202 protein-coding genes and 2 riboswitches (2 of these 204 only partly in view) are annotated in these 229,471 nt (G+C 70.1%); of the genes, 107 read left to right on the forward strand and 95 right to left on the reverse strand.

All coding sequences use genetic code 11. The features are described from left to right. The 4 genes from CEP17_RS12670 to CEP17_RS12685 all read left to right on the forward strand — a co-directional run. Nucleotides 1-1,117, forward strand: the final stretch of a protein-coding gene (locus CEP17_RS12670; protein ID WP_112932482.1) for a UvrD-helicase domain-containing protein. The gene continues 1,307 nt to the left of window position 1, outside the view; only the last 1,117 of its 2,424 coding nucleotides appear in the window; the start codon falls outside the window, past its left edge; its stop codon occupies nt 1,115-1,117. 128 nt (nt 1,118-1,245) lie between these two features. Continuing rightward, nucleotides 1,246-2,259, forward strand: a complete 1,014-nt coding sequence (locus tag CEP17_RS12675; RefSeq protein WP_112932483.1) for an SseB family protein — start codon at nt 1,246-1,248, stop codon at nt 2,257-2,259. Nucleotides 2,260-2,485: 226 nt separating this feature from the next. Next, nucleotides 2,486-3,496: a non-homologous end-joining DNA ligase gene (gene ligD / locus CEP17_RS12680; RefSeq protein ID WP_112932484.1), complete on the forward strand. Its 1,011-nt coding sequence runs from the start codon at nt 2,486-2,488 to the stop codon at nt 3,494-3,496. A 115-nt stretch (nt 3,497-3,611) separates the two neighbouring features. Further along, entirely contained in the window at nt 3,612-3,959 is a 348-nt protein-coding gene (locus CEP17_RS12685) for a hypothetical protein (protein WP_112932485.1), read from the forward strand. Between the two features lie 23 nt (nt 3,960-3,982). Here the strand turns inward: CEP17_RS12685 and CEP17_RS12690 are convergent, their stop codons facing one another. From CEP17_RS12690 to CEP17_RS12700, 3 genes are all read right to left on the reverse strand, one after another. Beyond that, nucleotides 3,983-5,146 (reverse strand): DUF916 domain-containing protein, encoded by a 1,164-nt coding sequence (locus tag CEP17_RS12690; RefSeq protein WP_112932486.1) that lies wholly within the window; start codon nt 5,144-5,146, stop codon nt 3,983-3,985. A gap of 121 nt (nt 5,147-5,267) precedes the next feature. Further along, nucleotides 5,268-7,253 carry a metallophosphoesterase family protein gene (locus tag CEP17_RS12695; RefSeq protein WP_112932487.1) on the reverse strand — a complete coding sequence of 662 codons (1,986 nt, stop codon included), beginning with the start codon at nt 7,251-7,253 and terminating at the stop codon, nt 5,268-5,270. A 163-nt stretch (nt 7,254-7,416) separates the two neighbouring features. Continuing rightward, complete coding sequence (locus tag CEP17_RS12700) at nt 7,417-8,643, reverse strand: HupE/UreJ family protein (protein WP_112932488.1); 1,227 nt, start codon at nt 8,641-8,643, stop codon at nt 7,417-7,419. Between the two features lie 111 nt (nt 8,644-8,754). On the opposite strand from CEP17_RS12700, the gene CEP17_RS12705 reads away from it, so the two are divergent. After that, nucleotides 8,755-9,423, forward strand: a complete 669-nt coding sequence (locus tag CEP17_RS12705) for a hypothetical protein (protein ID WP_112932489.1) — start codon at nt 8,755-8,757, stop codon at nt 9,421-9,423. A gap of 9 nt (nt 9,424-9,432) precedes the next feature. Here CEP17_RS12705 and CEP17_RS12710 read toward each other — a convergent pair whose 3' ends face one another. From CEP17_RS12710 to CEP17_RS12720, 3 genes are all read right to left on the reverse strand, one after another. Next, nucleotides 9,433-10,596, reverse strand: a complete 1,164-nt coding sequence (locus CEP17_RS12710) for an AI-2E family transporter (protein WP_112932490.1) — start codon at nt 10,594-10,596, stop codon at nt 9,433-9,435. A 36-nt stretch (nt 10,597-10,632) separates the two neighbouring features. Further along, nucleotides 10,633-11,955 carry a threonine/serine exporter family protein gene (locus CEP17_RS12715; protein ID WP_112932491.1) on the reverse strand — a complete coding sequence of 441 codons (1,323 nt, stop codon included), beginning with the start codon at nt 11,953-11,955 and terminating at the stop codon, nt 10,633-10,635. Between the two features lie 264 nt (nt 11,956-12,219). Next, on the reverse strand, nt 12,220-13,266 hold the full coding sequence (locus tag CEP17_RS12720; protein WP_112932972.1) for an ATP-dependent DNA ligase: 1,047 nt from the start codon (nt 13,264-13,266) through the stop codon (nt 12,220-12,222). A gap of 152 nt (nt 13,267-13,418) precedes the next feature. On the opposite strand from CEP17_RS12720, the gene CEP17_RS12725 reads away from it, so the two are divergent. Beyond that, a complete protein-coding gene (locus CEP17_RS12725) occupies nt 13,419-15,146 on the forward strand; it encodes an acyl-CoA dehydrogenase (RefSeq protein ID WP_112932492.1) in 1,728 nt (575 codons plus the stop codon). A gap of 64 nt (nt 15,147-15,210) precedes the next feature. Here the strand turns inward: CEP17_RS12725 and CEP17_RS12730 are convergent, their stop codons facing one another. Then, the gene (locus CEP17_RS12730) at nt 15,211-15,885 is read right to left on the reverse strand and encodes a TetR/AcrR family transcriptional regulator (RefSeq protein WP_112932493.1); all 675 of its coding nucleotides are present in this window, start codon (nt 15,883-15,885) and stop codon (nt 15,211-15,213) included. Nucleotides 15,886-16,070: 185 nt separating this feature from the next. Here CEP17_RS12730 and sucC point away from each other — a divergent pair, with 185 nt between their 5' ends. Together sucC and sucD are read left to right on the forward strand one after the other, a co-directional pair. Then, on the forward strand, nt 16,071-17,237 hold the full coding sequence (gene sucC / locus CEP17_RS12735; RefSeq protein WP_036316339.1) for an ADP-forming succinate--CoA ligase subunit beta: 1,167 nt from the start codon (nt 16,071-16,073) through the stop codon (nt 17,235-17,237). 26 nt (nt 17,238-17,263) lie between these two features. Continuing rightward, nucleotides 17,264-18,166, forward strand: a complete 903-nt coding sequence (gene sucD, locus CEP17_RS12740) for a succinate--CoA ligase subunit alpha (protein WP_039414217.1) — start codon at nt 17,264-17,266, stop codon at nt 18,164-18,166. Between the two features lie 96 nt (nt 18,167-18,262). On the opposite strand, the gene CEP17_RS12745 is transcribed toward sucD, so the two are convergent. After that, a complete protein-coding gene (locus CEP17_RS12745; protein ID WP_112932494.1) occupies nt 18,263-19,717 on the reverse strand; it encodes an NCS2 family permease in 1,455 nt (484 codons plus the stop codon). A 95-nt stretch (nt 19,718-19,812) separates the two neighbouring features. On the opposite strand from CEP17_RS12745, the gene CEP17_RS12750 reads away from it, so the two are divergent. The 9 genes from CEP17_RS12750 to CEP17_RS12790 all read left to right on the forward strand — a co-directional run bounded on the left by CEP17_RS12750 (nt 19,813) and on the right by CEP17_RS12790 (nt 33,113). After that, a complete protein-coding gene (locus tag CEP17_RS12750; RefSeq protein ID WP_112932495.1) occupies nt 19,813-21,069 on the forward strand; it encodes a DUF6350 family protein in 1,257 nt (418 codons plus the stop codon). A 4-nt stretch (nt 21,070-21,073) separates the two neighbouring features. After that, nucleotides 21,074-21,679, forward strand: coding sequence for a phosphoribosylglycinamide formyltransferase (gene purN / locus CEP17_RS12755; protein ID WP_036316345.1), 606 nt, complete (start codon nt 21,074-21,076; stop codon nt 21,677-21,679). Between the two features lie 33 nt (nt 21,680-21,712). Next, nucleotides 21,713-23,323: a bifunctional phosphoribosylaminoimidazolecarboxamide formyltransferase/IMP cyclohydrolase gene (gene purH / locus CEP17_RS12760; RefSeq protein ID WP_112932496.1), complete on the forward strand. Its 1,611-nt coding sequence runs from the start codon at nt 21,713-21,715 to the stop codon at nt 23,321-23,323. 67 nt (nt 23,324-23,390) lie between these two features. Further along, complete coding sequence (locus CEP17_RS12765) at nt 23,391-25,529, forward strand: adenylate/guanylate cyclase domain-containing protein (RefSeq protein WP_112932497.1); 2,139 nt, start codon at nt 23,391-23,393, stop codon at nt 25,527-25,529. After that, complete coding sequence (locus CEP17_RS12770) at nt 25,526-26,941, forward strand: mechanosensitive ion channel family protein (protein WP_112932498.1); 1,416 nt, start codon at nt 25,526-25,528, stop codon at nt 26,939-26,941. Before CEP17_RS12765 ends, CEP17_RS12770 begins: the two co-directional genes overlap by 4 nt. Before the next feature lie 102 nt (nt 26,942-27,043). Continuing rightward, on the forward strand, nt 27,044-28,576 hold the full coding sequence (locus CEP17_RS12775) for an AlkA N-terminal domain-containing protein (RefSeq protein WP_112932499.1): 1,533 nt from the start codon (nt 27,044-27,046) through the stop codon (nt 28,574-28,576). Further along, nucleotides 28,573-29,067: a methylated-DNA--[protein]-cysteine S-methyltransferase gene (locus tag CEP17_RS12780; RefSeq protein ID WP_112932500.1), complete on the forward strand. Its 495-nt coding sequence runs from the start codon at nt 28,573-28,575 to the stop codon at nt 29,065-29,067. Before CEP17_RS12775 ends, CEP17_RS12780 begins: the two co-directional genes overlap by 4 nt. 366 nt (nt 29,068-29,433) lie before the next feature. Further along, nucleotides 29,434-31,299, forward strand: a complete 1,866-nt coding sequence (locus tag CEP17_RS12785) for an ABC transporter ATP-binding protein (RefSeq protein ID WP_036315660.1) — start codon at nt 29,434-29,436, stop codon at nt 31,297-31,299. Then, the gene (locus CEP17_RS12790; protein WP_112932501.1) at nt 31,296-33,113 is read left to right on the forward strand and encodes an ABC transporter ATP-binding protein; all 1,818 of its coding nucleotides are present in this window, start codon (nt 31,296-31,298) and stop codon (nt 33,111-33,113) included. The genes CEP17_RS12785 and CEP17_RS12790 overlap by 4 nt, the downstream gene beginning before the upstream one ends. A 142-nt stretch (nt 33,114-33,255) precedes the next feature. Here the strand turns inward: CEP17_RS12790 and CEP17_RS12795 are convergent, their stop codons facing one another. The 7 genes from CEP17_RS12795 to CEP17_RS12825 form a co-directional block, all read right to left on the reverse strand. Beyond that, on the reverse strand, nt 33,256-34,107 hold the full coding sequence (locus CEP17_RS12795) for a DUF559 domain-containing protein (RefSeq protein ID WP_239498533.1): 852 nt from the start codon (nt 34,105-34,107) through the stop codon (nt 33,256-33,258). A 211-nt stretch (nt 34,108-34,318) separates the two neighbouring features. Next, nucleotides 34,319-36,553 (reverse strand): alpha-xylosidase, encoded by a 2,235-nt coding sequence (gene yicI, locus CEP17_RS12800; protein WP_112932503.1) that lies wholly within the window; start codon nt 36,551-36,553, stop codon nt 34,319-34,321. Next, entirely contained in the window at nt 36,553-37,455 is a 903-nt protein-coding gene (locus CEP17_RS12805; RefSeq protein ID WP_112932504.1) for a carbohydrate ABC transporter permease, read from the reverse strand. The genes yicI and CEP17_RS12805 overlap by 1 nt, the downstream gene beginning before the upstream one ends. Next, nucleotides 37,455-38,417, reverse strand: a complete 963-nt coding sequence (locus tag CEP17_RS12810) for a sugar ABC transporter permease (protein ID WP_112932505.1) — start codon at nt 38,415-38,417, stop codon at nt 37,455-37,457. Before CEP17_RS12810 ends, CEP17_RS12805 begins: the two co-directional genes overlap by 1 nt. 65 nt (nt 38,418-38,482) lie before the next feature. Then, nucleotides 38,483-39,802, reverse strand: a complete 1,320-nt coding sequence (locus CEP17_RS12815; RefSeq protein ID WP_112932506.1) for an extracellular solute-binding protein — start codon at nt 39,800-39,802, stop codon at nt 38,483-38,485. Nucleotides 39,803-39,947: 145 nt separating this feature from the next. Then, nucleotides 39,948-40,964: a LacI family DNA-binding transcriptional regulator gene (locus CEP17_RS12820; RefSeq protein ID WP_112932507.1), complete on the reverse strand. Its 1,017-nt coding sequence runs from the start codon at nt 40,962-40,964 to the stop codon at nt 39,948-39,950. 144 nt (nt 40,965-41,108) lie between these two features. After that, nucleotides 41,109-41,561, reverse strand: coding sequence for a GNAT family N-acetyltransferase (locus tag CEP17_RS12825; protein WP_036318311.1), 453 nt, complete (start codon nt 41,559-41,561; stop codon nt 41,109-41,111). Nucleotides 41,562-41,770: 209 nt separating this feature from the next. Here CEP17_RS12825 and CEP17_RS12830 point away from each other — a divergent pair, with 209 nt between their 5' ends. Next, nucleotides 41,771-43,987 (forward strand): NADP-dependent isocitrate dehydrogenase, encoded by a 2,217-nt coding sequence (locus CEP17_RS12830; protein WP_112932508.1) that lies wholly within the window; start codon nt 41,771-41,773, stop codon nt 43,985-43,987. Between the two features lie 90 nt (nt 43,988-44,077). On the opposite strand, the gene CEP17_RS12835 is transcribed toward CEP17_RS12830, so the two are convergent. Then, nucleotides 44,078-45,586, reverse strand: coding sequence for a L,D-transpeptidase family protein (locus tag CEP17_RS12835; protein WP_112932509.1), 1,509 nt, complete (start codon nt 45,584-45,586; stop codon nt 44,078-44,080). Between the two features lie 106 nt (nt 45,587-45,692). Further along, entirely contained in the window at nt 45,693-46,142 is a 450-nt protein-coding gene (locus tag CEP17_RS12840) for a hypothetical protein (protein ID WP_239498534.1), read from the reverse strand. Between the two features lie 111 nt (nt 46,143-46,253). Here CEP17_RS12840 and CEP17_RS12845 point away from each other — a divergent pair, with 111 nt between their 5' ends. The 7 genes from CEP17_RS12845 to CEP17_RS12875 all read left to right on the forward strand — a co-directional run bounded on the left by CEP17_RS12845 (nt 46,254) and on the right by CEP17_RS12875 (nt 53,112). Next, nucleotides 46,254-47,429, forward strand: a complete 1,176-nt coding sequence (locus CEP17_RS12845; RefSeq protein ID WP_112932511.1) for an ROK family transcriptional regulator — start codon at nt 46,254-46,256, stop codon at nt 47,427-47,429. A 58-nt stretch (nt 47,430-47,487) separates the two neighbouring features. Continuing rightward, on the forward strand, nt 47,488-48,765 hold the full coding sequence (locus tag CEP17_RS12850; protein WP_036317935.1) for an extracellular solute-binding protein: 1,278 nt from the start codon (nt 47,488-47,490) through the stop codon (nt 48,763-48,765). A gap of 135 nt (nt 48,766-48,900) precedes the next feature. Continuing rightward, nucleotides 48,901-49,827, forward strand: coding sequence for a sugar ABC transporter permease (locus CEP17_RS12855; RefSeq protein WP_112932512.1), 927 nt, complete (start codon nt 48,901-48,903; stop codon nt 49,825-49,827). Then, nucleotides 49,827-50,666, forward strand: a complete 840-nt coding sequence (locus CEP17_RS12860; RefSeq protein ID WP_112932513.1) for a carbohydrate ABC transporter permease — start codon at nt 49,827-49,829, stop codon at nt 50,664-50,666. Before CEP17_RS12855 ends, CEP17_RS12860 begins: the two co-directional genes overlap by 1 nt. Then, the gene (locus tag CEP17_RS12865) at nt 50,666-51,622 is read left to right on the forward strand and encodes an ROK family protein (protein WP_112932514.1); all 957 of its coding nucleotides are present in this window, start codon (nt 50,666-50,668) and stop codon (nt 51,620-51,622) included. Before CEP17_RS12860 ends, CEP17_RS12865 begins: the two co-directional genes overlap by 1 nt. Continuing rightward, nucleotides 51,615-52,394 carry a glucosamine-6-phosphate deaminase gene (locus tag CEP17_RS12870; protein WP_112932515.1) on the forward strand — a complete coding sequence of 260 codons (780 nt, stop codon included), beginning with the start codon at nt 51,615-51,617 and terminating at the stop codon, nt 52,392-52,394. Before CEP17_RS12865 ends, CEP17_RS12870 begins: the two co-directional genes overlap by 8 nt. A gap of 82 nt (nt 52,395-52,476) precedes the next feature. Continuing rightward, nucleotides 52,477-53,112 carry a hypothetical protein gene (locus CEP17_RS12875; RefSeq protein WP_112932516.1) on the forward strand — a complete coding sequence of 212 codons (636 nt, stop codon included), beginning with the start codon at nt 52,477-52,479 and terminating at the stop codon, nt 53,110-53,112. A gap of 10 nt (nt 53,113-53,122) precedes the next feature. On the opposite strand, the gene CEP17_RS12880 is transcribed toward CEP17_RS12875, so the two are convergent. From CEP17_RS12880 to CEP17_RS12900, 5 genes are all read right to left on the reverse strand, one after another. Continuing rightward, nucleotides 53,123-54,484, reverse strand: a complete 1,362-nt coding sequence (locus CEP17_RS12880) for an FAD-linked oxidase C-terminal domain-containing protein (RefSeq protein WP_112932517.1) — start codon at nt 54,482-54,484, stop codon at nt 53,123-53,125. 13 nt (nt 54,485-54,497) lie between these two features. Further along, nucleotides 54,498-54,920: a YrdB family protein gene (locus tag CEP17_RS12885; protein ID WP_112932518.1), complete on the reverse strand. Its 423-nt coding sequence runs from the start codon at nt 54,918-54,920 to the stop codon at nt 54,498-54,500. A 41-nt stretch (nt 54,921-54,961) separates the two neighbouring features. Continuing rightward, nucleotides 54,962-56,743 (reverse strand): sigma-70 family RNA polymerase sigma factor, encoded by a 1,782-nt coding sequence (locus CEP17_RS12890; protein WP_162722454.1) that lies wholly within the window; start codon nt 56,741-56,743, stop codon nt 54,962-54,964. A gap of 420 nt (nt 56,744-57,163) precedes the next feature. Next, nucleotides 57,164-58,300 (reverse strand): N-acetylglucosamine-6-phosphate deacetylase, encoded by a 1,137-nt coding sequence (gene nagA / locus CEP17_RS12895; RefSeq protein ID WP_112932520.1) that lies wholly within the window; start codon nt 58,298-58,300, stop codon nt 57,164-57,166. After that, nucleotides 58,297-59,871, reverse strand: a complete 1,575-nt coding sequence (locus CEP17_RS12900) for a beta-N-acetylhexosaminidase (RefSeq protein WP_112932521.1) — start codon at nt 59,869-59,871, stop codon at nt 58,297-58,299. The genes nagA and CEP17_RS12900 overlap by 4 nt, the downstream gene beginning before the upstream one ends. 123 nt (nt 59,872-59,994) lie before the next feature. Further along, nucleotides 59,995-60,078: riboswitch (ZMP/ZTP riboswitch) on the forward strand. A 66-nt stretch (nt 60,079-60,144) separates the two neighbouring features. Between CEP17_RS12900 and glyA the strand changes: the two genes are divergently transcribed. Further along, complete coding sequence (gene glyA, locus CEP17_RS12905) at nt 60,145-61,419, forward strand: serine hydroxymethyltransferase (RefSeq protein WP_039414135.1); 1,275 nt, start codon at nt 60,145-60,147, stop codon at nt 61,417-61,419. A 120-nt stretch (nt 61,420-61,539) separates the two neighbouring features. Next, nucleotides 61,540-62,424, forward strand: a complete 885-nt coding sequence (locus CEP17_RS12910; RefSeq protein WP_112932522.1) for a bifunctional methylenetetrahydrofolate dehydrogenase/methenyltetrahydrofolate cyclohydrolase — start codon at nt 61,540-61,542, stop codon at nt 62,422-62,424. A 51-nt stretch (nt 62,425-62,475) separates the two neighbouring features. Here CEP17_RS12910 and CEP17_RS12915 read toward each other — a convergent pair whose 3' ends face one another. Next, entirely contained in the window at nt 62,476-63,309 is an 834-nt protein-coding gene (locus CEP17_RS12915) for a cytochrome c oxidase assembly protein (RefSeq protein WP_239498535.1), read from the reverse strand. A gap of 123 nt (nt 63,310-63,432) precedes the next feature. On the opposite strand from CEP17_RS12915, the gene CEP17_RS12920 reads away from it, so the two are divergent. Further along, complete coding sequence (locus CEP17_RS12920) at nt 63,433-64,380, forward strand: EamA family transporter (protein WP_112932523.1); 948 nt, start codon at nt 63,433-63,435, stop codon at nt 64,378-64,380. 25 nt (nt 64,381-64,405) lie between these two features. Further along, nucleotides 64,406-65,017: a GntR family transcriptional regulator gene (locus CEP17_RS12925; protein ID WP_239498536.1), complete on the forward strand. Its 612-nt coding sequence runs from the start codon at nt 64,406-64,408 to the stop codon at nt 65,015-65,017. 126 nt (nt 65,018-65,143) lie between these two features. On the opposite strand, the gene CEP17_RS12930 is transcribed toward CEP17_RS12925, so the two are convergent. The 12 genes from CEP17_RS12930 to CEP17_RS12985 form a co-directional block, all read right to left on the reverse strand. Further along, on the reverse strand, nt 65,144-65,902 hold the full coding sequence (locus CEP17_RS12930; RefSeq protein WP_112932525.1) for an amino acid ABC transporter ATP-binding protein: 759 nt from the start codon (nt 65,900-65,902) through the stop codon (nt 65,144-65,146). Further along, nucleotides 65,899-66,744, reverse strand: coding sequence for an amino acid ABC transporter permease (locus CEP17_RS12935; protein WP_112932526.1), 846 nt, complete (start codon nt 66,742-66,744; stop codon nt 65,899-65,901). Before CEP17_RS12935 ends, CEP17_RS12930 begins: the two co-directional genes overlap by 4 nt. A 22-nt stretch (nt 66,745-66,766) precedes the next feature. Beyond that, the gene (locus CEP17_RS12940) at nt 66,767-67,630 is read right to left on the reverse strand and encodes a transporter substrate-binding domain-containing protein (RefSeq protein WP_112932527.1); all 864 of its coding nucleotides are present in this window, start codon (nt 67,628-67,630) and stop codon (nt 66,767-66,769) included. A gap of 106 nt (nt 67,631-67,736) precedes the next feature. Then, nucleotides 67,737-68,423, reverse strand: a complete 687-nt coding sequence (locus CEP17_RS12945) for an NAD(P)H-dependent oxidoreductase (protein WP_039414116.1) — start codon at nt 68,421-68,423, stop codon at nt 67,737-67,739. Next, the gene (locus CEP17_RS12950; protein ID WP_112932528.1) at nt 68,420-68,872 is read right to left on the reverse strand and encodes a MarR family transcriptional regulator; all 453 of its coding nucleotides are present in this window, start codon (nt 68,870-68,872) and stop codon (nt 68,420-68,422) included. The genes CEP17_RS12945 and CEP17_RS12950 overlap by 4 nt, the downstream gene beginning before the upstream one ends. Nucleotides 68,873-68,924: 52 nt before the next feature. After that, nucleotides 68,925-69,722: a transglutaminase family protein gene (locus CEP17_RS12955; protein WP_112932529.1), complete on the reverse strand. Its 798-nt coding sequence runs from the start codon at nt 69,720-69,722 to the stop codon at nt 68,925-68,927. 81 nt (nt 69,723-69,803) lie between these two features. Continuing rightward, complete coding sequence (locus CEP17_RS12960; protein ID WP_112932530.1) at nt 69,804-70,607, reverse strand: HpcH/HpaI aldolase/citrate lyase family protein; 804 nt, start codon at nt 70,605-70,607, stop codon at nt 69,804-69,806. Further along, nucleotides 70,592-71,377 carry a fumarylacetoacetate hydrolase family protein gene (locus CEP17_RS12965; RefSeq protein ID WP_036316840.1) on the reverse strand — a complete coding sequence of 262 codons (786 nt, stop codon included), beginning with the start codon at nt 71,375-71,377 and terminating at the stop codon, nt 70,592-70,594. Before CEP17_RS12965 ends, CEP17_RS12960 begins: the two co-directional genes overlap by 16 nt. A 169-nt stretch (nt 71,378-71,546) precedes the next feature. Then, nucleotides 71,547-72,695, reverse strand: coding sequence for a 3,4-dihydroxyphenylacetate 2,3-dioxygenase (hpaD, locus tag CEP17_RS12970; protein ID WP_112932531.1), 1,149 nt, complete (start codon nt 72,693-72,695; stop codon nt 71,547-71,549). A gap of 1 nt (nt 72,696) precedes the next feature. Further along, a complete protein-coding gene (hpaE, locus tag CEP17_RS12975; RefSeq protein WP_112932532.1) occupies nt 72,697-74,211 on the reverse strand; it encodes a 5-carboxymethyl-2-hydroxymuconate semialdehyde dehydrogenase in 1,515 nt (504 codons plus the stop codon). Nucleotides 74,212-74,255: 44 nt separating this feature from the next. Further along, nucleotides 74,256-74,948, reverse strand: a complete 693-nt coding sequence (locus CEP17_RS12980; protein ID WP_036316832.1) for a GntR family transcriptional regulator — start codon at nt 74,946-74,948, stop codon at nt 74,256-74,258. Then, complete coding sequence (locus tag CEP17_RS12985) at nt 74,948-76,399, reverse strand: fumarylacetoacetate hydrolase family protein (RefSeq protein ID WP_112932533.1); 1,452 nt, start codon at nt 76,397-76,399, stop codon at nt 74,948-74,950. Before CEP17_RS12985 ends, CEP17_RS12980 begins: the two co-directional genes overlap by 1 nt. A gap of 106 nt (nt 76,400-76,505) precedes the next feature. Here CEP17_RS12985 and CEP17_RS12990 point away from each other — a divergent pair, with 106 nt between their 5' ends. Further along, complete coding sequence (locus tag CEP17_RS12990) at nt 76,506-77,894, forward strand: MFS transporter (RefSeq protein WP_112932534.1); 1,389 nt, start codon at nt 76,506-76,508, stop codon at nt 77,892-77,894. An 18-nt stretch (nt 77,895-77,912) separates the two neighbouring features. Then, nucleotides 77,913-79,808 (forward strand): FAD-dependent monooxygenase, encoded by a 1,896-nt coding sequence (locus CEP17_RS12995; RefSeq protein WP_112932535.1) that lies wholly within the window; start codon nt 77,913-77,915, stop codon nt 79,806-79,808. 23 nt (nt 79,809-79,831) lie between these two features. Here the strand turns inward: CEP17_RS12995 and CEP17_RS13000 are convergent, their stop codons facing one another. Together CEP17_RS13000 and CEP17_RS13005 are read right to left on the reverse strand one after the other, a co-directional pair. Beyond that, nucleotides 79,832-81,610: a Na+/H+ antiporter gene (locus CEP17_RS13000; protein WP_112932536.1), complete on the reverse strand. Its 1,779-nt coding sequence runs from the start codon at nt 81,608-81,610 to the stop codon at nt 79,832-79,834. 137 nt (nt 81,611-81,747) lie between these two features. After that, entirely contained in the window at nt 81,748-83,412 is a 1,665-nt protein-coding gene (locus CEP17_RS13005) for a thiamine pyrophosphate-binding protein (RefSeq protein ID WP_112932537.1), read from the reverse strand. 139 nt (nt 83,413-83,551) lie between these two features. On the opposite strand from CEP17_RS13005, the gene CEP17_RS13010 reads away from it, so the two are divergent. Beyond that, nucleotides 83,552-84,619 carry a winged helix DNA-binding domain-containing protein gene (locus tag CEP17_RS13010; RefSeq protein WP_112932538.1) on the forward strand — a complete coding sequence of 356 codons (1,068 nt, stop codon included), beginning with the start codon at nt 83,552-83,554 and terminating at the stop codon, nt 84,617-84,619. Nucleotides 84,620-84,685: 66 nt separating this feature from the next. Here the strand turns inward: CEP17_RS13010 and efeB are convergent, their stop codons facing one another. From efeB to CEP17_RS13030, 4 genes are all read right to left on the reverse strand, one after another. Continuing rightward, nucleotides 84,686-86,002, reverse strand: a complete 1,317-nt coding sequence (efeB, locus tag CEP17_RS13015; protein ID WP_112932539.1) for an iron uptake transporter deferrochelatase/peroxidase subunit — start codon at nt 86,000-86,002, stop codon at nt 84,686-84,688. Next, on the reverse strand, nt 85,999-87,228 hold the full coding sequence (gene efeO, locus CEP17_RS13020; RefSeq protein WP_112932540.1) for an iron uptake system protein EfeO: 1,230 nt from the start codon (nt 87,226-87,228) through the stop codon (nt 85,999-86,001). The genes efeB and efeO overlap by 4 nt, the downstream gene beginning before the upstream one ends. After that, nucleotides 87,225-88,169: an iron uptake transporter permease EfeU gene (gene efeU, locus CEP17_RS13025; RefSeq protein ID WP_112932541.1), complete on the reverse strand. Its 945-nt coding sequence runs from the start codon at nt 88,167-88,169 to the stop codon at nt 87,225-87,227. The genes efeO and efeU overlap by 4 nt, the downstream gene beginning before the upstream one ends. A 114-nt stretch (nt 88,170-88,283) precedes the next feature. Then, the gene (locus tag CEP17_RS13030; RefSeq protein ID WP_112932542.1) at nt 88,284-88,982 is read right to left on the reverse strand and encodes a M15 family metallopeptidase; all 699 of its coding nucleotides are present in this window, start codon (nt 88,980-88,982) and stop codon (nt 88,284-88,286) included. 87 nt (nt 88,983-89,069) lie between these two features. On the opposite strand from CEP17_RS13030, the gene CEP17_RS13035 reads away from it, so the two are divergent. Together CEP17_RS13035 and CEP17_RS13040 are read left to right on the forward strand one after the other, a co-directional pair. After that, nucleotides 89,070-89,759: a response regulator transcription factor gene (locus CEP17_RS13035; RefSeq protein ID WP_112932543.1), complete on the forward strand. Its 690-nt coding sequence runs from the start codon at nt 89,070-89,072 to the stop codon at nt 89,757-89,759. Beyond that, a complete protein-coding gene (locus CEP17_RS13040; RefSeq protein WP_343234077.1) occupies nt 89,756-90,868 on the forward strand; it encodes a HAMP domain-containing sensor histidine kinase in 1,113 nt (370 codons plus the stop codon). The genes CEP17_RS13035 and CEP17_RS13040 overlap by 4 nt, the downstream gene beginning before the upstream one ends. A gap of 16 nt (nt 90,869-90,884) precedes the next feature. On the opposite strand, the gene CEP17_RS13045 is transcribed toward CEP17_RS13040, so the two are convergent. Further along, nucleotides 90,885-92,327: an XRE family transcriptional regulator gene (locus tag CEP17_RS13045; RefSeq protein ID WP_112932544.1), complete on the reverse strand. Its 1,443-nt coding sequence runs from the start codon at nt 92,325-92,327 to the stop codon at nt 90,885-90,887. Nucleotides 92,328-92,454: 127 nt separating this feature from the next. Between CEP17_RS13045 and CEP17_RS13050 the strand changes: the two genes are divergently transcribed. Beyond that, entirely contained in the window at nt 92,455-94,359 is a 1,905-nt protein-coding gene (locus tag CEP17_RS13050; protein ID WP_112932545.1) for a phosphoenolpyruvate carboxykinase (GTP), read from the forward strand. Here CEP17_RS13050 and CEP17_RS13055 read toward each other — a convergent pair. From CEP17_RS13055 to CEP17_RS13065, 3 genes are read right to left on the reverse strand one after another with little or no spacing between them, the layout of a single operon-like run. After that, nucleotides 94,337-94,678 (reverse strand): hypothetical protein, encoded by a 342-nt coding sequence (locus tag CEP17_RS13055; protein ID WP_039414060.1) that lies wholly within the window; start codon nt 94,676-94,678, stop codon nt 94,337-94,339. The genes CEP17_RS13050 and CEP17_RS13055 overlap by 23 nt on opposite strands. After that, nucleotides 94,675-95,256 (reverse strand): Asp23/Gls24 family envelope stress response protein, encoded by a 582-nt coding sequence (locus tag CEP17_RS13060; RefSeq protein WP_148285484.1) that lies wholly within the window; start codon nt 95,254-95,256, stop codon nt 94,675-94,677. The genes CEP17_RS13055 and CEP17_RS13060 overlap by 4 nt, the downstream gene beginning before the upstream one ends. After that, on the reverse strand, nt 95,253-95,798 hold the full coding sequence (locus CEP17_RS13065; RefSeq protein WP_036317148.1) for an RNA polymerase sigma factor: 546 nt from the start codon (nt 95,796-95,798) through the stop codon (nt 95,253-95,255). Before CEP17_RS13065 ends, CEP17_RS13060 begins: the two co-directional genes overlap by 4 nt. Before the next feature lie 245 nt (nt 95,799-96,043). Between CEP17_RS13065 and CEP17_RS13070 the strand changes: the two genes are divergently transcribed. From CEP17_RS13070 to CEP17_RS13095, 6 genes are all read left to right on the forward strand, one after another. Next, the gene (locus CEP17_RS13070) at nt 96,044-96,463 is read left to right on the forward strand and encodes an Asp23/Gls24 family envelope stress response protein (RefSeq protein ID WP_036317153.1); all 420 of its coding nucleotides are present in this window, start codon (nt 96,044-96,046) and stop codon (nt 96,461-96,463) included. Beyond that, nucleotides 96,460-96,657, forward strand: coding sequence for a DUF2273 domain-containing protein (locus CEP17_RS13075; protein WP_039414055.1), 198 nt, complete (start codon nt 96,460-96,462; stop codon nt 96,655-96,657). The genes CEP17_RS13070 and CEP17_RS13075 overlap by 4 nt, the downstream gene beginning before the upstream one ends. 2 nt (nt 96,658-96,659) lie before the next feature. Continuing rightward, nucleotides 96,660-96,971 (forward strand): hypothetical protein, encoded by a 312-nt coding sequence (locus tag CEP17_RS13080; RefSeq protein ID WP_112932546.1) that lies wholly within the window; start codon nt 96,660-96,662, stop codon nt 96,969-96,971. Then, a complete protein-coding gene (locus tag CEP17_RS13085) occupies nt 96,968-97,570 on the forward strand; it encodes a hypothetical protein (RefSeq protein ID WP_112932547.1) in 603 nt (200 codons plus the stop codon). Before CEP17_RS13080 ends, CEP17_RS13085 begins: the two co-directional genes overlap by 4 nt. Next, nucleotides 97,567-98,127: a hypothetical protein gene (locus CEP17_RS13090; protein WP_112932548.1), complete on the forward strand. Its 561-nt coding sequence runs from the start codon at nt 97,567-97,569 to the stop codon at nt 98,125-98,127. Before CEP17_RS13085 ends, CEP17_RS13090 begins: the two co-directional genes overlap by 4 nt. Nucleotides 98,128-98,206: 79 nt before the next feature. Further along, nucleotides 98,207-98,404 (forward strand): CsbD family protein, encoded by a 198-nt coding sequence (locus CEP17_RS13095; protein ID WP_036314858.1) that lies wholly within the window; start codon nt 98,207-98,209, stop codon nt 98,402-98,404. A 66-nt stretch (nt 98,405-98,470) separates the two neighbouring features. Here the strand turns inward: CEP17_RS13095 and CEP17_RS13100 are convergent, their stop codons facing one another. After that, nucleotides 98,471-100,387, reverse strand: a complete 1,917-nt coding sequence (locus CEP17_RS13100; protein ID WP_112932549.1) for an ABC transporter ATP-binding protein — start codon at nt 100,385-100,387, stop codon at nt 98,471-98,473. A gap of 97 nt (nt 100,388-100,484) precedes the next feature. Here CEP17_RS13100 and CEP17_RS13105 point away from each other — a divergent pair, with 97 nt between their 5' ends. The 3 genes from CEP17_RS13105 to CEP17_RS13115 are packed head-to-tail and all read left to right on the forward strand — an operon-like array spanning nt 100,485 to nt 103,119. Continuing rightward, a complete protein-coding gene (locus tag CEP17_RS13105) occupies nt 100,485-101,426 on the forward strand; it encodes an ATP-binding cassette domain-containing protein (RefSeq protein ID WP_112932550.1) in 942 nt (313 codons plus the stop codon). After that, the gene (locus tag CEP17_RS13110) at nt 101,423-102,295 is read left to right on the forward strand and encodes an ABC transporter permease (RefSeq protein WP_036314844.1); all 873 of its coding nucleotides are present in this window, start codon (nt 101,423-101,425) and stop codon (nt 102,293-102,295) included. Before CEP17_RS13105 ends, CEP17_RS13110 begins: the two co-directional genes overlap by 4 nt. Next, nucleotides 102,292-103,119, forward strand: coding sequence for an ABC transporter permease (locus CEP17_RS13115; protein ID WP_112932551.1), 828 nt, complete (start codon nt 102,292-102,294; stop codon nt 103,117-103,119). Before CEP17_RS13110 ends, CEP17_RS13115 begins: the two co-directional genes overlap by 4 nt. Nucleotides 103,120-103,126: 7 nt before the next feature. On the opposite strand, the gene CEP17_RS13120 is transcribed toward CEP17_RS13115, so the two are convergent. From CEP17_RS13120 to CEP17_RS13155, 8 genes are all read right to left on the reverse strand, one after another. After that, nucleotides 103,127-104,521, reverse strand: coding sequence for an MFS transporter (locus CEP17_RS13120; protein ID WP_112932552.1), 1,395 nt, complete (start codon nt 104,519-104,521; stop codon nt 103,127-103,129). A 204-nt stretch (nt 104,522-104,725) separates the two neighbouring features. After that, complete coding sequence (locus CEP17_RS13125) at nt 104,726-105,076, reverse strand: Fe-S protein (RefSeq protein ID WP_112932553.1); 351 nt, start codon at nt 105,074-105,076, stop codon at nt 104,726-104,728. A gap of 133 nt (nt 105,077-105,209) precedes the next feature. Next, entirely contained in the window at nt 105,210-105,683 is a 474-nt protein-coding gene (gene ribH / locus CEP17_RS13130; protein ID WP_112932554.1) for a 6,7-dimethyl-8-ribityllumazine synthase, read from the reverse strand. After that, the gene (ribA, locus tag CEP17_RS13135; RefSeq protein ID WP_112932555.1) at nt 105,680-106,960 is read right to left on the reverse strand and encodes a GTP cyclohydrolase II; all 1,281 of its coding nucleotides are present in this window, start codon (nt 106,958-106,960) and stop codon (nt 105,680-105,682) included. The genes ribH and ribA overlap by 4 nt, the downstream gene beginning before the upstream one ends. After that, complete coding sequence (locus tag CEP17_RS13140) at nt 106,957-107,610, reverse strand: riboflavin synthase (RefSeq protein WP_112932556.1); 654 nt, start codon at nt 107,608-107,610, stop codon at nt 106,957-106,959. Before CEP17_RS13140 ends, ribA begins: the two co-directional genes overlap by 4 nt. After that, nucleotides 107,610-108,689, reverse strand: a complete 1,080-nt coding sequence (gene ribD, locus CEP17_RS13145; RefSeq protein ID WP_112932975.1) for a bifunctional diaminohydroxyphosphoribosylaminopyrimidine deaminase/5-amino-6-(5-phosphoribosylamino)uracil reductase RibD — start codon at nt 108,687-108,689, stop codon at nt 107,610-107,612. The genes CEP17_RS13140 and ribD overlap by 1 nt, the downstream gene beginning before the upstream one ends. A 69-nt stretch (nt 108,690-108,758) precedes the next feature. After that, nucleotides 108,759-108,914, reverse strand: a riboswitch (FMN riboswitch). Between the two features lie 67 nt (nt 108,915-108,981). Continuing rightward, on the reverse strand, nt 108,982-109,845 hold the full coding sequence (locus CEP17_RS13150; RefSeq protein WP_112932557.1) for a DNA-formamidopyrimidine glycosylase family protein: 864 nt from the start codon (nt 109,843-109,845) through the stop codon (nt 108,982-108,984). 33 nt (nt 109,846-109,878) lie between these two features. After that, entirely contained in the window at nt 109,879-110,448 is a 570-nt protein-coding gene (locus tag CEP17_RS13155) for a GNAT family N-acetyltransferase (protein ID WP_112932558.1), read from the reverse strand. A 262-nt stretch (nt 110,449-110,710) separates the two neighbouring features. Here CEP17_RS13155 and CEP17_RS13160 point away from each other — a divergent pair, with 262 nt between their 5' ends. Next, nucleotides 110,711-111,577, forward strand: coding sequence for a type IV toxin-antitoxin system AbiEi family antitoxin domain-containing protein (locus tag CEP17_RS13160; protein ID WP_162722455.1), 867 nt, complete (start codon nt 110,711-110,713; stop codon nt 111,575-111,577). Between the two features lie 119 nt (nt 111,578-111,696). Here CEP17_RS13160 and trpS read toward each other — a convergent pair whose 3' ends face one another. From trpS to sdhC, 7 genes are all read right to left on the reverse strand, one after another. Beyond that, complete coding sequence (trpS, locus tag CEP17_RS13165) at nt 111,697-112,701, reverse strand: tryptophan--tRNA ligase (protein ID WP_083867881.1); 1,005 nt, start codon at nt 112,699-112,701, stop codon at nt 111,697-111,699. 67 nt (nt 112,702-112,768) lie between these two features. After that, nucleotides 112,769-113,602, reverse strand: a complete 834-nt coding sequence (locus CEP17_RS13170; protein WP_112932560.1) for an exodeoxyribonuclease III — start codon at nt 113,600-113,602, stop codon at nt 112,769-112,771. Between the two features lie 49 nt (nt 113,603-113,651). Further along, the gene (locus CEP17_RS13175) at nt 113,652-114,839 is read right to left on the reverse strand and encodes a YihY/virulence factor BrkB family protein (RefSeq protein ID WP_112932561.1); all 1,188 of its coding nucleotides are present in this window, start codon (nt 114,837-114,839) and stop codon (nt 113,652-113,654) included. A gap of 77 nt (nt 114,840-114,916) precedes the next feature. Continuing rightward, nucleotides 114,917-115,690 carry a succinate dehydrogenase iron-sulfur subunit gene (locus CEP17_RS13180; protein WP_005048113.1) on the reverse strand — a complete coding sequence of 258 codons (774 nt, stop codon included), beginning with the start codon at nt 115,688-115,690 and terminating at the stop codon, nt 114,917-114,919. Further along, nucleotides 115,690-117,519 carry a succinate dehydrogenase flavoprotein subunit gene (sdhA, locus tag CEP17_RS13185; RefSeq protein WP_112932562.1) on the reverse strand — a complete coding sequence of 610 codons (1,830 nt, stop codon included), beginning with the start codon at nt 117,517-117,519 and terminating at the stop codon, nt 115,690-115,692. The genes CEP17_RS13180 and sdhA overlap by 1 nt, the downstream gene beginning before the upstream one ends. 51 nt (nt 117,520-117,570) lie before the next feature. Next, nucleotides 117,571-118,041, reverse strand: coding sequence for a succinate dehydrogenase hydrophobic membrane anchor subunit (locus CEP17_RS13190; protein WP_039412770.1), 471 nt, complete (start codon nt 118,039-118,041; stop codon nt 117,571-117,573). After that, entirely contained in the window at nt 118,041-118,475 is a 435-nt protein-coding gene (sdhC, locus tag CEP17_RS13195; RefSeq protein ID WP_005048122.1) for a succinate dehydrogenase, cytochrome b556 subunit, read from the reverse strand. Before sdhC ends, CEP17_RS13190 begins: the two co-directional genes overlap by 1 nt. Before the next feature lie 238 nt (nt 118,476-118,713). Here sdhC and CEP17_RS13200 point away from each other — a divergent pair, with 238 nt between their 5' ends. From CEP17_RS13200 to CEP17_RS13235, 8 genes are all read left to right on the forward strand, one after another. Further along, nucleotides 118,714-119,829: a mannose-1-phosphate guanylyltransferase gene (locus CEP17_RS13200; protein ID WP_039412764.1), complete on the forward strand. Its 1,116-nt coding sequence runs from the start codon at nt 118,714-118,716 to the stop codon at nt 119,827-119,829. Between the two features lie 162 nt (nt 119,830-119,991). Then, nucleotides 119,992-121,116 carry a BMP family ABC transporter substrate-binding protein gene (locus CEP17_RS13205; protein WP_112932563.1) on the forward strand — a complete coding sequence of 375 codons (1,125 nt, stop codon included), beginning with the start codon at nt 119,992-119,994 and terminating at the stop codon, nt 121,114-121,116. Nucleotides 121,117-121,205: 89 nt separating this feature from the next. Next, complete coding sequence (locus CEP17_RS13210; RefSeq protein WP_112932564.1) at nt 121,206-122,720, forward strand: ABC transporter ATP-binding protein; 1,515 nt, start codon at nt 121,206-121,208, stop codon at nt 122,718-122,720. 23 nt (nt 122,721-122,743) lie between these two features. Continuing rightward, nucleotides 122,744-124,027: an ABC transporter permease gene (locus CEP17_RS13215; protein ID WP_231477024.1), complete on the forward strand. Its 1,284-nt coding sequence runs from the start codon at nt 122,744-122,746 to the stop codon at nt 124,025-124,027. Next, nucleotides 124,024-125,307 carry an ABC transporter permease gene (locus tag CEP17_RS13220; RefSeq protein ID WP_112932565.1) on the forward strand — a complete coding sequence of 428 codons (1,284 nt, stop codon included), beginning with the start codon at nt 124,024-124,026 and terminating at the stop codon, nt 125,305-125,307. The genes CEP17_RS13215 and CEP17_RS13220 overlap by 4 nt, the downstream gene beginning before the upstream one ends. A gap of 8 nt (nt 125,308-125,315) precedes the next feature. Next, the gene (locus CEP17_RS13225; protein WP_036315842.1) at nt 125,316-125,717 is read left to right on the forward strand and encodes a cytidine deaminase; all 402 of its coding nucleotides are present in this window, start codon (nt 125,316-125,318) and stop codon (nt 125,715-125,717) included. After that, nucleotides 125,714-127,030 carry a thymidine phosphorylase gene (locus CEP17_RS13230; protein WP_112932566.1) on the forward strand — a complete coding sequence of 439 codons (1,317 nt, stop codon included), beginning with the start codon at nt 125,714-125,716 and terminating at the stop codon, nt 127,028-127,030. The genes CEP17_RS13225 and CEP17_RS13230 overlap by 4 nt, the downstream gene beginning before the upstream one ends. 40 nt (nt 127,031-127,070) lie before the next feature. Continuing rightward, the gene (locus tag CEP17_RS13235; protein ID WP_112932567.1) at nt 127,071-128,186 is read left to right on the forward strand and encodes an adenosine deaminase; all 1,116 of its coding nucleotides are present in this window, start codon (nt 127,071-127,073) and stop codon (nt 128,184-128,186) included. A 1,333-nt stretch (nt 128,187-129,519) separates the two neighbouring features. Here the strand turns inward: CEP17_RS13235 and CEP17_RS13245 are convergent. From CEP17_RS13245 to CEP17_RS13270, 6 genes are all read right to left on the reverse strand, one after another. Beyond that, entirely contained in the window at nt 129,520-130,668 is a 1,149-nt protein-coding gene (locus CEP17_RS13245; RefSeq protein ID WP_112932568.1) for a mannitol-1-phosphate 5-dehydrogenase, read from the reverse strand. Continuing rightward, the gene (locus CEP17_RS13250) at nt 130,668-131,105 is read right to left on the reverse strand and encodes a PTS sugar transporter subunit IIA (protein WP_036315826.1); all 438 of its coding nucleotides are present in this window, start codon (nt 131,103-131,105) and stop codon (nt 130,668-130,670) included. The genes CEP17_RS13245 and CEP17_RS13250 overlap by 1 nt, the downstream gene beginning before the upstream one ends. 127 nt (nt 131,106-131,232) lie before the next feature. Continuing rightward, nucleotides 131,233-132,903 (reverse strand): PTS mannitol transporter subunit IICB, encoded by a 1,671-nt coding sequence (locus CEP17_RS13255; protein WP_112932569.1) that lies wholly within the window; start codon nt 132,901-132,903, stop codon nt 131,233-131,235. Nucleotides 132,904-132,935: 32 nt separating this feature from the next. Then, on the reverse strand, nt 132,936-134,600 hold the full coding sequence (gene ptsP, locus CEP17_RS13260) for a phosphoenolpyruvate--protein phosphotransferase (protein WP_082013714.1): 1,665 nt from the start codon (nt 134,598-134,600) through the stop codon (nt 132,936-132,938). 20 nt (nt 134,601-134,620) lie between these two features. Continuing rightward, nucleotides 134,621-134,896, reverse strand: coding sequence for an HPr family phosphocarrier protein (locus CEP17_RS13265; protein ID WP_036315814.1), 276 nt, complete (start codon nt 134,894-134,896; stop codon nt 134,621-134,623). Continuing rightward, a complete protein-coding gene (locus CEP17_RS13270) occupies nt 134,893-135,237 on the reverse strand; it encodes a PTS sugar transporter (protein WP_036315812.1) in 345 nt (114 codons plus the stop codon). Before CEP17_RS13270 ends, CEP17_RS13265 begins: the two co-directional genes overlap by 4 nt. Nucleotides 135,238-135,346: 109 nt before the next feature. Between CEP17_RS13270 and CEP17_RS13275 the strand changes: the two genes are divergently transcribed. Next, on the forward strand, nt 135,347-137,272 hold the full coding sequence (locus CEP17_RS13275) for a PTS sugar transporter subunit IIA (RefSeq protein ID WP_112932570.1): 1,926 nt from the start codon (nt 135,347-135,349) through the stop codon (nt 137,270-137,272). A gap of 34 nt (nt 137,273-137,306) precedes the next feature. Here CEP17_RS13275 and CEP17_RS13280 read toward each other — a convergent pair whose 3' ends face one another. Genes CEP17_RS13280 through CEP17_RS13290 form a run of 3 tightly spaced genes read right to left on the reverse strand, consistent with a single transcriptional unit; the run spans nt 137,307 to nt 140,433 of the window. Next, entirely contained in the window at nt 137,307-137,873 is a 567-nt protein-coding gene (locus tag CEP17_RS13280; RefSeq protein WP_112932571.1) for a GNAT family protein, read from the reverse strand. A gap of 35 nt (nt 137,874-137,908) precedes the next feature. Continuing rightward, nucleotides 137,909-139,603, reverse strand: a complete 1,695-nt coding sequence (locus tag CEP17_RS13285; protein WP_112932572.1) for a phospho-sugar mutase — start codon at nt 139,601-139,603, stop codon at nt 137,909-137,911. Continuing rightward, complete coding sequence (locus tag CEP17_RS13290; protein WP_036284458.1) at nt 139,600-140,433, reverse strand: purine-nucleoside phosphorylase; 834 nt, start codon at nt 140,431-140,433, stop codon at nt 139,600-139,602. The genes CEP17_RS13285 and CEP17_RS13290 overlap by 4 nt, the downstream gene beginning before the upstream one ends. Before the next feature lie 106 nt (nt 140,434-140,539). On the opposite strand from CEP17_RS13290, the gene CEP17_RS13295 reads away from it, so the two are divergent. Continuing rightward, nucleotides 140,540-141,991, forward strand: coding sequence for an NAD(P)H-quinone dehydrogenase (locus CEP17_RS13295; RefSeq protein WP_112932573.1), 1,452 nt, complete (start codon nt 140,540-140,542; stop codon nt 141,989-141,991). Between the two features lie 6 nt (nt 141,992-141,997). Here the strand turns inward: CEP17_RS13295 and CEP17_RS13300 are convergent, their stop codons facing one another. From CEP17_RS13300 to CEP17_RS13310, 3 genes are all read right to left on the reverse strand, one after another. Beyond that, nucleotides 141,998-142,447, reverse strand: a complete 450-nt coding sequence (locus CEP17_RS13300; protein ID WP_112932574.1) for a hypothetical protein — start codon at nt 142,445-142,447, stop codon at nt 141,998-142,000. Nucleotides 142,448-142,449: 2 nt separating this feature from the next. Then, nucleotides 142,450-144,246 carry a biotin carboxylase N-terminal domain-containing protein gene (locus CEP17_RS13305; protein ID WP_112932575.1) on the reverse strand — a complete coding sequence of 599 codons (1,797 nt, stop codon included), beginning with the start codon at nt 144,244-144,246 and terminating at the stop codon, nt 142,450-142,452. 78 nt (nt 144,247-144,324) lie between these two features. Then, nucleotides 144,325-145,014, reverse strand: coding sequence for a Maf family protein (locus tag CEP17_RS13310; protein WP_112932576.1), 690 nt, complete (start codon nt 145,012-145,014; stop codon nt 144,325-144,327). Between the two features lie 58 nt (nt 145,015-145,072). Between CEP17_RS13310 and CEP17_RS13315 the strand changes: the two genes are divergently transcribed. The 4 genes from CEP17_RS13315 (at nt 145,073) to CEP17_RS13330 (ending at nt 149,420) form a co-directional block, all read left to right on the forward strand. Further along, nucleotides 145,073-146,419, forward strand: a complete 1,347-nt coding sequence (locus CEP17_RS13315; RefSeq protein ID WP_112932577.1) for a TRAM domain-containing protein — start codon at nt 145,073-145,075, stop codon at nt 146,417-146,419. Nucleotides 146,420-146,489: 70 nt separating this feature from the next. After that, on the forward strand, nt 146,490-147,158 hold the full coding sequence (locus tag CEP17_RS13320) for a response regulator transcription factor (protein ID WP_112932578.1): 669 nt from the start codon (nt 146,490-146,492) through the stop codon (nt 147,156-147,158). Beyond that, nucleotides 147,148-148,386, forward strand: a complete 1,239-nt coding sequence (locus tag CEP17_RS13325; RefSeq protein WP_112932579.1) for an ATP-binding protein — start codon at nt 147,148-147,150, stop codon at nt 148,384-148,386. Before CEP17_RS13320 ends, CEP17_RS13325 begins: the two co-directional genes overlap by 11 nt. After that, complete coding sequence (locus tag CEP17_RS13330; protein WP_112932580.1) at nt 148,383-149,420, forward strand: hypothetical protein; 1,038 nt, start codon at nt 148,383-148,385, stop codon at nt 149,418-149,420. Before CEP17_RS13325 ends, CEP17_RS13330 begins: the two co-directional genes overlap by 4 nt. A gap of 308 nt (nt 149,421-149,728) precedes the next feature. On the opposite strand, the gene CEP17_RS13335 is transcribed toward CEP17_RS13330, so the two are convergent. Both CEP17_RS13335 and CEP17_RS13340 read right to left on the reverse strand, forming a co-directional pair. Further along, nucleotides 149,729-149,968: an acyl-CoA carboxylase subunit epsilon gene (locus CEP17_RS13335; RefSeq protein ID WP_036318355.1), complete on the reverse strand. Its 240-nt coding sequence runs from the start codon at nt 149,966-149,968 to the stop codon at nt 149,729-149,731. 11 nt (nt 149,969-149,979) lie between these two features. Continuing rightward, on the reverse strand, nt 149,980-151,581 hold the full coding sequence (locus CEP17_RS13340) for an acyl-CoA carboxylase subunit beta (RefSeq protein WP_112932581.1): 1,602 nt from the start codon (nt 151,579-151,581) through the stop codon (nt 149,980-149,982). A 152-nt stretch (nt 151,582-151,733) separates the two neighbouring features. On the opposite strand from CEP17_RS13340, the gene CEP17_RS13345 reads away from it, so the two are divergent. The 7 genes from CEP17_RS13345 to CEP17_RS13375 all read left to right on the forward strand — a co-directional run bounded on the left by CEP17_RS13345 (nt 151,734) and on the right by CEP17_RS13375 (nt 160,587). Beyond that, entirely contained in the window at nt 151,734-152,513 is a 780-nt protein-coding gene (locus CEP17_RS13345) for a biotin--[acetyl-CoA-carboxylase] ligase (RefSeq protein WP_112932582.1), read from the forward strand. 172 nt (nt 152,514-152,685) lie between these two features. Beyond that, nucleotides 152,686-153,183 carry a PH domain-containing protein gene (locus CEP17_RS13350; protein ID WP_039412802.1) on the forward strand — a complete coding sequence of 166 codons (498 nt, stop codon included), beginning with the start codon at nt 152,686-152,688 and terminating at the stop codon, nt 153,181-153,183. A gap of 73 nt (nt 153,184-153,256) precedes the next feature. Continuing rightward, nucleotides 153,257-154,396 (forward strand): 5-(carboxyamino)imidazole ribonucleotide synthase, encoded by a 1,140-nt coding sequence (locus CEP17_RS13355; protein WP_112932583.1) that lies wholly within the window; start codon nt 153,257-153,259, stop codon nt 154,394-154,396. A 177-nt stretch (nt 154,397-154,573) separates the two neighbouring features. Beyond that, on the forward strand, nt 154,574-155,041 hold the full coding sequence (purE, locus tag CEP17_RS13360) for a 5-(carboxyamino)imidazole ribonucleotide mutase (RefSeq protein ID WP_112932976.1): 468 nt from the start codon (nt 154,574-154,576) through the stop codon (nt 155,039-155,041). Continuing rightward, nucleotides 155,038-156,501 (forward strand): LCP family protein, encoded by a 1,464-nt coding sequence (locus CEP17_RS13365; protein WP_112932584.1) that lies wholly within the window; start codon nt 155,038-155,040, stop codon nt 156,499-156,501. The genes purE and CEP17_RS13365 overlap by 4 nt, the downstream gene beginning before the upstream one ends. Before the next feature lie 3 nt (nt 156,502-156,504). Continuing rightward, nucleotides 156,505-157,626 carry a glycosyltransferase gene (locus CEP17_RS13370; RefSeq protein WP_112932585.1) on the forward strand — a complete coding sequence of 374 codons (1,122 nt, stop codon included), beginning with the start codon at nt 156,505-156,507 and terminating at the stop codon, nt 157,624-157,626. A 132-nt stretch (nt 157,627-157,758) separates the two neighbouring features. Further along, nucleotides 157,759-160,587, forward strand: coding sequence for a hypothetical protein (locus CEP17_RS13375; RefSeq protein WP_112932586.1), 2,829 nt, complete (start codon nt 157,759-157,761; stop codon nt 160,585-160,587). A gap of 4 nt (nt 160,588-160,591) precedes the next feature. On the opposite strand, the gene CEP17_RS13380 is transcribed toward CEP17_RS13375, so the two are convergent. The 3 genes from CEP17_RS13380 to CEP17_RS13390 all read right to left on the reverse strand — a co-directional run bounded on the left by CEP17_RS13380 (nt 160,592) and on the right by CEP17_RS13390 (nt 164,228). Then, nucleotides 160,592-162,016, reverse strand: a complete 1,425-nt coding sequence (locus CEP17_RS13380; RefSeq protein ID WP_112932587.1) for a bifunctional dTDP-4-dehydrorhamnose 3,5-epimerase family protein/NAD(P)-dependent oxidoreductase — start codon at nt 162,014-162,016, stop codon at nt 160,592-160,594. Nucleotides 162,017-162,020: 4 nt separating this feature from the next. Then, nucleotides 162,021-163,019 (reverse strand): dTDP-glucose 4,6-dehydratase, encoded by a 999-nt coding sequence (rfbB, locus tag CEP17_RS13385; RefSeq protein WP_112932588.1) that lies wholly within the window; start codon nt 163,017-163,019, stop codon nt 162,021-162,023. 78 nt (nt 163,020-163,097) lie between these two features. Further along, nucleotides 163,098-164,228 carry a glycosyltransferase family 2 protein gene (locus tag CEP17_RS13390; protein WP_112932589.1) on the reverse strand — a complete coding sequence of 377 codons (1,131 nt, stop codon included), beginning with the start codon at nt 164,226-164,228 and terminating at the stop codon, nt 163,098-163,100. Between the two features lie 221 nt (nt 164,229-164,449). Here CEP17_RS13390 and CEP17_RS13395 point away from each other — a divergent pair, with 221 nt between their 5' ends. Next, nucleotides 164,450-166,414 (forward strand): glycosyltransferase family 4 protein, encoded by a 1,965-nt coding sequence (locus CEP17_RS13395; RefSeq protein WP_112932590.1) that lies wholly within the window; start codon nt 164,450-164,452, stop codon nt 166,412-166,414. Here the strand turns inward: CEP17_RS13395 and CEP17_RS13400 are convergent. Then, nucleotides 166,388-167,758, reverse strand: coding sequence for a glycosyltransferase family 4 protein (locus CEP17_RS13400; RefSeq protein WP_162722456.1), 1,371 nt, complete (start codon nt 167,756-167,758; stop codon nt 166,388-166,390). The genes CEP17_RS13395 and CEP17_RS13400 overlap by 27 nt on opposite strands. 174 nt (nt 167,759-167,932) lie before the next feature. Here CEP17_RS13400 and CEP17_RS13405 point away from each other — a divergent pair, with 174 nt between their 5' ends. From CEP17_RS13405 to CEP17_RS13425, 5 genes are all read left to right on the forward strand, one after another. Continuing rightward, nucleotides 167,933-169,585: a glycosyltransferase family 2 protein gene (locus CEP17_RS13405; protein ID WP_162722457.1), complete on the forward strand. Its 1,653-nt coding sequence runs from the start codon at nt 167,933-167,935 to the stop codon at nt 169,583-169,585. A gap of 18 nt (nt 169,586-169,603) precedes the next feature. Then, complete coding sequence (gene rfbA, locus CEP17_RS13410; RefSeq protein WP_112932593.1) at nt 169,604-170,476, forward strand: glucose-1-phosphate thymidylyltransferase RfbA; 873 nt, start codon at nt 169,604-169,606, stop codon at nt 170,474-170,476. A gap of 6 nt (nt 170,477-170,482) precedes the next feature. Continuing rightward, nucleotides 170,483-172,312, forward strand: a complete 1,830-nt coding sequence (locus tag CEP17_RS13415) for a rhamnan synthesis F family protein (RefSeq protein WP_112932594.1) — start codon at nt 170,483-170,485, stop codon at nt 172,310-172,312. A 70-nt stretch (nt 172,313-172,382) separates the two neighbouring features. Continuing rightward, entirely contained in the window at nt 172,383-173,300 is a 918-nt protein-coding gene (locus tag CEP17_RS13420; protein ID WP_112932595.1) for an ABC transporter permease, read from the forward strand. A 5-nt stretch (nt 173,301-173,305) separates the two neighbouring features. Continuing rightward, complete coding sequence (locus CEP17_RS13425; protein ID WP_112932977.1) at nt 173,306-174,526, forward strand: ABC transporter ATP-binding protein; 1,221 nt, start codon at nt 173,306-173,308, stop codon at nt 174,524-174,526. Here the strand turns inward: CEP17_RS13425 and CEP17_RS13430 are convergent. After that, the gene (locus CEP17_RS13430; protein ID WP_112932596.1) at nt 174,507-175,538 is read right to left on the reverse strand and encodes a glycosyltransferase; all 1,032 of its coding nucleotides are present in this window, start codon (nt 175,536-175,538) and stop codon (nt 174,507-174,509) included. The genes CEP17_RS13425 and CEP17_RS13430 overlap by 20 nt on opposite strands. Before the next feature lie 106 nt (nt 175,539-175,644). On the opposite strand from CEP17_RS13430, the gene CEP17_RS13435 reads away from it, so the two are divergent. Further along, the gene (locus CEP17_RS13435; RefSeq protein ID WP_112932597.1) at nt 175,645-177,678 is read left to right on the forward strand and encodes a hypothetical protein; all 2,034 of its coding nucleotides are present in this window, start codon (nt 175,645-175,647) and stop codon (nt 177,676-177,678) included. A gap of 6 nt (nt 177,679-177,684) precedes the next feature. On the opposite strand, the gene CEP17_RS13440 is transcribed toward CEP17_RS13435, so the two are convergent. Next, nucleotides 177,685-178,566, reverse strand: coding sequence for a glycosyltransferase (locus CEP17_RS13440; protein ID WP_239498538.1), 882 nt, complete (start codon nt 178,564-178,566; stop codon nt 177,685-177,687). A 58-nt stretch (nt 178,567-178,624) separates the two neighbouring features. On the opposite strand from CEP17_RS13440, the gene CEP17_RS13445 reads away from it, so the two are divergent. The 7 genes from CEP17_RS13445 (at nt 178,625) to CEP17_RS13475 (ending at nt 185,477) form a co-directional block, all read left to right on the forward strand. After that, nucleotides 178,625-179,857 (forward strand): hypothetical protein, encoded by a 1,233-nt coding sequence (locus CEP17_RS13445; protein WP_112932598.1) that lies wholly within the window; start codon nt 178,625-178,627, stop codon nt 179,855-179,857. A gap of 30 nt (nt 179,858-179,887) precedes the next feature. Next, complete coding sequence (locus CEP17_RS13450; RefSeq protein WP_112932599.1) at nt 179,888-181,057, forward strand: glycosyltransferase family 2 protein; 1,170 nt, start codon at nt 179,888-179,890, stop codon at nt 181,055-181,057. Nucleotides 181,058-181,109: 52 nt separating this feature from the next. After that, entirely contained in the window at nt 181,110-181,949 is an 840-nt protein-coding gene (locus CEP17_RS13455) for a glycosyltransferase (RefSeq protein ID WP_162722458.1), read from the forward strand. Next, complete coding sequence (gene glf, locus CEP17_RS13460) at nt 181,949-183,085, forward strand: UDP-galactopyranose mutase (RefSeq protein WP_112932601.1); 1,137 nt, start codon at nt 181,949-181,951, stop codon at nt 183,083-183,085. Before CEP17_RS13455 ends, glf begins: the two co-directional genes overlap by 1 nt. Before the next feature lie 45 nt (nt 183,086-183,130). Then, the gene (locus CEP17_RS13465; protein ID WP_112932602.1) at nt 183,131-184,306 is read left to right on the forward strand and encodes a mannosyltransferase family protein; all 1,176 of its coding nucleotides are present in this window, start codon (nt 183,131-183,133) and stop codon (nt 184,304-184,306) included. 65 nt (nt 184,307-184,371) lie between these two features. Next, the gene (locus CEP17_RS13470) at nt 184,372-185,103 is read left to right on the forward strand and encodes a glycosyltransferase family 2 protein (RefSeq protein ID WP_112932603.1); all 732 of its coding nucleotides are present in this window, start codon (nt 184,372-184,374) and stop codon (nt 185,101-185,103) included. Beyond that, nucleotides 185,100-185,477 (forward strand): DUF2304 domain-containing protein, encoded by a 378-nt coding sequence (locus tag CEP17_RS13475; protein ID WP_112932604.1) that lies wholly within the window; start codon nt 185,100-185,102, stop codon nt 185,475-185,477. The genes CEP17_RS13470 and CEP17_RS13475 overlap by 4 nt, the downstream gene beginning before the upstream one ends. Here the strand turns inward: CEP17_RS13475 and CEP17_RS13480 are convergent. Further along, the gene (locus tag CEP17_RS13480; RefSeq protein WP_162722459.1) at nt 185,447-186,937 is read right to left on the reverse strand and encodes a DUF2142 domain-containing protein; all 1,491 of its coding nucleotides are present in this window, start codon (nt 186,935-186,937) and stop codon (nt 185,447-185,449) included. The two genes, CEP17_RS13475 and CEP17_RS13480, sit on opposite strands and share 31 nt — an antisense overlap. 176 nt (nt 186,938-187,113) lie before the next feature. On the opposite strand from CEP17_RS13480, the gene CEP17_RS13485 reads away from it, so the two are divergent. After that, nucleotides 187,114-188,184, forward strand: coding sequence for a glycosyltransferase family 2 protein (locus CEP17_RS13485; protein WP_112932606.1), 1,071 nt, complete (start codon nt 187,114-187,116; stop codon nt 188,182-188,184). On the opposite strand, the gene CEP17_RS13490 is transcribed toward CEP17_RS13485, so the two are convergent. Together CEP17_RS13490 and CEP17_RS13495 are read right to left on the reverse strand one after the other, a co-directional pair. After that, a complete protein-coding gene (locus tag CEP17_RS13490) occupies nt 188,165-189,049 on the reverse strand; it encodes an alpha-1,2-fucosyltransferase (protein WP_112932607.1) in 885 nt (294 codons plus the stop codon). The two genes, CEP17_RS13485 and CEP17_RS13490, sit on opposite strands and share 20 nt — an antisense overlap. Continuing rightward, nucleotides 189,033-190,322 (reverse strand): oligosaccharide flippase family protein, encoded by a 1,290-nt coding sequence (locus CEP17_RS13495; protein ID WP_112932608.1) that lies wholly within the window; start codon nt 190,320-190,322, stop codon nt 189,033-189,035. The genes CEP17_RS13490 and CEP17_RS13495 overlap by 17 nt, the downstream gene beginning before the upstream one ends. A gap of 322 nt (nt 190,323-190,644) precedes the next feature. Here CEP17_RS13495 and CEP17_RS13500 point away from each other — a divergent pair, with 322 nt between their 5' ends. Further along, nucleotides 190,645-191,736 carry a UDP-N-acetylglucosamine 2-epimerase gene (locus CEP17_RS13500; RefSeq protein WP_112932609.1) on the forward strand — a complete coding sequence of 364 codons (1,092 nt, stop codon included), beginning with the start codon at nt 190,645-190,647 and terminating at the stop codon, nt 191,734-191,736. Here CEP17_RS13500 and CEP17_RS13505 read toward each other — a convergent pair. Further along, nucleotides 191,733-192,737: a glycosyltransferase family 2 protein gene (locus tag CEP17_RS13505; RefSeq protein ID WP_112932610.1), complete on the reverse strand. Its 1,005-nt coding sequence runs from the start codon at nt 192,735-192,737 to the stop codon at nt 191,733-191,735. The genes CEP17_RS13500 and CEP17_RS13505 overlap by 4 nt on opposite strands. Nucleotides 192,738-192,793: 56 nt before the next feature. Then, nucleotides 192,794-194,197, reverse strand: a complete 1,404-nt coding sequence (locus CEP17_RS13510; protein WP_112932611.1) for an O-antigen ligase family protein — start codon at nt 194,195-194,197, stop codon at nt 192,794-192,796. Nucleotides 194,198-194,239: 42 nt separating this feature from the next. Between CEP17_RS13510 and manA the strand changes: the two genes are divergently transcribed. The 4 genes from manA to CEP17_RS13530 all read left to right on the forward strand — a co-directional run bounded on the left by manA (nt 194,240) and on the right by CEP17_RS13530 (nt 200,287). After that, nucleotides 194,240-195,421: a mannose-6-phosphate isomerase, class I gene (gene manA / locus CEP17_RS13515; RefSeq protein ID WP_112932612.1), complete on the forward strand. Its 1,182-nt coding sequence runs from the start codon at nt 194,240-194,242 to the stop codon at nt 195,419-195,421. Between the two features lie 183 nt (nt 195,422-195,604). Further along, the gene (locus tag CEP17_RS13520; RefSeq protein ID WP_005048276.1) at nt 195,605-195,922 is read left to right on the forward strand and encodes a WhiB family transcriptional regulator; all 318 of its coding nucleotides are present in this window, start codon (nt 195,605-195,607) and stop codon (nt 195,920-195,922) included. A 94-nt stretch (nt 195,923-196,016) separates the two neighbouring features. Beyond that, a complete protein-coding gene (locus tag CEP17_RS13525) occupies nt 196,017-198,863 on the forward strand; it encodes a glycosyltransferase (protein WP_112932613.1) in 2,847 nt (948 codons plus the stop codon). Beyond that, nucleotides 198,860-200,287, forward strand: coding sequence for a DUF5719 family protein (locus CEP17_RS13530; protein WP_112932614.1), 1,428 nt, complete (start codon nt 198,860-198,862; stop codon nt 200,285-200,287). The genes CEP17_RS13525 and CEP17_RS13530 overlap by 4 nt, the downstream gene beginning before the upstream one ends. A 34-nt stretch (nt 200,288-200,321) precedes the next feature. Here the strand turns inward: CEP17_RS13530 and CEP17_RS13535 are convergent, their stop codons facing one another. Next, the gene (locus CEP17_RS13535; protein WP_039412603.1) at nt 200,322-200,756 is read right to left on the reverse strand and encodes a metallopeptidase family protein; all 435 of its coding nucleotides are present in this window, start codon (nt 200,754-200,756) and stop codon (nt 200,322-200,324) included. A 101-nt stretch (nt 200,757-200,857) separates the two neighbouring features. On the opposite strand from CEP17_RS13535, the gene CEP17_RS13540 reads away from it, so the two are divergent. The 9 genes from CEP17_RS13540 to raiA all read left to right on the forward strand — a co-directional run bounded on the left by CEP17_RS13540 (nt 200,858) and on the right by raiA (nt 211,224). Then, complete coding sequence (locus CEP17_RS13540; RefSeq protein ID WP_005048283.1) at nt 200,858-201,064, forward strand: DUF3499 family protein; 207 nt, start codon at nt 200,858-200,860, stop codon at nt 201,062-201,064. Nucleotides 201,065-201,104: 40 nt separating this feature from the next. Next, nucleotides 201,105-202,586 (forward strand): adenosylhomocysteinase, encoded by a 1,482-nt coding sequence (gene ahcY, locus CEP17_RS13545; protein WP_112932615.1) that lies wholly within the window; start codon nt 201,105-201,107, stop codon nt 202,584-202,586. Nucleotides 202,587-202,685: 99 nt separating this feature from the next. After that, a complete protein-coding gene (locus CEP17_RS13550; protein WP_112932616.1) occupies nt 202,686-203,165 on the forward strand; it encodes a Fur family transcriptional regulator in 480 nt (159 codons plus the stop codon). Continuing rightward, nucleotides 203,162-205,435, forward strand: coding sequence for a catalase/peroxidase HPI (katG, locus tag CEP17_RS13555; protein ID WP_112932617.1), 2,274 nt, complete (start codon nt 203,162-203,164; stop codon nt 205,433-205,435). The genes CEP17_RS13550 and katG overlap by 4 nt, the downstream gene beginning before the upstream one ends. Before the next feature lie 158 nt (nt 205,436-205,593). Next, entirely contained in the window at nt 205,594-206,274 is a 681-nt protein-coding gene (gene mtrA / locus CEP17_RS13560; RefSeq protein WP_036321663.1) for an MtrAB system response regulator MtrA, read from the forward strand. A gap of 10 nt (nt 206,275-206,284) precedes the next feature. Then, the gene (gene mtrB / locus CEP17_RS13565) at nt 206,285-207,955 is read left to right on the forward strand and encodes an MtrAB system histidine kinase MtrB (protein ID WP_036321661.1); all 1,671 of its coding nucleotides are present in this window, start codon (nt 206,285-206,287) and stop codon (nt 207,953-207,955) included. Further along, complete coding sequence (locus tag CEP17_RS13570; protein WP_112932618.1) at nt 207,952-209,646, forward strand: LpqB family beta-propeller domain-containing protein; 1,695 nt, start codon at nt 207,952-207,954, stop codon at nt 209,644-209,646. The genes mtrB and CEP17_RS13570 overlap by 4 nt, the downstream gene beginning before the upstream one ends. Nucleotides 209,647-209,742: 96 nt before the next feature. Then, nucleotides 209,743-210,411, forward strand: coding sequence for a phosphoribosyltransferase family protein (locus CEP17_RS13575; protein ID WP_112932619.1), 669 nt, complete (start codon nt 209,743-209,745; stop codon nt 210,409-210,411). Between the two features lie 150 nt (nt 210,412-210,561). After that, nucleotides 210,562-211,224, forward strand: coding sequence for a ribosome-associated translation inhibitor RaiA (gene raiA, locus CEP17_RS13580; protein WP_039414325.1), 663 nt, complete (start codon nt 210,562-210,564; stop codon nt 211,222-211,224). A 134-nt stretch (nt 211,225-211,358) separates the two neighbouring features. On the opposite strand, the gene CEP17_RS13585 is transcribed toward raiA, so the two are convergent. After that, complete coding sequence (locus CEP17_RS13585) at nt 211,359-212,687, reverse strand: hypothetical protein (protein WP_112932620.1); 1,329 nt, start codon at nt 212,685-212,687, stop codon at nt 211,359-211,361. Between the two features lie 143 nt (nt 212,688-212,830). On the opposite strand from CEP17_RS13585, the gene secA reads away from it, so the two are divergent. Then, nucleotides 212,831-215,623, forward strand: coding sequence for a preprotein translocase subunit SecA (gene secA / locus CEP17_RS13590; protein WP_039414332.1), 2,793 nt, complete (start codon nt 212,831-212,833; stop codon nt 215,621-215,623). Between the two features lie 69 nt (nt 215,624-215,692). After that, nucleotides 215,693-216,916, forward strand: coding sequence for a pyridoxal phosphate-dependent aminotransferase (locus CEP17_RS13595; RefSeq protein WP_039414335.1), 1,224 nt, complete (start codon nt 215,693-215,695; stop codon nt 216,914-216,916). Between the two features lie 36 nt (nt 216,917-216,952). Here the strand turns inward: CEP17_RS13595 and CEP17_RS13600 are convergent, their stop codons facing one another. Further along, the gene (locus CEP17_RS13600; RefSeq protein ID WP_187289968.1) at nt 216,953-217,429 is read right to left on the reverse strand and encodes an Rv3235 family protein; all 477 of its coding nucleotides are present in this window, start codon (nt 217,427-217,429) and stop codon (nt 216,953-216,955) included. A gap of 152 nt (nt 217,430-217,581) precedes the next feature. Between CEP17_RS13600 and CEP17_RS13605 the strand changes: the two genes are divergently transcribed. Then, nucleotides 217,582-218,184, forward strand: coding sequence for a hypothetical protein (locus tag CEP17_RS13605; RefSeq protein WP_036321645.1), 603 nt, complete (start codon nt 217,582-217,584; stop codon nt 218,182-218,184). A gap of 21 nt (nt 218,185-218,205) precedes the next feature. Here CEP17_RS13605 and CEP17_RS13610 read toward each other — a convergent pair whose 3' ends face one another. Next, nucleotides 218,206-218,487, reverse strand: a complete 282-nt coding sequence (locus tag CEP17_RS13610) for a helix-turn-helix domain-containing protein (protein ID WP_112932621.1) — start codon at nt 218,485-218,487, stop codon at nt 218,206-218,208. Between the two features lie 98 nt (nt 218,488-218,585). Here CEP17_RS13610 and CEP17_RS13615 point away from each other — a divergent pair, with 98 nt between their 5' ends. The 3 genes from CEP17_RS13615 to CEP17_RS13625 are packed head-to-tail and all read left to right on the forward strand — an operon-like array spanning nt 218,586 to nt 222,039. Beyond that, nucleotides 218,586-219,215 carry a hypothetical protein gene (locus CEP17_RS13615; RefSeq protein ID WP_112932622.1) on the forward strand — a complete coding sequence of 210 codons (630 nt, stop codon included), beginning with the start codon at nt 218,586-218,588 and terminating at the stop codon, nt 219,213-219,215. After that, nucleotides 219,212-220,498: a P-loop NTPase gene (locus CEP17_RS13620; protein ID WP_112932623.1), complete on the forward strand. Its 1,287-nt coding sequence runs from the start codon at nt 219,212-219,214 to the stop codon at nt 220,496-220,498. The genes CEP17_RS13615 and CEP17_RS13620 overlap by 4 nt, the downstream gene beginning before the upstream one ends. A 47-nt stretch (nt 220,499-220,545) precedes the next feature. Further along, complete coding sequence (locus tag CEP17_RS13625) at nt 220,546-222,039, forward strand: PAS domain-containing sensor histidine kinase (protein ID WP_036317362.1); 1,494 nt, start codon at nt 220,546-220,548, stop codon at nt 222,037-222,039. Nucleotides 222,040-222,100: 61 nt separating this feature from the next. Here the strand turns inward: CEP17_RS13625 and CEP17_RS13630 are convergent, their stop codons facing one another. Further along, the gene (locus CEP17_RS13630; protein ID WP_005048317.1) at nt 222,101-222,349 is read right to left on the reverse strand and encodes a WhiB family transcriptional regulator; all 249 of its coding nucleotides are present in this window, start codon (nt 222,347-222,349) and stop codon (nt 222,101-222,103) included. Between the two features lie 214 nt (nt 222,350-222,563). Between CEP17_RS13630 and CEP17_RS13635 the strand changes: the two genes are divergently transcribed. Continuing rightward, on the forward strand, nt 222,564-222,953 hold the full coding sequence (locus CEP17_RS13635) for a histidine kinase (RefSeq protein ID WP_112932624.1): 390 nt from the start codon (nt 222,564-222,566) through the stop codon (nt 222,951-222,953). 30 nt (nt 222,954-222,983) lie between these two features. Here CEP17_RS13635 and bcp read toward each other — a convergent pair whose 3' ends face one another. From bcp to aroA, 3 genes are read right to left on the reverse strand one after another with little or no spacing between them, the layout of a single operon-like run. Then, nucleotides 222,984-223,451, reverse strand: coding sequence for a thioredoxin-dependent thiol peroxidase (bcp, locus tag CEP17_RS13640; protein ID WP_112932625.1), 468 nt, complete (start codon nt 223,449-223,451; stop codon nt 222,984-222,986). 15 nt (nt 223,452-223,466) lie between these two features. Beyond that, on the reverse strand, nt 223,467-224,507 hold the full coding sequence (gene rsgA / locus CEP17_RS13645; protein ID WP_112932626.1) for a ribosome small subunit-dependent GTPase A: 1,041 nt from the start codon (nt 224,505-224,507) through the stop codon (nt 223,467-223,469). A 22-nt stretch (nt 224,508-224,529) separates the two neighbouring features. Further along, complete coding sequence (aroA, locus tag CEP17_RS13650) at nt 224,530-225,864, reverse strand: 3-phosphoshikimate 1-carboxyvinyltransferase (protein WP_112932627.1); 1,335 nt, start codon at nt 225,862-225,864, stop codon at nt 224,530-224,532. Nucleotides 225,865-225,959: 95 nt separating this feature from the next. Here aroA and CEP17_RS13655 point away from each other — a divergent pair, with 95 nt between their 5' ends. Both CEP17_RS13655 and CEP17_RS13660 read left to right on the forward strand, forming a co-directional pair. After that, a complete protein-coding gene (locus CEP17_RS13655; protein WP_112932628.1) occupies nt 225,960-226,688 on the forward strand; it encodes a sigma-70 family RNA polymerase sigma factor in 729 nt (242 codons plus the stop codon). Continuing rightward, nucleotides 226,685-226,930, forward strand: coding sequence for a zf-HC2 domain-containing protein (locus CEP17_RS13660; RefSeq protein ID WP_036317410.1), 246 nt, complete (start codon nt 226,685-226,687; stop codon nt 226,928-226,930). The genes CEP17_RS13655 and CEP17_RS13660 overlap by 4 nt, the downstream gene beginning before the upstream one ends. 43 nt (nt 226,931-226,973) lie before the next feature. On the opposite strand, the gene CEP17_RS13665 is transcribed toward CEP17_RS13660, so the two are convergent. After that, nucleotides 226,974-227,882 carry a diacylglycerol kinase gene (locus CEP17_RS13665; protein WP_112932629.1) on the reverse strand — a complete coding sequence of 303 codons (909 nt, stop codon included), beginning with the start codon at nt 227,880-227,882 and terminating at the stop codon, nt 226,974-226,976. A gap of 128 nt (nt 227,883-228,010) precedes the next feature. On the opposite strand from CEP17_RS13665, the gene CEP17_RS13670 reads away from it, so the two are divergent. The 3 genes in view from CEP17_RS13670 to CEP17_RS13680 are tightly spaced (at most 16 nt apart) and all read left to right on the forward strand, a layout consistent with a single transcriptional unit that may run on beyond the window. Then, nucleotides 228,011-228,556: a DUF3060 domain-containing protein gene (locus CEP17_RS13670; protein ID WP_112932630.1), complete on the forward strand. Its 546-nt coding sequence runs from the start codon at nt 228,011-228,013 to the stop codon at nt 228,554-228,556. 16 nt (nt 228,557-228,572) lie between these two features. Beyond that, nucleotides 228,573-229,289: a response regulator transcription factor gene (locus CEP17_RS13675; RefSeq protein WP_112932631.1), complete on the forward strand. Its 717-nt coding sequence runs from the start codon at nt 228,573-228,575 to the stop codon at nt 229,287-229,289. After that, nucleotides 229,286-229,471 carry the start of a HAMP domain-containing sensor histidine kinase gene (locus tag CEP17_RS13680; RefSeq protein WP_112932632.1) on the forward strand. 702 nt of this gene lie beyond the right edge of the window, so the window shows 186 of its 888 coding nt (coding positions 1-186); the start codon lies at nt 229,286-229,288; the stop codon falls past the right edge of the window. The genes CEP17_RS13675 and CEP17_RS13680 overlap by 4 nt, the downstream gene beginning before the upstream one ends.

Here is a 229,471-nt window from a genome sequence, read left to right on the forward strand (position 1 = left end):
GAACCCCGCCGACGAGCTGAGCGTGCGCCGCATCCTGAACAAGCCCCGCCGCGGCATCGGCGACGTCACGGAGACCTCGATCGCCCGTTACGCCGCCGACCAGGACATCACCTTCCGCGATGCGCTCGCCAACGCGTCGGCGCTGGGAGTCGGCCCCAAGATCCAGGCCGCGATCGCCCAGCTCGACGCCGTGCTCGTCGAGGCGACGGCCATCATGCTGCCCCCCTCGGGCGAGGCACCGCCGTCGACCTCGGTCGCCGAAGGCCTCACCCTGCTCCTCAACAAGAGCGGCTATCTCGACGCCCTGCGCATGTCGAAAGACCCGCAGGACGAGGCGCGCGTCGAGAACCTCGACGAGCTCGTGGCCGTCACCCGCGAGTTCGCCCGCAACAACCCCGACGGCACCATCCTCGACTTCCTCACGGAGGTGGCCCTCGTCTCGGATGCCGATGACCTCGCCGACGCCTCGGGCTCGGTATCGCTCATGACCATGCACACGGCGAAGGGTCTCGAATACGACGCCGTGTTCGTCACCGGTGTCGAAGAAGATCTCATTCCGCACCGGATCTCCGCGGGAGAGCCGGGCGGTCCGCAGGAGGAACGCCGCCTGTTCTACGTCGCGCTCACGCGCGCCCGCAAGCGCCTGCACCTCTCGCTCGCCATGACCCGCGCCCAGTTCGGTGAGGTCTCGGTCGCGATGCCCTCACGCTTCCTGCAGGAGATCCCCCACGAGCTCATCGACTGGCGCCAGTCGCCGGGAGACATCAACGCGCGTGGTCAGGGAGGATCGCGAGCGCTCAACGGACGGAGGCCTGGCGGCTTCGGCGGTGCGGGCGCATCGGGCGGCTCGCGTTACGGCGACGATCTCGTTCCCCTGCCGCGGCGGGAGAAGCCCGCGGGCGACCTCGCGAAGTTCGCCAACCGCATTCCCGCGAAGGTGCGCGACAACGGCGACATGGAGCTGGTTCCCGGCGATCGCATCCGCCACGAGGACTTCGGAGAAGGCCGCGTCGATCAGGTGACGGGCGAAGGCGCCAAGCGCGTGGCCCACGTGCGCTTCGACCGCGCCGGGCAGAAGAAGCTGCTCATCAAGATCGCCCCGATCGAGAAGCTGTAGTCCGGCGGTTCGCGCTGTCGAATCCGGCACGCGCGATGCGTGTTTCGGTAGCGCGAGACGGAAGGGAGCGCGCGAGGCGGATGCCGCCCCGCCGCGGGCCGGTGGCGGTCCCAGCTAGGCTCGGACCCATGGCACTCTTCTCGCGTCGCGACCGTTCCGACAAGGGCGATGCCGCCCCGGCATCCGAGGTCGAGTCCGTCGACACCGTCGCGGAGACGGACGAATCCGCCGAAGCGGCATCCGTTGCGGCCGAGGGGGTGCCGCAGGTCGGCATCTCGGTCTCCACCTTCGGCGCCGACCCGACGGCTCCGGCGCCCGCAGCGCCGACGCGCCCCGCGGCGACCGCACCGGCTCCGCGCGAGATCGTGCCCGGTCTGGTCGACAACGCGCTGCTGCAAGGCGCCTTGGCGGGCCTGTCGGCGGAGCCGCAGAACACAGAGATCATGAACGTGATGCGCCAGGCGCTGCAGGGGCAGCTGTTCCTGCGGGCGCAGGGCGACGTTCAGGCGCTGATCGCTGCGGGCCAGCAGATCAACCTCGCGATCGCCTCCGTGGAGGGAAAGCGCTTCCTCCTCGCCTTCAGCGGCGGCGCCGCGCTGCAGGCCAGCGTCGACTCCGAACGCGGGGCGGCCACCTCGGTCATCGGGCAGCCCGCCATCGAGGTGCTGCGCAACGCGGTGGCCGGGGGATACGACGGCATCTACCTCGACCACGCCACCGCCGGCGCCCGCGTCATCCTGCCGAAGGAGCTCATCGCCCGCGCCGTCGAGGAGAGCGAGCCCACGTTCGAGATCAAGACGCTGCTGTCGGCGCCGCGCGATGAGAGCACGGCCGCACGCGTCGCCGACGCCCTCTCGCGCCTTCCCGTCTGGGTGGCCGGCAACAGCGACGCCGAGGGGCGCATGGGCCTCGCCGAGGCGCGCACCCCCGACGGTCAGCGCCGCATGGAGGTGTTCTCCCACCCGCTGGAGGTCGTGGCTCTCGGCCGTGGCGACAGCCCCCTGCCGGTGCAGCCCGAGCAGCTCGGCCGCGCCCTGGCATCCGAGCCCGGCCTCACCGGCATCGTCGTCGACCCGGGCGGCCCCTGGATCGAGCTCGACCGAGACGCGCTGGCCGGTGTCATGGCGCTCGCCGCCGACTGACCCGCCCGCGCGCTGGCACGGACCGCGGACCCGGACACATCGTTCGCGCAGAATCGGACGCAGTCACCGGATGCGGATGCCGCGCGGCATCCGGATCCGCATCCGTTGCCGATCTCCGCATCCGTTGCCGCGGCGGGTCGCCGACCGCCGCGACCGCCGACCGCCGCACCCGTCGCGCCGCGCCGACCCTCTGTCGCGCCCGGCGACAGGGCCGTAGGGTCGTGACATGGCCTCGGAGCGCATCACCCTCGACGTCGACGGGCGGGACGTCTCGCTCTCAAGCCCGCACCGCGTGATCTGGCCGGAGCTCGGCATCACGAAGCAGGAGCTCGCCGAGTACGTGATCGCCGTGGCCGAGCCGTTCCTGCGGGCCAACGGCCACCGCCCCGTCTCGCTGGAGCGCTTCCCCGACACCGTCGACGGCGAGCGCTTCTTCTCCAAGAACCCGCCACGCGGTGCCCCCGACTACGTCCACGAGGTGATGTGCACCTACAACAGCGGGCGCCGTCACCCTCAGGTGGTGCTCGACGAGGCCGCGGCCATCGTCTGGGCAGTGCAGATGAACGCCGTCGTGTTCCACCCGTGGGCGTCGCTCGCCGCCGACACCGACAATCCCGTCGAACTGCGCATCGATCTCGACCCGCAGCCGGGCACCGATTTCGCGGATGCCGCCGCCGTCGCTCCGGTGCTGCGCGACGTGTTGCGCGAGGCCGGGCTCGAACCGTGGCTGAAGACCAGCGGCAATCGCGGCATCCATGTGTTCTGCCCCATCGAGCCGACGCACGAGTTCCTCGACGTTCGCCATGCCGTGATCGCGGCGGGGCGAGAGCTCGCACGACGGCTGCCGGATGCCGTGACGGTCGACTGGTGGAAGGAGGAGCGCGGGCGGCGCATCTTCGTCGACTTCAACCAGGCCAACCGCGATCGCACGATGGCCGGTGCCTACAGCCCGCGCGCTCTGCCGTCGGCGACGGTCGCGACGCCGATCACCTGGGCGGAGCTGGCCGACGGCGTGGATCCGGCCGCGTTCACCGTGCGGACCGTGCCGCAGCGGCTCGCGGCGGTCGGGGATCCCTGGGAGGGACTGCAGGAGAACCCCGGACGCATCGATGTGCTGCTCGAGTGGTGGCAGCGCGACCTCGAAGCGGGTCTGGGCGAGCTGCCGTTTCCCCCCGAGTTTCCCAAGATGCCGGGCGAGCCGCCGCGCGTCCAGCCCAGTCGCGCAAAGAAGGACTGATCTGGTTCACCGACCGGTCGCTCGGCGGCATCCCCTCTGTCACCGGCGACGGCTAGCGTCACCCGTGATCGCCGCTCGGGTGGCGGGACAGGAGAGCGCCGGCATGCGAACGAGGATGATCGCACGCGTCGTCGTCGGTGCGTGCCTCGTCGTCGCCGCGGGCCTCGGCCCTATCGACATCGCGCGCGCGGCGGACGACGACTCGTCGGGCACGTCGCCGTCGAACGCGCAGATGGTGATCGCCGTCGTCGTTCCGCCGCATGAGCGCGGGCCCGCGACGCCTGCGCCCGCGCCCTCCACCGTTGCGGGCGGCCCGGACGACGGTGCCGTTGACGAGCGGGCGCCCGATGGTCGGCTCGCGCCGACGGGCGACCAGCTCACCGGCGCGCTCGTGTTCGCCGCCGCCGCTGCCGCGCTGATCGGCGGCGGCGCTCTTCTTCGTCGCCGCGCCGCGCGCGACTGAAGCGCGTACGACGCGCTCCCGCCTCAGGCGCGCTCGTCGGAGACCGTGCGCAGCGTGGTCGTGCTCGGCGTCGCGCCGACGACCACGTCGCCGGCCGTGTCGTCGGGTGCGGGGGCCGGCTGGGCGCTCGCGAGGGCGTCGGCGACGGCGCGGGCGACCCGCTCATCCTCGTTGCGGCGTCGTGTCGCGCCGGCGCGGCGTCGCCACCACAGCGCGGCCGCGACGAGCGCGATCGCGATCATCGCGATGATCAGCAGCAGCCACGGCACGGCGAAGCCGATCGCCTGCGTCGTGACCGGGGTGAGCCCCGTGGTGGATCCCGACGCGTCGACCACGATGGGGGTGATCGTCGCCGAGCCGATCAGGGCGAGCATGCCGGCGACGCCGGGCACCGTGATCTGCACGTCGCGCGTCTCACCGGGAAGGATCTGCACCTCGGGGGCGACGTCGCCGGCATCGGTGGGAAACCAGCCGAAGGGCCCTGCGATCGTCGCGCTCTGCTGCGCGCCCATCGTCGTGTTGCCGGTGTTGTGCAGCGTGTAGCTGAGCGTGGCGGCGCCCGTGTCGAGCGACCACGTGCCACCCCAGGTCACCTGCGGGTTCTCGATCGCGAGCGAGGGTGCGAGTGCGCCCGAGACGCGCAGGCCGATGCGGATGCCGAGGCGGCGGTCGACCGAGATGCCCTGGTCGGCCGAGGAGCCCAGCGAGGTCACGATGCCCCCGACGTAGTCGCCGGGGGTCGCCGACGTGGGAACGGACACCACGAAGGGCACCGTCGTGGATGCGTTCGGCGCGACGGTGACGGTGGCCGCCGCCGCGCGTGTCCAGGCGCCGATGCCGGTGGAACTCTCCGCGGGCGTGAGCAGGTCGAGCTGCCCGCCGGCACCGGTGTAGCCGTCGGCCGCGTACACCGCGAGCTGCAGTGCTGCCGAGCCGTGATTGCTGATGACGAGCGCGTCGCCGACGCTCTGGCCGGGATCGACCGCATACGTGTAGGACGTCCGCTCCGCGCCGAAACCGTTCGACTCCGTGCGCACCGACCACGTCACGTCGTCCGCGCTTCCGGCGTCGTCGGCGGCGGCGCGGGCGGATGCCGCGGGAAGCGCGAGGGGCCACAGCAGCGCCACCGCGGCGAGGGCCACGGCGGTCAGCGCGGAGCCGCGACGGAGTCGGAGAGAACGGAGCATCGGATTCCTTCGGAGGACGGGAGACGGGTGAGGCGCGAAAGGGGTGCGTCCCGGGACGCACCGACCGGGTGGGTCGACGCGTCCCGGGTCGCGGGACGAGCTGTTCAGTTGTCGGTGATCATCAGTTGCTGATCGCGGTGAGGGTGAGGGTGCCGCGGTAGCTGCCCTTGTCGACCTCGACCGGGATCTTCAGATCCAGGTCGGAGCCGAGCACGGCGGTGCCGCGGTCGTGGCCCTGGGCCGCCGAGCCGAGTGCCCGCGAGTCGGACAGGCCGGTGCCGCCGTCGTAGCCCGAGCCGACCGGCGCACCCGCGACCGCGCCGCCGCCGGCGGCGACGATCTTCGGGGTCCAGCCGAGGTACTTTCCGGAGAACGACTTGCTGCCGTCGGTGAAGTCGCCGACCTTCGCTGCGATCGACCAGGGGGCCACGGCGCGGCGGGTGTCGGTCACCGTGATCGGGTTGATCTGACCGGTCGCCTCGAAGTAGCTGTTGTTCTTCTCGGTGGCCGTGCCGAGGTCGACGAGGCCGTTGTGGCCGTTGATGGTCCAGCCGAACTCACCGGGAGCGGCGTCGGGCACATCGACCTGGATGTCCTGGCCGTCGCCGTGGTTGGGGTGGATGGTGACCTCGTCCTGGACGGAGCCGACCGGAAGGGCGGCCTGCGTGCCGTTCGCGGGGCCGCACCAGACGACCTTGCGCAGCTCGACCGCGGCGTTCGGCGCGTCGCACGTGCCGGAGCGCACGTTCTGGACGACGAGGGCGTCCTTCTGCACCTGCACCTTGACGAAGGTGCGCACGTGCTCCTGGTTCTGCACCGAGTTGTACCAGTAGTTCGACGGGTTCAGCGGGTCGGCGCCGTTGCCCTCGTCCTGCGTCTTGTCGCCGGGGACGGGCGTGGTCAGGTCGTAGTACTTCGAGCCGGATGCCGAGTTCGCCGTGACGTAGACGACACCGCCCGGGCCCTCGAAGACCTCGTTCTGGCCGGGCTTCTCGTCGGCGTTCGCCTTCTGCCCGTTCTTGATCTCGTACGAGCGCGAGTAGCTGTGGTCGTGGCCCTGGAGCACGAGGTCGACACCGAGCTGGGAGAACGTCGTCGGGAAGTCGACGCGGCGCACCTTGTTGTCGGCATCCTGCGCGTGGTCGGCGGGGGAGTAGATGGCGTGGTGGTAGACGAGCACCGTGTACTTGGCCTGTGCGCCGTGGGCGTTGATGACGTCGGTCACGTACTGGATGTGCGCGGCGTCACCGCCACCGCCGGACGAGGTCTTGTAGCTGTTCGAGTTGAGGTCGATGAACAGCACGTCCTTGTGGATGAACCAGTAGTCGCCGCCCGACGAGTTGGAGGTCGGGTCGCCGTTGACGTAGTACTGGCCGGAGCGGTCGGTGTTGGGCGTGAAGAAGTGCTGCTCGTAGGCCTTGCCGCCCACGTCGTGGTTTCCGATGGTGGCGACCCACGGGTAGCTGCGCAGTTGCGCGGGGGCGAGGAAGCCGTCCCACTGCGCCTCGGTGTTGGCCTTGTCGACCTGGTCGCCGCCCGACACGAGCAGCTCGGCGTCGGGGTTGGACTGCAGCGAGACGTTGACGGTGTCCACCCACCCGGCGGTGTCCTTCGCCACGTCGCCCGACGAGCCGATCTGCGGGTCGCCGTAGAAGAGGAAGTCGAAGTCGCCCTCGAAGGAGTGCGTCTGGAACGTCGTCGTGGTCGACCAGGCGCCGTCGGCGCCGACGCGGTACGAGTACTGCGTGTTCTCCTGCAGACCCGTGATCGTGGCGTGACGGTTGTAGCCGCCGCTGGTGGAGATGTTGGCGGTGCCGGTGGCCGCGAAGGTGACGGCCGATGCCGGGAACGCGCCGCCGGTGAGCGAGGCGGTGGGCGCGACCTGGACGACCTGAGCGGTGTCGGCGGAGGAGTACCAGCTCACGATGCGCTGGGTCTCGTCGGCGCCGACGCCGAGGATCACGCCGGTGAGCGTGGTCGGGGTGTCGGCGAGGGCGGGAGTCGCGACGACTCCCGCGAAGGCCGTCGCGCACAGCGTGGCGGCGGTGATCCAGGCGATCGTCCGGCGCGCCGGGCGGGGCGCTCGCGGTTCGGCGGTGTGCGGCATTTTCTGTCCGTTCGTGGGTGGGGGATGCGCGGCAGAGGGCCGGTCGCAGGCGCCGCGGAGGGCGTCATCTGGACGATCCGCCTCCGCGGTGACAGGCCGGTGAACATCACGCCCAGAAGCGGTGACGTCCCGGCGAAACTCTGAGGGTTCGCCCAGAACGAGGTCAGTCCCAGCCGAAGACACGCTGGACGAACCAGATGAGCCCGGCGAGGGTCACCGCCACGGCGAGGGCGCCGCTGGCCCACATGGCGACCCGGGGCGCGCGGCGGCGCAGGACGACCAGGATGGGGAACACGATCGCGATGAGGCCGATCTGCACCGCCTCGATGCCCAGGTTGAACACGAGGAGCGACCACAGCAGCGTCCATGACCACGGCTCGTCGATCCCGAGCGCGGAGGCGAAGCCGAGGCCGTGGATGAGTCCGAAGCAGAACACGACGAGCAGGCGCAGCCAGCCCGCCCGGTCGAGGCCGAGCGGGCCGGAGTCGCGGGTCAGCTCCGTGGCCGCCTCGCCCTTGCGCCACAACCGGAACAGGTACCAGGCGGCGACGACCGAGATCGACAGGGCGATCGCCGGCTCGATGATGATGCTCGGAAGGCTCACCAGCTTCGTGGCGGCCAGGATGAAGGTCACCGAATGCGCGAGCGTGAACACGGTCGCCGCGAGGACGATCTCGCGGAGCTTTCGCGAGCCGGCGATGAGGGCGAGGAGGAACAGGATGTGGTCGATGCCGGTCAGCAGATGCTCCGCGCCCAGACGGAAGAACTCCACGAACCGGTCCCAGGTGCTCTGCGCCGTGGTGAACTCAGGCGTGGAGGCGTCGAGCGCGGCCGAGCCCGTGTGCAGGTCGATGTCGTAGGTGAGGATCGTCTTGGTCCCCGTGACGTAGCCCTCCTCGTCGGCGAACAGGGTGCTGCGCACGATGTGCGCCTCTCCGGCCGGGCAGGTGAGGGTGCGGGGGATGACGACGTAGGGAACACCCTCCTGCACCGTCATCGATACGGTGTCCAGGGGGCTGAGCGTGCAGCCGGCGGCATCGCCGCCGCTGGTGCGGATCGTGAACCGCTCGTCGAGGTAGCGGGAGACCGTGTCGCGATGATCCGTGACCGCCTGCGCCATCGCGGTGTCGTCCCGGGCGTCGAAGGCGGCGGTGCCCGAACGGAAGAACGCGTCGTCGTGCTGCGTGTCGGCTGCGGAGACCACGAGGAGGTCGTACTCCAGCTGCAGGGTCGCGACGGTTCGTCCCTGCTCGTCGCGGGAGAGGTCGGCGAACACGACCGAGCTGAAGCCGTGCGCGAGGGCGGCGGATGCCGAGGCCAAGGGGGAGAGGGCGGCGATCGCGACGGCGAGCAGGAGCACGGCGCGGAGGGAACGACGGTGAAGGGTCACGGCGTGAGCGTGCGCGTCGTCGGTGAACGGGGATTGACTCGCGCGTCAATCTTCGAGGAACGACGGTCGCCGCCTACCGCCGCCGCGGACCCGCGACGCGATGCTGGAGGAGTGCGTGTCGCCCGCTCCCGTCTCCCCACCGCCGCCGTCGTCGTCGCGGCGGTGATCGCTGCGGCATCCCTCAGCGGGTGCGCCGCGGACTGGAACGCGCCCCACCCCGCGCCCACCTTGATCGCCGCCGCGGACCCCGGCTTCCTTCCGGCGACCCCGCTGGCGCCGGCGGCGACCATGACCCCGAGTCCGGGCTCGTGGGTCGGCGCGCGCCCGGCGGCGGGACTGCGCGTGGTGCTGCTCACGGCCGGCGACGAGGCGGCGACCGTGACGATGACCGACGCGGTACGCACCTGGGCGCGCGAGGTGGGTGCCGACCTGCGCGAGGTGCGGGCCGGGGCCGATCCGATTCCCGCGATCACGCAGGCCATCGACATGCACGCCGATGTCGTCATGTCGACGGGTGACGCCCTCGTGGACCCCCTCGCGATCGTCACCGCGAGCCACCTCGACCAACCGTTCCTCGTCCTGGGCGGCGAACTGGCCGAGCCGACCCAGAACGTGCTGGCCGTCGACTGGGCCGGAGCCGGCTTCCGCGGCGAGGATCTCGGTCAGGCCGCCCACCACGATCCGGCGAGCTTCACGCCCGAGCGCTGCCGCAACGCCGTCGCTGCCGGGGTCGCCGCGCTGCTCAGCGGACAGAACGGCGTCGTCGTCTGGATCCCCTGACGCCCCGGGTCAGGCGTCGGCGATCGCCTCGCGGCGGTGCGGGCGCGCCCACCGCGCGGGGGTGTGCGGTCCGTCCCACACCTGCACGATGCCCCACGCGACCGCGGTGATCGGCACGGCGAGCACGGCCCCGACGATGCCGCCAAGCACGGTGCCGGCGGTCAGAGCGATGAGGATGACGAAGGCGTGCAGCTGCATGGAGCGTCCCATGAGCACCGGCTGCAGCAGGTTGCCCTCGAGCTGGTTGACGAGCACGACCACGCCCACCACGAGCAGGGCCACGACCCACCCGTTGGCCACGAGCGCGACCAACGCGGCGAGGATGCCGGCGAGGGTCGCCCCGACGATGGGGATGAACGCGAGCAGGAACACCAGCACCGCCAGCGGCAGCGCCAGCGGCACCTGCAGGATCAGCAGGCCGATCAGGATGCCGACGGCATCCACGGCGGCGACGGTCGCCGTACCGCGCACGTACGAGCCGAGCACCGTCACCGTCTTGTCGCCGACGCGCAGGGCCCGCTCGTAGGGCTCACCGCGGAACGGCCGCAGCAGGAACGCCCACATCTGCGGGCCGTCCTTGAGGAAGAAGAAGAGCATCACGATCATCAGCACCAGGCCGGTGATGAAGTTGGCCACGGCGCTGACGCCGGCGAGAGCGCCGCTGCCGAACTGCGCGCTCGTCACGAAATCGGTGAGGGCTTTCAGCCACTCGTCGATCTGGGCGTGATCGATCTGGAAGGGCAGGGTGCCCGCCCAGGCCATCAGATCGGTGAAACCGCCCTGTGCCTGCGTCGCCAGCTCGTCCCACTGGTCGCGCACCGCCCAGACGATCAGCCAGCCCACCGCGGTGAGCACGAGGGCGATGGCGAACAGGGTGATCAGCGTCGCCACGAGGGAGGGGATGCCGCGCCCGCGCAGCCAGGCCATGAGCGGCGCGAACGCCGAGGCCAGGATCAGCGCGATCACGAGCGGGATCGTCACGACGGTCAGCTGGCGGATGCCCCAGATGATCCCCGCGGCGAGGGCCACGACCACGATGATCTGCACCGCCCGGATCGCGAGGGCGCCGAAGGTGTCGGCCCAGAGGCTCCACGGTCTGCCCACGGCGCGCACGTGGACGCCGTCCGTGCCGTGCTGGTCGATGCGGACGGTGCGGTCGCGGAACAGTCCCATGCCTCGACCGTAGACGACGCGTCGCCTCCGCGTCGGTCACCGGGCCGGACGCGACCACTCCCGCTCGGTGAGCACGCGCGCCACGGTCAGGCCGATCGCGAGCGCCACGACGACGAACAGCGCGGTCGTCGCATTCTGGATCGCCGCCACTGTGTCGCCGCCGATGACGCCGGCGATCGAGCGGTACGCGGCTGCCCCCGGAACCATGATGAGAACGGCCGGTACGGTCAGGGTCACGCGCGCGGCGCGCAGCCGGTCGCCGAACAGGTAGGCGCCCAGGCCCACGGCGAGGGCAGCGGCAGCGGCGGCGACGGCGGGATTGACGTGGGCGTCGACGAGCGCCAGGCGCCCGACGTTCGCCACGGCGCCCAGGCTCGATGCGGTCAGCGCGATCGCCCACGGCGTGCCGAACAGCAGGGCGAAGCCGAGCACGCCGACGAAGCCCGCGGCGAGTCGGACGAGCGACAGGAGAGGCTCGGCGAACTCGGGCGCGGCGACCTGGGTCACGGTCGCGTCGAAGACGGTCGCGACTCCCCAGACGGCGGTGCCCGTCGCCAGCAGCACCAGGACGGCATAGGTGACCCGGGCGATGCCGGCGTTCAGATCGAGGCGGGCGAGGTCGAGGGCGCCGGTCACGAGCGGGAAGCCGGGAACGAGGTAGAGCACAGCGCTGGTCAGTGCCGCGTCGTGCTGCCCGCCGGGCACGCCGAAGGCGACGAACACCTGCGCGGCGGCGAGGTAGACGAGCAGCGCCGTCATCGCCGAGGCGAACACGAGCAGGAACTCGTTCGTCCGGAGGCGATGGATGAGCATCCGCACCCACTGACCGGCCGCGGCGGCGATCCCGACGGCGACGAACTCCTGCCACCCGCCGTTGTTCAGCAGCGCGAAGGCTGCACACGCCAGCGCCGCCGCGAGCACGCGCGTCAGATCCGAGTAGCGCCGCGGCATGCGCTCGATCTCACGCAGCGCCCCCTGCAGCTGTACCGGGGTCGTCCCCGGTTGCAGACGCGCCGTCAGCCGTTTGAGCGCCGTCATGCGGTCGGCGTCGACGGTCGGACGGGGAACCTCCGCCACGCGCGTGCGAAACATCTGACCGCGCCCGGCCGTGAGCACGATGTCGGTCATGCCCACCCGGCAGTGCACGTCGTCGATGCCGACAGCCTCGGCGGTACGCACCATGCTGTCGCGTACCCGCGCGGACGACGCGCCCGCGCCGAGCATGAGCGAGCCCAGCCGCAGCACCGCGTCGGTACGCGCGATGAACTGCACCGGTTCGAGTGCGAGCTCCTGCGTCACCGTGGGTTCCGAGGGCTCGGACGGCGCAGCGGACGGCTCGTCGGGCGGGGCGGGGACCATGGTCCGATCCTCGCACCGGCGCCGCCGCAGGGCGAGGATCGCGAGCCGGAACAACGGATGCCGATATTCACGGTCGCCGACCGATCAGCGGTCCTTCGCGCGCCCGTAGGCTCGGCATCACGGAGGAGGGGAGAGCGCCCCTCACCATCCGCACCAACGGATCGCATGTCCGGCCGCCGGAACCCGGCGCCGATGCGAGCGTGGGCGGGAGAGCCGGATCCGGCCCGTGCGGTGCTGCGCGGGTCGGATCCGTGCGCCGAGGTTTCAGTCCAGGACGTCCGCCAGGTCGTATGCGCGCACCTGTTCCAGCTGGGCGAAGGTGCACGAGCGCGGGTCGCGGTCGGGCCGCCACCGCTCGAACTGCACCGTGTGGCGAAAGCGTGCGCCCTCGAGCTGGTCGTAGCGCACCTCGAGCACGCGCTCCGGTCGCAGCCGGACGAACGAGGTGTCCTTCGTCGCCGAGAAGCGCGAACGGTCGATCTGTCCGGTCACGGCGGTGCCCTCGGCATCCGTGACGACGAGAGGCGTCAGCTCGTCGACGAGCTCACGTCTGCGCACATCGCTGAAGGCCGACGCTCCGCCGACGTTGCGGAGATCGCCGTTCTCGTCGTACAGCCCCAGCAGCAGCGAGCCGACACCGTGGCCGCTCTTGTGCACGCGGTAGCCGAGCAGCACGACGTCGGCCGTGCGGGCGTGTTTGATCTTGAACATCGTCCGCTTTCCGGGCGCGTAGGGCAGGGCGAGCGGTTTGGCGATCACCCCGTCCAGCCCGGCGCCTTCGAAGCGGGCGAGCCACTGCGTCGCCAGGTCGTGGTCACCCGTCGTGCGCGTCACGTGCACCGGGGCGGGGACCGTCCGCAGGAGGTCTTCGAGTTCTGCGCGGCGCGTCGAAAACGGCTCCTGCTGGAGATCGCGCTCGCCGCGGGCGAGGAGGTCGAAGGCGATGAACATCGCGGGCGTCTCACTGCTCAGCAGGGCGATGCGGGAGGCGGCGGGGTGGATGCGCTGTGACAGCGCCTCCCATGACAGCCGCCGACGCCCGTCGGATCCGGCGAGCGCCACGACGATCTCCCCGTCGAGCAGGCACGGCTCGGGCAGCAGGGCGGTGCACGCGGCGACGAGTTCGGGGAAGTAGCGGGTGAGCGGCTTCGCGCCGCGCGAGCCGATCTCGACGTCGGTGCCGTCCCACGACAGCAGGGCGCGAAACCCGTCCCATTTCGGCTCGAACGCGAGGCCCCCGGGGGTGCGGGCAGGGTCGGGAACGGCGCTGACGGCCTTCGCCAGCATCGGTGCGGGGATGTCGAACGGCATGGCTCTCATCATGACGGCGGGGGCACGCGGGCGACAGGGGGCATCCGACGACTCGCGATGAGACTGAGTATCACTTATGATGGTCCGCAGTCTCATTCGCATTCTTCATCGGGATCGATCACCGAGACGCCGCGAGCATCCGAGGAGTTCCCATGGCCGCTGAGTACCAGGCCCCCACCGCCGACTACGCCTTCCTGTTCGGCGAGGCGTTCGGTCTCGACATCGTCGCCCGGGCGACCGGCGGCGAGCTCACCGCCGCCGACGGCGCCGACGTGATCGCCGGAGCCGGTGAGTTCGCGGCATCCGTCCTCGCGCCGCTGCAGAGCATCGGCGATCGCGAGGGCGCTCGCCTCGTCGACGGCCAGGTGCGTCTGCCCGACGGGTTTGCCGAGGCCTACGCCGCGTTCGTGGAGGCGGGGTGGATCAGCGCCGAAGCACCGGTCTCGGCCGGCGGCGACGGACTCCCCGGGGCGATTCGGGCCGGCCTCGGCGAGATCTGGAACGCCTCGAACGCCGCGTTCGCGCTGTGCTGGCTGCTCACCGCGGGGCAGATCCACGCGCTGGATGCCGCGGCATCCGATGAGATCCGTGAGACCTACCTGACGAAGCTGGTCTCGGGCCAGTGGACGGGCACGATGAACCTCACCGAACCGGCGGCGGGCACCGACCTCGGCGCCATCCGCACGATCGCCACGCCCCGTGGCGACGGCACCTACGCCATCCGCGGTCAGAAGATCTTCATCACGTGGGGAGACCACGACGTCGCCGAGAACATCGTCCACCTCGTCCTCGCCCGCACTCCCGGTGCCCCCGAGGGAGCCAAGGGGCTGTCGCTGTTCGTCGCTCCGAAACACCTCGTCAACGCCGACGGCTCGCTCGGCGAGCGCAACGCCGTCACGACCGTCGCGGTCGAGCACAAGCTCGGCATCCACGGCAGCCCCACCTGCGTGCTCTCCTACGAGGACGCCACCGGGTACCTCGTCGGCGAGGTCGGCGGGGGGCTGGCCGGCATGTTCGTGATGATGAACTCCGCCCGCATCGCGATGGGGTTCCAGGCGACCGGAATCGCCGACAGGGCGCTGCAGCAGGCCACGGCCTATGCCGCCGATCGAGTGCAGGGACGCGTCCTCGGCCGCGAGGGCACCGCGCCGATCGCGGAGCACCCCGACGTGCGCCGGCTGCTGCTGTCGATGCGCAGCGAGGTGTACGCGATGCGCGCGCTGGGCGTCTACGTCGCCGACCTCTTCGACCGTGCCGAGCAGACCGACGATGCCGCGGTGCTCGCGATGGCCGAGTTCTTCGTGCCGATCCTGAAGGGCTGGTCGACGGAGGATGCCGTGGCGTTGACGAGCGACGCCATCCAGGTGCACGGGGGCATGGGCTTCATCGAGGAGACCGGTGCGGCTCAGCACTACCGCGACGCCCGCATCATGCCGATCTACGAAGGCACCACCGCGATCCAGTCCAACGACCTCATCGGTCGCAAGGTCATCCGCAACCAGGGGGCCACCGCCGAGGCGCTCTTCGCCGACATCGAACGCACCGTCGAGGCCCTGCGCTCCGCCGGCGGCGAGGTCGCCGCGCGCACCGCCGACCGTCTCGAACGAGCCCTGGCCGCCGCCCGCCGCGCCACCGCGGCGATGGTCGCGTTCGGCTCTTCGCCGCGCGACGCCCACGCCGTGAGCGTGCCCTACCTCATGCTCCTCGGCGTCCTGGCCGGTGGCTGGATGCACGCGCTCGCGGTGGTCGCCGTCGCGGCGCACGAGAGCACGCACGAGGCGGATGCCGCGCGTCTCACGGCCGCCGACTTCTACGGAGCCCATCACCTGCCGCGCGTGCACGCGCTCGCCGAGACGGTGGCCTCCGGCGAGACCGTCTGAGCCGCCACCCGGCGCTTCGCCCTCCGGGCGTCGAGCGAGTGCAGCGAGTCGGAACGCCGCGCGCTCAGAGCTCGTCGCGCAGGCGCCGCACGACCTCGGCCATCGGCATCCGACGGGGGAAGGTCGCCACGACGACATCGTCGTTCTGCGCCTGCTCGCCGTCGGGGTGCACGCCGAAGCGGTGCATGAGCTCGTCGTAGGCGTCGGTCAGCACCGACTCGGGGATGTCCTCGGTGCCCCGCAGCAGACGGCGCAGCACGTGGTTGTGCACCGCCGTCACGGCGGCAGAGAACGCCACGGCGTCGATGGGATCGAGACCCGGGAGGGCCGAGCGCAGGTAGTCGTCGAACAGCCGCTCGTACTGGAAGACCGTGACGATCTCGCGGTCGCGCAGCGCCGGGACCTGGCGCACCACGGCGTAGCGTCGACGGGCGAGTTCGGGCTCGGCGGCGAAGTGGCGGAACACGTCGACCGAGGCCGCACACGCCGCCGCCCACGGGTTTCGGCCCAGGCCATCGCCGCTCGTCAGCTTCTGGCGCAGGTGCGTGAGCAGCACGTCGTGATCGCTGAAGACGACGTCGTCCTTACCGCCGAACTGACGGAAGAAGGTCGATCGCGACACTCCCGCCGCCTGCGCGATCTGCTCCACCGACGTCGCTTCGAAGCCCTGAGCGGCGAAGAGATCCAGTGCAGCGGCGACGACGGCGTTGCGGGCGGAGGTGGGTGCGGCGTCGGTCATGCCCGTGAGCCTAACGCCCCGCCGAGCGCACGGCACCTCGCCGGCGCGCGGTCGGATCCGCACGGAGGGTCGACTAAGCTGGGGGATCGGTCGATCTCTCGATATCGAGATTGTTTCGGCACTTTTGTTCCGATACCGAGAACCCTTCGGCACGACACCCACTGACGCCCAGCGAAGGATTGCACGTGGATCTGTACGAGTACCAGGCACGAGACCTGTTCGAGAAGTACGAGGTGCCGGTGCTCCCCGGCATCATCGCCGACACTCCTGAGGAGGCGAAGGCGGCGGCCGAGAAGCTCGGCGGCGTCGTGGTCGTCAAGGCTCAGGTCAAGACCGGGGGCCGCGGCAAGGCCGGCGGCGTCAAGGTCGCCAAGACTCCCGAAGACGCGTACGAGGCCGCGAAGGCCATCCTGGGCCTGGACATCAAGGGCCACGTCGTCAAGCGCGTCATGATCGCCGGCGGCGCCCAGATCGAGAAGGAGTTCTACTTCTCGGTGCTGCTGGACCGCGCCAACCGTTCGTACCTGAGCCTGTGCTCGGTCGAGGGCGGCATGGAGATCGAGCAGCTCGCCGTCGAGAAGCCCGAGGCGCTGGCCAAGGTCGAGGTCGACCCGCTGACCGGCATCGACACGGCCAAGGCGCTCGAGATCGCCAAGGCCGGTGGCTTCGACGACGAGCTGGCCCCCAAGGTCGCCGATGTGTTCGTCAAGCTCTACAACGTCTACACCGGTGAGGGCGCGACCCTCGTCGAGGTCAACCCCCTCATCCTGGATGCCGCGGGCAGCATCATCGCCCTCGACGGCAAGGTGTCGCTCGACGACAACGCCACCGAAGTGCGCCACCCCGAGCACGAGGAGCTCGAGGACAAGGACGCGGCCGACCCGCTCGAGGCGAAGGCGAAGGCGTCGGGCCTGAACTACGTCAAGCTCGACGGCCAGGTCGGCATCATCGGCAACGGCGCGGGCCTGGTCATGTCGACCCTCGACGTCGTCGCCTACGCCGGCGAGAACCACGGCGGTGTGAAGCCCGCCAACTTCCTCGACATCGGCGGCGGCGCCTCGGCCACCGTCATGGCGGCGGGCCTGGACGTCATCCTCGGTGACCCGCAGGTGAAGTCGGTGTTCGTCAACGTCTTCGGCGGCATCACCTCGTGCGTCGCCGTGGCGGAGGGCATCGTCAAGGCGCTCGAGATCCTGGGCGACACCGCCACCAAGCCGCTGGTCGTCCGCCTCGACGGCAACCAGGTCGAGGAGGGCCGCGCCATCCTCGCCGCCGCGAACAATCCGCTCGTGACCCTCGCCGCCGGTATGGACGAGGGCGCCGACAAGGCCGCCGAGCTGGCCAACGCCTGAGCCGACGAGAACAGGACTGCAGAGAAATGTCTATCTACCTCAACAAGGACTCCAAGGTCATCGTCCAGGGCATCACCGGCGGTGAGGGCACCAAGCACACCGCGCTGATGCTGAAGGCGGGCACCAACGTCGTCGGCGGCGTCAACGCGCGCAAGGCCGGCACGACGGTCTCTCACGTCGACAAGGACGGCAACCCGGTCGAGCTGCCGGTCTTCGCCTCGGTCGCCGAGGCCATCGCCGCGACCGGCGCGGACGTCTCGATCGCCTTCGTGCCGCCGGCGTTCACGAAGGACGCGATGGTCGAGGCCATCGACACCGAGATCCCGCTCCTGGTCGTCATCACCGAGGGCGTGCCCGTCGGCGACACCGCCGAGGCGTGGGCGTACGCGAAGAGCAAGGGCAACAAGACGCGCATCATCGGTCCGAACTGCCCCGGCATCATCACGCCCGGAGAGGCGCTCGTCGGCATCACGCCCGCGAACATCACCGGCAAGGGCCCCATCGGTCTCGTCTCGAAGTCGGGCACCCTGACGTACCAGATGATGTTCGAGCTGCGCGACCTCGGCTTCTCCACGGCCATCGGCATCGGCGGCGACCCCATCATCGGCACGACGCACATCGACGCGCTCGCCGCCTTCGAAGCCGACCCCGAGACCAAGGCGATCGTCATGATCGGCGAGATCGGCGGCGACGCCGAGGAGCGCGCGGCGGAGTTCATCAAGGCGAACGTCACCAAGCCGGTCGTCGGCTACGTGGCCGGCTTCACCGCCCCCGAGGGCAAGACGATGGGCCACGCCGGCGCGATCGTCTCCGGCTCGGCGGGCACAGCACAGGCCAAGAAGGAGGCCCTCGAGGCCGCCGGCGTCAAGGTCGGCAAGACCCCGTCCGAGACCGCCGCTCTCATGCGGGAGATCATCGAGACGCTCTGACGTCCGACGAGAGAGGGGGTGGATGCCGCGGCATCCACCCCCTCTCTCTGTCCCCGCCCCGTACGTAGCGGCTCGCGGGAGCGGGAGGGGAGGGGGTCAGCCTCCCAGGAGCATCTCGATCGGGCCGCGGGCGAAGTAGATGAGGAAGCCGGCGGCGACCACCCACAGCAGCGGGCTGATCTCCCTCGCCTTGCCGGAGAGCGAACGCACGACCACCCAGCTGATGAAGCCGGCGCCGATGCCGTTGGCGATCGAGTACGTCATCGGCATGACCGACACCGTCAGGAACACCGGCAGCAGCACGCTGAAGTCGCTGAGGTCGATGTGCTTGACCTGCGCCATCATCATGGCGCCGACGATCACGAGCGCCGCCGCGGCGACTTCGGTGGGAACGATCGAGGTGAGCGGTGTGAAGAACATCGCGAGCAGGAAGACCACGCCGGTCACGATGTTGGCCAGGCCCGTGCGGGCGCCCTCACCGATGCCGGAGCCCGATTCGATGAACACGGTCGCCGACGATGAGGACGTCGCGCCTCCCACGACGGCGCCGACGCCCTCCACCACGAGGGCTGATTTGATGCGGGGGAAGTCGCCCTTCTCGTCGGCCAGACCCGCCTCCTTCGCGAGGCCGGTCATCGTGCCCATCGCGTCGAAGAAGTTGGAGAACACGAGCGTGAACACGAGCATGATCAGCGCGACGATGCCGACTTTGCCGATGTCGAAGCCGAAGTCGACGGCGCCGAGCAGGCTCAGGTCGGGGATGCTGACCGGAGAGCCGGTGAGCGCGGGGATCGTGAGCCCCCATCCGCCCGGGTGATCGGTCGCCGAGCCGAGGTGCCAGATGGCCTCCACGATCACCGACACGACGGTGCCGCCGACGAGGCCGATCAGCATGCCGCCTTTCACCTTGCGGGCGACGAGCACTCCGGTCACCAGCAGCGTCAGGACGAACATGAGCGTCGGGATCGACGCGACCGAGCCGCCGATGCCGAGGCCGACCGGCGGTGAGTTCGATCCGGTCGCGGTCACGAAGCCGGAGTTGACGAACCCGATGAAGGCGATGAAGAGGCCGATCGCGACGGTGATGGCGAGCTTCAGCTGCACCGGCACGGCGTCGAAGATGAGCTTGCGCAGCCCGGTCGCCGCCAGCAGCACGATGATGATGCCGTTGATCATCACGAGGGCCATCGCCTCGGGCCAGGTGACCTCGTGGATGACGCTGAAGGCGAGGAACGCGTTGATGCCGAGTCCCGCCGCGAAGGCGAACGGAAGCCGCGTCACCAGGCCGAAGAGGATCGTCATGACCCCGGCGGTCAGCGCCGTCGCCGCCCCCACGGCGGAGAACGCCAGCTCGTTGCCGGCGATGTCCGCCTTGCCCGACAGGATGATCGGGTTGAGGATGACGATGTACGCCATCGTGACGAAGGTGACCAATCCGCCGCGGATCTCGCCCCCGATCGTCGAGCCGCGACGGCTGATCTCGAAGAAGCGGTCGAGCGCCCCGAGCGGGGCGTCGGCGGAACGGGTGGCGGACGTGGGTGTAGCGGGCATGGATCCTCCATCCAGAACCGTAGTGGATGCCGTGGCGTCGGCGCCCCGCGCGCCCCGCGCCCGCTCATCACCCGGGTAGGTAGGGTCGAACCCGCATGAACCGCCTGCTCGTCCTCCTCCTCGCCGCCGCCGATGCCCTCATCGCGGCGGCCGTCGGTGTCGCCGTGGTCCTCGCGCCCCTCACCCTCTTCTGGGTGATGGCGCTGGGAGGCACCGCCGACTGGGCCGCGCTGTGGCCCGCGGCCGTGCGCATCTGGCAGCTCGGCCAGTTCGTCCCGCTGCACATCACGCTCGGGGACGACTACCTCGTCGCCGCCGGCATCGCGCCGCAGGCGGCGTCGTTCGTCGTCTCGCTGGCTCCGCTGGCGCTCGCCGTCTTCACGGCCCTGTTTGCGGCACGTTCGGGCGCCCGCGCGGCCCGCTCCGGGGCCTGGGCGGTGGGAGTGGCCGCCGGCACGCTCGTGACGCTGCTGATCGCCGCCGGGCTCTGGGCGACCTCACGCACTCCCGTCGCCGCCGTCTACGGGTGGCAGGCGCTGCTGCTTCCCGCCGCGGTCTTCGGCATCCCCGCCCTGGTGGGCGCCGTCGTCGAGGCGTGGCGCAGCGGAGACGGCGGTCTCATCGACGCTCTTCGCGACCGGATCGACGGCGCAGATCCTCGGCGCGGCCACCCGTGGGTGGGCGCCGTCTCTGCCGCCGCCCGGGGAATCGCCGCCGCCGTCGCCGGCCTGGTCGGCGTCGGCGCGCTCGTCGTCGCGGCGGCCGCGGTGCTGCGCGGCGGGCAGATCGTCGCACTCTTCGAGGCGGCGCACGTCGATGTGCTCGGCGGTGCCGTGCTCTCCCTCGGACAGCTGGTGTACCTGCCGACCCTCATCGTCTGGGGCGCTTCCTTCGCCGCCGGGCCGGGTTTCGCGATCGGCGCCGGCACCGCGGTGTCGCCGGCCGGCACGACTCTCGGGGTCCTTCCCGGCATCCCCGCTCTCGGCCTCATCCCCGATAACCCCTCACCGTGGCTGTTCGCACTCGTACTGGCGATCGTCGCGGTGGGTCTCCTCGCCGGCGCGATCGCCCGCACCCGCCTCGCGTCCGCCGGTGAGATGGATGCCGCGGCGACGTCGACCACGGCGGTGCGCCTCGTCGTCTTCGGCGCGATCGTCGTGCTCGCCGCCGCGGCCGCGGCGCTGCTCGCGGTCTGCGCGTCGGGCGCGGTCGGGCCGGGCCGCCTGGGCGCGGTCGGTCCGGCGCCCGGTCCGTTCGCGTTCTGCGTCGGCGTCGAACTGGCCGTCGGCGCCGCGATCGCGCTGTTCTCTCCGGCGCGCACCAGAGAGCCCGCCGCTGCGCCGGTAGACTGACCGGGTGCTGACGGTCGCCGTTCTCATCTCGGGCACCGGCTCCAATCTCCGAGCCCTCCTCGAGGCCGCCGCCGACCCCGATTTCCCTGCCCGCATCGTCGTCGTCGGCGCGGACCGCCAGGCAGACGGCTTCGCCCATGCCGAAGCGTTCGGCATCCCGACCTTCCTCGTGCCGTTCCGCGAGTTCGAGACCCGCGAGCAGTGGGGCGAGGAGCTCGACCGTCAGCTGCGGGTGTGGAATCCCGACCTCGTGGTGCTGAGCGGTCTCATGCGCCTGCTCCCGGCATCGGTCGTCGACGCCTGGGCGCCCCGCATCATCAACACCCACCCCGCCTATCTGCCCGAGTTCCCCGGCGCGCACGGCGTTCGCGACGCGCTCGCCGCCGGTGCGACCCAGACCGGGGCGAGTGTCATCGTCGTCGACAACGGTGTGGACTCCGGGCCGATCCTGGCCCAGGAGCGCGTCGCCGTGCTGTCCGACGACACCGAGCAGAGCCTGCACGAGCGCATCAAGCCGGTCGAACGGCGCCTGCTCATCGATGTCGTGCGCGCGGTGGCGTCCGGAGAGCTCGAGCTGTCCGCCGCCGCTTCCGACGCACCCGCGTCCTGAAGACCCGATCCACCTCGAACACTGGAGCCCCGCATGGCCGGTCCTGCCGTCGATCCCGCCCTCTACCGATCCCGTGACCTCGTGCCCGTGCGCCGGGCCCTCATCTCCGTGAGCGACAAGACCGACCTACTGCCGCTCGCTCAGGCCCTGGATGCCGCGGGCGTCGAGATCGTGTCGACCGGCGGGTCCGCGGCGCTGTTGCGCGACGCCGGCCTCGCCGTCAAGGACGTCGCCGAGATCACCGGCTTTCCGGAGTCGCTGGGCGGGCGCGTGAAGACGCTGCATCCCAGCGTGCACGCGGGACTGCTGGCCGACCTCCGGCTCGAAGACCACGAGACCCAGCTCGATGCCCTCGGCATCCTGCCCTTCGAGCTCGTGGTGGTGAACCTCTATCCGTTCGTCGAGACCGTGGCCTCCGGCGCGGTGGGAGACGCGGTCGTGGAACAGATCGACATCGGCGGGCCGGCCATGGTGCGCGCCTCGGCCAAGAACTTCGCGAACGTCGCAATCGCCGTCTCGCCCGAGTCCTACCCCGCGATCATCGAGGCGCTCGGTGCCGGGGGCACCTCTCTGGCCCAGCGCCGCGAGCTCGCCGCCCGCGCCTTCGCGCACACGGCCGCCTACGACCGCGCCGTCGCCACCTGGTTCGCGGAGGAGACCCTCGAGGCGGAGGGCGATCTGCCCCAGCACCTGACGATCAAGGCCGAGCGGCTGAGCACGCTGCGCTACGGCGAGAACTCGCACCAGCGCGCTGCGATCTACACGCGCGCCGGCGCGCACGGCATCGCGCAGGCCGCGCAGATCCAGGGCAAGGAGATGTCGTACAACAACTACGTCGACGCCGACGCGGCCCTGCGTGCAGCCTTCGACATGGTCAAGCCGGCGGTGGCGATCATCAAGCACGCCAACCCGTGCGGCATCGCGGTCGCAGCGCCCAACGCGCTCGACCCCATCGCCTCGGCGCACCTGCGCGCGCACGAGTGCGACCCCGTCTCGGCGTTCGGCGGCGTGATCGCGGCCAACCGCACGGTCACCCTGAAGATGGCGGAGAACCTCCGCGACATCTTCACCGAGGTCATCGTCGCCCCCGACTTCGAGCCGGAGGCACTGGAAGTCTTCGCCCTGAAGAAGAACCTGCGTGTGCTCCGCCTTCCCGCCGACTGGCGGCAGGAGCCGATGGACGTGCGGCTGCTGTCCGGCGGGCTGCTGCTGCAGGACGCCGACCGCTTCCCCGACGACATCGAGTCTGTCGCCAAGAACTGGGAGCTCGTCTCCGGTGAGCGTCCGGACAGCCCCGAGGAGATGGAGAACCTCATCTTCGCGTGGAAGGCCTGCCGCGCCGTCAAGTCCAACGCGATCGTGCTCGCCCAGGGGCTTGCGACCGTCGGCATCGGCATGGGACAGGTCAACCGTGTCGACTCGTGCCGCCTGGCCGTCGAGCGCGCGGGCGAGCGCGCCGCCGGTTCGGTGGCCGCATCCGACGCGTTCTTCCCCTTCGCCGACGGCCCGCAGGTGTTGATCGACGCCGGCATCCGCACGATCGTCCAGCCCGGAGGATCAGTGCGCGATCAGGAGGTCATCGACGCGGCACGCGCCGCCGGAGTGACGATGTTCTTCACCGGAGAGCGCCACTTCTTCCACTGAGAGGGTCTGCGGCATCCGGCGGACGACCGGCCCCGATAGAGTGAGCGCACTTGGGGAAGGGAAGCGGATGTCGGGTGCGAACGAGGGCACGGCGGGCAGCGTCCAGACGAGGCCGCGCTGGCGGTTGAGCATCCAATCGCGGCTGCTCGTGATGCTCTTGGCCGTCGGCATCGTCTCGGCGGGTGTGGTCGGCACGATCGGCTACGTCAGCGGACAGGAGTCGCTGCGCGACGCGATCGTCGACAAACTGACCGCCGCGCGCGAGCTGCGCACGGGCGAGGTGTCCGCGCTGGTCGGCGAGATCCAGCGCGAAGCCTCGCTCGCCACCGACAACTCCAGCGCACGCGAGGCCTCGGTCGCCTTGAACGCGGGGTGGGACGCGCTCGCCGGCGCGACGCTGTCTCCCGCTCAGAACTCCGCGCTGGAGGGGTTCTACCGCGACGAGTTCCTGCCGAAGCTCGAGAAGCAGACCGGGGAACGGTACGCCGACCGTGCGTTCGTGCCCGACAGTGCGGCGGGCGCGTACCTGCAGTACTGGTACACCCGGCAGAACGGGGGCAGCCCGGCATCCCTCACCCTGACCGATCCGGGTGATGGCAGCGCGTACAGCGCGGCTCACGCTGCGGCCCAGGGCTACTTCGCGAACCTGGTCGAGACCGTCGGCTACCAGGACGTGCTCGTCATGGACCTCGACGCCAACGTCGTCTTCAGCGCCTACAACACCCCGGCGCTCGGCACCAACCTCGACGACGGTCCCTTCCGCGACAGCAAGCTCGCCGACGGCTTCCGCTCGGCGATGACGACCAACTCGATCGACACCGTCGTGACGACCGACATGGAGACCTGGGCACCCTCGGCAGGGGCGGCGACCATGTGGGTCGTGTCGCCCATCGGCGACGCGGGCGGCATCACCGGGGCGATGGCGCTGCAGGTGCCGGTGTCGTGGATCAACGATGTGACGACCGGGTACGGGCAGTGGCAGGCGCAGGGTCTCGGCGACACCGGCGAGATCTACCTCGCCGGCACGGACGGGCTCATGCGGTCGAACTCGCGGCAGCTCATCGAAGACCCCGGCACCTACGCGCAGAGCGTCATCGACAACGGCACGACGGCGGCGGACGCCGACCGGATCGTGGCGGTGGGCGACAGTGCGATTCTGCAGAACGTCGACCAGGAGCCGGTCCGCCGCGCGCTGGCCGGCCAGTCCGGCACGATGACCTCGTCCCAGTACATCGGCAGCGAGAGCATCACGGCGTACGGCCCGGCCAACATCGAGGGCCTGGACTGGGTCGTGGTCGCGCGCATGGAGACGTCGGAGGCTTTCGCGCCGATCACCGATTTCACCCGCACGCTGCTGCTGTCGACCCTGGGGCTGGTGCTCGCGATCAGCGTGCTCTCGCTGCTGCTGTCGCAGGCGTTCACCGGGCCGATCCGCCGGCTGGCCGTGGCCGTGCGGCGGATCGCCGGGGGCGACTACAGCGTGCGCGTCGCAGCGGGCGGCTCCGACGAGATGGGCGAGCTGTCGCGTGATTTCAACGAGATGGCCGCCGGCCTGCAGATCAAGCAGGATCTCATCGACCGCCAGCGGGCGGAGAACGACCGGCTGCTGCGGACGCTCATGCCCGACAGTCTCGCCGCCCGCTATCGCGAGGGCGAGCAGACGATCGCGGAGCAGCACGAGGACGTGGCCGTCGTCTACGCCGAGCTGCTCGGCTTCGACGACTTCAGCCGCGCTCTCGACGGACAGCAGGAGACCCTCGCGCTCAACGAGCTCATGCGCGGCTTCGACGAGGCGGCGGAGCGCGCCGGGGTCGAGTCGGTGCGCACCCTGCGCGGCGGATACCTCGCCAGCTGCGGCCTCACGGTGCCACGCGTGGACAACGCCCGGCGTGCCGTCGACTTCGCACTGGGGATGCGCGCGCACGTGCAGCGCTTCAACGAGCGCACCGGCGCCGCGTTGGATCTGCGCGCGGGCGTGGACACGGGCGCGGTCACGAGCGGGCTGGTCGCCCGCGCGAGTCTCGCCTACGACCTGTGGGGCGACGCGGTCGATCTGGCCAGTCGCGTGCGACGGGCGGCGGATGCCGGGGGCGTCTACGTGAGCGATGCCGTGCACGATCGGGTGCACGGGCTCTGGGAGTTCACCGAGGTCGGCACCGTCGACGCCTCCGGCCACACGAGCACCGTCTGGCGGATCGACGCATGATGTCGGTGCTCGCAGAGGGGTGGGTCTGGTGGGTGGGGGCGCTCGCCATCGGCGTTCCCCTCGTCCTGGTGGTGCTCACGGAGATCATCGGCGCGCTCCGCCGCCGCCGCAGCCCGGCCGTCCGCCCTCTGCTGCTGCTGCGCAACGCGGTGGTTCCCGTTGCGGCACTGGTCGTGCTGCTCGCCTTCGCGACGCGGTCGGACCAGGACCTCGTCTGGGTGCGCATCGTCGGCACGGTGCTCGGGTTCCTGCTCATCCTGCTGGTGCTGAGCGGCGTCAACGTCGCCTTGTTCTCGACGGCGCGTGAGGGCACGTGGCGCGAGCGCGTGCCCACGATCTTCGTGGAGATCGTGCGGTTGCTGCTGGTCGTGGTGGGACTCGCCGTGCTGTTCCAGGTGGTCTGGAACGCCGACATCGAGGGGTTGGTCGCCACGCTCGGTGTGACGTCGATCATCATCGGTCTCGCCCTGCAGAACGCGGCCGGCGGCATCGTCTCGGGCCTGCTGGTGCTGTTCGAGCAGCCCTTCAAGCTCGGTGACTGGCTCGACACGGGCGATGCCGAGGGACGCATCGTCGAGGTCAACTGGCGTGCCGTGCACATCGACACCGGCTCAGGGCTGCAGGTGATTCCCAACGCGACCCTGGCGGGCGCGTCGTTCAGAAACCTCAGCCGGCCGGCGGGCCCGTTCGTCGTCTCGCTGCCGGTGGTGTTCGCGCCCAGTGATCCGCCGCACGAGGTGGCGACGCTCCTTCGCCAGGTGGCCGACGATCTGCCCATGCGTCTTCCCGAGTGCGCCTCCAGCGTCGAGTACGGTGGTGCGGGCGCGTATCAGGTCGGCATCCCCGTCGCCGCCCCCAGCCAGTCGGGCGAGACGACGGCAGCCTTCCTCGGACGCCTCTGGTACGCCGCGCGGCGTCGAGGCCTGTCTCTGGACAAGATCGCGCCGGACGTCGCCGGCGATCGTGAGCAGCGCGAGGTCGTGCTCGATCGGGTGGCGCGGGCGCTCCATCTCGACGGCGAGCTGCGCGCCACCGCGCAGGAACTGTGCCGTGTCGAGCAGTACGCGGTCGGCGAGTACCTCGATCGCGCGGGTGTCGTCCCCTCCGCCGTCGGCTACCTGGTCGACGGCGCGGCCCGCCTCTCCGTGCCCACGGTGCGCGGCGACGTCGCCTGCGGGGATCTGCGTGACGGCGAGTTCGTCGGAAGCGCCGCCGTCACGCGTGAGCCGTCGCTGCTCACCGCCGTGGCCGTGGTGCCCTCGACGGTGCTCGTGATTCCGGTCGCCGTGGTCGCGCAGATCATCCGCGCCCATCCGGTGTTCGCGACCGAGCTCGGCGCCGACCTCGAACTTCGACGGGGTCAAGCGGCGCGAGTGCTCGACACCCCCTCTCCGTCCCTCGCGCGCGACTGATCGCCGAGGGCACCGCGGCATCCACGGGCACGGTCGGATGCCGCGCGCTGCCGTGTCCGAATTCCGCGAGCGTGCGCCGCGCAGCCGTGTCAGGCTGGACACATGCCACACGTCGACGCCACCGCCGCGATGACGTTCGACGAGCGCTACCGCGCCATCGACGCGCGCGACGTGCGCTTCGACGGCCAGTTCGTCACGGCCGTCCGTTCGACCGGCATCTACTGCCGACCCAGCTGCCCCGCGCGCACCCCGAAGCCTTCCAACGTCACCTTCTACCCCACGTCGGCGGCGGCGCACGAGGCGGGCTACCGCGCCTGCAAGCGGTGCCTGCCGGAAGCCGCACCCGGCTCTCCCGCGTGGGACCTGCGCGGTGACATCGCCGGGCGCGCGATGCGGCTCATCGCGGACGGCATCGTCGAGCGCGAAGGCGTTCCCGGGCTCGCCCGTCGCCTCGGCTACTCCACCCGCCATCTGACGCGTCTGCTCACCGCAGAGCTCGGCGCGGGGCCCCTCGCCCTCGCCCGTGCCCAGCGGGCGCACACCGCGCGGATGCTCCTCGTCTCCACCGACCTGCCGGCCGCCGACGTCGCCTTCTCGGCCGGATTCGCCAGCGTCCGCCAGTTCAACGACACGGTCCGTGAGGTATTCGGCCTCACTCCGGGCGAGCTGCGTGCCCGCCGGCCGGCGGCGGCGCGCGCGATGAGCGCCCCGGCCGCCGGGACGATCGATCTCGTCCTGCCCTACCGTGCGCCCTTCGACGCCGCCGGGTTGTTCGCCTGGATGCGTGCCCGCGCGGTCGAGGGCGTCGAAGACGCCGGTGCCGACTCCTTCGCCCGCGTCCTGCGTCTGCCCGGTGGTCCGGTGTGGTTCGCGATCCGGCTCGACGGGCCGGGGAAGCTGCGGCTGAACGCGCGCCTGACCCATCTCGGCGATCTCCCCGTGCTCGTCAGCCGGGTGCGGCGCCTGTTCGACCTCGACGCCGACCCGACGGCGGTGGATGCCGCGTTGTCGGCGCACCCTGCCCTCGCGCCGCTGGTCACGGCGGTCGGCGGCATCCGCGTGCCCGGCGCCGCCGACCCGCACGAGATGCTCATCCGCGCGATGATCGGTCAGCAGATCACGGTCGCCGCAGCACGTACGGCCCTGACCGCCCTGACCGACGCGCTGGGGGAGCGCGTGGCATCGCACGACGGCCTGGACCGCCTGTTCCCCACGATGGCCGCCATCGCCGCGCACGGCGCCGAGGTGCTGCGCGGCCCTGCCGCGCGCATCCGTGCGGTCACCGGCGCGGCCGCGGCGCTCGCCTCCGGCGAGCTCGACCTGGGGCCGGGCGATGACAGTCTCGCGCAGCGCGCGGCTCTGCTGGCGCTGCCGGGTATCGGCCCCTGGACCGCCGACTACGTGCGCATGCGCGTGCTGGGCGACCCCGACATCACGCTGCCCGGCGACGTCGCCGTCCGCGCGGGAGCGGCAGCCGCCGGCATCCCCGCCGATCCGCGCGGGTACGAGGCCTGGGCCGTCCGCACCGCGCCGTGGCGCAGCTACCTCACCGCTCACCTCTGGCGCGCCGCGCCGTCCACCGTGTCCCGCGCGCCCCGCGGGCACACCGCACCCCGCGAACGGAGCCCCCGATGACCGCGACGATCCAGACGATCCCCACCCCCGACGGACCCTTCACCCTGCTCGTCGACGATCACGCTCGGGTGCTGGCAAGCGGATGGAGTGCCGATCCCGCGGCCATCGTCGGACGCATCGCTCTGGCGCCCGCGGACATCCGTGAAGGCGACACGGATGCCGCGTCCGCCGTGCACGCCTACTACGCGGGTGACCTGACGGCGATCGACACGGTCGCCGTCGCCCAGACCGGCACCGCGATGCAGCTCGAGGGCTGGGTGACGCTGCGACGCATCGCTGCGGGACATCCCCTCACGTACGCCGAGTTCGCCACGGCGCTGGGCCGGCCCGCGGCCGTGCGGGCCGCGGCATCCATCTGCGCTCGAAACGCCCCGGCGCTGTTCGTGCCGTGCCATCGCGTGCTGCGCACCGGCGGCGCCCTCGGCGGATTCGCCTGGGGGCTCGAGGTCAAGCGCGCCCTGCTCGCGCGGGAGTCGGTCGCGCGCGCCTGACGCGCCACGGTGAAAAAACCCTTGCCCCGCGCGAAGTCAGCGGCATAGGCTGGAGGGCTGTCGCGCCCGTGTGAGAAACCGCGTGGGTCGCAGTCCCCGTTCACCGACTCCTTGGAGGAAGCCATGTCCACGGCCATCGTCATCACGAAGCCCGCCTTCCTCCGTCCGTCGAACGCCGCCCCGGCCGCGTTCGAGGCCGCCGGAATCGGTTGGGGATAACGCGCCGCGCGTCCTCCTTCGGCGGCATCGTCCCGCCGCGCGTTACCTCCGACAGGGCCTCTTCGTCCTGCCGCGCCTTCGTGCGCCCACCCGTCACCTCCGCCGGCCGCGTGACCCCGGCATCCGTTCCACCCCTCCGCAAGGATCATGACCTCCTCCTCAACGCCCTCCGAGCTCACCCCTCCCGTCGAGCGCCTGTCGACGGTGCGCGCGCTCGCGCGTCTCTACCCCTTCGCCCGATCCGTCCTGCCCCGGCTCGTGCTGGGCGCCGTCAGCGCGCTCGTGGCGAGCCTGCTCGCTCTGTCTATCCCGCTCGTGCTCGAAGTGCTCGTGCAGGGCCCGATCGCCGCGGGCGCCAGCGCCGCGGGCGATCGCAGCCAGCTCGTGTGGGGCGCCGCGCTCATCCTCGTGCTCGGGCTTCTCGAAGCCGTCATGGTGTGGCTGCGGCGCTGGTTCGTGCTCGCACCGTCGACCAAGGTCGAATACGACCTGCGCACGAGCTTCTACGAGCGCCTCCAGCGCCTGCCGGTCGCCTTCCACGACCGCTGGCAGTCGGGCCAGCTGCTCTCGCGCATGATGCAGGACATCAGCATGCTGCGACGCTGGATGGCCTTCGGCATCGTGCTGCTCGTCGTCAACCTGCTGACGATCCTCGTCGGCATGGCGCTGCTGTTCCGCTGGCACTGGGCGCTCGGCGTCACCTTCCTGATCGTCTGCGCACCGCTCTGGTACGCCGGCTATCGGTTCGAGAAGACGTACGGCACGCTCGCGCGCCAGAGCCAGGACCAGGCCGGCGACCTCGCGACCAGCGTGGAGGAGAGCGTCCACGGCATCCGTGTGCTGAAGGCGTTCGGGCGCGGAAAGCACGCCCTGCTCAAGTTCACCCGTCAAGCCGAGACGCTCCGCGAGACCGAGCTGAGCAAGGCGCGCGCCGTCGGCTGGATCTGGTTCTGGCTCGTGCTGCTGCCCGAGATCGCGTTCGCCCTGTGTCTCGGTGTCGGCATCGTGCTGCAGCAGCTCGGCCAGCTCGGCATCGCCGAGCTCGTCGCGTTCTTCGCGATGGCCACCGTGCTGCGCTGGCCGATGGAGTCCATCGGCTTCCTCTTCTCGTTCCTGCTGGATGCCCGCACCGCCAGCGACCGCATCTTCGAGGTGTTCGACGAACAGAACACGATCACCGATCCCGCAGCGCCCGTCGCGCTGGGCAGCTCGCGCGGTGCACTCGCGTTCGAGGGTGTGCACTTCCGCTATCAGGATGCCGGGGATGGCGAACGGGATCTGCTCGACGGCATCGATCTGACGCTCGTCCCGGGCGAGACGATGGCGCTCGTCGGGCTCACCGGATCGGGAAAGACGACCCTGACCACTCTGCCCGCACGTCTGTACGACGTCACCGCCGGGCGGGTGACGATCGATGGCGTGGACGTGCGCGACCTCACTCTGAAAGAGCTGCGCACCCACGTCGGCATGGCCTTCGAGGATTCGACGCTGTTCTCCCAGACGGTGCGCGAGAACGTGCTGCTCGGTCGCGAAGACCTGGTGCCGGGCAGCGCGCAGGCCGAGGGCGTGCTGCGTGAAGCGCTCGCCGTCGCACAGGCCGGCTTCGTCGACGACCTGCCCGACGGGGTCGACACGATCATCGGCGAAGAGGGGCTCTCGCTCTCGGGCGGCCAGCGCCAGCGTCTGGCGCTGGCGCGCGCGGTCGCGGCGCGCCCCGCCGTGCTCGTGCTCGACGACCCGCTGTCGGCGCTCGACGTCGACACCGAGGCGCTCGTGGAGGATGCCCTGCGCGAGGTGATGGCCGACACGACGACCCTCGTGATCGCGCACCGGCCCTCGACCGTCACGCTCGCCGACCGGGTGGCGCTGCTCGAAGAGGGACGCATCACCGCCGTCGGCACCCACGCCGAGCTGCTGCGCACCAGCGAGCACTACCGGCACGTCATCTCGAGCCTCGAGGATGCCGAAGCAGAAGAGAACGCCCGCCTGCGGGAGACGGAGGTAAACCTGTGAGCACGGCATCCGTCGCCGGAACCACCGGTGAAGATCGCTCGGACTACACGCGCGACGAATCGCGCGCCATCCGCCAGCGTTCGCTGCGACTGCTGGGATCGCTCGTCGATCCGCTGCGGTGGCAGCTCGTGCTGGCCCTCGTCGTGCTCGTGGTCTCCACCGCGCTGCGCGTGGCCGGCCCTGCCCTGATCGCCTACGGACTGAACACCGCGTTGCCGCAGGCGATGCAGGACGCCGACTGGATGCCGACCATCGTCATCGTCGCCGTGTACCTCATCGCCGGCGTCGGCGGTGCCGCGCTCATCGGCTGGTACGCGGTGGTCGCCGCGCGCCTGACGCAGGCCGTCATGCTCGATCTGCGCACCCGGATCTTCCTGCACACGCAGCGACTCAGTCTCGAGTTCCACGAGTCGTACACCTCGGGGCGCATCATCTCGCGTCAGACGAGCGACCTCGACTCCATCCGCGAGCTGCTCGACGGGGGCCTGAACGAGCTCGTCTCCGGCGTGCTCTACGGGGCGTTCACCCTGATCGCGCTGCTGCTGCTGGACTGGCAGTCGGGCGTCATCCTCGCGATCGCCGGCATTCCGCTGTACCTGCTGATGCGCTGGTTCTACCGCAACTCGCAGCGCGCATACCGTGAGTCGCGGGTGGTCAGCGCCAAGGTCATCGTCAAGTTCGTCGAGACGATGACCGGCATCCGCGCCGTCAAGGCATTCCGCAAGGAGCCGCGCAACGACGAGGAGTTCGGTGACCTGTCGGGTCAGTACCGCGACGTCAACATGCGCTCGCTGCGTCTGTTCGGCACCTTCGAGCCGGGGATGATGGCGGTCTCGGCCTTCGCCGTGGCCGGTGTGCTGCTGTGGGGCGGGCTGCGTGTGGTCGACGGTGCGCTGCTGGTGGGAACGCTGCTCGCCGCCGTGCTGTACGTCCGCAACTTCTTCTCGCCCCTCCAGGAAGTCGCGATGTTCCTGAACTCGTACCAGTCGGCGACCGCCGCGCTGGAGAAGGTCTCGGGTGTGCTCGAGGAGCGGCCCACCGTGCCCGACCCGGCACGCCCGGTCGACCTGTGGAAGGCCGCGGGGCACGTCGAGTTCCGGGACGTCGTCTTCGGCTACTCCGACGAGCGCACGATTCTGCCGCACTTCTCGCTCGACATCCCCGCCGGTCAGACCATCGCCCTGGTGGGAACGACCGGGGCCGGCAAGTCGACGCTCGCCAAGCTCGTGTCACGGTTCTACGACCCGTCGCGAGGCGCCGTGACACTCGATGGCGTCGATCTGCGGGAGCTGCACCCCAAGGACCTCCGCCGCGCCATCGTGATGGTCACGCAGGAGGCGTACCTGTTCAGCGGCACGGTCGCCGACAACATCGCGCTCGGAAAGCCCAACGCGACGTTCGAGGAGATCCGCGCGGCTGCCCGTGCCGTCGGCGCGGACACCTTCATCGAGCGGCTGCCGGACGGGTACGACACCGACGTGAACAAGCGTGGCGGTCGCGTGTCGGCGGGACAGCGCCAGCTGATCTCCTTCGCCCGCGCCTTCCTCGCCGACCCCGCCGTTCTCATCCTCGATGAGGCGACGGCGTCGCTGGACATCCCCAGCGAGCGGCAGATCCAGGCGGCGCTGCAGACGCTGCTCGCCGACCGCACCGCGATCATCATCGCGCACCGGCTGTCGACCGTGTCGATCGCCGACCGCGTGCTGGTGATGGAGCACGGTCGCATCATCGAGGACGACACCCCCGCCAGCCTCATCGCCGGAACGGGCAAGTTCGCGCAGCTGCACAGTGCGTGGAAGCAGTCGCTCGTCTGACGCCGCCGCGGGCCTTCCCCGCTCGCAGATTCGGAGATGAGCAAGAGAATCGGATGCCGCGGCGCGCGGCATCCGATTCTGGTGACGTGCTCCGATTCTGGTGCGGGCTGGTGCGGGCTGGGCTGGAAGGGGCGCGGCTGCGTCAGCGCGCGAGGTGGAGGCACTGCGCGATCGCGCGGAGGATCGCCGCCTCGACGCGCGGCCACTGGTGCACGACCTCGGCGTACGTGAACCGGAGCACCGTGTAGCCGTGGGCGATCAGTTCCCGATCGTGGTGCAGGTCGCGGCCGCGGTCGGCGGCAGAGGAGTGGAAGGCGTAGCCGTCGAGCTGCGTGACGAGACGGTCTCCGATGAGGCCGTCGACGCGGTGTCCGAGCAGCAGCACCTGTTGGCGCACGGGCAGCCCGAACGCGCGGATCCGTGAGACGAACAGCGTCTCGATGCCCGAGTCGCTGAGGCCCGTGAGGTCGCCGGCCAGCCGCCGCGCGGCGGGCGTGTTCCAGCGGTAGCGCTGCAGCACCGCCAGCGGCAGCCGCTCGAGTCGCACCGCCGACTCCCACACGACCAGCGCGTCCTCGTACGACAGGCATCCGGCGATGTGCGCGAGGGCATCGGGGACCGACTCGACGAGGGCGTGTGGGTGCGCCGGCACCATCGGTGCATCCCAGTGGAAGACCGGCGGGGCGATGTCACCGCTCGGCGGCGGCCGATGCGCGTGAGCGCGGACGTGCAGATGCGGCCGACCGGTCGTGCCCGGCGGCATCCACCATCCCCGGTGCTGCGCCGCGGAGGCGCAGGCCAGCCGCGCGCTCACCTCGGCGGCGTGCACCAACGCGTCCGGGGCCGCGGACGTCGCGACCCAGTAGCGGCGCACGCGGCGGACCTCCCCGGCCGAGATCGCCGCCCGCAACGTGGCGGGGCGGATGCCGACATCGAGTACCGCCTGCCGATGCACGATGCCGCCACCCGCCTCCACCAACTCCCGGATCCCCACACGTCGAGTCTGCGTCCGCCCGCGCCGCCGAGGCCGGGCACCCCTCTGGAGTGGGGACAACTCGCCCGCACCCGCCGCAGGGGAGGAGCCTGCGTCTCATGAACAGACGCGGAGGGTGTGAACGGATGCGGATGCCGCAGCGCGCGGCATCCGCATCCGTTGCTCATCTCCGCATCCGGTGAGGCGACGACGACCGCGGCCGCGGCAGCGGTCAGTCGGACGGCGTGTCGAGATCGACCTCGAAGACCTCGCTGCGCCCGTCCGGCGTCGTCACGACCACCTCACGGGTGCCGGAGCCGCCGGGGAACACCCGCAGCTCGAGGCCCTCGAGGTAGTCGTAGTCGGGACGGTCGTGGCGGGCGCCCCACGGCAGCACCGCGCCGGGGCGCACGTACAGCGGCAGCGAATCGAAGCCGTGCGTCTCACGACGCCACCGTCCGCCCTCGACGTGCTCGCCGCTCAGCAGCGACGTCCACTCTCCGTCCGGCAGGTAGAACTCCGCCTCTCCGCTCGCGGACATCACCGGCGCGACCAGCAGCGACGGGCCGAGCATGTACTGCCGATCCAGGTAGGCGACGGCCGGGTCGTCCGGGAACTCCAGGGCCATCGGACGCAGCAGGGGGATGCCGGTGCGCGCGGCATCGACGCCGAGCTGATGCAGATAGGGCATGAGTCTCATCTTCAGGTGCGTGAAGCGGCGGGTCACCTCCACCGCCTCCTCGTCGAAGGCCCAGGGCACGCGGTAGGAGTCCGACCCGTGGAAGCGGGAGTGCGAACTGAGCAGCCCGAATGCCGTCCAGCGCTTGAACACCGCGGCATCCGGAGTCCCCTCGAAGCCGCCGATGTCGTGACTCCAGTAGGCGAACCCGCTCATGGCGAGGGACAGGCCGCCGCGCAGTGTCTCGGCCATCGAGGTGAAGGTCGAGGTCGAGTCGCCGCCCCAGTGCACCGGCATGCTCTGGCCGCCCGCGGTCGCCGACCGGGCGAACAGCACGGCGTCGCCCTCGCCGCGGTCCGTGACCAGCACGTCATGGACGGCGCGGTTGTACAGCTCCGTGTAGAGGTTGTGCATGCGCTGCGGGTCGCTGCCGTCGGCCCACACGACGTCGGTGGGGATGCGTTCGCCGAAGTCGGTCTTGAAGCAGTCGACGCCCTGGGCGGTCAGCCCGCGCAGCTTCTCCTGGTACCACGCCGTCGCGTCGGGATTCGTGAAGTCGACCAGACCCATCCCCGCCTGCCACAGATCCCATTGCCAGATGGAGCCGTCAGCGCGCCGCACGAGGTACCCGGCATCCGCCGCCTCGCGAAACAGCGGCGAGCGCTGTGCGATGTACGGGTTGATCCAGACGCACACGCGCAGGTCGCGCTCATGCAGTCTCGCGAGCATCCCGTCGGGATCGGGGAACACGCGCGCATCCCACTCGAAGTCGCACCAGTTGAACTCGCGCATCCAGAAGCAGTCGAAGTGGAACACCGACACCGGCAGCTCTCGGGCCGCCATCTCGTCGATGAACGAGGTGATCGTGGCTTCGTCGTAGGCGGTCGTGAAGCTCGTCGACAGCCACAGACCATACGACCAGGCGGGCACCACGGGCGGGCGTCCCGTCAGCGCCGTGTAGCGGCGCAGCACATCGGCCGGGGTGGGGCCGGCGATGACGAAGTACTCCAGCACCTCGCCGGGTACGGAGAACTGCACGCGCTCGACGGCTTCCGAGCCGACCTCGAACGAGACATGTCCCGGATCGTTCACCAGCACGCCGTAGCCGCGGTTGGTCAGGTAGAACGGCACGTTCTTGTACGCCTGCTCGCTCGAGGTGCCGCCGTCCGCGTTCCAGATGTCGACGGTCTGTCCGTTCTTGACCAGCGGGCCGAAGCGCTCGCCGAGGCCGTAGACGAGCTCGCCGACGCCGAGATCGAGCTGCTCGTGCACGTACGCGGGCGCTGCGCTGGCGCGCTGTCCGGCGCGGGCGGTGCCGACGATGCCGGCGTCGACCTGCGCGTCGGCCGCCACGCGCAGGTAGCCCTGCGACTTGTGGCCACTGCCGGTGACCCGGCGTCCGTCGACCTCGAAGGCGAGATCCCAGGGGGCACCCGCGGCGACCCGCGCCGTGAGCAGGCCGGCGCGAACCGTGCCGCCGCTCGGGGTGATCTCGACGCCGTCGGCCGAGCCTCCCGCGCCGGGAAGCGCGAAGCCGCCGTGCCAGGGGGCGCCGGTGTGGTGCGCGATCCGTACGCGGATGACGCCGTCGGCGGGGGAGGAGAGGGTCGTGGTCAGCACGGGCCGGTTGAGCACGTCGCCGCGTCGTGCGATGACGGCCGTGGGGGCGGTGACCATCAGGCCGGGACCGTCGGCGGTGTCGGGGATCTGCCAGATGTCGTACGCCTCCTGTGCGTACAGGGCGGCGACACCGGGTCGCAGCTGCCAGAACCCGTCGGTGAACTTCATTACTTGACTGCTCCTGCCGTGATGCCCCGGGTGAGGGTGCGCTGGAAGATGAGGAAGAAGATGAGCGTCGGGATGATGCCCAGCAGCGCCGACGCGCTGGTCGTGGTGACATCCATGAGGCGGTCACCCTGCAGGACGCTGATGGCCACCGGCACCGTCTGGTTCGCGTTCGACGCGAGGAACGTCAGCGGAATGAGGAACTCGTTCCACGTCCAGATGAAGAAGAAGATGAGCAGCACCGAGAGTGTCGGGCGGCTGATCGGGAAGACCACGCGCCAGAGGATCTTCCAGCGTCCGGCTCCGTCCAGGGATGCCGCCTCCAGCACTTCCTTGGGGAACGTGCCGTACACCGACGACAACAGGTAGGTGCCGAACGCGGCCTGCACGACGGTGAAGACGATGATCACCGACCACACGTTGTCGTAGAGGCCGACCGATTTGAACATGTAGTACAGCGGGTACAGCAGCGCCTCCTGCGGCAGCAGGTTCGCGAGCAGGAACAGCAGCACGATCCAGGTGCGTCCGCGTACGCGCCCGATGCCGATCGCGAAGGCGTTGAGCATCGAGATCAGCACGGCCAGCACGGCGACGATGCCCGAGATGAACACCGAGTTCCACACCTTCTGCGGAAAGTTGACGCGCTCCCAGAACGTGGTGATGCCGGTGAAGTCGAGGGCCTGCGGCAGAGCGAGTGGGCCGGAGGTGGCGTAGTCGGTGGGAGATTTGAACGAGTTCACCAGGACGAGGTAGAAGGGCGCGATCACGAGGAGCGCGCCGACGATGACGAGGGCGAGCAGGAGCCAGTCGACTCCGCGCTTGGTCACCATGCCGCCGCGCCCGCGTCGCCCGGAGGGCGCGCGGCGGGGGCGCGCCGTCGTGGTGAGTACGGTTCCGGCAGCCATCACAGGCCCGCCCTTTCTTTGCGTTCGAGAGAGTTCTGCACGCGGATGAACACGATCGACACGATGACGACGAGGATCGTGAGCACGGTGGCGATCGTCGCGCCGTAGCCGACGTCGCGCTTCGTGAAGAACTCCTGGTAGGCGTAGTACGAGGGAACGAGGGTCGCTCCGGCGGGTCCCCCGCGGGTGATGACGTAGACCGGGCCGAACACCTTGAGAGCGGCGATCGTGCAGGTGAGGGTCACGACGAAGATCTCCGGACGGATGATGCTGACCGTGATCGAGGCGAACCGCTGGAACCAGTTGGCTCCGTCGAGTTCCGCCGCCTCGTACAGCTCCGGATCGACGCGCTGCAGTGCCGCCATGAAGACCACCACCGGGTACCCGATCTGCACCCAGACCAGCACCACCATGAGCACGAGCAGGGCGGAGGGCATCTGTCCCAGCCAGTCGTAGGGGGCGATGCCGATGCCGCCGAGCAGCTGATTGAGGGCGCCGTCGCTGCCGGGGCGCACGATCCAGCCGATCACGATGCCGGCCACGGCGACCGGGAGGATCTGCGGAAGGTAGTAGGTCGCCCGCAGGAAGCTGCCGACGCGGCCGACGAACTTGCGTCCGACGACGTCGAACAGGAGAGCGGCGATGAGAAGGCCCACGATCGTGGGCACGATCACCATCGCGATGACCATCCACACCGAGTTGAGGAACGACGTCCAGAAGGCCTCGTCGCCCACGAGCTTGATCCAGTTGGCGGCCCCGATGAACGTGGGTGCGCGCACCCCCTTCCAGCTGGTGAAGGTGAGATAGACGTTCCAGACGAGGGGGACGATGACGATGATCAGCAGCAGGAGGAAGCCCGGCAGCAGGTAGAGCCAGTAGGCTCCGCGCCCACGCCCGCGTTGCGGGATGGCGGGTTCATCGTCGATGACGCGGGTGCGGCGAGCACGTGCGGTGAGCGACATGGGGATGCTTTCCGTTCGGTGGTGGGGGCGGCCGTCAGCCGCCCCCACCGGATCTCACAGGGGCCTCAGCGGTAGTCCGCGGTGCCCTCGTCGTAGGCCGTGCCCAGGTTCGCGTTCGTCGTCGCGGCATCCTGCGTGCCCGTCACGAGGCCCTGCAGCTGCTGCACGATCACGTCGTAGAAGCCGGGCGCGGGCCAGTCCGGGTAGAAGGACAGTCCGTCCTGGCCGAGGATGCCGTTGAACGTCGAGATCAGGTCCTTGCTCTTGGCGTCGGTGATGTCTTTCGGATCGGCCGCAACGGGCAGACCGCCGTTGTTGCCGATGATGGCCTGGATCTCCGGTCGCATCGTGATGTCGATGAACTTGTAGGCGAGATCCTTGTTCTTCGCGTTCTGCGGCACCACCCAGAGGTTGCCCGAGGAGCCGAGCGAGAGCGTGGAGCCGGGGAAGGCCTGCATCGTCCAATCGAAGCCGGTTGCCTGCTCCGTGAAGCGCCCGTACCACCACGAGCCCGACACGAAGATGGGTGCGGTGCCGTTGATGAACGACACTCCCGCGTCCTCGGCCTTGATGGAGGAGACGTCCTTGGCGATGTAGCCCTTGGCGACGTAGTCCTTCAGGGTCTCGCTGGCGTAGCTCGTCTCGGCGCCCTGCCAGTCGACCGGGTTCTTGTAGAGCTGGTAGTCGTTGACCCAATCCCGGCTGCCCTTGGCCAGCGCCAGCTGGTACCAGAGCTGACCGAGCGGGTACTCCGCACCTGCTTCCGCGAGCGGCGTGATGCCCTTCGCCACGAACGCGTCGAGCACCTTGATGAACTCGTCGTAGGTGGTCGGAATCTGCAGGCCCGCCGCAGCGAACGCGTCCTTGTTGTAATAGACGCCGACGAACTCTCCGTAGTTCGGCACGCCGTACCAGGTGTCGCCGCCCATGACGCCCTTGTCGGTGTACTTCGCGGTGGTCTGCAGCGACGGTGCGAGCTTGTCGGCCCAGCCGTACTGTGCGACGGCGTCGGAGATATCGCTGATCAGCCCGGTCGAGGCGAGGAAGCCCGCGGTCGCGTTGCCCTTGTTGAACTCCATGACGTCGGGGGCGGCGTCGGTGTCGAGCACTTGGCTCGCCGTCTTCTGGATCTGTTCGAACGACTTCTCCTCGAACTCGACCTTCGCTCCGGTCTCCTTCTCGAAGACGTTGATGGCCTCGGCCCACGCCTTGCCCATCGCGCTGTCGGCGCCTTCGTAGTGCCAGAGCTTCAGGGTCTGGCCGGCCCCGTCGGTGCTGCCACCGTCGGTGTCGCCGGACGACGAGCAGGCGCTGACGCCCAGTGCGGCGGCGGTGAGAACGGCGGCGGCGGTCAGTACCCGCGCCCGCCCGGTGATTCGTGCCATCGTCGGCACTCCTTTCGGTGGGCCGTCATCGGCCCGGTCTGTGATTGCGGTGTTCAGTTGCGATCTTCAGTTGCGTGTGATGCGGTGAGGTGGCTATCGAAGCGCTTCGATGATGAGCGAACGGAAGGGCTTCCGGTCGGAGGGTTCACACCGAGGGAGGGGCGGTCACCGACCCTGCGTCGCGGTAGACGGGGGCGAGGAGATGAATGCCGGTCGGGCGGTGCGGATCGTCGATCCTCGCCAGAGCGAGGTCGACGGCGAGATCGCATGAGGCCTCGGGGATCAGGGGGATGGTGTCGACCTGGATCGGCAGCTTCGTGGTGTCGAAGGATGCCGCGATCGAGACGATCGAGATGTCAGACCCCACCCGGATCCCGCGCTCGGTCAGGGCGTCCAGAACCGCCGCGTGCATGTCGTCGACACCGTGCAGCAGCAGGGCGCTGGCACCGGCGTCGAGAGCGTCGCCGACGGCGGTGCGCACGGCATCCGCCTCGGTCACGACCTCTCCGGTCGTGGCGAACGTGTGCGCCAGCCCGCGCTCGTCGGCCCGGTCGGCGACGGCCCGGCGAACGCGCGGGGGGAAGTTGGAGAGCCGGTAGGTGCTCTCGGGCTGACCGATCAGGGCGATCCGGCGGTGCCCGGCATCGGCAACTCGATCGACCGCCAGGCGCGCGGCCGCCTCGAAGTCGAGGTCGACGCAGTCGATGCCCTCGTGATCGTCGGGGATGCCGATGAACACCGTCGGCGTCGTGATCGCTCGGGCGATCGCGACGCGCTCATCGTCGGGAGCGACGTCCAGGACGAGGATCGCGTCGACCAGTCCCGACGCGGTGACCCGGTGCATTCCTTCGGAAGCCTGCTGATCGGTCAGCAGGAGGATGTCGTAGTCGTGCCGACGTGCGGCCACGGCGGCGGCCAGCACGAAGGACATGTGGGTGGGGGCGTGGGTCTCGCGGCGCAGCGGCTCGGTCAGGGCGAAGATGTGCGTGACGCGTCCGGCCAGCATGCGTGCCCCCGCGTTCGGCGCGTAGCCGAGGCGATGTGCCGCATCGACGACCCGACGGCGCGTGTCGGGAGAGATCGGGCGTTTGCCGCTCAGCGCATAGGAGACGGTGCTGATCGACACGCCGGCGGCCGCGGCCACCTCATCGATGCGTGCCATGCCGACTCCTCTGTCGTATCGAAGCGCTTCGAGCGAAGCTGGTGATCACGATAGAGCGCGCGGCGTCATCGACGCAAGAGTTTTGTGGAGCTTGGCAACAAACAGGATCATCGGGCGGTTCCCTGGCGCCCGGCTCGGCTGCTCCTACAGACGGACTTCGGCGACGACCTCGCCGAACTCGGTCTCGCCGACGGGGGTGAACCCGACCCTGCGGAAGAACGCATCGGGGCCGCCCTGCCCCTCCTCGTAGATCACGTGCACGTGGTCCATGCCGCGGCTGCGGGCCTCTTCCAGGAGCTGCTCGACGGCGAACCGGCCGACCCCGCGGCCCTGGTCGTCGGCGTCGACGTTGATGCGCCAGAGCACGGAGCGGAAGTGCTCGCTCGGCGCCTCGGGATCGAAGTTCGCGCTCACGAAACCGACGACCTCGTCACCGTCGAGCACCACGCGCTGCCACGCGGTGCTGGGGTTTGCCACCGTGCCGGCGACGGCATAGCTGGTGGGGGCGAGATACTGCTCCTGCCCCGGTTTGAGCGACATCGTGTTGACGGCGACGATCGTCGCGGCGGACAGTTCCTCGAGGCGCAGCTCGGTCATGCCCTCAGGCTACCCCGGGCGAAAGCGCGGGCGGCACCCTCCGAATGGTGAGAAAACCCCCAGCGCTGCGCGTGCGCAAGAGGATGCCGAGGAGCGGGGCGCGAATTATCTTGACGTCAAGATAGTTTCCGTCGATGCGATAGCCTGGAGGCGACCCCGCGACGCTCACCACGACGCCCACGACGACGCTCACGACGGAGAGATCACACGTGCCCGAGTCCACCATCATCTACACCCACACCGACGAAGCGCCGGCCCTGGCGACGGCATCGTTCCTGCCGATCGTGAAGGCCTTCGCCGGGCAGGCGGGCGTCGAGATCGACACCCGCGACATCTCGCTGGCCGGCCGCATCCTCGCCGCTTTCCCGCAGCGCCTCGCGCCCGAGCAGCAGGTCGGCGACGCCCTGGCCGAGCTCGGTGGACTCGCTACCCTTCCCGAGGCCAACATCATCAAGCTGCCGAACATCTCGGCATCCATCCCGCAGCTGAAGGCCGCGATCGCGGAACTGCAGTCGCAGGGCTACGACATCCCCGACTATCCCGACGACGCGTCCACGGTCGAGGAGAAGGACATCCGCGCCCGCTACGACCGCATCAAGGGCTCCGCGGTGAACCCCGTGCTGCGCGAGGGCAACAGCGACCGCCGCGCGCCGCTCGCGGTCAAGAACTACGCCAAGAAGCACCCGCACCGCAACAAGCCCTTCGCGGCCGGGTCCAAGACCCGCGTCGCCACCATGGGGCACGACGACTTCAAGAGCAACGAGAAGAGCTGGATCGCCGCGCACGACGACGTCCTGAGCATCCGTCACACCGCCACGGACGGGACGGTCAGGGTTCTCAAGGAAGGGCTGAAGGTGCTGCCGCGCGAGGTCGTGGACGCCACGTTCCTCTCCGCGAAGGCTCTCGACGCCTTCCTCGCCGACACGATCGCGCAGGCCAAGGCCGAGAACGTCCTGTACTCCGTGCACCTGAAGGCCACGATGATGAAGGTCAGCGACCCGATCATCTTCGGCCACGTCGTCCGCGCGTTCTTCGCCGACGTCTTCGACGCGTACGGAGAGCAGCTCGCCGCGGCGGGCCTCAACGGCAACAACGGACTCGGCTCGATCCTCGCCGGTCTCGGCGAGCTCGCCGACGGTGAGGCGATCTCGGCCCGCATCGCGCAGGACCTCGAGACCGGCCCGCGGCTCAGCTACGTCAACAGCGACAAGGGCATCACCAACCTGCACGTGCCCTCCGACGTCATCGTCGATGCGTCGATGCCCGCTCTCGTGCGCAACGGCGGCAAGCTGTGGGGCGTCGACGGCGCCGAGGACGACACCATCGCGGTCATTCCCGACTCGTCGTACGCCGGCGTCTACCAGGCCGTGATCGACGACGTCATCGCCAACGGCCCCCTCGACCCGGCGACGATCGGTACCGTGCCGAACGTCGGCCTCATGGCGCAGGCCGCCGAAGAGTACGGCAGCCACGACAAGACCTTCGAGATCCCCGCCGACGGTGTCGTCGAGGTGCTGGACTCCGCCGGCACCGTGCTCATCGAGCACCACGTCGAGAAGGGCGACATCTGGCGCGCGACCCAGGCCAAGCACATCGCGATCATGGACTGGGTGCGCCTGGCCGTCACCCGCGCGCGGGCCACCGGCGTTCCCGCCGTCTTCTGGCTCGACGTCAACCGCGCCCACGACGCGCAGCTCATCGGCAAGGTGCACCAGGCGCTCGCGACGCTGGACACCGGCGACATCACCATCGTGATCCTGCCTCCGGAGGAAGCGACACGCTACACGCTCGCGCGCCTGCGCAAGGGCGAGGACACGATCTCGGTGACCGGCAACGTGCTGCGCGACTACCTCACCGACCTGTTCCCGATCCTCGAGGTCGGCACATCGGCCAAGATGCTCTCGATCGTCCCGCTGCTGGCGGGCGGCGGCCTGTTCGAGACGGGCGCGGGCGGCTCGGCTCCCAAGCACGTGCAGCAGCTGCTGGAGGAGGACTACCTGCGGTGGGACTCGCTCGGTGAGTTCTTCGCGCTGGCGGCGTCCTTCGAGCATCTCGCCGAGTTCACCGGCAACGCGAAGGCGAAGACCCTCGCCGACACGCTGGATGCCGCCACCGGCACCTTCCTCGAGGAAGACCGTTCGCCGGGCCGTTCGCTCGGGACGATCGACAACCGCGGCAGCCACTTCTACCTCGGCCTGTACTGGGCTCAGGAGCTGGCCCGTCAGACCGCGGATGCGCAGCTCGCCGCGGTATTCGCGCCCGTCGCCGAGAAGCTCGCCGCGGCGGAGCAGCAGATCGTTGCCGAGCTGAACGGGGTGCAGGGCCACCCGGTCGACATCGGCGGCTACTACCACCCCGACGAGGCGAAGGTCTCCGCGGTGATGCGCCCCTCCGAGACGCTCAACGCGGTCATCGACGCGCTCTGACCCACAGGCGGATACGAGAGAACGGCCCGGGGTGATACCCGGGCCGTTCTCGTTGCGGCGTGCGCGGCGAGCCGAAACGCGTCGCGAGCGTCAGTCGTGGATCCAGACGTCGACTCCCGTCGGCGACCAGTCGTAGATCTGCTTTGCGCGGTAGTTCGGCATGCCCACGCAGCCGTGGCTCTGCGGCGTGCCGAAGTTGTTGTGCCAGTAGACGCCGTGGAACGCCTCATCGCCGTTGAAGTACATGACCCACTCGACGTTGGGCACGTCGTAGTTCCAGTACGGGTTGTTCGGATCGGTGCTCGTCATCGTCTGCGAGCGGATGTGGCTGTTGATGCGGAAATGGCCCGTGTACGTCGGAGACTGCGCGACGCCGCTGGAGATCGGCCACGAGTCGACGACGGCGCCGTTCTCCTTGAGATAGAGCATCTGTTCGCTGAGGTTGACCTCGAGAAGGCGCTGCAGCGTGACGGTGGATGCCGGGGTCAGCGTCACCGGCAGCGCGAAGGCGGCCTTGCCCGCGTCGAGCTGCGCGGCGAACTCCTTCGCCACCGCGCTCGTGTCCCCGAGTGTGCGGCCATCGGCTCCGGGAACGCTGGTTTCCAGCACCGTTCCATCGGAGTTGGTGATCACGGTGCCGTTGGCGGGAGCGCGGTTGACGGCCGCGGGCAGTGCATCGACGGCAGCCTGGATCTTCGCGGCATCCGCCGTGATCGAGAACGCCCCGGACGCGTCGGGAGTGACCGTCAGCCACGACGCCGCGGTTGCGGGGTCGATCGGTACGGTGCGCTCGTCGCCGACGTAGAAGCCGATCGTCTGCAGCATGCCGTTGAGCTGATCGGCTGCCGACTGGGCTCGTTCGCTCGTCGCGGGCGGGGCGACCGGCACGCTCGCGGCCGAGACCGTGACGGTGCTCTTTCCCGCGACGAAGGCGTCGTGCACCGCGGCGGCGATCGCGTCGAGGTCGAGTCCGGTGCCGGCCACCGCCGGCGTCACGGTGTACGCGGTGCCGGTGAACGACACCTGCGCGGGCACGGGGGCGGTGAAGGCCGAGGGCAATGCCGCACGCAGGGCGGCCTCTGCGCGGTCGGCGTCCAGCGTGACGGGGGCGTCGAGCCCGTCGCCGAACCACTGGGTCACGTTCCACATCGGCCGCGCAGCGAACGCGCGGTCCGCGAGGCCGTGGGCATCGACGGTGGCGCCCAGCTGTGCGGCCGTGACGGTCGGTCCTCCTTCGCCGAGAACCACGGTGGTCGCGCCCAGCCGCTGAGAGATCGCGTCGGTGGCCGCTCCCGCCGTGAGGAAGCCGACGGGAACGCCCGCGATCGCGGTGCCGGGGGCGATGAGGACGAGTGAGGCCGTGACGGCGCCTGCGGCGACGACGGCCGCGGGAACGCCGATCCACAGCCAGAGGCGCTTCTTCTTGCGCGGCGGTTCCGCGGGTGCCCACTGCAGCGGCGGGACCTGCGCGGGGGGAACGGCGCCGCCGTCGATCGTCTCGATCGGGCCGTCGAGCACGGCGGTCGCGGCGGTCGGGGGGCTCGCGGAGGAGGCATCGGGCGAACCCTCTGCCTCTCGTCCCGTTGCAGGATCGGTCACCTAAACACCCCCGTGTTCTGCGCGGCCGCGCCCTCCCATGGTACGGGATGCACCTCGTTCGCCGTCAGAGGCCTCCATCGGGGTGCGCCCGCGCTCCTGTCGAGGATCAGGAAGCGGGACAGGCGGCGGCGAACGCGCTCAGTGCCGACTGTATCTGCGCGGCAGCGCTCTGCAGCGACTCGAGGCGCGAGAGGTCGCCGCCCGCGATGGCGGACAGGTCGGCGGATGCCGACGTGAACCCCGATCGCAGCGGCGGCAGCAGATCGGCGATGCTGCGGTTGCCCACCGCTCGCGCGGCGTCGTCGAGGCGGGCGGCGACCTCGGTGAACGCGCTGACTGCCGCCGACGGGTCGCCGGCGTCGAGGCGCTGCACCTGGTCGGCGGCGTCCTGGACGCTGGCGCGCACCGTCTCGCACGCCTGGCTCGTCGTCTGCGTATCGCCGCCCGAGGGAGTGGGGCCCGCCCCGCCGTCTGGTGCGCACCCGACGAGGCCGGCCATCGCGGTGACGGTCAGCAAGATCGCGGCGATGCGGCCGATCCGTGTCGTGGCGGTCAACAAGCTCTCTCCTCCGGTCGGGGCTCGCGCAATGTAACAGTTTTGTAAATCGTCCTTCCGAATCCGCGCCGACGCTTGCAGATGCGGCTTTCGTAAGGTCTACTAACAAACATGTCCGGATCTGATCTCCCGCGTGGCGCCGTCGATGCGGCACCGCCGGCCCGCTCCGTCGTGCCGGGCCGCGCGTTGCGCCATGCGGCGAAGGTGCTGCCGGAGCATGCGCGGGCGCACAATCGCGCCCTCGTGCTGCAGACCCTCTTCCACCAGGGTGCCATGAGTCGTGCGGACCTTTCCCGTGAGACCGGTCTGACGCGGGTGACGATCTCCGATCTGGTGGCCGAACTCATCGACGACGGCTATGTCGCCGAGCGCGGGATGCGCGAGGTGACGGGGCCCGGAAAGCCCGCGATCCTCGTCGACCTCGATCGGGAGGGCCACCGCATCGTCGGGCTGGACCTCTCGGGCACCGACCGATTCCTCGGCGCGATCCTCACGCTCGACGGAGAGATCGTCGCGCGTCGGGACGTGACGGTACCGGCGGACCCCGCCGACATCCTCGGCGCCGTCATGGAGCTCGCGCGTGGCCTCGTGGCCGACGCGCACGCGCCGGTCCTCGGCGTCGGCGTCGGCAGCCCCGGCATCGTGGACGATCGCGGCGTCGTTCTCACGGCGCCGAACTTCGGATGGCAGGGCGTCGACCTGGAAGGCGCTCTGCGTGCCGACCTGGGGCTGCCGGTGCTCGTCGCCAACGACGCCAATGCGGCCGTGCTGGCGGAGTACACCTTCGGCGGAGCCGCCGACGACGTGCTGCTGGTCCGCGTGGGCCGAGGCGTCGGGTCGGGCCTGCTCGCGGGTGGTCAGCCCATGGCCGGCAGTCGGTTCGCCGCCGGAGAGATCGGTCACGTCACCGTCGGCACGGACGGTGGCCCGCGATGCGTGTGCGGAAAGGTCGGCTGCCTCGAGGCGTGGCTGTCGGTTCCGGCGCTGGAGGCGCGCGTGGCCGAACCCGGCGCCGACCGCGACGCGGTGCTGCGCGATGCCGGGGCTCGTCTCGGCATCGCCCTCGCCCCGATCGTGGGCGTCCTCGATCTGTCGGAGATCGTCCTCTCCGGCCGGCCCGATCTTCTCGACGGAACTCTCGCGACCGCGACCGTCGAGACCCTGCGCGCCCGGACGCTCGCCTCGTTCCACGACGGCGTCCAGGTGCGGATGACGGCGCAGGGGGAGGACATCGTCCTCCGCGGCGCGGCCGTCATGGTCCTCTCCGGACAACTCGGGGTGTCCTGACCCCATCACCGCGGGGCACAGCGCCCCGACACCACCAAGAGAGACAAAGGAAGACACCATGAACAAGAAGCTCGGCGCCCTCGCGCTCCTCGGCGCTTCGGCTGTCGTTCTCGCCGGCTGCGCGGCCGGAGACACGGGCGGCAACGACGCCTCCGGCACTCCGGCGCCGGCCCAGCTGCGCGTGTGGCTGAACGGCACCGACACGCCGCAGGATGCCCGCGACTATCTCGTGAAGACCTTCGAAGCCCAGAACCCGGGCTCGACGCTCGTCATCGAGGAGCAGCAGTGGACGGGCCTGGTCGACAAGCTCACCACGAGCCTGTCGTCCAACGACACACCCGACATTGTCGAGATGGGCAACACCCAGTCGCCGGCGTTCACCTCGAGCGGGGCGCTGCTGGACATCTCCGACATCAAGGACGCCATCGGCGGTGACGACCTGCTGCCCGGCTTCGTGGAGGCGGGCTCGTGGGACGGCAAGCTCTACGCCGCGCCGTACTACTCCGGCGCCCGCATCGTGTTCTACAACACGGCCCAGTACGCCACCGCCGGCGTGCAGGTGCCCACGACCCTCGACGAGTACGTGGCCAACGGCGAGAAGCTCGCGCAGGCCCTTCCGGGGGTCTCGGGGGTCTACTTCCCGGGCAAGGACTGGTACAACGCGCTGCCCTTCATCTGGGAGAACGGCGGCGAGATCGCCGTGCAGAAGGACGGCAAGTGGGAGGCGCAGATGTCCAGCGATGCCTCGGTGAAGGGCATCGAGCAGGTGCAGCAGCTGATGACCAAGGCATCGCTCGCCCCGAAGGACGGCGATGAGACCGAGGCCTGGGTTCCGTTCCGCACCGAGAAGGCGGCCACCCTCTCGGCGCCCAGCTGGGCGTACTGGTCGATCGTCGCCGACGAGAACAAGGCCGACACGGCGCTCACCAAGACGGTCGGCTACTACGCGCTCCCGGGCAAGAGCGGCGGCGCCGCGCAGGTGTTCGCCGGCGGATCCAACATCGGCATCTCGGCGAAGTCGGCCCATCCCGAGCTCGCGAAGAGCGCGCTGGAGATCATGCTCAGCGACGACTACCAGACGCTGCTGGCCAAGGCCGGCCTCGTGCCCGCCAAGAAGGCCCTCGGCAGCCAGGTCGCTGCGGCTACTCCGGAGCTCGCGAAGATCATCTCGGATGCCGCTGCGAATGCGAAGCTGACGCCGGCCTCGCCGAAGTGGGCGGACGTGGAGGCGAAGGGCCTGCTGCAGGACTTCTTCGTCCAGGTCGCGGCCGGCGGTGACGTCAAGACGCTCGCCACGGCTCTCGACGAGCAGATCGATTCCATCCTCAACGGCTGAGTCTGTTCGACTCGTCTGCGTTTCGACTCGTCGCTGCGCTCCTCGCTCAACGACCGGCGGTGGTATCGCCTCCCCGGTCGTTGAGCGGGCGCCGCGAGTCGAGATGCCCCCGACACCCACGAAAGGAGAGCCGGCATGACCACCGCTCACGCGCCCGCGGCATCTCCGCGTCGGCGGCGCCGCGACCGCACGCCGCTGGTCCTGTTGCTGCCCGCCCTGGCGATGCTGCTGGTCTTCATCGGCTGGCCTCTGGTGCAGCTGATCGTCATGTCGTTCCAGAAGTACGGGCGCGAGCAGATCTTCGGCAAGCCGCCCACCTTCGTCTGGTTCGACAACTACGTGCGTGTGCTGACCGACTCCGAGTTCTGGGTCGTCCTGGCCCGCAGCTTCGGGCTGATGGTGGTCTGCGCCGCCGCGACGATGGTGCTCGGGATCGCGATAGCCCTGATGATGAAGTCCCTCGGACGCGTGATGCGCACCGTCGTCTCGGTCGGGCTGCTGCTGGCGTGGGCGATGCCCGCGCTCACCGGCACCATCGTGTGGGGCTGGATCTTCGACACCTCCTACGGCCTCGTCAACTACGCGCTGACGCACATCACGGGGCAGAACTGGATCGGCCACAGCTGGCTGTCCGACCCCCTCAGCTTCTTCGGTGTCGCGGCGATCATCATCACCTGGGGCGCGATCCCGTTCGTCGCGTTCTCCACCTATGCCGGGCTCTCGCAGGTGCCTGACGAGGTGCTCGAGGCGGCATCCCTCGACGGCTCGGGCGCGTGGCAGCGGTTCCGCTTCATCGTCGTGCCCTACATCCGTTCGATCCTGGTCGTGCTGCTCATCCTGCAGGTGATCTGGGACCTCCGCGTGTTCGCCCAGATCTATGCGCTGCAGACCGTCGGCGGCATCCGCGCCGATACCAACACCATCGGCGTCTACATCTACAGCGTCTCGATGGCCACCGGCGACCTCGGTTCGGGAGGGGCGATCTCGGTGATCCTCGTCGTCGTGCTGCTCGCCATCTCCGCTTACTACATCCGCACCATGCTGACCTCGGAGGACGACTGATGAGCGCCCGCACGAGACGCGCCACCGGGCGTGTGCTTCTCAACCTCGCCGCCGTCGTCGTCTTCGTCTGCTCGGTCTTCCCGGTCTACTGGATGGTCAATACCTCCTTCCTGCCCGGCTCGGCCGTCAAGAGCGAGACGCCGCACTTCTGGCCCGACCAGTTCACGCTGCAGAGCTTCCGTGCGGCCTGGGACGGCGGGTTCATGCCGGCGCTGTGGATCTCGCTGGCCGTCACCGTGCTCACCGTCGTCGCGGCCCTGGTCTTCGCCTTCCTCGCCGCCATCGCCATCTCGCGGTACCGCTTCCGTTCCCGCAAGAGCTTCATCGTCGCGATCCTCGTGATCCAGATGATCCCGGCCGAGGCGATGATCATCTCGACCTTCCGCGTGCTCGACGGCTGGCACCTGCTGAACACCGTGATCGGACTGTCGGCGGTGTACATCGCCATGGTGCTGCCCTTCACGATCTGGACGCTGCGCGGTTTCGTCGGCGGCATCCCCGCCGATCTCGAGGAGGCGGCCATGATCGACGGGTGCAGCAGGGGACAGGCCTTCTGGCGTGTGACCTTCCCGCTGCTCGCGCCGGGACTGGTCTCCACCGGGATCTTCGCGTTCATCCAAGCGTGGAACGAGTTCATCTTCGCCCTCGTGATCATGACCCGTCCCGAGGCCCAGACGCTGCCCATCTGGCTGCGCAGCTTCGTCCAGGCGACGAAGGCGACCGACTGGGCCGTCGTCATGGCCGGCTCGACCCTCATGGCGATTCCGGTGATCGTCTTCTTCCTGATCGTGCAGGGCAAGATGACCAGCGGCCTCGTGTCGGGAGCGGTGAAGGGCTGATGCGTCTCGGATTCGACGTCGGGGGCACCAAGACCGACGCCGTGGTCGTCGCGCCCTCCGACCGGGGCGGCGCCGACGCGGCGCACCAGCGGATCCTCGCCCGCGTGCGCCGGGCGACCGGGTGGGGTCCGGATGCCGTGCTCACGACGATCCTCGATGCCGTGGACGAGCTGGCGGCCGCCGTCGGCGTGCACCCCTCGGCCTTCACCTCGCTCGGCGTCGGGATGCCGGGGCAGGTCGCTCCGGGAGGCGCGGTGGTCGCTCATGCGGTGAACCTCGGCATCGACGAGCTCGATCTGGCCCTCGCACTCGGGCCGCGCCTGGGCCTTCCGGTGCGTGCCGAGAACGACGTCAAGGCTGCCGCCGTCGGCGCCGCCGCCCTGCGCGGCGCGGACGCGCTGCCGTCGATGGCGTATCTCAACCTCGGCACCGGCATCGCCGCCGGGTTCGTGCACCGCGGCCGACTCTGGCGGGGCGCCCGGGGCGCCGCGGGAGAGGTCGGACACATCTCGGTCGACCCGGCGGGACCCGTCTGCCGCTGCGGGCAGCGCGGTTGCATCGAAGCCTTCAGCGGCGGCGCGGCCGTCGCCGAGCGATGGGGCCGGAGCGCGGCGCTGCCCGTGCGCGACGTGTTCGACGCCGCCGACGCCGGCGATCCGCTCGCGGTGGAGCTGCGCCGCGGGCTCGCATACGGCGTCGCGTCGGCGGTCCGGGTGATCGTGCTGTCCACCGATGTCGATGTCGTCGTGCTGGGGGGAGGCGTCACGGCACTGGGCGACCGTATGCTGAGGCCCGTGCTCGCCGAACTGGACTCCAGCGCCGCGGCATCCCCGTTCCTGCGGTCGCTGCGGCTCAGCGAGCGCGTCGATCTGCTGCCGCCGGGATCGCCCGCGGCGGCACTGGGCGCCGCCATCCTCGGCGCCGAATCAGAGCAGGAGGCTGTTTTCCATGGCTGAAGTCGTCATCGTCCCCTCGGCCGCCGACGCCGGGGCGCTCGTCGCCGATGAGATCGTCCGTCTCATCGCGGCACGCCCGGACGCGGTGCTGGGGCTTGCGACCGGATCGACCCCGCTGCCCGTCTACGAGGCGCTGCGGCCCCGGCTCACCGGCGTCGACGTCTCGCGCGTGCGCGGGTTCGCCCTGGACGAGTACGTGGGCATCGACCCGCGGCATCCGCAGAGCTACCGCTCCGTCATCACGACGGAGGTGGTCGAGCCGCTCGGCCTCGATCCCCAGCGCATCCACACGCCGAACGGCGATCTGGCGACCATCGCGCACGCCGGCGACGACTACGAGCGGGCCATCGCCGACGCGGGCGGCATCGACCTGCAGATCCTCGGGATCGGCACCTCCGGTCACATCGGCTTCAACGAGCCCGGGTCCTCCTTCGCGTCGCGGACGCGCGTGAAGACGCTCATCGAGCAGACCCGACGCGACAACGCCCGCTTCTTCGACTCGATCGACGACGTGCCGATGCACTGCATCACGCAGGGGCTCGGAACGATCCTGTCGGCCCGTCACCTGTTCCTCCTCGCCTTCGGCGAAGGCAAGGCCGCGGCCGTCGCGGGCGCCGTCGAAGGCCCCGTGACGTCGTCGCTGCCGGGGTCGGCGATCCAGCTGCACCCCCACGTGACCGTGGTGGTCGACGAGGCCGCGGCGTCGCGCCTGGAGCATGCCGACTACTATCGCTACGCCTACGCCAACAAGCCGGCCTGGCAGGGCCTCTGACGCGTTCGTCCGTCCCCTCCTGTCGCTTCGCCGCGCCGACAGCGACCTGACGGGACGGACGAGCCGGGGTAGGGTCGGGGCCATGACGGATGCCGAGGTCCGAAAGCCCGTTCCTGCATGGATCTGGGGCGGTGCGCTGCTGGCCGCCAGTGCGGTGGTGCCGACGGGGGTGCGGGCCGTGGCGCCGGGCGGTCTCGGTTCGGGTGTCGCGATCGTGGCCATCGTGCTGTTCGCGGCATCCCTTGTCGTCTTCGCCTTCGGGCTGCGCGGGCGGGGGTCGATCGTCGCACGCCGCCCGTCGGGCGTGGCCGCGCTGCTGGTGCTCGCGATCCTCCCCCCGCTCGTGGAGCTGGCGATCCCCGCCCTTTCGAACGAGCAGGACATCCCGCGCCTGCAGATCCTCTCGGCCGTGCACCTCGCCGTCACCGCCGCCGCGGCTCTCGTCGCCGTCGTCGCGATCGGCCGCGCCGCCGTGATTCCCCGACCGTGGCACTGGGCTCCCGCGTGGGGATTCGCGGCCATGGCGGTCACGTTCGCGCTGCCCCAGATCGCGGCGGTCTCCGCGTCGGGCACGGGTCTCGACGATCTGATGGGACTCTTCGTGCTCGGATCGCTCGTGGCCCTGGCGATGCCGCTGGCACTCGGCATCCTCGCGATGGTGCTGGGTGCGCGGGGCCTGACGGTCGCGAGCGCGCAGATCTATCCTCCGGTCGCCTGATCGCGCGGGCTCAGTCGGTGAAGACCTTGCCCGGATTCAGGATGCCGAGGGGGTCGAACACCCGGGTGATCTGGCGCTGCAGCCGCCACTGGTCCTCGCCGAGCTCGTCGACGAGCCAGCGACGTTTGAGGACGCCGACCCCGTGCTCGCCGGTGAGGGTGCCACCGAGCCGCAGGGCCGAGCGGAACAGCTCATCGGCCGCGCGCCAGACGATCTCGGGCACCTCGTCGCCCTCGAAGACGAAGTTGGGGTGCAGGTTGCCGTCGCCCGCATGGCAGACGGTCGGGATCACGAGGCCGTAGGCGCGCTCGATGCGCGCGATCTCGTCGAACATCGCGGGCAGGGCGCTGCGGGGAACGGACACGTCCTCGATCAGCGTGGTTCCCATCGTCTCCATGGCGGGGTGCATCGAGCGGCGTATCGTCCACAGCAGCTCGGCCTCGGCGTCGTCCCGTGCGGCACGCACGGTGCCTCCGGCCGCCTCGAGGACGGCGCCGATCGCCTCGGCGTCTCCGGAGGCCGAGGGGCCGTCGGTCTGCACGGTGAGCTGCGCCGCGCCGACCGGAGGAGCGGGCAGCTCGAGCAGGCGGTGCACGGCCGCGAGGCACGCGGCATCCATCAGCTCCATGATCGCGGGCTGCGCGCCCGAGGCGGTCACGGCGGCCGCGGCGGCGGCGCCGGCGCGGACATCGGGGAAGAGGGCCGTGAGGGTGCGTGCCTGCCCCGGGACGAGGCGCCGCAGCTTCAGCGTCGCACCGACCACGACGCCCAGCGTGCCCTCCGAGCCGATGACCAGCGCCGTCAGATCGAGACCGGTCACGCCTTTGACGCTGCGGTGTCCGAGGTGCAGCAGTCGGCCGTCGGAGAGCACGAGGTCGACCCCGAGGACGGCGTCGCGGACGACACCGTACTTCGCGCACAGCAGGCCACCGGCGCCGGTGGCGATGTTGCCGCCGACCGTCGAGATGGCGCGACTGGCGGGGTCGGGCGCCCACCACAGACCGTGGGCGGCGAGGGCGTCGTTGAGGTCGGCGTTGAGGATGCCGGGCTCGACCACCGCCAGTAGGTCGTCGGCCCGCACCTCCAGGATCCGGTCCATTCCGCGCATCGACAGCACGATCTCGCCGGCACCGGCGTTCGCGCCGCCCGCGAGGCCCGTGCCCGCCCCGCGCACGACGACGGGCGTGCGCGTCGCGGTCGCGATGCGCATCGTCGCCTGGACGTCGGCGACGGATGCCGCGTGCACGATCGCCACTGGACGTCCCGCGGCCGCGTGGCCGGATTTGTCCGCGCGGGCGGCGTCGAGGGCGCCGGGATCCGTGTCGATGCGGTCGGCGAGCTCGGCGTTGAGCAGGTCGAGGACGGCGCTCATGATCGGGCGCGCCTCACGCGGCGAGTCGGCGTCGACCCGAGACCAGTCCGACGGTCACGGCGACCACCGCATACGCCAGGCCGATCCACGCGTTGCCGCTCGTCCACCAGACGATCGTCGCGGAGGCGTAGACGAGCAGTTCGACGAGCGCCCGCACGAACGGGTGCACGGCGAACACGGCGCGCGGTGAGACGAACAGAGCCCAGAGGAGGATCGCGATCACCGGGGCACCGATGCCGGCCACGATGTTCCACGGGAACGGCCAGGCGGTGAAGCCCCAGACCGCCAGGGTGACGAAGGCGAACAGTTCGCAGAGGAAGGCGAGGACATCCACCGCATCCAGCGCAGGGCGCACGCCGGCCGGACGTGCGGCGGCACCGTCGGCCGATCGCGGGGCCTCGGGCGCGGCGGGACGGACGTGCGGCAGCTCGGACATTCCGCCAGTTTACGCGGCGGGGCTGTGGCTCACGTTGGCCGTCAGCCGACGAGGCGCCAGATGTCGGTAACGGTGGCCGGGCCCACGGCGGCGCCTGCCATGTACGCAATCGAGATCTTCGTGAACCAGAAGTCGAGGACGGTGCCCTCGATCGTGACCTCTGCGGTGCCTTCGGCGGACAGGGTGACCCGCGCTCGCTCAACGTCGCCGAACTTCACCGTCACCGTGCTGCCGGGTGCGCCGTTGATCGTCGTCGTTAGCGCGCCGAACAGGTCGTCGTCTGTCGAGATACTCGCCGGACCGAAGGCGGGTGAACCCTCGGGAAGGACCGGTGTGGGTTCCGGAGTCGGTGTCGGCGTGGGTGTCGGTGTCGGGGTGGGCGTGGGCGTCGGTGTCGGTGTCGGGGTGGGAGTCGGCGTCGGAGTGGGTGTCGGCGTCGGAGTGGGTGTCGGTGACGGGGTGGGTGTCGGCGTCGGGGTGGGAACGAGCGTCGGCTGCGGCGCCGTCGTCGGAGGCGTCACAGGCCGGCGCGTCGGCGCGGGTTGCGGCTTCGTGTCGGGCTTCGCCGTCGCCGTCGCCGACGGCACCGGCAGCGAGCTGGGGGTCGCAGAGGGGATCGTGCTGGGCGTGGGTGTGCTCGCCGGCAGCGCGGCGCCGGCATCGCCGCCCCCGCCCGCGGAGCCTGCTGCGTCGCCACCCGACCCGTCGCTCGGCGCGGATGCGCTGCTGGCGACCACCTGTGGCACGACGATCACTGCCGCCACCGCGGCCCCGGCCACGAGCACTCCGGCGGCGACGAGACCGACGACGGCGCCGGCTCCGGCGAGCGCGCCGCCGCCGCCCGCAGCAGACCCGGCGGCGCCGGCGGCTCCGGCCGAGCCTCCCGTCCCCCCTGCGCCTCCCGCACCCGCGCCAGCGGCGCCGGCCGTGCCGACGACGGGTGCAGAGCCCGCACCGACGGTCACCGCGCCCGGCATCGTCCCGGACGCGCCCGCCGCGAGCGCGACCAGCGGTGCCGCGCCACCCTGGAGGGTGGCGAGATAGGCGGTGGCGGCACCGGCGCCGATCGTCAGCGGCAGCAGCACCAGGGCGAGGCGGTGCGAGACCTCGGTGGCTTCCGCGGCCACGATCGTGCACCGCGCGCAGTCGGCGAGGTGCGCTTCGAGCTTCTTGTGGTCGCGGGTGCCCAGGTTGTCACGGGCATAGGCGCCGAGCCGTTCGATCGTCCATTGACAGTCCGACCCGTCGGCGACGGTCTGCAGATGCGCCTGGATCCACGCCTCGCGCAGTCCCTCGCGCGCGCGGAAGGCCAGCTGGGCCACCGCCGTCGCCTTCATGCCCAGCAGCGGCGCGATCTCCGCCGGCTTCATCTGCTCGATCTCGGTGTACCAGAGCACCTCCTGCCAGCGGGTCGGCAGGCTCCGGAACGCGCGGTGCGTGAGACTCCGATCGAGCGCCTCGTCGGTCGCGTGCGCGTCGGCATCCGGGTCGGGAAGAGCCTCGAGCTCGTCGATCGCCGTCTCACGCCGGGCGCGGCCCCACCCGGCGGCCGTGTTGCGGATGCTCGTGAACAGGTAAGCGCGGAACGAGCCCGTCGGGCCCCCGCCCTTCGCGATCGCCTGATAGATGCGTGAGTACGCCTCTTGGACGAGGTCGTCGGCATCGAAGCTCGAGGTGATCGACGAGGCGACGGTCAGTCCCGACCGATAGTGGCGGCGCCACAGTTCGGCGAACGCCTGGCGGTCGCCGGCGCGCGTGCGCAGCACGAGGTCGGCGTCGGCGATATCGGCGGGATCGCGGCGCGGTTGATCGGGGGTGTCCATGACGAGAGAGTCCTGTCGGAGTGGGCGTCGTTCGTTCTCACCCAAGAGACGGCCACGGCGGCGGATTATGACGCGGGTCGCGTCAACACGTCTCATTTTCGCAGGTCCGGCTGGGGAACGGCCGATGGCGGCGGAGGGATCGCAACGTCATCGGAAAAAGTTCGAGAAAAATCTCAGAACTCGCGTAATGGATCGCGTGGTGCGCGCTCTCTTGGGGTGAAGGACTTCCCGTCGTGTGCTCTCCAGGGGGATTCAGGAGCAGCGCCGACGGGAACGGCCAGGGGAACGGAGCGATCCGTGGCCAGGACCGGAAGCGCGGGATCTCGGGGGAGGACCTGCGCGGTACCGGTGGAGGGGGTAGAGCGGGGCGGACGGTGCGGGGGCGCCCTCCGCCCCGCTTCTCTCGTCCGGTGCCCGCGGTCAGACGCGGACGCCGTCGACCCACACGGTCTGCACCCGCAGGTTCTCGTCGAGCAGCACGATGTCGGCGACACGACCGCTCTCGACGACGCCGAACCGGTCGTCGACGCCGACGGCACGGGCAGGAATGCGGGTGAGCGCGTCGACGGCGCTCGTCAGCGCGATGCCGTGGCCGACGGCCAGGCGCAGGGCGGCGTCCTGGGTGAGCGTCGAGCCGGCGATGGCGCCCCCCTCATCGAGTCGGGCGGTGCCGTCGGTGACCGTCACGGCGAGCCCGCCGAGTTCGTAGTGTCCGTCGGCGGCACCGGCGGCGGCCATCGCGTCGGTGATGAGCGCGACCCGATCGGGGGCCTGCGCGAACGCGAGTGCCACGACATCCGGGTGCACATGCACGCCGTCGGCGATGATCTCCAACGTCACCCGCTCGTCACGCAGCGCTGCGACGACCGGCCCGGGTTCGCGGTGGTGGATGCCGGGCATGGCGTTGAACGCGTGCGTGAGGATGGTCGCTCCGGCGTCGAAGGCGGCGAAGGCTTCGTCCTCGGTGGCGTTCGTGTGGCCGACCGCCACCGCGACGCCCGCGGCCACCAACTGCGACACCGCCGCCAGCGCGCCCGGCAGCTCGGGAGCGAGAGTCACCTGTCGGACGGTGCCCCGCCCCGCCTCCAGCAGCCGGCCGACGGCGGCGGCATCCGGCGGCCGGAGGAGACTGAGGGTGTGCGCCCCTTTGTGGCCCGGATCGAGGAAGGGGCCTTCGAGGTGCGAGCCGAGGATCGTCGCATCGTCCTCGACGAGATCGGCGATCACCGCCACGCGGGCGGCGAGATCGTCGAGCGCTGCCGTGACGAGCGAGAGCACCGCGCGGGTGGTTCCGTGCGCACGGTGCATCGCCCGCGCCGTGGCGATCGCCGCGGCGCCGTCGTCGAACGAGGCGCCCCCGCCTCCGTGACCGTGGATGTCGATGAACCCGGGCGTCACCACCCCTCCCGCGGCGTCGATCACGTGGGCCGCCGTCAGGGCGCGCCACGTCGTGCCCGTCCCGCGGCCGTCGATGACGCCATCGGTGAAGGCGATCCAGGCGTCGGGGGTGAGCGTTCCCGCAGAGACGAGACGGGCCGAATGGATGACGGTGGTCATGTGGTGTCCCCTCGTGCGGTGATCGCCTCCATCGGCGTCCATTCGATCTCGGGCAGCGCGGTGAAGCGGATGCCGAGTGCCGTCCACAGAGGCCCGAGCCCGCCCACGCGGGACCGGAACGATTCCCATGTTCGCAGAGGGAGGCTTTCCCATGCCGGGGACCACGCCGCTTCCGCGGCGGCGGCGATGCGCGGGAATGCGAGCGCGTCGATGTCGGCAGGCGTCCGAGCGGTCTCGCTCCACAGCGGCGCCTCCACGCCGAGGATCTGCGTCTCGTCGATGCCGTCGATGACGGCGGTCGGCTCCCACTCGTAGGCGCGACGGGCACTCGTGACCCCGCGTGCCCACGTCAGCCCGAGCGGTGAGTCGGGGTCGAACTTCATATCGAGGTAGATCGCATCGGCGGGCGAGAGGATGACCCGCCCGCCGCGACGGACGAAGCCCCGGGTCTTCTCGTCCATGCCGTCCGTCGGCGACACGAAGCCCCAGTACTGACCGACGGTTCCTTCCGCGACCCTGCCCGAGACTCCGGCCTCATGCCAGGCGATGGCGGTCTTGCCGGTCTCGACCACGAGCCGTGAGACGCGCTCGATGTAGTGGTCGTAGTCATCGGCATCCGTCCCCAACGCCTCGTCGCCGCCGATGTGCAGGTACGGACCGGGTGTCAGCGCCGCCAGCTCGGTGAGGACGTCTGCGAGGAAGGTGTACGTCTGCTCGTCGCGGATGCGCAACGACGAGAAACCCACCCCGATGCCTTCATAGGCGACACCGCTGACCGGCAGGTCGGTGCCGTCCTGCTCCGCCTGCTGCTGCAGCTGCGCGCTGATCACCGGCGGCGCGCACAGCTCGGGGTAGGCGAGGGAGACGGCGTGGGTGTGGCTGGGGCCGTCGATCTCGGGCACGACGACCATGTGGCGGCGGCCGGCGTACGCGACGATGGCGCGGTAGTCGTCGTGGGTGTAGAAGCCACCGCCGTCGGCGCCGACCGAGCTCGTGGCTGCCCTCTCCGTGAGCCGGCGGCGGGAGTGCATCTCGATGCGCCATCCCTGGTCGTCGGTGAGGTGCAGATGCAGAACGTTGAACTTCAAGCCCGCGGCGCGGTCGATGTAGCCGCACACCGTCGCGACGTCGAGGAAGTGACGGGCGACGTCGAGCATGACGCCGCGGTACGCGAACCGGGGTGCGTCCTCGATCTCCATCTCCGGAACGCCCCAGCCCGAGGCGTCCGCCGTGATCGCCTGCGCGAGAGTCTGCACGCCGTAGAAGAGGCCCGCGGCATCCGCACCCGCCACGTGCACGGCGTCGACGTCGCTGCGCAGCCGATACGACTCGGCGCGGCCGTCGTGGTCGAGGCTCAGTCGGATCTTTCGCCGCCCGCCGTCTGCGGGTGTCGGGGGAGGCAGATGGATGCCGGTGCGCGCAGCGATCAGCCGGCGCAGCTCGGCGGCGGCGTCGGAGAGGGCCTCGGCATCCGTCGCCATCACGAGCGCGACGTCGCCTGCCAGGGCGAACGCGCGGCCGTCGCCGACGGTCAGGTGCGCGGGTGCGGGGACGAGGGAGGGCTGCGACACGGTGGCTCCATTCTGCGTGGCGGCCGGGACCGGGGCCAGGGGGTACTCCGTTTGTGTTAGGAGTCTTAACAAATCTGGCAACGCCAGCCTAGCCGTGTGCCTGCGGCGTCGCATCCGATATGCTCGCACTGTCGCGACTGGCGTTGAGGTGGGTCACCATCGGGGAGCGGCGAACACGGCAATCGACCGCACGCCTGGGCCGGCCTTCGTTTGATTCATCGGCGTGCGCCCGGCGCACACCGGCATCCACCCGACGAATGGCAGGAGACCGTCATGACCGATCCGTACTTCAACGCCCCGCTCGCCGAGGTCGACCCCGAGATCGCCCAGGTGCTCGAGCGCGAGCTCGAGCGTCAGCGCGGCTACCTCGAGATGATCGCCTCGGAGAACTTCGTTCCCGTCTCGGTGCTGCAGTCGCAGGGCTCGGTGCTGACGAACAAGTACGCCGAGGGGTACCCCGGCCGTCGCTACTACGGCGGGTGCGAAGAGGTGGACGTCGCCGAAGAGCTCGCCATCCAGCGCGCCAAGGCGCTGTTCGGCGCCGAGTTCGCGAACGTCCAGCCCCACTCGGGGGCCTCCGCCAACGCTGCCGTGCTGCACGCGATCGCTCGCCCGGGCGACACGCTGCTGGGTCTGTCGCTGGATCACGGCGGGCATCTGACGCACGGCATGAAGATCAACTTCTCCGGCCGGCTGTACAACATCGTCGCCTACGGTGTCGACCCGGAGACGTCGACGATCGACATGGACGAGGTCGAGCGCCTCGCCGTCGAGCACCAGCCGAAGGTCATCATCGCCGGCTGGTCGGCCTATCCGCGCCAGCTCGACTTCGCGCGCTTCCGGGCCATCGCCGACAAGGTCGGTGCGTTGCTGTGGGTCGACATGGCGCACTTCGCCGGGCTCGTCGCCGCGGGCCTGCACCCCTCCCCGGTGCCGCACGCGCACGTGGTGAGCTCCACCGTGCACAAGACCATCGGCGGACCGCGCTCGGGCTTCATCCTGACCAACGACGCCGACATCGCCAAGAAGATCAACTCGGCGGTCTTCCCCGGCCAGCAGGGCGGCCCGCTCATGCACGTGATCGCCGCGAAGGCCACGGCGTTCAAGCTCGCCGCGACCCCCGAGTTCCGCGAGCGTCAGGAGCGCGTCATCCGCGGCGCGGCGATCCTCGCCGACCGGCTGTCGCAGCAGGACGTGAAGGATGCCGGGATCTCGGTGCGCTCGGGCGGCACCGACGTGCACCTCGTGCTCGTCGACCTCCGCGACGCGGCGATCGACGGCAAGCAAGCCGAAGACCTGCTGCACGAGATCCACATCACGGTCAACCGCAACGCGGTGCCCAACGACCCGCGTCCGCCCATGGTGACGTCGGGACTGCGCATCGGTACCCCGGCGCTCGCGACCCGTGGCTTCGGTGACGCGGAGTTCACCGAGGTCGCCGACATCATCGCGCTCGCGCTGCTGCCGGACGCGGATGTCGAGTCGCTGCGCACGCGCGTGGCCGCGCTGACCGCCGCTTTCCCGCTGTACCCCGGCCTCGCCCAGTAACGGCTCGCCATCCCGGCATCCCCTGTCTGCGAGACACCACCTTCGCACCGAGAAACCGTCTGGCGACGTGTGTCTCGGGGCGGGAGTGGTGTCTCGCGGGACGATTTCTGAGGAGAGAACATGACGGCACAGAAGCTCGACGGCCGCGCGACGGCCGCGGCCATCAAGGCGGAGCTCGCCGAGCGCGTCGCGAAACTGAAGGCGCACGGCGTCACACCGGGCATCGCCACGGTGCTGGTGGGGGCCGACCCGGCATCGCAGCTGTACGTCGGGATGAAGCACCGTGAGTCCGAGGCGATCGGCATGAACTCGATTCAGGTCGAGCTGCCGGCCGACGCCACGCAAGCCGACGTCGAGGCCGAGATCGACCGCCTCAACGCCGACCCGACCTGCCACGGCTACATCGTGCAGCTGCCGCTGCCGCGTCACCTCGACACGGATCGCATCCTGGAGCGGATCGATCCGGCCAAGGATGCCGACGGCCTGCACCCGACCAACCTCGGCAAGCTCGTGCTGAACGTCAACGACGAGATCACCTCGCCGCTGCCGTGCACGCCGCGCGCCGTGATCGAGCTGCTGGAGCGCAACGGCTTCACCCTCGCGGGCACGCATGTCGTGGTCGTCGGCCGCGGGGTCACGATCGGCCGCTCGATCGGCCTGCTGCTGACCCGTCGCGCCGTCAACGCGACGGTCACCCTCACGCACACCGGCACGCGCGACCTGCCGTCGTACCTGCGCCAGGCCGACGTGATCGTCGGCGCCGCGGGCGTCAAGCACCTCGTGCGCCCGGAGGACGTGAAGCCCGGCGCCGCCGTGCTCGACGTCGGCGTGACCCGCGAGAGCGACCCCGAGACCGGCAAGGCGAAGGTCTACGGCGACATCGCGCCGGGCGTGGAGGAGGTCGCCGGGTGGCTGTCGCCGAACCCGGGCGGCGTCGGGCCGATGACCGTCGCCCTGCTCATGACCAACGTCGTCGAGGCGGCCGAGCGCAGCATTCGGGCCTGATCGCCGGCGGCGCGCGGATGCCGCGGCATCCGTCCGCGCGGAGAGGGCGCGTCAGCCGCGCGCGCCGCGCAGGTGCTCCTGGACGAGCGCGTCGTGCTCTTCGTCGGTGAGGGCGTCGTAGCCGGCGGCTTCGACGCGGTCGCGGCGTCCCCACCGCACCAGCAGGATGATCAGGATCGGCACGTCGGCGACCTCGGCGATGAACCAGAGCAGATCGCCGGCGAGGTGCTGATCGTGCAGCGGATTCGGCCACCACGCCGCACCCGCGGCGGCTGCCACGCCGTCGACGACCATGTCGTTCAGGCGCAGGAGGATGCCGGGGATGGAGTCGATGACGAGTTCCACGAAGGCCAGCAGGAACTCGACCGCGAGGAACGTGCTGGTGTGGATGCCGGTGAGTGCCATCAGGGGCACCACGAGCAGCAGCCCGACCACGAGCGAGACGAGCCCGAGCGCCTCGCCGATCACGGGCGAGGTGCGGAGAACTCCCGCGAGCGGCGTGAGGAACACGCAGAAGATCGCCGCGACGAAGATCGTGGCGAACATCGCGTTGCCGAGGACCCGGAACACGCGACCGTCGAGCACGGCGTCCAGGCGCTGGCGACCGGCATCCGACAGGCCCGCGCGCAGCAGATCGAGCGGACGGCCGAGGGAGATGAGACCCGGGACGGCCATGAGCAGCAGCGCGATGCGGGCGACGAACGCCCAGCGGAGCTCGGCCGACCAGGTGCCGAGGAAGCCGAGTTCCACCACGGCGTATGAGCCGAGCCCGAGGGTGAAGAAGAGCACCGTGCGATGGGGCGGCCACGGGGTGCCGCGCTGCCGAGCGCGTCGCACCCCGAGGGCGTAGAGAAGCGCCGCGCCGGCCAGGGCCGCGAGCGTCACGGGGTCGGCGCGCCAGGTCGTCAGCAGAGCATCGATGGGAGGCGTGGCCTCAGCGTACGACCGGCGGCTATGCGTGCGCGGTGAACACGTACCACGACAATCTGATTGTGTAACAATGTTCCTGTGAGTCGACCCCTCTCCATCGCCGCCGTCCTCGTTGCGGCACTCTGCTTCGCCACGACGGGCACATCGCGGGCGCTCGCCGACGTGGACGCCGATGCCCTCTCGATCGGCGCGGCGCGCGTGCTCATCGGGGGTGGGCTGCTGGGCGCCATCGCCATCGCCATCGCCCTCGTGGCGCGGTCACGGCGCACCGCTGCGCCGCACGTCGAGACCCGCCCCGCCCGCCAGACGGTCTCCACGTTCGTCATCGTGCTCGTCGGTGCCGCGGGGGTGCTCGCGTACCAACCGACGTTCTTCTCGGGAACCGGTCTCAACGGTGTCGCCGTCGGCACGGTCGTGGCGCTCGGCTCGGCGCCCATCGTCACCGGCGTTCTCGACAGCGTGCTGCGCCGACGACGGCCGAGCCTGCGGTGGAGCCTGGCGACGACCGTCGCGATCGTCGGTGTCGTGCTGGTGTCGGGCGTGGTCGGCGACGGCGCCGCCGCGCCGGCCAGCGCCCTGGGCGTTGCCGCCTCGGTGGGCGCCGGCGCGTCGTACGCGCTCTACGCGATCGCCAGCAAGATGCTGCTCGACCGCGGGTGGACGGCGCCGGCGGCGATGGGTGCCGTGTTCGGAACCGCCGCGGTGCTGAGCCTGCCCGTGCTGCTGTCGACCTCGACCGCGTGGCTCGGGACGGCCAACGGCGCGGCGCTCGCCCTGTGGCTCGGCGTCGTCACGGTCACGATCGCCTATCTCCTGTTCGGCGCGGGGCTTCGCGGTCTGAGCCCGGCGACCGTCTCGACCCTCACGCTCGCCGAGCCGCTCGCGGCCACGGTGCTCGGCCTCGTGGTCTTGCACGAGCAGCTCTCCGCCGTCTCGGTGGCCGGGCTCATCGTCATCGGGGTGGGGCTCGCGCTGGTCGCCGCCCCGGTGCGCGCGCGGAGCGACGGTGTCTCCGCGCCGGCGTGACGGTTCGCCGCGGCCGACGGCGGACGTGCGCGTCGCCGACGCGCTGCGCGGCGAGATCCTGAGCGGAGCGCTGGCACCGGGCGCGCCGCTGCGCGAGGAGGAGATCGCCCGGGCGCACGATGTCTCGCGGCATACCGTGCGGGCGGCTCTGGCGGCGCTCGGCGCCGAGCGCCTCGTCCAGCTCGTCCCCTACGCCGGCGCCCGGGTCTCGGCGCTCGACGACGACGATCTGCGGGGACTCCAGCAGCTGCGGGCGGCGCTGGAGACCGAGGCCGTGCGACTCATCACCGAGGCGCAGGGCTCGGTGTGGTCGCCTGCGACGCGCGCGACGATCGAGGCCGCGATCGATGACCTCGCCGATGCCGAGGCCCGCGCCGACTGGCCCGCGACGATCCGCGCGCACGCCGCTGTCCATCGCGCGATCGTCGAGGTCGCCGACAGCCCTCGTATCGCCCAGGCACACGCGGCGCTCGAGTCGGAGGTGCTGCTGCTGCTGACGCATGTGCGTCCCCACTACGCGCCGGGTGCGCTCGCCGCCGAGCATCGCGCCTACCTCGACGCGCTGCCCCGCGACGGGGGAGCGGCCGTCCGCGCGCATCTCGACCACTCGACGCAGCTCATCCGCGCCGCCCGCTGAGCGCGCAGCCACCGTGCTCCGCAGAGAGTGACGAACTCCGCACGTTTTCTCGGCATCCGTGCGGAGTTCGTGCGATTCTGCGGAGTTCGTGCGCCGCGCTGGGCCGCGCGTGAGGCCCGCCGACCGTCAGCCGGAGAAGCGTGACAGGAACGCCTGCGTCCGCGGGTGCTGCGGCGCGGCGAACACGGATGCCGCGGCGCCTTCCTCGACGATGACGCCGTCGTCGAGGAAGACGACCCGGTCGGCCACGTCACGGGCGAAGGCCATCTCGTGCGTCGCCATCAGGATCGTCGTTCCCTCCGCGGCCAGAGCGCGCACGAGTTCCAGCACCTCGCCCACGAGCTCGGGGTCGAGCGCGGAGGTGATCTCGTCCAGAAGCAGCACTTCGGGATCGGTCGCGATCGCCCGCACGATCGCCGCCCGCTGCTGCTGGCCGCCGGAGAGACGGTCGGGGTGTGCCGCCGCGAACTCCGCGAGGCCCACGCGTGCGAGCAGATCGTGCGCGCGCTCTTCGGCCTGTGCCCGCGGCATCCGATGCACGACGCGCGAGGCGAGCGTGACGTTGTCGAGCACCGACAGGTGGGGGAACAGGTTGTAGCTCTGGAAGACGGCCCCCAGGCGTGCGCGCACGCGGTTGCCGTCGACGCGGGGGTCGGAGATGTCGAGGTCGCCGAGCCAGATGCGCCCGTCGTCGATGGGTTCCAGAAGTCCCAGGCAGCGCAGCAGTGTCGACTTGCCCGACCCGGACGAGCCGATGAGGGCCACCACCTCGTGCGCGGCCAACGAGACGGAGACGCCGCGCAGGACGTCGCGCTCGCCGAACGACTTCCAGAGCTCGTCGGCGCGCAGGACGGAAGTGCCGGATGCCGCGGCGTGCCCGCTCACAGGATCGACCCCTGCTGCTCGCGCTCGCGCAGTCGAGCGGTGTACCAGTCGGTCAGGCGGATCGTCGGGATGGCCAGCAGGATGAACAGGATGCCGGCGACGACGTACGGCGTGAAGTTGTAGCTCAACGACGCCGACGAGCGGGCGGCGGCGATGGCGTCGATCGCGCCGAGGATCGAGATGAGTCCCACGTCCTTCTGCATCGAGATGAAGTCGTTCATGAGGGGCGGCGTCACCTTGCGGACAGCCTGCGGCAGCACGACCCGCCGGAGGGTCTGCACGTAGCCGAGGCCCAGGGCGCGGGCCGCCAGCCGCTGCGACGGGTGCACCGCCTCGATGCCCGCGCGCAGCACCTCGGCCACGTACGAGGAATAGGTGAGCGTGACCGCCACGACGCCGAGCATCACGACGGGGATCCGCGTGTTCATGATCGTCGGCACGCCGAAGCCGATCAGGTAGAGCACGATGATGAACGGCAGACCGCGGAAGAGATCGGTGTAGGCCGCCGCGAGGACGCGCAGCGGAAACAGCACCGGCCCGCGCGCGGTGCGCAGCACCGCGATCAGAAGGGCAACGGCCGACACGGTGACGAGCGAGAGGCCCAGCACCTGCAGATTGATGAGGAAGCCGTCCCAGATCTTCGGCAGTGACTGCAGCGCGATCTGCGGGTCGAAGAACGCCTGCTGCACGCTCGCCCATCCGGGCGTGTTGATGACGCTTGCCCAGACGATCGCGGCGAACACGAGGCTCGAGGCGATCGCGACGAGCACCGAGCGCCGCTGCCGCCCGCGGCGGAACGCGCGACGCTCGAGCTCGAGTGCGCTGGGGGAGTGAATGGTCACGGACCGACGTTACCCGAGCGGGTCACTTCAGCTGCGGCACGCCCTCGGTCAGCACCGACAGCCACTGCTTCTTCAGCTCGTCGAGGGTGCCGTTCTGGCGCAGTGCGTCGACGGCAGCGCTCACCTTCGCCGTCAGCGGCGAGTCCTTCGCCAGCAGCAGTCCCCACTGGTCGGGGACGCCGGCGGCGGGCAGTTCGCCGACCACGAACGAGTTGTCGATGTAGGGGGCGTTGACCGCGACGTACGCGGTGGGCGTGTCGAGCACGATCGCGTCGATCTGGCCGGCCTTGAGCGCGGCGACGGCGTCTTCGTTGGAGTTGTAGAGCGACGGCGCGGTGGTCGGGGCGATCGCCTTCTCGAGCGTGGCGGCGCTCGTCGAGCCGGTCATCGCTCCGATCGCGAGCCCCTTGAGCCCCGCGATGTCGGTGATGCCCTGGGCCTTTCCGCCCTTGATCGCGACGACCGACTGGCTCGCTTCGTAGTAGGGCGTCGAGAAGTCGACGGCCTGCTTGCGCTCGTCGGTGATCGTGTACTGCTGGATGTTGATGTCGAAGTTCTTCGGTCCGGGCGCGATCGCCGACTCGAACGACGTCCGCACCCAGACGACATCGTCCTTGGCGAAGCCGAGCTGATCGGCAACGGCGTACGCGACCGCTGCTTCGAAGCCCTTCCCGGATGCCGGGTCGTCGCCGTAGACGTACGGCTCGTACGCCGTCTCGCCCGTGGCGAACGTGAGCTTTCCGGGGGTGATGTAGCCGACATCCGTGCCGGCGGAGTCGGACGCCCCACCCGCCGGAGTCGACGTCCCTCCGGCGCAGCCGGCGAGGACGAGGGCGAGAGCGGCCGCGGTGGCGGCAAGGGCGGTGCGCAGGATGGGGCGCGGCATGGAGACCTCCGGGTGGGATGAGCGGCGCGCCGAATCGTGTGCGCGGATGCCGCGACATCCATCTTCCCCGCTGGCGCGGTGCCGGGCCTCGCCGGGCGACGCTTTGTTACAGGGTCTTCACCCGCGCCGCCCGAGCTGGGCGAGAGGTGTCGTCGGTCGAGGGGCGCCGCGCGCGGCGGGGTGATGCGGCGTCGGTGTTGCCGTGCCGCGCCACGCGCTCGATCCAGCCGCGGCGGGCAGTGTCATCGCTGAAGCGCACGGGCGTGAAGCGTGCGATGCCCACCGTGCGCACGCCGCAGTAGCCGAGAGTCGCCCGGGAGAGCGATGCTTCGGCGGCGCCGCGGTAGACGAGGCGGTTCCAGAACCGAGGAGAGTCCATCGTCATGACGATGCGTGCCGTGCGACCGGCGAGGAGACGGTCGGACAGGGCAGAGCGTTCGCGATAGCGGAACGTCGCGTTCGAGAGGAAGACACGGTCGATGAACGCCTTCAGAGCTGCCGGTACGGTGCCCCACCACTGCGGATGGAAGATCGCAATGTGATCGGCCCAGAACAGGTCGTCCAGGTACCGGGCGACGTCCGGATCGAGCGGCAGATCGTCGGTGCGGCCGACGCGCGGCGCGCGCAGCTGGTCGCGCGTGCGGGGATGGTCGGGAATGGGGTCGTGGGCGAGATCGATCAGGCGCACCTCGGCGCCGGCGGCGCGGGCACTCGACACGTAGCTCTCCGCGAGCGCGTGGGTGAGGGTATCGGGCAGGGGAGTGCCGACGATGACGAGCAGGCGGCGGTTCATGGCGTGCGACCTTTCGCGAGGACGATGTCGGTGAGCGCCGACAGATGGGCGTTGAGCGCGGCGGGGGTGATGCCGGTGCCGGAGGAGACCGGATCCAGGCGCGGATCGGCGAGCATCTGGGCGAACTCGGCATCGAGCTCGCCGCCGGCCACGCGCACCAGCTCGACGCCCTTCGGGGTCAGCTCCAGAAGGATGCGGCGCCCCTCGCCCGCGGTGGTGCGCAGCCACCCGTCGGCGACCAGGGCCGGGACGCGCTTGCTGACCGCGGCCTTCGTCACGCGCAGGCAGCGTGCGAGCCCGGTGATGTCGATCGGCGCCCGCTCGGAGAGGGTCGCCAGGATCTCGAACAGGTTGAAGGTCACGCCGTGTCTGTCGCGCAACCAGGCGTCCGCGAACAGATCCAGTCCGCCGACGAGCTCGTGGAGGGTGACGGTGAGACGGGCGGCCATAGCCAGAGTCAACCAGTTGACATCACTGGTGTCAACTGGTTGACTCGCGCGGTCAGGAGATGCTGATCAGCCGATCCAGGTCGTCGTCGGGAAGGGTGTCGGCGGTCGCGGTCACCTGCAGGTCTACGAGGTCGGCACGTCCGCGAAGGATGTTGAGGAAGGCGGTATCCGCGGCATCCCGGCCCGTCGCGATGCGAACGAGCGTGTCGCGGGGTGCCAGGGTGGTGGCGTCGACGACGCGCCAGGCGCCGTCGACCCATGCTTCGGCGACGGCGTGGAAGTCCATGGGGTCGAGTCCCGGCGCGTACACCGCGACCAGTCGTGCGGGTACCCCGCCCGCGCGCAGAAGGGCGACGCACAGGTGGGCGTAATCGCGGCAGACGCCGCGGCGGGCCAGGAGCGTGCGGACGGCGCCGTCGGTCGGCAGGCTCGAGCCGCTGACGTACGACAGCTCGGTGCCCACCCACGACGACACGCCCGTCAGCAGGTCGCTCGAATCGGTGATGCCGCCGAACTCGGCCGCGGCCGTCGGCGCGAGTGCGTCGGACTCCGCGTAGCGGCTGGGGCGGCCGTAGACGAGCAGTTCCGCCTCGTCCGCATCCAGCGGCGTGGCCGCGCCGTCGATGGTCACCGCGTAGTCCAGTCGCAGGCGGCCGATCGGAGCCTCCACCCGGTGGAGGCGACCTCCGTGTGCGTCGGCGAGTTCTCGCACCGGCACGGGTGAGCCGTCGACGCGCACGTCGAGGGACTCGGATGCCGGGGCATACGCCCGGGATGCGGCCACGGCGAACACGAGGTCGGCGGGGTCGGTGACGTCGAGCTCGATGCGGGCGGTGACGATCCTCTGCATGCTCACAGGGTGGCATGGCGCCGCGCCGGCCGCGCGGGGGTTGACAGCAGCTCGACGCGTTTCGACGCGCGGCGCCCCGTGTCAGTAGGAGTCGCGCGCGGTGTCGTCGTGCTCCGTCACCCATCGCGCCGCGAGGGCCTCCGACCCGCGGGCCAGCAGCGCCACGTCGGCGCCCACCAGAAGGAAGGCGGCCCCGTCGTCGAGGTAGGTCTGCGCGAGCTGCGGGTCGAACGCGTTCACCCCGACGGGAAGACCCGCCGCGCGCACGGCGGCGAAGGTGCGTCGCACCGCGTCGACCACGTCGGGGTGCGTCTGCTGCCCCAGAAGTCCGAGCGAGGCGGCGAGGTCGCTCGGACCGACGAACACGCCGTCGATGCCCTCGACGGCGGCGATCTCGGCCGCCGCATCGACGCCCTCGGCGTTCTCGATCTGCACGAAGACCGACACGGAGGCGTCGGCGTTCGCCAGGTAGTCCTCGACCCGGTTCCATCGAGCCGAGCGCGCCAACGCCGAGCCCACGCCGCGCCGACCGCGCGGGGGATAGCGCGTGGCGGCGACGACGGCGCGCGCCTCGTCGGCGGTGGAGACCATGGGCACGAGGATATTCTGCGCGCCGAGGTCGAGCACCTGTTTGATCGTGACGGCATCGCCGATCGGCACGCGCACGACCGGGGTCGCGCCGGACCCGTCGATCGCCTGCAGCTGAGCGAGAACCGTGTCGAGCGTGTTGGGGCCGTGTTCCATGTCGACCAGAAGCCAGTCGAGCCCCGATCCCGCCATGATCTCCGCGACCAGCGGTGAGCCGGTGCAGACCCAGCCGCCGACGAGGGGGCGCGATGCCGCCCCCAGCCGGTCGCGAAGGGTCGCCCTCAGACGAAACGACACTCGATCACCCCCATCTGTCCGAAGTCGCAGCGCACCGTGTCGCCGCGCTGCACCCACACGGGCCGTGTGAACGATCCTGCCAGGATGATCTCGCCCGCCTCCAGGCGCGCGCCGTGCTGGTGGAACTTGTTGGCGAGCCACGCGACGCCGGTCGCGGGGTGGCCCAGCACGCCGGCGGCGACGCCTGTCTCCTCGATCTCTCCGTTGCGGCTGAGCACGCCCGGCACCCAGCGCAGATCGATCTCTTCGGGGCTCATGTGCACGTCGCCCAGCACCATGGCGCCGTAGGCCGCGTTGTCGCTGATGGTGTCGACGATGGTCCGCCCCTCCAGCTCGATGTGCGAGTTCAGCACCTCGAGGGCGGCGACGGCATAGTCGATCGCGGCGAGGGCGTCCTCCCGCGTGCAGTCGGGACCCTCCAGCGGTGTTTTCAGCACGAAGGCCAGTTCGACCTCGATGCGCACGTTCGAGAAGTGATCCACGGGGATCTCCGCGCCCGAGCGGTAGACGGTGTCGTCGAACATGACCCCGTAGTCCGGCTCACTGATGCCCGTCGCCTGCTGCATCGCCTTCGAGGTGAGACCGATCTTGCGCCCCACGAGGGTGCGCCCCGCGGCGATCTGCGTGTCGCGCCAGCGGCCCTGGATCGCGTAGGAGTCCTCCACCCCGGCATCCGGATACCGCGCGGTGATGCGCGGGATCACGCTGTGGGTGCGGTCTGCCTCGGCGAGTTCCGCCGCGATGGCGTCGATCTGTGCGTCGCTGAGCATGTGTCTGCTCCTCTCAGCTTCTGGTTCGCGGTCCGTGTCCCACTTCCGCCGGTGTGTGTCCCACTTCCTGTCGGCTGCGGGGTGCTGTGACAGCCGAAAGTGGGACACGGCGGGCGGGACGCAGGAGGGTGCGGGGGGGGGGGGGGAGTGGATGCCGGGGGGNGGGTGGTCAGAGCTGGTTGCCGAGCTTGAACTCCCCGGCGCCCACCTCTTCGGGGGCGCGGGTGTAGCTGAAGCCGTCCGCGCCGATCGTGACCGCCATCTCGCTCGCGTCGGTACGGGCGCGCACGGGCTGCGGATTGCCGTCCAGATCGAGAACCACGGATCCGTCGGTGTACCAGGACGGGACGACGGGGTTTCCCCACCAGTCGCGTCGCTGGTTGTCGTGCACGTCCCAGGTGACCACCGGGTTGTCGGGATCGCCGGTGTAGTAGTCCTGCGTGTAGATCTCGACGCGGTGACCGTCGGGGTCGCGCAGGTACAGGTAGAACGCGTTGGAGACGCCGTGCCGACCGGGGCCGCGCTCGATGGAATCCGAGCGGCGCAGGGCTCCGAGCTTGTCGCAGATGGCCAGAATGTTGTGCTTCTCGTGCGTCGCGAAGCACACGTGATGCATGCGGGGTCCGTCTCCGCCGGTCATGGCGGTGTCGTGCACCGTGGGCTTGCGGCGCATCCAGGCGGCGTAGACGATGCCCGCCTCGTCCTGGATGTCCTCGGTGACGCGGAAGCCGAGGGACTGCATGAAACCGACCGCGCGCGGCACGTCGGGCGTGATCTGGTTGAAGTGGTCGAGGCGCACGAGCTCGCCGGGGGAGTAGAGGTCGTAGCGCCACGACAGGCGCTCCACGTGCTGGGTCTCGAAGAAGAACTCGTACGGGAAGCCCAGCGGATCCTCCACCCGCACCGAGTCGCCGATGCCCTTCGTGAACCCGTCGGGTCGGCGCTCGACGCGGCATCCGAGCTCCGAATAGAAGGCCACCGCCTTGTCGAGATCCTCCGCCGACCGCACGCGGTACGAGAAGGCGGCGACGGCGGCGATCGGGCCCGAACGCAGGACGAGGTTGTGGTGGATGAACTCCTCGGTCGAACGGAGATAGATAGTCTCGTCGTCCTCCTCGGTGACGTGCAGCCCGAGGATGTCCACGTAGAACTCGCGGGATGCCGCGAGGTCGGTCACCACGAGCTCCATGTACGCGCAGCGCAGGATGTCGGGGGCGGCGACAGAGGGCGTCGGGATGGGATTGTCCGCGTGGATCGGCGCCTCCTGCGAGACGAAGAATCCCGAGGAGGTTCGGATCATCTGGCTGCGGTCTGTCATCTCAGGCTCCCTTGCCGAAGGTGGGGTTGTGGGCGGGGCCGAGCGTGATGTGCACGGCCTGCTGGTCGGTGTAGAAATCGATGGAGCGGTAGCCGCCCTCGTGGCCGAGGCCCGACGCCTTGACGCCGCCGAAGGGTGTGCGCAGGTCGCGGACGTTGTTGGAGTTCAGCCACACCATGCCGGCCTCGACGCTCTGGGCGAAGTTGTGCGCGCGCTTCAGATCGCTGGTCCAGACGTAGGCGGCCAGACCGTACGTGGTGTCGTTGGCGAGGGCCAGGGCCTCCTCGTCGGTGTCGAACGGGGTGATCGCGACGACGGGGCCGAAGATCTCCTCCTGGAAGATGCGCGCGTCGGGGGCGACGTCGGCGAACACGGTGGGGCGCACGAAGTTGCCTTCGGCGAAGTCCTCGGGGCGGCCGCCGCCGGCCACGAGCCGTCCCTCGCTCTTGCCGAGCTCGACGTACGACATCACCTTCGCGAAGTGCTCCGGGTGCACGAGGGCGCCGACCTCGGTCGCGGGGTCATCGGGGTAGCCGACCTTCACGCGGTCGGCCTGCGCCGCGTACCGTTCGACGAACTCGTCGTAGATCTCGCGCTGCACGAGGATGCGGCTGCCCGCGGTGCAGCGCTCGCCGTTGAGCGAGAACACGCCGAAGATGGTCGCGTCGATCGCCGCGTCGAGGTCGGCGTCGGCGAACACGACGGCGGGACTCTTGCCGCCTAGCTCCATCGAGAGCCCTTTCAGGAACGGCGCGGCGTTCGCGAAGATGAGCTGGCCGGTGCTGCTCTCGCCGGTGAAGGAGATCAGCGGCACATCCGGGTGCTTCACGAGTGCGTCGCCGGCATCCTCGCCGAGACCGTTGACGAGGTTGAACACCCCCTCGGGAAGGCCCGCCTCCTCGAAGATTCCCGCCCAGAGGGACGCTGACAGGGGCGTGAACTCCGCAGGCTTGAGCACCACGGTGTTGCCGGTGGCCAGCGCAGGTCCCAGCTTCCACGACTCGAGCATGAACGGCGTGTTCCAGGGCGTGATGAGGCCGGCGACGCCGATGGGCTTGCGGTTCACGTAGTTGAGCTGACGGCCGGGCACCTTGAAGGCGTCGTCGGTCTGCGCGACGATCAGGTCGGCGAAGAAGCGGAAGTTCTCCGCCGCGCGACGCGCCTGGCCGAGCGCCTGGGTGATCGGCAGGCCCGAATCGAAGCTCTCCCACTCGGCGAGGCGCGCGTCGCGTGATTCGACGATGTCGGCGATGCGGTGCAGCACGCGCGAGCGCTCGCGGGCCTGCATGCGCGGCCAGGGACCTTCGGTGAACGCCGTTCGTGCGGCGGCGACCGCGAGGTCGATATCGGCCTTCTTTCCCGCGGCGGCCTTCAGGTAGGTCTGGTTGGTCACGGGATCGAGCACGTCGAACGTGTCGCCGTCGGCCGAGTCGACGAAGCGGCCACCGATGTAGTGCTGGATGTGCTCGGGCAGATCCGCCGGAACGCGGCGGGCGGTGGTGGGTGCAATGGTCATGGGAGCTCCTTCGTGGGAGGGGGCGGATGCCGCAAGGCGACGAGTCAGAAGGCGGGGAGGCCGAGCGCTTCGTCGGGGTGCTCGTGGATCATGTAGGCGTCGAGGGTCGCCGAGCGGTGGCGGCGCGATGCCTTCTCGATCTCGGCGAGCGGGGCACCGGTCTCGATGAGTACGAGGATGTTCTCGTGCTCGCGCACCGATTCGGCGGCGCGACCGGGGACGAAGCTGAACGTCGAGTCGCGCAGATGCCCGAGTCGCGCCCACTCGGCCTGCACCAGCTCGAGCATGCGCGGGTTGGCGCACTTCTCGAACAGGATCGCGTGGAACTCCTGGTTCAGCGCGGTGAAGGCGCGGGGGTCGAAGTGCTCGAGTGTCTCGACCATCATCTCGTTGACCCGACGTGCACGGCGCACGTCTTCGACGCTGAGCGCGCGCGCCGAGAGGGCCGTCGCCGCCCCTTCGAGGATGCTGAGCGACTGCATGCTGAAGCGGTAGGCCGTGTCGTCCACCATCGATACCCGCGCGCCGACGTTGCGCTCGAACATCACGAGACCCTCGGCTTCGAGCTGACGGATCGCTTCGCGTACCGGCACCACGCTCATCTCGAGCTCGCCCGCGATCGTGCCGAGCACGAGGCGGTAGCCGGGGGTGAACTCCTGCGACGCGATGCGCTGTTTGATCCAGTGATAGGCCTGCTGCGACTTGCTCTGAGCCGTCGCGGGTGTCAGGGGTGTCATCAGCCGTTCCTCTCGCTCTCATAGCGGGCACGCCACGCGGCGTTCATCGGGAACAGGCCGTCGACGGGGTGACCGGATGCCACCTGTCGGGCGATCCACGCATCCTCCTCCTCCTGGGCGAGGGCAGCGGTCGCAACCTCCTCGGCGAGGGCGGGCGGCAGCACGACGACGCCGTCACCGTCTCCGACGAGGATGTCTCCCGGCTCGACGGTCGTGCCGCCGCAGCCGATCGCGACGTCGGTCTCCCAAGGGATGTGGCGACGACCGAGGACGGCGGGGTGGGCACCGGCGGTGAAGACCGGGATGCCGACGGCCGCGACGGCGTCGGCATCGCGCACGCCCCCGTCGGTGACGATGGCGGCGGCGCCGCGCGCGTGGGCGCGGATCGCCAGGATGTCGCCCAGTGTCCCCGATCCGGTTTCGCCGCGGGCCTCGATGACCAGGACCTCACCCTCTGCGACCGCGTCGAACGCGCGCTTCTGGGCGTTGTAGCCGCCGCCGCGTGCGGCGAAGAGGTCTTCGCGGTGGGGGAGGAAGCGCAGGGTCCGGGCGGTGCCGACGAAGCGGCTGCCCGCGGTGAGGGGGTGCACGCCGTCGATCGTGACGTCGTTGAGCCCGCGCTTGCGCAGCTGTCCGCTGAGTGCGGCGACGGGAACGCGGGAGAGTTTCTCGCGCAGCGCGGGCGTGAGAGCCGGGGGGATTCCTGCGGCCTCGGGGGAGCCCCACGCCTCGGCGCGCTGGCGGTCGTCGACGGCGGGGAGCGAGCCGATCGCACCGTCGAGGGTGCGCTCGCCCTGCACCACGGTGGTGCGCAGCCGTCCGCTCGAGAGCGAACCGGCATCCACCTGTACCTCGACGACGTCGCCGGGAACGACCACCGACGAGCCCGCGGGCGTGCCGGTGAGGATGACGTCGCCGGTCTCGAGGGTGAAGTGCTGGGAGAGGTCGGCGACGATCTGGGCGAGCGGGAAGAGGAGCCCGTCGGTGGTGTCGTCCTGCGCGAGCTCGCCGTTGACCCAGGTGCGCAGGCGCAGATTCGCCGGATCGATGCCGACCGCGTCGATCAGTGCCGGGCCGATCGGCGTGTAGCCGTCGCCGCCCTTCGAGCGGACGTTCGAGCCCTTGTCGTTCGCGCGCAGGTCGTAGAGGCCGAAATCGTTCGCCGCGGTGATCGCGGCCACGTGCGACCAGGCGGTCTCGACCGTCGTCCATCGGGCGGGCGTGCCGATGATGAGTGCGATCTCGCCTTCGAACGCGAGCAGCTCGGTGCCGGCGGGACGCTCGACCGACGCGCCCGAGGCGGCCAGCGAGCTGGAGGGCTTGAAGAAGTACGACGGGGATGCCGGGCGGCGGCCGCGCTGGTCGGCGCGAGAGGCGTAGGCGAGGTGGACGGCGACGATCTTGCCCGGGCGCGCGCCGAGGACGGCGAACCGGCTGTCGGTGTCTGTCATGGATGCTCCCTTGCGTCGTATCCGAAATCGTATATGATCGTCGTCACCGCGGCAAGCACTGCTTCGCCGTCCGACAGAGACGTCACACCGACACTGGAGTCACCCCATGAGCGCTTCCACGAACCACCCCGTCGGGTTCACCCCGACCGGGACGATCGCGACGTCCACCGACCGCCGCCGCGTCGTCTTCGCCACGATCGTCGGCACGACGGTCGAGTGGTACGACTTCTTCATCTACGCATCTGCGGCCGGCCTGGTCTTCGGAAGCCTCTTCTTCGCTCCCGCCGGAGAGGGGTTCGCTCAGGTGCTGTCGTTCATCACGGTGGGCATCAGCTTCCTGTTCCGACCGTTCGGCGCTTTCCTCGCGGGTCACTTCGGAGACAAGTACGGGCGCCGACTCGTCCTCATGGTGACCCTGATCCTGATGGGCGTGGCGACGACGCTGGTCGGTCTGCTGCCGACGTATGCCGCGATCGGCATGGCGGCGCCGATCCTGCTCGTGCTGCTGCGCATCCTGCAGGGCATCTCGGCCGGCGGAGAGTGGGGCGGTGCGGTGCTGATGGCGGTCGAGCACGCTCCCAAGACGCGCCGAGGCATCTTCGGCGCATCCCCTCAGATGGGCGTTCCCTTGGGTCTGCTCCTCGCGTCGGGCATGCTCGCGCTGATGGCCACGATCGCTCCCGGGGAGGCCTTCCTGCAGTGGGGCTGGCGCGTGCCGTTCCTGCTCTCGTTCGTGCTGATCGTCATCGGCTACTACATCCGCCGCCGAGTGGAGGAGAGCCCGGTGTTCGCGGAGCTCGCCGAGCGCAAGGAGGAAACGCGGATGCCGATCGTCGCGCTGTTCCGCAAGCACACCCTGCTCGTGGTGATCGCGGCTCTCGTGTTCGCCGGCAACAACGCCGTGGGATACATGACCACCGGGGGGTACATCCAGCGCTACGCCACCGACCCGAAGGGACCGATCGGACTCGCGACCGCCGATGTGCTGGGCGCGGTCACCCTGTCCGCGATCACCTGGCTGGTGTTCACCTTCCTCTCCGGTTGGATCTCGGATCGCATCGGACGGCGCACGACCTACATCATCGGCTGGCTGGCCCAGCTGGCCGGCGTCTTCCTGCTCTTTCCGCTCGTCAACACCGGCTCGATCGTCCTGCTGACGCTGGGCCTGGTGGTCCTCACGGTCGGGCTCGGTTTCACGTACGGTCCTCAAGCCGCCCTCTACGCCGAGCTGTTCCCCGCGTCCATCCGCTTCTCGGGCGTCTCCATCTCGTACGCGATCGGTGCGATCCTCGGCGGGGCCTTCGCTCCGACGATCGCGCAGGCGATCGTGCAGGCGACGGGTTCCACGACGGGCGTCACCTGGTACCTCGCCGGCATGACCCTGCTGGGACTGATCGCCACGCTGCTGCTGCGCGACCGCAGCGGCATCCCGCTCGGACCCGACCATGAGGCCGAGCAGACGGTCAGCCCCATCCGAGGGCTCTCGCGGGCCTGAGTCGGAAGGACGACGACGATGCAGTTCCATCACCACGGGTATGTCTCCGCCGACCCCCGCGTGCAACCGGCCGCGGGGACGGGAATCGACCGCCCAGCGGAGCTGCCCGACGAGGTCGACGTCCTGATCGTCGGCTCCGGGCCGGCCGGCATGCTCCTGGCCGCGCAGCTGTCGCAGTATCCCGGGATCCTCACGCGCGTCATCGAGCGCCGTGAGGGACGCCTGGCCCTCGGACAGGCCGACGGCATCCAGCCGCGCAGCGTCGAGACGTTCCAGGCGTTCGGCTTCGCCGAGCGGATCATCGCCGAGGCGTACAACATCGGGTGGATGAACTTCTGGGGCCCCGATCCCGAGAACCCCGCGCGCATCGTGCGCCGCTCCCGCACTGCCGACTACGCGTACGACATCAGCGAGTTCCCGCACCTCATCGTCAACCAGGCGCGCGTGCTCGACTACTTCGCCGAAGCGGCCGCGCACGGCCCGGCGCGCATCGCACCCGACTACGGGATCGAGTTCGTCGGGCTCACCGTGCACGAGGGCGAGGACCGTCCGGTCGAGGTGCGCGTACGCCACGTCGGCGGAGAGCGCGCCGGCGAGGAGCGCGCCGTGCGTGCGGCGTACGTCGTCGGCTGCGACGGGGCGCGAAGCGGCGTACGGGCGGCGATCGGCCGGGTGCACGTCGGCGACATCTCGCAGCACGCCTGGGGCGTGATGGACGTGCTCGTCGAGACGGACTTCCCCGACTGGCGCATCAAGTGCGCGATCAACGCCGAGGCCGGCAACATCCTGCACATTCCGCGCGAAGGCGGATACCTCACCCGCATCTACGTCGACCTGGGCGCCGTGGCGGACGACGACGACCACCGCGTGCGTCAGACGCCCGTCGAGGAGATCATCCGGCGGGCCAACGAGATCCTGCACCCGTACACGCTCGACGTGAAGAGCGTCGCCTGGCACAGCGTGTACGAGGTCGGCCACCGGGTCACCGACGGCTTCGACGACGCGCTCGACGGCGGACGGCAGCCGCGCGTGTTCCTCACCGGCGACGCCTGCCACACGCACAGCGCGAAGGCGGGGCAGGGCATGAACGTCTCGATGCAGGACGGCTTCAACCTGGGGTGGAAGCTCGGCTCCGTGCTGAGCGGTCTGAGCCCGGCCTCCCTTCTGTCGACCTACACCTCCGAGCGCCGGCCGGTCGCTCAGCAGCTCATCGAGTTCGACAAGGAGTGGTCGACGCTGATGGCGCGAAAGCCCGAGGAGATCTCCGATCCTGCCGACCTCGCGACCTACTATCTCGCCACCGCCGAGTTCCCCTCGGGCTTCATGACCACCTACGCCGAGGGGGCGGGAGTCGTCGCCGGCACCGCCCACCAGCATCTGGCAACCGGCTTCCCGGTGGGCAAGCGCTTCAAGAGTGCGCCCGTCACTCTGGCGGCCGACGGCAACGTCGTGCATCTCGGTCATCACGCGAGCGCCGACGGGCGCTGGCGCCTGTACGCCTTCGCCGACCGCGACGGGCTCGCCGACGACTCGCCCCTCGCGCGCTTCGCGGCCTGGCTCGCCGACGCCCCGGACTCTCCGGTGCGGCGCCATACCCCCGCGGATGCCGATATCGACGCGGTCTTCGACGCGAAGGTGATCTACCAGCAGGGGTTCGACGACATCGATGTCACTCGTGCGCCGGCTGTCTTCCGCCCGCATTCGGGTGCGCTGGCGCTCACCGACTGGGAGAAGGTGTTCGCCGCGGCACCCCACAGGTGGAACGAGACCGACATCTTCGAGGCCCGCGGGCTATCGCGTGACGGTGTGGTCGTCGTGGTGCGTCCTGATCAGTACGTCGCGGCCGTGCTGCCGCTGGACGCGACCGATGAGCTGGCGGACTTCTTCTCCCGGTGGATGCTCCCCGTCGGGTGACGGACCGAGACGCCGAGTGACGCTCAGTCGAGGTCGTCGTAGCCGCTGAGGCGCAGCTCCTCGGCATCCAGGTGCGCTTCCAGCCGTCGGGCGAGAAGATCGTCGACGGTGCCTTCTCGGCGCAGCCGCAGCAGCACCTCGCGCTTGCGCTCCAACAGGGCCAGCTTCAGTCGCGTCATCTCCTCGAAGCGCACGAGCGGCGAGCGCTGGGTGAGGTCGATTCCGGTCGAGGCGGCGAGCATCGTCAGCGAGGTCGCGGCGTCGACGCCCGCCGCTGCCGGATTCAGCCCCACGACGGGCCCAGCGCCGTCCACGACTGTCTGCGCACCGGTGTCGGGGGCCGACGGCGCCGCCACCATGCCCTCGAGCTGTGCGATCTGGTCGGCATCCGCGGCGGCCTGGGCACGGGCGAAGGCACGCGCGTTGGCCAGCTCGAGCATGTCGTAGCCATCCTGACGAGCGCGCTCGCGTACCTCGTCGCTGATGCCGTGCTCGGCCGCGATGTCGTCGAGAGCGGCGATCGCCGCACCCGAGATGGTCCGCTGCGCCAGCTCGATCTCGTCGGCGGCCCAGTCGTCGCTGGGAAGCTTCGCCCACCGGACGATGGCGGGAAGGAGCGGTCCCTGCACGAGCAGACTCAGCACGATCACCCCGGCCGTCACGAACACCACGGCGTCGCGGCCGACGAGCGGCTGACCGGACGACGTCGTCAGCGGAACCGAGAGCGCGATCGCGAGCGACACGGCACCGCGGAACCCGGCCATCGTGCTCACGATGCGCGCGCGGTTCAGCGATCCCGGGCCGGAACGTGCGGTCAGCGCCGGCGTACGCGGGCGCGAGAAGGGGGCCATCAGCAGTTGGAACACATAGCGCACCACCAGCAGCGCCGCCCACGCGGCCACGGTCAGCAGCACGAGGCCCCACACCTCGCTCGGGGAGATCTCGTGCAGGACGAGCTGCACTTCCAACCCGATCAGCACGAACAGCGCTCCGTTGAGCAGGTAGACGCCGAACGGCCACGCCGCCATCGCGGTGCGGCGGGAGGCGGCGGTGGTGATGCGCGGCGAGGCCCAGGCGATGATCAGGCCCGCGAACACCACGGCGAGAACGCCCGAGGCGTTGACCAGTTCGGCGAGCAGGAACGCCGTGAACGGAACCAGCAGCAGCGTCACGTTGATCGACAGGGCATTGCGCATGCGCCGCAGCGCGAGGTACGCGAGAGCCGCGACGACGATGCCGGCGATCGCTCCGCCGAGATAGGAGACGAGCACGGTGGCGGTGATCGACCAGCCCGTGACGGTGTCGCCGAGTGCGACGGAGATCGCGATGGCATAGAGCACCAATGCGGTGCCGTCGTTGGTCAGACTCTCCGCCTTCAATTTCATGAACGTGCGCTGCGGAAGCAGTCGTCCGAGCGCGGCGACAGCCGTGGCATCGGGGGGCGCGACGGCGGCACCGAGGATCATGGCTGCCGGCCAGGGCAGCCCGAAGAGTGTGGCCACCCACGCGACCGCGAACGCCGAGGCGACCACGAGCAGCGTGCTCATCGGGATGATGTAGCGCAGCGACCGGCGAACGCCCCGCAGCGACGTCGTCAGGCTCTCCCAGAACAGCATCACGGGCAGGAACAACAGCAGCACCGTCTCGGGCGGCAGCTCGATGCGACGCAGCTCCGGCACGAAGCCGAGCAGCAGGCCGAGGATCAGCAGCACCAGCGGTGTCGCCAGGCGCAGGCGCGGCGCGAGGAGCGTTCCCGCCAGCACCGACAGCCCGAGCAGGACGGTGACTTCCAGACCTTCCATGGCACCCCGATTCCGCGCAGACCTCCCGACGGATTTCCGTCGCAGCCCAGTGTGCGCCACAGACACAGCGTTTCAACAGGTCTGCGCATTCCCGGCCGCGCAGACAGTTCCGTCCGTGCGGGGCTACCGGCCCCGCGTCAGGAGTTCACGCGAATGATCTCCTGCTGGTACGGGGCGATGACGTCGCCGGAGATTCGGCAGTCCAACAGCAGGAAGGGCCGGTCGGATGCCGGGACCTGCACCCACCGCGCGAGCTCGTCGAGGTCGGCGAGCGTGCGCACGACGACACCTCGAGCCCCGACCGCGGAGGCGAGACCCGCGAAGTCGACCTCGGGGATCAGCATGGGCTCCCGGGCGAGGCCCTGCAGGCCGTACAGGTTGATCTCGGCGCCGTACGCGGCGTCGTTCCACACGACGGCCAATCCGCGGCCCGCCGCCACGCGCACCGCGGATTCCAGATCCGACAGTGCCATCAGTCCGCCGCCGTCGCCGGTGGACAGCACGATGGTGGCCTCCGGCCGAGCCCGGGTGGCGCCCGCGACCGAGGGGAATCCCAGGCCGATCGACTGGTACGCGGTGCCGACCATCATCATGCGGTCGGGCGAGGCCACCGACCAGTACATGTTCGCCCAGCCGAGGAAGTGGCCGCCGTCGGTGACGACGACGCGGTCGCGGGTGGAGGGTGCGCTCTCGAGCAGCTCACCGATGCGCTCGGCGACCGACCGTGGGTCGAGACGGCCGTCGGGCGCCAGGGGGTCGCCGCCGTCGCGGGCGCGCAGCGCGGCGATGTCCACGCGCTCGCGCCAGCCGCTGGGCGCGGCATCCCTCGTCGCCAACTCGTCGCAGAGGGCTTCGGCGACGAGGCGTGCATCGCCGCGGATGAAGCCGCCGACGTGCGGGTGCGTCGCCGCGGGGGCGATGTCGACCTGCACGACGCGGGTGCCCGGGGCGAACAGGGCGCCGAAGCGCATCGTGAACTGGTTGAGTCCCGCGCCGAAGACCACCGCGACGTCCGCCGTCGAGATCAGCTCCATGGCGCCGTCGGCGCCGAACCCGCCGGTGACCCCGAGGTCGAACTCCGGCCGAGGGAACATCCCGCGACCCAGCGCCGTGGTCGCCGTGACGGCGCCCGTCGCGTCCGCCAAACGCCCGAGAGCATTCGCGGCGCCCGAGATCCACGCGCCGCGACCCGCGATCAGCACCGGACGCTCCGCGGCGGCCAGTGCGGAGGCCAGGTCGGCGATCGCCGCACGTGCGAACGGGGAGGGGGCGATCGGCGCGGGCAGTGTCGGCTGCGGCGCGGCCGGCACCGAGCCCGCCTCGAGCTTGGCGACGTCGTAGGGGATGGCGAGCACCGTCGGCACGCGATAGGCCAGCGCGTGCTCGATCGCGATGACCGTGGTGGCCGCCGCATCGGCCCGTCCGACGGTGTACGTGCGCGCGCCCACCGCCGAGGCCAGGGCGATCTGGTCGACGTCCCACGGACGGGGGCCCGACGTCGGTTCGTCCCCGACGACGAGTACGAGCGGCACGTGGGCCTGCACCGACTCCGCCAGGGCGGTCAGCGTGTTGGTGAAGCCGGCACCGTAGGTGGCGGTCGCGGCGGCGAGGCGTCCGCTCGCCCGATGATAGGCATCCGCTGCGACGACCCCGCCCGCCTCGTGGCGCACGGCGGTGTAGTGCACGTCCGTGGAGCGCTCCAGGGCGTCGAGGAAGTGGGCGTTGCCGTTTCCCATCACGCCGAAGACGTGGTCGATGTGAGCGGCAAGGGTCTGGGCGACGTGCGCAGAGACGGTGGACATGGGGCCTCCGAGAGACGAAACGGTGAAGGGATGCCGTATGTGTCTCGCGTGCCCCTTTTTCGAGCACCGAACGCCGCGTCGCGTCCGGACCAGTCGAGTATACGAGGCGCGTGTCGGCGGCGGCGGGCAGGATGGGACCATGGTCCCCGTCCGCGTCCGCGCCGCGCGTCTGGTGAGCCATGCGCTCGCCGAGCCCACGGCGGATCTCGTCGGCGCGGCGCGTCGGCTCGCGGCGACGCAGGCGCAGGAGTTCTGGGCGGGGCGGTGGGCCCTCGGCATCCGCACGGCGGGGGAGCCGACACTCACCGACGTCGACCGGGCCTTCGCCGCCGGAGGGCTCGTGCGCGCCTGGACCCAGCGCGGCACCCTGCACATCGTCGCGGCAGAGGATCTCGGGTGGATTCTGGCGCTCACCCGGGACCGACAGCTGCGGCAGGCCGCCGGCGTGCACCGCAACCTCGGGATCGACGCCGAGACGATCGTGCGTGCGGAGCGCGCGGTGCGGCCCGCGCTCGCCGGCGGCAACCGGCTCACGCGTGCCGAGGTCGGCGAGGCGATGACGGCGGCCGGCATCGACGTGGCGGGCTCGCGCGGAAACCACCTGCTGTCGGCGATCGCGCTTCGCGGCGGCGCCGTGTTCGGTCCGGTCGTGCCGCGGGACGGTGGGATCACGCGGGAACAGTACGTCGTCGCCGCCGACGAATGGCTGCCGGATGCCGCGGCCCCCGCCGAGCCGCTGGGGGAGCTGCTGGTCCGCTATCTCGGGGGGCACGGCCCGGCGACGCTCGAGGACTTCCGCTGGTGGGCGGGCCTGCCGCTCGGGCTCGCCCGGGCCGGTCGCGAGGCCGCGGGGGAGCGCGTCGTCGAGGGGGAGGACGCGCTCCTCGCCGTCGCCGGTGCGGGTCCGGAGATCGAGGCGCCACCGGCCGAGGTGCTCGCCCTGCCTCCGTTCGACGAGTACTACCTCTCGTACGCGGACCGCTCGCTCGTATGCCCGCCCGCGCATCTCGCGACGATCGGGCCCACCCTCAACGGCCTGGTGCGTCCCGTGCTCGTCGCCGCGGGTGAGGTCATCGGAACGTGGCGGCACTCGACGGCGGTGGGCCGGCACCATCTCGATCCCCTCGCCGAACCCTTCACCGCCGGGGTCGAAGCGGGCGCCGTCGACGTGGCGCTCGCGCGTTTCGCGAGGTTTCTGCGCGCGTGACGGTTCGGGGTCGCCTCTGGGCGTTCCCGAGTGGCATGGGCGACCACACGCGACCCCGAAGCGGGGTCAGGCGAACAGCCCCGCCCCGACGTACGAGCCCTCCTCGGCTCCCGGGGGAATGGCCCACAACCCCGAGCCGATGTGGCGGATGTACTCGCTCAGCAGATCCCTCGACAGCGCACGCTGCAGGGCGATGAACTGCGCGGGAGAGCGTTGGTACGCGAGGAAGAACAGGCCGGCGTCGAGTCGTCCGAGATCGGTGTTGCCGTCGACGTAGTTGTAGCCGCGGCGGAGGATGCGGATGCCCTTGTTGAGGTCGGGATGGGCGAGGCGCACGTGGCTGCGGGCGTCGATCGCGGGCTGGCCCGTGGCGCCGACGGCGGAGAAGTCCGGCGCTGTCTGCTCCTGCCCGCCCGAGAGCGGCGCGCCGTGCGCCTTGTCACGGCCCGTGATGCGCTCCTGCTCGCTCAGACGCACGCGATCCCACGTCTCGATGAGCATCGCGATCTTGCGCGCCACGAGATAGGAGCCGCCCACGAGCCAGGCCGGTTCGTCGCCGTCGCCGACCCAGACGTGCTGATCCAGCGCCGCCTGGTCGTCGGCGAGGATGTTGGCCGTGCCGTCCTTGAACCCGAAGAGGTTGCGGGGCGTGGCCTGATCGGCGGTCGTCTTCGACGTCTTTCCGAAGCCGAGCTGCGACCAGCGCAGCCGTGCTCGGCCGAAGGCGATGCGGCTCAGATTGCGGATCGCGTGCACGGCGACCTGCGGGTCGTCGGCGCAGGCTTGGATGCACAGGTCGCCGCCGGTGTGATCGGGCTCCAGGTCGTCGCTGAGAAACGCCGGCAACGCGGTGAGCAGGGCGGGCCGACGGTCGGCGAGTCCGTAGCGGTCGGTGCCGTCGACGGCCGTGAACAGGGTCGGTCCGACGCCGAACGTGATCGTCAGCCCGTTCGCGGCAAGGCCCAGCGCCTCACCGGTGTCGTCCGGCGGCGCCTCCGGCGAGCCTCCCACCGCGCCGCTGGCCGACACATCGAGGCCCTGGGTCATCCGCGCCGCCGCGTAGGACCAGTCCTGGAGAAGCTCGATCAGATCCTCGCGGGTGGTCCCCGCCATCATGTCGAACGACGCGAAATGCAGATGGTCCTGCACGGGCGTGGTGATGCCGGCCTGGTGCGCGCCGTAGAACGCGTAGGGCGACGCCGCGCCGGCGGCGCCGCGCGTGCGGCCGACGGCGACGCCGGCCGCCGCTCCGGCTCCGGCGCCGACGGCGAGCCCGGCCGCACCGACACCGGCCGCGAGGCCCAGCAGGCCCCGTCGGCTGAGACCGGCGCGCGGCGCGGGCTCGAGGCGGTCGCCGCCCGCGAGAGGTCCGTCGGTGCTCACTGCAGGATGGTGGACGTCAGCTTGGACAGCGGCTCGGCCAGCGCGTTGATCAGGTCGGTGAGCTCGCGCTTGTCGGCCTCGCTGAGCTGCCGGTAGTTCACGAAACCGGCGCTCAGCGAGCCGTGGCGCGCGAGAGCGGCCTCAAGGGCGGCGTAGCCGCTGTCGATCCGACCGGCGAGCTCCGTTCCGGTCGCGCCGGAGGAGACGGCGAAGTCCTTGACGAGCGAGAACGCCATCTTCGATCCCTCGACATTGGCCGCGAAATCGTACAGGTCGGTGCCGCTCCACCAGTCCTCTTCGCCGCTGATCTTGCCCGTGGCCACTTCGTCCAGCAGAGAGATCGCGCCGTTGGAGATGCCGCCGATGCCCTGCGCGTCGAGCGCCTTCTGGAACTCATCGCCGTGCACGTACGCGTTGAGCTCGCCCACGTCTGCGATCAGCTTCGCCCCGTAGGTCGCGCGCTCGGCGGGCGTCGAGGGCGCCCAGTCCTTCCACGCCGGGGTTGACCCGTCGGAGTTGAGGGCATCCTGCGCCGGAACCCAGAGGTCCTTCTCGATGCGGTGGAAGCCCGTCCAGTCGAGTCCCTCCGCGACGGCATCCACCTCGCGGTAATCGATGCGGGGGTCGAGATCGCCCAGCGACTCCGCCACGGGTTCGATGCGCTCGTAGAACGCCCGCGTGGTGGGGAAGAGGCTCCGCGCCTTCTCATCGTCGCCGGCCTCGTAGGCGCTCACGAAGGTCGCCACGGCCGGGACGAGCTGTTCGACCTGATCCTTGACGAACGACGCGTACAGATCGACGGCCTTCTGTTTCTGCGCGGCGTCGTCGCCCGTGGCCGTGACGGCGTCGCCCGTGACCGTGAAGGCGGTGCGTCCGATGCCCTCACCGACCATGCCGGGCTTGCACAGGGTGACGTAGTCACCGGGCTGGGCGACGACGGTGAGGGTGCGTGAGGCGCCGGGGGCGATGTTCTCGACCTCGCCGACGATGCGCAGACCGTCGGAGGCGAGGAGATAGAACTCCGTCACCTGCGAGCTGGCGTTGGTCACCGCGAACGCGAGCGTGCCGCTGGTGGCGGTCGCGGTCGACACCGTGCACGCCGTGTCGGTGGAGGTGACGGTCAGGGCGTCGGACGCGGCGACGTCGGTCTTGGCGACGCAGCCGGCCAGCACGAGGGCGGTCGCGCCGAGCGCGGCGACGGCTCCCCAGGTGCGTGTGCGGGTCATGATGCTCCTTGGTGGTGGGAGAGGTCCGCGTGGTGCGGAACCGACGTGAGGGGTGCGGATGCCGAGGCCCGGGCGGGCCGGCGACCGAGTCCCCGGACGAAGAGGGTGCCGACGACGGCCATGTACAGGGCCCAGGCGATGACCTGCAGCCACGACATCTGCGGCATGAAGCCGACGGTGGCCTGCAGGATCGCGGCGAGGGGGCTTCCCGGCGGGATCGTCGCCGAGAGGTCGAACGCCCAGCCGAAGGGGAAGGCGGCCGCGCCGACGGCGACCGTGCCGCCGACGAGGGGCGCCAGGGCGGAGAACGGACCGGGAAGGGCGCCGGCCTCTTGCAGATCGTGGATCGCGTACGCCAGCACCCCGGCGGCGACGATCACGAGGAATCCGCCGGTCCAGCCGAAGAAGACGCGGAGGTCGAGTCGCACCATTCCCCGGGCGAGGAGCCAGCCGAGCACGACGGCGGTGGCGAGGCCGAGCAGTGCGCCCAGAAGAGCCGACGGCGTGTCGCCGAAGGACTGCACCATCGACCACAGCAGGAGGGTCGTCTCGATGCCTTCGCGGGCGACGGACACGAATCCGATGAGGACGATTCCCCAGAGACCCCCCGTCGCGAGCGCCCGATCGACGCCGCCCTCGAGCGTCTTCTTCATCGTGCGGGCGGTCTTCTGCATCCAGAAGATCATCCAGGTCACCATGCCGACGGCGACCAGCGAGAGAAGCCCCCCGATCAGCTCCTGTGCCTCGAAGGTGAGGGCGTAGGCGCCGAAGGTGAGGATCGCGCCGATGCCCACGGCCAGCGCGATGGCGAGGCCCACGCCGACCCACAGTCGCGGCAGGACGTCGCGACGATCGATACGGCGGAGATAGGCGACGAGGATGCCGACGACGAGAGCGGCTTCGAGGCCTTCGCGGAGGCCGATCAGGAAAGTGGCGAGCACGAGCGCTTCTTCGGAAGAGGGGAAAGTGAGGTTAGGCGAACCTCACAAACAGCGAGCGTACACCCAACCGCGCCACCCCACCACGCGCGTCCGCTGCTGCACGCGCGTGCACGCTCACCGGGCCAGGCGCGGATCGCTCGACGGGTCGGCGTACGTCGGCGGGCACCCGTTCCTGCCGGCATCCGGTCGCAGTTCGACGTGCCACGGCTCGTTGTCGTACACCAGGCACAGCCCGAACGCCGGACCGTGACGGGCGATCCAGTCCTGCGTGCCGCTGCCGTCGAGGTCGGCGGCGGCGCCCTGCACGTGCAGGGAGGTTTCGGCCGTCGCGACCCACCGCGCCGCGCGCTCGCGCGAACCGTACTGGCTCACCGCCTGCGACAGCAGCGACTCCTGCTGCGCGGGCGAGCGCCAACCGCTCGTGACGAAGAAGCTGACGCCGTCGGCGTAGGCCTGGGTGCTCGCGCGCTGGAGGGCGTCGAGGAGTGCGGGATCCATCCGCGAGATGCCCGGGTACTGCGTGTCGAACGGGGTCACGCCCCAGGGCAGGTAGCCGTCGGCGACGGACGTCGCCGCATCGGTGGGGGCATCCGTCTCGCCGAGGCTCGGCGCAGACGACGACGTCGACGAGTCCGACATCGACCCGCGGGACTCCGCGGGTGGCAGGTGCGTCAGCGGGTCTCCGAGCAGCAGCATCAGCACCGTGGCGGTGACCAACACGAGAGCTGCGGTCATCCCGGCGGCGAGAAGCCATCGCCGGCGGAGGTGGTGGGCAGAGGGGGCCGTGGGCGGAGTGGAAAGGTGACGTGCCATGTGGGCGAGTCAAACGCGGAGGCCGTTGCGGGAGCGTCGCCGAAATCCGATACGCCGACGATATGCGTGGCCTCCTAGCATCGAAGAATGCGCGTGCTGGTCCTGGAGGACGAACCCCTGCTGGCCGATGCGATCCGTGACGGGCTGCGCCTGGAAGCGATCGCGGCCGACCTCGCGGGCGACGGCGATACCGCGCTGGAGTTGCTGTCCTACACCGACTACGACGTCGCCGTGCTCGATCGCGATGTTCCGGGGACATCGGGAGATGCGGTCGCGGCGTCGATCGTGCAGGGCGGCACGGGGGTGCCGATCCTCATGCTGACCGCCGCCGACCGGCTCGACGACAAGGCGTCGGGATTCGAGCTGGGCGCCGATGACTACCTCACCAAGCCGTTCGCGATGCGCGAGCTCGTTCTGCGGCTGCGCGCCCTCGAGCGTCGTCGCCGACGGGTGCGCCCACCCGTGCGCGAACTCGCCGGCATCCGCCTCGACCCCTTCCGTCGTGAGGTGTACCGCGACGGTCGCTATGTCGCGCTCACTCGCAAGCAGTTCGCCGTCCTGGAGGTGCTGCTCGAAGCGGGCGGCGGCGTCGTCAGCGCCGAGGAACTGCTCGCACGCGCCTGGGACGAGAACGCCGATCCTTTCACCAACGCGGTCCGCATCACGGTGTCCGGTCTGCGTCAACGGCTCGGTGGTCCCGCCGTGATCGCGACGGTCTCCGGCGTCGGCTATCGCGTCGAGGTGCCGGCGTCCGACGCTGAGGCGGAGGGGAGGTGAGTGCGACACCGTCGCCCTCTCCCGGTGCGCGCCGGCGTGCCGCGGGGCTGACCTTCCGGGTGAAGCTCATGCTCAGCTACGCCGGCACGGTTGCGCTCGCCGGCGCTCTGTTGCTGTCCGTCGTGTGGCTGTTCCTCCTGCGATACGTCCCGGAGGAGGCGGCGCCGACGACCGGCGGGTTCATGCCGGGTCGCGGCGATCTGCTGCGGGCATTCGTGCCACCCGCGCTCGCCGCGTGGGCCCTGCTGATCGTCGTCGGACTGGTGGGTGGGTGGTTCCTTGCCGGGCACATGCTCGCGCCGCTGGGGCGGATCACCCGCGCCACGCGGCTGGCCGCCGCCGGATCGCTGTCGCATCGGATCGGCGCCCACGGCCCCGACGACGAGGTGCGCGAGCTCGCCGACAGCTTCGACGCCATGCTGGCGCGCATCGAAGCGCAGGTCGCGGAGCAGCGTCGCTTCGCCGCGAACGCATCGCACGAGTTGCGCACACCGCTGGCCATCACCCGGGCGATGCTCGACGTTGCCGCCGCTGACCCGGACCGTGACGTCGACGCTCTGCTCACGCGGCTGGCTCGCGTCAACGGACGGGCGATCGAGCTCACCGAGGCGCTGCTCTCGCTCAGCCGCGCCGAAGGCGGGGCCCTCGACCCCGTCCCCGTCGATGTCTCACTCCTGGCCGATCAGGCCGCGGAGACCTTTCTGTCGCTCGCCGAATCGCGGGGAATTGCTCCGCAGCTCGAGACACTGCCGGGCATCGCGCGGGGATCTCAGTCGCTGCTGCAGCAGCTCGTCGTCAACCTCGTGCACAACGCGATCGTGCACAACTGCGATGATCACGGCTGGGTGCGAATCGGTGTGCGCTCGGCGCAGGGCAGCGTCGGTCTGTGCGTGGAGAACTCCGGGCCCGTCGTCCCGTCGGAGATGCTCCCGACCCTGCTGGAGCCGTTCCAGCGCGGGGCGCAGCGCGCACATAGCGGCGAGCACGAGGGAGCCGGTTTGGGACTCGCGATCGTCGCGGCGATCGTTCGTGCGCACGACGGGAGCCTGACCCTGTGGCCGCGCGACGACGGTGGGCTGCTCGTGGAGGTCGTCCTGCCGGCCGCGTAGGCTCCGCTCGGCGCCATCAGCCCTGGGCGTGCCGGTCGAGGAAGGCGTACACCTCGCCGTCGTCGACGCCGGGGAAGGCGCCGCGCGGCAGCGGCGAGAACATCTGCATGTGCACGCGGGCACTCGGCCACGCGCGACCCTCCCAGCGCGCCGTGAGCTCGGCATCCGGACGCCGGCAGCACGATTCGTCGGGGCACGTCGAACTCGCCCGCTTCTGGGTCTCACGTCCGCGGAACCAGCGTGCGTCGTCGAAGGGCACCCCGACGGTGATCGAGAACTCGCCGTCCGAGGTGCGTCCGGTCTGGGACGAGCACCAGAAGGTGCCGGCGGGGGTGTCGGTGTACTGGTAGTGCTCGACCGTGCGGTTCTGCTCCGAGAAGGCGGAGCGGGCGGCGAAGTGGCGGCAGACGACCTGGCCTTCGACCGAACCGGTGACATCCATCGGCAGCGGCAGGTCGTCGTTCTCGTAGGCGCGGGTGATGGCGCCCGAGCCGTCGACCCGCAGGAAGTGCAGGCGGATGCCGATGTGCTGCGTCAGGAGGTTCGTCAGTCGCATGCCCGCGGCCTCGTGGGTCACGCCGAAGGCATCGCGGAAATCCTCGACGGCGAGGTTGCGGTCCTTCTTCGCCTGGGCCAGAAAGGCGACCGAGGCGGTCTCGGGCATGAGGCAGCAGGCGGCGAAGTAGTTGATCTCGAGCCGTTGCTGCAGGAAGTCGGCGTAGTCGCTGGGTGGTGTGTGCCCGAGCAGGCGGTGGGCCATGGCCTGCAGGGCCATCGAGCGCAGGCCGTGTCCGCCGGGGATGGATGCCGGCGGCAGGTAGATCCGGCCGTTCTCCAGGTCGGTGACCGAACGGGCCGAGTGGGGGAGGTCGTCCACGTAGATCAGCTCGAATCCCAATTGGGACGCCATGATGCTCACCGTGCGGTGGGTGAGGGCCCCCGAGACGTGGCCGGCGGCCTTCAGCTGCTTCTCCGCGAGCTTCTCGATGTCGGGGAGGTAGTTGTCCTTGGCGCGCATGCGCAGGCGCAACTCCGTGTTCGCCCGCCGGGCCTCTTCAGGGGTTGCGATGGCTGCGCGCTCGCGACGCTGCAGTTCACGGTGCAGCCCCAGCACCGACTCGATCGTCTCGTCGGAGGTCGCTTTGGTCACCCGCAGAGCCGGGATGCCGAGGCTGCGGAAGACGGGGGACTGCTGTGCACGTTCGAGTTCGAGCTCGAGGGCGGCTCGACGGTTCGGCGGCTCGGCCGACAGCAGATCGGTGACGTCCGTGCCGGTGGCGGCGGCGATGGCCTGCAGCAGCGACAGTTTGGGCTCGCGCTTGCCGTTCTCGATCAGGCTCAGCTGGCTGCCGGCGACACCGACGATCGCGCCGAGCTCGTCGAGCGTGAGTCCGTGCGACACGCGCTGGTGACGGATGCGATGTCCGAGCGTCGACAGCTCCAGGGAGGTGGGTGGCATTCCTTGAGCATAGCGAAAGAATCACGTTTCTTGACGGCATCCTTGTGTGCAAAACCCTCCTCACGCCTTCAATCTGGAAGAGACCCCTCCGGATCGCCCCACCGACGCCACGCTGAAGGAGCCCGACATGGCCATCGCCGACATGTTCACCCGTCCCACCGCCACGCGCACCCCCGCGGCGGTCGACGCGACGGACGAGCCCCGGAGCGGCTTCGGCATGCGGCCGGTCCTCGCCGGCACGGGCCTGGAGGCCTTGCACGCCTGGGTCGATGAGATCGCTGCCCTGACGCAGCCCGCGCGCATCCACTGGGTCGACGGCTCTCGTGCGGAGAACGACGCCCTTCTTCGCCAGCAGGTCGAGGAGGGCAAGCTCATCAAGCTCAACCCCGAGTGGCGACCGGGCTCGTACCTCGCCCGCTCGCACCCGAGCGACGTCGCCCGCACCGAGGCGCGCACCTTCATCGCCTCGGCGCGAGAGGAGGATGCCGGCCCCACCAACAACTGGGCGCAGCCGGACGAGATCCGGGCGACCATCATGCCGCTGTTCGAGGGGTCGATGCGGGGGAGGACGATGTACGTCGTGCCCTTCTCGATGGGCGCGGTCGGCGGTCCGCTCTCGCACATCGGCGTCCAGATCACCGACAGTGCGTACGCCGTCACCTCCATCGGCATCATGACCCGGGTCGGCACCGCCGTCGTGGAGCAGATCGCCGCGGGCAAGCCGTGGGTCAAGACGGTGCACTCGGTCGGTGCGCCGCTGGCTCCCGGCCAGGAGGACGTGGCGTGGCCCTGCAACGACGAGAAGTACATCGTCCACTTTCCCGACACGCTCGAGGTGTGGTCGTTCGGATCCGGCTACGGCGGCAACGCGATCCTCGCGAAGAAGTGCTTCGCGCTGCGCATCGCCTCGGTCATCGGGCGTGAAGAGGGGTGGCTCGCCGAGCACATGCTGCTGATCCGCGTCATCAGCCCGGAGGGCAAGCGCTTCCACCTCGCCGCCGCCTTCCCCTCCGCGTGCGGCAAGACCAATCTGGCGATGCTGCGCCCCACGATTCCGGGGTGGCGCGTCGAGACCCTCGGCGACGACATCGCGTGGCTTCGCCCCGGCGACGACGGGCGGCTGTGGGCCATCAACCCCGAGGCCGGCTTCTTCGGGGTGGCGCCGGGAACGGGCGCGTCGACCAACGTGGCGGCTGTCGAAACGCTGTGGGGCAACACGATCTTCACGAACGTGGCCCTGCGTCCCGACGGAGACGTGTGGTGGGAGGGTCTCACCGATGACGTCCCGTCGGAGCTGATCGATTGGGAGGGCAACCCCTGGACGCCGGCGATGGGGCGCCCGGCCGCACACCCGAACTCGCGCTTCACCGTCAGCGCGGGACAGTGCCCGCAGATCGCCCCCGACTGGGAGACTCCGCAGGGCGTGCCGCTGGACGGCATCCTGTTCGGTGGGCGTCGGGCCACGAACGTCCCCCTCGTGCTGGAGGCCACCGATTGGACGCACGGCGTGTTCCTCGGCTCCAACATCTCCTCCGAGCGCACCGCCGCCGCCGAGGGGACCGTCGGTGAGCTGCGCCGCGACCCCTTCGCGATGCTCCCGTTCTGCGGCTACAACATGGCGGACTACTTCGGTCACTGGCTCAAGGTCGGTCAGCGTCTGCGCTTCGACCGCGCCCCGCGCATCTTCCAGGTCAACTGGTTCCGAAAGGGCGACGACGGCCGCTTCCTCTGGCCGGGTTTCGGTGACAACGCACGCGTGATCGACTGGATCATCCGCCGCATCGAGGGTGTCGTTCCGGCCATCGACAGCCCGATCGGACGACTGCCCCGCACGGAGGATCTGAACCTCGAGGGCATCGAGGTTCCGGACGCCGACCTCGAGGCCCTGTTCGCGATCGACCGCGACCTGTGGCTGCAGGAGGCCGGGCTCACGGAGGAGTTCTACCGCACGTTCGAGGGACGGGTGCCCCCGGCGCTGTACGCCGAGCTCGCGGCTCTTCGCTACCGCCTCAAGCTCGCCGCGTCGCGGTGATGCGGCTGACGCGCACGGTGACGTGTGCGTCAGGTGCGCCCAGCGCCTCGCGCACCCGCAGCGCGACCTCGCTCGCCACCGCGGCGACGCGACCGCCCGTGACGCCGATGCTCACCGTCACCTCGAGCGCCTGCGCGCGCCGCGTCACCACGCTGTACGCGCCGTCGCCGGCGAGCGTCGCCCGCCACAGGCGAGCCGGGAGGGCGGCGGCGTAGTACAGCTCGGCCACGCCGGTGACCGCCCTCGCGGCGGCATCCACGATCAGGGCGAGCTCGGTGGGCGCGTCGCCGCTCGCCGATCGGGTCGCGGTGTCGCTCATCGCTCCTCCTCCCGCAGCCGCAGCGAGTCGATCGTGACGTCGACGACGCCGACGGTCCATCCGCCGTACTCCTCGAGATCGGCGCGCACGCGCTCTCGCACCGAATCTGCGATGCGCGCAAGTCCGCGTCCCGCGCCGAGCACGCTGTCCAGGACGCTGATCGTCAGCCGCACGTCGACGCGTACATCCTCGTGGAGCGTGAGATGCACCCGTTCTACGAGCACGCCCTCCACCGCGTCGCCGGCGTCGCGGACGAGACCGCGCACGGCGCCCTCGGTCACCACGACGCGTACCGGGTCGTCGTCGACGAGAGGCAGGTCGCGCCCCGCGCGAGATTCGCGGGCGACTTCGCCGAGAATCTGTTGGAACCAGGTCTCGGAGACATCGTCACGGGCGTCGGTCTCGATGAGTTCGCGCGACAGTGCCCCGAGGCGGTCCATCGAATCCAGCACGGCTCGGCACTGCGCATCGCCGTCGATCGCGGGGATCGCCGGCGTCCGTCCGCGCTCGTGATAAGCCGCGAGCTCCTCGAGGGTGTGGCCCGAATCGCCGATCTCCTCGCGCGTCATCCCGCTCACCTCCACTCCTTCATCCGGTCGTAGATGGTCGCCCGCGCCCGCGCGAGCCTGCCGCGCACCGCCGTGGCGGACACGCCCAGCTCGCGGGCGATCTCGTCGTAGCCGTATCCGCTCACCTCGCGCAGGAGCCAGGTCGTGCGTTGCTCGACCGGCAGCTCGTCCAGCACGCGCCGCAGCATGTCCAGTTGAGAGGATGCCACGGCAGACTCGTCGGGTGTGGGCTGCAGAGCCTCGGGCTCCGTATCCTCGATCGGTGCGGTGGGCGCCGCGCTGCGCAGACGGTCGGTGGCCTTGCGTGCCACGATCGTCGACAGCCAGGAACGGACGCGGTCGGGCTCGCGCAGTTCCGGGAGACGTCGCCACGCGATGATCAGGGCCTCCTGCACGCAGTCGTCGGCGTCGGCGCGTGAGCGCAGCAGCCGGGTGGCGAAGCCGATCAGGTAACCGCTGTGCCGACGCACGAGCACCGCGAACGCGCGCTCGTCGCCGTCGGCGGCGCGTGCGGCCAGAACGCCGTCTTCGACGTGTGTCAGCGTGTCCACACCGCTTCCCCCCTCGCGCCGTCGTCACCCTGCGGGCCGCGCGATGCCCCCTGCATACCTCGACCGTGCCACGCGCAGCTGACGCCGCCAAGGGGTTGCGTCGCCGCCGCGCAGCCATTAAGCGCGCCGACAGCTCCCGCGGCGGCACTCAGCGAACTGCCAGGAAATCCACCGTGACGAAACCCCTGCGGCATCCGTCACACCTGTGAACGCCCTCACCGGAGGGCCGGAAAGGACAAGACATCATGGCTACCACGACCCCCACCACCTCCGCCGTCGCACCTGCTGCGGGCGCCGGCAAGACCGTCATCGTCGACCCGGTCATCGCCAAGATCGCCGGCATCGCCGCCTCTTCCGTGCCCGGCGTGCACGCCCTCGGCGGCGGAGCCGCGCGCGTCATCGGCAGCATCCGTGAGGCCGTGGGCGCCAAGGATCTGGGTCAGGGTGTGAACGTCGAGGTCGGCGAGACGCAGGTCGCCGCCGACATCACGATCGTGGCCGAGTACCCCGAGCAGCTGCAGCGCGTCGCGACCGACGTGCGCACGGCCGTCGCCGATGCCATCACCGAGCTCGCCGGCATGGAGGTCACCGAGGTCAATGTGACCGTCGTCGACGTCCACATCCCGGGTGACGACGAGGCTCCCGCCCCGGAGCGTGTCCAGTGACCGGCGGGGGTCCCACGGTGTGGGGAGCGGTCGCGGGCGCGGTGCTCGCCGTCGCCGCACTGGCGTTCGGCTTCTGGGGCATGGTGCTCGTGGCGGCTCTCGCCGCCATCGGCGGCCTCATCGGCGCCGCGGTGTCGGGTCGCATCGACCTGCGCGCCGCGATCGATGCCGCCCGCGGCCGGCGGGTGGGCTGACCATGGATGCCGCACGGATCCCCGGTCGGGTCACCATCTCCGCACGGGCCTACGAGCGCGTCGCGGCGGCGGTCCTCGCCGATGAGCTGGGCGTTCCCGCCCGCGCGTCCCGCGCCCACGTGCGCGACGCGGGCGGGGCCCTCGCCCTGGATCTCACCAGCGGCATCCGAGCCGACGGCGACCCCATCGCGGCCAGCGCCGCTGCCGCACGCACCCGCACCGGTGAGCGCGTGAGCGCACTCACCGGAGCACTGGTCGGAGACATCCGACTGCGCATCACTCACCTCGTCACGCAGAACAGGAGCAGCTCGTGAACACCACATCGGCACCCGTCGAGGTCGTTCCGGCGGGAGCGCCCGACCGGCTTCAGAGCGCGGCTGCGCGGCGTCTGCAACGACGTTCGCGTGCTGTCTGGGTGAGCTGCGCCCTGGTCGTGATCATCGTCGTCGCCGCGGCGCTGGCCACCGAGCTGGTGCTGTCGGCTCTCGGGCGCCCCGCGCTGCTCGTGGCCCCGGACGCCGTTCGCTCGGCGCTCGCCGAGGGGGGGACGACCGGCACGATCGTCGCTGCGGCGGCCGCACTGTTCGGCATCGTGTGTCTCTGGGGTGCATTGGCGCCCGGGCGCACTCATCGCCGGGCCCTGGCCGCCGGCCGGGTACCCCTGGTGGTCGACGACGCGATCGTGGCCGGCGCCCTCTCGCGCGCCGCCGCCACGGCCGCAGCCGTCACCAACTCCCACGTGTCCACGCAGCTCGACGCTCGTCGTGCGCGCATCTCCCTCACTCCCGCGACCGGCTTTCCGGTCGACCGTGAACAGGTGGAGCGCGCCGCCGATCGGCTGCTCACCGAACTCGGCGCGGCGCCTCGACTGACGGCTCGCGTCGAGGTGACCCCGGAAGGACGGCTGTCATGAGCCCGGCATCCCGCTTCGTCAACCGCACGATCCTCTTCGTGCTGGCCGTGGGCGCCCTCGCCGTCGCCGCGACCGCGGCCTGGCCGCTCTTCGCCGAGGGGCGACCGTCGCCGCTGCTGGCCATGGCCGCCGATGTCGTCCGCGGCACGGGGGTGGCACCGCAGACCCAGGCGTGGATCGCTGCGGGCATCCTCGCGCTGGTCGTCGTGATTGCGCTCGTGGTCGTGCTCACCCGCGGTGAGCGGCACGTCCGGGCGGTCCTCGACGAGGGCGGCATCGCCATCGATGACGGCGTCGTCGCCGATCTGCTCCGGCAGTCGCTCGCGGACGTGCCCGACGTGCTGGCGGTCTCGGCGGTGACCTCTCGCCGTCGCCGTCGCCGGCTTCTGCGGGTGCGGGTGCAGGTGCGCCCGCGCGCCGACCTGGGACTCGTCCAGCGTCGCGTCGCCGGTGCGGTCGCCGATACCGACCGCCGGCTGGGGCTCGCGCTACCACTGGTCGTCCAGCTCACGGGCGGTCTGCGTTCCGCCGTCGCCCACGAGCGCCGCGTCGCCTGACGAACGACGCTCACCGAACTCCCGGGCCGCCCGGGATCCCCAAAGAAACCGGAACCATCACCAGAGAAAGGAGTCCCTCATGGGCCTCGCAGATGACATCAAGAACACCGCCGAGAACCTGACCGGCAAGGCCAAGGAGGCGATCGGTAACCTCACCGACAACGACAAGCTCGTCGCCGAGGGCAAGGCCGACCAGGTCAAGGCCCACGCGAAGGACGCCGCAGCCGACGTCAAGGATGCGGCCAAGGACGCGAAGGACGCTCTCGGCGGTAAGTGACCAGCGCTGACAGCAGAGGGGCCCGCCGGTGACGGCGGGCCCCTCGTCGTCTGTCGGGGTCGCGGGTCAGACGAGCAGCTGGTGCTTCGCGAGGTCGCGGTACAGCGGCACCGTCTCGACGAGTTCGGAGTGGGTGCCCTGCCCGACGACTCGACCGTGATCCATCACGACGATGAGGTCGCTGTCGACGACCGTCGACAAGCGGTGCGCGATCACGACGAGCGTCCGCCCCGAGGCGACGGCGTCGATCGCTTCGCGCATGCGCTGTTCGTTGAGGCCGTCGAGCGATGACGTCGACTCATCCAGCAGCAGCACCGGGGGAGCGGCGAGAAGGGCGCGGGCGATCGCCAGCCGTTGCCGTTCGCCGCCCGACAGCATGACGCCGGCCTCGCCCACCGGCGCGTTCAACCCCAGGCTCGAGCGTTCCAGGACGTCGCCGAGGTTCACGGCGCGCAGCACCCGGGCGCATTCCTCGTCGGATGCCGACGGCGACGCCAGCCGCAGGTTGTCCGCGATCGTCCCGGCGAGCGTCGGCGCGTCCTGCTCGACATAGCCGAGCTGGGCACGCAGCCGCGTGCGGTCGATCCCGCGCAGGTCGACACCGTCGAGCAGGATCGAGCCTGCCGTCGGGTCGTAGAACCGCTCGATCAGGGCGAGAGCGGTGGACTTTCCCGCCCCCGACGGCCCGACGAGGGCGACGCGCGCCCCGCGGGGGACGCGGAACGACACCCCGCGCAGCACCTCTCCGGGCGCCTCCGAGACCGCCACCGTCGCGTCGGCGTGGGCTTCGGCGAGCAGAGCCGCCGCCTCGGTCTCCGAGCGGCGGCGCGCGCTGACCACGGCATCCGGGTAGGCGAAATGCACCTCGCGGAACTCGATCGCGGCGGTCGTCTCGTGGCTGTCGTGTGCGGCGGCCGTGGAGATCGGGGAGGTGCCGACGGCGACCGATGCCGCGACCTCCGCATCGCACGCGGTCTCGGTGCGCAGGTCCAGGACCTCCTGGATGCGCCCCAGCGCCCCCAACGCCTGGCCGACCGAGGTGATTGCGCCGAAGAACGAGCCGAGCGGCTGCACGAGGAAGAACAGGAACATCACGAATGTCACCAGCCCGGCGATCGTGATCGCGCCCGAGGCCACGCGGAAGCCGCCGACGCCGAGCACGACGAGCAGCGACAGCTGCAGGGCGACGCCGGCGACCGGAACCACGAACGCCGATGCCTTGGCGACCTGCACCCCGGCCTCGTACGCTCCCCGCGCGGTGTGCTCGATGCTCTCGCGTTCGCGTTCGGACGCGCCCGAGGCGCGGATCGTGCGGATCGATCCGACGGCGCGCTCCACGCCCGAGGCCAGCTCTCCCACCTTCTCCTGCTGAACGGCGGTCGCGCGGCGGATGCGGCCGCTGAGCGCCACCACGACGGCGACCGACGCGCCGACTACGACCAGGATGAGCACGAGCAGCACCGGGTCGATGATGAACATCGCCACGATCGCGCCGACGAAGATGAGCGCGTTGCCGATCGAGTCCGCCAGACCCTGGGTGAGCACCGCATACAGCAGGGTCGTGTCGGTGCCGACCCGCGAGACGAGGTCACCGGTGCGCCGCGCGTCGTACTCCTGGACGGGAAGATGCAGCAGCTGGGCGATGAGACGGCGCCGACTCGAGTAGACGACGGCCGTACCGGTGCGCTGCAGGAGGAAGTGCTGGATGCCGCTGATCACGGAGGAGGCGACGACGAGGCCCACCAGCACCCACACCAGCAGGCCGAGCGGGTCCTGCTTCTGCACCCGGTCGATGACCTGACCGACCACCAGAGGCTGGGCGAGGGTCGCGACGGCGGCGAGCACGCTCAGCACCGCGACGACGACGAGCACGCCCTTCTGCTCGAAGACGAAGGGGAGCAGCTGTCGCAGACTCGCGCGAGGGCCGTCATCGGGCGTGCGGCGTCGGGAGCGGGAAGGGCGGGTGGTGCTGGCAGAGGACATGAGGAGCTTTCCTGCGGTGTTCGGGTAGTTCTATCTTCCCTCTCGACGACGACGAGCGGCGCCGCACGGTGTCGGAGGCACTGGGTAGGGTGGGTCGGTGCCTGCTCCCGTCATCTCCGCGCATCAGCTCGTGAAGTCCTACAAGGTCAAGGGCAAGGCCGACTTCGTCGCCGTCGACGGCCTCAGCTTCGAGGTCGCGCCCGGCGAGTCGTTCGGTCTTCTCGGACCCAACGGTGCCGGCAAGTCGACGACGATGAAGATGATCGGCGCCGTCTCGACCCGCTCGGGCGGCGACCTGCAGATCCTCGGCCTCGACCCGGATCGCTACGGTCCCGAGATCCGGTCGCGGCTCGGCGTCGTGCCGCAGCAGGACAATCTCGACGGCGAGCTCAACGCCCGCGAGAATCTGTACATCTACGGCCGGTATTTCGGCCTCCCCAGCAAGGTGTGCCACGAGAAGGCCGATGAGCTGCTCGCCTTCGCGCAGCTCGAGGACAAGGCGAAGAACAAAGTCGACCAGCTCTCCGGCGGCATGAAACGGCGCCTCACCATCGCGCGAGGGCTCATCAACGATCCGCGCATCCTGCTGCTCGATGAGCCGACCACGGGCCTCGACCCGCAGGCGCGTCACGTCCTGTGGGACCGCCTGTTCCGCCTCAAGGAGCGCGGCACGACCCTGGTGCTGACCACGCACTACATGGATGAGGCCGAGCAGCTGTGCGATCGCCTCATCGTCGTCGACAAGGGGCGCATCATGGCCGAGGGCACCCCGGCATCCCTCATCCGGGAGCACTCCAGCCGTGAAGTGCTCGAAGTGCGCTTCGGTTCGGATCGCAACGCCCAGGTCGCCGGCCAGCTGGCCGGTATCGGCGACCGCGTCGAGGTGCTTCCCGACCGCATCCTCATCTACGCCGACAACGGTGAGGCCGCCCTCGAGCGCGTCACCTCGCTGGGACTCGAGCCGATCACCTCGCTCGTGCGCCGCTCCTCGCTGGAGGACGTCTTCCTCCGCCTCACGGGAAGGTCGCTGATCGAATGAGCACCTCGTCGACGGATGCCGCGGCGCACCCGAGCCTGGAGGCGTTGCGGGCCGAGGCGATGCAGTGGGGTCGCAAGCCCCGCCGTCGCGGCACCTGGTACGTCACCGAGCACATGGTGCGCGCCATGCGCGCCTACGGCTGGACGATCATCGTCGGCGCCGTCGGTCAGCCCATCCTGTACCTGCTGGGGCTCGCCGTGGGCCTGGCGGCCCTCATCCGCGTGCCGATCGTCGATCACGGCCAGGAGGTGAGCTACCTCATGTTCGTCGCCCCGGCGCTGCTGGCGACCGCGACGATCTCGGTGGCCAGCGAGGAGCTCACCTACCCGGTCATGGCGGGCTTCAAGTGGCGCCGCTACTTCTACGGCTTCAACGCGTCGCCGCTGTCGAGCCCGCAGATCGCGAACGGCGTGGTCGCGGGAGCGACCGCGCGTATGGTCGTCGCCTCGGCGGCGTACTACCTGATCGTGTGGCTGCTGCCGTTCGGGGCGGTGCCGCACCCGGCGACCGGATGGCTCGCGGTGTTCGCCGGGGTGCTGGCGGGGCTCGCCTTCGGCATCCCGCTCATGGCCTATGCGGGCTCGATCGAAGACGACAAGGGACAGTTCGCTCTCGTGCAGCGCTTCCTCTTCATGCCGATGTTCCTCTTCTCCGGAACGTTCTATCCGCTGGACTCGCTGCCCCTGTGGCTGCAGTGGATCGGGTGGATTTCGCCGCTGTGGCACGGCGCGGAACTGGGCCGTGTCGCCACCTACGGCGCGGCGGTCGACCCCGTGATGGTCGCCGTCCACCTCGTCTATCTGCTCGCTCTCGCGGTGGTCGGCTATCTGTTCGCCCGCCGCGTCTTCACCGAGAGGCTCGCGAAATGAGCGCGGTCGTCGAGGCGCCGCAGGGGGCCGTCCGTCGCGGAGGCGTGCGCGCCCTGTGGGCGGGCAACCCCGGTGCCGTCGTCCAGCGCGGCCTGATCGCTGCGCGGTCTTCCAGCTGGGCGGTCGTGCTCTCCGGCTTCTTCGAGCCCGTGTTCTACCTCGCCTCGATGGGTATCGGCCTCGGCGCGCTCATCGGCGACGTCGAGACCGCACAGGGCGCCAGTGTCAGCTACGCCGCCTTCATCGCGCCGGCACTGCTGGCGGTCTCTGCGATGAACGGCGCCATCTACGACTCCACCTGGAACGTCTTCTTCAAGCTCAACTACGGCAAGCTCTACGAGGGCATGCTCGCGACCTCGCTGGGCCCGCTCGACGTCGCGCTGGGTGAGATCCTCTACGCGCTGCTGCGCGGTCTCGCGTACGCGACCGGGTTCATGATCATCATGCAGATCCTCGGGCTCAACCTCGCGTGGACGGCGGTGCTCGCCCTGCCCGCGGTGGTCCTGATCGCGTTCGGCTTCGCGAGCCTCGGCATGGCCGTCACGAGCTACATGAAGACGTTCCAGCAGATGGACTGGATCAACTTCGTCCTCCTGCCGATGTTCCTCTTCTCCGCCACCTTCTACCCGATCACGGTCTACCCCGGCTGGGTTCAGCAGATCGTCATGGCCCTGCCGCTGTGGCACGGCGTGGAGCTGATCCGGGGGCTGACCACCGGCATCCTGAACGTCGACATGCTGTGGCACGTCCTCTACTACGCCGTGATGATCGCGATCGGTCTCGTCTTCACGACGAAGCGGCTGCGCGCGCTGTTCCTCGACTGAGCGCTCGTCAGAGCGAGCCGGTCTCGCCGAGGCCGATGTTCGTCTCGTAGTCGACGTCCTTGGTCTCGCGGGAGAGGATCAGTGCGATGAGAGTGAGCACGGCGGAGCCCGACAGGTAGACGCCCACGAGCCACGGCTCGCCGCCGGCGGCGGCCCAGAGTCCCAGGGCGATCGACGGTGCGACAGCGGCGCCCAGGATCGACGAGACGTTGTAGGCGATCGCCGAACCCGTGTAGCGGACGTTGGTCGGGAAGAGCTCCGGCAGCACGGCGCCCATGGGGCCGAAGGTGGCTCCCATCAGCATGAAGCCGAAGACGAGGAAGGCCTGCACCAGTGCGCCCGTGAACTTCGGATCGACGGCGGGCAGCAGGAACACGTTGAACGTGAGGCCGAGCACACCGATCAACGCCGTGACCCAGATGAGCAGCTTCCGCCGGCCGACCGCGTCGGCGATGGGACCCGACAGCAGCGTGAAGACTCCGAAGAACACCACGCCGATGATCTGCATGATCACGAAGTCGGTGTAGCCGAATCCGAGGCCGGCGACCGGCGCATCCGTCGCCTTCGTGCCGTAGGCGAGGGTGAAGCTCGTCATCAGGTAGAAGAGCACATACGTGGCCAGCATGATGAACGTGCCGAGGATCAGGTTCTTCCAGTGTCCGCGGACGACCTCGCCCAGGGGGAAGCGGCGGATGGCGCCCTTCTTCTCGGCGGTCGTGAAGGTCTCGGACTCGACGAGCTTCAGGCGCACCCAGAGGCCGATGATCACCATGACGGCCGAGAAGAGGAAGGGCACACGCCAGCCCCAGGCGAGGAAGGCCTCGGAGCGCTGGGTCGGGCCGTCGGGGTGCGGCAGGGCGAAGTTGATCACGAGGAAGAGCGCGTTGGCGATGATGAAGCCGATCGGAGCGCCCAGCTGGGGAAAGGTGCCGTACCAGGCGCGCTTGCCCTTCGGGGCGTTCTCGGTGGCCACGAGCGCGGCGCCCGACCACTCGCCGCCGAGGGCGAAGCCCTGGAAGAGGCGGAGGATCAGCAGCAGGAGCGCTGCCCACCAGCCGATTCCGGCGAACGTCGGCAGACACCCGATCAGGAAGGTCGCGATACCCATCGTGAGAAGCGACGCCACGAGCGTGGCCTTCCGACCGAAGCGGTCGCCGAAGTGTCCGAAGACCACCGCGCCGATGGGGCGCGCGATCATCGCTGCCCCGAAGACCGCGAACGACGACAGGAGGGCGGTGGTCTCGTTGCCGGTCGGGAAGAAGAGGGCGGGGAAGACGAGCACGGCGGCGGTCGCGTAGACGTAGAAGTCGTAGAACTCGATCGTCGTTCCGACCAGGCTCGCAGTGATCACGCGAGCGCGGGAGTTGACGGGTGCGGCGGGGGCCGCGGTGGCGGTGGACATGCGCAGAGGCTACCTATCGATGAGAGATCGCAGGTCCTCGTGGGACGCACCGGTGGTGGACGTCCGGGGCAGGGGTGTGTGCAGCGGGCGCCGCGACAATGAGGTCACCGGGGCGCCGGCAGGTTCCCGGCGCACGGCTATCGAGTCTACGCCGCGTGGGGCGTCTCGGCCGTGCGCCGGGAATCTCCGCGTGGAGACGCGGGGTCAGCGCCAGAGCACCGCGAGGGCGGCGTTGAGGATGGTCAGGATGCCGACCAGCCAGAACATCACGGGCGGCACCGCGCTCGCCTTGCGCTGGCGCGCGGTGCCGATCCCGAGGAGCGCGCCGATCGCGAGCAGCACGACGAGCTTGACGCCGAGCTTGGTGTAGTTCAGCGGGTAGTCGATGCCCCACGGGGCGGCCAGAGCGAGGCCGGCGACGGCCGCGATCAGCATGCCCCACGTCATGAGTCGGGTGACGCGGCGCTGGCCCACCGCCTCGACGACCCAGGCGCCGAAGAGGATGGCGAATCCGGTGAGGTGGACGAGGACGACGACGTGACGCAGGATCTCCATGCCTTCAGCCTAACTGATAGTCGCCGATTCCGCGCGCCCGCTCGCGCGCGCACGCAGCGACCGGAAGCGACGTCCCCGCCCGGTCGTTGAGCGAGCGCAGCGAGTCGAAACGCCGCCGGCGCTGGGGGAGCTGTCAGCCGCGAAGGCGCTGGAGGAGCAGCGCGGTGCGCAGCGCGGCATCCGCGGCTTCTGCACCCTTGTCCTCCTTCGAACCGGGCAGGCCCGCCCGGTCGATGCCCTGCTGCTCGTCGTCCAGGGTCAGCACCCCGAAGCCGACCGGCTTGCCGGTGTCGAGGGCGACCCGGGTGAGGCCGTCGGTGGCGGCAGACGAGACGAAGTCGAAGTGCGGCGTGCCGCCGCGGATGATCACACCGAGCGCGACGACGGCATCCGCCCCGGCATCCAGAGCCGCCTTCGCCGCGACGGGCAGCTCGAACGAGCCGGGTACGCGCTCCAGGCTCCACTCGGCGCCGGATGCCGAGAGCACCCGCTCCGCACCGGCGATCAGGCCGTCGGTGATGACGTCGTGCCACAGACCGGCGATGACGACGACGCGCAGTCCGGTGGCGTCGATCGGGGCGGTCTCAGGGGCTCCGTGGCCGCTCATGCGTGCTCCTCCGTGCTGTGCGCGAGAGCCGCATCGAGCTCTTCGGCGGTGATGATGTGGCCCATGCGATCGCGCTTGGTCGCCAGATATTGGTGGTTGTTGGCGCCGACGCCGACCAGCAGCGGCACCTGCTCGACGATATCGAGTCCGAGCTCGCGCAGTTGCTTGACCTTGTCGGAGTTGTTGGTCAGCAGGCGGATGCGATCGACGCCGAGGTCGGCCAGGATGCCGCCGGCCGCCGCATAGTCGCGGGCATCGGCGGGCAGGCCCAGGGCGAGGTTCGCGTCGACGGTGTCCAGACCCCGCTCCTGCAGGCTGTAGGCGCGCAGCTTGTTGATGAGGCCGATGCCGCGGCCCTCGTGACCGCGCATGTAGATGACGACCCCGCCGTCCTTGTCGATACGGTCCAGAGCGGCATCCAGCTGCGGGCCGCACTCGCACTTCTGCGAGCCGAACGCTTCTCCGGTGAGGCACTCGGAGTGCACCCGCACGAGCGGCGCGTCCTCGGTGAGGTCACCCGAGACGACCGCGATGTGATCGGTGCCGGTCACCCGGTCCTTGTACGCGAGGAAGCGGAACGTGCCGTGGGACGTGGGCACGGTCGCTTCGGCGCGCAGGCTCACGCGGCGCTTCTGCGCCGCCGCGACACTCGCCGGAGCTCCCGTCGGCTCGATCTCGTCGAGGTAGGCGATGAGCTGCTCGATCGTGATCACCGGAACGCCCTCGCGCGCGCCGAGCTCTTCCAGGCCCGGCAGGCGCATCATCGATCCGTCCTCGGCGACGACCTCGCCGATCGCGGCGACCGGCTGCAGGCCCGCGAGGCGCATGAGCTCCACACCGGCCTCCGTGTGACCCGCACGCTCGCGCACTCCGCCGTCCACGGCGCGCAACGGCAGGATGTGACCCGGTCGGATCACCGACGACGGAACGGATGCCGGGTCGGCGAGCACGTTGAGCGTGTGCGAGCGGTCGGTCGCGCTGATGCCGGTCGAGACGCGGTCGGCGGCGTCCACGCTCACGGTGTAGGCGGTGCCGCGAGCGTCCTCGTTCACCGCCACCATCGGCGGCAGGTCGAGGCGGTCGGCCCACTCGGCGGGCATGGGCGCGCAGATGAAGCCGCTGGACCAGCGGATCGTCCAGGCGAGCCATTCGGGCGTGGCGAGCTGAGCCGACAGGATGATGTCGCCTTCGTTCTCGCGGCTCTCGTCGTCGGCGACGATGACGGGCCGTCCGGCGCGCAGCGCCTCGAGGGCCTCGGGGATGGTGGAAAGGCTCATCGTGAGCCTCCTTCGGTGAGGGAGTCGGTGGAATCGGACACAGGGGGAGCGAAGGCGAGCAGGCGCTGCACGTGACGCGCGAGGATGTCGGTCTCGAGGTTGACGCGGTCTCCGGCGACGCGGTCGCCGAGGGTCGTCGCCTCCAGGGTCTCGGGAATCAGCGACACCTCGAACCAGGCATCGGCGGCGGCGGCATCCGACGCATTCGAAACCGTGAGAGAGACCCCGTCGACGGCGATCGATCCCTTGTCGACGACGAGCGGAGCGAGGTCCGCGGGCAGTGAGATGCGGATGACCCGCCACTGCGCTCCGGGGCGAACCTCCCGAACCGTGCCGGTCCCGTCGACGTGTCCCTGAACGATGTGTCCGCCCAGGCGGCCGTGCGCGGCCATGGCGCGCTCGAGGTTCACGCGGGTGCCGGGACCGAACGCGCCCAGGGTCGCCATGTCCAGGCTCTGGCGCATCACGTCGGCGGTGAACCAGTCCTCGCCCTGGTCGACGACGGTCAAGCAGACGCCGCTGACCGAGATCGAGTCTCCGTGGTGAGCGTCGGAGACGGCCAGCGGTGCACGGACGGTCATCCGCACACCGTCGCCCGACGGCTCGACGGCGACGATCTCGCCGCGCTCTTCGATGATTCCGGTGAACATCAGTTCTCTTCCTTCGTGGGGGAGGTGGGGGAGGATGTCGCGTCGTCGAACCACCCGACGACGAGCAGATCGTCGCCGAGGTGTTCGACGGATGCCGCGTGCAGGCGCCGCTGCTCGCCGATCGAGGTCACGCCGATGTCGCCGAGAGCGAGACGCGGGCCGCCGATCAGGGTCGGGGCGACGTAGACGAGCACCTCGTCGGCCAGTCCTTCGCGCAGGAACGACGAGGCCAGTGCCGGACCGCCCTCGACGAAGACACGGTGGGCGCCCAGTTCGCCCAGGCGCTCGAGGAGATCGGGGAGGTCGTCGCCCTCGTCCTGCATGAAGGGGCGCGGATGCCGCCGCACGGCGGCCTCCTGCGGCACGGCGCGAGTTCCCACGACCACGGGGCGCGGCTGGTCGTCGTAGAGCGAGCCGTCGGCACGGCGTGCGGTCAGGGCCGGATCATCGGCGAGCAGCGTGCCGGTGCCGACCACGATGGCGTCGGCGAGGCTGCGGCGGCGGTGGACGTCGGCGCGGGCTTCGGGGCCCGTGATCCACTGGCTGGTGCCGTCGGCGGCGGCACCGCGGCCGTCGAGTGACTGCGCCCACTTCACGGTGACGTGCGGGCGGCCGAGGCGCTGCACCTCCAGCCAGGACGCCAGCAGGGCGGTGCCCTCGTCTGCGCGCCAGCCGCCGATCACATCGACCCCGGCCTCTCGCAGACGCGCGGCGCCGCCCGACGACGCCTCCCCGGGGTCGGTGACGGCGAACACGACGCGGGCGACGCCGGCGGCGATCAGCGCTTCACTGCAGGGTCCGGTGCGGCCGGTGTGGTTGCACGGCTCGAGGGTGACGACGGCGGTCGCGCCGCGCGCGGCATCCGGCCCCGCCGCGGCGGCGAGGTTCATCAGCGCGTCGACCTCCGCATGGGCCGTGCCGGCGCCCCGATGCCACCCCTCGGCGAGCACGTCGCCGTCGGGGGAGAGCAGCACGGCGCCGACCTGCGGATTCACGCCGCGCGGGCCCCGGCGAGCGATCTCCAGGGCGCGCTGCATCGCACGGTCGATCGCCGTGTCGTCGCGGTCTGTCGCGGCCATCCGTCGTCCTTCTGTGAGGCTCCGGGGCACGGCCGACACCGCAGATCCCGCCGCGGCGTGCGCGACGGCATCCGTGCTGCCTCCCATCCGGACTAGCGATCGGGTTCTCGTTGAACCGTCACGCATCACCGTCGGTCCCGGAATTCCACCGGATCAACCCCTCCTGGGAGGAGCTCGCGGACTGTCACCGCCGGTTCGGATTCACACCGACCCCGGAGCACGTTTCTTGCACTTGATCCTAGTCAACGCCCTGCAGAGGATTTCATTCCGTGTCGGTGCAGAGCGCGCTGCCCTATTTCAGCAGTCGCGACAGTCGCCGGTCGGCGAGCAGCTTTCCGCCGGTCTGGCAGGTGGGACAGTACTCCAGCGAGTTGTCCGCAAAGAAGACGCTGTGTACCTCGTCGCCGCACACCGGGCAGGCCTCACCCCGCCGGCCGTGCACCGACATTCCGCGACGTTTCGCATCCTTCAGATCTGCCGGGGGCCTGCCGGACGCCGATGCGACGGCATCCGTCAGTGTCGTGCGCATCGCGGTGTAGAGGCCGTCGACATCGGCATCGGTCAGGCTCGCCGCGAGCGCATAGGGCGACATCCTCGCCGCGTGCAGGATCTCGTCGGAGTAGGCGTTACCGATGCCCGCGATGATCGCCTGGTCGCGCAGCAGCCCCTTGATCTGCGTGCGGCGCCCGGCCAGCAGGGCGGCGAGAGCGTCGCGCGTGAAGTCAGCCGAGAGCGGATCGGGACCCAGTCGTGCGATGCCCGGCACATCCTGCGCAGCGCGAGCGGCGTACACGGCGAGGGACTTCTTGGTGCCGGCCTCGGTCAGGTCGAATCCGGCGCCGTCGTCGAGGCGCACGCGCAGCGCGATCGGTGTCTTGCCCGGTCGGATCACCGTGTCGGGGACCGTCTCGTACCAGCGCAGCCAACCGGCCTTGGCGAGATGGAAGATGAGATGGATGCCGGCATCCGTCGCCAGGTCGACGAACTTGCCGTGGCGCCGGGCTTCACTGATGCGGCCCCCGACGAGGCCGTCGATGGGCGGGTCGTAGGTCTTGAGCGCCGCGATGTTGGCGACCGTCACCTTCGTGATGGTGCGTCCCGTCGCGCGCTCGGCGAGGAAGTCGACGAGACCTTGCACCTCCGGCATCTCGGGCATGGCCTCATCCTGCCACTGCGCCCCGTCACCGCGTCAGGGGCAGTCGGCGGCGGGCCACACCTGTGGGGCGCGCTCATCGTCGGCGAGCAAGCCCGCGATGAGGCCGTCGGCGCGCACGCCGGCTCCGTTGACGAGAGCGGAGCGTACCCGGCCCTCGTAGCGGAATCCGAGTCGCTGCGCGACGCGGTGCGATGCGGGATTGTCGACCACGGCGCGCCACTCGATCCGTTGCAATCCCAGTCCGTCCGGAGAAAAGCCCCAGTCGATCACCCTCTGCGCCGCCTCCACGACCAGTCCCCGACCGCGCGCGGCGGGCGTCATCCAGTAGCCCAGTTCGCCGGATCCCTGGCCGAGGCGATGCAGGCCCATCATGCCGGCGAGCATGCCGTCGTGGCGCAGCGCCCAGGTCGCCTCCGTCTCGGCATCCCACCAGCCCGCGACTTTGTCGACGAACCCCTCGGCGTGCGCGCGCTCGTACGGCGACGGCACCGTCGTGAAGCGCTGGATCAGCTCGTCCTGGCAGGCGGCGTAGATCGCGTCGACATCGTTCTCGGTCGGCAGCGAAAGTTCCAGTCGCGTCGTCCGCAGTGTCACCGGTTGCATGCCGCGAGCCTATCCCCGCCCGCCCGCCCGCCCGCCCGACCCGCCCGCCTGCCCGACCCGTCCCGACGGTGCATAACTCCGCCTGAACGGTGCCGCCGCCTCGTTTCGCGACAACCGCAACCTCTTCAGATGGAGTTGTGCACGGCATCCGCGAACCCCTCCCCAGCGCAGCATCCGAGCGTTCTGTCCGCAGATCGACTGACACGCCGGCCCTGCATCCCGGCGCCGGTCGAGCATCGTCGTCGTGGACCAGGTTGAATGCGTGAGTTCCCGAGAACTACGACAGGCGGGCATGAGCCGTCGCCAGATCACCGACGCCGTACGCGCGGGCGCGATCATCCGCGCCCGCCGCGACCACTACCTGGTGGCTGACGCACCCCGGTCGATCGTCGCGGCCGTGCGCGTCGGGGGCCGGTTGACCTGTCTCAGTCTGCTCGCCGCCGAGGGGGTGTTCGTGTTCGCCAACGATGCCCTCCACGTGCATCTTCAGCGCGGGTCGAGCAGACTGCGCGGCGCCGAAGGGGTTCGTACGCCGATTTCACCTCGGCATCGGCGAGACCGGCTGACGCTGCACTGGCTCCCGCTGATGCAGCCGGATCGGGCGAATTCGGTGCGTGTGGGCCTGCTCGATGCTCTCGCGCACTCCGTGCTCTGTCAGCCTCCCCGGCACGCTATCGCGACCCTCGACAGTGCACTGAACCGCGGCGCGATCGTGCGCTCCGATCTCGACCGGATCTTCGATGTGCTGCCGCGGAAGTATGGTGCGCTGAGGCCGCTGGTCGACGGTCGGTCGCAGGCCGGATCGGAGACCCTCGTGCGTCTGATGGTGCGCGCGACGGGGGCGCACGCGGAGCCGCAGGTGTTCTTCCCCGGCGTCGGCTGGGTCGACCTGCTGGTCGAGGGATGGCTGGTCATCGAGTGCGACAGCCGGCAGTTCCATTCGGACTGGAGGCAGCAGGTCAAGGACCGCGACCGGGACCTCGCGCTGGCCGCCCAGGGCTGCGTCGTGCTGCGGGTCACGGCCGCTCAGGTCTTCTTGCGCCCGCAAGACGTGCAGGCCGCGATCCGAGCCCTTCTCCGCGCACACGCCGTTGCCCGGCCTCGGCCGGCACGCTCGCGGCGTGCGTAACTCCGCCTGAGCTCGTCGCCGGGTGGCATTCCGGGGCGGGATGCCGCGATGAGGCGGAGTTGTGCGCGGCCGGCGCCCGCGGCAACAGCAGTTCCCGCGGCAGCAGCGCCCCCGAGGGATCAGCCGCGGCGGAGCAGTCCGACCTTCGCGTACACGTCGGCGAGGGTCGCATCGGCGACCTCGGCGGCGCGGTCGGCGTTGGCGGCGAGCACCCGGTCGAGCTCGGCCGGGTCGGACAGCAGGTCGAGCGCCCGGGCACGCACCGGCCCGAACTCGTTCACGACCACCTCCGCGAGACCCTTCTTGAAGTCACCGTAGCCGCGGCCCGCGTACTCGTCCTCGATCGAGGGGATCTGACGTCCCGTCAGGGCCGCGTAGATCACCAGCAGGTTGGACACCCCGGGCTTGTTCTCCTTGTCGTAGCGGACCACGCCCTCGCTGTCGGTGACGGCGCGCATGATCTTCTTGGCCGACACGGCCGGGTCATCCAGCATCCACAGCACGCCGGCATCCGACTCGGCCGACTTGCTCATCTTGGCGGTGGGGTTCTGCAGGTCGTAGATGCGGGCCGTCTCCTGCTGGATCACCGGCATGGGCATGCGGAAGGTCTGGCCGTAGCGGGAGTTGAAGCGCTCTGCGAGGTCGCGCGTGAGTTCGACGTGCTGCTTCTGATCGTCGCCGACCGGGACGATGTCGGTCTGATAGAGCAGGATGTCAGCGGCCATCAGCACCGGGTACGTGAACAGACCGACGTTCGTCTGGTCGGCGCCGTACCGCGCAGACTTGTCTTTGAACTGCGTCATGCGGTTCGCCTCACCGAATCCGGTGATGGTCGAGAGCACCCAGGCGAGCTCGGCGTGGGCGCGCACGTGCGACTGCACGTACAGCGTCGACTTCGACGGTTCGATGCCGGCGGCGATGTACTGCGCCGCCGTGCGCCGGGTCTTCTCCCGCAGCTCCGCCGGATCGTTCGGCTGGGTCAGAGCGTGCAGATCGACGACGGAGAAGAAGGCCTCGTACTCCTCCTGCAGGTCACGCCACTGCAGCAGGGCCCCGATGTAGTTGCCGATCTGGAGGGAGTCGGCGGAGGGCTGCATTCCGGAGTAGAGGCGGGGCCTGGTCATCGTCCCAGTCTAGAGAACGGATGCCGGTGCCCTGCCGTCCGCCGGCGCGACAGCTCCGCCGGACAGCTCAGAACGTGTAGTCGGCCACCACGGGCGCGTGATCGCTCCACCGTGTGTCCCACGAGGGTGCGCGCACGACGCGATAGTCGACGACGCGCGCGGCCAACGCCGGAGAGGCGAGGTGGTAGTCGATCCGCCAACCGGTGTCGGTGTCGAACGCCTTGCCGCGGTTCGACCACCACGAGTAGGGGCCGTCGACCTCGCCCGCCCACCGGCGTCCCACGTCGACCCAGCCGAGCCCCGTGCCGGTGGTGCCGTCCGTGCCGACGACCTCTTCGCCTTCGGGGCCGGTGAAGCGGTCGAAGTACGCGCGCTCACGGGGCAGGAAGCCCGCCTTCTTGACGTTGCCCCGCCAATTGCGGATGTCGAGTTCGCGGTGGCCCACGTTGAGGTCGCCCGTGATGAGGGCCAACTCGCCGAGCTTCGGCATCCGGGATTCCATCGCGTCGAGGAACGCGTATTTGGCCACCTGCTTCTCGGTGTCGGCTTCGCCGGTGTGGACATACGCGCTGACGATCGTCACCTTCTCGCCGGCGACGTCGATGTCGGCTTCGACCCAACGTCCGCGGGAATCGAGGGTGTCGTCGCCGAGTTCGATGCGCCAGATGTCGATCGGCTCGCGAGCCGCGATCGCGACACCGGCGCGACCCTTCGCCAGCGCTTCGTCGTTGACGATGTGCCACCCGGGCAGAGCGTCGGCGAGGTGCGTCGCCTCGCCGCGCACCTCCTGCAGAGTCAGCACGTCGACGTCGGCCGTCTCGAGCCACGGGAGCATGCCCTTCCGGGCGGCGGCACGGATGCCGTTGACGTTGACGGAGGCGACGCGCAGGTTTCGGGGCACCCGTCAACCCTAACGAGCGCCGCCGACACGCGACGCGGGTCCGCGGCCCTCAGCCGAGGAGGCCGCGCGGGGGCGGGGGAGCGTCGGCCTCGACCCGCGCGAGGTCGTCTTCGGCGCGCCGGAGCTCACGCGTCTCGTGCCAACGCCGCCACCAGGGTGCGTCGGCGCGCGCGAGGTGGGCGTCGCGCACGCGTACCCGCGCGGCGATCAGCAATGCGGCGTGCTCGCGACGCCGCTGCTCGTCCGCCGACAACTGCGCGATGGGCACGTCCGCGTCCTGCGCCGTGAGGGCGACCCATGACGCCGCGACGAGGATCACGATGCCGACCAAACGGAACCAGAGCAGGAATCCGACGAAGACCGAGAAGGTCGCCAGCAGCGGGTTGGAGGGGGAGTAGGAGAGGAGGATTCCAGCCCCGTACTGGAGGACCACCATCGCGGCGCCGCCGAGTGCGGCGCCGGGGAGGATCAGCCGCCACCGTAACGAGGTTCCGGTGAGGAAGCGGATCAGCGCCCCGATGGCAGCGGTGTTGATCGCGAAGGCGACCGCCCCCGAGGCGATGCGGCCCGTCACCCACACCCAGTTCGAGTAGCCGGGCCACTGGAACAGCTGGAACAGCAGTTCGATCGCACCCGCAGCGACGCTGGCGAGGATCGCGCCGATTACCAGTGCCAGTCCGAACAGGGCGGCCGCGAAGAAGTCCCTGGCCTTCAACAACACGTAACTGCGGGTGTCGAACGGCAACCCGAAGATGTCGCGCACGGCGCGCCGGGTGAACGTGACGAAGCCGATCGCCGTCCACAGCGCGGCGATGAACGCCACGGCACCCGTGACAGCGAGCACACTCGCCGACTCCTGCGCGATCTGCGCGACGTCGGCTTCGCTCACCAGCCCCTGGCCATCCTCGCGCCCGATGAGGCCCGGGATGTAGAGGTTGAGGATATGGATGAGTCCGGCGATGGCCTGAGCGCTGCCCCCGAGCCAGATGCCGACGATCGCGAAGCCGAAGTAGATCACGGCGAAGATCGCGAACAGGGACTGGTAGCTGATCGCCGCGGCGAGCAGGAACCCGTTGGCGCGCAGGAAATGACGCCATACGCGGATCGGGAACCACCCGAGCGTCTTGCGCGTGATCTCCGTCGCGCGCTCGATCGGCTCGTCCAGGCGCTCCCGCAGGGGCGACTGCTCCCAGCGCGCACGCCACGCGGCATCCGCGCGTTCCGACGAATCCGTCACCAGATCAGCGTAGCGAGAGCGGATGCCGGGGCCGTTACGGTCCCGGCATCCGCTCTGCTGGTCGGTGGTCGGCGGACTCAGCGACCGCCGCGCATGACGGCCTGCTTGACCTCGGCGATCGCCTTGGTGACCTCGATGCCGCGGGGGCAGGCCTCGGTGCAGTTGAAGGTCGTGCGGCAGCGCCACACGCCTTCCTTGTCGTTGAGGATGTCCAGGCGCGTGGTCGCCGCGTCATCGCGCGAGTCGAAGATGAACCGGTGCGCGTTGACGATCGCGGCGGGGCCGAAGTACTGGCCGTCGGTCCAGAACACCGGGCACGACGAGGTGCACGCGGCGCACAGGATGCACTTGGTGGTGTCGTCGAAGATCTCGCGGTCGACGATCGACTGGATGCGCTCCTTGCCGGCCTCGGGCTTGCTGTTGGCGATGAGGAACGGCTGCACCTCGCGGTACGACGCGAAGAACGGCTCCATGTCGACGACGAGGTCCTTCTCCAGCGGCAGACCCTTGATCGCCTCGACGTAGATCGGCTTCGAGATGTCGAGGTCCTTGATCAGCGTCTTGCAGGCCAGGCGGTTGCGGCCGTTGATGCGCATCGCGTCGGAGCCGCAGATGCCGTGGGCGCACGACCGACGGAAGGTCAGGGAGCCGTCGACCTCCCACTTGATCTTGTGCAGGGCGTCCAGCACGCGATCGGTGGGGTACATCTCGACGTCGTAGTCGACCCAGCGCGGCTCGCTGTCGGTCTCCGGGTCGAAACGGCGGATGATGAAGGTGACGAGGTACGACTGGATCGGGGCCTCACCGGTCGTCTCGGCGACGACGTCCTGCTCGACGATGGCGGTCGACATCAGTACTTCCTCTCCATCGGTGGGTAGTTGAATTCGCCCTTGTCGTTCTTGGTGAACACGACGGGCTTCCAGTCCAGCTTGATGTGATCCTCGGGGTCGGGCGAGTGCGGGTCGCCGGTGAGGTAGGCCATCGTGTGCTGCATGTACTGCTCGTCGTTGCGGTCGGGGTAGTCCTCGCGCATGTGTCCGCCGCGGCTCTCGCGACGGTTGCGGGCGGCGTACGCGACGATCTCGGCAAGGTCGAGAAGGAAGCCGAGCTCGACGGCCTCGAGCAGATCGGTGTTGAAGCGCTTGCCCTTGTCGTCGATGTGCACGTTCTTGAAGCGCTGGCGCAGGTCGTGGATGGTGCCCATGACGTTGGTCAGGGTCTCCTCGGTGCGGAAGACCTGGGCGTTGGCGTCCATCTCCTCCTGCAGCGTCTTGCGGAGCACCGCGACGCGCTCGGTGCCGGTGTTGCTTCGCAGACCCTCGAGCATCTCGCGGACCTCCTTGGCGGGGTCCTCGGGCAGCGGCACGAAATCAGCGGTCTGCACGTACTGGACGGCGTTGCGACCGCTGCGCTTTCCGAAGACGTTGATGTCCAGCAGCGAGTTGGTGCCGAGGCGGTTCGCGCCGTGCACCGAGACGCACGCGCATTCACCGGCGGCGTAGAGGCCGGGCACGACGGTGTCGTTGTTCTGCAGCACCTCGCCGTTGTTGTTGGTCGGGATGCCGCCCATCGCGTAGTGAGCCGTCGGCATCACCGGCACCGGTTCGGTGACGGGGTCGACGCCGAGGTACGTCCGCGCGAACTCGGTGATGTCGGGGAGCTTGGTCTCCAGGACCTCGGCGCCCAGGTGGGTGCAGTCGAGGTAGACGTAGTCCTTGTGGGGGCCGGCGCCGCGACCTTCCAGCACCTCCTTGACCATGCAGCGGGCGACGATGTCGCGCGGAGCGAGGTCTTTGATGGTGGGGGCGTAGCGCTCCATGAACCGCTCGCCGGAGGCGTTGCGCAGGATCGCTCCCTCACCGCGGGCGCCCTCGGTGAGCAGGATGCCGAGGCCGGCAAGCCCTGTCGGGTGGAACTGGAAGAACTCGATGTCCTCGAGGGGCAGACCCTTGCGCCAGACGATGCCGACACCGTCGCCGGTGAGGGTGTGCGCGTTGGAGGTCGTCTTGTAGATCTTGCCGAAACCGCCCGTGGCGAAGATGACCGCCTTGGAATGGAAGACGTGCAGATCGCCCGTCGCCAGTTCGTAGGCGACGACACCGGCGACCTGCGTGTTGCCGTCGGCGTCCTTCACGGTGATCAGATCGAGCGCGTAGTACTCGTTGAAGAAGTTGATGCCGAGCTTCACGCAGTTCTGGAACAGCGTCTGCAGGATCATGTGGCCGGTGCGGTCGGCCGCGTAGCACGCACGGCGCACCGGGGTCTTGCCGTGGTCGGCGGTGTGGCCGCCGAAACGGCGCTGATCGATCTTGCCCTCGGGGGTGCGGTTGAAGGGCAGGCCCATGTTCTCGAGGTCGATGACGGCGTCGATCGCCTCGCGGGCGAGGATCTCCGCGGCATCCTGGTCGACGAGGTAGTCGCCGCCCTTGACGGTGTCGAAGGTGTGCCACTCCCAGGAGTCCTCTTCGACGTTCGCGAGCGCCGCCGCCATTCCGCCCTGCGCCGCGCCGGTGTGCGACCGGGTCGGATAGAGCTTCGTGATCACGGCGGTGCGGGCGCCCGGACCCGCCTCGATCGCGGCGCGCATGCCGGCGCCACCGGCGCCCACGATGACGATGTCGAACTCGTGGTAGTAGACGCCGTCCTTGAGTACGGCCTCGGGATGCTGCTGGGTAGTCACGTCAGGAATGCCTTGTCTTCTTCGTCGTCGTGAGCGTCGTGGTGCGCGCGCTCAGCGCGCGGCGCACATCTGGATGAGCCAGTCCGTCGTTGAGTTCTCCACGCCCAGGCACGGGTCGAAGGTGAAGACGACGAGGGTGCCGAGCACGATCAGGAAGCCTGCGGCGATCCACAGGGCCCACACGAGCACCTTGCGGGTGGTCGCGCCGACGACGTAGTCGTTGACGATCGTGCGCATGCCGTTCGCGCCGTGGATGAGGGCGAGCCAGAGCATCAGCACGTCCCAGACCTGCCAGAACGGGCTCGCGAACTTGCCGGCGACGAAGGCGAAGTCGATGCCGTGGATGCCCTCGCCGAGCATCAGGTTCACGAAGAGGTGCCCGAAGATCAGCACGACCAGCAGCACGCCGGAGGCGCGCATGTAGATCCAGCCGATCTTCTCGAGGTTGGCCCCCTTCTTGCGCACCTGCGGGGCGCGGGGCGCGGGGATGGTCTGGTCGTTGCTCGGGGTGAGGGTGGACATCAGTGACCGCCTCCGATGTTGGACAGCACGATGGGGATGTGGCGTGCGGCGAATCCGCCCACGGTCACGACCCACAGGCCCAGCACGCCCCACCACAGCTGACGCTGGTGGCGGGTCGCCCACGGCCACAGGTCGACCGCGATGATGCGCAGGCCGTTGAAGGCGTGGTAGACGATGGCCGCGACCAGAGCGACCTCGCCGAAGCCCATGATCGGGTTCTTGTACGTGCCGATGACCGCGTCGTACGCCTCGGGGGAGAGGCGGATCAGTGCCGTGTCGAGCACGTGCACGAGCAGGAAGAAGAAGATGGCGACGCCGGTGATGCGGTGCAGCACCCAGGACCACATGCCCTCGTTGCCGCGGTAGAGCGTTCCGCGCGGCGTCTTGGACGTGGTCTGAGCTACCGACGGTGTGACGCGTGCTGGTGCAGACACGGTCGTCCTCCCTTGGTGTGAACGGACACCTCGGTACGGCGGGGGCTGACATCGGCCCCGGGGTTCACAACGGCACTGGACCCTCGGCGTCGCACACGGGCGCAGTCATATCCTAAGTCGGCGTTCGAGAGCAGGGCGACGAAGGCGAGCCTAAGTTCTCTCGATATCGAGAGATTCGGAACGAAACGGCCTTCTTGACGAAATCGGTCCGTCACGTGCGGCCCGGTACCCTGGCGGCATGGCCGATCCGATCGACGACTTCTACGCCGTGATTCCCGCCGGGGGTGTCGGCAGCCGCCTGTGGCCGCTGTCGCGCGCCGACGCGCCCAAGTTCCTTCACGACCTCACCGGATCGGGGCACTCCCTCCTGCGCGACACCTGGGACCGCCTCGCACCGCTGTCCGGGCCCGACCGCATCGCCGTCGTCACGGGACGTGCCCACCGGGCCGCCGTGGAAGAGCAGCTTCCCGGCATCCCCGACCGCAACGTGTTCCTCGAATCCGAGCCGCGCGACTCGGCGGCCGCGATCGGCCTGGCCGCCGCGATCCTGCACCGCCGCGAGCCCGACGTCATCATCGGATCGTTCGCGGCCGACCACGTGATCCGCGGCACGCGGGTGTTCGAGTTCGCCGTCCGAGATGCGGTGGAGGTGGCGCGCGAGGGCTACATCTGCACCGTCGGCATCTCGCCGTCCGAGCCCGCGGTCGGTTTCGGCTACATCAAACGCGGCGGCGAGCTCATCGTCGAGGGCGCGCGGGACGCCTCGCTGGTCGAGCGTTTCGTCGAGAAGCCCGACCTCGAGACGGCGAAGCAGTACCTCGCCGACCGCGACTATCTCTGGAACGCCGGCATGTTCATCTCTCGCGCCGACGTGCTGCTTGCGGAGATCGAGGCCAACAACCCTGAACTGCATGCGGGACTCATCGAACTCGCCGAGGCGTGGGACGACCGCGATCGCCGTGGTCCCGCGGTCGACCGTATCTGGCCCAAGCTGCCGAAGATCGCGATCGACTACGTGGTGGCCGAGCCGGCCGCCGAGAAGGGGCGCCTGGCCGTGGTGCCCGGCCACTTCGACTGGGACGACGTCGGTGATTTCGCCAGTCTCGCCAAGCTCAACAGCGGTGGGCGCAAGAACGACCTCGCCATTCTCGGCGAGAACGCCCGCATCCTCTCCGATGCGGCCAGCGGCATCGTCGTCAGCCACACGAAGAGGGTCATCAGCTTGATCGGCGTGAAGGACATCGTGGTCGTGGATACTCCCGACGCGCTTCTGGTCACCACGAGCGAACACGCCCAGCGCGTGAAGGGCGTCGTCGACGCGCTGAAGCTCACCGGCCGCGGCGACGTGCTCTGATCACGAGCCACCGGGCAGGATGCCGCGTTCGTGTCGGCTTGATTGCGTCTTTGTAACCTTTCGCCCGCACCCGGGTGTGCAGCGTGCAAATCCCACGTCACAGTAGGTAACTTCGATCCGTGCGCCCGCGAAATCCGCGGGTCTATCAATGTGGAGGCTGCATTGACCATCTCGACCACCAAGAAGCTCGCCGGCATCACAGCTGCCGCGGGGCTCATCATCGCCCTCGCCGGTTGTGGCTCGGCCCCGACCCCCGCAGGCTCCGGCTCGGCCGCTGCCGGCGGCACCGTCGTGGACGGCTTCAAGCCCTGCCTGGTCTCGGACAACGGCGGCTTCAACGACAAGTCGTTCAACGAGTCGGCCAAGAACGGCATGGACAAGGCTGCCGCGGAGCTGGGCGTGAAGCCCCTCGAGGTGGAGTCGAAGTCCGACAACGACTACAAGCCCAACATGGACGCACTGCTGTCGGGTGGCTGCACGTTCATCGTGTCGGTCGGCTTCAAGCTCTCCGCCGCGACGGTGGAAGCCGCCAAGGCCAACCCCAATGTCAACTTCGCCATCATCGACGACTCCGCCGACACCGACCAGGACGGCAAGACCGACGCTCCGAACATCAAGCCGCTCCTCTTCGACACGGCTCAGGCTGCGTACCTCGGCGGCTACGCCGCCGCCGCGTGGTCGCAGGCATCCGGCGTGAACAAGGTCGGCACCTTCGGCGGCATGCAGATCCCGCCGGTGACCATCTTCATGGACGGCTTCGTCGAGGGCGTCAAGAAGTACGACGCCGACAAGGGCGCGAACGTCCAGTCGTTCGGCTGGGACGCGGCTTCGCAGAAGGGCTCGTTCACGGGTGACTTCAAGGCGAACGACACGGCCAAGCAGACCGCGCAGGGCATCCTCGACCAGGGTGTCGACGTGATCCTGCCCGTCGGTGGCCCGATCTACCTGTCGGCCAGCGCCGCCATCAAGGACAGCGGCAAGAACACCGTCATGCTCGGTGTCGACTCCGACCTCGCCGTCGCCGACCCCTCGGTCGCCGACCAGATCCTCGTCTCCGTCATGAAGCGCATCGACACCGCGGTGTACACCGCCGTGGCGCAGGCGTCGCAGGGCAAGTTCGACGGCACGCCGTACGTCGGCACGCTGGAGAACGACGGCGTCGGCCTCTCGTCGTTCCACGACTACGAGAGCAAGCTGCCGGCCGGTCTGCAGGACGAGCTGAAGGCGCTGCAGGCGAAGATCGTCAGCGGCGAGATCAAGGTCACCTCGCCCAGCTCGCCCAAGTAATCCACGAGCACGAGAGCGGGGCGTTTCGCCGGCCGGCGAAACGCCCCGCTCTCTTCTCGTGCCCGACCTCTCTGGATAGGGTCACACGTATGAAGCTTGAGTTGCGTGGCATCACGAAGCGGTTCGGATCGCTCGTCGCCAACGACCACATCGACATCGTCGTCGAACCGGGGCAGATCCATGCCCTGCTGGGTGAGAACGGTGCCGGAAAGTCCACCCTGATGAACGTTCTCTACGGTCTCTACCGGGCCGACGAGGGGCAGATCCTGCTCGACGACGTCGTCCAGGATTTCCGCGGTCCGGGAGACGCGATGGCCGCCGGCATCGGCATGGTGCACCAGCACTTCATGCTCATCCCGGTCTTCACGGTCGCCGAGAACGTCATGCTCGGTCATGAGCAGACCGGCGTCATGGGATCCCTCGACCTCGCCGCCGCGCGGGCGCACGTGCGCGCCGTCGCCGCGCGTTTCGGGTTCGACGTCGATCCCGATGCCCTCGTCGGCGATCTGCCGGTCGGCGTGCAGCAGCGCGTCGAGATCATCAAGGCGCTCTCGCGCGATGCCAAGGTCCTCGTCTTCGACGAGCCCACCGCCGTGCTCACCCCGCAAGAGACCGATGAGCTCATGTCGATCATGAAGCAGCTGCGGGATGAGGGCACGGCGATCGTGTTCATCACGCACAAGCTGCGCGAGGTGCGCGCCGTCGCCGACCGCATCACCGTCATCCGTCTCGGCAAGGTGGTCGGCGAGGCCGAACCCACCGCATCCAACACCGAACTCGCCTCGATGATGGTCGGTCGACCGGTCGAGCTGACCGTCCAGAAGAACCCTCCGCAGATCGGCTCGGGCGGCCTCGAGGTCAGGGACCTCCGCGTCATCGGCGCCGATGGCGTCGTCCTCGTCGACGACATCAGCTTCGACGTCCGTCCCGGCGAGGTCCTCGCCGTCGCCGGTGTGCAGGGCAACGGCCAGACCGAGCTCGCCGAGGCGATCATGGGTCTGAGCTCGCACACGACCGGATCGATCCGCTTGGACGGTGCCGAACTGCTCGGCCGCAGCGTCAACCAGGTCCTGGCCAGCGGCGTCGGCTTCGTGCCCGAGGACCGCGGTGAGGATGGCCTCGTCGGAGCCTTCTCGGTCGCCGAGAACCTCATCCTCGACCGCTCCGACGACCCGGGCTTCTCCCGCTGGGGGACCATTCGGCGCGGCATCCTCGACGACTTCGCCAAGGAGCGCATCGCCGAGTTCGACATCCGCACGCAAGGCCCCGGCCAGGCGGCGGGTTCGCTCTCCGGCGGTAACCAGCAGAAGGTCGTGATCGCGCGCGAGCTCAGTCGCAGCCTCAAGCTCTTCCTCGCCTCCCAGCCGACGCGCGGTGTGGACGTGGGCTCGATCGAGTTCATCCACAAGCGCATCGTCGAGACGCGCGATGCGGGCATTCCCGTCGTCGTCGTCTCCACCGAGCTCGATGAGGTCGTTGCGCTCGCCGACCGCATCCTCGTGATGTACCGCGGGCGCATCGTGGGCATCGTGCCGGCGGACACGCCGCGTGATGTCCTCGGCCTGATGATGGCCGGCGAGAACCCGACGGAGGATGCCGCGTGAGCACCACGACCGAACCCGCCCCCCTGGCACCCGGCGCGGCGGTACCCCCTCCGCCGACGGCGAACCGCGTCATGACCGAGATCCTGCGCGGCAATGTCGTGACCACGATCCTGGCCGTCGTGCTGGCGCTGATCGTCGGCGGCGTGCTCATCGCCGTGACCAACCCGGAGGTGCAGGCGGCATCCGGATACTTCTTCGCGCGCCCCGGTGACACGCTCTCGGCCGCCTGGACCGCCGTCGCCGGCGCCTACGCCGCACTGTTCACGGGCTCGGTCATCAACCCGAACGCCCCCGACTTCCTGAGCGCGATCCGCCCGCTTGCGAACACCCTCGGGTTTGCGACACCTCTCATCGCGGCGGCTCTGGGCATCGCCGTCGCCTTCCGGGTGGGACTGTTCAACATCGGTGCCCGCGGCCAGATGCTCATCGCGTGTGCCGCCGCGGCGCTGGTGACCTTCCAACTGGATCTGCCCGCGATCATCCAGGTGCCGCTCACGCTCGTGGTCGGCATCATCGGCGGTGCGCTGTGGGGCGGGCTGGTGGGTCTGCTCAAAGCGCGCACCGGCGCGCACGAGGTGATCCTGACGATCATGCTCAACTACATCGCGTTCTACCTGGTGTCGTGGATGGTGCGTGTGCCCGAGCTGCTCCAGAAGCCGGACAACATCCAGCCGATCAGCCGGCCCACGCCGGAGAGCGCGCGTTTTCCCCTGCTGTTCGGCGAACAGTTCAACCAGCTCAACTGGGGCTTCGTGATCGTCATCGTCGCGACGCTGTTCGTGTGGTGGCTCGTTGAGCGCTCCAGCCTCGGCTTCCGCATGCGCGCCGTCGGCGAGAACCCGCACGCGGCCCGCGCCGCGGGCATCAGCGTTCCCCGTGTCTACATCTACGCGATGCTGTTCGCCGGCGGCCTGGCCGGTATCGCGGGCATGTGCCAGATCCAGGGCACGGTCACGAGCGGCTTCGACGGCGGTATCGACGCCGGTATCGGCTTCAACGCCATCACCGTCGCCCTCCTCGGACGCAGCCGTGCGTGGGGCACGTTCTGGGCCGGCATCCTGTTCGGCGCGCTCAAGGCGGGCTCGTTCCCGATGCAGGCGCTGCAGCAGATCCCGGTCGACATCGTTCTCGTCGTCCAGTCGCTGATCGTGCTGTTCATCGCCGCTCCGCCTCTGATCCGCACGATCTTCTTCCTTCCCAAGACCGACGCCGAGCGCTCGCCGCGTTCGCGTGCCCGCCTCGCGCGGCGCCGCGCCCGCGGCAACGGATCGGATGCCGGCAACGACCAGAAGGCGGTGGCAGCATGACCGCGCCGGTGATCGCTCCCGAGATCGGTGAGCCGACCGTCGTCCAGGTGCGCGCGATGAAGGTGCCGATCACCCTCCTGGTGCTCGCCGGACTCCTCGGCATCCTGTTCCTTCTCGCTCCCCGCGACGGCGTCACCACGTATCGACTCGCCGAAGCCGGGGCGGCGATCGCCCTGGGCGACGTGAGCATTCCGGCGCTGCCCGTGGTGTGGGCGTCGTGGGCGATCGCGACGGCGCTCGCCGTCGTCTCCGTCGTCGCCGCCCGCCGGTACCGCCCGGTCGGGCTCTGGCTGCCGATCGTCTACGCCGTGCTCGCCATGGTCGCGTTCCTGACGTGGGCCGGTGCCGGCGCGTCCGGCGCCATCACTCTGGTCGGGCTGCTCGGCGGCTCGATCTCGCTCGCGGTGCCGTTGGTCTTCGGCGCCCTCGGCGGTGTCATCGGTGAACGGGTCGGCGTGGTCAACGTCGCGATCGAAGGGCAGTTCCTGCTCGGCGCGTTCACGGCGACCGTCCTTTCCAGCATCACGCAGAACCCGTTCGTCGGGCTCGTCGGTGCGATGCTCGGCGGTGTCGTCGTCGCCTTCGCCCTGGCCGCGTTCTCGATCAAGTACATCGTCGACCAGGTGATCGTCGGCGTCGTGCTGAACGTCTTCGTGTCAGGCCTCACCGGCTTCCTCTACGGCGTCATGCTCGCCCCCAACACGCAGACGCTCAACAGCCCGGCGCGGTTCGACCTCATCAAGATCCCGATCCTCGGCGACATCCCCGTCATCGGTCCGGCCCTGTTCAACCAGACCTTCCTCGTCTACTTCATGATCGTCGTCGTCATCGTCGTGACGTGGGGGCTCTACCGCACGCGCTGGGGCCTGCGTCTGCGGGCGGTCGGCGAGCACCCGCAGGCGGCGGACACCGTCGGCATCAAGGTCAACCCGACACGATTCTGGAACGTGCTGCTGGCCGGCGCGATCGCCGGCATGGGTGGCGCGTACTTCACCCTCGTCTCGGTGCCGCAGTTCACGAAGGACATGACGGCGGGGCTCGGCTATATCGCCCTCGCCGCCGTGATCTTCGGCCGTTGGGATCCGGTGCGGGCGACGCTCGCCGCGCTGCTGTTCGGATTCGCCACCAACCTGCAGAACCTGCTGACCGTGCTGAAGACGCCGATCCCCAGCGAGTTCATGCTCATGCTGCCGTACGTCGTCACGATCCTCGCGGTGGTCGGATTCGCCGGCCAGATCCGGGGACCCGCGGCATCCGGCAAGCCCTATATCAAGGAGTGACCTCTTTCATGACCGACATCGACTGGGACGAGCTGCGCGCCGTCGCCACCGAGGCCATGCAGCGCGCCTACGCGCCGTACTCCCGCTATCAGGTGGGGGCCGCGGCGCTGGTCAGCGATGGACGCATCGTGTCGGGCTGCAACGTCGAGAACGCCTCGTACGGCGTCGGGCTCTGCGCCGAATGCGCCCTCGTGGGCGATCTGCATATGTCCGGCGGGGGGCAGCTCGTCGCCTTCGTCTGCGTCAACAAGGACGGTGAGACGATCATGCCCTGCGGGCGGTGTCGCCAGCTGCTCAACGAGTTCGCTCTGCCGGGAATGCTGTTGGAGACCGTTTCCGGCATCCGCACGATCGATGAGGTGCTGCCGGATGCCTTCGGCCCGCGCGATCTCGAGGAGGTGTCGCGATGAGCGCGGCGCAGAGCACGGCGGATGCCGCGGTCGAACCGTTCGACGCGGTCGACGTCATCCGTACCAAGCGCGACCGCGGTGCGGTGCCCGAGGACGCCCTGCGCTGGATGATCGACGCCTACACGCGCGAGTATGTCGCCGACTCGCAGATGGCGGCCTTCGCGATGGCCGTGCTCCTCAACGGCATGAACCGCGATGAGATCCGCGTCATGACCGATGCGATGATCGCCTCGGGCGAGCGCATGAGCTTCGCCGGCCTCGGCAAGCGCACCGTCGACAAGCACTCCACCGGCGGTGTGGGTGACAAGATCACGCTGCCGCTCGCGCCGCTCGTCGCGGCGTTCGGTGTCGCGGTGCCCCAGCTGTCCGGCCGCGGCCTCGGCCACACCGGCGGCACGCTCGACAAGCTCGAGTCGATCCCCGGCTGGCGCGCCGCCCTGTCGAACGAGGAGATGTTCGCGCAGCTGCGCGACGTCGGACCGGTGATCTGTGCCGCAGGCTCCGGTCTCGCTCCCGCCGACAAGCGTCTGTACGCCCTGCGCGATGTGACCGGGACCGTCGAGGCGATCCCGCTGATCGCGTCCAGCATCATGTCGAAGAAGATCGCCGAGGGTACCGACGCGCTCGTGCTCGACGTGAAGTTCGGTTCCGGCGCGTTCATGCGCGACGTCGAGAAGGCACGTGAGCTGGCGCGCACGATGGTCGCACTCGGCACCGACTCGGGCGTGGCCACGACGGCGCTGCTGACCGACATGAACACGCCGCTCGGTCTCACCATCGGCAACGCCAACGAGGTGCGCGAGTCGGTCGAGGTGCTCGCCGGCGGCGGCCCCGCCGACATCGTCGAGCTGACCGTGGCTCTGGCCCGCGAGATGCTCGCCCTCGCCGGCCAGCCCGACACCGATGTCGAGGCGGCGCTGCGCGACGGGCGCGCCATGGACGCGTGGCGAGAGATGATCCGCGCCCAGGACGGCGATCCCGACGCGGCGTTGCCGACACCGCGTGAGACGCATACCGTGGTCGCCGCTCGCGACGGCGTGCTGACGCGGATGGAGGCGCTTCCGTTCGGCATCGCCGCGTGGCGTCTGGGCGCGGGACGGGCGCGCGCCCAGGATCCCGTCATCCACGCCGCCGGCATCGACCTGCACGTCAAGCCCGGCGCATCCATCGTCGCCGGACAGCCGTTGTTCACCCTCCTGGCGGATGATGACAAGCGCTTCGAGCGCGCCCTCGACGCCCTCGAGGGTGCCTGGGAGATCGGAACGGATGCCCCGGCATCCACTCCGCTCGTCCTCGAGCGCATCACCGCCTGACCCTTCGCTCCACCCGCACCGCCCACCAGAAGGAAGCCCCATGGCCACCGACCCCTACGCCGACCCGAAGCTCGAGGGCGTCTCCATCCGCTCGCTTCCCAAGGTCTCGCTGCACGATCACCTCGACGGCGCGCTGCGGCCGCAGACGATCATCGAGCTCGCCGACGAGATCGGCCTCGACGTCCCGTCGACGGATGCCGAGGAGCTCGCCGACTGGTTCGAGGACCAGAGCGATTCGGGTTCACTCGTCGAGTACCTGAAGACGTTCGATCTGACGACCGCCGTGATGCAGAGCGCCGACGGCCTGCGCCGCGTCGCGAAAGAGTTCGTCGAGGACCTCGCCGCCGACGGCGTGATCTACGGGGAGGTGCGCTGGGCCCCCGAGCAGCACCTGGGCGGAGGGCTCTCCCTCGAAGAAGCCGTCGAGGCCGTGCAGGAGGGCATCGAGGAGGGCGAGGACGCCGTCGACCGCTCGGGTCGCGACATCCGGGTCGGCCAGCTCATCACGGCGATGCGTCACGCCGACCGCTCGCTGGAGATCGCCCGACTCGCGGTCGCGTTCCGCGGTCGCGGTGCGGTCGGCTTCGACATCGCGGGGGCGGAGGACGGCTTCCCGCCGTCGCGTCATCGCGCCGCGTTCGACTATCTCGCCTCCGAGTTCTTCCCGGTGACGGTGCACGCGGGGGAGGCGGCGGGACTCGACTCGATCCGCTCCGCGATCCTCGACGGTCGCGCTCTCCGCCTCGGCCACGGTGTGCGCATCGCGGAGGACCTCGAGGTCGTGCAGCAGCAGGGCGACGAGGTGCTGGTGACCTTCGGCGACCTGGCGCGCTGGGTGCGCGATCGCGAGATCCCGCTCGAGCTGTCGCCCTCGTCGAACCTCCAGACCGGTGCGATCGCCGCGTGGGGCAAGAACCTCGAGGATCATCCGTTCGACCTGCTGTACCAGCTCGGCTTCGCCGTGACGGTCAACGTCGACAACCGCACGATGAGCCGCACCTCCCTCACGCGTGAGCTCGCGCTTCTGGCAGAGACGTTCGACTACCGCCTCGAAGATCTGGAGGCGTTCCAGCTGAACGCCGCCGCCGGCGCATTCCTGTCGGTGGAGGAGCGCGAAGAGCTCATCGAGCTCATCGGTGAGGGCTTCGACGCCTGACCGTCACCCCACGGCAGACCCGTCACGGGTCCCGGGCGGGCTCGGGTTCTTGTTCGGGTTCGGGGTTCGGGCGGAGCGCGGCGGAGTCCGGTGCGCGTCTCGATCACGGCCACCGTTCACAACTCCGGAGTTTCCGAGCAGGTTCGGCCCTCGGGGACACGGATCGGCCTGTCCGCTCACCGTTCTCCGGAGTTGTGAACTCGCACCGTGCGCGGCGTGGTGCGAGGGCCGCGGGCTACCGCCCGCCGGAGAACCTCGATCACCCATTCCGGACGGAAGAGGATGTCCTCGGCGAGCAGCCGCAGGGTCGTGAAGCCGAGTCCGATTGCGGCGGCATCCTGCGGCGGTCTCGCTTGTGATCCCCCCACGACCCGTGGTGCGAGAGACTGTCGCACTCGATGACAAGCCAACCGTCGACGAGGAGATCCACTCGGCCGACGCCGTCGATTCGCACCTGCAGTTCCACGTGGCATCCCAGACTGCGCAGCATGAGGCGGACGAGGGTCTCGGTACCCGCCTCCGCACGTTGGTCGAGAAGCGGCCGCAGGGATCGGTAGCGCCCGGGAAGGTGCGCGAAGACGTCAGCGAGACCGTCTTCATCCACTGCCCCGAGATGCCACGCGCTGTCGAGAGTCGCGATTGCATCCCGAGGCCGCTGGCAGCGCACCGCTGCACATAGTGCTTCGCGGACAGGTACGAGCACATCATCGGCGGCGCTGGAGGTGGGACGCCAATGTCGGACGATCTCCGTCGACGCCCCCGGTCGCGGCGTGCGGGAGGCGTCCGGAGCGAGCTGGATGTGCAACCCCGCACGCTCCCGTACGAACACGCCGAGAAGCCGCAACAGTGAGACGCAGTCCAGGCGCCCGCCCCACTGCACCGCCGCGCACACCTGCGGATCGGTGTCCCGGGGCAGATAGCGATCCCTCCGCAGGCGCAGGAGCCGTCCGTCGCGCACCGCGTCGGTGATCTCTCGGCCGGTGACTCCCGCGGCGAGCAGGTGAGCACGCCGCAGAACAGCGGTGGGGACGCCGCTGGGCAGAACGAGGCGGTCGGCAGGAGATCGGAGCATGTCCAGAACTCTGACCGCGACGCCCGTGGGGTGGGGCTCTGTGCGCCGCCTCGGTGGATGACCCGGTTCAGTCGGAGGCGGGGGAGGAGTCGTCGCCGTTCACAACTCCGGAGATGCGCTCGCGACCGTCGGCCACAGCCCTGGCTGGGGGCGGTGTACCGAGGGATCTCCGGAGTTGTGAACGGTGGAAGGGGCCCCCGGGTTCCGCGGCCGGAAGCCAGCGCGGTCCGCCGTCCCCGGGAGGCGGGGGGCGGGAGCGGGTCAGAGCTCGGACTGACGGAGGCGTACGACGGCTTCGACCGCGGCGAACAGCGGGTGGGACGGCTCGAGTCCGGTGACCGCGGCGGTGAAGGTCGCGGCATCCTCTTCGCGGAGGCGGTGCTGCATCTCGACCGACTGCTCGTCGTCGGGCTCGTCGAAATCGAGGGCGGCGCCGATCGCATCGACGAGCGCGCCGGTCGCCAGTCCGCGCTCCGCGGCAGCCGCAGCGGGTCCGACGAAACGCTCGTGGCGTGACAGCTTGCGCAGCGGCTGGCGCCCGACGCGGCCCACGGTGTCGGGAAGAGCCGGGTTGGCGAAGCGGCGCAGGATCGTCGACCGGTACTCGGCGAGCTCAGCGGCAGCCCATCCGTGCACCGCGACCAGCAGTGCGGAGGTCTCCTCGAGCGCGGCGGCCACGCGGGCCTCGATGGACGGATCGGCCAGCGCGTCCGAGATCTTCTCGACGCCGGCACGGGCACCGAAGTACGCCGTTGCGGCATGACCGGTGTTCACCGTGAAGAGCTTGCGCTCGATATACGGGGCGAGGTCGTCGACGAAGTGGGCGCCCGGAATGTGCGGCGGAGCATCGCCGAAGGGCGGACGCTCGATGGCCCATTCGAAGAACGGTTCCACGGTGACGTCGATGCCCGCGCCCTCCGGCTGCGCGGGCACGATGCGGTCGACGGCGGTGTTGGCGAACACCGCCCGGTTGCTGATCGCATCCCAGGCATCGCCGGCCTGGGCGCGGATCTCGTCGCGCAGGGTGTCGGTCGCCCCGATCGCGTTCTCGCACGCCATGACCTGCAGCGCGGGTCGCGACGGGTCGCGAAGCGCCAGGCCCGCCAGGATGTGGGGCGCGACGAAGCGCAGAATCGTCGGGCCGACCGCCGTGGTCACCACGTCGGCGGTGGCGATCTCGTCGATCAGAGCCTGCGGATCGCTGGCACTGTTGATCGCGCGGAAGCCCGTGACGACGGTGTCGGTGCCGCCGTCGCCGACTTCGTGGACGGTGTACTCCGAGGCTGCGTTGATCGCGTCGACCAAGGACGCCGCGACATCCGAGAACACCAACTCGTACCCGCCCTGGTGCAGCAGCAGTCCGACGAAGCCGCGACCGATGTTGCCGGCGCCGAAGTGGACGGCCTTCATCAGCCGTTCACCGTCGACAGCAGCGCGAAGAGCTCTTGCGCGGTGGTCGCGGCCTTCAGCCGTGCGACCTCTTCGTCCTCGGAGAACAGCAGAGCGATCTGCGACAGGATGTCGAGGTGCTCGTCACCCTTGCCGGCGATGCCGACGACGAAGCTCACCTTCTCGCCGTCCCAGTCCACGCCGCCGTCGTAGCGGACGAAGGAGAGTGCCGAGTCGAGAATCGCGTCTTTGGTCTCGTTGGTGCCGTGGGGGATCGCGAGCTCGTTGCCCATGTAGGTCGACACCGTCTGCTCGCGCTGCAGCATCGCGTCGAAGTACGCGGACGTGACCGCGCCCGCGGCTTCGAGGATGTCGGCGGCCTCCCGCATCGCCTCCTGCTTGCTCACCGTCCCCGGGTGGATGCGGACCTGGTCGATCTTCAGTACGTCGCGTGACATGTCATCCTCGTCTCTGTTCGAAGCTCGTCCCGGTCATCGTACGTCCGGGCGATCTGTGTCGGGCGGGAGCCGCGGGGACGGGGCATCACGCATCCCGTCCCCGCGGCGTCGCGGGTGGCCTGAGCTCTCAGGCCTGGTTCTTGTGCTGCTGGACCACCAGATCGACGACCTCGTCGTACTTCGGCGAGTTCATGAAGTTGTCCACCGAAACGTGCGTGGCGTTCGGTGTGCGCCCGCGCGCGCGGTCGGTGAGCTGCTGCTGGGTGATCACGAGGTCCTCGCTGCCGTCGAGGTTCGCGATCGCCTTGTTGGTGACCGAGACGTCGTCGACGCCGGCCTTCTTGATCTTGTTGCGCAGCACGCTCGCACCCATCGCGGACGAGCCCATGCCGGCGTCGCACGCGAACACGATGTTCGTCACGCGCCCGACAGGCGCCAGCGTTCCCGTCGCGACGGCATCGGCGGCGCGGTCGGCCGACAGCGACGACTGGTCGCCCTCCAGCCCGGCGTTCGCGGCGGCGCCGGCACGCAGGCCGGCGAGGGCCTCGGAGCTCTTGCCCTTGTTCGCCTCGGTCTGGGCGATCGCCGCTTCGAACGAGGCGCTGGACTCCGCCTCCGCGGCCAGATCGCGCTTACGAGATGCCCGCAGGATGACCGCGGTGATCAGGAACGTGACGGCGGCGGCGAGGATGACCGACAGGTAGACGACGAACAGGTTGCCGACGCCCGGGCCGATGGCGGCGGCCGTCACGGCGATGATGCTGCCGGGTGCCGCCGGGAAGGCGAGGCCGCCGCCCAGCAGCATGTTGGTCGTGACACCGGTCGCCCCGCCCGCGATGAGGGCGAGGATCGTCATCGGCTTGCTCAGCGCGTACGGGAAGTAGATCTCGTGGATGCCGCCGAAGAACTGGATGATGATCGCGCCCGGAGCGGAGGCGCGCGCGGCGCCCACGCCGAAGAAGGTGAACGCCAGCAGGAGACCCACACCGGGACCGGGGTTGGCCTCGATGAGGAAGAGGATCGACTTGCCGGCCTCGGTCGCCTGCTGGATGCCGAGCGGCGTGAACACGCCGTGGTTGATGGCGTTGTTGAGGAACAGCACCTTCGCCGGCTCGACGATGATCGACAGCAGCGGCAGCAGGTTGACGCTCACGAGCCAGCCGACGATGCCGCCGAGGAACGTCGAGATGCCGAGCATGATCGGACCGAAGGCGAAGAAGCCGACGATCGCGAGGATCATTCCGAGGATGCCGGCGGAGAAGTTGTTCACCAGCATCTCGAAGCCGGGCTTGATCTTGCCGTCCCAGAGCTTGTCCATCTGCTTCGTGATCCACGCGGCCAGCGGACCCATGATCATGGCTCCGAGGAACATCGGGATGTCGGTGCCGACGATGACACCCATCGTCGCGATGGTCGCGACGACGCCGCCTCGGGCGTCGTAGACCATGCGGCCGCCGGTGTTGGCGATCAGCAGCGGGAGTAGGTACGTGACCATCGGGCCGACCAAGCCCACGTAGACGGTGACATCGCCGCTCGCGAGTGCCGTCATCGCGCCGTTCCACCCGATAGTGGCTGCGTTTCCGCCGCCGCCGATGATCTCGGCGACGGGCGACCAGTGCCATCCGAAGGGGCTTTCCGCGCCGAAGAAGCCCTTCGTGATGAAGAGCATCGTGATGAAGCCCCAGGCGATGAAGGCCGCGATGTTCGGCATGATCATGCCGGAGAGGAAGGTGCCGAACCTCTGCACGCCGACGCGTGCGCGGTTCACCCCCGTCGATGTCGTGGACGCCGTTGTCATTGTCTTCCGTTCCCTTCGAATGTGCCGCGCCGTCAGCCGGCGAGGTTCTCAGCGGCGGCCTGAGCCGCCGATCGTGCGGATGCCGCGTCATCGGCGGCGAGGGCTGCCGCGGCGATGCGCTCGGCATCCTCGCGGGTGTACTGCAGAAGCGAGGCGCGCACGTCCGCGAGGGCGGTGGGGGCCATCGACAGCGTCGTCGCGCCGAGCCCGACGAGCACGACCGCCAGCAGCGGGTCGGCGGCGGCCTCGCCGCAGATGCCGACGGGCTTGCCGTTGGTCTTGCCGCCGTCGGCGGTCATCTTGATCAGCTCGAGGACCGCGGGGTGCCACGGGTCCTGGTACGACGCCACCGAGCCGAGCAGGCGGTCGGCGGCGAGCGTGTACTGCGTGAGGTCGTTCGTGCCGATGGAGGCGAAGTCCGCGATCTGCAGGATGCGCTTCGCCTGGATCGCCGACGAGGGAACCTCGACCATGACACCCGCCGTCTTGATGCCGTACTCCTTCGCGAGCGCCACGAAGTAGTCGGCCTCCTCGACGGTGGCGACCATCGGCGCCATGACCCAGAGGTCGGCATCGGTGGCGGCATCCGCGTTGGCAAGCGCCGTCAGCTGCTCGCGCAGGATGTCCTCGCTGGCGCGCAGGGCGCGCAGGCCCCGCAGGCCCAGTGCGGGGTTGTCCTCGTGCGCGTCGTTGAGGAAGGCGAGGGGCTTGTCGGCGCCGGCGTCGAGCGCGCGGACGACGACCTTCTTGCCGGGGAACGCCTTCAGCAGCTCGGTGTACGACGCGGTCTGCTCGTCGACGGTCGGAGCCTGGGTGGCGGAGAGGAAGAGGAACTCGGTGCGGAACAGGCCGACGCCCTCGGCGCCGAGCTCGACCGCCTCGGCGGCGCCGCCCGGCTTGCCGAGGTTGGCCAGCAGCGGAACCGCCGAGCCGTCCTTGAGCGCGCCCGGGGTGAGTGGAGCGGATGCCGCGGCAGCGCGGGCATCGGCGCGGTTCTGCGCCTGCGCCCGCTCGTCCTCGGTGGGATCGACGGTGACGACGCCCTTCGCGGCGTCCACGATCACGGTCTGCCCGTCGACGAGGTCCTTGGCGGCAGCGGCGCCCACGATGGCGACGATCGACTTCTCGCGCGCGAGGATCGCGGTGTGCGAGGTCGGTCCGCCGTCGGTGGTGACCAGCGCGAGCACCTGGTCGAGGTCGAGCAGCGCGGTGTCGGCGGGCGCCAGGTCCTTGGCGACGAGCACGAAGGGGTGACCCGGGTCGGGAACGCCCGGCGCGGGCAGGCCGCGCAGGCGCGCGATGACGCGCTGGGCGACGTCGTCGAGGTCGGCGGCGCGCTCACCCAGGTAGCCGCCCATCGCGGCCAGGGTGTCGCGGAAGCTCGCGAACGCCTCGTGGACGGCGTACTCACCGGTCTTGCCGGCGTTCACCCGCGTGGAGACCTCGGTGTCGAGCGTGGGGTCCTCGGCCATCATCGCCTGCGCCTCGAGCACGTCGCGGGCGAGGCCTCCGGCCTTCGAACCCCGCTCCTCCAGCTCGCGGGCGACGGCGGCGACCGCCTCGCGGACACGTGCGAGCTCCTCGTCGGGGGTGAGGGTGCTGGGGACGTCCGAGGGGGCGGGCAGGGGATCGGCCATGCGGGCGACCGGGCCCTGTGCGACGCCCAGTCCGATACCCACTCCACGCAGTTCACTCATCTTCGGGTCTCTCCTTCGGTTCAGTTCTCGTCGTGATCGGTCGTCAGCAGCTCGGCGAGCACGTCGAGCACGGCGTTCGCGTTCTCACCCTCGGCGGTGAGGGTGACGTAGTCGCCCTTCTCGGCTCCCAGTGAGATGACGCCCAGGATGCTGGCGGCGTTGACCGGTGCACCCGCGCCCTTGGAGATCGTGACCTCCAGGCCGGAGTCCTTCACGCCCTGGGCGAAGAGCTTCGCGGGTCGGGCGTGCAATCCGTTGGACGATCCGATGCGGATCGTGCGGGACACAGAGCTCATGCGGGGTTCCTCTCCGTCGAAGCGGGCATGTCGGGGTCTGCGCTCAGGGTCTCGTCGATCAGCGCGAGGGCGCGCGTACCGTGGAGATCGCTGAAGATGTCGGTCGGAAGGAGGATCACGCGTACCAGACGCGGCGCCGCTTCGCGACGGATGCGGTCCAGGCTGCCGTGCAGGTGGGGGCCCACGAGCACGACGTCTGCGGCGTCGATGTCGATCGGGAGCGACTGTTCGGTGCCGGCGACGGCACTGAGCTCACGCCCGGCCGCCTGCGCCGCGTGACGAACACGCTGCGCGACGAAAGTGCTCGACGCACCCGCGCCGCACACAACGAGGATCCTCATCGATCCGCCTCCTTCTCGGCCATTCTTGTGAAAGGGCTGGGAGGCGACAACCACACCTGTTTCCGCGGGGGCGGAAACACCCCGCGGACGGCGTGGTTGACTGGACGGTGTGAGCAGAGCGCGTCAGGACCGTGTCATCGCGCTGCTCGCGCGGGAGGGCGACTGGCTCACGGCCGCCGAACTCGCCGACATCGTCGGCGTGACCCCTCGCAGCATCCGCAGCTACGTCACCGCGCTCAATGCTCGCGTTCCCCGGGGCGTCGTCGTCGAGTCCGGTCCGCTCGGCTATCGTGCGGGCGCGGATGCGCCCGCTGCGCTGCGAGCCGGAGCGGATGCCGCGACTCCGCGGGAGCGCGTGCACCGGCTCGTGCGCCGGCTGCTGTCGGGACGGGAAGGCATCGACGTCTTCGAGACCGCCGACGATTTCCACGTCAGTCCGGCGACACTCGAAGCAGACCTGGGCCGGGTCCGCGCGCTGCTGGGCGACACGGAGCTCACGCTGGAGCGCAGCGGGTCGCGCGCGCGACTGAAAGGCACGGAGATGGCGCAGCGGCGCCTGCTGAGCCGGCTCGCGCACGACGAGACCGACGACGGCGCGTTCGACCTCGATGCCCTCCGGCGCAGTCTCGGCGCGGGATCGATCGGTGAAGCGGTCTTCGGCCCGTTCAAAGCCGATCTCGTTTCGGGTCTGCGCGAGCTCGGCTACTTCGTCAACGAGTTCGGCATCGGCGACGTGATGATGCACGTCGCCATCACCGCCGACCGCGTCGCGCACGACCGTGCGCTGGAGACGGCCGCGCTCGATGAGACGACGCCCGCTCAGGAGCAGGTCGGGGCTCTGCTCGACACGCTGTGCGAGCGGCATCTGGGGGTGCGGTTGGGCGCGGGCGACCGTCGACACCTCGCCGCCCTCGTCCTCGGCCGCGTCGTGGCGCCCGGTCCCGGTGAGGCGGCGTCGGTCACACGAGCGGGTCTGCAGCCCGAGGTCGAGGCGGCCGTGCGCGACATCGTGCACCGTGCGGCATCCGAGTTCCTCGTCGACATCGAGCACCAGGACTTCGTATTGCGCCTCGCCCTCCACGTGCAGAACCTGCGGCTGCGCGCACAGGAGCAGGCGTGGTCGCGCAACCCCCTCACCCGGTCGCTGAAGGCCACCTACCCGATGATCTTCGAGGTCGCGGTCTTCATCGCGGACGGCCTGCGCGGGCTTCTCGGCATCCCCCTGCTCGACGACGAGATCGCCTACATCGCGATGCACGTCGGCGGCCAGCTGGAGCGCAGTCGGCACGCGGGCACGGTGTTGACCGCGACGATCGTGTGCCCTGGGTACTACGAACTGCACGAACTGCTGCGCTCGAGCGTCGACCGCTCGCTCGGACAGGCGGTCGATGTGGTCGGCGTCGACACGCGGGCCGACCCCGACTGGCGGGCGATCGAGACCGATCTGATCCTCACGACGATCGACCCGCCCTTCGCCGGTGACGGCATCGTGCGCATCCAACCCTTCCTCACGGAGAGCGACATCGAGCGCGTGCAGGCGGCGGCCGGCCGCGTGCGCCGCGCGCGTCGCTTGGCGCGACTGCGGGACGAGCTCGGCCGCTACTTCTCCGCCGATGCCTTCATCGGACGCGTCTCTGCGGATGCCGATGAGGAAAGCGTCATCCGCGATCTGGGAGCTCGGCTCGTCGCGCAGGGCGTCATCGACGAGGGATACGTCGAGCGCACGCTCGAGCGCGAACGGCTGTCCTCGACCGCATTCACGGACGCGCTCGCGGTGCCGCACGCGATCGGGATGACGGCGACGCGCACGGCGATCGCCGTGGGCATCGCCGACCCGTCCATGGCCTGGGGTGAGGGCCGCGTGCAGGTGATCGCAATGGTGGCCTTCTCCGAGAGCGATCGCGAAGCGTTCCAGACGGTGTTCGAGCAGTTGGTCGAGGTTTTCAGCGAACGCGACAGCGTGCAGCGGATCGTCCGCCGCGGCACGTCGTTCGGGCCCTTCCTGGACGAACTGGTGGCCGTCGTCGACGGTTGAGGCGCGCCCACGCCGCGTCGCCCGTCGTCGACGCTCAGCGCAGGCGAGCCTGAAGGCCCCGCTTCACCGTCGGCCACTCGTGCGGGAGGATCGAGTAGATCACGGTGTCGCGCAGGGTGCCGTCGGGACCCACTCGATGATTGCGCAGCACGCCGTCCTGCTTCGCGCCGAGGCGCTCGATCGCGGCCCGCGATTGACGGTTGTGCCAGTGCGTGCACAACTGCACGGCGATCACGTGGCACGCCTCGAACGCGTGCTGCAGGAGCAGGAGCTTGGCGGCCGTGTTCACGCCGGTGCGCTGCACTGTCGGCGACAACCAGGTGTAGCCGATCTCCACCCGCGGACTGTCGAGATCGATGGTGCAGAACGTCGTCATCCCCACCGCCACGCCGTCGACCACCACCGCGAACGGGTTCATGCGTCCGCTGTCGCGTTCGGCGAGCCGGTGGGTGATGTCCGCGCTCGCGTCTGTGGGAACGGAGGTGTACCAGGCGTATTCCAGCCCCTCGCGGGCACGCTGGAGCTCGGCCGCGTGATCGGCCCGCAGCGGTTCGAGTCGGACACGCTCGTTCTCGAGGACGACAGGCTCGGTCAGCAGCACGCGCTGAACCTCCCCGGGTCGACCCACCGCCGCACTCACCCCTGCGCCGCGGCGATCAGCGCCCGCGTGCCGGAATCCAGAGCGGCGAGCCGCTCCTGTGCATCGTCCGCCGATGCGCCGCGCACATCCAGGTAGGCCTTCAGCTTGGGCTCGGTGCCGCTCGGGCGTACGATCAGGCGCGACCCGTCCTCCAGCCACAGCCGCAGCACGTCGCTGGCCGGCACGCCGCCTGTGCCCGTCAGCAGGTCGTCGATGCCGGTCACCGCGACATCGCCCACCCGAGCAGGCGGAGCCTGGCGAAGCGCCGACATGATGCGCCCGATCATCGACAGATCGTCGACGCGCAGCGACACCTGACCCGACGCGAAGAAGCCGAACGTCTCCGGGAAGCTCCGCAACAGATCCGCGAGGCTCTCGCCGCGCTCGCGGGCCTCGGCGATCATGCCGAGAATCGCCACCGCGGCGGAGATGCCGTCTTTGTCGCGTACCGTCTCGGGGTTGACCAGGTATCCGAGGGCCTCTTCGAAACCGTAGAGGATGCCGGGCGCGCGCGAGATCCACTTGAAGCCCGTCAGCGTCGCGTGGAAGTCGAGACCGTAGTGCTCCGCGACGCTCTGCAGGCCGGGGGACGACACCAGCGAGCAGGCCAGCGATCCCGTCTCACCCCGTTCGACGGCGCGGGCGGCGGCACGCCACCCGAGCAGCAGCCCGATCTCGTTCCCGGTCAGGCGGCGCCAGCCCCCGGGCGCGGTCTCGTCGGGCAGGGCGACGGCCAGGCGATCGGCATCGGGATCGTTGGCGATCACGAACTCGGCGTCGACGGCGCGAGCCGTCTCGAACGCGAGGTCCATGGCCCCCGGCTCCTCCGGATTGGGGAAGGCGACGGTCGGAAAGCGCCCGTCGGGCGCGATCTGCGCCTCCACGACGGTGGGTCGGGGATAGCCCGCGAGCTCGAGGATCGCGTGCAGGGTCTCGGAACCGACACCGTGCATGGCCGTGTACACCCAGTTCATGCCGGCCGCACCCGCGGTGGCGGGGGCGACGGCCGCGGTGGCGGCGACGTAGGCGGTGATGACGGACTCGTCCGCGACCTCGTACTCGGCGCGAGCCAGGTCGGGGACCGCCGAGGTCGCCGCGATCCGGTCGATGTGTGCCGCGATCTCGGCGTCGGCGGGGGAGACGATCTGTGAGCCGTGGTCGGCGCCGCCGAGGTACACCTTGTAGCCGTTGTCGTCCGGCGGGTTGTGCGACGCCGTCACCATGACGCCCGCGGCGGCGCCGAGGTGGCGCACCGCGAAGGCCAGCACCGGAGTGGGGAGCATCCGCGGAAGCAGCACCGCCCGCAGGCCGGCCCCCGCGAACAGTTCCGCCGAGTCGCGGGCGAACACGTCCGAATTGCGACGCCCGTCGTAGCCGATGACCACGAGTGGTGTCGTTCCCGGCGCCGCCTTCCCACGCAGGTAGGCGGCGAATCCCGCGGCGGCCTGAGACACGAGCACCCGGTTCATGCGGTTGCTGCCCGCGCCCAGCCGTCCTCGCAGTCCCGCCGTGCCGAACTGCAGGCGGGAACCGAAACGATCGGCGAGGTCGGCGGATGCCGCCTCGTCGCCGCTGGCCGCGGCATCCACGATGGCACTCAGCTCCGCGCGGGTGACCTCGTCGGGATCCTGCGCGAGCCAGGCGCGCGCCGCGTCGAGCACGGTCGTCCCCGCGGCATCCGCGCCGCTCACAGCTGCCCGATCACGCGAGCCAGCAGCGCGGAGATCACGGGCTCGGCGGCCTGGCCGGCCTCGATGACCTCGGCGTGGCTGAGCGGGGTCTTCTGGATGCCGGCGGCGAGGTTGGTGATGAGGGAGAAGCCCAACACCTCCATCCCGGCCTGACGCGCGGCGATCGCCTCGAGCGCCGTCGACATGCCGACGATGTGGCCGCCGATCGTCTTGGCCATCTGCACCTCCGCGGGGGTCTCGTAGTGCGGGCCGCGGAACTGGCAGTACACGCCTTCGTCGAGGGTCGGATCGACCGTGCGGGCGAGCTCTCGCAGGCGCGACGAATACAGATCGGTGAGGTCGATGAACGTCGCCCCCTCCAGCGGCGAGTCGGCTGTCAGGTTGATGTGGTCGCTGATGAGCACGGGCGTCCCGGGCGTCCACGTCTCCTTGATGCCGCCGGCTCCGTTGGTGAGCACCATCGTCGTCGCTCCGGTCGCGGCGGCCGTGCGGACGCTGTGGACGACCCGGCGGACGCCGTGTCCCTCGTAGTAGTGCGTGCGGGCGCCGATCACGAGCACGCGCTTTCCCTCGGGGGTGACGATGCTGCGGATCGATCCGACATGGCCGGCCAGTGCGGGCGCGCTGAAGCCGGTGACATCGGTCGCGGGAATCGTCGCGGTCGTCTCGCCGACGAGGTCGGCCGCCTTGCCCCAACCGCTGCCGAGCGTGAGCGCGATGTCGTGCCGTTCGACGCCGGTGAGGCGTGCGATGTCGCCGGCGGCGCGCGCGGCCACCTCGAACGGGTCGGCAGAAGGGTCGTCGAGCGGGTTGGTGTTCATGTCGGACATGTTCCCACTCTAGGAACCGCGGCTCCGGCGGGCCACTCGCCTCGTGCGCCGATCGCCGTCATCGCAGCGGCACGGGACGACGCCGGGGGCCTGAGAGAATGGAGCAATGTCCTCGAGCTTCGTCAACACCCAGTCGGTCGCCGTCCTCGGGGGCGGTCCCGGTGGGTACGAGGCGGCGCTCGCCGCCGCGCAGCTCGGTGCGGACGTCACCCTCGTCGAGCGCGCGGGGGTGGGCGGGGCGGCCGTCATCACCGACGTCGTCCCCTCCAAGAGCCTCATCGCCACCGCCGACGCCGCTGTCGCGATCTCGGAGGCCTCCGACCTCGGCGTGCAGTTCTTCGCAAAGGGGGAGAGCGGCGTCGCGCTCAAGCCCGAGGTCGCGATCAACCTCGCCGCCGTCAACAAGCGCCTGCTCTCGCTGGCTCGGCAGCAGTCCGATGACATGCGCGCGCAGCTGGTCGATGCCGGGGTGCGCATCATCTCGGGGCACGGGCGTCTGGACGGCCATCACGCGATCGTCGTGGCCACCGGCCCCGGCGGCACCGATTTCGATCGTGTCGAGGCCGACACCCTGGTCGTCGCCGTCGGCGCGTCGCCGCGCGAGCTTCCCACCGCGCGCCCGGACGGAGAGCGGATCCTCACGTGGACGCAGCTGTACGACATGAAGGCGCTTCCCGAGCACCTCATCGTCGTGGGCTCCGGGGTCACCGGTGCCGAGTTCGCCTCCGCCTACATGAACCTGGGGGCGAAGGTCACGCTGATCTCCAGTCGCGACCAGGTGCTGCCGGGTGAGGACGCCGACGCCGCCGCGGTTCTCGAGAAGGTCTTCACCCGCGGCGGAATGACGGTGCTGTCCACATCCCGTGCCGACGCGGTCGAACGCACCGCCGACGGCGTGGTCGTCTCGCTCTCCGACGGTCGCACCGTCGAAGGCAGCCACTGCCTGCTCGCCGTCGGCTCGATCCCGAACACCGCCGGCATCGGCCTCGAGGATGCCGGGGTGCAGCTGACGCCGTCCGGTCACATCCGCGTCAACCGTGTCGCGCGCACATCGGTGCCGAACATCTACGCGGCCGGCGACTGCACGACATTCGTTCCCTTGGCCTCGGTGGCCTCGATGCAGGGACGCACCGCGATCTTCCACGCGCTCGGCGACACCGTCATCCCGCTGGAGCGTCGCCGTATCACCGCGAACATCTTCACGGCGCCCGAGATCGCGACCGTCGGTCGTCAGGAGAAGGACCTCGAGACGGGGGCCATCAACGGCTACGTCTACAAGCTGCCGCTGGCGGCGAACGCCCGCGCGAAGATGATGGGCATCACCGACGGGTTCGTCAAGATCATCGCGCGCGAAGGCAGCGGCACCGTCATCGGCGGCGTCATCGTGGCCCCGCGGGCCTCCGAGCTCATCTACCCGATCGCCATCGCCGTCGAGCGGCGGCTGACGGTCGATCAGGTCTCGCGCGTGTTCGCCGTCTTCCCCTCGCTCAGCGCGTCGATCACGGACGCGACCCGCGCCATGCACCTCGTCAACCGCGACGACGACTTCTTCGGCTGAGCGGCGCTAGCGCTGCAGCTGCGCGGTCCAGACGCCCTCGCCGTCCGACGAGGTGGCCGTCACGGTGAACGACGTGAGGTTCTGCATCGCGGTGGGAATGGCGATGGGGGTGCGGAGCGCACCGCCCTGGCAGACGATGTCCTGCTGCGTTCCGACGGTCGAGCTTCCCGCAACGTAGGTGAGCGCGAACTCGGCGCGGGCGGCGCCGATGCAGCGCAGTTCCACCGCGCGGAATGCTGTCGCAGGGGAGAACTGGAGGGTCACGCCGCCCGCAGCCGCGGCCGTGATCGGGCCGGATGCGGCGGTGTCCGACGCCGCGCCGACGATCGAGGTCGACCATGCGCTCCACGCGGCGCGGTCGGCATCCGACGGACCGGTGCTGCAGCCGGCGAGGGCGAGGGCGACCAGACAGGCCGCTCCCGCCGCGCGGATCGGACGTGAGCGGGCCGGGCGCATGATCAGGAGATCGTGAGCAGCTGGTGGCCCGCGGACACGGTGGTGCCGGGGTCGGCGTTGATCGCGCCCACGACACCGTCCTTGTGCGCCGGGATCGGCTGCTCCATCTTCATGGCCTCCAGGACGACCACCAGATCGCCCTTGACGACCGACTGCCCTTCTTCGACCGCGACCTTGACGACCGTCGCCTGCATCGGAGACGTGACAGCGTCGCCGGACGCACCGCTGACCGAGGAGGCCGTGTGGGAGCGGCGCGAGGGCGGCGCCACGACCGGGCGACCGATCTTGGCCGGGGCCAGGGCGATGCGGTCCGGCAGGCTCACCTCGAGGCGCTTGCCCGACACCTCGACGACCACCGTGTGGCGCGGCTCCGCCTCGGCCGGGGCCTCGGCCTCGCCGTCCCACGGCGCGATGTCGTTGACGAACTCGGTCTCGATCCAGCGCGTGAAGACGCCGAAGTGGCCATCCTCCGCCGTGAACGCGGGGTCGCGCACGACCTTGCGGTGGAAGGGCAGGACGGTGGGCATGCCTGCGACCTCGAACTCGTCGAGTGCGCGCCGCGAGCGCTCCAGGGCCTCGGCACGATCACGTCCGGTGACGATGAGCTTGCCCAGCAGCGAGTCGAACGCGCCGGAGACGCTGTCGCCGGCGGTGACGCCGGAGTCCAGACGGATGCCGGGGCCGCCGAACGTCTTGAACTGGTGGATGCGCCCGGGCTGGGGGAGGAAGCCGCGACCCGGGTCTTCGCCGTTGATGCGGAACTCGATCGAGTGGCCGAGAGGCTCGGGGTCGTCGTAGTCGAGGGTGCCCCCCTCGGCCAGGCGGAACTGCTCGCGCACCAGGTCGATGCCCGTGACCTCCTCGGAGACGGGGTGCTCAACCTGCAGCCGCGTGTTCACCTCGAGGAAGGAGATGGTGCCATCGGCGCCGATGAGGAACTCGCACGTGCCCGCCCCGACGTAGCCGACCTCGCGGAGGATCGCCTTCGACGACGCGTAGAGCGTCTCCTTCTGCGCCGGGGTCAGGAACGGCGCCGGCGCCTCTTCGACGAGCTTCTGGTGGCGTCGCTGCAGTGAGCAGTCGCGCGTCGAGACGACGACGACGTTGCCCTCGGCATCCGCGAGGCACTGCGTCTCGACGTGGCGCGGCTTGTCGAGGTACTTCTCCACGAAGCACTCGCCGCGGCCGAAGGCGGCCACCGCCTCGCGAGTGGCCGATTCGAACATCTCGGCGACCTCGCCGAGTTCGCGGGCCACCTTGAGACCGCGTCCGCCGCCGCCGTAGGCGGCCTTGATGGCGATCGGCAGACCGACCTGCTCGGCGAAGGCGACGACCTCATCGGCGCCCGCGACCGGCCCGGGCGTCCCGGGAGCGAGCGGAGCTCCCACCTTCTCGGCGACGTGGCGGGCCGTGACCTTGTCACCGAGAGCTTCGATCGCCTCGGGCGACGGGCCGATCCAGATCATGCCGGCCGCGGTGACGGCGCGGGCGAACTCCGCGTTCTCCGCGAGGAAGCCGTAGCCGGGGTGCACCGCATCGGCGCCGGAGCGCCGGGCGACCGAGAGGATCTTCTCGATCGACAGGTACGTGTCGGCGCTGGTGGCGCCCTCGAGCGCGTACGCCTCGTCGGCGAGCTTGGCGTGCATGGCGTCGCGGTCCTGGTCGGCGTAGACCGCGACCGACGCCTTCCCCGAGTCGCGAGCGGCGCGGATCACTCGGACCGCGATCTCTCCCCGGTTCGCGACGAGCACTTTTGTGATCTGCGGGCGCGGGGACGTCAGGTCCAGTGAGCGTGGCATGGATGCCAGCCTACCCACGCAAGAGCGTGCTCCTTTGGATCACCCGCACAAGATCGTCGGCGATTCGTGTGCGAGAGCCTACGAAGTCGCGTCCTCCTTCTGCGTGCCGTCGCGGTGGGAGGGGGACGACGTCCACAGATCGGTCCAGACGACGCCGAGCGCCTTGCACAGTCGGCGCACCGTCGACAGGGACATGCCGACCACGGTCGACGGGTCGCCGTCGACGCGCTCGATGAACGGCCCGCCCAGGCTGTCGACCGTGAAGGCTCCGGCCACCTGCAACGGTTCGCCGGTTGCGACGTAGGCGGCGATCTCGGCATCCGAGACGTCGGAGACGAAGGTGACGGCGGCGGCGGCGACGGCGTGCTCCTCTCGCGGCGGCATCCCGGGCCGGACGCGGATGACGCTGTGGCCCGAGTGCAGCACACCCGTCCGGCCGCGCATCTGCTCCCACCGTGCCGTGGCGACCTCGGGCCGCAGCGGCTTGCCGAGCACGTCGCCGTCGATCTCGAACATCGAGTCGCCGCCCACGACGACGCCGTCGAAGTCGGGGATGTCGTTCACGAGGGATGCCGCGACGTCGGCGGCCTTGCGTCGCGCGAGCAGCAGGACGTGCTCGTCGGGAGGCAGGATGCGTGCCTCGCGTTCCTGGATCTCGTCGATGACCGCCTCCTCGTCGACGTCGGGCGCCCGCAGCAGCGGCTCGATGCCGGCCTGGCGCATGAGCATGAGTCGGGCGGGGGAGGTGGAGGCGAGGCACACGCGCATGCCGTCCAGCGTACGTTCCGTCGCGGACGAGGTCGGGGATCCGTGACAGCATCGAAGGATGCAACCCGGAGACCTCCTCGATCTCGACATCACCGACGTGGCCCATGGTGGCGTGTTCATCGCGCGGCACGAAGGGCGGGTCGTCTTCGTCTCCGACGCGATTCCGGGCGAGCGCGTCCGGGTGCGGTTGACCGAGACCGCGAAGTCCTCGTTCTGGCGCGGCGCCGTCGTCGAGGTCCTCGACGCCTCGCCGCATCGACGCCCGCACATCTGGGCGGCCGCCGACGTCCGCATCGACCCCGATCGCCGACCCGGGGGGGCCGACTTCGGCCACATCGAGCTGGGGCACCAGCGCGAGCTGAAACTCCAGGTGCTGCGCGCCGCCCTCGGACGCTTCGGCGGTCTCGAGCAGCCGTCGGCGACGATCAGCGGCGCGCGCGCTCTCCTGTCGGATCGAGGAGAGGTCATCGCCGAGGAGTCCGCCGACGCGACCGGGTGGCGCACCCGCGTCAGCCTCCACGTCGACGGCGACGGTCGGGTGGGCCCGTACGCGGCACGCAGCCACCGGGTGATCGAGGTGGACGAGCTCCCGCTCGCGACGGCCGAGATCCAGCGCGCGGCGCGCACGCTGTCGGCACCCCCGGGGCGGATCGATCTGGTGCAGCCCGCCGACGGGCGGGTGCGCATCGTGCCGCGCCCCGACGCAGCCGCCGCCGGGCGGGCCGGATCGGGTCGTCGTGGCGGCGGCCCGCGGCGCGGCGCGCCGCAACGCGCGGGCGTGGATGCCGCGGCGCACGAGATCATCACCGAACAGGTCGACGGGCGCTCCTTCCAGCTGGATGCCGGGGGGTTCTGGCAGGTGCACCGCCTCGCCGCACACTCCCTGACCGGCGCCGTCGTCGATGCGCTCACGGCCGCCGGCGGCGTCGATCCCGAGGCGCAGCACCTCGACCTCTACGGCGGGGTGGGGCTGTTCGCCGCGACGATCGGCACGCTCGGCGGCCCCGCCACGCGCGTCACCACGGTCGAGTCCGATCCGCGCGCGACCGAGCACGCCGGGGAGAATCTCGCCGCGTGGGTGGGAGCGCGCGCGGAGACCTCTCGCGCCGATCGTTTCCTCGCGCGCCTGCACGCTCAGGCGGGCGCCGTCGAGCGCGGGCGCCTCGGTCGCGGGGTCACTCTGCTCGATCCGCCGCGGGCGGGGGCAGGGCGTGAGGTCGTCGACGCGGTTGCGGCGCTCGCCCCGGCATCCATCGTCTATGTGGCGTGCGATCCGGTGGCTCTCGCTCGCGACATCGGCGCGTTCCGTGAGCGCGGCTATGGCGTTCGCCGCATCGAAGCGTTCGACCTCTTCCCGCACTCTCATCACGTGGAAGCCGTGGCGCTGCTGCAGCGCGAGCCGTGACGCGGCAAGCGCACGAACCTCACTCCTTCGTCGGATGTGGGCGTTCTCGCGTCGTCGTTAGGCTGACGTCATGACCCGCGTCGCCCTCATCGATGACCACGAGTCCGTGCGCCTCGGGCTCGAGGCGGCGTGCGCGCGAGCCGTGACCAAGCAGGTCGTCTTCTCAGGCAGCAGCGTGCGCGCCTATCTGGAGTGGCGTCAGCGGTCGGGGGCGGCGCCGGTCGACATCGTGGTGCTCGACCTCACCCTCGGCGACGGCACCACGGTCACCGAGAACGTCAGCAGCATCGTCGCCGACGGCTCGCCGGTGCTCATCCACAGTGTCGCCGATCGCCCCGCCGCCGTCCGCGAGGCTCTGGCGGCCGGAGCGGCCGGTGTGATCAGCAAGGCCTCGCGCATCGACGACGTCATCGCCGCCATCCGCACGGTGGCGCGCGGCGAAGCCCTGGACAACGTCGAATGGGCCAGTGCCGTCGACGGCGACCGCGCTTTCGCCGATGCACAGCTGTCCAACCGCGAGCGCGACGTCCTGCGACTGTATGCCGCCGGCCTGCCGTTGAAGGCGGTCGCCGACCGGCTCGGCATCGCCTATTCCACGGCGAAGGAGAACATCACGCGCGTGCGCACGAAGTACGTCGAGGTCGGTCGTCCCGCCCCCACGAAGGTCGATCTGCTCCGCCGTGCGATGGAGGACGGTCTCATGCCCGGCCACGCCGGAGCGACCCGCGGTGACGACTGAGCCCCTGCCGATCGCCGTCGACCCGGCGGTTCGCCGTCCCCTGGGCGACATCGCCGCGGGTGCGGAGCGGTTCACGCAGGCGCGGGTCGAGCGGATCATCCGCACGGTCGTCGCCCTGGGGTGCGCGGTGCTGGGCACGCAGGCCTTCCTCAACGCGCTGGGCTCGCGCCAGGAGGCGCCACCGACGCATCTGCCGCTTCTGCTGGCCGTCTTCATCCCGCTCGCGATGATGGTCGCGGCATCCGTCGCCGGGGTCGGTGTTCGCACCGCGGCAGGAATCTTCGCCGTCGTCTTCCCGATCGTCCTGCTGTGCTGGCCGCTCGTCACCCACGCACGCGCGGATGCCGCGGACGGCGCCCCCTGGATCTGGTACCTGCTGAACGTGGGCACCTCTGCGGCCGTGCTGGCCTTCGGACTTCCCCTGCAGATCGCGTGGGCGGCGGTCATCCCGATCCTGTACGCGATCGCCCGGCTGACCCAACTCGGTGGCGCCCCCGCGGACGTCGTCGATGTCGTGCGCGATGCGGTGTTCGCCGCGATCCTCGCGGCGGTGGTGATCACCCTGGGGCGTCTGCTGCGGGGTGTGGCGGTCGGCATCGATCAGGCGCGCAGCGAGGCCGTCGCCTCCTACGCCGTCGCCGCCGCCCACAATGCCGCCGAGACCGAGCGGGTCGCCGTCGCCGCGCTCATGCACGACAGCGTGCTGGCGGCGCTGATCGCGGCCGAGCGGGCGCACACCCCGCGGGAGGAGGCGCTGGCGGCCGCGATGGCGAGAGAGGCCTTGACGCGGTTGGCAAACACCGACCAGGACGCGGGCGAGGGGCCCGACGAGCCGGTCGCCGTGGCGGCGATTGCGGCCGCCCTTCGCCGGGTGGTGGCCGATCTCGATGCGGACGCGCCCGTCGCCGCCGACATCGCCGCGGCCGCTCCGCTCGTTCCGGGGCGCGTCGCGCGAGCCGTCGTGCTGGCCGCCACGCAGGCCGTCTCCAACGCCATCGTCCATGCGCACGGAGAAGGCCTGCGCGTGGCTCTGCGAGCCGACGGCCAGCGCCTGCGCGTGCAGGTGGCCGATCGCGGTCCCGGCTTCGATCCGGCGAGCATCCCCGATGATCGCCTGGGAATTCGTGGGTCCATCGTGGCGCGCATGGCGGCCGTCGGCGGCCGCGCGCGCGTGCGCACGGCGGCGGACGGGACTCACGTCGTCCTGGACTGGGAGTTCTCGCGATGAACTTCCGTGTGCACGCCACCCTGTCGGCGCTGGCGATCGCCTTCACGACGTATCTCGCGATCGGCGGTCTCGTCTGGACGGTCGCGCCGCAGATGCCGCTCGTTCTGGTGTGCGCGGTGGCGCTGTATCTGGCGACGACGTGGATCTGCGTGTTCTGGAATTCGGGTGCTCTGCCCACGCGGCGCGATCCCATCACCGGCGACCTCGGGCGCAGCTCGGTCCTGCCCGCCTGGGCTGCGGTGCTCGCGCTCGCCGCCGCGGTGCTGGTGCCCAACGCGACGTGGCTCGCCGTCCAGGCCGACGCGCGTAGCGCGGATGTCGGGACCTGGAGCCTGGGTGCGATCGGTGCGCTCCTGACGATCGTGATGGTGCGCCGCCGCCCGTGGATCGCGTGGAGCGGGGTCGTCGTCCTCGCGGCCGAAGCGGCGTTCTGGATCGGTCCGGCCGCAGCCCTGGCGCTCGGCGTGGTCGGCGCGGTGCTGTGGGTGGGGGTTGCGCAGCTGCTGACGTGGCTCGTCGATCGCGCTGCCCGCGATACCGCGGAGCTCACCGCTCTGCAGCGGGCGGCCTCGGAATGGCTCGCGAGTCAAGAGGGGATGCGGCGCGAACGTCGCACGCAGGTGCAGCGTGCCCTCGCGCTGGCCGGGCCGGTGCTCACGCGCACGATCGAGGCTGCGGGGCGTCTGAGCGAGGATGAACGTCGCGCGGCACGCATCGCCGAAGAAGCGTTGCGCGACGAGCTGCGCGGCTCTGCCCTGCTCGACGCGGAGGTGCGAGCGGCGCTCGCAGCGGCGCGGGAACGGGGGACGACGGTGTCGGTGCTGGACGAAGGAGGCCTCGACGGCCTGTCGCCGGCGGAGCGAGCGGCGGTGCGATCGCGTCTGGCGGCGGTGCTGGCCGAGGCCGACTCCGACCGTGTCTACGTGCGTGCCGCGACCCACGAGGACGTGGCCGTCACGGTCGTCGGTCGCTCGGCCGCGGATGACGGCGAAGACGAGGTCGACCTGTGGAGCGAGATTCCCCGGCGGCCCTGAGCCCTGACGCGGCCCTGAATGGCCCTGACGCGGCCCTGAATGCACCCGGCCGGTGGTTCCGGCGACGCCGCGAGCCGCAGAACGCCACGAGGACGTGACGAAGAGAACGCGAGGAAGAGGAGGCGAGGGGCGGCGAAGCCGCCCGCCCCTCGCCATGCGAGTGGTTACCCGAAAACCGACTCGCGAAGGGTCGTTCCGCTCATGAAGCGGGCCGACCGAACGCAGAAGCGTTCCAGCGATATCGATTCTTCCCGGTGGAGAAAGCTGTGTCTGTAGGTATTTTGGGGGACAAGCGATCGGAGGCGGATTCAGCCCGCGAACCGTCCCCAGGCGACGTCGCGCCGCAGGGGCGCACGCAGGCCGCGCGCCGAGACCTCCCAGGCCGACCGCAACGGCGCATCCTCGACGACGGCGTCCGCAGCCTCGCGCTCGTAGGCCTCGGTCACCACGGCGATCACGGCGGCGAGCTCTTCCGCGGTGGGGTTTCCGCGACGGATGTCGATGTGCACGGCATCCGCACCGGCCATATCCGCGTCCGACGCGGGCATCGCGGGCGTGCTCATAGCGGGATGTTACCGTGCTTCTTCGGGGGCAGGCTGGCCCGCTTCCCGCGCAGCGACCGCAGCGCCTTCGCGACGGCCACGCGGGTCTGCGCGGGCTCGATGATCCCGTCCAGCTCGCCGCGCTCGGCTGCCAGGAAGGGCGACGCGACGTTGTAGGTGTACTCGTTCGCGAGGCGCTGACGAACGGCGGCCACGTCTTCGCCGGCTTCCTCCGCCTTGCGGATCTCGCCGCGGTAGAGGATGTTGACGGCACCCTGTCCGCCCATCACGGCGATCTCCGCCGTCGGCCAGGCGAGGTTGACGTCGGCGCCCAGCTGCTTGGAGCCCATGACGATGTAGGCGCCGCCGTACGCCTTGCGCAGGATCACGGTGACCAACGGCACGGTCGCCTCGGCGTAGGCGTACAGCAGCTTCGCACCGCGGCGGATCACGCCGGTCCACTCCTGGTCGGTGCCGGGAAGGTAGCCGGGCACGTCGACGAGGGTCAGGATCGGGATGGAGAACGCGTCGCAGAAGCGCACGAAGCGACTGGCCTTCTCGCCGGCTTCGATGTTGAGGGTGCCGGCCATCTGCGACGGCTGGTTCGCGATGATGCCGACCGTGCGGCCCTCGACGCGGCCGAGGCCGATGACGATGTTCGGCGCGAACAGCGGCTGCACCTCGAGGAAGTCGCCGCCGTCGACGATGTGCGAGATCACCTGGTGGATGTCGTACGGCTGGTTGGGGGAGTCGGGGACGACCGCGTTGAGGGTGCGGTCGGCGTCGGTGGTCTCCCACTCGAAGCCGTTCTCGTAGACCGGGATCTCCGCCATGTTGTTGTCGGGCAGGAAGCCCACCATCGAGCGGACGTAGTCGATCGCGTCGTCCTCGTCCTCGGCGAGGTAGTGCGCGACTCCGGAGCGCGTGTTGTGGGTGTACGCGCCGCCGAGCTCCTCCATGCCGACGTCCTCGCCGGTGACCGTCTTGATGACGTCGGGACCGGTGACGAACATCTGACTGGTCTTGTCGACCATGACCACGAAGTCGGTGAGGGCGGGGGAGTACACGGCGCCGCCGGCGGCGGGCCCCATGATGATCGAGATCTGCGGGATCACACCGGAGGCGGCGGTGTTGAGGCGGAAGATCTCGCCGTACTTGCCGAGAGCGACCACGCCCTCCTGGATGCGGGCGCCACCGGAGTCGAGGATGCCGATGATCGGCATGCCGCCGCGCAGGGCGTACTCCATGATCTTGATGATCTTGTCGCCCGCGACCTCGCCCAGCGATCCGCCGAAGGTGGTGAAGTCCTGCGCGTAGACGGCGATCGTGCGGCCGTGGATGGTCCCCACGCCCGTCACGACCGAGTCGCCGTACGGACGCGACCGGTCCATTCCGAAGGCGGTCGTGCGGTGACGCACGTATTCGTCGAACTCCACGAAGGTGCCGGGGTCCACGAGCAGCTCGATGCGCTCGCGGGCGGTCATCTTGCCCTTCGCGTGCTGCTTCTCCTGGGCGCGCACCTCCGCGTCGAGGACCGCCTCCTGATAGCGGGCCCGCAGGTCGGCGATCTTGCCGGCGGTGGTGGACAGGTCGGGCTGCGGGGACGTCACTGGCTGCACGGAAGGCTCTGACTGCTGAGGCACGCCTTCCACCCTAGCGACCGGGTCCACGACTCTGTTGGGGGACGCTCACAACGAGACGGGGATTCGGTTGTGGGATGCCGCGCCATCGCACACCGCCGCGGTGCGCTCGCCGCGCGTAGGGTGGCGCTATGTCGATTCCCACCGAGGGCTATCCCCTGACCGCCGCGGTCTCGCCGCGGGTGCACGTCATCGAGAGCGTCGACTCGACGAATGCGAAGCTCCTCCGTGACGTCGAGGGCGCCCCCGACGCCCACCCGCATCTGTCCATGCTCGTGACGCGTGATCAGCGCGCCGGACGTGGACGTCTCGACCGCACCTGGGTCACACCTCCGGGCTCTGCGGTCGCGATCTCGGTGGTGCTGCGCGTCGGCGCGGTCGCCGTGCACGATCGGGGCTGGATTCCCCTCGTCGCCGGAGCGGCGATGGTCGACGCGGTCGCCGCGCAGCTGCCCGGGAACGCCGTCGCGCTGAAGTGGCCGAACGACGTGCTCGTCGATGGTCGCAAGATCTGCGGCATCCTCGCCGAGGTCCTGCCCGCCGATCCGCATACCGTCGTTCTCGGCGCCGGGGTGAACACGGCGATGACGGAGGCGGACCTGCCCGTGCCGACGGCGACCTCTTTCGCGGTCTCGGGTGTCGACGTCGACGAAGACCGTCTGCTCGCCGACTACGTCAGCGGCCTGCGGGACCTGATCGCGGAATTGGCGGTCCGCGGAGGCGACGCCGTCGCGCCGACGGTCGCCGAGCGGTGCGCGACGATCGGGACTCAGGTGAGTGTGACCGTGCCGGAGGGAACGGCGCTCGTGGGACGCGCGCTCCGCCTGGATCCCGATGGCCGGCTGGTGGTCGCCATCGTCGACGGTGCCGAGCGCATCGTCGGTGCGGGTGACGTCGTGCACGTACGCTGAGCGCCGGGCCCGGGTGCCGCCCAACGGCGTGATCGCGTGACGACGGCCCGGTCATGCGCGGTTTCGCCCGGCCACCGGGCACAATGATCTCGTGACCTCGCCCACCGCCTACCCCGGGCGTCCCGCTGCGCCGGCGCCGGGTGCGCCGGCGCCGGAGCGCCGCGTCGCGCGCGTGCGGGCGCACGCGCGCGGTCTGTTTTGGTCGGCGCTGGTGCTGATCGCCGTGGCCGGGGCCACGGGCTACTTCACGGGAAATCTGCCGGAGCCACTGCAGGACTGGATGCTGTGGGCCGCCGCAGGCCTCGTCGTCGCGCTGCTGGTCGTGATCCCCTACGTCCGATGGTGGACGCACACCTACACCGTGACGACGCGCCGCGTCGTCGAGCAGTCGGGCGTCTTCGGCCGTCGACGCCGGGAAGTGCTGCACGCCCGCGGGTACACCATCGAGGAGCGTCGCGGTCCGCTGCAGCGGCTGTGGGGCGCCGGCACGCTCGTGCTGTCGAACGGTGTCGATGAGCCGCTGCGTATGGTCAACGTCCCCGCGGCGCGCCTGCTGCACGAGGCCCTGTCCGATCAGGTGGAAGTCAGCCAGATCCTCGCGCATCGCGACGGGCACTGGGACGGCGCCACCGCCCCGCTCATCGGCGACCCGCCGCCGCTGCCGCGCTGATCGCGATCCTGACGGCCGGGCGAGATCGACGCTGGGCGCACGCCGCGGTGCGCGTGCCCCGCGAACTGAGAAGATGGATGCGACGAAAAGGAGCACCATGGCACTCACCCTCGGCATCGTGGGCGGCGGGCAGCTCGCCCGGATGATGATCGCTCCGGCGGTGGAGCTCGGCGTCCGCGTGCGCGTGCTCGCCGAAGAAGAGGGGATGTCCGCCGCGCTCGCGGCGACCGCCGTCGGCGACTACCGCGACCTCGACACCGTCCGCGCATTCGCTCGCGACGTCGACGTCGTCACCTTCGACCACGAACACGTCCCGCAGGACGTGCTGCGGGCGCTGGTGGCCAACGGCATCCGCGTGCACCCCGGTCCCGACGCGCTCCAGTTCGCCCAGGACAAGCTCGCGATGCGAGCGCGCCTGGCCGAGCTCGGCATGCCGCAGCCGGAATGGGCGGCCGTCACGGACGCCGCCGAGCTGCAGAGCTTCCTCGACGCCAACGGCGGGCGCGTGGTCGTCAAGACGCCGCGAGGCGGTTACGACGGCAAGGGGGTGCGGGTCGTCAGCGATCCCGCCGAGGTCGCCGACTGGTTCGACGGTGGCGCGCTGCTGGCCGAAGAGCTCGTCGACTTCTCGCGCGAACTGGCGCAGCAGGTCGCGCGCCGTCCCTCCGGTGAGCTGCGCGCGTATCCCGTCGTCGAGACGGTGCAGCGCGGCGGCGTGTGCGCCGAGGTGGTCGCACCGGCGCCGCACGGCGGCGCCCGGCTCACGGAGGTCGCGGCCTCGATCGGCACGAGCATCGCGGAAGGGCTGGGTGTGACCGGGATGCTGGCCGTCGAGCTGTTCGAGACCACGGACGAGCGTCTGCTGGTCAACGAACTCGCCATGCGGCCACACAACAGCGGCCACTGGAGTCAGGACGGTGCCGTCACCGGACAGTTCGAGCAGCACGTGCGCGCGGTGCTCGACCTGCCGCTGGGTGACCCGACGGCGCGCCAGCCCTGGGCGGTCATGGTGAACATCCTCGGCGGACCCGAGACCGATTCGCTGGAGAGCCGCTTTCCGGCCGTGCTCGCCGCGCACCCCGCGGTGAAGGTGCACACCTACGGCAAGGCGCCGCGGCCCGGGCGCAAGGTCGGCCACGTCAACGCCTTCGGCGACGACGTGGATGCCGTCGTGTACGAGGCACGCGCCGCGGCCGCGTTCTTCGCCGACTGACCTCCTCGCCCGCCGCGGGCGTTCCGAACTGCACGGGGCGCCGGATGCCACGGGCCGGAGCGCCGTGCACGGCGGGCGGGATGCGTGGCGTTGCGGGGTTCTTCCAGCGTGCCGTCCTAGCCTGGTCGGGTGACTCGCGCTCTGCATTCCTCGGCATCCCCTCTCGTCGGCGTCGTGATGGGATCGGACTCCGACTGGCGCGTCATGAGCGATGCCTCTCAGGTGCTCAGCGAGTTCACGATCGAGCACGAAGTCGAAGTCGTCTCCGCTCATCGCACGCCCGACAAGCTGCTGCGATACGGGCGTGAGGCTCGGGAGCGTGGCCTGCGTGTGATCATCGCGGGTGCGGGTGGTGCGGCTCATCTGCCGGGCATGCTCGCGTCGGTCACCGCATTGCCGGTGATCGGTGTGCCGGTGCAGCTGGCGACGCTCGAGGGGCTCGACTCGCTGCTCAGCATCGTGCAGATGCCGGCGGGGATTCCCGTGGCGACCGTGTCGATCAACGGTGCCAAGAACGCCGGTCTGCTGGCGGCGCGGATCCTCGGTGCGTCCGACGCCCGGATCGCCGACCGTGTCGAGCACTACGCGCGCACCCTCGAGGCGCAGGTCGAGGAGAAGAATCTGCGCCTGAAGGAGTCACTGTGAGCACGGCCGCACCGCCGCGCTCGCCGCGGGCCGCCGCCGAGCCGGTGATCGTCGGCGAGCAGCCGATGCGTCGACCCGACACACGGTCGCCGCGCGTGATGACCCGCCGCGCCTGGTGGCTGCTGGCCCTGAACTTCCTGGTTCCCGGCTCGGCGCAGGTCCTAGCAGGAAGCCGGCGCCTCGGCCGGGTGGGGCTGACGGCGACGCTGATCATGTGGGTGGGCGTGGTCGTCGCGGCCGTAGCGGCTCTGGTGTGGCCGACGCTGCTGTTCACGCTCGGCACCAACGCGGCCGCACTGCTGGCCGTCCAGCTGGTGCTCCTGGCCTACGCCGTGCTGTGGGTCGTGCTGACGATCGACACCCTCCGTCTGATCCGCCTCGTGAATCTGCGAGCGGGAGCGAGGCCGCTGGTGGCGACGCTCGCCATCGTCGGGCTCCTCGTCGGCAGCGGCGGCGCTGTCTACGCCGCCCAGCAGCTGCTGGCGCCCGCGCGCGAGGCGATCGCGTCGATCTTCACGAACAACGCGCCGCCCGTTCCGCCGTCCAACGGCTACTACAACTTCCTCCTGCTCGGAGCCGACAGCGGACTGGGCCGGGACTCCATGCGGTTCGACAGCATCTCCGTGGTGTCGGTAAACGCCGAGACCGGCGCGGTGCACATCACCGGCATCCCGCGCGATCTCGCGTACGCGCCGTTCGCCGACGGTCCCATGCACGATCGGTACCCCGACGGTTTCGAGGGGCATCCCTCGCCGACGTGCGGGTGGGGGCCGGGCATCAATCAGCTGATGAACGCGGTGGAGATCTGCCAGCCCGACGAGGGCAAGGACATCTACCCGGATGCCGCGGCGAACAGCTCCACGCCGGCCGTCGAGGCCACGAAGGATGCCGCGGAAGGCATTCTCGGCATCCAGATCCCGTACTACGTCTTCGTCGACATGAAGGGCTTCGCCGACATCGTCGACGCGCTCGGCGGCGTGGACATCACCGTGCAGGAGCGGCTGCCGAAGGGGGGCGGACCCACCTACGAGGGGGAGCCCGCCGAGGACTGGGCGATTGGGTGGATCGAGGCGGGGCCGCAGCACATGGACGGCGACACGGCGCAGTGGTACGCCCGATCGCGGTACACGACGAGCGACTGGGACCGGATGCGGCGGCAGCGTGAGTTGCAGCAGGCGATCCTCGCGCAGGCGAACCCGGCGAACGTGTTGAGCCGTTTCCAGGCGGTCGCCGCGGCGGGTTCGGACCTCGTCAAGACCGACATCCCGGACTCGATGCTCGGATTCCTCGTGCAGTTGGGCGTGAAGGCCAAGGAGCAGCCGGTGCAGACCCTCGAGCTCACCCCCGAGGGCGCCGGCATCGACACCGACAACCCGACCCCCGACCAGTACGCGCACGTGCGCGACCTCATCCAGCAGGCGCTCTATCCGCCGTCTCCGTCTCCGACGAGCGAAGGCTGAGGCATGGTCGCGACTCTGCGCGTGGTGCTCGACCAGCTCGTCGCGCCGACCGACCCCGACCTCGCTCTCGCATCGCGCGAGACGGGGCGTGCCCTCGTCGCGACCACGCCCGGTGGGTGCGAGGTGGCGGCGATCGTTCCCTCGGCGCCCGATGCCGCGGGCGATCTCGAGGGGGCGGTGCCCGGACTCGCCGACGTCACGCGCGCCCCGCTGGCAAGGCGTGAGCTCGCCGCCTCGTGGCAGCTCGGGCTGGCACCGGGGATCGGCGGGGGAATGATCCACTCGCCGACTGCGCTCGCGCCGCTGGTCAAGCACGATCGCGTCCACGACAACGACCAGACCGTCGTGACGATGTGGGATCTTTCGGCCTGGGAGCGGGCGGGAGAGATGCCGCGGACGGCCGTCACGTGGCACCGGGCGATGCTCAAGCGCGCCCTGAAGCACGCGGATGCCGTCGTGGTGCCGAGCCACGCGATGGCGCACCATCTCGCGGAGATCGCGCCCTTCGGCGACCGGATCCGCGTGATCGCGGGAGCCGCGCCGGCCGGCTTCGCCGTTCCCACCGACGAGGTCGGGCGGCGGCGGGCGCTCGATGTGCCCGATGGGTGTCTCGTCGTGCCGGGGTCGTCGGCGGCCTCCGCGGGGCTGTCCACCGCTTTCGCGGCCATCGCCGCGGCGGGAGCGGACCTGCCGGTCGTGGTGATCGGTGCGTCCGAGGGGGACGAGCCGGCCGTTGCTGAGCTGGCGGCGGCATCCGGACTTGCAGAAGGGCGTGTGCATGTGCGCGGCGCCCTGGAGGACGCGGATCGCGCGGCCGTTCTGGGCGGGGCGGTGGCGTTGCTGGCTCCGTCGACGCTGAGCGGTTTTCCGTGGCGGGTCGTGGAGGCGTTGGCCGTCGGTGTTCCCGTCATCGCCGCGGACTCCGAAACGCATCGCGAGGTCGTCTGGGACGGGGGAGTGCTGGCGCCGGCGTCGGAGGACGGTGCGTTCGCGGACGCGCTCGCCGGTCTGCTCGGCTCAGCCGCGGCGGTCGAGCGGCAGGCCGTGCTGGCCGCGGATCGCGGCCGGGCCTTCTCGTGGATGAGTGCCGCCGAGCGGATCTGGCAGCTGCACGCCGACCTGTGAGGACGCGTGATCGGGGCGTGTCTTCGGCGTGTCTGGCCTGCCCCGGTGGTATCAGCACGTCACATCAGTAACAATGGTCACGTGCGTACCCGAGTCCGGTCCCCCCGCCCTGATCGGCACTCACAGCGAGGGATGCTCGCCGGAGCCGTCGCTGCGACAGCGGCGCTGATCGGGTCGCTCGTGCTCGCGGCTCCCGCCGCCGCCGTGCCGACGGCCGCTCCCGCCGCGGTCGAGACTGGAATCGTCCAGGCCGCCGCCGTAGCCGGATTCAATCCGGAGAACATCATCTCCGACGCGCTCTTCTACGACGGTAACGCCATGTCGTCGGCGGAAATCCAGGCCTTCCTCGATGCGAAGATCGGCAGCTGCAGCAACGGCAAGTGCCTGAACGTCCTCAACGTCAGTATTTCCTCGAGGGACGCTTGGTATTCGGCGGTGACGGGCGATCTCGTCTGCTCCTCACTCCAGGGCGGCACCATGCGCACATCCGAACTGATCTACCGCGTTCAGGTCGCATGTGGGATCTCCGCGAAGGCGATTCTCGTCACGCTACAGAAGGAGCAGGGGCTGACAACGAGCAGCGCACCGTCCGACTGGAACCTGCAGGCGGCGATGGGCGCGTCGTGTCCCGATACGTCGCCGTGTGATCCCGCCTACTCCGGCGTGGGCCCTCAGATCGTACAGGGCGTGCGTCAACTCAAGATCTACAAGGCGGGACGCTTCGGCAAGCAACCGGGCGTCAACTTCATCGGGTACAGCCCGAACGCCGCATGTGGCGGGACGAACCTCAACATCCAGAACTACGCCACCGCGGCACTGTACAACTACACGCCTTACCAGCCCAACGCCGCCTCTCTTGCCGCCGGTTGGGGGCTCGGTGACGGCTGCTCGAGCTACGGAAACCGCAACTTTTTCAACTACTACACGAGTTGGTTCGGGTCTACGCAGTTCGCCGACGGCGGGTTGTACAACGTCGGAGCCGACATCTATCTGATGACCGCGGGCAAGCGCTACCACGTGACGGCAGCGGACTGGCCGGCCTACCAAGCGGCCTTCGGGAACCCCTCGCCGGTCTCCGCGTCGCTGCTCAACGGCGCGACCACGGATGCCGGCGACGCGACGCGGTACCTGCGCAACAACTCCACCCTGGTCGTCGCCTACCTCGACGGCGGGACGACGCATCGCTTCTCCAGCTGCACGCTGGTGTCGGCCTGGGGCGGCGCCTGCGGCTCCGGCCTGACCAACGTCGGCCCCGAGGTGTTCAGCAGGCTCGGCGCGGGAAGCGAGATGACGACGTTCGCTCGACTGACCGCGGGCGGACGCATCCACGCGATCTCGGGCACCTCCCTCGTGCCGTATTTCGACGCGCGCGCCCTGAAGGAGGGCGCCGGGGTCACCGATCCCTACGCCGCCGTCATGTCGGCCGCGACCGTGCGCACGTACAAGATCGACCGTCTGCGCTTCGCGACGGGGCAGCTCGTGCGCATGCGGGGCGACGAACGTGTCTGGGCCGTCGCGGACGGCGGGCGTCTGCTCTACGTGCCGTCCTTCGGCGTGACGTCGGACATCGGGTTGAACGGTGCCGTCGTCGAGGTCTCGTCCGACGACCTTGCCGGATTCACGCAGTCGGGGACGCTCTCGGCCGTCGTCGCCTGCGGAGGCAAGACCTACCTCGCCGCATCGGGGACGTTGTATCCGTTCTCCGACGCTTCCGGGTTCTCGGCTTCGGACCTCGGATCCGCCGTGTGCGGCACGCTGAAGCTGTCGACCGATGCGCCGCAGAAGATCTTCGCGCAGGCATCGGGAACCGCGGAGGTCTACGTTCTCGAAGGCGGCGTGCGCCGCCACGTCACCTCCCGCCAGAAGCTGTCCGAGTTGGCCGGCTCCGCGTCGCCCCGCGTCCTCACCGTCTCGTCGGCGTCCCTCACCCCGATCCCGATCGGGCCGGCATACCTCTCGGTGGCGGCCGGGGTCCCGATCCAGGGCGTCGGCGAGGCCCCCGTGTGGCTTCCCATCGGCAGTGGCGGACTGCTGCACGTTCCCTCCTTCGGGGTCACCGAAGACCTCGGCATCCCGCGCTCGTCGGTGACGTCCGTACCGGCATCCGTGGTCGCCTCCCTGCCGAAGGCGGGCACGCTCTCGCCGATCGTCTCGTGCGGCGGGGCCGTGTACCTGGCCGCGTCCGGGACGCTGTACCGGTTCTCCAATGCCGCCGGCTTCACCGCATCCGATCTCGGTCCGGCGGTCTGCGGAGTGCTGACGCTCTCCCCGGATGCGCCTCAGCGGATCTTCGCGCGCGTGTCGGGAACGGCGGAGGTCTACCTCCTGGAGAACGGCAGCCGCGCGCACGTCACCTCGATGGCCAAGCTCGTCGAGCTGGCGGGGACGTCGTCGCCGCGCGTGCTGAACGTGACGGCCGGCACCCTCGCGCAGTTCCCGCTGGGCGATCCGCAGGTGTCGGTGACGGTGGGGACCCCGATCCAGGCGACCGGTGAGGCGCCGGTGTGGCTGCCCATCGAGGGCGCACGCATCCTCCACGTCCCGTCCTTCGGCGTGACCGAAGACCTGGGGATCGCCCGGTCATCGGTGGTCAGCGTCCCGGCCGCGGTCGTGGCCTCCTTCACGCAGGCGGGCACCCTGTCTCCGATCGTCCGCTGCGGCGGCACCGTCTACGTGGCGGCGTCGGGCACGCTGTTCGCCTTCGCGGATGCGACCGGATTCACTCCGTCCGATCTCGGAGCGGGGGCCTGCGCGAAGCTGACCCTCTCGGCGGACGCGCCGCAGGCCGTGTTCGTTCGCGTGTCGGGCACCGCGGAGGTCTACGTCCTCCAGGGCGGCGAACGGCGTCACGTGACGTCGATGTCGGCGCTCGTGCGTCTGGCCGGCACGGCCTCGCCGCGTGTCCTCACGGTGACGTCCGGGAGCCTCGCGCAGTTGCCCCTCGGCGCGAACGTGACCTGACCCGTCAGGGCCGCCCGCTCGCGTGCCCCAGGTACGCTCCCAGGCTGTCCTCGAACGCCGCGGGAGCCCATCCCGCCGCCGCGATCTTCGACAGATCCAGGACGCTGTTGCGCGGCCGAGGCGCGACGGGAGCCGTCGCGGCGGCGAAGTAATCGTCGGTGGTGACTCCCGTCACGCGTGCCGGATCGTGACCGGTGAGCTCGAAGACCCGCCGGGCGATGCCGGCCCAGGTGGTGGGTTCCCCGCCGCCGGTGAGGTTGTACGTGCCGTATTCCGCGCCGGTGGTGAGGAGGTGCTGGATGCCGGCGGCGATGTCCGCGGTGAACGTGAGACGGCCGGTCTGGTCGCTCACCACCTTCGGGTCGACGCCGCGCGCGGCGAGCGCGGCCATCGTGCGCACGAAGTTGTTGCCGTCGCCGATGACCCAGCTGGTGCGGACGATGTAGTGGCGCGGCACGCCGGACACGATCTGATCGCCTGCCGCCTTGGTCTGTCCGTACACGCCCAGGGGGCAGACGGCGTCGTCCTCGGTGTACGGGCGATCGAGCGTGCCGTCGAAGACGTAGTCGCTGGAGACGTGGACGAGTGTGATGTCGTTCGCGGCCGCCACGCGGGCGAGGGCGGCGACGGCGGTCGCGTTGGCCGCCCATGCGTCGCGGCGCCCTTCCTCGGTCTCGGCGAGATCGACCTTGGTGTACGCGGCGGCGTTGATGATGACGCCGTAGTCCCGCCAGCGGCGCGCGCGGTCGAGGCCGGGCGCGGTGATGTCGAGGGAGCTGCGGTCGGTGTACTCGACGTGGGCGGCGTCGCCGTACTGGGCGCGCAGGGCCGTGCCGAGCTGCCCGTTCGACCCGATGACGAGGATCTTCTTCGGTGGGATGGGCGTCACGTCCGCGAGGCGGGGGTGGTTCTTGTCCTTCTCGCTGATCTCGACCTCGTCCAGCGGGATCGGCCAGTCGATCGCGGCGGTCTCGTCGGCGAGGTTGAGGAACGAGTACTCCGCGCTCGGCGACCAGTGATCGTTCACGAGGTACGTGTACGCGGTGTCCGCTTCGAGGGTTTGGTAGGAGTTGCCGACGCCGCGGGGGACGAAGATCGCTTTCGACGGGTCCAGCTCTGTCGTGTACACGGCCCCGAAGGTGGGGCCTTCGCGCAGGTCCACCCAGGCGCCGAAGATGCGTCCGGTCGCGACCGACACCCACTTGTCCCACGGTTCGGCGTGGATGCCGCGGGTGGTGCCGACAGCATCGTTGAAGGAGATGTTGTTCTGCACGGGGCCGAAATCGGGCAGGCCGAGTGCGGTCATCTTCTCCCGCTGCCAGTTCTCCTTGAACCAGCCGCGCGCATCCCCATGCACCGGCAGATCGAACACCACCAGCCCCGGGATCGGGGTTTCGGTGACCGCAAGGTTCTTCCCGTACTCGGTCACCGCGTCACTGCCCCTTCGACGCGTAGAACGCTTCGACGCCGTCCTTCGCCGGCGCCCACCATGCTTCGTTCCGCTGGTACCAGTCGATCGTCGCGGCAAGACCCGCCTCGAAATCCCGGTACTGCGGAGCCCAGCCGAGCTCGGTGCGCAGCTTCGTCGAATCGATCGCGTACCTGAGGTCGTGGCCGGCACGGTCGGTCACGTGGTCGTAGGCGTCGGCGGGCTGACCCATGAGGGTGAGGATCAGTTCGACGACGGTCTTGTTGTCCTTCTCCCCATCCGCACCGATCAGGTACGTCTCGCCGATGACACCCTTGTCGAGGATCGTGAGCACGGCGGAGGAGTGGTCGTCGGCGTGGATCCAGTCGCGCACGTTCTCACCCTTGCCGTACAGCTTCGGACGGATGCCGCGGATCACGTTCGTGATCTGGCGCGGGATGAACTTCTCGACGTGCTGGTACGGGCCGTAGTTGTTCGAGCAGTTGCTGATGGTCGCCTGCACGCCGAAGGAGCGCACCCAGGCGCGCACGAGGAGGTCGGAACCCGCCTTCGTCGACGAGTACGGCGACGAGGGGTTGTAGGGGGTGTTCTCCGTGAACCGTTCCGGATCATCCAGCTCGAGGTCCCCGTACACCTCATCGGTCGAGATGTGATGCATACGCGTCCCGTGCTTACGCGCGGCCTCCAGCAGCGTGTACGTGCCGATGATGTTGGTGTCCAGGAACGGACGTGGATCGTTCAGGCTGTTGTCGTTGTGCGATTCCGCGGCGTAATGCACCACCGCATCCGCCCCGGCGAACAGCTCGTCGACCAGCGCCGCATCGGCGATGTCGCCCTCGACGAACGCGAGCCGGTCCTCCGGGAGCCCGTCCAGCGAGGTCCGGTTTCCGGCGTACGTCAGCTTGTCGAGCACGGTGACGTGGTCGTCGGTGTGCGCGATGACGTGGTGGACGAAGTTGGAGCCGATGAAGCCGGCGCCGCCGGTGACGAGGAGCTTTCGCATCAGGTCAGAATACCGGGGCGAACCCGGGGGAACCGTGTACGTCGCACCCGCCGAGCGCACCGCGCGCCGTCTGCGGGGCTAGCGTGCGTGCAGGGCGCCGCTGAGTCGCAGAGCCCATCGGACCAGGCGGCTCCGATGCAGGGCAGTGATCTCGTCGCGTCGTTCCTGCTCGGCTCGGCGGCTCTCGTCCCGTTCCTCGCGCAACCTCGCGACGAGCTCGTCCAGCTCCGCGACGTGGGTGTTCTCGAAGGCGAGACGGTCCAGGGCCTCGCGCCGTTCCCGTTCGAGACCCAGGACACGGCGATCGACCGGCACCATGCGCATCGCCACCTCTCGCTCGAGGTCGATCGTCTCGGGAGAGAAGAGTTCATCGGGCTCCGGGGAGGGCGTCGCGTCGGCGATCCGGCGGTCCTCGATGAACCACCCCTCCCGGATCCCCTCCGCGAGCGCGTCGGCGGAAGGGTGCCGAGCGATGTACGAGGCGAGCAGAAGCCCGTCCTGCAGACGGCGGTAGTCCCTCATGCCGTGGTGGTTGATGCTCGGGCGCAGGTGCGGAGACGCCTCGTAGGCGCGCCCGGCGTTGCTCACCTTGCGCTCGAACTGGGCCCACGAGCGCCAGGGGAAGTGATACACGCGCAGGCCGCGGCCGGGTTCCAGATCGCCCGCCGGCGGCACGTCGACGAAGTGATTGCCCTGCGCGACGGTGACGTCCTCGCGGGGGACGAAGGCCACGTCGGGTGTCGCGTGCGCGTGGATGCCGAGGGCCTGCATGACCTCGTCGGGGCGCTCATCGCGGTACAGCAGTCGCTGCAGGCCGCTGCCGGCGACCGCCGGCGCCCCCGTCATGTCGATGACGGGCACCTCGAAGGCGCCGATCGCCGGGTCGATCAGCGCGAGCTCCTCGGCGACGGTGCGCGATGCATCCTGCGCGCACACCCAGAACTCGTCGGCGTCCGCGTTGAGGACCCACTGTGCACCGCGGCGGGCCGCTTCGCGCGACATCGCGGTCACGACCTCGTGTTGCTGCTTGAGATGACGCGGGTCGTGCGCGAGCTCGATCCGACCGGCGCGAGCGAACTCCTCCAGGATCTCGGTCGTCCCGTCGACCGATCCGTTGTCGGTGACGAGGAAGAGATCGATTCCCTGCGCCAGGTGGTGCTCGATCATCGCACCGACGATGTCCGCTTCATCGCGGACCATCATTGTCATCGCAATCATTCTGGATCTCTCGGGATAGAGGGGGTCGCTGTCCTCCTACTCTATGGGCGCGCTCTGGATGGGCGCGCTCTGGATGGTCGCGCTCCCCGTGGGCGCGCTCCCGGGCTCCGGGCGCGGATGCCGCCGTCAACGGGCATCCAGTCTTCTCACGCGGACCGCCCGTACACTCGAAGCTGCTGTCTGTCCGGCAGTCTCGAACAGAAGCAGGTGACATGCTCAAGCGGATCACTCGGCGCGCCGTGCGCCTGGTCGCGGATAACCTCGAAACCGTCTCGTCGAAGGTCGGCGCCCTCGCCACCCTCGTCCGTCTGGGGCCCCGTGCCTTCGCCGCGCACCGCCGGAGCCTGCGCGCGTACGTCGCACCGCGCGGAGCGACCTACGCGAACGGAGTGACGACCTCGTTGACCCCCGCGCGGGCGGAGTATTGGCGTCGTTCGAGGTGGAAGCCGACGGTCATCGTCGTCCACGGCCCGGCGGGACCCGGACTGGCGAAGTGGCTCACGGACACGCATCGCGCGCTGCGTTCCCACTTCCTGCTGTCGCCGGAGACGGCCGCGGGGCTGACCGTCGTCCCGCCCGGCGTCGACGTCTCCGGGCGATCGGGGGCTCCGGAGATCGAGCTGGCGGCCATCCTCGACTGGATGCACCGCGAGCACCGGCGATGGGACCTCGTCCTCATCGACGCGCGCGAGGGGCTGCTCTCGGTGCCGACGATCTCGCAGCTCCAGCATGCGGCGCACGAGTACCACCGCGATGGGGAGGTGGGCTTCGTCACACCGGCGTTCTCGTCGCCGGCGGGGCTCGCCGCCGGCTACGAGGTCGACCGGCGCGAGGGTGACGTCCTCCCGCGCTGGACCGGCCCGGCCGACCAGGGAAGCGGTGCCATCCCGCGGTACGTGCTGACGGCCGCCGCGCACGGCTTCTACGCGACGTCGGCGGCCATCGACCGCGTCGACATTGCGGGGCGGCACTTGCGCGGACTCGACCTCGACGCACAGGTCGGCATCCTCGTGCGTCGAGGCTGGTCCGGCAACATCCGCACCCTCTGCCTGTCGTCCACGGCGGTCGAGGTGCGCACGGTGCCCGAACTCACGCTGGTGGGGGAGTCCCGCCGGTGGATCCTCCACCGCGAGGTCCGCGGCGAGGACGGACGCCTGCGCGTGATCTTCGTGCTCAACGCGACGAGCATCAGCGGCGGCATCCGCATCGTCTTCGAGCTGGCCAACGGACTGGCCGACCGCGGGTTCGACGTGGAGATCTGGTCCCTCCAGGAGCACCCGGAGTGGTTCGATCTGCGCGTGCGCGTCGCGACCTACCGCTCTTACGACGACCTCCTGCTGTCGCTGCGCAACGAGGATGCGATCAAGGTCGCGACCTGGTGGGAGACCGCGGACATCGTCTGGTTGGCGACGGCCAACCACGGCGTTCCGGTCTACCTGGTCCAGGAGTTCGAGACCTGGTTCTACCCGGACGATCCGGTGGCACGGGCGGCGGTCGTCGCCTCCTACCGACGCGAGATGATCGCCGTCACCGAGGCGACCTATCAGCGTGGGGAGCTCGCCGAGGTCGGCGTCACCGCGACGCTCATCCGCAACGGCTACGACCCCTCGGTCTTCCGCGAACTGCCCGGGTGGCTCCGCGAGAGCGACACCGTGGTCGCGCTGGGACGCTCCTTCTTCCAGAAGAACTTCGCGATGACGGCGCGTGCCTGGCGCTCCCTCCCCGCCCCACGCCCGACCCTCCTCCTGTTCGGCACCGAGCCCGACGTGCTCGTCGACGAGGGTGTCGAGTACGTCGAGCGCCCCAGCGACGTCGAGGTCAACGAGCTCTACAACAGCGCGGCCGTCTTCGTGCAGACGTCGCGGCACGAGGGCTTCTGCCTGCCCATCCTGGAGGCCATGGCGGCCGGAACGCCCGTGGTGACCACGGACTCGCACGGCAACCGGGACTTCTGCATCGACGGGGTCAACTGCGTCATGGTCCCGCAGGACGACGATCGCGCCCTGGCGGAGGCGTTGCGCGCGCTGCTCGCGGACCCCGACGAGCGTGCGCGGCTGGCAAGGGCCGGGCTGGAGACCGCGCAGCGGTATCGGTGGCCGCTGGTGCTCGACGACGTCGCCGACTTCTACCAGCGGGTCGCCGAGGCGGCCTCAGCGGGCGAGCCGTTTGCGGAGTGACCGGTAGAGCGCGCCCAGCGGCGAGCGGGAGACCAGCTCCCGCAGGGCGCTGCGCGGCGCCGCTGCCGGCGGCGTGGCGGTGACCTCCGCGAGGGTCCGCTGCGGCAGCCGCGTCTGCCAATGGGCCACGGCGTCGATCAGGTCGGAGGTCGTCGACTCCCAACGCCACGTCTCGCGGATGGGGGCGATGTTGGCGCGGATCTGCGCCCGTCGCTGCGGGTCGGTGAGCCGGAGGATCGCGGCTCGTGTCTGCTCGACGTCGCCGTAGCCCACGACCTCGCCCAGGTCGAGCTGATCGATGTAGTCGGCGAACCAGTCGCCTTCGGTGACCAGGCTGGGCAGCGACGCCCAGAAGTGGTCGAGGATGCGGGTGCGGAAGGCGTATCGCGTCTCGAAAGACTCCTTGTGCGCAGAGACCGCGACATCCGCATCGAGCAGGTACCCGGCGCGTTCCGCGGCCGGCACCCAGCCGTCGATGAAGTGCACGCCGTCGTCGAGCACGCCCAGCTCGGCGGCCAGGGTCATGGCCCGCTCGACGTTGCGGGGACGGCCGACGAGAGGGTTCGGATGGGTCGTGCCGTAGAAGACGAGCCGCACCTCGGGATGCTCCTCTCGGACCGCGGCGACGGCCCGGATCGGCGTCTCGGCGTCGAACCAGTCCCAGATGCCGCCGGCCCACAAGAGGATGAGGTCGTCCTCGGCGATCGCGCCCTGCCCGCGCAGCGGGTGCGTCGTCGCGGCGGGTTCGCCGCGCTCCATGCCGAACGGCACGAGGCCGACGATCTCGCCCACGTCGCGACCGTCGAGATTGCTGGGGAGCAGTCCGCCCGACGCCAGCATGTAGCCGATCCAGAAGTCGCGCTGACGCTCGTTCGAGGTGACGAAGTAGCTGCCGGCGGTCATGCAGAGGCGGAAGAAGGAGAGAACGTTGCGGAAGACGTCGTCCATCTGGGGCTGGGTGTCGAAGCCGCCGATGCGGTCGGATCCGATGGCCTCCGCCGGGAGCGCGTTGTAGAGGTCGAAGACGAATCGGCAGCCGGCGGCGACGCCGCGCCGCACGACGTTCTCGTCGGTGATCTGGCAGAAGGCGACGTCGCTGGCCTCCACGAGGGGCACGAGGGCATCGGGGTGGTCGTAGGAGACGATCGCGAACGGTTCGTCCGCGAGGGCGCTGAGCTCGCTCTCCGGCGTGCCGACGGCGAGGGTCACGTCGGCGACGCGCGCGAGCTCCCGCGCGATCGAGACGACGCGGATGCCGGGGCCCGCCATCTGCGTGCCGACGACGTCGGCCGCCACCACCACCATCCGTGGCCGTGCGGGCGTCTCGCGTGCGATGGGTACCATGGAAAACTCCGAAATCATCGAAAAAGAACGCGCCGCCTTATGCCTGACATCCTCAAGAGGATCGCACGTCGTGCCGTCGACGCTCTTCCCCGCAGCGCTCAGGAGCGTGTACGGGAGAAGTGGGCCCGGCGATCCTATTCTCTCAACACGGCGGGCGCCGAGCCCAATCCCGGCATGCGGTCCTGGTTCGACGCGCACGGCCGTCCGGTCAGCATCGTCATCCCCAGCTACAACGACCTCCCGCTGCTGCGCGAGGCGCTGCGCAGCATCGAGGAGACCTGCGCGCACGTCGAGTACGAGGTCATCATCGTCGACGACTTCATCGATGCGGAGGTGTCGGCGCAGCTGATGACGCTGGAGAGCGACACGGTGCGCGTGGTGCTGAAGGACCGACGGCGAGGCTTCGCGGGCACGGTGAACGTCGGCATCGAGCTCGCCCGGCACGACATCGTCCTGCTCAACAGCGACATCGTGGCGCAGCCGGGATGGCTCGAGGCGCTGCAGTACAGCGCGTACGAGATCGATCCGCACATCGGGATGGTCAGCCCGAAGCTCGTCTACCCGACCGGTCGCATCCAGTACGCCGGCACCTACTACGCGAGGCTTCTCGCGCCCCAGTGGTTCGGGCACCTCCACGTCGGCGCACCGGCGATGAAGCCGACGGCGAACGTCCCGGGCTACAACCGGTCGATCTCGGGCGCCTGCGTCTACATCACGCGCGACGCGTACGAGCGGGTCGGGCTCCTGGACGACGAGTACTGGCTGGGGTTCGAGGACGTCGACCTGGGGTTGCGTGCGTGGGCGCGCGGGGTGCGGTGCTACTACCAGCCGGCGGCCATGCTCATCCACCACGAGTCGGCGTCGCGCGGGTACAGTCAGGGTCCGCGTGAGCTGGCGTCGATGCGCAGGTTCTGGCGCCGCTGGCAGGCGGACTTCCTGGCGCGGGAGATGTCCGACGAGGCTCCCGTCACGTTCTTGGTGGGCGACGCCACGGAACCCATGTGGCGACGGTATGTGGACGGCCTCGCCGAGCACATCCGAGCGGAAGGCCGGCAGTCGCGGGTGATCGACGTGTCGGAGGATCCCGACGAGGACCTCCTGCGCGACCTCGCGGCGACGCCCGGCGTCGTGGTGGTCTGCGACTGGCGTGCGGCGACCACGGGGTGGCTGGCGGGGACGGCGGGATCCCTGCCGATCTACCTGCTCCCCTCGATCGAGAGCATCGCCTACCCGCACGACCCGGCACGCCAGGCCTCGATCATCGCCGGATACCGGCCAGAGTTCGACTACGTCGCACCCAACCGCTGGACCGCGGCGCAGCTCCAGGCCGAGGCGGCCTGGGAGGTGCGCCGCCGCATCGCTCCCGCGGTCGCCCCCGCCGACCTGGCCGACGCGTCGGACGATCTCATCGTGACCCTCGGCGCCGACCCGGCGACGCGCGCCGCGGTGGATGCGATCGGCCGCGCGACCCATCTGCCGGCCGGGGTCCACATCGACGATGTCCGGGCATTGCGGCCCCGCGCCGTGGTCGATCTGCGGGCACACTCCTCGAGCCTCGAGCCCTTCGCCGGGATGTCGATCGGAGCGGCCTACCTCGCCCCTCAGGACGCGCGGCTCAGTCACGAGGTGCTCGACGGGTACAACGCCCTCACCCATCGTCCCGGCGACCTCGCCCAGCTCGCGTCGTCGCTGCGCGATGTCCTGGCGGACGACGACATCTGGCGCGAACTGCGCGCGAACGGGCACGATTCCGCGGCGCGAGCGGCGCGGGCTGCCCGGCGCGGATTCGTCGAAGCGGTGCGATCGTATTCGACGAGCCCCGTCTGATCCACCACAATGGGGGACATGCGTGGCATCATTCTCGCCGGCGGCACGGGATCGCGGCTCCACCCGATCACTCTCGGCATCTCGAAGCAACTCGTGCCGGTCTATGACAAGCCGATGATCTACTACCCGCTCTCGACGCTGATCCTTGCGGGCATCCGCGACATCCTCATCATCACGACGCCGCAGGACGCCGGGCAGTTCCAGCGCCTTCTCGGCGACGGATCGCGCTTCGGCGTCTCCATCACCTACACGGCCCAGCCGAGCCCCGACGGTCTGGCGCAGGCGTTCATCCTCGGAGAGGAGCACATCGGCTCCGAGTCGGTGGCTCTCGTGCTCGGCGACAACATCTTCTACGGCCCGGGCATGGGAACGCGACTGCGCCAGTACAGCGAGCTGACCGGCGGGGTCGTCTTCGGGTACTGGGTGGACGACCCGACCGCGTACGGGGTGGTCGAGTTCGACGCCGAAGGCAACGTGGTCTCTCTCGAGGAGAAGCCCGTCGCGCCGAAGAGCAACTATGCGGTGCCCGGACTGTACTTCTACGACAACGACGTGATCGAGATCGCGAAGGGCCTCGCTCCGTCGCCGCGCGGCGAGCTGGAGATCACCGACGTGAACAAGGCGTACCTCGAACGGGAGGCCCTGCGCGTCGAGCTGCTGCCGCGCGGCACCGCGTGGCTCGACACGGGCACCTTCGACTCCCTCAGCGAAGCCACCGATTTCATCCGCACCGTCGAGAAGCGTCAGGGGCTGTCCATCGGGTCGCCCGAAGAGGTCGCCTGGCGGATGGGGTTCCTCTCCGACGACGAGCTGCGCGAGCGGGCCGAGCCTCTCGTCAAGAGCGGCTACGGCGCCTATCTGCTGAAGGTGCTCGAGCAGGGAGCGCGCTGAGCCCCGGTGTCTGCCGACACGCGTGACCCCCTGACCGCGACACCGGCGCCGCGCCGCGCCGTCGTGTACGCGACGGCCTGCCGCAAGGGGCGCGTCCACGACTACGCGCTGTACGCGCTGGAACGGCTGAGACACGAGGCGGAGATCCTCGTGGTCGTGCTGGACGGGGCCTCCGACGACCTCTCGCGGGCACGGGTGGCCGCCGTCGCCGATGAGGTGGTGCTCTGCGACGACCCCACGGCGACCGCGTCCGCCTTCGCGGACGGGATCGCGCGCGTGGGGGATCGGCTGGACGACGTCGACGAGCTCGTGCTGACCGACGATTCGTGGTTCGGCCCGGTGACGCCCCTCGCGGACGTGTTCGCGCGGATGGCATCGCGCCCGGCCGATTACTGGACGATGACCGACGTGGATCGAGCCCCCCGCGACCTCGAGGGCGTCCGCCCGCCGGAATGGATCGTCCTGCGTCCGGCGGTGCTGTCCTCGCCGTTCTGGCGGCGGCGGGCGGGCGTGCCGGGCGTCGACGGGGTGTCGGCGACCGCGGCCTGGGCGGACGAGCTCCGTGCCGCCGGCTTCTCGGGCGATGTCGCCTTTCCGTCGGCCCGGCGCCGGGCCGACGGCGAGCAGGAGGGCGTCGTGTTCTCTCCCGCGGCTCGTCTCGCGGCGGGCTGTCCGCTCCTGGCGCGGTCGGTGTTCGGCGCGCCGCCGGAGGACCTGGCGCGCCACGGGGTGATCGGGCGTGAGCTGCTCGTCCAGGCGGCGCGTGCCGGTTACCCGGTCGATCTCGTGTGGCCCGCGCTGGTCACGAGCGTCGCCCCCCGGGTCCTGTCCACCAATGCGGCGCTGTTCGAGGTCCTCGGGCACGGCGGAGAGGGGTACGACGCGACGCGGCCGATGCGCATCCTGGTGGCCATGCACGTGTACTACCCCGACAGGGCCCCCGAGCTGATGGCGTACGCCCAGCGCCTGCCGGCCGGGTTCGACGTCATCGTGACGACACCCGACGAGGAGCGGGCGGGTCGCATCCGTCAGGTGCTGGGAGTCACCGAGGGCGCGGCGCAGGTCGAGGTGCGCGTCGTCGACTCCAACGACGGTCGTGACCAGAGCGCCTTCCTGATCGGATGCCGTGAGGAGCTCCGGGCAGACCGCTACGACCTGGTCGTCAAGCTGCACTCCAAGGCGTCGCCCCAGGACGATCCCGGTGTCGCGCGGCACTTCCGCGATCAGCTGCTCGAGAACCTCCTGCCGTCGCGCGGCTACGCCGCGGAGCTCGTCGCACTCTTCCAGCGCGAGAGGACGCTCGGCATCGTCCACCCCCCGATGGTCCACCTCGGCTACCCGACGATGGGTCATGCGTGGTGGGCGAACCGTGACGGCGCGGCACGCCTCTGCGCCACGCTCGGCATCGACGTGCCCCTGGACGAGGGGTCCCCGATCGCCCCGTACGGGTCGATGTTCGTCGCACGCCCGGACGCACTGCGTCCGCTCGTGGACCATGCCTGGCACTACGCCGATTTCGGCGGGGCCGAGGCGTACGTCGACGGCGGGCTGGCGCACGTGCTGGAGCGGCTGCCCGTCCTGGCGGCCGCGGAGCGCGGCTACCATGCACGCGCCGTCGCGACGCCGGCATACACGGCGATCAGTCACACCGCGATCGAGTACCGCCTGGACGCGCTCTCGTCGTCGCTGCCGCCGGACGGCGGCGAGGCGATCGCCTACCTGCGGTCGGTCGGCCCCGTGGGCTCGGGACGCTGGCGCGACTTCGCCCGCATGTACCTCCGACGGCATCACCCGCGCGCGGCCGCTCGGCTGCGCCGCTGGGGGATGCCGGTCTGACGCCGTCGCCGCCGCGACCCCGGGCGATCGGTGTCCGGAGCGCGACGGCGGCTCGCGTAGAATCTCAAGGATGTCTCAGTCCTCGGATTCTGCGACCGCGCGATACGACCGCCTGGAGCGGACTCCGATGCGGACGATCGGCGCGGCCTCCGGTTTCGGCCTCCGGCGCACGTGGTTGTCGCTACGCGACCTGCTCGGGCACCGCGAGATGCTGGGCCTGCTGGTGCGCCGTGACCTGAAGTCGCGCTACAAAGACTCCACGCTCGGCTTCTTCTGGTCGCTGGCGCGCCCGCTGCTGCAGCTGGCGATCTACTTCATCGTGGTGGGCCAGTTCCTGCAGGCGGCGCGCGGGATCCCCGATTTCGCCGTGTACATCTTCGCCGGACTCACGGCGATCGGTCTGTTCACCGAGATCACGGTGGGCGCCACGGGCTCGATCCTGGGCAACTCGGGCCTCGTGAAGAAGGTCTACGTGCCGCGCGAGGTGTTCCCGCTCGCAAGCGTGGGATCGGCGCTGTTCAACTTCGGCATCCAGCTCGTGGTGCTGATCGTCGCGACCTTCGTCATCGGCAAGCCGCCGGTGCACCTCCAGCTGCTCTACTTCTTCCCCGCGCTGGCCTTGATCGTGGTGTTCGGCACCGCCCTCGGGCTGCTGTTCAGCGCCCTGAACGTGTACCTGCGAGACGTGCAGTACCTGGTCGAGCTGGGCACGATGCTGCTGTTCTGGGCGAGCCCGGTCGTCTACAGCTGGCAGATGGTGAGCTCGAGCATCCATTCGCCGCTCCTGCTGGATGTCTACACCAGCAACCCGCTGACTCTCGCGGTCATCGGCTTCCAGCACGCCTTCTGGGTCGCGGGGGACGGCGTCCCTCAGCCCGACGGCCTCCTGCTGCGCATGGCGATCGCGCTGGTGGTCGGGCTGGCCCTGCTCTTCGTCAGCCACCGCGTGTTCCTGCGGTTGCAGGGCAACTTCGCCCAGGAGATGTGAACAAGATGTCGTCAGTCGTCGATACGCCCGTCGTGGTCCGGGTTGCCGAGGTGTCCAAACGCTTCACGGTCCGCAAGGACTCGTCGATCAAGGAGCGCATCGTCACGCTCGGTCGGGCGGGACGGCGTCACCGCGAGGACTTCTGGGCGCTGCGCGATGTCAGTCTCGACATCCACGCCGGGACGACGATCGGTCTCATCGGGCACAACGGTTCGGGCAAGAGCACGCTGCTCAAGGTCATCGGCGGGATCATCGACCCGACGGCGGGCGAGGTGAGCCAGCGGGGACGTCTGGCGGCGCTGCTCGAGCTCGGCGCGGGCTTCCACCCCGATCTGACCGGTAGGGAGAACGTCTACCTCAACGCGTCGGTGCTCGGCCTCAGCAGGGAGGAGACGGACGAGAAGTTCGACGACATCGTCCAGTTCTCCGGCATCGCCGACTTCATCGACACCCAGGTGAAGTTCTACTCGTCCGGCATGTACGTGCGGCTCGCGTTCGCGGTGGCGGTGCACACCGATCCCGACATCCTCCTCGTCGACGAGGTGCTCGCCGTCGGCGACGAGGCCTTCCAGCGCAAGTGCCTCGACAAGATCCGCAGCTTCCAGGAGCAGGGGCGGACCATCATCATCGTCAGCCATTCCCTCGGGCAGATCACGGAGCTGTGCGATCGAGCGGTGCTGCTGAACCGTGGCGAGATCGTCTACGACGGCGACCCGCCGGGTGCCGTGGCCGCGTTCCGCGACATCCTCGAGACCCGCCGCCTCGCGGAGCGCAGCGAGACGGAGGAGCCGGCGACGCCGGAGGGCGTCGTCGTCGGCACCCAGGCCGTCGTCGTGGGTGCGGCCCCCGGCAGCCCGCTGCGATTCGGCGGCGACCTGGAGATCACCGCACACGTGCGTTCGACCGATCGGCTCGAGGACTGGCTGTGCGCCATCCAGATCGACAACACCCTCGGTCAGAAGGTGATGGGCACCGACACGCGCCGGTTGGGCATGGAGCTGCCCCCGCTGCGGGGCGACGCCTCGGTGACCTTCGTCCTGAAGGGGACCACCTTCGGCGAGGGCAAGTACTTCGTCAACACGTCTTTCATGGACTCCGCCAGCCGGCACATCCACGATCTGCCCCAGGCGGCGAGTTTCGACGCGGAACCCTACGCGCGCACCACTGGTGTGCTCCGTGTCGACGACGCGGCCGTGCAGGTGCGATTCAACGCCGACGAGCAGTGATCGCGGCGGCGCGCGCCGCCGCGATCAGCGTGCGGGCGCGCGCATCGAAGGAGTGCCGTTCGCGGACCCGCCGGGTCAGGGCGAGCCGCTCCGACTCCGACGGCCAGCCTTCGCCGCGCAGCAGCGCCTCGAGCTCTTGCCTCGTCGTGTACGACTGAACCAGCCCTCCGAAGACCTCCTCGGCCCCGGGCACGCGGTCGGAGATGATCCGCGCGCCGACGAATGCGGCGTCGAACAGGCGGTTCGAGACGAACCCGTGGGCGCGCATGTCCTCCCAGTGATCGTTGAGCACGATGCCGGCGCTCCGATAGGCGGCCGGCACCCGGGCGAACTCGAGGTGGTCGGCGCGGATATAGAAGGAGTCGACGAACTCCTCCCAGTTGTGCCCGTAGATCGCGACCTTCGCTCCGGCCGCGATCGCATCCCGGATCACCGGCCTTTCCACTCCGCGGGTCGTGCCGACGAACACGACCTCTTCGCGCAGGTCGGGATCGGGCGGTCCGGGCTGGAACCGGCGCGGCGACGACGCCTGGAGGAGGGGCTCGGCCCCCCAGCTCGCGCTGCGCGCATAGGAGTCGCTGGCGACGAAGACGCGGTCCCAGGGGAGGGCGATCTCCTCGTCCGCGACGTCGTCCGGGTGGCTGATGACCCACAGCAGGTTGATCGACGCGGGCTCCGGGGCGATACGGTGGAGGCCGCGGAGCACGAGGGTGACGTCGGCGGGTGCCTGCGCGGGTGCGCCGAGGCGGTCGATGCGCACGTTCTGCCCCGCGGCGCTCAGCGCCTCGGCCAGATCGGCGGCGAACGCCATGTCGCCCCAGCGTGCGGCGCTTGCGTCGTCGGGAGCGCTGATCTTGATGGCCCAGGTCATGGTCCCCGCCTCGAAGCGCCGGAGGCGTGCCGTCCGGGCGCGCCACCGCTGCACCGTGCCGACCGGGTCGGTGACGAGGCGTCTCGCGCGACCGGCGAAGCTCGACGCGCGGGATCGGGCCGGGGGACCGTCCGTACTCATCCCCCGATGATAAGGCGGTCGCTCGCGGCATCCGCCCAGGGTGCGCGTTGATAATGTGGAGGTCTTGGGTCCGGCGGGTCGAGCCGATCGGCGGGGAGGGATCGGCGTGAGTGCACCGGAGTCACGCATCGACGCGGCGCGCCGCGCGGTGACGGATGTCCGCGAGAGGTGGAGCGCCTGGTGCGCGCCCACGCCCGTGGGCCTGCCCGCGACCCATCTCCTGATCGGCGGGCTGGCCATCCTGGCGGTGGTGTTCCTCGCCCTCGTCGCGACATCCATCAACGGGACGTCCTCCGGCGCATTCTTCCCGATGGTGTCCTCGGGCAGCGACCCCGCCCTGCTGTTCGGACACCCCAACACGATCCGCACCGACGAGTGGAACGTCCAGACGGTGTGGGCGATCGCCCAGGTCGAGCAGGGCCTGCCCGCGATCAACGGCACGTTCCCCGGCGGCATGGACACGAGCCTGCCGCAGGACCTGCCGCGGGTCGACTGGAGCGTCGTCTTCCGCCCGCACCTGTGGGGATTCCTCGTGTTCGACGTCGGGCACGCGCAGGCGTGGAAGTGGTGGCTGCCGGTCTTCGGTGTCGCTGCGGCCGCATATGCCTTCGTCCTGACGGTGCTCCCGCGGCGTCCCCTCACCGCGCTGAGCGTCGCGGTCGCCTTCGCGGCCAGCCCGTTCTTCGCCTGGTGGCTGCTGCAGACCACGCTGTGGCCCGTCGCGTGGGGGCTGCTGGTGCTCACCGCCGCCTTCTGGGTGACGAGATCGCGCACGCGGCGGAGCCTGTGGACCTTCGGGATCCTCATCGGGTACCTGACGGTGGTGGTCGCGATGGGGATCTACGTCCCCTTCATCATCCCCGTCGCGCTCGTCGTGGCGGCGGTGGTCGTCGGTGTCGCGATCGAGGCCGCGCCCCGGATCGGCTGGGCCTCCGTGCTGCGCCGCCTCGGGGTCGTCCTCGGTGCGGGCGTCGCCGCGGCGGGCGTGCTCGTCGTCTGGCTTCTCACGCGCTGGGGGACCGTCTCCGCCTTCCTCTCCACGGCCTACCCGGGCGAACGGCTCGAGCAGACCGGCCACGGCGCGAACCCGGAGGCGGTCGCCGCACTGTTCGGCTCCTCCTTCACCAATGCGCTGCGCCGGGCGGGGCGCTTCATCGACCCGAACGCGTCGGAGTCGGCGACCTTCTTCCTGCCCGGCCTTTTCCTGGGCGTGGTCGTGCTCTGGCTCGTCGTCCGCGAGCGACGGAAGGGTCGGTCCACGCCGTGGGCGCTCCTGCTCGGCTACGTCGCGTTGCTGGTGCTGCTCGCGTTCGCCTTCATCCCCGGCTGGGATGCCGTCGCCCACCTGCTCCTACTCGATCGCACCACGCTGGGGCGGATCAGGATCGGGCTGGGGTTCGGCTCGCTCGTCGTCCTCGTCCTGCTGATGGCGCGGGTGACGCCGGCCGCGCGCCCCGGCTGGGTCGTCTCGGCGATCGGCCCCGCCGTGTTCCTCCTGTCGCAGGTCGGGATCGCCGTCGCCGTGGGCCTGCGCGCCCCCGACCTCCTCGCCGCCGCGGGCGTGTGGTGGGCGTATGCCGCGGTCGGCGCGATCGTGATCCTGGCGGTGGCCCGGGGGTGGCGGACGATCGCCGCCGCGGGGATGCTCGTGCTCTCCGTCGTCGCGTCGTACAACATCAACCCCCTCTATCTGGGCGTGTTCGATCTGCGCACGACCGCGCCGGCGCAGGCCATCGAGGAGCTCGACGACGCACACGCCGGCACCTGGGTCGGCGTCGGGGGCAAGGTCGTGACGGCTCTTCTGCTGGAGAGCGGCGCCACCGCGTTCAACGGGTTCCAGGGCGCACCGGGGCGAGAGATGTGGGACGCCATCGATCCCTCGGGCAGCTACGAGTACCAGTGGAACCGCCTCGCCGGCGTGTCGTGGGTGCCGGGCGACGGGGAGCCCGTGGTGAGCAACCCCTACCCCGACCAGATCGAGGTCACCTTCGACGCCTGCTCCACCTTCGCGCAGGAGCACGTCACCTATGTCCTCTCGGATGCCGCGTCCGACGAGTCGAGCGCATGCCTCACGGCGGTGCGTTCCTTCGATCTTCCCGACGGTGCTCTGACCATCTCGAAGGTGGTGCCGCGGCCCTGACGGCGATCAGCGCCCGGCGGCGTACGCCAGGAGTCCGCGGGCACCGTGGAGGTCGCCGGCGCGCAGGGCGGGCAGGAGCTGCGTCGCGGCGTTGATGCGGCTGGACAGATGCCGACGCGCGGCCCGCGCCGCGCGGTGCCATCCCTCGTCGTCGAACGTCTCGGCCTCGCTGAGGAAGAACGCGCGCTCCTCCCGGAAGCGCGTTCCGTCGACGGCTTGCCACGAGGACACGCTGCCGCGGTGGCGGCGGTAGTGGAAGACGACATCGTCGTCGAGGACAAGAGTGCGCCCCACCCGGCAGACGTCGAGCGCCAGCGCGAGGTCCTGCACGATCTGGTAGCCGGGGCGGAACCCCATCCCGCGGACCGTCGGTCCGTGCCACGCCAGCGCAGGGAAGTTCATCCAGTTGCCGCGGGTGATGCTGACCGCCAGCTCTTCGCCGCCGAGCACCCGCGGGCGCGGGCCCCGCGGGCGGTAGAAGGCCTTCGCCGTGTCGACGATCGTGCGCGCCGGGGCGCCGTCGGCGTCGATGACGTCGGTTCCCGGGTGGATGATGCCGGCGTCGGGGAACTGTGCGGTGAGCTCGGCCACGCGGCGGACGTAGTTCGGCTGCATGAGGTCGTCGCAGCCGAACACGCTGACCCAGGTCGCCGTCGACAGATCGAGGCATTCCTGGAACGTGCGGTTGATGCCCTGGTTCACCTCGTGGCGCCGGTACTCCACGCGGGGATCCGAGATCTGGCGCGCCCAGGCCCCCGGAGCGGGGTCGGGATAGGCGTCATCGATGATCACGAGACGCCACTGATCGCTGTCCTGCTGAAGGACGCTCGTCACCGCGGCGCGGAAGTGATCCTCGCGACCGTAGAACGGCAACATGATGTCGAGCACGTGGTGTCCCTCATTCCCCGCGGCGGACGCGCGCGGTCGAACGATAGTATTCCCTCTCATGGGACGACGTGATTCGGCGCTCGTCGACTCGGTGATCTCGACGGTGGGCCTCCTGGCGCAGGGAGTGTCCCGATTCGCGTACACGGCCGTCGTCGGCAGGGTGCTGGGCGCCGACAGCCTGGCCGCCGTCAACGTGGGCTTCGCCGTGGCGATCCTCCTCTCGCTGCTGTGGCCGACGGCGGCGGGAAACGCCGCCGCCGCCTTCGGCCGTGCCGATCGCCCCGGGGTCCTGCGTGCGCTGCGGCGTTCCCTCGCGCTCTCGCTGATCCCGTTGGGGCTGGGGGCCGGGGTCGCGATGCTGCTGCTGGGCGGCGCCGCGGCCGCGGCCGTTCAGGCCGTCGGCCTGACGGCGGCGTGGTCGGCCTACATCTTCGCGCGGGGCATGCTGATCGGTGTCGGCAAGCTCCGATCGGCGGCCATATGGGACGTCGTGTCCGGCATCGTCGCGCTGCTGGCGCTCGCCGTCTTCCTCTCCGTCGGCTGGCGGGAGTGGGCGCTCGTCCCGGCCGTCCTCGGCTACCTCGTCTTCGCGGTGGCCGCCGTCGTCGCGGTCCGCCCCGGCGAGGCCGCTTCGGGCAGCGACGATCGAACCGCCGTGCCGCTCGTGTCGTTCATCGCGTGGAGCTCTCTGGCGCTGTTGGCGACGAACGGGCTCATGCAGGTGTCGATGGTCGTGGCGACGGCGCTCGACACGCCCGGGGCGGCAGGCCAGTTCGCCGCGGCCCTCGCCCTCGCGACACCCGCGTCGATGGTCGCCCAGGCCGTGACGCAGGCCATGCTTCCGCGCTTCGGGCGGTGGTCCGCGCTCCCTGCCGCCGAGCGGCTGGGCGCGGTGCGTCGGGCCACGGTTGCGTTGTCTGCGGTGATGGCGGCCGGTTGCGCGATCGTCGCCGCGTTGCTGCCCGTGGTGCTGCCCCTCGTCTACGGCTCCGCCTTCGTCCCGGCGGTCCCCCTGGCACAAGGCCTGATGGTCGCGGTCTGGGGGTTCTCGGTGTCGGTCTTCCTCGCCGCCTTCCTCGCCACCGACGGCCGGGCCCGGACAGCGACGGTCTGCAGCGGCGTCGGGTCCGTCGTGGGGCTCCTCACGATGGTCGTCGTGGGAGCTGCCGCCGGCGGAAGCGTCGGGGCGGTCATCGGAACGGGCGGCGGGATGTCGCTGACCGTGCTGCTGCTCGCGATCGTCGCGCTGCGCCCCGCCGGGCACAGCAGATCCTCTGCGGCTTCCGGGTAGACTCCCGTGGTTGCCCCAAACCCGAGAGCGATGATGAACGCGACTGACGACGTCGAGCTGACGATCCTTATGCCCTGCCTCAACGAGGCCGAAACTCTCGCGACGTGCGTCGACAAGGCGAAGGGGTACCTGCAGACCTCCGGCGTCCACGGAGAGGTGCTCATCGCCGACAACGGCAGCACCGACGGATCGCAGCAGATCGCCGTCGATCACGGCGCCCGCGTCGTCGACATCCCGGTCAAGGGCTACGGGGCCGCGCTGATCGGCGGCATGGAGGCGGCCAACGGACGCTACGTCATCATGGGCGACGCGGATGACAGCTACGACTTCACGGCGCTCGACCCCTTCGTGGAGCGCCTGCGCGCCGGCGATGACCTCGTCATGGGAAACAGGTTCCTCGGCGGCATCGAGCCGGGCGCGATGCCCCCGCTGCACAAGTACCTCGGAAACCCGGTCCTGACGTGGATCGGTCGGATGCTGTTCCGTTCGCCGATCCGCGACTTCCACTGCGGTCTGCGCGGCTACAACCGACGCGCGATGCTCGGGCTCGAGCTCAAGACCACCGGCATGGAGTTCGCCAGCGAGATGGTGGTCAAGTCCACTCTGGCCGGACTCCAAGTGAGCGAGGTGCCGACGACGCTGAGCAAGGACGGCCGCAGCCGGCCGCCGCACCTGCGCAGTTGGCGCGACGGATGGCGCCACCTCCGGTTCCTGCTGATCTTCAGCCCCCGCTGGCTGTTCCTCGTGCCGGGGCTGATCGCGCTCGTGCTGGGCGCCGTCGGCTCCCTGCTCCTCCTCTTCGGCCCGACCCGCATCGGCGGTGTCGGGTTCGACGTGGCCAGCCAGGTCTACCTGTCCGCACTGGCCATCGTCGGCTATCAGGGCGTCCTCTTCGCGATCCTGACCAAGCTGTACGCGGAACGCGAAGGGTTCCGGCTTCCCCGCAGCCGCAGCTTCGCCTGGTTCGCTCAACGGGCATCCCTCGAGTCCTTCTCGCTCGTGGGATCGGCCGCGCTGCTCATCGGGATCGTGGTCCTCGTCATCCAGTTCGTCTCGTGGGGGCAGTCCGGTTTCGGCGCCCTCGACCCTCAGGCCACGCTGCGTGTCGCGGTGCCCGCCTCGATGCTGATGGTGCTCGGCGCCCAGACGATCATGACGGGGATGTTCATCGGCATCCTCACCATCCCCACCCGGTCGTGACACGGTGGCCGCGGCTCCCGTAGCACCCGGCGACTCTCGCTCCGTCGCGGGAGTGGTGCTGCTCTTCCTCCCCGACCCGGTGACCGAGGAGAACGTGAGGGCGCTGCGCGCGCAGACGGACCACGTCTACATCGTCGACAACTCACCCGACGACCCGTCGAGCGCCCGCGTGCGCGCGGCGCTCCACGAGGATCCGCGCGTGAGCTGGCTTCCACAGCACGCGAACCGTGGGGTCGCCGCCGGCTTCAACGCCGGCATGCGCGCGGCCATCGCCGCGGGGTACGACGAGGTCGTGGTCTTCGACCAGGACAGCACGATCACCCCGGGGTTCATCGAGACGCTGACGCGCGCGCGGTCGAGGGTGCCGGAGGCCGGAGTGATCGGTCCGTCGCTGCGCTCGGCGGCGACCGGGATCATCTATCGCCCCGAGCGCGGCGTCGGAGTCGAGGAGAAGGACGTCCTCATCAGCTCGGGCTCGTCGTTCAGCCGCGCGCTGCTGGAGCGCATCGGGCTTCACGACGAGCCGCTGTTCATCGACTACGTCGACCACGACATCTGCTTGCGTGCGCGACGAGCGGGCTATCGCAACCTGAAGGTCTACGACGCGGTCCTCGACCACCGGTTCGGCGACTCCGCGCCCACCACGCTGTTCGGTCGCCGCGTGTACCTGGCCAACTACTCGCTCACCCGGATCTTCCATGCGACCCGCAATCGTGTCATCGTCACACGCCGGTACGGGTTCGGGCGATGGTTCTGGGAAGACCTGTGGTTCACGACCAAAGCGTGGGTCAAGCTCCTCCTGCTCGAGGAGCACCGGATGGCCAAGATCCGCGAGGCCGGGCGCGGGGTGATCGCCGGTCTTCGCTACCCGGCGCGCGAGAGGAGATGGTGATGGACCTTCTTGTCGTCGGTTCGGGGTTCTTCGGTCTCACTGTCGCCGAACGCGCCGCGGCCGCGGGGCGGAAGGTGACCGTCATCGACCGCCGCCACCACATCGGCGGGAACGCGTACAGCGAGGACGAGGCGACCACCGGGATCGAGGTGCACCGCTACGGGGCGCATCTCTTCCACACGTCGAACGCGACCGTGTGGGAGTACGTCAACCGTTTCACGACGTTCACCGACTACGTCCACCGCGTGTACACGAACCACCGCGGCGTGGTGTACCCGCTTCCGATCAATCTGGGCACGATCAACCAGTTCTTCCAGGCGGCGTACACGCCCGATCAGGCGCGAGAGCTGGTGCACGAGCTCGCGGGCGAGTTCGATCCGAAGGCCGCGCAGAACCTGGAGGAGCGTGCGATCGGTCTCATCGGACGCCCGCTGTACGAGGCCTTCATCCGCGACTACACGGCCAAACAGTGGCAGACCGACCCGCACGAGCTGCCGGCCGAGATCATCAGTCGTCTGCCGGTCCGGTACACGTACGACAGCCGCTACTTCAACGACACCTGGGAGGGCCTTCCCACCGACGGGTACACGGCCTGGCTCGAGCGGATGGCCGATCACCCCAACATCGATGTGAAGCTGTCGACGGACTACTTCGATGACACGCAGCCGTGGAGCAAGAGGGCCACCGTGGGCCAGCTGCCGGTCGTGTACACGGGACCGGTCGACCGGTACTTCGACGATGCGGAGGGGGCGTTGGCGTGGCGGACGCTTGACTTCGAGGAAGAAGTGCTCGACATCGGCGACTTCCAGGGCACGAGCGTCATGAACTACGCGGATGCCGAGGTGCCCTACACCCGCATCCACGAGTTCAAGCACTTCCACCCGGAGCGCGCGGCCCGGTACCCGACGGACAAGACCGTGATCATGCGGGAGTTCTCGCGATTCGCGACACGTGACGACGAGCCGTACTACCCCGTCAACACGCCCGACGATCGCGCGAGGCTGCTCGCCTATCGCGACCTCGCCAAGGGGGAGAAGAACGTGCACTTCGGGGGCCGTCTCGGAACCTACCAGTACCTCGACATGCACATGGCCATCGGATCGGCCCTGTCTCTGTGGAACAACCATCTCGCGTAGCGGAGACCACGGAGCAGTCAGAGACACGCGGAGCAGAACGACAAGATGACGACGACGGTGGTCTTGGGGACCGTGAGATGGAGTGACCGTCCGTGGTGGCGGGCCGGTGCGGTCGGGGGAGCGGTGTGGCTGGCATCGCGCGTCTTCGTGACCTCGATCGCCATGATCGCGCTGTGGATCGAGACCGACTCCGCGTTCGGCGCCGCCTCGCCCGCGATGCTCCTGCACCGTTGGGACTCGGGATGGTTCCGCACGATCGCGGAGCGGGGCTACGCCGCGGACGGTGCGATCGAGTCCTACGCCTTCTTCCCGGGATATCCGCTCGCGGCCGGAGCCGTCGCCTGGGTGCTGGGACCCTTCTCGGCGAACCCGGTGCCGTGGGCGATGGCCCTCGTGGCTGCTGTGGGCGGCCTGATCGCCTGCATCCTGCTCTGGCGTCTCAGCAGCCGGCTGGGTGGGACCTCGCGCACCGCGACCGCCGCGGTCGTCCTGTTCGCCTTCGGACCCTACGCGCTCTTCCTGCACGCCTCCTACTCGGAGTCCCTGTTCCTGGCCGCCGCGCTCGCGGCCTGGTACGCCGGCAGCACCGAACGCTGGTGGTGGGCGGGCGCCTTCGCCGCGTGCGCCGGCTTCACGCGAGCCAACGGCCTCTTCCTCGTCGCCGCGCTCCTGGTGATGTTCGTCGTCCAGGCTCGCCGCACCGGGCGGAAGGTCCTTCGCCACGACCTCGGCGGCGTCGCGCTGGGCGCGGCGGGCGTCGCCGCCTACCTCGCGTGGCTGTGGCTGCAGACCGGGCACATCGACGCGTGGTGGCGCGCCCAGCGTGCCGGGTGGGATCGCGCCACGCTCTTCCCCTGGGATTCGCTGAGCGCGACAGTCCGTGCCATGCTGGCGCCGTCGGGCACCCAGGCGCAGCCGCAATTCCTGATGGATATCGTCTTCGGGGTTCTCATCCTCATCTTCGCGGCGTGGCTGGCCTGGCGTCGAGACTGGGCGCAGTTCGCTTTCGTCGGTCTCACCGCTGCCTCGCTCATGACGAGCAACTCGTGGCTGTCGCTGGCCCGCAACAGCACGACCCTCTTCCCGATCCCGCTAGTCGTCGGCCGCGGCGCCGATCGACGCGGATGGCGGTTCTGGGTCTTCATCGCGGTGCTTGGGGCTTCGACCGCCCTCCTGTGGTTCAACACGTTCCAGTTCGCCCTCGGGCGCTGGGCCGACTGACCTCGCGGCCCGCTGACCGAGCGTGACCGCTCGGTCAGCGCCGGGCTCGAAGCTAGAATCGTTCCATGCCCTCCGTGCCCGCTCGTGTGCTGGTCGTCGTGCCCGCATACAACGAAGAGGAGGCGGTGGGCGGTGTGATCGCGGAGATCACGGCGGCACTGCCGCAGGCGACGTGCCTCGTCGTCGACGACGGCTCGTCGGACGCGACGGCCGAGGTCGCCGCCGCCGCCGGAGCGTCGGTCGCCCGTCTTCCGTTCAACCTCGGGGTGGGCGGGGCGATGCGCCTCGGCTTCAAGTACGCGCAGGAGCGCGGCTACGCGGCCGTCGTCCAGATCGACGCCGACGGTCAGCACGACCCGCGCGCCGTGCCCGCGCTGCTGGAGCGCCTGGCGGATGCCGACGTCGTGATCGGTGCGCGCTTCGCCGGCGAGGGCGAGTACCAGGTGCACTGGTTGCGGCGGTGGGCGATGCGCTCCATCGCCGCCGTGCTGAGCAGATCGGCCGGCGCGCGCCTGACCGACGCCACCTCGGGATTCAAAGCGTGCGGGCCCCGCGCCATCGCCCTGTTCGCCGAGAACATGCCCGCGGAGTATCTCGGCGACACCGTCGAGGCCCTCGTCATCGCCGCGCGTGCCGGATGCCGCATCACGCAGGTTCCGGTGGTCATGCGCGCGCGCATGGGAGGCAAGCCGTCGCACAACCCGCTGCTCGCCGCGGTCTATCTGCTGCGGGCCTTCGTCGCCCTGGGCTTCGCCTACGTGCGCCCGGCGCCCCGGTTCACACAAGGAGCGGCATGAGCACCACCGCGTATATCCTCGGTGTCGTCGCCGCGGTGATCACCTTCGGCGTCGTCGTCGAGTTGCTCCGCCGACGCCGTCTGCGCGAGAGGCACGCCATCTGGTGGCTGCTCGCGGCCTCTCTGGCGCTCATCGCCGGCCTCTTCCCCGACATCCTCGTGTGGGCCACGTCGCTGGCCGGGGTCGTGCTGCCCACGAACCTCATCTTCTTCGTCAGCATCGCCGTGCTGTTCCTCGTCTGCATCCAGAACAGTGCGGAGCTCACCGGGCTGGAGTCCGAGACGCGCGCGCTCGCCGAACGCGCCGCGCTGCAGGAGCTGCGCATCGTCGAGCTCGAGAAGGCTCAGGCGCGGGGCACCACCGACGAGGCCTGAATCGCCTCTGCGTCCTCACGGGCGCTCCACGCGGCGCGGACGAGGATCCCCGCGAGCACGGCCGTCGCGACGGTACCCAGCGCCCACACGCCCAACGGCGTGATCGGTGCGTTCCACCACCACTCGACCGCGAGGTCGAGGTTGAATCCCGGCACATCCACGCCCGTGACGTAGCGCCGCAGGTTCACGTGCAGCGCCACGCTGTTGGCCACGGTGAGACCGGCCGCGACCACCAGCAGCTGCGTCCGGTTCAGCCCGAGGCCGGGGCGCTGGAAGCCGATGACCACCACGCCCGCGAACAGGATGATGAGGGGGTAGATGTACCGCGGCTGCACGTACTGGCCGACGATGACGCCGTCGTGGAGCAGGATGAACATGGGGACGACCACCAGGCTGGCGGCGACGCCGGTCGTGACGATCCACTTGCGGACGTCGCCTCGGCGCAGCGCCCAGAAGCACACCGCCGAGAACATCGCGATCGTTGTCACCCACACGCTGCCGGGCATCGTCGTGTCCAGCCAGCCGAGACCCCACGTCCCGAACACCCCCGCCCAGAGCTCCGGCAGCAGTTTCAGGTCCAGGAATGCGAGCTGGTGCAGTGCCAGGGGGGCGTCAGTGCTGGCCGTCGATGCCGAGACGATCGCCGACTGTCCGCTCGTGAAGAAGAACGCGACCGCGACCGCGGTGAGCGCCACCGGAAGAATGGCCGACAGCAGGAAGCGGCGGCTGCGCTCGAAGCCGAGCACGGTGCCGACGATCATCGCGAGCACGCCGTAGACGGCCGCATCGCTGCGCGCCCCCGCCCCCATCACCAGGAACGTCACCGCGAGCGCGCCGAGCAGTATCCGGCGCGTGAGCCGCCGTTCGACGAAGTAGCCCCAGGTCGCGACCCAGAGGCCCGTGGCCGACAGGATCGCCCACGTGCTCGGATTGATGCTCGGGATGAGGAACGCGCCGAGCGGGACGATGGTCAGCGCCGCCCCCCAGATCATCGGCGGCCTCAGGCGCCTCGGGAGGAGGAAGAACAGCGCGGTGAGGAGGCCGACGTAGAGGACCGCGTTGAGGCTGCGCAGGATGAGCACGGACAGCCCGACGTCATCGGGGACGATGAACATCCGCATGACGCTGTAGAACACCGGCGGGTAGGCCTCGCCGGCCCAGTTGGCCTGATCCGTCTCGACCATGCGCGCGTCGTCGACGACGCACGCGGCCGACTGGTCCGGATGCCGGCGGAAGCAGAGCGATGCCTCGGCGATGTCGGCGCGCACCGAGCGGTACTGAGGTGCGGAGCCCTGTTCGCACACCCCGGGGACGATGCCGTCCGCACACCAGATGCTCGCGAGATGGTAGTGCTCGTCCGGGCTCGAGCCCTGCGGCGAGGACACGCCCCAGGTCAGCAGTGAGACGAGCAGGGCCAGGGGGGCGACGATCAGTGCGATGGCGCGGCGGCGTTGCGACACGGCGGGTCTCCTCAGGTGTGGTGGCTCGCAGGGCGGAACGCGTTCAGACGGGCGCGGGTATCGTGGAGCCGTGATCCGCGCCGACGACCATGTTATCGCCACGCGATTCGACGAACCCTCCGGTGCGCGCTCCGCGCCCTCCCGAACGACGCCTTCGGCGATGACGGGGGGCACGGGTGAGTGACGCGGACCCGCAGATCAGCGTCGTGATCCCCGCCTATCAATCCGCGCCCTACCTCGCGGACACGCTGACGGCGCTCGGGGTCGCCGTGTCGCGTGCGGGGGTGCGCGCCGAGGTGATCGTGGTCGACGACGGATCGACGGACGACACGGCGGCCGTCGTCGCCGACGCGGCGGAGGGATTCCCCGGAGAGGTGCGTCTGCGAAGGCAGAGCAACCGCGGTCGTTTCCTGGCGCGGTGGCTGGGTCTGTCGACGGCGCGCGCACCTCTGGTGCTGCTTCTCGACTCGCGGGTCCTGATCGGGGCCGATGCGCTGTCCGCCGTCCTGGCGGCGCGTCGTGAGGCGCCGGCAGGCATCGCCTGGAACGCGCACGTGGTCACCGACCCGTCGGTGCCGTTGATCGGCCTGTTCTGGGAGGCTCCGACGTACGCGTTCTGGGGCCGGTATCTGCGGCGGCCACGGCAGTTCGACCTCACGCCCGAGAACTTCGACGCCGCCCCGAAGGGGACCACGATGTTCCTCGCGGAGATCGGCGCACTCCGGGAGGCGTTCGAGTACGCCTGGCCGGAGGCCGATGCGCGGCTGGTGTCGGACGACACCAAGGTGCTGCGCCACCTGGCGGGGACGGCGGGCATCCGCATCGACCCCGCGTTCCGGGCCTTGTACCGGCCGCGCACCACCGTTCGCCGCTTCGTCCGGCACACCTTCGACCGGGGGACCCTGTTCGTCGACAGCTACGCGGGCACGACGCCCGCGCGCAGCATCGTGCTGGTGGCCTTCGCGATCTCACCGGTGGTGGTCGGGGCCCTGCTCGTGCTCTTCGGCGCGGCCGGTGCGGCCGCGCTCGCGGGCATCGCCCTCCTCGGCGTCGGCGGTCTGCTGTCCGTCGCCGCCCGCAACGGCTGTCCGCCCCGTGGACTGCTGGCTTTCGTGTGCTGGCTGCCGGTGTTCGCGCCGACGTTCTGGGCCGGCGTCGTCCGCGGCGTGGTCCTGCATCGGCGGGCGTTCCGCCGGGCGCGCGGCGCGACCCCGGCCGCATCCGACCTCAGCGGGCGTCGAGGGTGATCCAGTCGGGGTCGAGCAGGTCGGCTTTCGCTGTTCCGCCCCGCGTCCACGGGCGCGGCGCGACGACCGGCGTGTCGGCGCCGAAGCGGCGACGCATGAGCTCCGCCCCCCACCAGCTGAAGCTCGAGTTGCTCATGATCATCGCGCGGCCGGCGGACATGGCGCGCAGGCTCGCCCACGTTCCGAGCAGGCCCTCCTCGACGAACTCGAAGTCGCCGGCCACGCCCCGAAGCTCGTCCTTGACGAGCGCGACCGAGTCGGAGAACACCCGCACCGGCAGGTCGACGCCCAGCGCGCGCAGCGTGCGGATGGCCCGGACCGCGTAGGCCACGGAGGCGATGAACTGACGGTCGGGAGACACCGCCAGATAGTCGCCGCGACGCAGGTGGAGGGAGATCGCCGGTTCCGCGAGGATCCGCGCGACCTCGGCCGACTCCCGAGGCTCCTCGTCGATGGCGAGGATGGCATCGCTCAGCTCGTCGCGGATCGAGGGGAAGTAGCGCGGCGACTGGAAGTAGCCGATCAGGGTGGTGCCGGGACGCACCTGCTCGATCGAGGGTGCGTAGGCGTCGCCGTCGCGCTCGAGGAAGACCCGTCCCCACGGCCGGCGGGGCAGGGGGAGCACGCGCTCCCGATTCACGCGGACGGACCGCCAGGGCGACTGCTCCGGCGCCAGCGAGATCGCGGGGTGGGTGAAGGCGTCGAGACCGTAGGCGAATGTGCCGCCGACGGCGTAGTGGGAGCGGTCCAGATAGACCGGCACGTCGAGCCGGCGCGCCTGCTCCCACGCCGCCGCCAGGATGAAGATCTGGTTTCCCAGTCCTCCCATCACGTAACCCGTGATCCCGTCACGACGCACGACCATGGCTGTTCCTTTCGTTGCGCTCGGCCCGCCGGGCCCCGGTGCTGTCGATCACGAGGAAGGCGACGAGGGCCGCGGCGCCGATGGCCCCGAGCCAGGTGAGCATGAGCGGGATGTCGGGTGCGACCACCATGAAGGCGATCGACTGCACGATGACGGCGGCGACGAGGGCGAGCGCGCCTCCCATCGACGCCGTGGACGTCATCTTGATCAGCATCCCCTGAGCAGCCATCCAGGGGAGGTAGGCCAGGCAGACGGGGACGAGGAGGTCTCCGGCGAGGGTGAACTCGGTTCCGTACAGCGTGTGGATGATCCACGGGCCGAGCAGCGCGAAGACGAGCGTCATCGCCAGACTCGTGCCGATCGACAGCGCCAGTGTGACCAGCACGCCGAGACGGGACAGGCGCCGGTCGTCCTGAACGCGGATGAAGCGGGGGAGCAGGTAGAGCGACAGGGTCGACGGGACCAGGAATCCCGCCTTCACGAGCACCGTCGCCGCGGCATACGATCCGGCGACCGCGGTGGCGTCCGCCGCCCGCAGGAAGAGGATGTCCGACGACGTGAGCCACGCGAACGCCACCGTCAGCACCACGATCGCCGCGCCGCTGCGGGAGAACACGCCGAGGGTCGGGCGGGCGATCCCGCGCGCCGACCAGGCGGCGCCGACCACGGAGATCGCCGTCGCGCAGACGACGGCTCCGACCACACCGCCGAGTCCCCAGCCCAGCAGGACGCCGACGCCGAGGATGGCCAGGCGCAGCAGGAGTGAGGCGGTGGACCACCACACCGCCTGAGAGACCCGCCCCGCGCCTTGGAGCAGGCCGAGCGCGTCGGCGAAGAAGAAGCTCAGCGGGATGGACACGGCCGCGGCGAGGATCATCGCCGAAGAGCTCCCGAGGGATGCCGCCAGCGTCGGCGCCGCGGCCGCGACGGCTGCCCCTGCGGCGATTCCGAGGATGAGGGCGTCGCGGGGGATGCGCCGACGGCTCACGGGGTTCGGGGTCTCCCGCATCAGAGACGCCGTCTGGACGGCGGTGATGTTCTGCAGCGACGAGCTCCCGATCGCCGCCGTCCCGACCACGGCGAGGAACGCCGACAGCAGGCCGAAATCCGTCGGCGCCAGATAGCGGGCGCTCGCCACCTGGAAGACGAACGAGGCGATGACGCCGAAGACGCTGGCGAGAGCGACCTCGGAGAGCCCGCGAGCGTGTGCGCGCACGTGCCCTCGCGACGCCGCCTCGCGGGGGGAGACGCGATCGAGAGGATGCTCTGACATTCGGCGCGCCTCAATGCTCTGATGGTGGGTCTGATGCCTCGCGCGCTCCGGGGAACGTCGCCCTGCGGCGAGCACGTGCACGGCGGGTCAGTCTACCAACCGCGGGCTCGGACCCTCCGCATCCGCGGCCCCGCCGGGCTCTCCCCTAGGATCGATGGCGTGGCCCGTCGTCGCACGGCGCCACTCCTCGCCTACTCCGGAGTGCTTAGATGCGTGACAAGCTGCCCAGCGACGTCGCGCGCCCGAGGCCCCGTCTCAGAGCCGAGGTGTTCGATGAGTGTCGCCCTCCCGGCGGATCCCCGATGACAGTGGAGGCGGTCGCGTGATCATTTTCGTCTACGGCACGACGGCGGAAGCCATCAAGCTCGCTCCGGTCATGCGCCGGCTCCAGGAGCGCGGCGTGCCCTTCGAGCAATGGGTGACGCAGCAGCACACGGAGGCGTTGCGCACCGCGATCCCGCAGCTCGGACTGCCGACGCCCGATCGCGTGATCGCCGACGGCTGGCGTGGCCGGCCGCTGACCTCGCCTCTTCAGATGGTCGGGTGGATGGGGACGGTCGCCGCCTGGACGCTGCGCAATCTGAGGTCCGAACGGCGCCGGCACCGGCGCCACGGCGTGGTCGTCGTGCACGGCGACACGGTGACCACGGTCCTGGGCACCGTCATCGGTCGCCTCCTCGGCCTGCCGGTCGCCCATGTCGAGGCGGGTCTTCGTTCCGGAGACTGGCGGCACCCGTTCCCGGAGGAGCTTGATCGGCGCATCGTGGGGCGGCTCGCGTCGGTCCACTACGCGCCCAGCGACCAGGCGGTCGCGAATCTGCGCGGCCGGAGGAACGTCGTGGCGACGCACGGCAACACGGTTCGCGATGCGGTGCGCGATGCGGCGAGCTCCGCTCCCGCGCCGGAGCTCCGCGACCGAGGACTGGTCCTGCTGCACCGCTACGAGTTCATCTCTCAGCCGACGTTGGTGCTCGACACCCTGCGGCTCCTCGACGCGCACTCGCCCGTGCCCCTCGACATCATCGTCGACTCCTACTCGCGCGAGACGGTGGCGTCGACGATCGCCGACGCCGGGCTTTCGCGCCTGACGGTCGCGCCGAAGCTCGAGCACAGCGCGTTCGTCGCGCTCCTGCAGTCCGCGCGGTTCATCGTCACCGACTCCGGCGGCATCCAGGAGGAGGCGGCCGTGCACGGCGTGCCGACGCTGATCCACCGCAGGGCGACCGAGCGTTCGGACGGCCTCGGTTCCAGCGCCGTGCTGTCGGGCTGGAATCCGGACGTCGTGCGCGCCTTCCTGGGCGATCCCGACAGGTTCCGGGTCGTCGACCCGCCATTCGGGGCGTCGCCGTCGGACATCGTCGTCGCCGACCTCATCGAACGCGGGTTCGGATCGTCGCCGAAGGCGGAGAGCTAGTTCGAGGGTCTCCCCGCGCCGACCAGCGGCGGCATGGGCTTCCACGCGGCATCCCGCGAGATCTTGCGTCCGTCGCGCAGGCCTCGGAACAGGTTCGAGGTACCCCGGACGGTGCGCTCGACCAAGACGAGCCGGATGAGTTCCTTGCCGAACGTCAGGGCCGTGCCGAGGCCGAACAGCACAGGGTTGTAGACCCCGAGGCTGCGGTAATAGCGCTTGATGATCGCCCGATTGCGCATGATGTAGTAGCGGTACGCGTTGCTCGACGCGTTCATGTGCCGGATGCCCATGTCCCACTGCTTGATCTCGCGCGTGCGACGCAGCACGAACTCGTTGACGATGACCGAGCGTGTGATGCGCGATGCGAGCCAGCCGTAGGTCTGGTCGTCCCAGTAGATGAAGAAGCGGGGATCGGGCAGGCCGATCTGCCCGACGATGTCGCGGTGGATGAACATGCCCTCGAAGCAGCCCGAGTTCATCTCCTTGTAGCCCGACTCGTCGAACCCGCTCGGTGCATACGGGATCGGGATCGCGAGGGGCTCCGCGACGCGGTACTGCCAGTAGAACTCGCTGCCGTCGAAGTCGTAGCGTCGCCCCTGAATCGACTTGAACCGCGGCGCCCAGGCGCCCATCTTCGCGAGTCCGTCGGGCAGTACCTCGACGTCGTCGTCCATGAGCCAGATCCACGTCGAGCCGAGCTCATACGCCACCCGCATGCCCTCGCTGAAACCGCCGGAGCCCCCAGTGTTCTCGTCGAGTCGGCGGTAGACCAGCTCGGCGCCCAGCCGCTCGCGGAACGACTCGACGACGGCGGTGGTGTCATCGGTCGACGCGTTGTCGACGATCACCACGTGGCCCGGCTTCGGGTCCATCGCGGTGATGCTCTCGAGCAGCTTCGTCAGAAGGCCGGACCGGTTGTAGGTGACGATCGCGATCGTCGCGCTGGCGGGCGAGAACGTCTCGTTCGAGGCCGCGTCGGGGCGCGCAGAAATAGAGGCCATAGCGCGAGAAGTCTAACCCGGCCCCCTGCGCATCACCCGTGCCCTTCACCCGCGGGTCAGCGCGGCACGCGCTCCGTCTCGCCCTGCTCGCCGACCAGCCGTTCTTCCGAGGCTCCGCGTCCCAGCAGGGGTGCCTGCTTGATCTTGAACGCGAGCATGACGATCAGCAACCACCCGCCGCCGACGATCGGACCGGAGTCAGCCACGCCCTGCACGAGCAGGATCGCTCCGGTCAGCGTCGGCACGAGCGTCACGGGGGAGTAGGGCCGGTCGGCGACGAGGTCCCAGCGGGGGCGGTCGACGGCGAAGAACCAGGAGCGCCACACGTACGCGAAGAAGGTCAGGGCGAGCAGCGCCATCCCGACGATCCCGAGCTGGAGGAGGACGTCGAGCCACACGCTGTGGGCCTGCGTGAGGGCAGAGTCGATGCCGGGGCCCCAGGGCGCGGATGCCGCGTCCTGCGGCGGCCACGGCGTTGCGAAACCCCACCCTTGCACCGGACGCTCGAGCGCCTTCGCCGCGATCAGGGCCCACGTCCCTTCGCGCCCGTCGAGGTCGGTGCTGCGCCCGAGGAGCGAGAAGATCTGACCGCGCCCGAGCCAGACGGCCAGAATGCCGGCCGCGGCGATCACGGCGTAGACGACGTAATACCGGGTGCGCTCGCCGGCACGCTTCGTGGTGCGCATCACCAGCACCGTCGCGAGCACGAGGAGGACCGCCGCCGCTCCGAGCCAGCCGAGGGCGGACCCCGCACGGAAGAAGAGGAAGGCCGACAGCGCGAACCACCCGACCAGCAGCGTGCGCCGTGGCGCACGCGAAGCGAAGCGGACGGCGAAGACGACCATGCCCAGCAGCGCAAGAAAGGCCAGCGCCGTGGCATCCCCGACGATGCCCTCGATGCGCCCACCGCTCATTAGCTGATCGTGTGACCAGACGACGGCCCCGTCGGCGACCACACCGTCGGGCCGTGCGAAGCCCGGAAGCAGTACGCCGTGCCAGACGAGCGACACCCAGAGCTCGAACAGCAGCGACAACCCGAGCACCCACTTGAGCGCCGAGGCCATCGCGCGCACCAGCTCACGCCACGTCAGCACCGCTCCGACGAAGAGGGCCTGCATCGTCGTCACCAGCAGGAGGACGAGCGTCGCGGCCGTCGCCGCGAGATGCGTCGTCCACAGCAGCGAGCACACCGCCCACAGGACATAGGCGAGAGCGAACCACGGCAGTCGACGCCACTGCACCGGGGGACGCGAGAGCGCCCACACCGACGCCGAGACGACCCCGGCGACGACGATCGCGACGGCGGTGGCGGGGATGCCGAGCGCCAGCGGCCACGCGGACCCGGCGAGGGCCGCGGCGAGGACGAAGATGCACCACCCCCGCAGCAGTAGGTGGCCCGACGTCGCGCGGATCGGCGCGGTCGGCGGCGCCGCGACCGGATGCTTCGTGTGGACGGCCATGGTGAGATCAGAGTAGCGCGACGGCGGTCCTAGGCTGGGGGCATGCTGACGCCGATCTCCAACGATCCTCGCGACTACTCCTGGGGTTCCCCGACCCTCATTCCCGCCCTCGAAGGACGCCAGCCGACGGGGGCTCCCGAGGCCGAGATCTGGTACGGCGACCACCCGGGCTGCCCCTCCCGGACGCCCGATGGACGCACGCTCGACGTGGCCCTCGCCGACGCCGGACGTCCCGCTCTGCCGTTCCTGCTCAAGCTCCTCGCCGCGGCATCCTCGCTCTCCATCCAGGCCCACCCGACGCGCGCCCAGGCACAGGAGGGGTTCGCGCGGGAGGAGCGCGCCGGTATCCCGCGCGACGCCGCCGACCGTCTCTATCGCGACGACAACCACAAGCCGGAGATCATCGTCGCCCTCAGCGACCGCTTCCGTGCGCTCGTCGGACTCCGCCCGCTCGCCGAGACCCGTCGCTTCCTGTCCGTGCTCGCCGCCACCGGCGACGACGTCCCCGCCGGTGTGGCCCAGCTGCAGAGCCGCCTCGACGTCGACGACGACGGGGCCGCAGCCGAGCGTGCTCTGCGTGACGTGCTCGCCTGGGCGCTCGACGAGGCGGATGCCGCGACGGTGGCATCCGTGGCCGCGGCTCTCGACGCCGCGGCGGACAACGGCGAGACCGAGTTGGCCGACGAGATCGCGGTGCTGCGCGCCGCGGCATCCGACTTCCCGGGCGACGGCGGACTGATCGTGGCCCTCCTGATGAACCTCGTGACGCTCCGTCGCGGTGAGGGGCTGTTCGCTCCGGCCGGGGTGCTCCACGCGTACCAGTCGGGGCTGGGCGTCGAGCTGATGGCCGCGAGCGACAACGTCATGCGCGGAGGCCTCACCCCCAAGCACGTGGACGTGCCGGAGCTGCTGCACGTGCTGGACGCGACACCCTCCCCGGCTCCTGTCATCCGTCCGCGCCCCCTCGCGAGCGGGGTCGACGTCTACGACACCCCCGTGGACGATTTCGCCCTCGAGCGCGTCGCGGTCGCCGGCGAGGCGGTCCGTGTCGCGGTGCACGGACCGGCGATCGCACTCTGCACCGTCGGGGAGGTCGTCGTCGCCGGCGACTCCGACTCTGACTCCGCGACCCTCCGTCCGGGCACGGCCGTGTACATCGCCGATGAGGAGGCCATCGAGGTGTCCGGTGTCGGCGAGCTCTTCGTGGCCCAGCCGGGCTCCTGACCCGCCGGCCCTGACCGACCGGCCCCGACCGCGCGGTCTCGGCCGCGACACGCCGACGAGCGTGCGTGAAGGTTCAATCCCGTGTTGAGGGTTTACGATCTGCGACTTGACCGCGGCGAATGACAAGGGTGTAATTATTCCAACACGCGCATCGGCGCATCGGGAAAACGTGGGGAGAACGATATGACGGGTTACCGCTCCGGCGTCCCCGACAACTGGTTCGTCGACCCGGTCAATCTGGGCGTGCCGGGAGTGCGTCGTCCGTCCGTCGCCGACGAGGACACTGCGCTCGCCTGGCAGGCGGACGCCCTCTGTGCGCAGACCGACCCCGAGGCCTTCTTCCCGGAGAAGGGCGGCTCGACACGCGACGCGAAGCGCATCTGCACCTCGTGCGACGTGCGCGGCGAGTGCCTCGAGTACGCCCTGCAGAACGACGAGCGCTTCGGCATCTGGGGCGGACTCAGCGAGCGCGAGCGCCGCAAGCTCAAGCGTCGCGCCTGATCTCGACGACCGCTGCCGCGGCGGCGTGACCGATCACGAGACTCGCGGGCGACGTCCGCGTTCTGCGCCGGCTCCCGCCTAGGCTGACGACGTCATGCCCGCCCGAGTTCACGCACTGCTGGTCGTGCGCCCTGATGCGCGCGTGGCCACCGACATCCGTCTCGACCGCGTCCTTTCCGCGCTCGCGGCTCAGGCGCGCCCGGTCGACACGCTCACCATCGTGCTGTGCGGCCCGCACGCGACCGATCGCGAGCTTCAGCGGATCGCGGGGGAATCCGCCGCCGAGGCGGTCATCACCGCTGATCGAGGAACCTCCTTCGCTGAAGCTCTCGCGCTGGCGAGCCGACGGCTCGGCGGGGATGCCGTCTGGGTGCTCGACCAGGACACCACGCCCGCGCCCGACGCCCTCGTCCGTCTCATGGGCGCCCTCGAGACCGCTCCCTCGGTCGCGATCGCTGCACCGAAACTCGTCCGCGCCGACGACAACGACCGCATCGTGTCGCTCGGTGTGTCGATGACGCGAGGCGGCCGCGCCGTCGGCCTCGCCGACGGCGAGCACGATCAAGGCCAGCACGACGCCAGTGAGGACGTGCTCGGTTCGGATGTGCGCGGCATCCTGGTGCGCACCGACGCGTGGCGCGCGCTCGGCGGTCTCGACACGGCGCTCGCCGGCGCCGATGAAGGACTCGACCTCGGTGTGCGCGCGCGTCTGCGAGGGGGGCGCGTCGTCCTCGCTCCCCAGGCTTTCGTCGCCCTCGCCGACCCCGATCGCACAGACCCTCCTGTTCTCGGCGACCGCTTCGAGCCGGTCGGGGTGCGTCGGGCCTACGGCCGCCGCACGGCGCAGCTGCACCGCCGACTCGTGTACGCGCCGCCCGTCGCCGTCCCCCTGCATTGGCTCTCTCTGCTGCCGCTGGCGATCGTCCGCTCCGTGGTGCTGCTGCTCGGCAAGCGTCCCTCGATGATCGGTCCGGAATGGGGCGCCACGCTCACGGTGCTGCTGCGACCGGCTGCCGTCGCTCGTGCGCGTCGCGGCATCCGCGCGGGTCGTTCCGTGTCGTGGGCGCAGCTGGCACCGTTGCGGGTCAGCCGGGCCGAGTTGCGCCAGCGCCTCGACGACGACGTGATCATCGACGGCACCGCTCGCGGTGAGCTGCACTTCTTCTCCGGTGGGGGTGCCTGGATCGTTCTCGGAGCTCTGCTCGTGTCGGTCCTCGCCTTCCTGTCGCTGCTCGCGTGGCCGGTGCTCGGCGGCGGCGGGCTCGCGCCGCTGCGCGCAACCGTGGGCCAGCTCTGGGCGGACGCGGCCTCCGGTGCCCGACCTCTCGGCTGGGACACGCAGGGGCCGGCCGATCCGGTCAGCGCGGTCGTCGCCGTGCTCGGCTCTCTCTGGCCCGCGGCGCCCTCGCGCGTCCTCGTGGTGCTGTGGGTTCTCGCGATTCCCATGTCCGCACTCGGCGGCTGGTTCGCCGCCACGCGCCTGACCGACAACGCCCTCGCCCGCGCCGTCGTCGCGGTGGGCTACGCGCTGGCGCCGAGCCTGCTGGACGCGCTGGCATCGGGACGACCGACGGTCGTCATCGCACATCTGCTGCTTCCCTGGTTGCTGTGGACCGCCGTCGCCGCGCACCGATCGTGGACCGCGGCAGGCATGGGATCGGTGATCGCCGTCGCGGTGCTCGCCAGCGCCCCGTCGCTGGCTCCGGCCCTCGTCGTGCTGTGGCTGGTCGCGATCGTCCTCACGGCAGCGCTCGGCCGCGGTCGAGGACTCGCGCGGGTCGTCTGGCTGCTCGTTCCATCGGTGATCGTCTGGGCGCCGATGATCTGGCGCCGTCTCGGCTCTGGCGAGCCATGGGCCCTGATCGCCGACCCGGGGGTGCCGCTGCCGTCGGGGGAGTCGACCGATCTCGCCCGCCGCGTCGCCCTCGCGCTCGGGTTTCCCACTGCCGGCGGTTCGGAATGGGGTCAGCTCGTCGACGGTGCGGGGCCGTGGCCGTTCCTTCTCGTCGTGCCCCTGATCGTGCTCGCGGCGGCCGCTCCCATCGTCTCGCGCACAGCGTCGTCCGCCGTGGTCCTCCTCATCGCGCTCAGCGGCCTGGCGACGGCGGTCGCGGTCATCGGCATCGTCGTCACGTCGGATGCCGGGACCGGCATCGCGGTCTGGCCGGGCGCCGCCCTGAGCCTGTACTGGCTCGCCCTGCTGGCATCGGCAGCGCTGACCATCGACGCGCTCCCGGCACGGGCCCGGCTTCGCGCACCGCTGGCCGCCCTGGTGATGACCGCTCTCGCGGTCAGTGCGGTCCCCGTGATCACCGCGCTGCCTCGGGGGACCTCGGCCGTCACGAACGGTCCGAGCAGTACCCTGCCGGCCTATGTCGAGGCGGAGGGCAGATCGGGGCTGGACAACGCCACCTTCGTGCTCACCGCCGCGGCTGACGGATCGGTCGTCACGGACGTCGTCTGGGGCGAGACGTCGGCCCTGGGCGGACAGAGCACCCTGCGCTCGGCGCGCTCGTCCACCGACGCCGGTGACGCCGAGGCCGCGGAGCTGACCGCCGAACTGATCTCCGTGCCCTCGGGTGACGCGGTCGCGCGTCTGGGCGCGCACGGGGTCGCATTCGTCCTGCTCGGCGGGACCGCCGACGGCGAGAGCGACGCGGCGCGCGCCGTGCGCATCGCCGCCGAGACCGCGCTCGATCAGCGCCAGGACCTCGAGATCGTCGGCGACACGACAAAGGGCAAGCTGTGGCGGGTCACCGCTGCGGTCACGGATCGCGTTGCCGCATCGGCGGTCGACAACGCTCGCACCGCCGCCGTGCAGATCGGGGTCGTGCTGATCGCATTGCTGCTCGCTCTGCCCACCCGACGCTCGCTGCGGCTGAACCGTCGTCGCCCGCGCATCATCGGCGCGCGACGCGTACCCGGAGGAGGACTCCGATGAGCAACCGCCTGCCCGGCGTTCGTCGCCTCACGTCCGTGCGGTTCGCCGTCGGCGGCGTGATCACGGCGGCCGCGGTCGCAGCGGGCGTGGCCCTGGTCGCGTTGCCGCTTCCTTCGCACACCGCCGACTCCACGCTCGCCATCGCTGCGCATCCGCCCGCGACGGCATCGGTAGCGACGTGCGTCGGACCCGTGCTGGCTGCGGGGCGCGACGCGACCCGCGCCGCCCAGCTCACCGACGCCGCTCCGGCGGCACTCACCTCTGCCGCGGTGTCGAAGGCGGCCTCGACGGATGCCGCGACCTCCACGTTGGCGGCCCCCGACGTCACCGGCGGAACGGGGCCGACCACCTTGCGCGCCGCTCCCGTGGACGGGGAGCCCGCCGACATCGCCGCAGCGACCTCGGCGCAGGTGAGCGCGGACGACCTCGCCGGGTTCGCTGCGTCATCCTGCGCGCGGCCCGAGATGGAATCGTGGCTCGTCGGCGGCTCCGGGGCGACCGGCGCCTCGGATCTGGTCGTTCTCGAGAATCCGGGTGTGGTCGCGGCGCGCGTGACGATCACCGTGTACGGCGCCGGCGGCGGCGCCGTCCCCGTCGCGGGCAACGCGATCGTCGTCGCCGCCGGCACTCAGCGGATCATCCCGCTCGCCTCCCTCGCGCTGCGCGAGGACAACCCGGTGCTGCGCGTGACATCGGCGCAGGCCCCGATCCGTGCTGCGCTGCAGACCAGCCTCACGCGTGTGCTCGTCGCGGGCGGTGTCGACCAGGTCGGCGCCAGCGCCGTCCCCGACACGGATCTCGTGATCCCGGGCGTTCCCGTGGTGACGACCCAGGGTGGCGCCGGCGAGAGCAACGTTCCGACGTCGCTGCGCCTGCTCTCCCCGGGCGCGAACGCTCAGGCGACCGTCACGGTCGTCCGCGACGGCGCGGCGGTCGGTTCGCCGCAGACAGTCCCCCTGCAGGCGGGGGTGCCCCTCAAACTCGATCTGGGCGGGCTCGCCACCGGCACCTACGCGGTGCGGGTGAGCGCGACGGCCCCCGTGACGGGCGCTGTGTGGGCGACGTCCGGCTTCGCAGCCGGGAGTGATTTCGGCTGGTTCGTGGCCGCCGACGCGATCTCCGCACCCGCACTCGTCGCGGTCGCCGCGGGGACGGCGCCCACGATGACCATCGTCTCCTCGACGGGCGAGCCTCAGACCGTCGTCGTCACGGCGGCATCCGGCACCGGTGCGAAGACCGACGTCGCGGTGCCGGGAGGCGGTGCGGTCACGATCCCGGTGCGCCCCGGTGAGGTCTACCGTATCGATCCGGGTATGGGCAGCGTCCGGGCCGGCGTGACGTATGCTGCCGCCGGCGCTATCGCGGGCTACCCCGTCGCGCCGAGCGCATCGGCGGCGTCGGCCGTCACCGTCTACCCTCGCTGAGTCCTCGCGGGCCACTCACGCCCACGCGGAACGGTCAGAGGAAGCGGAACCGCTCCGGTCCGAGATCCCAGGGGTCGCGATCGAGGTACTGCGCCGCCGCGCGGAAGACGCAGCCCTCGATGGCCATGCGCCGATGCAGCTCGTCCTCGCGATGCAGGCTGCCCAATCGTTCGATGGGCAGACGGTACAGCACGATGCGCCGCTCCTCGGTCGAGACCGTCCACCGCGGGATGCCGTCCTCGTCGGACGCCGGCGGCATGGCCGCCACCTCGAAGCGCACGTCTCGCAGTTCCGGCCAGGCGCTGCGCAGGAACTCCGCCGCCGTGCCGACGACGAAGTCGAAGCGTTCTTCGCGCGTCTCCTGCGCCGGAAGCGGCGGCCGCACGACGGGACTGCGGTCCTCGCGACCATGCCGTCCATGGCGGGACGGTCGCACCCGCGGGGGAGTGCTCGCGCGCCGCCTCATCATGTTCCGAGTCTAGGTCAGCGGTCGCCGTCGCGGTCGGCGATGCGTGCCGCGGCGGCGCGGCATCCCCCGCCCCGGGCTGCGCCGCCGGTAGCGTGAGGGCGATGCGTACCCGACTGTGCTCGAAGGTGGGCTGTGCCCGCGAGGCCGTGACGACCCTGACCTACGACTACGGAGATCAGATGGCCGCCCTCGGCCCGCTCGGCGCGGCGACCGACCCGCACGCGCACGACCTCTGCGCCATCCACACCGACCGCCTCTCGGTTCCCAAGGGCTGGGTCGTCGTCCGCCACGAGACGCTGCGCGTCTGAGTCCCGGCCGGCATCCGGATGAGGATGCGAGAATGGGCGGATGCCGACCATCGCCGCCCCTACCCGCATCCATGACTTCGTCGTCGCCGACCTGAGCCTCGCCGAGGCAGGCCGTCATCAGCTGCGCCTCGCCGAGAACGAGATGCCCGGACTGATGGCGCTGCGCGAGGAGTTCGGTCCGCTCCAGCCGCTCGCCGGAGCCCGCATCGCCGGGTCGCTGCACATGACCGTGCAGACCGCCGTGCTCATCGAGACGCTCGTGGCCCTCGGTGCACAGGTGCGCTGGGCCAGCTGCAACATCTTCTCCACCCAGGACGAGGCCGCCGCCGCGGTCGCGGTGGGTCCGCACGGCACCGTGGACCAGCCGGCCGGCGTTCCGGTCTTCGCCTTCAAGGGCGAGACGCTCGAGGAGTACTGGCAGTTGGCCGATCGCATCTTCGACTGGTCGGCCGAGGGCTTCGACGGGCCCAACCTCATCCTGGACGACGGTGGCGACGCGACGCTCCTCGTGCACAAGGGCGTCGAGTTCGAGGCGGCCGGCGCGGTGCCTGTGGCATCCGAGAACGATTCCCTCGAGTACCGCATCGTGCTCGACACGCTGCGCGCGAGCCTCGCCCGCGACCCGCAGCGCTTCACGCGCATGGCCGGGCAGATCGTGGGGGTCACCGAGGAGACCACCACCGGGGTCCACCGACTGTACGAGCTCGCGGCAGCCGGAAAGCTGCTGTTCCCGGGCATCAACGTCAACGACTCGGTCACCAAGAGCAAGTTCGACAACAAGTACGGCATCCGCCACTCGCTTCCGGACGGTCTCAACCGTGCGACCGACGTTCTCATCGGCGGCAAGGTCGCCTACGTGGTCGGCTATGGCGACGTCGGCAAGGGGGCGGCGGAGGCGCTCCGTGGCCAGGGAGCGCGCGTGATCATCGGCGAGGTCGACCCCATCTGCGCGCTGCAGGCGGCGATGGACGGCTTCCAGGTCGCACGTCTGGAGTCGGTCATCGGCGACGTCGACATCCTCATCACCGGCACGGGGAATACGCGCGTGGTGACGGTCGAGCACCTTCAGAACCTCAAGCACCTCGCCATCGTGGGCAACGTCGGCCACTTCGACGACGAGATCGACATGGCCGGGCTCGAGGCCATCGCGGGTGTCGAGAAGATCGAGATCAAGCCGCAGGTGCACGAGTACCGTCTGCCTGCGGGTGCCGGTCGTGCGCCGCGCAGCATCCTGGTCATGAGCGAGGGGCGGCTCATGAACCTCGGCAACGCGACCGGGCACCCCTCCTTCGTCATGAGCGCGTCCTTCACCAACCAGGTGCTGGCGCAGATCGAGCTGTACACCAAGCGGGAGCAGTATCCCGTGGGCGTCTACGTGCTGCCGAAGATCCTGGATGAGAAGGTGGCGCGCCTGCATCTGGCGGCGCTCGGTGTGCAGCTCACCGAGCTCACCCCGGAACAGGCCGCGTACATCGGCGTTCCGGTCGAGGGGCCGTACAAGCTGGACCACTACCGCTACTGACGGACCATTCGCGCGCCGTGCGCGGATCCATAGACCCGTCACAGCGAGTGTTCACCCCGCCTTTGTTTTGAATTCTTCAAAACTGGGTAAGGTGGAGGCATGCCCTCGATCGCGACCCCCGCGCACGGTGCCGACGCCGCCGATGCGGCGACCGCGCTGCGGGCGGCGGGGCTGAAGGTCACCGATTCGCGCACGGCGGTCTACGACACGCTGCGGACGCATCCGCACGCCAGTGCCGAAGACGTCTTCCTCGCGATCGTCGAGCGGATGCCGCGGGCGAGCCGTCAGTCGGTGTACAACGCTCTCGGCGACTTCGCCGACGCGGGGCTCGTGCGCCGCATCGAACCGGCGGGTCGGCCGATGCTCTTCGAGCTGCGCGTCAGCGACAACCACCATCACCTCGTGTGCACGTCGTGCGGCGCGGTCGTCGACGTGGACTGCGCGATCGGCGCGGCGCCCTGTCTCGAACCCTCCGACAGCCACGGCTTCATCCTCACCACGGCGGAAGTGACGTACTGGGGCCTGTGTCCCGCATGCGCGCACGCCGCCACCCCACCCCTCACGGAAGGAACACCATGACAGACCAGGACCCGACCAGCGCCGGCATCGGCGCTGACGCGACCGACATCGACCAGTCCGTCACCGTCACCGACACCGACGAGGCGTATGCCGAGGAAGCCGCGACCTGCCCGGTCATCCATGCACAGCCGCATCCGACGAGTGGATCGGCCAACCGAGTGTGGTGGCCCAACCAGCTCAACCTCAAGATCCTCGCCAAGAACCCCCAGGTGCGTAACCCGCTGGATGCGGACTTCGACTACGCCGCCGCCTTCGAGTCGCTCGACCTGGCGGCCGTCAAGAAGGACATCGAGGACGTGCTCACCACCAGTCAGGACTGGTGGCCCGCCGACTTCGGCCATTACGGGCCGCTGATGATCCGCATGGCGTGGCACTCGGCCGGCACCTATCGGGTGACCGACGGTCGCGGTGGCGGCGGCGCCGGTCAGCAGCGATTCGCCCCGCTGAACAGCTGGCCCGACAACGTCAACCTCGACAAGGCGCGGCGACTGCTCTGGCCCGTGAAGAAGAAGTACGGCCAGTCGATCTCCTGGGCCGACCTCATGATCCTCGCGGGCAACGTCGCGCTGGAGTCGATGGGCTTCCGCACGTTCGGCTTCGCCGGCGGCCGTGCCGACGTCTGGGAGCCGGACGACGACGTGTACTGGGGTCCCGAGACCACGTGGCTGGGCGACGAGCGCTACTCCGGCGACCGCGAACTCGAAAAGCCCCTCGCGGCCGTGCAGATGGGTCTCATCTACGTCAACCCGGAAGGACCGAACGGCAACCCCGACCCGCTGGCCTCTGCCCGCGACATCCGTGAGACCTTCGCGCGGATGGCGATGAACGACGAGGAGACCGTCGCGTTGATCGCGGGCGGCCACACATTCGGGAAGACGCACGGCGCGGCATCCGACGACAACCTCGAAGACAACCCGGAGGCGGCGGGCCTGGAGGCTCAGGGCCTCGGCTGGAAGAACAACCACGGCACGGGGCGCGGTGACGACACGATCACGTCCGGCCTCGAGGTCACGTGGACCTATCACCCCACGCGCTGGGACAACGAGTTCTTCCACATCCTCTACGCGTACGAGTGGGAGCTCATGAAGAGCCCCGCCGGTGCGCACCAGTGGCGGCCGAAGGGCGGCCAGGGCGTCGACATGGTTCCGCTCGCGCACAGCGACGGCAAGCGCGAGCCGCGCATGCTCACGAGCGATCTCGCCCTGCGTATGGACCCGGAGTACGACAAGATCTCGCGAAAGTTCAAGGACGACCCCGACGCCTTCGCCGATGCGTTCGCCCGTGCATGGTTCAAGCTCACGCACCGCGACATGGGACCCGTCACCCGTTACCTCGGACCGGAGGTGCCGGCGGAGGAGCTGCTCTGGCAGGACCCCGTTCCGGCGCCGAGCGGCGCTCCGCTGGACGCTGCGCAGGTCGCTGACCTGAAGGCGCGCGTGCTCGACTCGGGTCTGACGGTCTCCGAACTCGTCGCGACGACGTGGGCGGCGGCATCGTCGTTCCGCGGCAGCGACAAGCGCGGCGGCGTCAACGGCGCCCGCATCCGCCTCGCGCCGCAGAAGGACTGGGAGGTCAACAACCCCGCCCAGTTGCATCGGGTGCTCGGAGTGCTCGGCGGTATCAAGACGGATGCCGCGCAGGCGGGTGTCGACGTGTCGCTCGCCGACCTGATCGTGATCGCGGGAAACGCCGCCGTCGAGAAGGCGGCCGCGGATGCGGGCGTCGAGGTGGAGGTGCCGTTCCACGCCGGACGCACCGACGCTTCCGAGCAGCAGACCGACGCCGAGTCGTTCGCCTACCTGGAGCCCGCGGCCGATGGCTTCCGCAACTACCAGGGTCCGCTGGCACCGATGCCCGCCGAGTACCACCTCATCGACAAGGCGAACCTCCTCACGCTCACGGCGCCGGAGATGACCGTCCTGATCGGAGGCCTGCGGGTGCTGGGCGCGAACTGGGACGGCTCGCCCTACGGTGTGTTCACGGACCGGGTCGGCGTCCTCTCGAACGACTTCTTCGTGAATCTGCTCGACCTCGGCACCACGTGGACGCCGCTGGACCCCGGCTCCCACGCCTTCGCCGGCGTGAAGGACGGTTCGGGAGAGAAGGTCGGCGTAGGCACGCGCGTCGATCTGCTCTTCAGCTCGAACTCCGAGCTGCGCGCGCTGGCCGAGGTGTACGCCTCGGACGACGCCACCGAGAAGTTCGTCCGTGACTTCGTTGCGGCGTGGACCAAGGTGACCGAGCTCGACCGCTTCGATCTTCACCGCTGAGCACGCGTCAGAACGACGCCGGGGCCCCTTCCGAGCGGAAGGGGCCCCGGCGTCGTTCTGCGCGGCACTCGGTCTCAACCCAGACACGTCGGATACTGTGTTCTTGCGCCCTGCCGCCGTCGCGGCATCCGGCCCACCCGAAGGACGAATCAGGCCAAATGACTTCCCGCATCCTCGTTGTCGATGACGACATCGCGCTCGCCGAGATGATCGGCATCGTGCTGCGCACCGAGGGCTTCGAACCGCTGTTCTGCGCCGACGGCACCGCCGCCGTCGAGATGTGGCGCGATGAGCGGCCCGACCTCGTGCTCCTGGATCTGATGCTGCCGGGGATGGACGGCATCGAGATCTGCACGCGCATCCGTTCCGAATCGGGCGTTCCGATCATCATGCTCACCGCACGCACCGATACCGCCGACGTCGTTCGCGGGCTCGAGTCCGGCGCGGACGACTACATCGTCAAGCCCTTCAACCCGAAGGAGCTCGTCGCGCGGATCCGCACGCGGCTGCGACCCGCCGCTGAGGCGACGGGCGGTGATCTTCGCATCGGCGACGTCGTCGTCGATGTCGCCGCCCACGAAGTGCGCCGGGGGAGCGAGGTCATCGCGCTCACCCCGCTGGAGTTCGAGCTGCTGGTGGCCCTCGCCTCGAAGCCGCAGCAGGTGTTCTCGCGCGAAATGCTGCTCGAGCAGGTCTGGGGCTATCACTACAAGGCCGATACCCGTCTCGTGAACGTGCACGTGCAGCGGCTGCGCGCGAAGGTCGAGATCGATCCGGACAATCCGCGGATCGTCATGACGGTGCGCGGCGTCGGCTATCGCGCCGGCGCGGTGGTGTGATCGGCCGCTCATGACGCCGCAGACGGCGACCGTGCCGACGCTGACCGGCTGGCGCGACTGGCGCAGCTGGCCGCGCCGTGTGGCATATGCGTGGGCCCGGTCGCTGAGGTTTCGCACGCTCGTCATCACGATCGGTGCGACGGCTCTGGCCATCCTCATCGCGTTCGTCGCGATGGCGCTCGCGATCCAGAACGACCTCTTCGAGTCCCGTGTCCAGCAGGTGCAGGAGGCCGTGCAGCGCGCTACGCAGTCCACCCAGCAGACGCTCAACGCCGCGCAGATCGACGGCGACGGTGCCGCATTGCAGTCGCTGTGGAACAACGCGACCGATTCGATCGCGCGGCAGGCCGGGACCGACATGATCGCCGCGTTCCGCATCTCGGATGAGCCGTCGACGATCGCGCCGCAGGACTTCCAGCGCGGAGGGTTGACCGCGGGGTTGATCACGCCCGGGCTGCGCGGCGCCGTTCAGGGCGACAGCCAGAAGCGCTGGTGGCAGTCCGTCGGCCTGCCGGCCGCCGACGGCGGCACGGTGCCCGGGATCGTCGTCGGGCAGCAGCTCGAGTTTCCCGAGGTCGGCGCCTACGAGTTCTACTTCGCCTACGACCTCGCCCCGGAGCAGCAGACCCTGCAGTTCGTCCAGATCACCCTGTGGCTCGTGGGCGCCGGGCTCGTGCTGCTGATCGCGGCGATCTCCTCCTTCGTGCTGCGCTCGGTGACCGTTCCGATCGCCGAGGCCGCCGAAACCAGCGCGACCCTCGCCGCCGGCGATCTCGCTGTGCGGCTGCCGGTGCGAGGGGAGGACGAGTTCGCGATCCTCGGCCGCTCGTTCAACGCGATGGCCGACAGCATCGAAGCCCAGATCAAGGAGCTCGCCGAGCTCTCGCTCGTGCAGCAGCGCTTCGTCTCCGACGTCTCCCACGAGCTGCGCACACCACTGACGACCATCCGCCTGGCCAGCGACATGCTCAACGACCAGCGCGACTCCTTCGATCCGACGACCGCCCGCGCCGCGGAGCTGCTGCATGCACAGGTGCAGCGCTTCGAGACGCTCCTGACCGATCTGCTGGAGATCAGCCGCTACGACGCGGGCTCGGTGCAACTGGAGTACGAGCCGACCAGCCTCGCGCATCTCGCCGAGGACGTCATCGCCTCGATGCAACAGCTGGCCGATCAACATGGGACGGACGTGCGCCTGGTCGCCCCCGGAGGCTACTCTCCGGTCGACATGGATCCCCGCCGCGTCCGCAGAATCGTGCGCAACCTGCTCGGCAACGCCATCGAGCACGGCGAGGGTCGCCCCATCGTCGTCACCGTGGACAGCAACCAGCGTGCGGTCGCGATCGGCGTCCGCGACTACGGACTCGGGATGAGCGCCGCCGACGCCGAGCGTGTGTTCGACCGCTTCTGGCGCGCCGACCCGTCGCGCAAGCGCACGATCGGCGGCACGGGATTGGGGCTGTCGATCGCGCTCGGTGACGCGAAGCTCCACGGCGGCACCCTGGCCGTCTGGTCGGATCTCGGACGCGGGACGAACTTCGTGCTGACGCTGCCGCGGCAGGGCCAGCCCATCGACGGCTCTTCGCCGGTTCCGGTCGACCCGGGCGAGGACGGCGTTTCGCTCGACGATCTCGGGCTCACGCAGCCGATCACCGTGTTCGACAAGGGGGGACGCTCATGACTGTTCGGCGTCTGCGCCGGGCGGGCATCACCGTGCTCGCGGGAGCGCTCATGGTGGTGCTCGCCGCGTGCGCGGGTCTGCCGACCTCGGGGCCGGTCAACCCGGGCGTGCGGATCGTGGACGACGGCACCTCCGGTGACATCGCGTTCATCCCGAAGGGCCCGGTCAAGGACGCCACCCCCCAGCAGATCGTCGAGGGGTTCATCGCGGCCGGCACCGGCCCCACGAACAACTGGGAGACCGCCCAGCAGTTCCTCGCCCCCAGCTACAAGGGCACCTGGAAGCCGCAGGCCGGCGTCACGATCTACGCGTCCGGGCAGCGCACCCTTCAGCAGAGCGCATCCGGCGATATCGTGCTGACGGTCTCGCCGGTGGCGACGGTGGATGCCACGGGTGAGATGAGCCCGGCATCCGACAACGGCCCCATCCCGCTGACCTTCAAGCTCGCTCAGCAAGACGATGGGCAGTGGCGGATCACGCAAGCACCCGATGGGATCGTGCTGGACAAGGCGCAGTTCCAGGCGGTGTTCGGCGACTACGCGTTGATGTACTTCGACCCGACGTGGACCTATCTGGTGCCCGACGTGCGGTGGTTCCCGCGTTATTACGCCGCCACCAACATCGCGCAGGGACTGGTCGACGGGGCCCCCGCGCCCTGGCTGCGCGGGGCGGTGGTGAGCGCGTTCACGGATGGTGCACGGCTCGAGTTGACATCCGTTCCGCGTCAGTCCAACGTCGCGCAGGTGACGCTCCAGGACGGTGCGCGCTCGCTCGACCAGATCGCGCTGAACCGCATGCAGACCCAGCTGGAGGCGAGTCTCGACGTCCCCGGGATCACGAGCGTGGACATGCTGCTTCCGGGGGGTCAGCAGCTGACGGCCCAGCGCGTGGACGTCCGCTCCACCGCGGTGGCGGCCAACCCCCTGGTCCGCACCGACGACGCCTTCGGGTTCGTGTCGGGGACGACCATCTCGCCGATCGCCGGACTCTCCGACGCGCTCATGCAGATCTCGGCGACCGACATCGAAGTCAACGCCGATCGCACCGTCGCCGCCGTCCGCGACGCGTCGGGCGCGGTTCTCGAGGTCCCCGCTGACGGCCCCGTCCGCCGCCTCGACCCGCGTCCGGATCTCGTCGCCGCCTCCATCGATCCCGCGGGCTACATCTGGTCGGTGCCGTCGAACGCACCCGGATCGGTGATCGCATATGCACCGGGCGGCACCTCCGTCCCGATGTCGGGAGGATGGTCGGGTGCCTCCGCGGTCATTGCGCAGCGTGTGTCGCGCGACGGGACGAGGCTCGTCGCCGTGGTGCGCGACGGTGATCGCTACGCCATCTGGGGAGCGGGGATCCAGCGGGATCGCAACGGCGCGCCCACCTCGCTCTCCTCGCCGGTGAAGAAGCTCGCGACGCTGTCGGATGCCGCGACGGATCTCACGTGGCTCGATGCGAGCACCCTCGGCGTGCTCGCGGGCGCCGGGCAGGACCAGTACGTCGAGGCGGTGCACGTCGGCGGCTTCTCGGACGCGCCGATCCGTACCCCCGGTGACACCTCGACGCTCTCGGGGCAGACGTCGAACGCGAGCGTGAGCGACACCGACGGCGAGCTCTATGCGCAGCGGGGTGCCAACTGGCAGCAGCTGATCGGGGGCGTCCGGGTACTGGCGGTGCAGCAGGGGATGCCGCGCTGAGGCGGATCCTCCTCCCCGCGTCGCGCTGCGCAGACATCGGTCCACAGGTCCGCGTTCGCGTCCGCGTGCAGGACATGCGTTCGGCAGGCTGGCATCATGCTCGAACCGATGCCACTGCGCGCGTCCGCGTGGCGCCGCGTGGGCGAGGCCGCGGCAGCGGCGCTGTCGCTCGTGCTGCCCGTGTGGTGCGCGGGCTGCGACGAGCCGGACGTCGCCCTGTGTGCGAACTGCCGTGAACTCCTTCGACCGTCCGTGCGCGTCGGTTCACTCCGTCCGGGCCTGCCCGTGTGCTCCGCACTGGATTTCTCGGGCGTGCCGGCACGTGTTCTGCGCGCGTTCAAGGAGGACGGGCGGACAGGACTGGCCCGGCCCCTCGGCGCCGCCCTGGCCGCGGCCGTGGCGCGGCTGGACGGTGACGGCATCGATGTGGCGGTCGTGCCCGTGCCGTCCTCACGCCGCGCGTTCCGCCGGCGCGGATACGACACCGGAACCCTGCTGGCGGGGCGCGGCGGACTGAAGCCGCTCCGGGCGCTGAGCTCACGCGGCGCGGTCGCCGACCAGCGGGGGCTCGGTCGCGAGGCCCGCGCGCGCAACGTCGCGGGAACCCTCCGTGCCCGTGACGTCGCCGGTCTGTCGGTCATCGTCGTCGACGATGTGCTCACCACAGGGGCGACGCTGCGAGAGGCCGTGCGGGCGCTGACGGCGGGCGGTGCGCACGTGATCGGGGCCGCGACCGTCGCTGCCACCGCCCGACACGCCTCGTGAGCGCAGATCCATTGCCGATGCTCAGAGAATCGGTCCGTTACTCCCGGGATTCCCGCGTGACAGCGCCGCCTCGCCCCGATAGCGTGGGAGAGACCAAGGCGAACTCAGGGTCCGCCCTTGACCGGCTGGACCCGGAACAAGGAGGTCAGGATGGAAACCAGCATCGTCGGCGTGGGTGTGAGCATCTCGGATCGTTTTCGCACCGTCACCGAAGAGAAGTCCGTCCGCATCGGAACGTTGTCCCCCCGAGCGCAGCGTCTCGACGTCAAGGTCACCCACCGCGCGTATCACAACGGAAGCCGCGAAGAGGAGACCGTCGAGCTGACCGTCACCGGCAAGGGTCCGCTCGTGCGTGCGGAGGCCACCGACAACGACAAGTTCACGGCACTCGACATGGCTGTGGACAAGCTCGCCGAGCAGCTGCGTCGTGCCAAGGACAAGCGCGTGGACGCCCGAAACCACCCGCGCGGAGCCAAGCTCGACAAGGGCAGCGGGGCGCTGTCCGGCATCGACGTGCAGCCGGCATCGGTGGAGACGCTGCGTGCGGTCGCGACCGGCGAGATCCCGATCGCCGTCGGCGACGAGGGCGAGGACGACTACACGCCGGTCGTGATCCGCACCAAGAACTTCGACGCCGAGTGGATGACGGTCGAAGAGGCCGTCGACCGCATGGAGCTGGTCGGACACGACTTCTTCCTCTTCATCGACGCGCGCACCGACCACCCGAGCGTCGTCTATCGCCGCAAGGGCTGGGACTACGGCGTGATCTCGCTCACCGCCAGTGCTCCGCCCGCCGCGGAGCTCGCGTCCTGAGCCACCCGGCCGAGCCCCGAAACCGGGGCGAGTGAACAGAATCGGATGCCGCGACGCGCGGCATCCGATTCTGTTTCTCCGATCCGATTCCGCTTCTTCGGCGCGGGTCGGCGCATCCGCCCGATCGGGCGGACTCAGTCGAAGATGCCGTCCAGGATGCTGCCGATGACCAGCCCGCCGAGGATGCCGCCGACCATGTCGCCGCCTCCACCGCGGCGACCGCCTCCCCAGCCGCCACCGTTTCCCCAGCCGCCGTCATTCGGGCGGGAGGAGTCGATGTCGCGCTGGGCCAGCTGCAGAGCCTCCGCCGCCAGCTGCCCGCACCGACGGGCGTCCGCGAGGGCCTGCTCGCGATCGTCCTCGCCGATGGGCTGTGCGCTCAGCGCCGCCAGGTCTAGGCGGATCCGTTCCGCTTCGGCCAGACGGGTGCGCGCATCGGCGCCGATCCATCCCCGGTGGCCGGAGATGACGCTGCGCGCGACGCCGAGCTGGCGGTCCGCGTCGTCGATCGCATGGCGGACGTGGCCCTCCGGCGGTGCGGGGTGGGCCAGACGTGCACGGGCCTTGGCGACCGCGGCATCCAGTGCGGCGTTGGCCTCACGCAGTCGGGTGAGCTCACCGAACGGGTCGGGAAGCTCGCCCGCCGGGGTGAGTGCGGAAAGCTCGTTCTCGAGCGCAGCCATGGCAGCGCTCACGGCGGGGATGCTCTGCAGCTCACGAGCGGCCACGAGGTCGCCGCGCGAATCCTCCACGATGGCGTCGAGCGTGGATTCGGCACGCAACGCCTCCACTTCGAAGGCGTCCACGGCATCCAACAGGGTGGTCGCGCGGCGCACCGCCTCCATGGCCGTCTCCAGCGCGAGGTTCGCCTGCTCCCGCTGACCACTCTCGCGTCGTGCCGTGGAGACATCGGCACCGTGCGTGGCGAAGGCGAAGAGCTGGGCAGCTTCGGTGGCGTTCTTCTCGATGCGTCGCACGGCGGCAGGCGCGTACCGGGCGTGCACGCGCGCGAGAGTCGCCTCGGCGCGTTCGAGTCGCTGTGTGCCCCGCTCGACGTCGGCGCGGATGCCGGCGATGATCTCCGGAGCGCGGCGGGCGCGCTCGACGGGCTCGGCGAGAGCTTGGAGGCGATCGTCGAGGAGCTCCTGTGCCCAGTCGCACAGCTGGATGATGCGCGCGTTGCGCGTGCGCAGCTCGTCGGGGGTGTCCGGGATGTGGTCATGATTGAGCTGATTCAGCTGGAACGCCTCGCCCATGTGGCTGCGCACCGCGTTCAGCGCCTCGCGGAGGCTCTGGGTGGGCTCCGTGCCCAGTTCGATCTCGGCGAAGACGAGTTCGTCCTCCGTCGTGCGCAGGCGCTCGTCGATCTCGACGAGCGCCGCGTCCGCCCGGCGGCCGAGCTCGGCGTCCTCGGCCGCCCGCTGCTCGCGTTCCTGCTTGCGTGCGCCCCAGAATCCGGCCATGTCACGATCCTATGCGCGTGTTTTCGAGGTCTCGCGCAGGTAAGCAAAGTCACAGCCAGGTAACATGGCCCCGTATGCCGTGCCCTCGTGCGCGGTCGAGGCGACGTCGCACGTCGCCCGCACCCGATAGATGGAGATGCTCCGTGGCCAACCCTCTCGAGAAACTGCTCCGCGCCGGCGAAGGACGCATCCTGCGGCGGCTTCAGCAGGTCGTGAAGGCGGTCGGCGCCCTGGAAGAGGACTATGCGCAGCTGACCGACGAGGAGCTGCGCGGCGAGACCGCCGAGCTGCGCGCCCGCCACGAGGCGGGGGAGAGCCTCGACAAGCTGATGCCGGAGGCCTTCGCGGCCGTGCGCGAAGCCGCCAAGCGCACCCTCGGCCAGCGTCCCTACGACGTCCAGATCATGGGTGGTGCGGCTCTGCATCTCGGCAACATCGCGGAGATGAAGACCGGTGAGGGAAAGACGCTCACCGCGACCTTCGCCGTCTACCTCAACGCGATCGCCGGCCAGGGCGTGCACGTCATCACCGTGAACGACTTCCTCGCGTCGTATCAGGCCGAGCTCATGGGTCGCGTCTACCGTGCCCTCGGCATGACCACCGGCACCATCGTCGCCGGACAGACCCCCGAGGTGCGCCGCGAGCAGTACAACGCCGACATCACCTACGGCACGAACAACGAGTTCGGCTTCGACTACCTGCGCGACAACATGGCCTGGCAGAAGCAGGATCTGGTTCAGCGCGGTCATTTCTTCGCGATCGTCGACGAGGTCGACTCGATCCTCATCGACGAGGCGCGCACCCCGCTCATCATCTCGGGCCCGTCCTCGGGCGAGGCCAACCGCTGGTTCGTCGAGTTCGCGAAGATCGCGAAGACGCTCGAGGCCGGGGTGGACTACGAGGTCGATGAGAAGAAGCGCACCATCGGTGTGCTCGAGCCCGGCATCGAGAAGGTCGAGGACTACCTCGGCATCGACAATCTGTACGAGTCGGCGAACACCCCGCTGATCTCCTTCCTGAACAACTCGATCAAGGCCCTGGCGCTGTTCAAGCGCGACACCGACTACGTGGTGATGAACGACGAAGTCATGATCGTCGACGAGCACACCGGCCGCATCCTGGTCGGGCGTCGCTACAACGAGGGCATCCACCAGGCCATCGAGGCCAAGGAGGGCGTGCCGGTCAAGGCGGAGAACCAGACACTCGCCACGGTCACCCTGCAGAACTACTTCCGCCTCTACGACAAGCTCGCCGGCATGACCGGTACCGCTGAGACCGAAGCGGCCGAGTTCATGTCCACCTACAAGCTCGGCGTCGTTCCGATCCCGACGAACAAGCCGATGATCCGCAAGGACCAGCCCGACCTCGTCTACAAGAACGAGCAGGCGAAGTTCGCGCAGGTGGTCGAGGACATCGCACGCCGTCATGAGACCGGACAGCCGGTCCTCGTCGGCACCGTCAGCGTCGAGAAGAGCGAGTACCTCTCGCGACTGCTCGCCAAGAAGGGCATCAAGCACGAGGTGCTCAACGCCAAGAACCACGCGCGTGAGGCTGAGATCGTCGCTCGCGCCGGCCGGCTCGGCGCCGTCACCGTGGCCACCAACATGGCCGGTCGTGGCACCGACATCATGCTCGGCGGAAACGCCGAGTTCCTGGCGGTGCAGGAGCTCAAGGCGAAGGGGCTCGACCCGGTCGAGACGCCCGATGAGTACGATGCCGCCTGGACCGAGACCTACGCCGCGATGCGCGACACGGTGGCCGAGGAGGCGACCAAGGTCGTCGAGGCCGGCGGACTGTACGTCCTCGGAACCGAACGCCACGAGTCCCGTCGCATCGACAACCAGCTGCGCGGCCGCTCGGGCCGTCAGGGCGACCCGGGCGAGAGCCGCTTCTATCTGTCGCTGACCGACGACCTCATGCGACTGTTCCAGTCCGGCGCCGCCGAGGCGATTCTCGCCCGCACGAACTTCCCTGACGACGTCGCGATCGAATCGACCATGGTCTCGCGCGCGATCAAGAGCGCGCAGTCCCAGGTCGAGGCCCGCAACGCGGAGATCCGCAAGAACGTGCTCAAGTACGACGATGTCCTCAACCGCCAGCGCGAGGCGATCTACGCCGATCGCCGCCAGATGCTCGAGGGTGACGACCTGTCCGACCGCGTGCAGCACTTCATCGAGGACGCCATCGGCGCGATCATCGATGACCACACCGGTACCGGCCACAACGAGAGCTGGGACTTCGACGCGCTGTGGACCGAGCTGAAGACGCTGTACCCGGTGTCGGTGACGATCGACGAGGTCGTCGCCGAAAGCGGCAACAAGGGGCGCGTCACGCCGGAGGTGCTCAAGCGCGAGATCCTCTCGGACGCGAAGATCGCGTACGCGGCGCGTGAGGAGAAGCTCGGCGAGCCCGCCATGCGCGAGCTCGAGCGTCGCGTCGTGCTCCAGGTGCTCGATCGGCGCTGGCGTGATCACCTCTACGAGATGGACTACCTCAAGGACGGCATCGGCCTGCGTGCCATGGCGCAGCGCGACCCGCTGATCGAGTATCAGCGCGAGGGCTACGAGATGTTCCAGACCATGATGGGCCAGATCAAGGAGGAGTCGGTCGGCTTCCTCTACAACCTCGAAGTCGAGGTGCGCCAGAGCGGCGAGGAGGTCGAGGCCAAGGGCCTGCAGGTCGCGCCCTCGGTCGAGAACCAGAAGCTCCAGTACACGGCTGCCAACGACGCCGGCGAGGTCGAGGTCCGCAACGATCGCGGGCAGGTCCAGCAGGCGGCGACGAGCAAGCTCCGCCAGCAGAGCGCGCCCGCCGCGCCGGCCGCACCCGCCGCCGAGGCTCCGCGCGGGGCATTCGGGCAGCGCACGGATGCCGCGGCATCCGCGCCTGCGGCGAACAACCGCGCCGAGCGTCGGGCCGCCGGCAAGAAGAAGTAGTCGCCGGTCGGCGCTGTCCGGGCCACCGGTCGGCGATTGGCCTCGTCGGGGCGGCGATATCCTGATCCGATGAGTCCCCGCATCCTCGACCAGTCATCCAAGCTCAAGGACGTTCTCTACGAGATCCGTGGAGCCGCCCTTGTCGAAGCTGACCGGCTCGAGGCCGACGGCCACCGCATCCTCAAGCTCAACACGGGCAACCCCGCCGTCTTCGGTTTCGAGGCTCCGTACCAGATCGTCCGCGACATGATCGAAGCGGTGCCGCACGCCCACGGCTACAGCGACAGCCGCGGCATCATGTCGGCCCGCCGCGCCGTCGTGTCGCGGTACGAGCAGGTGCCCGGGTTCCCGGCGTTCGATCCGGACGACGTGTACCTCGGCAACGGGGTGTCCGAGCTCATCACCATGACCATGCAGGCGCTGCTGGACAGCGGTGACGAAGTGCTGATCCCCGCGCCGGACTATCCCCTGTGGACGGCTATGACGAGTCTCGCCGGCGGGACGCCGGTGCACTACCGCTGCGACAACGAGAACGGATGGCAGCCCGACCTCGAAGACATCCGGTCGAAGGTGACGCCGGCCACGAAGGCCATCGTCGTCATCAACCCGAACAACCCGACCGGCGCGGTGTACTCGCGCGAGGTGCTGGAGGGGATCGTCGAGATCGCTCGAGAGCACTCGCTGCTGCTGCTCAGCGACGAGATCTACGACCGCATCCTGTTCGACGACGCTGTGCACATCCCGCTGGCCACGCTCGCGCCGGACCTGCTCTGCCTGACGTTCAACGGCCTGTCGAAGACCTATCGCGTGGCGGGGTACCGGTCGGGTTGGATGGTGATCACCGGCCCGAAGAAGCACGCCGCCGGGTTCCTCGAAGGCATCCAACTGCTGGCCTCGACCCGGCTGTGCCCCAACGTTCCCGCCCAGCACGCAGTGCAGGCCGCGCTGTCGGGTGTGCAGTCGATCGACGCCCTGATCGCCCCCACCGGGCGGCTCCACGAGCAGCGGGATGCCGCGTTCGACGCTCTCACCGCGATTCCGGGGGTGCAGTGCCACAAGCCGCGCGGCGCTCTCTACGCGTTCCCGCGGCTGGATCCCGAGATCTACGAGATCCACGACGATGCCAAGTTCGTCTACGACTTCCTCGTCGCGGAGCATGTGCTGCTCGTGCAGGGCACGGGATTCAACTGGCCGACGCCGGATCACTTCCGGATCGTGACGTTGCCGGAGGCGCGCGTGCTCACCGAGGCGATCGAACGGCTCGGCAACTTCCTCTCGTCGTACCGGCAGTAAGGCGGGTCGGTCACGCCGGCCGCGTCCCCGGGAGGCTCAGAGAAGTGCGAGGGACGTGGCGCGCCAGCGACCGTCCCAGCCCTCCAGACGGAGGGCGACGGCGCGCGTGCGCGCGGGTCCTGCCACGATGACGACTCCTTCGATGACGCCGTCGGCGGGCGAGGAGTGGCGTGTCGAAAGGATATGGTGCACGGGGCGGGCCGGCGCGACACCGCGCGCACTCCGCGCACGAGCCGACAGATTGGCCCGTGTGATCAGCGCGCGGAACGCGTCCTCGCCGAACCAGCGTGCGAGCTGATCGACTTCGCGCACCCCGGCGAGGGCCTCGAGGACGCCGATGGTCAGGTTCTTCAGCAGCGGCTCGGGAGCGGGCAGCGCATCCGTGCCGGTGCGCTGGGGTGCGAAGTACTCCGCGACCTCCAATGCAGATCCGCGGCGTGGTGTCGACACGCTCCGCGGCGCGGTCGCGCTGCGCGGTGGAGTACCGGCAGCGTCGGGGGATGCGGTGGCCATGCTCCGTCCTCCTCTGACGTCGTCCGCCCGGTCGGGCGTCTGACGAGTACAACACAGCCCACGCACAGGAAGGATGAGAATCCTCCAACGTGTGGAGAGGCCGCTGTGGACAGAGTCGGCGGGCCGCGGCATCCGTGCCCTAGGGTCGCCGCGTGCGCTGGGACCGCTTCTTCGAGGATCTGGAAGACCAACTCGACTCCGAATGGGAGGCTGAGCGCGCCGCCCTCGATACCGAGGCGGAGCGCCTGCGCCTGGCGCGCATCCCCGTCCGAGATCGGCTCGTGGTGCTCACGGAGGCCGGCGACGTCTCCCTCGGCATCGAGCTCACGGACGGCACGACGCTGTCGGGAGTCGTCACGCGCGTCGGATCCGACTGGCTCGCCGTGTCCGTTGAGGACGGATCGTCGGGGATGGTCTGGATCGTGCCGTTCACCGCCGTGGCGACCATGGCCCTCGGCACGAAAGATCTTCTCGACAGCGTGCGCAGCGCCCACCCCGGCGGCGCACTCGCGCAGCGTATGTCTCTGGGCTTCGTCGTTCGCGATCTCGTCCGTCGGCGCATCCCGGTGACGGTGCGTCTCGTGACGGGACGTGTCCTGTCCGGCACGATCGATCGCGCCGGGGCAGACCATCTCGATCTCGCACTGCACGAGGTCGGCGCGGTGCGCCGAGCCGATCAGCTGCGCGGCTTCCGGATCGTTCCGTTCCCGGCGGTGGCCGCGATGCGGATGGATGCGGTCGCCGACCTCGTCTGAGGGATGCCGGTGGCGCGACGATCAGTCCGGGTTGCGCACCGCGCCTCGACCCCACAGCTCGGGAAAGCTCGCCGCATTCGACTCGCGCCACAGCGCCATTCGTCGCGCGTCTTCCACCTGGTCGTCGAGATAGACCGCGACGCTGCCGGCATCGATGCGCCAGCGCGCCGGCGAGCCCGCCTTCATTCCTCGAAGACGGCCATCGATCACGAGAGCGACCACCTCGTCCACGGCGATCTGCAGCATCTCCGCCACCTGGGCGGGTGTCAGCAGGCGTGCGCCGGCTTCGGGTGATTCGGGCATGAGGCCATTATGCGGTCCGGTGGGCTCGCCCTCGCGGGTCCACGCCGCGCTGTGGATAACCAGCCCGGGTCGGCGCGATCCTGAGCCACGATACCGACATGAGCGACTCCGTCACGACCCGACCCCGCCCTCGCGCGTTCTGGGCAGACCTGCGATTCCTGCTCGGAATCGCGCTGATCGTCGTCTCGGTGGGCGGCGTCTGGTTCGTGGTCGCCGCGGCACGTCAGACCGCGCCCGTGTTCGCCGCCGCCACGACGCTGCTCCCGGGTGAGACCGTCGAATCCGCCGACCTGCGCGTGGTCGATGTCGCGCTCGGGCCGATGCACGATTCGTACGCGTCGCCGACGACGCTGCGGCCGGGGGCCGTCGCGACCCGCGTCGTGCGGGCCGGCGAGCTCGTGCCGAACGATGCGCTCGGTGAGGCGGCCGGCGTGCGCAGCACCACGGTCGTCATCACGAGCGCGAGTGATGTGCCCTCCACCGTCGAGACGGGATCATCCGTCGACGTCTGGGCTGCGGCCCCGCGGGAGCGGGGCGCGTACGACACGCCCCGCATCCTCGTCGGCTCCGCGACGGTCGCATCGGTCGATCGTGACCGGTCGATGATGGGCGCCGCCGCCGTCTCGGTCGAGATCGTGATCGACCGCGCCGACGTCGCCGCGACCCTCGCGGCGATCGCCGACGGGTCCAGCCTGTCGATCGTCCCGAGCGGGGGAGCGGGCTCATGAGCGTGCGTGTGGTGCTGGCGTCCGACCGCCTGGGAGCCTCCGTCGTCGACGCTCTCGACGACCACGGCGCCGAGGTGAGTCTCGTCGTGACGGCTGATGCTCCGGCGGACGCCGCCGCCGATGCCGTCACGGGACGGGCTGCGGCCGAGCTGCTCGGCGCGCTCGCCGCCGCCGACGTGTTGGCCGTCGATGCCGGCCGAGACGCACTGACTCCTCAACTCGTGGCCGTGTGCGACCGCTTCGGTGTACGTATCGTCGCGATCTGCGACGGTGCAGCCGACCGTCGACTCGCCGAGATGTTCGGCGTCGCCACGTGCGCGCCGGACGACGTGTGCGCGGCGGTGGTGCACGCGGTGGCCCCTGCGCCGACGGGGCCCGCGCGTGGTCGCATCATCGCTGTCTGGGGACCCGCGGGCGCCCCCGGACGCACCACTCTGGCGATCGAGATCGCGGCGGAGCTCGCGCGGGACGGGCGCCGGGTCGCACTCGCCGACGCGGACACGCATGCTCCGTCGATCGCCATGCTGACCGGACTCGCCGACGAGGGGCCGGGCTTCGCTGCCGCGTGCCGAGCGGCCGAGCGCGGGACCTTGAGCGCCGCCGAGTTCGAACGGATCGCTCTGCCTCTCGGTGATGTCGCCGTCCTGGCGGGAATCAACCGGCCGGGGCGCTGGCCAGAGCTCTCCTCGGCACGCGTCGGCGGTGCTCTCGAGCAGTGTCGCACGTGGGTCGAGGACCTGATCGTCGATGTCGCGGCGCCGCTGGAGCGCGACGAGGAGATCGTCAGCGACATCGAGGGCCCGCGCCGCAACGCGGCCACGCTCGCCGTCCTGGCCGCGGCGGATGTCGTCGTCGCCGTCGTGTCCGCAGACCCTGTCGGCGTGGCACGTTTCGTCCGCGCGTACCCCGATCTGCGCGCGGCGGCCGGAGCCGCCCCCATCCGCGTCTTGGTCAACAAGACACGGTCATCGACGCTCGGGATCGATGCGCGGTCGCAGGTGCGTCGCACGCTCGAGCGCTACGTCGGCGTCGCGGCGTGCTGGTTCGTGCCATGGGATTCGAAGGCTGCCGATGCCGCGGTCCTGCAGGCACAGCCGGTGGGCCGGGTCGCACCCCGATCCTCGCTGTCGGGCGCCGTTCGTCGTTTCGTCGGCGAGGCGATCGAACCGCCTCCGGCGCGCGCCGCGGGGACGCGACCGTCACGCGCGTCCGGCGCCGATGCTCCGAGCCCGGGAAGCGGCGCGCGCGCCCGGACGCGCCGCGCGCTTCGCGGCGCGGCGTGACGGGCGTGACCGCGTCACCGTCGAACGATCTCGCCTAGGCTGGGTGCGTGTCGACGCTCAGCGATCTCGTGTATGCCCAGGGCCGGTCCACGGGGGCGGACATCGAGTGGCTGCACCGCCTCGCCGGCGACGGTCAGCTCCTCGCCGACCTCGCGTTCGCCGACATCGTGATCTGGGTGCCGACGGTCGACGATTCGTTCATCGCCGTCGCGCACACCCGGCCGAGCGGTGCGGCGACGCTGTTCTACCGGGACATCGTCGGCGACATGGTGCGCCCGCAATGGCGGACCCAGGTGCGGGACGCGTTCACGCGGGTCGAGATCGTCGATTCGGCATCCCCGGACTGGTTCGAAGAGACCCCCACGCGCGTGCGCGCGGTGCCGATCGTGCGCGCGGCCGGCGCCGGTGAGCAGTCGCCCGTGGTGGTGGGCGTGCTCACGCGGCACACCAACCTCGGCGAGGCGCGCACCCCGTCACGCCAGCAGATCACTTTCAACGACTGCGCCGACGACCTCTTCGGCATGATCTCCAGCGCCGACTTCCCCGACCTCGCCGCACCGACCTCTCCACGACGGGGTGCCCCGCGCGCCTCCGACGGTCTGATCCGCATCGATGTCGACGGCACGACCACGTTTGCCAGCCCCAACGCCCTCTCCGCGTTCAACCGCCTCGGCTTCGACGACGAGCTCGAAGGGGAATCGCTGCTCGAAGTGGCCACCGGCATTCTGCCGAAAGGACGCGATTTCGATGAGTCGCTGCCGATCGTCATGGCCGGCCGGGCGCCCTGGCGCGCCGACCTGGAGGCGCGCGGCGTCACGGTGTCACTTCGGACGATCCCCCTCAAGGATCACGGCACCCGGATCGGCGCCATCGTGCTGTGCCGGGACGTCACGGAGATCCGCCATCAGGAGCAGGAGCTGATCACCAAGGATGCGACGATCCGGGAGATCCATCATCGCGTCAAGAACAACCTCCAGACGGTCGCGTCGTTGCTGCGCATTCAGTCGCGGCGCACACACTCGGATGAGGCTCGCGACGCGCTGACGCACGCGATGCGCCGGGTCGCGGCGATCGCGGTGGTCCACGACACCCTGTCGGAGGGCCTCGCCCAGAACGTCGACTTCGACGACGTCTTCGACCGGGTGCTCAAGCTCGTCGCGGAGGTCGCTGCGTCGCCCAACACCCGCGCGCGGACGCGGAAGACCGGCACGTTCGGCACACTGCCCAGCGAGTACGCCACACCTCTCGCTCTGGCTCTCACAGAGCTCGTCACCAACGCCGTCGAACACGGTCTGGTCGATCAGGAGGGCGAGGTCGAGATCATCGCGGAACGCACCGAGGACCGACTCGGCGTGAAGGTGCGCGACACCGGCGTCGGCCTGCCGGAAGGTCAGGTCGGTCGCGGGCTCGGTACACAGATCGTCCGCACCCTCATCCAGGGTGAACTCAGTGGAACGATCGACTGGCACACGCTCGTCGGCTCGGGCACCGAGGTGACGATCGAGATCCCGATGCGCTACCTCGGACGCACGCAGAACTGAGGGAGAACGACCTCGGCGAGCTCGTTCTTCGCGGGGTGGGCGGCCGCGGGTGGCCGCCGTCTCAGCTGGCGCGGCGGGCGCGGGCCGCGCGGCGCTTCAGAGCGCGACGCTCGTCCTCGGACAATCCGCCCCACACGCCCGAGTCCTGACCGGTCTCGAGGGCGTACTGGAGGCAGACTTCCGTGACGGTGCAGCGCGCGCACACGGATTTGGCTTTCTCGATCTGATCGACAGCGGGCCCGGTGTTTCCGACGGGGAAGAACAGCTCGGGGTCGACGGTCAGGCAGGCGGCTTTGTCGCGCCAATCCATAGGGGGTGCTCCTTGATGCGGGATGAGAAGTCGGGTGGGTTGTGACGTCGGGCGTCGATTACCCTGATGGTGTGCGAGCAGACGCTCGCCCCACGCCACTGTGGGAGCACACGGATAGTTCAATGCTCCCATGGTCATTCAGATGAATCAAGGGTGAACTCGGCATTTCCCCCGGCGTGTACTGTGTACCGGCTGTATCGGAGGGCCCACCCGCATGATGACGACGACGGCGGAACGCACCGGTTCGGCCATCTTGGCGCTGGAAGCGCTCGCCGTTCTCGTCGTGACGGGCTGGGAGATCGTCGCCCTGATCACCGGTGACACCGACGACCCGGTCAGCTCGGTCGCTCTCATCGTCCTCACGGCGATCGGGGCGGTGGCGCTCGTCGCCTTCGCGGTGGCCGTCTGGCGTGGCCATTCCTGGGGGCGATCCGGGGGGATCGTCAGCCAGCTCCTGATCCTCGCCGTGGCGCTCGGCGCCATCACCGGCCCGAATCCGTCCGTCTCGACAGCCCTGGCGACGGCGATTCCCGCCGCCATCGGAATGGTCGCCCTGTTTTTCGCGGCGCGCACCGCGGCGCGGCGCGGTGACGATCGCCGCTGAGCGGCTCCGAGGGGACCGCTCAGCGGGTGATCAGCCGACGCCGAGCAGGGAGCGCACGCGGGCGACGTGCCCGGTGGCCTTCACGTTGTACAGGGCGTGCGCGACGCGACCCTCGGCATCCACGACGATGGTCGAGCGGATGACGCCCTCCACGGTCTTTCCGTAGTTCATCTTCTCGCCCCACGCGCCGTAGGCGTCGTGCACGGCGTGATCGGGGTCGCTGAGCAGCGGGTAGGTGAGACCGTCGCGCTCGCGGAAGCGGCGCAGGGTCGCGGTGTCGTCGCGCGAGACGCCTATCACCGCGTAGCCCGCCGCCTGCAGCGGTGCCAAGCTGTCGCGGAAGTCGCAGGCTTCCGTCGTGCACCCGGGCGTCATGGCGGCGGGGTAGAAGAACAGGATGATCGGGGTGCCGCGCAGATCGTGAAGGCTGACCGGTGCGTCGTCCTGATCGACGAGCGTGAAGTCGGGGGCGGGGGTACCGGGTTCGAGACGTGCCATAGCCCCAGCCTACGATCAGGCGAACGTGGAGAGCAGACGTTGCAGCGAATCCAGTCGCGCCGCTCCGCGCTCGCCGAGCCGTCCCTCGGCCACCGCCTCGATCAGTGCGCAATCGGGTGCGTCCGGAAGATGCGTGCAGCCGCGAGGGCACTCCTCTGCGATGACCGCCAGATCCGTGAAGGCGCGGAGGATGTTCGCCGGGTCGACGTGTCCGAGCCCGAACGATCGCACACCGGGGGTGTCGATCACCCAGCCGCGCCCCTCCGCCGTGACGTAGCGCAGCGACACGGTCGAACTCGACGTGTGACGGCCACGGCCGGTCACCTCGTTCACGTGTCCCGTTGCACGATCGGCGGTGGGCACGAGGACGTTGACCAGCGTGGATTTGCCGACACCGGAGTGGCCGACGAAGACGGTCGAGTGGCCGATCAGGCGTCGCCCGATCTCCTCGACTGGCATCTGGCCGCGACCGCTCGTGAAGATCTCCAGATCGTCCACACCCTCGAAGTGCGCAAGGAAGGGCGCAGGATCGGCCAGGTCGGTCTTGGTCACGACCAGGAGTGGATGGATGCCGGCGTCCAGAGCGGCGATGAGGTAGCGATCGACCAGCCGAGGCCGCGGTTCGGGGTCGGCGGCGGCGACGACGACGAGCATCTGGTCCGCGTTGGCGACCACGACCCTCTCCACCTGGTCGGTGTCGTCGGCGCTGCGCCGCAGCAGTGATGTGCGTTCCTCGAGCCCGACGATGCGCGTCAGAGTGCCCTCATCGCCGCTGGTGTCGCCCACGACGCGCGCACGATCGCCGGTGACGATCGGCTGCTTGCGCAGTTCGCGCGCGCGGGTGGCGAGCGCGGTGTGCTCGTCGGGACCGTCTTCGTCGATCAACACGGTGTAGCGGCCGCGGTCGACGCCGAGCACCCGACCGATCACCGCATCGGCGTGGGCGGGGCGCCGTTTCGTGCGCGGGCGATTCGCCTTCGGATTTGGGCGCACCCGGATGTCGGCCTCGTCGAACTCCAGCTCGTCGTCATCGTCGCCGAGATCGAGCCAGCTCATCGCACGCCTCGCACCGGCCGGCTCAGTCGTTCGCAGACCCGGACAGCATCCCGCTCCACAGGGCGGGAAACTCCGGCATGGTCTTCGCCGTGGTCTCGATGTGGTCGACCTCGACGCCGGGCACGCGCAAGCCGATGAGGGCGCCGGCTGTCGCAATGCGGTGGTCGTGGTGCGCGCGCCAGAGGCCCCCGTGGAGGTCAGCGGGGACGATGCGGATGCCGTCGGGCAGCTCCTCGGCGCGTCCCCCGAGTGCCTCCAGATTGGCGATGAGGGCCTCGATGCGGTTCGTCTCGTGGCCGCGGATGTGTCCGATGCCGTGGAGGGTCGTCGGGGCGTCGGCGAAGGCGGCCAGCGCGAACAGGGTCGGCGTCAGCTCGCTCGCCGCGCTCAGGTCGAGGTCGACGCCGGCGATGCGCGGACCGCCGGTCACGGTGAGAGCGCCGCCGCGGCGGGTTGCCCGCCCGCCCAGGAGAGTGAGGATCTCGGGCAGGAGCGCGCCGGGCTGTGTCGAACTCGCGGGCCACCCGGGGATCGTCACCGAGCCCTCCGTCAGCATCGCCGCGGCGAGGAACGGCGCCGCGTTCGACAGATCCGGCTCGATCGCGGCGTCGCGTCCGCGCAGGGTGCCAGCGGGAACGACCCACTCATTGGGTGTGGGGTGTTCGACCTGGATGCCGCGACGCGCAAGCGTCTCGATGGTCATATCGATGTGGGGGGCCGACGGAAGGCGCTCGCCGGAGTGGATGAGGTGAAGGCCCACGTCGAAGCGGGGCGCGGCCAGGAGCAGTCCGGAGACGAACTGGCTCGAGCCGCTCGCGTCGATCGTGACCTCGCCGCCACGGATGTGCCCGCGCCCGCGGACCGTGAAGGGCAGCGACCAGGTGCCGCCATCGTCGATGTCGGCACCGATCTCGCGCAGCGCCTTGATCATCTCGCCCATCGGGCGGTGCAAGGCGCTCGGGTGCGCTGTCAAGGTGACGTCACCGTGGGCCAGTCCGGCGAGGGGGGCGATGAAGCGCATGACGGTGCCGGCCTGACCGCAATCGATCTCGACGTCACCGCGGAAGGACGCGGGCGGGGTCACCAGCAGGTCGGGTCCGAACCGACCGGAGCCGGGCACCTCGGAGACCTCCACGCCCAGTGCACGCAGCGCCGCGATCATGCGTTCCGAGTCCTCGGAGTGCAGGGGCGAGGTGAGCGTGCTGGGGCCGTCGGCCAGTGCGGCGAGGACGAGCTTGCGGTTGGTGAGCGACTTCGAGCCGGGCACCGAGACCGTCGCATGCACGGCCTCGTCCGCACGCGGCGCCGGCCAGGGAGAACCTGCCGGCGGAAGAGGGGAATACCCGGTGACTGTCATCGGGTTCTACCCTAACGAACCCGTCCGACAGTGCCGCCTTCGGCGCGACGGGTGCAGCCTGCCGAACGGTGGACGCCGACGAAGAGAGGAGCCCCGTGACCGCGACACTCGCACCCCTGGTGCCGGACATCGCCGACGTAGACTGGGCCCTGATGGAAGAGCACGCGGCCCTCGAGTCGCCCACCCCCGAAACCCCGGCCACAGACCTCGTCCCGGCGGACGAGCTCGACAGCGCCGCGGACGCCCGTGCGCAGTTCGAGCAGCAGGCGCTGCCGTTCATGGATCAGCTGTACGCCGCGGGCATGCGGATGACGCGCAACCCGGCGGATGCGGCCGATCTGGTGCAGGAGACGTTCGTCAAGGCCTTCGCATCCTGGTCCTCTTTCACGCAGGGCACGAACCTCAAGGCGTGGCTGTACCGCATCCTGACCAACACGTACATCAACACGTACCGCAAGAAGCAGCGCGAGCCCTATCAGGGCACGATCGACGATCTCGAGGACTGGCAGCTCGGCGGCGCGGAGTCCACGACCGCCACCAGGAGCCGCTCGGCGGAGGCGGAGGCGATCGACCACATGCCGGCATCCGCGGTCAAGGACGCGCTCCAGTCGATTCCGGAGGATTTCCGTCTCGCGGTGTACCTCGCCGACGTCGAGGGCTTCGCATATCAGGAGATCGCGGACATCATGAAGACCCCCATCGGCACGGTCATGAGCCGCCTGCATCGCGGCAGGCGCATGCTGCGTGACCTCCTCGCCGACTACGCGCGCGAGCGCGGCATGGACGTGCCGGTGCCCGCGACTTCATCAGGGAGCAAGAAATGAGTGACTGCGGCTGCGACAAAGCACGCAAGGACCTGGAAGAGTACCTCCGCAACGAGGTCTGCAAGACAGAGCACGCCGACATCCGCGCGCACCTGGAGAACTGCCCGTCCTGCCGCGACGAGGCGCTGGTGGCCACGACGCTGACCGCCGTCGTCGCACGGGCCTGCAAAGAAACGGCTCCCGAGGAGCTGCGCGACCAGGTCTTGGCCCGTTTGCGCGCGGAGCAGGCGAGCCACCACTGACCGCAACCGTCGGATCGGTCCGTGACTCGGCCCGGAAACGGGATCAGCGCGCCGCCGGCGCGAAGACGCGGAGCGCACCGGGAACGACGTCGATCTCCAGTGGCAGCATCCCCACCGCATCGCCGTCGGCGTAGGCGGTGGTCGCGGGGGCGGACAGTCGCACCCGCCGCACGCGTGCGGTGACGACCTCGTCGAGGCCGGTATGCGCGCCGCGGTAGACGCGGGGCAGCAGCCGGAGCAGCCGCGTCCGGCCGAGCGGGCGCACGAGCGTGACGTCGAGCAGGCCGTCGGCGAGGTCGGCATCCGGACAGATGGGGATGCCGCCGCCATAGGTCGGGCCGTTGCCCACCGTCGCCATGAGCAGTTCCTCGCCGCGGCGTTCGATCGTGCCGTCGGCGTGCTCGAGCTCCACCTCGAAGTCGACGCAGCGCAGTCGCAGGAACTCGATGAGGATCGCGAGGTCGTAGCGGACGTGGCCGCGGGGCCAGCGCATGCGGTTGGCGCGGTCGTTCACCCGCGAGTCGAATCCGCTCGCCAGCACGGTCGCGTACAACGACGTCGAGCCGTCCTCGCGACGCACGCGCGCGAGATCGATCGTGCGTGTGGACCCCGCCGCGACGGCTTCGGCGGCTCCGCGCGCATCGCGCTCGCGCAGCCCGAGGGCGGTGGCCACGTCGTTGCCGGTGCCCGTCGGCACGATGCCGAGGGGGATGCCGGTTCCCGCGAGCTCCTGCGCGGCGAGGTTGACCGTGCCGTCCCCGCCCGCGACGAGCACGGCATCGGCGCCCGCCTGGAGGGCGAGGCGCAGCAGGTCGCTGGACTCGACGGCGCTGCCGCCCGCGATCAACGTCGTGCGGATGCCGTGGGCGCGCAGGAGCGCGGCGACGTCCTCCGCGGCGTGGGTGCGCGCGGAGGCGCGGGCCGTCGGATTGACGAGGAGTGCGACGTCCATGTCGTCCTGTCGGAAGGTCGGCCGGTGCGAGCTCGGCGGCGTGCGGGTGTTCGCCTCATCATGCCCTGTCGCAAGATCGCGACACGGTCGCGACGCGGCTGCGACATCCGTTTCGTAACGTTGTCTGCATGAAAACGGTACGCCGCCCTCTCGCTCTGTCCTTCGCGCTCCTGATCGCGGGCTGCGCACTCGCCGGCTGCAGCGTCCGGGTGTCCGACGCCGGCGCCGCGACCTCGACGGCCGCAGATACGGCCGCATCCACGTCTCCGACGGCAGCGGCGCCCTCGCCGTCGCCGAGCGACAGCGCGAACGTGCGCGGTGTCGTCGATGACGAGCGCATGGCGAAGCTGCAGCGCAGTCGCTGGAGCGACAAGGTCACGCAGCACGTGGCGTGCGTGGACGGCGCGTACACGGTCGACCGCAACGCCGACGCACTGGTCGTGGAGGTGACAGGCGACTGCCGGGAGGTCACGATCCTGGCCTCGGCGGCCACCGTCCTGCTGCCCGCTGTCGACGAGCTCAGCGTTCAGGGCGACGGGAACATCGTCATCGTCGCCGCGGCCCGCGAGATCGTGCTGGACACGGGCGCGGACGCGAACCTCGTCGGCTGGGAGAGCGGCACGGCTGTCGTCAAGGATGCCGGCACCCTCAACGGCACGACGCCGATCTCCTGATCGGTACGATCCGTTCATGACCTCCGCGCCGCCGCGTCTGCTCCTCGTCGACGATGAGAGCTCGATCACCGACGGCCTCGCCCCGTTCCTGACGCGCAGCGGGTTCGAGGTGCGCGTTGCGGCGGACGGTCAGCAGGCGTGGGACGTCGTCACGCGCTGGGTTCCCGACATCATCGTCAGCGACGTGATGATGCCGGTGCTGGACGGTCGGGAGTTCGTCCGCCGGCTGCGCGCGGCCGGAGACAGCACGCCGGCGATCCTGCTCACGCGAGTCGGAGAGTCGGGCGAGCGTTCGGCTGCGCTCGAAGAAGGCGCCGACGACTACCTCAACAAGCCGTTCGACCCGCAGGAGCTCGTCGCCCGCGCACGCGCGGTGATGCGCCGCGTCGCCGCGGGAGCCGCCCCGTTGGTGACGTCGCAGACGCTCGTCGCCGACGGCCTGAGACTGGACCGCCCCGGTCGTCGCGTCTGGCGGGGGGATGCCGAGGTGCCGTTGACCCCGAAGGCGTTCCAACTGCTGGAGTACCTCATGGCGCGCCCCGGCGAGGTGCATACCCGCGAGCGACTGCTGTCGGCGCTGTGGGGCTTCGACTTCGCCTCGCACACGCGAGCGGTCGACCACCGTGTCGCGGAGCTGCGGTCTGCTCTCGGCGACGACGCGACGGACCCGCGCTACGTCGAGACCGTTGCGGGTGTCGGCTACCGGTTCCGCGCCGAGGTGCGCCGCGCATGAACACTCGCGTCGGGGTGCTGGTTCTCGCCGCTGCCGCTGTCGTCTCAGCCGGTGTCGCCGTCGCCGGCGTCATCGCAGGAGACCGGCGATCGATCGTGGTCGAGGCCGGCGTTCCGGCCGTGGGCGTGGGCGTCGCGGTCCTGTTCGCCGCGGCGGCCGCGGCTCTCGCTCTCGCGGCTCAC

The sequence above is a fragment of the Microbacterium sp. PM5 genome, from assembly GCF_003293595.1.
Classification (GTDB): Bacteria; Actinomycetota; Actinomycetes; order Actinomycetales; family Microbacteriaceae; genus Microbacterium.

Excerpts from the sequence above, each read along its gene's own strand:
- CEP17_RS12675 (WP_112932483.1), top strand. The coding sequence starts at position 1,246 with ATGGCACTCTTCTCGCGTCGCGACCGTTCCGACAAGGGCGATGCCGCC.
- ligD (WP_112932484.1), top strand. The coding sequence starts at position 2,486 with ATGGCCTCGGAGCGCATCACCCTCGACGTCGACGGGCGGGACGTCTCG.
- CEP17_RS12685 (WP_112932485.1), top strand. The coding sequence starts at position 3,612 with ATGATCGCACGCGTCGTCGTCGGTGCGTGCCTCGTCGTCGCCGCGGGC.
- CEP17_RS12690 (WP_112932486.1), bottom strand. The coding sequence starts at position 5,146 with ATGCTCCGTTCTCTCCGACTCCGTCGCGGCTCCGCGCTGACCGCCGTG.
- CEP17_RS12695 (WP_112932487.1), bottom strand. The coding sequence starts at position 7,253 with ATGCCGCACACCGCCGAACCGCGAGCGCCCCGCCCGGCGCGCCGGACG.
- CEP17_RS12710 (WP_112932490.1), bottom strand. The coding sequence starts at position 10,596 with ATGGGACTGTTCCGCGACCGCACCGTCCGCATCGACCAGCACGGCACG.
- CEP17_RS12715 (WP_112932491.1), bottom strand. The coding sequence starts at position 11,955 with ATGGTCCCCGCCCCGCCCGACGAGCCGTCCGCTGCGCCGTCCGAGCCC.
- CEP17_RS12720 (WP_112932972.1), bottom strand. The coding sequence starts at position 13,266 with ATGCCGTTCGACATCCCCGCACCGATGCTGGCGAAGGCCGTCAGCGCC.
- CEP17_RS12725 (WP_112932492.1), top strand. The coding sequence starts at position 13,419 with ATGGCCGCTGAGTACCAGGCCCCCACCGCCGACTACGCCTTCCTGTTC.
- CEP17_RS12730 (WP_112932493.1), bottom strand. The coding sequence starts at position 15,885 with ATGACCGACGCCGCACCCACCTCCGCCCGCAACGCCGTCGTCGCCGCT.
- sucD (WP_039414217.1), top strand. The coding sequence starts at position 17,264 with ATGTCTATCTACCTCAACAAGGACTCCAAGGTCATCGTCCAGGGCATC.
- CEP17_RS12745 (WP_112932494.1), bottom strand. The coding sequence starts at position 19,717 with ATGCCCGCTACACCCACGTCCGCCACCCGTTCCGCCGACGCCCCGCTC.
- CEP17_RS12750 (WP_112932495.1), top strand. The coding sequence starts at position 19,813 with ATGAACCGCCTGCTCGTCCTCCTCCTCGCCGCCGCCGATGCCCTCATC.
- purH (WP_112932496.1), top strand. The coding sequence starts at position 21,713 with ATGGCCGGTCCTGCCGTCGATCCCGCCCTCTACCGATCCCGTGACCTC.
- CEP17_RS12765 (WP_112932497.1), top strand. The coding sequence starts at position 23,391 with ATGTCGGGTGCGAACGAGGGCACGGCGGGCAGCGTCCAGACGAGGCCG.
- CEP17_RS12770 (WP_112932498.1), top strand. The coding sequence starts at position 25,526 with ATGATGTCGGTGCTCGCAGAGGGGTGGGTCTGGTGGGTGGGGGCGCTC.
- CEP17_RS12775 (WP_112932499.1), top strand. The coding sequence starts at position 27,044 with ATGCCACACGTCGACGCCACCGCCGCGATGACGTTCGACGAGCGCTAC.
- CEP17_RS12780 (WP_112932500.1), top strand. The coding sequence starts at position 28,573 with ATGACCGCGACGATCCAGACGATCCCCACCCCCGACGGACCCTTCACC.
- CEP17_RS12785 (WP_036315660.1), top strand. The coding sequence starts at position 29,434 with ATGACCTCCTCCTCAACGCCCTCCGAGCTCACCCCTCCCGTCGAGCGC.
- yicI (WP_112932503.1), bottom strand. The coding sequence starts at position 36,553 with ATGAAGTTCACCGACGGGTTCTGGCAGCTGCGACCCGGTGTCGCCGCC.
- CEP17_RS12805 (WP_112932504.1), bottom strand. The coding sequence starts at position 37,455 with ATGGCTGCCGGAACCGTACTCACCACGACGGCGCGCCCCCGCCGCGCG.
- CEP17_RS12810 (WP_112932505.1), bottom strand. The coding sequence starts at position 38,417 with ATGTCGCTCACCGCACGTGCTCGCCGCACCCGCGTCATCGACGATGAA.
- CEP17_RS12815 (WP_112932506.1), bottom strand. The coding sequence starts at position 39,802 with ATGGCACGAATCACCGGGCGGGCGCGGGTACTGACCGCCGCCGCCGTT.
- CEP17_RS12820 (WP_112932507.1), bottom strand. The coding sequence starts at position 40,964 with ATGGCACGCATCGATGAGGTGGCCGCGGCCGCCGGCGTGTCGATCAGC.
- CEP17_RS12825 (WP_036318311.1), bottom strand. The coding sequence starts at position 41,561 with ATGACCGAGCTGCGCCTCGAGGAACTGTCCGCCGCGACGATCGTCGCC.
- CEP17_RS12845 (WP_112932511.1), top strand. The coding sequence starts at position 46,254 with ATGTCCGGATCTGATCTCCCGCGTGGCGCCGTCGATGCGGCACCGCCG.
- CEP17_RS12850 (WP_036317935.1), top strand. The coding sequence starts at position 47,488 with ATGAACAAGAAGCTCGGCGCCCTCGCGCTCCTCGGCGCTTCGGCTGTC.
- CEP17_RS12855 (WP_112932512.1), top strand. The coding sequence starts at position 48,901 with ATGACCACCGCTCACGCGCCCGCGGCATCTCCGCGTCGGCGGCGCCGC.
- CEP17_RS12860 (WP_112932513.1), top strand. The coding sequence starts at position 49,827 with ATGAGCGCCCGCACGAGACGCGCCACCGGGCGTGTGCTTCTCAACCTC.
- CEP17_RS12865 (WP_112932514.1), top strand. The coding sequence starts at position 50,666 with ATGCGTCTCGGATTCGACGTCGGGGGCACCAAGACCGACGCCGTGGTC.
- CEP17_RS12870 (WP_112932515.1), top strand. The coding sequence starts at position 51,615 with ATGGCTGAAGTCGTCATCGTCCCCTCGGCCGCCGACGCCGGGGCGCTC.
- CEP17_RS12875 (WP_112932516.1), top strand. The coding sequence starts at position 52,477 with ATGACGGATGCCGAGGTCCGAAAGCCCGTTCCTGCATGGATCTGGGGC.
- CEP17_RS12880 (WP_112932517.1), bottom strand. The coding sequence starts at position 54,484 with ATGAGCGCCGTCCTCGACCTGCTCAACGCCGAGCTCGCCGACCGCATC.
- CEP17_RS12885 (WP_112932518.1), bottom strand. The coding sequence starts at position 54,920 with ATGTCCGAGCTGCCGCACGTCCGTCCCGCCGCGCCCGAGGCCCCGCGA.
- CEP17_RS12890 (WP_162722454.1), bottom strand. The coding sequence starts at position 56,743 with ATGGACACCCCCGATCAACCGCGCCGCGATCCCGCCGATATCGCCGAC.
- nagA (WP_112932520.1), bottom strand. The coding sequence starts at position 58,300 with ATGACCACCGTCATCCATTCGGCCCGTCTCGTCTCTGCGGGAACGCTC.
- glyA (WP_039414135.1), top strand. The coding sequence starts at position 60,145 with ATGACCGATCCGTACTTCAACGCCCCGCTCGCCGAGGTCGACCCCGAG.
- CEP17_RS12910 (WP_112932522.1), top strand. The coding sequence starts at position 61,540 with ATGACGGCACAGAAGCTCGACGGCCGCGCGACGGCCGCGGCCATCAAG.
- CEP17_RS12940 (WP_112932527.1), bottom strand. The coding sequence starts at position 67,630 with ATGCCGCGCCCCATCCTGCGCACCGCCCTTGCCGCCACCGCGGCCGCT.
- CEP17_RS12945 (WP_039414116.1), bottom strand. The coding sequence starts at position 68,423 with ATGAACCGCCGCCTGCTCGTCATCGTCGGCACTCCCCTGCCCGATACC.
- CEP17_RS12950 (WP_112932528.1), bottom strand. The coding sequence starts at position 68,872 with ATGGCCGCCCGTCTCACCGTCACCCTCCACGAGCTCGTCGGCGGACTG.
- CEP17_RS12955 (WP_112932529.1), bottom strand. The coding sequence starts at position 69,722 with ATGCAGAGGATCGTCACCGCCCGCATCGAGCTCGACGTCACCGACCCC.
- CEP17_RS12965 (WP_036316840.1), bottom strand. The coding sequence starts at position 71,377 with ATGCTCAGCGACGCACAGATCGACGCCATCGCGGCGGAACTCGCCGAG.
- hpaD (WP_112932531.1), bottom strand. The coding sequence starts at position 72,695 with ATGACAGACCGCAGCCAGATGATCCGAACCTCCTCGGGATTCTTCGTC.
- hpaE (WP_112932532.1), bottom strand. The coding sequence starts at position 74,211 with ATGACCATTGCACCCACCACCGCCCGCCGCGTTCCGGCGGATCTGCCC.
- CEP17_RS12980 (WP_036316832.1), bottom strand. The coding sequence starts at position 74,948 with ATGACACCCCTGACACCCGCGACGGCTCAGAGCAAGTCGCAGCAGGCC.
- CEP17_RS12985 (WP_112932533.1), bottom strand. The coding sequence starts at position 76,399 with ATGACAGACACCGACAGCCGGTTCGCCGTCCTCGGCGCGCGCCCGGGC.
- CEP17_RS12990 (WP_112932534.1), top strand. The coding sequence starts at position 76,506 with ATGAGCGCTTCCACGAACCACCCCGTCGGGTTCACCCCGACCGGGACG.
- CEP17_RS12995 (WP_112932535.1), top strand. The coding sequence starts at position 77,913 with ATGCAGTTCCATCACCACGGGTATGTCTCCGCCGACCCCCGCGTGCAA.
- CEP17_RS13000 (WP_112932536.1), bottom strand. The coding sequence starts at position 81,610 with ATGGAAGGTCTGGAAGTCACCGTCCTGCTCGGGCTGTCGGTGCTGGCG.
- CEP17_RS13005 (WP_112932537.1), bottom strand. The coding sequence starts at position 83,412 with ATGTCCACCGTCTCTGCGCACGTCGCCCAGACCCTTGCCGCTCACATC.
- CEP17_RS13010 (WP_112932538.1), top strand. The coding sequence starts at position 83,552 with ATGGTCCCCGTCCGCGTCCGCGCCGCGCGTCTGGTGAGCCATGCGCTC.
- efeO (WP_112932540.1), bottom strand. The coding sequence starts at position 87,228 with ATGACCCGCACACGCACCTGGGGAGCCGTCGCCGCGCTCGGCGCGACC.
- CEP17_RS13030 (WP_112932542.1), bottom strand. The coding sequence starts at position 88,982 with ATGGCACGTCACCTTTCCACTCCGCCCACGGCCCCCTCTGCCCACCAC.
- CEP17_RS13035 (WP_112932543.1), top strand. The coding sequence starts at position 89,070 with ATGCGCGTGCTGGTCCTGGAGGACGAACCCCTGCTGGCCGATGCGATC.
- CEP17_RS13045 (WP_112932544.1), bottom strand. The coding sequence starts at position 92,327 with ATGCCACCCACCTCCCTGGAGCTGTCGACGCTCGGACATCGCATCCGT.
- CEP17_RS13050 (WP_112932545.1), top strand. The coding sequence starts at position 92,455 with ATGGCCATCGCCGACATGTTCACCCGTCCCACCGCCACGCGCACCCCC.
- CEP17_RS13055 (WP_039414060.1), bottom strand. The coding sequence starts at position 94,678 with ATGAGCGACACCGCGACCCGATCGGCGAGCGGCGACGCGCCCACCGAG.
- CEP17_RS13070 (WP_036317153.1), top strand. The coding sequence starts at position 96,044 with ATGGCTACCACGACCCCCACCACCTCCGCCGTCGCACCTGCTGCGGGC.
- CEP17_RS13080 (WP_112932546.1), top strand. The coding sequence starts at position 96,660 with ATGGATGCCGCACGGATCCCCGGTCGGGTCACCATCTCCGCACGGGCC.
- CEP17_RS13090 (WP_112932548.1), top strand. The coding sequence starts at position 97,567 with ATGAGCCCGGCATCCCGCTTCGTCAACCGCACGATCCTCTTCGTGCTG.
- CEP17_RS13095 (WP_036314858.1), top strand. The coding sequence starts at position 98,207 with ATGGGCCTCGCAGATGACATCAAGAACACCGCCGAGAACCTGACCGGC.
- CEP17_RS13100 (WP_112932549.1), bottom strand. The coding sequence starts at position 100,387 with ATGTCCTCTGCCAGCACCACCCGCCCTTCCCGCTCCCGACGCCGCACG.
- CEP17_RS13110 (WP_036314844.1), top strand. The coding sequence starts at position 101,423 with ATGAGCACCTCGTCGACGGATGCCGCGGCGCACCCGAGCCTGGAGGCG.
- CEP17_RS13115 (WP_112932551.1), top strand. The coding sequence starts at position 102,292 with ATGAGCGCGGTCGTCGAGGCGCCGCAGGGGGCCGTCCGTCGCGGAGGC.
- CEP17_RS13120 (WP_112932552.1), bottom strand. The coding sequence starts at position 104,521 with ATGTCCACCGCCACCGCGGCCCCCGCCGCACCCGTCAACTCCCGCGCT.
- CEP17_RS13125 (WP_112932553.1), bottom strand. The coding sequence starts at position 105,076 with ATGGAGATCCTGCGTCACGTCGTCGTCCTCGTCCACCTCACCGGATTC.
- ribH (WP_112932554.1), bottom strand. The coding sequence starts at position 105,683 with ATGAGCGGCCACGGAGCCCCTGAGACCGCCCCGATCGACGCCACCGGA.
- ribA (WP_112932555.1), bottom strand. The coding sequence starts at position 106,960 with ATGAGCCTTTCCACCATCCCCGAGGCCCTCGAGGCGCTGCGCGCCGGA.
- CEP17_RS13140 (WP_112932556.1), bottom strand. The coding sequence starts at position 107,610 with ATGTTCACCGGAATCATCGAAGAGCGCGGCGAGATCGTCGCCGTCGAG.
- ribD (WP_112932975.1), bottom strand. The coding sequence starts at position 108,689 with ATGGCCGCGACAGACCGCGACGACACGGCGATCGACCGTGCGATGCAG.
- CEP17_RS13150 (WP_112932557.1), bottom strand. The coding sequence starts at position 109,845 with ATGCCCGAGATGCCGGAGGTGCAAGGTCTCGTCGACTTCCTCGCCGAG.
- CEP17_RS13155 (WP_112932558.1), bottom strand. The coding sequence starts at position 110,448 with ATGCAACCGGTGACACTGCGGACGACGCGACTGGAACTTTCGCTGCCG.
- trpS (WP_083867881.1), bottom strand. The coding sequence starts at position 112,701 with ATGACCAGGCCCCGCCTCTACTCCGGAATGCAGCCCTCCGCCGACTCC.
- CEP17_RS13180 (WP_005048113.1), bottom strand. The coding sequence starts at position 115,690 with ATGTCGACCGCCATCGTCGAGCAGGACGTCGTCGCCGAGACGACCGGT.
- CEP17_RS13190 (WP_039412770.1), bottom strand. The coding sequence starts at position 118,041 with ATGTCCACCCTCACCCCGAGCAACGACCAGACCATCCCCGCGCCCCGC.
- CEP17_RS13200 (WP_039412764.1), top strand. The coding sequence starts at position 118,714 with ATGGCCGATCCGATCGACGACTTCTACGCCGTGATTCCCGCCGGGGGT.
- CEP17_RS13210 (WP_112932564.1), top strand. The coding sequence starts at position 121,206 with ATGAAGCTTGAGTTGCGTGGCATCACGAAGCGGTTCGGATCGCTCGTC.
- CEP17_RS13220 (WP_112932565.1), top strand. The coding sequence starts at position 124,024 with ATGACCGCGCCGGTGATCGCTCCCGAGATCGGTGAGCCGACCGTCGTC.
- CEP17_RS13225 (WP_036315842.1), top strand. The coding sequence starts at position 125,316 with ATGACCGACATCGACTGGGACGAGCTGCGCGCCGTCGCCACCGAGGCC.
- CEP17_RS13230 (WP_112932566.1), top strand. The coding sequence starts at position 125,714 with ATGAGCGCGGCGCAGAGCACGGCGGATGCCGCGGTCGAACCGTTCGAC.
- CEP17_RS13235 (WP_112932567.1), top strand. The coding sequence starts at position 127,071 with ATGGCCACCGACCCCTACGCCGACCCGAAGCTCGAGGGCGTCTCCATC.
- CEP17_RS13245 (WP_112932568.1), bottom strand. The coding sequence starts at position 130,668 with ATGAAGGCCGTCCACTTCGGCGCCGGCAACATCGGTCGCGGCTTCGTC.
- CEP17_RS13250 (WP_036315826.1), bottom strand. The coding sequence starts at position 131,105 with ATGTCACGCGACGTACTGAAGATCGACCAGGTCCGCATCCACCCGGGG.
- CEP17_RS13255 (WP_112932569.1), bottom strand. The coding sequence starts at position 132,903 with ATGACAACGGCGTCCACGACATCGACGGGGGTGAACCGCGCACGCGTC.
- ptsP (WP_082013714.1), bottom strand. The coding sequence starts at position 134,600 with ATGAGTGAACTGCGTGGAGTGGGTATCGGACTGGGCGTCGCACAGGGC.
- CEP17_RS13265 (WP_036315814.1), bottom strand. The coding sequence starts at position 134,896 with ATGAGCTCTGTGTCCCGCACGATCCGCATCGGATCGTCCAACGGATTG.
- CEP17_RS13270 (WP_036315812.1), bottom strand. The coding sequence starts at position 135,237 with ATGAGGATCCTCGTTGTGTGCGGCGCGGGTGCGTCGAGCACTTTCGTC.
- CEP17_RS13290 (WP_036284458.1), bottom strand. The coding sequence starts at position 140,433 with ATGTCCGACATGAACACCAACCCGCTCGACGACCCTTCTGCCGACCCG.
- CEP17_RS13295 (WP_112932573.1), top strand. The coding sequence starts at position 140,540 with ATGTCCTCGAGCTTCGTCAACACCCAGTCGGTCGCCGTCCTCGGGGGC.
- CEP17_RS13300 (WP_112932574.1), bottom strand. The coding sequence starts at position 142,447 with ATGCGCCCGGCCCGCTCACGTCCGATCCGCGCGGCGGGAGCGGCCTGT.
- CEP17_RS13305 (WP_112932575.1), bottom strand. The coding sequence starts at position 144,246 with ATGCCACGCTCACTGGACCTGACGTCCCCGCGCCCGCAGATCACAAAA.
- CEP17_RS13310 (WP_112932576.1), bottom strand. The coding sequence starts at position 145,014 with ATGCGCGTGTGCCTCGCCTCCACCTCCCCCGCCCGACTCATGCTCATG.
- CEP17_RS13315 (WP_112932577.1), top strand. The coding sequence starts at position 145,073 with ATGCAACCCGGAGACCTCCTCGATCTCGACATCACCGACGTGGCCCAT.
- CEP17_RS13320 (WP_112932578.1), top strand. The coding sequence starts at position 146,490 with ATGACCCGCGTCGCCCTCATCGATGACCACGAGTCCGTGCGCCTCGGG.
- CEP17_RS13330 (WP_112932580.1), top strand. The coding sequence starts at position 148,383 with ATGAACTTCCGTGTGCACGCCACCCTGTCGGCGCTGGCGATCGCCTTC.
- CEP17_RS13335 (WP_036318355.1), bottom strand. The coding sequence starts at position 149,968 with ATGCCCGCGTCGGACGCGGATATGGCCGGTGCGGATGCCGTGCACATC.
- CEP17_RS13345 (WP_112932582.1), top strand. The coding sequence starts at position 151,734 with ATGTCGATTCCCACCGAGGGCTATCCCCTGACCGCCGCGGTCTCGCCG.
- CEP17_RS13355 (WP_112932583.1), top strand. The coding sequence starts at position 153,257 with ATGGATGCGACGAAAAGGAGCACCATGGCACTCACCCTCGGCATCGTG.
- purE (WP_112932976.1), top strand. The coding sequence starts at position 154,574 with ATGGGATCGGACTCCGACTGGCGCGTCATGAGCGATGCCTCTCAGGTG.
- CEP17_RS13370 (WP_112932585.1), top strand. The coding sequence starts at position 156,505 with ATGGTCGCGACTCTGCGCGTGGTGCTCGACCAGCTCGTCGCGCCGACC.
- CEP17_RS13375 (WP_112932586.1), top strand. The coding sequence starts at position 157,759 with ATGCTCGCCGGAGCCGTCGCTGCGACAGCGGCGCTGATCGGGTCGCTC.
- rfbB (WP_112932588.1), bottom strand. The coding sequence starts at position 163,019 with ATGCGAAAGCTCCTCGTCACCGGCGGCGCCGGCTTCATCGGCTCCAAC.
- CEP17_RS13390 (WP_112932589.1), bottom strand. The coding sequence starts at position 164,228 with ATGACAATGATGGTCCGCGATGAAGCGGACATCGTCGGTGCGATGATC.
- CEP17_RS13395 (WP_112932590.1), top strand. The coding sequence starts at position 164,450 with ATGCTCAAGCGGATCACTCGGCGCGCCGTGCGCCTGGTCGCGGATAAC.
- CEP17_RS13400 (WP_162722456.1), bottom strand. The coding sequence starts at position 167,758 with ATGGTACCCATCGCACGCGAGACGCCCGCACGGCCACGGATGGTGGTG.
- CEP17_RS13405 (WP_162722457.1), top strand. The coding sequence starts at position 167,933 with ATGCGGTCCTGGTTCGACGCGCACGGCCGTCCGGTCAGCATCGTCATC.
- rfbA (WP_112932593.1), top strand. The coding sequence starts at position 169,604 with ATGCGTGGCATCATTCTCGCCGGCGGCACGGGATCGCGGCTCCACCCG.
- CEP17_RS13420 (WP_112932595.1), top strand. The coding sequence starts at position 172,383 with ATGTCTCAGTCCTCGGATTCTGCGACCGCGCGATACGACCGCCTGGAG.
- CEP17_RS13425 (WP_112932977.1), top strand. The coding sequence starts at position 173,306 with ATGTCGTCAGTCGTCGATACGCCCGTCGTGGTCCGGGTTGCCGAGGTG.
- CEP17_RS13430 (WP_112932596.1), bottom strand. The coding sequence starts at position 175,538 with ATGAGTACGGACGGTCCCCCGGCCCGATCCCGCGCGTCGAGCTTCGCC.
- CEP17_RS13445 (WP_112932598.1), top strand. The coding sequence starts at position 178,625 with ATGGGACGACGTGATTCGGCGCTCGTCGACTCGGTGATCTCGACGGTG.
- CEP17_RS13450 (WP_112932599.1), top strand. The coding sequence starts at position 179,888 with ATGATGAACGCGACTGACGACGTCGAGCTGACGATCCTTATGCCCTGC.
- glf (WP_112932601.1), top strand. The coding sequence starts at position 181,949 with ATGGACCTTCTTGTCGTCGGTTCGGGGTTCTTCGGTCTCACTGTCGCC.
- CEP17_RS13465 (WP_112932602.1), top strand. The coding sequence starts at position 183,131 with ATGACGACGACGGTGGTCTTGGGGACCGTGAGATGGAGTGACCGTCCG.
- CEP17_RS13470 (WP_112932603.1), top strand. The coding sequence starts at position 184,372 with ATGCCCTCCGTGCCCGCTCGTGTGCTGGTCGTCGTGCCCGCATACAAC.
- CEP17_RS13475 (WP_112932604.1), top strand. The coding sequence starts at position 185,100 with ATGAGCACCACCGCGTATATCCTCGGTGTCGTCGCCGCGGTGATCACC.
- CEP17_RS13490 (WP_112932607.1), bottom strand. The coding sequence starts at position 189,049 with ATGGTCGTGCGTCGTGACGGGATCACGGGTTACGTGATGGGAGGACTG.
- CEP17_RS13495 (WP_112932608.1), bottom strand. The coding sequence starts at position 190,322 with ATGTCAGAGCATCCTCTCGATCGCGTCTCCCCCCGCGAGGCGGCGTCG.
- CEP17_RS13505 (WP_112932610.1), bottom strand. The coding sequence starts at position 192,737 with ATGGCCTCTATTTCTGCGCGCCCCGACGCGGCCTCGAACGAGACGTTC.
- CEP17_RS13510 (WP_112932611.1), bottom strand. The coding sequence starts at position 194,197 with ATGGCCGTCCACACGAAGCATCCGGTCGCGGCGCCGCCGACCGCGCCG.
- manA (WP_112932612.1), top strand. The coding sequence starts at position 194,240 with ATGCTGACGCCGATCTCCAACGATCCTCGCGACTACTCCTGGGGTTCC.
- CEP17_RS13520 (WP_005048276.1), top strand. The coding sequence starts at position 195,605 with ATGACGGGTTACCGCTCCGGCGTCCCCGACAACTGGTTCGTCGACCCG.
- CEP17_RS13525 (WP_112932613.1), top strand. The coding sequence starts at position 196,017 with ATGCCCGCCCGAGTTCACGCACTGCTGGTCGTGCGCCCTGATGCGCGC.
- CEP17_RS13530 (WP_112932614.1), top strand. The coding sequence starts at position 198,860 with ATGAGCAACCGCCTGCCCGGCGTTCGTCGCCTCACGTCCGTGCGGTTC.
- CEP17_RS13535 (WP_039412603.1), bottom strand. The coding sequence starts at position 200,756 with ATGATGAGGCGGCGCGCGAGCACTCCCCCGCGGGTGCGACCGTCCCGC.
- CEP17_RS13540 (WP_005048283.1), top strand. The coding sequence starts at position 200,858 with ATGCGTACCCGACTGTGCTCGAAGGTGGGCTGTGCCCGCGAGGCCGTG.
- ahcY (WP_112932615.1), top strand. The coding sequence starts at position 201,105 with ATGCCGACCATCGCCGCCCCTACCCGCATCCATGACTTCGTCGTCGCC.
- CEP17_RS13550 (WP_112932616.1), top strand. The coding sequence starts at position 202,686 with ATGCCCTCGATCGCGACCCCCGCGCACGGTGCCGACGCCGCCGATGCG.
- katG (WP_112932617.1), top strand. The coding sequence starts at position 203,162 with ATGACAGACCAGGACCCGACCAGCGCCGGCATCGGCGCTGACGCGACC.
- mtrA (WP_036321663.1), top strand. The coding sequence starts at position 205,594 with ATGACTTCCCGCATCCTCGTTGTCGATGACGACATCGCGCTCGCCGAG.
- mtrB (WP_036321661.1), top strand. The coding sequence starts at position 206,285 with ATGACGCCGCAGACGGCGACCGTGCCGACGCTGACCGGCTGGCGCGAC.
- CEP17_RS13570 (WP_112932618.1), top strand. The coding sequence starts at position 207,952 with ATGACTGTTCGGCGTCTGCGCCGGGCGGGCATCACCGTGCTCGCGGGA.
- CEP17_RS13575 (WP_112932619.1), top strand. The coding sequence starts at position 209,743 with ATGCTCGAACCGATGCCACTGCGCGCGTCCGCGTGGCGCCGCGTGGGC.
- raiA (WP_039414325.1), top strand. The coding sequence starts at position 210,562 with ATGGAAACCAGCATCGTCGGCGTGGGTGTGAGCATCTCGGATCGTTTT.
- CEP17_RS13585 (WP_112932620.1), bottom strand. The coding sequence starts at position 212,687 with ATGGCCGGATTCTGGGGCGCACGCAAGCAGGAACGCGAGCAGCGGGCG.
- CEP17_RS13595 (WP_039414335.1), top strand. The coding sequence starts at position 215,693 with ATGAGTCCCCGCATCCTCGACCAGTCATCCAAGCTCAAGGACGTTCTC.
- CEP17_RS13600 (WP_187289968.1), bottom strand. The coding sequence starts at position 217,429 with ATGGCCACCGCATCCCCCGACGCTGCCGGTACTCCACCGCGCAGCGCG.
- CEP17_RS13610 (WP_112932621.1), bottom strand. The coding sequence starts at position 218,487 with ATGCCCGAATCACCCGAAGCCGGCGCACGCCTGCTGACACCCGCCCAG.
- CEP17_RS13615 (WP_112932622.1), top strand. The coding sequence starts at position 218,586 with ATGAGCGACTCCGTCACGACCCGACCCCGCCCTCGCGCGTTCTGGGCA.
- CEP17_RS13620 (WP_112932623.1), top strand. The coding sequence starts at position 219,212 with ATGAGCGTGCGTGTGGTGCTGGCGTCCGACCGCCTGGGAGCCTCCGTC.
- CEP17_RS13630 (WP_005048317.1), bottom strand. The coding sequence starts at position 222,349 with ATGGATTGGCGCGACAAAGCCGCCTGCCTGACCGTCGACCCCGAGCTG.
- CEP17_RS13635 (WP_112932624.1), top strand. The coding sequence starts at position 222,564 with ATGATGACGACGACGGCGGAACGCACCGGTTCGGCCATCTTGGCGCTG.
- bcp (WP_112932625.1), bottom strand. The coding sequence starts at position 223,451 with ATGGCACGTCTCGAACCCGGTACCCCCGCCCCCGACTTCACGCTCGTC.
- rsgA (WP_112932626.1), bottom strand. The coding sequence starts at position 224,507 with ATGAGCTGGCTCGATCTCGGCGACGATGACGACGAGCTGGAGTTCGAC.
- aroA (WP_112932627.1), bottom strand. The coding sequence starts at position 225,864 with ATGACAGTCACCGGGTATTCCCCTCTTCCGCCGGCAGGTTCTCCCTGG.
- CEP17_RS13660 (WP_036317410.1), top strand. The coding sequence starts at position 226,685 with ATGAGTGACTGCGGCTGCGACAAAGCACGCAAGGACCTGGAAGAGTAC.
- CEP17_RS13665 (WP_112932629.1), bottom strand. The coding sequence starts at position 227,882 with ATGGACGTCGCACTCCTCGTCAATCCGACGGCCCGCGCCTCCGCGCGC.
- CEP17_RS13670 (WP_112932630.1), top strand. The coding sequence starts at position 228,011 with ATGAAAACGGTACGCCGCCCTCTCGCTCTGTCCTTCGCGCTCCTGATC.
- CEP17_RS13675 (WP_112932631.1), top strand. The coding sequence starts at position 228,573 with ATGACCTCCGCGCCGCCGCGTCTGCTCCTCGTCGACGATGAGAGCTCG.